The organism is Natronomonas salina (assembly GCF_013391105.1).
Classification (GTDB): domain Archaea; phylum Halobacteriota; class Halobacteria; order Halobacteriales; family Haloarculaceae; genus Natronomonas; species Natronomonas salina.
Genome location: NZ_CP058335.1, coordinates 2532671 through 2757889, shown reverse-complemented (window position 1 = coordinate 2757889; position 225219 = coordinate 2532671). Strand labels below are relative to the sequence as shown.

General features: G+C 69.9%; 213 protein-coding genes, 1 tRNA gene and 4 pseudogenes (2 of these 218 only partly in view). 109 read left to right on the top strand and 109 right to left on the bottom strand.

Translation table 11 applies throughout. The features are described from left to right. A protein-coding gene (locus tag HWV07_RS14240; protein WP_178334948.1) for an alpha,alpha-trehalose-phosphate synthase (UDP-forming) crosses the window boundary here: on the bottom strand, positions 1 to 1319 show its 5' portion. It extends 166 nt beyond the left edge of the window; the window shows 1319 of its 1485 coding nt (coding positions 1–1319); the start codon lies at positions 1317 to 1319; its stop codon lies off the left edge, out of view. 283 nt (positions 1320 to 1602) lie between these two features. Between HWV07_RS14240 and HWV07_RS14235 the strand changes: the two genes are divergently transcribed. Together HWV07_RS14235 and HWV07_RS14230 are read left to right on the top strand one after the other, a co-directional pair. Beyond that, positions 1603 to 3069 (top strand): sulfatase family protein, encoded by a 1467-nt coding sequence (locus HWV07_RS14235; protein ID WP_178334947.1) that lies wholly within the window; start codon positions 1603 to 1605, stop codon positions 3067 to 3069. 88 nt (positions 3070 to 3157) lie between these two features. Continuing rightward, on the top strand, positions 3158 to 5485 hold the full coding sequence (locus HWV07_RS14230) for a heavy metal translocating P-type ATPase (RefSeq protein ID WP_178334946.1): 2328 nt from the start codon (positions 3158 to 3160) through the stop codon (positions 5483 to 5485). A gap of 318 nt (positions 5486 to 5803) precedes the next feature. Here the strand turns inward: HWV07_RS14230 and HWV07_RS14225 are convergent, their stop codons facing one another. Then, positions 5804 to 6061, bottom strand: a complete 258-nt coding sequence (locus tag HWV07_RS14225) for a HalOD1 output domain-containing protein (protein ID WP_178334945.1) — start codon at positions 6059 to 6061, stop codon at positions 5804 to 5806. 189 nt (positions 6062 to 6250) lie between these two features. On the opposite strand from HWV07_RS14225, the gene nikR reads away from it, so the two are divergent. Then, on the top strand, positions 6251 to 6679 hold the full coding sequence (nikR, locus tag HWV07_RS14220) for a nickel-responsive transcriptional regulator NikR (protein WP_178334944.1): 429 nt from the start codon (positions 6251 to 6253) through the stop codon (positions 6677 to 6679). Positions 6680 to 6757: 78 nt separating this feature from the next. Continuing rightward, complete coding sequence (locus HWV07_RS14215) at positions 6758 to 7015, top strand: hypothetical protein (protein ID WP_178334943.1); 258 nt, start codon at positions 6758 to 6760, stop codon at positions 7013 to 7015. A gap of 31 nt (positions 7016 to 7046) precedes the next feature. On the opposite strand, the gene HWV07_RS14210 is transcribed toward HWV07_RS14215, so the two are convergent. Beyond that, complete coding sequence (locus HWV07_RS14210; RefSeq protein WP_178334942.1) at positions 7047 to 7790, bottom strand: GNAT family N-acetyltransferase; 744 nt, start codon at positions 7788 to 7790, stop codon at positions 7047 to 7049. A 129-nt stretch (positions 7791 to 7919) separates the two neighbouring features. Here HWV07_RS14210 and HWV07_RS14205 point away from each other — a divergent pair, with 129 nt between their 5' ends. Further along, on the top strand, positions 7920 to 8585 hold the full coding sequence (locus HWV07_RS14205) for a cob(I)yrinic acid a,c-diamide adenosyltransferase (protein WP_178334941.1): 666 nt from the start codon (positions 7920 to 7922) through the stop codon (positions 8583 to 8585). A gap of 230 nt (positions 8586 to 8815) precedes the next feature. Here HWV07_RS14205 and HWV07_RS14200 read toward each other — a convergent pair whose 3' ends face one another. The 6 genes from HWV07_RS14200 to acs (HWV07_RS14175) form a co-directional block, all read right to left on the bottom strand. Next, complete coding sequence (locus HWV07_RS14200) at positions 8816 to 9277, bottom strand: universal stress protein (protein ID WP_178334940.1); 462 nt, start codon at positions 9275 to 9277, stop codon at positions 8816 to 8818. A 4-nt stretch (positions 9278 to 9281) separates the two neighbouring features. After that, entirely contained in the window at positions 9282 to 10979 is a 1698-nt protein-coding gene (locus HWV07_RS14195) for a VC_2705 family sodium/solute symporter (RefSeq protein WP_246279771.1), read from the bottom strand. Further along, the gene (locus HWV07_RS14190; protein WP_178334939.1) at positions 10976 to 11425 is read right to left on the bottom strand and encodes a DUF4212 domain-containing protein; all 450 of its coding nucleotides are present in this window, start codon (positions 11423 to 11425) and stop codon (positions 10976 to 10978) included. Before HWV07_RS14190 ends, HWV07_RS14195 begins: the two co-directional genes overlap by 4 nt. 115 nt (positions 11426 to 11540) lie before the next feature. Beyond that, positions 11541 to 13514: an acetate--CoA ligase gene (gene acs / locus HWV07_RS14185; protein WP_178334938.1), complete on the bottom strand. Its 1974-nt coding sequence runs from the start codon at positions 13512 to 13514 to the stop codon at positions 11541 to 11543. 256 nt (positions 13515 to 13770) lie between these two features. Next, a complete protein-coding gene (locus tag HWV07_RS14180) occupies positions 13771 to 16287 on the bottom strand; it encodes a bacterio-opsin activator domain-containing protein (protein ID WP_178334937.1) in 2517 nt (838 codons plus the stop codon). A gap of 166 nt (positions 16288 to 16453) precedes the next feature. Next, entirely contained in the window at positions 16454 to 18442 is a 1989-nt protein-coding gene (gene acs, locus HWV07_RS14175) for an acetate--CoA ligase (protein ID WP_178334936.1), read from the bottom strand. A 153-nt stretch (positions 18443 to 18595) separates the two neighbouring features. On the opposite strand from acs (HWV07_RS14175), the gene HWV07_RS14170 reads away from it, so the two are divergent. Both HWV07_RS14170 and HWV07_RS14165 read left to right on the top strand, forming a co-directional pair. Next, positions 18596 to 18796 (top strand): hypothetical protein, encoded by a 201-nt coding sequence (locus HWV07_RS14170; protein WP_178334935.1) that lies wholly within the window; start codon positions 18596 to 18598, stop codon positions 18794 to 18796. A 64-nt stretch (positions 18797 to 18860) separates the two neighbouring features. After that, complete coding sequence (locus tag HWV07_RS14165) at positions 18861 to 20408, top strand: cobyric acid synthase (protein ID WP_178334934.1); 1548 nt, start codon at positions 18861 to 18863, stop codon at positions 20406 to 20408. 28 nt (positions 20409 to 20436) lie between these two features. Here the strand turns inward: HWV07_RS14165 and HWV07_RS14160 are convergent, their stop codons facing one another. Then, entirely contained in the window at positions 20437 to 21459 is a 1023-nt protein-coding gene (locus tag HWV07_RS14160) for an AIR synthase family protein (protein WP_178334933.1), read from the bottom strand. A 123-nt stretch (positions 21460 to 21582) separates the two neighbouring features. Between HWV07_RS14160 and HWV07_RS14155 the strand changes: the two genes are divergently transcribed. The 4 genes from HWV07_RS14155 to HWV07_RS14140 all read left to right on the top strand — a co-directional run bounded on the left by HWV07_RS14155 (position 21583) and on the right by HWV07_RS14140 (position 23947). Then, on the top strand, positions 21583 to 22620 hold the full coding sequence (locus HWV07_RS14155) for a response regulator (RefSeq protein ID WP_178334932.1): 1038 nt from the start codon (positions 21583 to 21585) through the stop codon (positions 22618 to 22620). Between the two features lie 133 nt (positions 22621 to 22753). Next, the gene (locus HWV07_RS14150; RefSeq protein ID WP_178334931.1) at positions 22754 to 23050 is read left to right on the top strand and encodes a DUF5789 family protein; all 297 of its coding nucleotides are present in this window, start codon (positions 22754 to 22756) and stop codon (positions 23048 to 23050) included. A 153-nt stretch (positions 23051 to 23203) separates the two neighbouring features. Beyond that, positions 23204 to 23500 (top strand): DUF5789 family protein, encoded by a 297-nt coding sequence (locus HWV07_RS14145; protein WP_178334930.1) that lies wholly within the window; start codon positions 23204 to 23206, stop codon positions 23498 to 23500. Positions 23501 to 23560: 60 nt separating this feature from the next. After that, positions 23561 to 23947, top strand: coding sequence for a DUF5789 family protein (locus tag HWV07_RS14140; RefSeq protein ID WP_178334929.1), 387 nt, complete (start codon positions 23561 to 23563; stop codon positions 23945 to 23947). A gap of 9 nt (positions 23948 to 23956) precedes the next feature. On the opposite strand, the gene HWV07_RS14135 is transcribed toward HWV07_RS14140, so the two are convergent. Next, entirely contained in the window at positions 23957 to 24784 is an 828-nt protein-coding gene (locus tag HWV07_RS14135; protein ID WP_178334928.1) for a CPBP family intramembrane glutamic endopeptidase, read from the bottom strand. Positions 24785 to 24792: 8 nt separating this feature from the next. Beyond that, positions 24793 to 26994: an ATP-dependent protease LonB gene (gene lonB, locus HWV07_RS14130; RefSeq protein WP_178334927.1), complete on the bottom strand. Its 2202-nt coding sequence runs from the start codon at positions 26992 to 26994 to the stop codon at positions 24793 to 24795. Positions 26995 to 27164: 170 nt separating this feature from the next. On the opposite strand from lonB, the gene HWV07_RS14125 reads away from it, so the two are divergent. The 4 genes from HWV07_RS14125 to HWV07_RS14110 all read left to right on the top strand — a co-directional run bounded on the left by HWV07_RS14125 (position 27165) and on the right by HWV07_RS14110 (position 30529). After that, a complete protein-coding gene (locus HWV07_RS14125) occupies positions 27165 to 27704 on the top strand; it encodes a nicotinamide-nucleotide adenylyltransferase (RefSeq protein WP_178334926.1) in 540 nt (179 codons plus the stop codon). After that, the gene (locus tag HWV07_RS14120) at positions 27705 to 28487 is read left to right on the top strand and encodes an SAM hydrolase/SAM-dependent halogenase family protein (protein WP_178334925.1); all 783 of its coding nucleotides are present in this window, start codon (positions 27705 to 27707) and stop codon (positions 28485 to 28487) included. It begins immediately after the preceding gene. Between the two features lie 76 nt (positions 28488 to 28563). Next, positions 28564 to 29760: an SPFH domain-containing protein gene (locus HWV07_RS14115; RefSeq protein WP_178334924.1), complete on the top strand. Its 1197-nt coding sequence runs from the start codon at positions 28564 to 28566 to the stop codon at positions 29758 to 29760. Between the two features lie 166 nt (positions 29761 to 29926). After that, a complete protein-coding gene (locus HWV07_RS14110) occupies positions 29927 to 30529 on the top strand; it encodes a winged helix-turn-helix transcriptional regulator (protein ID WP_178334923.1) in 603 nt (200 codons plus the stop codon). A 64-nt stretch (positions 30530 to 30593) separates the two neighbouring features. Here the strand turns inward: HWV07_RS14110 and HWV07_RS14105 are convergent, their stop codons facing one another. The 7 genes from HWV07_RS14105 to HWV07_RS14075 form a co-directional block, all read right to left on the bottom strand. Further along, a complete protein-coding gene (locus tag HWV07_RS14105; RefSeq protein ID WP_178334922.1) occupies positions 30594 to 30836 on the bottom strand; it encodes a DUF7123 family protein in 243 nt (80 codons plus the stop codon). Between the two features lie 431 nt (positions 30837 to 31267). Continuing rightward, positions 31268 to 31657, bottom strand: a complete 390-nt coding sequence (locus HWV07_RS14100) for a TRAM domain-containing protein (protein WP_178334921.1) — start codon at positions 31655 to 31657, stop codon at positions 31268 to 31270. 39 nt (positions 31658 to 31696) lie between these two features. Further along, positions 31697 to 32395, bottom strand: coding sequence for a YkgJ family cysteine cluster protein (locus tag HWV07_RS14095; protein ID WP_178334920.1), 699 nt, complete (start codon positions 32393 to 32395; stop codon positions 31697 to 31699). 87 nt (positions 32396 to 32482) lie between these two features. Next, on the bottom strand, positions 32483 to 33604 hold the full coding sequence (locus HWV07_RS14090; protein ID WP_178334919.1) for a pyridoxal phosphate-dependent aminotransferase: 1122 nt from the start codon (positions 33602 to 33604) through the stop codon (positions 32483 to 32485). A gap of 40 nt (positions 33605 to 33644) precedes the next feature. Then, positions 33645 to 33794, bottom strand: a complete 150-nt coding sequence (locus HWV07_RS14085) for a hypothetical protein (RefSeq protein ID WP_178334918.1) — start codon at positions 33792 to 33794, stop codon at positions 33645 to 33647. Positions 33795 to 33884: 90 nt separating this feature from the next. Further along, on the bottom strand, positions 33885 to 34754 hold the full coding sequence (locus HWV07_RS14080; protein WP_178334917.1) for a 2-oxoacid:ferredoxin oxidoreductase subunit beta: 870 nt from the start codon (positions 34752 to 34754) through the stop codon (positions 33885 to 33887). A gap of 4 nt (positions 34755 to 34758) precedes the next feature. Continuing rightward, complete coding sequence (locus HWV07_RS14075) at positions 34759 to 36522, bottom strand: 2-oxoacid:acceptor oxidoreductase subunit alpha (protein WP_178334916.1); 1764 nt, start codon at positions 36520 to 36522, stop codon at positions 34759 to 34761. Between the two features lie 199 nt (positions 36523 to 36721). On the opposite strand from HWV07_RS14075, the gene HWV07_RS14070 reads away from it, so the two are divergent. Next, on the top strand, positions 36722 to 37369 hold the full coding sequence (locus tag HWV07_RS14070) for an FAD-dependent oxidoreductase (protein ID WP_178334915.1): 648 nt from the start codon (positions 36722 to 36724) through the stop codon (positions 37367 to 37369). A gap of 218 nt (positions 37370 to 37587) precedes the next feature. Here HWV07_RS14070 and HWV07_RS14065 read toward each other — a convergent pair whose 3' ends face one another. The 3 genes from HWV07_RS14065 to mce all read right to left on the bottom strand — a co-directional run bounded on the left by HWV07_RS14065 (position 37588) and on the right by mce (position 40631). Continuing rightward, on the bottom strand, positions 37588 to 38601 hold the full coding sequence (locus tag HWV07_RS14065; protein ID WP_178334914.1) for an NAD(P)H-dependent flavin oxidoreductase: 1014 nt from the start codon (positions 38599 to 38601) through the stop codon (positions 37588 to 37590). 45 nt (positions 38602 to 38646) lie between these two features. Next, positions 38647 to 40152 carry a hypothetical protein gene (locus HWV07_RS14060; protein ID WP_178334913.1) on the bottom strand — a complete coding sequence of 502 codons (1506 nt, stop codon included), beginning with the start codon at positions 40150 to 40152 and terminating at the stop codon, positions 38647 to 38649. A gap of 95 nt (positions 40153 to 40247) precedes the next feature. Beyond that, complete coding sequence (mce, locus tag HWV07_RS14055) at positions 40248 to 40631, bottom strand: methylmalonyl-CoA epimerase (protein ID WP_178334912.1); 384 nt, start codon at positions 40629 to 40631, stop codon at positions 40248 to 40250. 127 nt (positions 40632 to 40758) lie between these two features. Between mce and HWV07_RS14050 the strand changes: the two genes are divergently transcribed. Beyond that, positions 40759 to 41100 (top strand): cupin domain-containing protein, encoded by a 342-nt coding sequence (locus HWV07_RS14050; protein WP_178334911.1) that lies wholly within the window; start codon positions 40759 to 40761, stop codon positions 41098 to 41100. A gap of 27 nt (positions 41101 to 41127) precedes the next feature. Here HWV07_RS14050 and icd read toward each other — a convergent pair whose 3' ends face one another. After that, positions 41128 to 42384, bottom strand: coding sequence for an isocitrate dehydrogenase (NADP(+)) (gene icd / locus HWV07_RS14045; RefSeq protein WP_178334910.1), 1257 nt, complete (start codon positions 42382 to 42384; stop codon positions 41128 to 41130). 151 nt (positions 42385 to 42535) lie between these two features. On the opposite strand from icd, the gene HWV07_RS14040 reads away from it, so the two are divergent. The 4 genes from HWV07_RS14040 to HWV07_RS14025 all read left to right on the top strand — a co-directional run bounded on the left by HWV07_RS14040 (position 42536) and on the right by HWV07_RS14025 (position 45305). Further along, positions 42536 to 43429, top strand: a complete 894-nt coding sequence (locus HWV07_RS14040; protein ID WP_178334909.1) for an isoaspartyl peptidase/L-asparaginase — start codon at positions 42536 to 42538, stop codon at positions 43427 to 43429. Between the two features lie 79 nt (positions 43430 to 43508). After that, positions 43509 to 43928 carry a hypothetical protein gene (locus tag HWV07_RS14035; RefSeq protein ID WP_178334908.1) on the top strand — a complete coding sequence of 140 codons (420 nt, stop codon included), beginning with the start codon at positions 43509 to 43511 and terminating at the stop codon, positions 43926 to 43928. Between the two features lie 511 nt (positions 43929 to 44439). Further along, positions 44440 to 44718: a hypothetical protein gene (locus tag HWV07_RS14030; RefSeq protein ID WP_178334907.1), complete on the top strand. Its 279-nt coding sequence runs from the start codon at positions 44440 to 44442 to the stop codon at positions 44716 to 44718. A 119-nt stretch (positions 44719 to 44837) separates the two neighbouring features. Beyond that, positions 44838 to 45305 (top strand): metal-dependent hydrolase, encoded by a 468-nt coding sequence (locus HWV07_RS14025; RefSeq protein ID WP_178334906.1) that lies wholly within the window; start codon positions 44838 to 44840, stop codon positions 45303 to 45305. A gap of 3 nt (positions 45306 to 45308) precedes the next feature. On the opposite strand, the gene HWV07_RS14020 is transcribed toward HWV07_RS14025, so the two are convergent. Then, entirely contained in the window at positions 45309 to 48209 is a 2901-nt protein-coding gene (locus HWV07_RS14020; RefSeq protein ID WP_178334905.1) for an MEDS domain-containing protein, read from the bottom strand. Between the two features lie 161 nt (positions 48210 to 48370). Here HWV07_RS14020 and HWV07_RS20200 point away from each other — a divergent pair, with 161 nt between their 5' ends. Next, positions 48371 to 48649 (top strand): DUF8106 domain-containing protein, encoded by a 279-nt coding sequence (locus tag HWV07_RS20200; protein ID WP_484549443.1) that lies wholly within the window; start codon positions 48371 to 48373, stop codon positions 48647 to 48649. A gap of 544 nt (positions 48650 to 49193) precedes the next feature. Here HWV07_RS20200 and HWV07_RS14015 read toward each other — a convergent pair. Beyond that, positions 49194 to 49982: a type II toxin-antitoxin system death-on-curing family toxin gene (locus HWV07_RS14015; protein WP_211694142.1), complete on the bottom strand. Its 789-nt coding sequence runs from the start codon at positions 49980 to 49982 to the stop codon at positions 49194 to 49196. A 527-nt stretch (positions 49983 to 50509) separates the two neighbouring features. On the opposite strand from HWV07_RS14015, the gene HWV07_RS14010 reads away from it, so the two are divergent. Continuing rightward, positions 50510 to 51535: a tyrosine-type recombinase/integrase gene (locus tag HWV07_RS14010; protein ID WP_178334903.1), complete on the top strand. Its 1026-nt coding sequence runs from the start codon at positions 50510 to 50512 to the stop codon at positions 51533 to 51535. Between the two features lie 15 nt (positions 51536 to 51550). Here HWV07_RS14010 and HWV07_RS14005 read toward each other — a convergent pair whose 3' ends face one another. Beyond that, entirely contained in the window at positions 51551 to 52147 is a 597-nt protein-coding gene (locus HWV07_RS14005) for a DUF8102 family protein (protein ID WP_178334902.1), read from the bottom strand. Positions 52148 to 52191: 44 nt separating this feature from the next. Here HWV07_RS14005 and HWV07_RS20135 point away from each other — a divergent pair. Together HWV07_RS20135 and HWV07_RS19820 are read left to right on the top strand one after the other, a co-directional pair. Beyond that, positions 52192 to 52302, top strand: a pseudogene (locus HWV07_RS20135) (hypothetical protein); the annotation flags it as partial. A 105-nt stretch (positions 52303 to 52407) separates the two neighbouring features. Beyond that, on the top strand, positions 52408 to 52623 hold the full coding sequence (locus HWV07_RS19820) for a hypothetical protein (protein WP_246279770.1): 216 nt from the start codon (positions 52408 to 52410) through the stop codon (positions 52621 to 52623). Between the two features lie 341 nt (positions 52624 to 52964). Here HWV07_RS19820 and HWV07_RS13995 read toward each other — a convergent pair. Together HWV07_RS13995 and HWV07_RS13990 are read right to left on the bottom strand one after the other, a co-directional pair. Continuing rightward, a tRNA-Ile gene (locus HWV07_RS13995) sits at positions 52965 to 53039 on the bottom strand. 80 nt (positions 53040 to 53119) lie between these two features. Beyond that, positions 53120 to 53746 (bottom strand): FxsA family protein, encoded by a 627-nt coding sequence (locus tag HWV07_RS13990; protein WP_178334900.1) that lies wholly within the window; start codon positions 53744 to 53746, stop codon positions 53120 to 53122. Between the two features lie 80 nt (positions 53747 to 53826). Between HWV07_RS13990 and HWV07_RS13985 the strand changes: the two genes are divergently transcribed. From HWV07_RS13985 to HWV07_RS13975, 3 genes are all read left to right on the top strand, one after another. Further along, positions 53827 to 54309 (top strand): PaaI family thioesterase, encoded by a 483-nt coding sequence (locus HWV07_RS13985; protein WP_246279769.1) that lies wholly within the window; start codon positions 53827 to 53829, stop codon positions 54307 to 54309. A 122-nt stretch (positions 54310 to 54431) separates the two neighbouring features. Next, positions 54432 to 56087 (top strand): class I adenylate-forming enzyme family protein, encoded by a 1656-nt coding sequence (locus tag HWV07_RS13980; protein WP_178334899.1) that lies wholly within the window; start codon positions 54432 to 54434, stop codon positions 56085 to 56087. A gap of 59 nt (positions 56088 to 56146) precedes the next feature. Then, entirely contained in the window at positions 56147 to 56413 is a 267-nt protein-coding gene (locus tag HWV07_RS13975; RefSeq protein ID WP_178334898.1) for a hypothetical protein, read from the top strand. 22 nt (positions 56414 to 56435) lie between these two features. Here the strand turns inward: HWV07_RS13975 and HWV07_RS13970 are convergent, their stop codons facing one another. The 4 genes from HWV07_RS13970 to HWV07_RS13960 all read right to left on the bottom strand — a co-directional run bounded on the left by HWV07_RS13970 (position 56436) and on the right by HWV07_RS13960 (position 58064). Continuing rightward, a complete protein-coding gene (locus tag HWV07_RS13970) occupies positions 56436 to 56753 on the bottom strand; it encodes a hypothetical protein (protein WP_178334897.1) in 318 nt (105 codons plus the stop codon). A 284-nt stretch (positions 56754 to 57037) separates the two neighbouring features. Further along, positions 57038 to 57376 carry a helix-turn-helix transcriptional regulator gene (locus HWV07_RS13965; protein WP_178334896.1) on the bottom strand — a complete coding sequence of 113 codons (339 nt, stop codon included), beginning with the start codon at positions 57374 to 57376 and terminating at the stop codon, positions 57038 to 57040. After that, the gene (locus HWV07_RS19950; protein ID WP_281362303.1) at positions 57373 to 57501 is read right to left on the bottom strand and encodes a hypothetical protein; all 129 of its coding nucleotides are present in this window, start codon (positions 57499 to 57501) and stop codon (positions 57373 to 57375) included. Before HWV07_RS19950 ends, HWV07_RS13965 begins: the two co-directional genes overlap by 4 nt. Positions 57502 to 57650: 149 nt before the next feature. Beyond that, positions 57651 to 58064 carry a PaaI family thioesterase gene (locus tag HWV07_RS13960; protein ID WP_178334895.1) on the bottom strand — a complete coding sequence of 138 codons (414 nt, stop codon included), beginning with the start codon at positions 58062 to 58064 and terminating at the stop codon, positions 57651 to 57653. 129 nt (positions 58065 to 58193) lie between these two features. Here HWV07_RS13960 and HWV07_RS13955 point away from each other — a divergent pair, with 129 nt between their 5' ends. The 3 genes from HWV07_RS13955 to HWV07_RS13945 all read left to right on the top strand — a co-directional run bounded on the left by HWV07_RS13955 (position 58194) and on the right by HWV07_RS13945 (position 62360). After that, the gene (locus HWV07_RS13955) at positions 58194 to 60548 is read left to right on the top strand and encodes a PAS domain-containing sensor histidine kinase (protein WP_178334894.1); all 2355 of its coding nucleotides are present in this window, start codon (positions 58194 to 58196) and stop codon (positions 60546 to 60548) included. Between the two features lie 228 nt (positions 60549 to 60776). Continuing rightward, on the top strand, positions 60777 to 60983 hold the full coding sequence (locus HWV07_RS13950; RefSeq protein WP_178334893.1) for a hypothetical protein: 207 nt from the start codon (positions 60777 to 60779) through the stop codon (positions 60981 to 60983). A 240-nt stretch (positions 60984 to 61223) separates the two neighbouring features. Further along, positions 61224 to 62360, top strand: coding sequence for a hypothetical protein (locus tag HWV07_RS13945; protein WP_178334892.1), 1137 nt, complete (start codon positions 61224 to 61226; stop codon positions 62358 to 62360). Positions 62361 to 62532: 172 nt separating this feature from the next. On the opposite strand, the gene HWV07_RS13940 is transcribed toward HWV07_RS13945, so the two are convergent. The 3 genes from HWV07_RS13940 to HWV07_RS13930 form a co-directional block, all read right to left on the bottom strand. Continuing rightward, positions 62533 to 63411, bottom strand: a complete 879-nt coding sequence (locus HWV07_RS13940) for an SDR family oxidoreductase (RefSeq protein ID WP_178334891.1) — start codon at positions 63409 to 63411, stop codon at positions 62533 to 62535. Between the two features lie 71 nt (positions 63412 to 63482). After that, positions 63483 to 64583: a GNAT family N-acetyltransferase gene (locus tag HWV07_RS13935; RefSeq protein ID WP_178334890.1), complete on the bottom strand. Its 1101-nt coding sequence runs from the start codon at positions 64581 to 64583 to the stop codon at positions 63483 to 63485. A gap of 87 nt (positions 64584 to 64670) precedes the next feature. Next, complete coding sequence (locus HWV07_RS13930; RefSeq protein ID WP_178334889.1) at positions 64671 to 65081, bottom strand: hypothetical protein; 411 nt, start codon at positions 65079 to 65081, stop codon at positions 64671 to 64673. 350 nt (positions 65082 to 65431) lie between these two features. Here HWV07_RS13930 and HWV07_RS19815 point away from each other — a divergent pair, with 350 nt between their 5' ends. After that, entirely contained in the window at positions 65432 to 65653 is a 222-nt protein-coding gene (locus HWV07_RS19815; protein WP_246279768.1) for a hypothetical protein, read from the top strand. On the opposite strand, the pseudogene HWV07_RS20130 reads toward HWV07_RS19815, so the two are convergent. Further along, a pseudogene (locus HWV07_RS20130) lies at positions 65557 to 65991 on the bottom strand (lipase family protein); the annotation flags it as partial. The gene HWV07_RS19815 and the pseudogene HWV07_RS20130 overlap by 97 nt on opposite strands. A gap of 111 nt (positions 65992 to 66102) precedes the next feature. On the opposite strand from HWV07_RS20130, the gene HWV07_RS13920 reads away from it, so the two are divergent. The 7 genes from HWV07_RS13920 (at position 66103) to HWV07_RS13890 (ending at position 73867) form a co-directional block, all read left to right on the top strand. Then, positions 66103 to 67746 (top strand): class I adenylate-forming enzyme family protein, encoded by a 1644-nt coding sequence (locus HWV07_RS13920; RefSeq protein WP_178334888.1) that lies wholly within the window; start codon positions 66103 to 66105, stop codon positions 67744 to 67746. A 48-nt stretch (positions 67747 to 67794) separates the two neighbouring features. Next, positions 67795 to 68505, top strand: a complete 711-nt coding sequence (locus tag HWV07_RS13915; RefSeq protein WP_178334887.1) for a helix-turn-helix domain-containing protein — start codon at positions 67795 to 67797, stop codon at positions 68503 to 68505. An 84-nt stretch (positions 68506 to 68589) separates the two neighbouring features. Then, positions 68590 to 69942 (top strand): ABC transporter substrate-binding protein, encoded by a 1353-nt coding sequence (locus HWV07_RS13910; protein ID WP_178334886.1) that lies wholly within the window; start codon positions 68590 to 68592, stop codon positions 69940 to 69942. A gap of 5 nt (positions 69943 to 69947) precedes the next feature. Further along, positions 69948 to 70769, top strand: a complete 822-nt coding sequence (locus HWV07_RS13905; RefSeq protein WP_178334885.1) for an ABC transporter ATP-binding protein — start codon at positions 69948 to 69950, stop codon at positions 70767 to 70769. Continuing rightward, entirely contained in the window at positions 70766 to 71464 is a 699-nt protein-coding gene (locus tag HWV07_RS13900; protein WP_178334884.1) for an ABC transporter ATP-binding protein, read from the top strand. The genes HWV07_RS13905 and HWV07_RS13900 overlap by 4 nt, the downstream gene beginning before the upstream one ends. After that, entirely contained in the window at positions 71461 to 72453 is a 993-nt protein-coding gene (locus HWV07_RS13895; RefSeq protein ID WP_178334883.1) for a branched-chain amino acid ABC transporter permease, read from the top strand. The genes HWV07_RS13900 and HWV07_RS13895 overlap by 4 nt, the downstream gene beginning before the upstream one ends. A 175-nt stretch (positions 72454 to 72628) precedes the next feature. Beyond that, positions 72629 to 73867, top strand: a complete 1239-nt coding sequence (locus tag HWV07_RS13890; RefSeq protein WP_425487807.1) for a branched-chain amino acid ABC transporter permease — start codon at positions 72629 to 72631, stop codon at positions 73865 to 73867. A gap of 42 nt (positions 73868 to 73909) precedes the next feature. Here HWV07_RS13890 and HWV07_RS13885 read toward each other — a convergent pair whose 3' ends face one another. Then, positions 73910 to 74326 carry a PaaI family thioesterase gene (locus HWV07_RS13885; RefSeq protein WP_178334882.1) on the bottom strand — a complete coding sequence of 139 codons (417 nt, stop codon included), beginning with the start codon at positions 74324 to 74326 and terminating at the stop codon, positions 73910 to 73912. A gap of 467 nt (positions 74327 to 74793) precedes the next feature. Here HWV07_RS13885 and HWV07_RS13880 point away from each other — a divergent pair, with 467 nt between their 5' ends. Next, positions 74794 to 75348: a DoxX family protein gene (locus HWV07_RS13880; protein ID WP_178334881.1), complete on the top strand. Its 555-nt coding sequence runs from the start codon at positions 74794 to 74796 to the stop codon at positions 75346 to 75348. A 106-nt stretch (positions 75349 to 75454) separates the two neighbouring features. Beyond that, positions 75455 to 77536 carry a beta-propeller domain-containing protein gene (locus HWV07_RS13875; RefSeq protein ID WP_178334880.1) on the top strand — a complete coding sequence of 694 codons (2082 nt, stop codon included), beginning with the start codon at positions 75455 to 75457 and terminating at the stop codon, positions 77534 to 77536. 21 nt (positions 77537 to 77557) lie between these two features. Here the strand turns inward: HWV07_RS13875 and HWV07_RS13870 are convergent, their stop codons facing one another. After that, a complete protein-coding gene (locus tag HWV07_RS13870) occupies positions 77558 to 78352 on the bottom strand; it encodes an arylamine N-acetyltransferase family protein (protein WP_178334879.1) in 795 nt (264 codons plus the stop codon). An 82-nt stretch (positions 78353 to 78434) separates the two neighbouring features. Next, on the bottom strand, positions 78435 to 79094 hold the full coding sequence (locus tag HWV07_RS13865; RefSeq protein WP_178334878.1) for an NAD-dependent epimerase/dehydratase family protein: 660 nt from the start codon (positions 79092 to 79094) through the stop codon (positions 78435 to 78437). Positions 79095 to 79195: 101 nt separating this feature from the next. On the opposite strand from HWV07_RS13865, the gene HWV07_RS13860 reads away from it, so the two are divergent. Both HWV07_RS13860 and HWV07_RS13855 read left to right on the top strand, forming a co-directional pair. After that, on the top strand, positions 79196 to 80854 hold the full coding sequence (locus HWV07_RS13860) for a potassium channel family protein (RefSeq protein WP_178334877.1): 1659 nt from the start codon (positions 79196 to 79198) through the stop codon (positions 80852 to 80854). 32 nt (positions 80855 to 80886) lie between these two features. Then, positions 80887 to 81687 carry an aldo/keto reductase gene (locus HWV07_RS13855; protein ID WP_178334876.1) on the top strand — a complete coding sequence of 267 codons (801 nt, stop codon included), beginning with the start codon at positions 80887 to 80889 and terminating at the stop codon, positions 81685 to 81687. Here the strand turns inward: HWV07_RS13855 and HWV07_RS13850 are convergent. Further along, positions 81654 to 83483 carry a GMC family oxidoreductase N-terminal domain-containing protein gene (locus HWV07_RS13850; protein ID WP_246279767.1) on the bottom strand — a complete coding sequence of 610 codons (1830 nt, stop codon included), beginning with the start codon at positions 83481 to 83483 and terminating at the stop codon, positions 81654 to 81656. The two genes, HWV07_RS13855 and HWV07_RS13850, sit on opposite strands and share 34 nt — an antisense overlap. Next, positions 83483 to 84595, bottom strand: coding sequence for a hypothetical protein (locus tag HWV07_RS13845; RefSeq protein ID WP_178334875.1), 1113 nt, complete (start codon positions 84593 to 84595; stop codon positions 83483 to 83485). The genes HWV07_RS13850 and HWV07_RS13845 overlap by 1 nt, the downstream gene beginning before the upstream one ends. A 357-nt stretch (positions 84596 to 84952) precedes the next feature. On the opposite strand from HWV07_RS13845, the gene HWV07_RS13840 reads away from it, so the two are divergent. Together HWV07_RS13840 and HWV07_RS13835 are read left to right on the top strand one after the other, a co-directional pair. Next, complete coding sequence (locus HWV07_RS13840) at positions 84953 to 85717, top strand: IclR family transcriptional regulator (RefSeq protein WP_178334874.1); 765 nt, start codon at positions 84953 to 84955, stop codon at positions 85715 to 85717. Between the two features lie 158 nt (positions 85718 to 85875). Further along, positions 85876 to 87348 carry a class I adenylate-forming enzyme family protein gene (locus HWV07_RS13835; protein WP_178334873.1) on the top strand — a complete coding sequence of 491 codons (1473 nt, stop codon included), beginning with the start codon at positions 85876 to 85878 and terminating at the stop codon, positions 87346 to 87348. Positions 87349 to 87399: 51 nt separating this feature from the next. Here HWV07_RS13835 and HWV07_RS13830 read toward each other — a convergent pair whose 3' ends face one another. Beyond that, a complete protein-coding gene (locus HWV07_RS13830; RefSeq protein WP_178334872.1) occupies positions 87400 to 87867 on the bottom strand; it encodes a universal stress protein in 468 nt (155 codons plus the stop codon). Between the two features lie 99 nt (positions 87868 to 87966). Here HWV07_RS13830 and HWV07_RS13825 point away from each other — a divergent pair. Further along, positions 87967 to 88893: pseudogene (locus HWV07_RS13825) on the top strand (formate/nitrite transporter family protein); the annotation flags it as partial. A 60-nt stretch (positions 88894 to 88953) separates the two neighbouring features. Here HWV07_RS13825 and HWV07_RS13820 read toward each other — a convergent pair. From HWV07_RS13820 to HWV07_RS13775, 10 genes are all read right to left on the bottom strand, one after another. Further along, positions 88954 to 89211 carry a DUF8028 family protein gene (locus HWV07_RS13820; RefSeq protein WP_178334870.1) on the bottom strand — a complete coding sequence of 86 codons (258 nt, stop codon included), beginning with the start codon at positions 89209 to 89211 and terminating at the stop codon, positions 88954 to 88956. 124 nt (positions 89212 to 89335) lie between these two features. Continuing rightward, complete coding sequence (gene hutH / locus HWV07_RS13815) at positions 89336 to 90934, bottom strand: histidine ammonia-lyase (RefSeq protein WP_178334869.1); 1599 nt, start codon at positions 90932 to 90934, stop codon at positions 89336 to 89338. After that, positions 90931 to 92256 (bottom strand): imidazolonepropionase, encoded by a 1326-nt coding sequence (gene hutI / locus HWV07_RS13810; RefSeq protein ID WP_178334868.1) that lies wholly within the window; start codon positions 92254 to 92256, stop codon positions 90931 to 90933. The genes hutH and hutI overlap by 4 nt, the downstream gene beginning before the upstream one ends. Continuing rightward, positions 92249 to 93199 (bottom strand): formimidoylglutamase, encoded by a 951-nt coding sequence (hutG, locus tag HWV07_RS13805; RefSeq protein ID WP_178334867.1) that lies wholly within the window; start codon positions 93197 to 93199, stop codon positions 92249 to 92251. The genes hutI and hutG overlap by 8 nt, the downstream gene beginning before the upstream one ends. Beyond that, positions 93196 to 94980: a urocanate hydratase gene (hutU, locus tag HWV07_RS13800; protein ID WP_178334866.1), complete on the bottom strand. Its 1785-nt coding sequence runs from the start codon at positions 94978 to 94980 to the stop codon at positions 93196 to 93198. The genes hutG and hutU overlap by 4 nt, the downstream gene beginning before the upstream one ends. 153 nt (positions 94981 to 95133) lie before the next feature. Then, positions 95134 to 95787 carry a hypothetical protein gene (locus HWV07_RS13795; protein ID WP_178334865.1) on the bottom strand — a complete coding sequence of 218 codons (654 nt, stop codon included), beginning with the start codon at positions 95785 to 95787 and terminating at the stop codon, positions 95134 to 95136. Positions 95788 to 95969: 182 nt separating this feature from the next. Then, positions 95970 to 97589: a class I adenylate-forming enzyme family protein gene (locus HWV07_RS13790; RefSeq protein ID WP_178334864.1), complete on the bottom strand. Its 1620-nt coding sequence runs from the start codon at positions 97587 to 97589 to the stop codon at positions 95970 to 95972. 47 nt (positions 97590 to 97636) lie between these two features. Further along, entirely contained in the window at positions 97637 to 97897 is a 261-nt protein-coding gene (locus HWV07_RS13785; RefSeq protein ID WP_178334863.1) for a DUF6684 family protein, read from the bottom strand. Between the two features lie 250 nt (positions 97898 to 98147). Next, positions 98148 to 98516 (bottom strand): hypothetical protein, encoded by a 369-nt coding sequence (locus HWV07_RS13780; RefSeq protein WP_178334862.1) that lies wholly within the window; start codon positions 98514 to 98516, stop codon positions 98148 to 98150. 368 nt (positions 98517 to 98884) lie between these two features. Then, positions 98885 to 101128, bottom strand: a complete 2244-nt coding sequence (locus HWV07_RS13775; protein ID WP_178334861.1) for an NADP-dependent malic enzyme — start codon at positions 101126 to 101128, stop codon at positions 98885 to 98887. 155 nt (positions 101129 to 101283) lie between these two features. Here HWV07_RS13775 and HWV07_RS13770 point away from each other — a divergent pair, with 155 nt between their 5' ends. Together HWV07_RS13770 and HWV07_RS13765 are read left to right on the top strand one after the other, a co-directional pair. Continuing rightward, complete coding sequence (locus HWV07_RS13770) at positions 101284 to 101421, top strand: hypothetical protein (protein WP_178334860.1); 138 nt, start codon at positions 101284 to 101286, stop codon at positions 101419 to 101421. 37 nt (positions 101422 to 101458) lie between these two features. Then, positions 101459 to 102001: a response regulator gene (locus HWV07_RS13765; RefSeq protein ID WP_178334859.1), complete on the top strand. Its 543-nt coding sequence runs from the start codon at positions 101459 to 101461 to the stop codon at positions 101999 to 102001. Positions 102002 to 102010: 9 nt separating this feature from the next. On the opposite strand, the gene HWV07_RS13760 is transcribed toward HWV07_RS13765, so the two are convergent. Next, complete coding sequence (locus tag HWV07_RS13760) at positions 102011 to 103735, bottom strand: radical SAM protein (RefSeq protein ID WP_178334858.1); 1725 nt, start codon at positions 103733 to 103735, stop codon at positions 102011 to 102013. A gap of 135 nt (positions 103736 to 103870) precedes the next feature. On the opposite strand from HWV07_RS13760, the gene HWV07_RS13755 reads away from it, so the two are divergent. Both HWV07_RS13755 and HWV07_RS13750 read left to right on the top strand, forming a co-directional pair. Then, positions 103871 to 104029, top strand: coding sequence for a DUF7559 family protein (locus HWV07_RS13755; protein ID WP_178334857.1), 159 nt, complete (start codon positions 103871 to 103873; stop codon positions 104027 to 104029). Then, positions 104026 to 104487 (top strand): Hsp20/alpha crystallin family protein, encoded by a 462-nt coding sequence (locus tag HWV07_RS13750; RefSeq protein ID WP_178334856.1) that lies wholly within the window; start codon positions 104026 to 104028, stop codon positions 104485 to 104487. The genes HWV07_RS13755 and HWV07_RS13750 overlap by 4 nt, the downstream gene beginning before the upstream one ends. Before the next feature lie 9 nt (positions 104488 to 104496). Here HWV07_RS13750 and HWV07_RS13745 read toward each other — a convergent pair whose 3' ends face one another. From HWV07_RS13745 to HWV07_RS13730, 4 genes are all read right to left on the bottom strand, one after another. Next, complete coding sequence (locus tag HWV07_RS13745) at positions 104497 to 105612, bottom strand: NAD(P)/FAD-dependent oxidoreductase (protein ID WP_178334855.1); 1116 nt, start codon at positions 105610 to 105612, stop codon at positions 104497 to 104499. Then, the gene (locus HWV07_RS13740; RefSeq protein WP_178334854.1) at positions 105612 to 106388 is read right to left on the bottom strand and encodes a DUF7388 family protein; all 777 of its coding nucleotides are present in this window, start codon (positions 106386 to 106388) and stop codon (positions 105612 to 105614) included. Before HWV07_RS13740 ends, HWV07_RS13745 begins: the two co-directional genes overlap by 1 nt. 417 nt (positions 106389 to 106805) lie before the next feature. Continuing rightward, positions 106806 to 107768 carry a transcription initiation factor IIB gene (locus HWV07_RS13735; protein ID WP_178334853.1) on the bottom strand — a complete coding sequence of 321 codons (963 nt, stop codon included), beginning with the start codon at positions 107766 to 107768 and terminating at the stop codon, positions 106806 to 106808. A gap of 174 nt (positions 107769 to 107942) precedes the next feature. Further along, entirely contained in the window at positions 107943 to 109751 is a 1809-nt protein-coding gene (locus tag HWV07_RS13730; RefSeq protein ID WP_178334852.1) for a flippase-like domain-containing protein, read from the bottom strand. Positions 109752 to 109861: 110 nt separating this feature from the next. Here HWV07_RS13730 and HWV07_RS13725 point away from each other — a divergent pair, with 110 nt between their 5' ends. The 3 genes from HWV07_RS13725 (at position 109862) to HWV07_RS13715 (ending at position 112405) form a co-directional block, all read left to right on the top strand. After that, on the top strand, positions 109862 to 110515 hold the full coding sequence (locus HWV07_RS13725; RefSeq protein WP_178334851.1) for a MaoC family dehydratase: 654 nt from the start codon (positions 109862 to 109864) through the stop codon (positions 110513 to 110515). Further along, on the top strand, positions 110512 to 111975 hold the full coding sequence (scpC, locus tag HWV07_RS13720; protein ID WP_178334850.1) for a succinyl-CoA:acetate CoA-transferase ScpC: 1464 nt from the start codon (positions 110512 to 110514) through the stop codon (positions 111973 to 111975). The genes HWV07_RS13725 and scpC overlap by 4 nt, the downstream gene beginning before the upstream one ends. A gap of 247 nt (positions 111976 to 112222) precedes the next feature. Continuing rightward, positions 112223 to 112405 (top strand): hypothetical protein, encoded by a 183-nt coding sequence (locus tag HWV07_RS13715; RefSeq protein WP_178334849.1) that lies wholly within the window; start codon positions 112223 to 112225, stop codon positions 112403 to 112405. Positions 112406 to 112426: 21 nt separating this feature from the next. Here HWV07_RS13715 and HWV07_RS13710 read toward each other — a convergent pair whose 3' ends face one another. The 4 genes from HWV07_RS13710 to HWV07_RS13695 all read right to left on the bottom strand — a co-directional run bounded on the left by HWV07_RS13710 (position 112427) and on the right by HWV07_RS13695 (position 113941). Then, on the bottom strand, positions 112427 to 112633 hold the full coding sequence (locus HWV07_RS13710) for a hypothetical protein (RefSeq protein WP_178334848.1): 207 nt from the start codon (positions 112631 to 112633) through the stop codon (positions 112427 to 112429). Positions 112634 to 112765: 132 nt separating this feature from the next. After that, complete coding sequence (locus HWV07_RS13705) at positions 112766 to 113233, bottom strand: MGMT family protein (RefSeq protein WP_178334847.1); 468 nt, start codon at positions 113231 to 113233, stop codon at positions 112766 to 112768. Between the two features lie 38 nt (positions 113234 to 113271). Beyond that, positions 113272 to 113583, bottom strand: coding sequence for a CGCGG family putative rSAM-modified RiPP protein (locus HWV07_RS13700; RefSeq protein ID WP_178334846.1), 312 nt, complete (start codon positions 113581 to 113583; stop codon positions 113272 to 113274). Positions 113584 to 113653: 70 nt separating this feature from the next. Beyond that, complete coding sequence (locus HWV07_RS13695; protein ID WP_178334845.1) at positions 113654 to 113941, bottom strand: HalOD1 output domain-containing protein; 288 nt, start codon at positions 113939 to 113941, stop codon at positions 113654 to 113656. Positions 113942 to 114234: 293 nt separating this feature from the next. Here HWV07_RS13695 and HWV07_RS13690 point away from each other — a divergent pair, with 293 nt between their 5' ends. Beyond that, positions 114235 to 114693: a response regulator gene (locus tag HWV07_RS13690; protein WP_178334844.1), complete on the top strand. Its 459-nt coding sequence runs from the start codon at positions 114235 to 114237 to the stop codon at positions 114691 to 114693. 43 nt (positions 114694 to 114736) lie between these two features. Here the strand turns inward: HWV07_RS13690 and HWV07_RS13685 are convergent, their stop codons facing one another. Together HWV07_RS13685 and HWV07_RS13680 are read right to left on the bottom strand one after the other, a co-directional pair. Then, a complete protein-coding gene (locus HWV07_RS13685; protein WP_178334843.1) occupies positions 114737 to 116497 on the bottom strand; it encodes a GMC family oxidoreductase N-terminal domain-containing protein in 1761 nt (586 codons plus the stop codon). After that, complete coding sequence (locus HWV07_RS13680) at positions 116494 to 117615, bottom strand: hypothetical protein (protein WP_178334842.1); 1122 nt, start codon at positions 117613 to 117615, stop codon at positions 116494 to 116496. Before HWV07_RS13680 ends, HWV07_RS13685 begins: the two co-directional genes overlap by 4 nt. Before the next feature lie 242 nt (positions 117616 to 117857). Here HWV07_RS13680 and trpC point away from each other — a divergent pair, with 242 nt between their 5' ends. Genes trpC through HWV07_RS13660 form a run of 4 tightly spaced genes read left to right on the top strand, consistent with a single transcriptional unit; the run spans position 117858 to position 121576 of the window. Beyond that, positions 117858 to 118628 carry an indole-3-glycerol phosphate synthase gene (trpC, locus tag HWV07_RS13675; protein ID WP_178334841.1) on the top strand — a complete coding sequence of 257 codons (771 nt, stop codon included), beginning with the start codon at positions 117858 to 117860 and terminating at the stop codon, positions 118626 to 118628. Further along, on the top strand, positions 118615 to 119865 hold the full coding sequence (trpB, locus tag HWV07_RS13670; RefSeq protein WP_178334840.1) for a tryptophan synthase subunit beta: 1251 nt from the start codon (positions 118615 to 118617) through the stop codon (positions 119863 to 119865). Before trpC ends, trpB begins: the two co-directional genes overlap by 14 nt. Then, positions 119862 to 120755 carry a tryptophan synthase subunit alpha gene (gene trpA / locus HWV07_RS13665; protein ID WP_178334839.1) on the top strand — a complete coding sequence of 298 codons (894 nt, stop codon included), beginning with the start codon at positions 119862 to 119864 and terminating at the stop codon, positions 120753 to 120755. Before trpB ends, trpA begins: the two co-directional genes overlap by 4 nt. A gap of 26 nt (positions 120756 to 120781) precedes the next feature. Then, complete coding sequence (locus HWV07_RS13660) at positions 120782 to 121576, top strand: 2-amino-3,7-dideoxy-D-threo-hept-6-ulosonate synthase (protein WP_178334838.1); 795 nt, start codon at positions 120782 to 120784, stop codon at positions 121574 to 121576. Between the two features lie 103 nt (positions 121577 to 121679). Here HWV07_RS13660 and HWV07_RS13655 read toward each other — a convergent pair whose 3' ends face one another. From HWV07_RS13655 to HWV07_RS13645, 3 genes are read right to left on the bottom strand one after another with little or no spacing between them, the layout of a single operon-like run. Further along, positions 121680 to 122396: an ABC transporter ATP-binding protein gene (locus tag HWV07_RS13655; RefSeq protein WP_178334837.1), complete on the bottom strand. Its 717-nt coding sequence runs from the start codon at positions 122394 to 122396 to the stop codon at positions 121680 to 121682. After that, entirely contained in the window at positions 122393 to 123217 is an 825-nt protein-coding gene (locus HWV07_RS13650) for an ABC transporter ATP-binding protein (protein ID WP_178334836.1), read from the bottom strand. Before HWV07_RS13650 ends, HWV07_RS13655 begins: the two co-directional genes overlap by 4 nt. Next, the gene (locus HWV07_RS13645) at positions 123214 to 124095 is read right to left on the bottom strand and encodes a branched-chain amino acid ABC transporter permease (protein WP_211694138.1); all 882 of its coding nucleotides are present in this window, start codon (positions 124093 to 124095) and stop codon (positions 123214 to 123216) included. Before HWV07_RS13645 ends, HWV07_RS13650 begins: the two co-directional genes overlap by 4 nt. A 162-nt stretch (positions 124096 to 124257) precedes the next feature. On the opposite strand from HWV07_RS13645, the gene HWV07_RS13640 reads away from it, so the two are divergent. The 3 genes from HWV07_RS13640 (at position 124258) to HWV07_RS13630 (ending at position 127797) form a co-directional block, all read left to right on the top strand. Beyond that, positions 124258 to 125604 (top strand): ABC transporter substrate-binding protein, encoded by a 1347-nt coding sequence (locus tag HWV07_RS13640; protein ID WP_178334834.1) that lies wholly within the window; start codon positions 124258 to 124260, stop codon positions 125602 to 125604. A 7-nt stretch (positions 125605 to 125611) separates the two neighbouring features. Next, the gene (locus HWV07_RS13635; protein WP_178334833.1) at positions 125612 to 126763 is read left to right on the top strand and encodes a branched-chain amino acid ABC transporter permease; all 1152 of its coding nucleotides are present in this window, start codon (positions 125612 to 125614) and stop codon (positions 126761 to 126763) included. A gap of 71 nt (positions 126764 to 126834) precedes the next feature. Next, positions 126835 to 127797: an AAA family ATPase gene (locus HWV07_RS13630; RefSeq protein ID WP_178334832.1), complete on the top strand. Its 963-nt coding sequence runs from the start codon at positions 126835 to 126837 to the stop codon at positions 127795 to 127797. A 114-nt stretch (positions 127798 to 127911) separates the two neighbouring features. Here the strand turns inward: HWV07_RS13630 and HWV07_RS13625 are convergent, their stop codons facing one another. The 4 genes from HWV07_RS13625 to HWV07_RS13610 are packed head-to-tail and all read right to left on the bottom strand — an operon-like array spanning position 127912 to position 134115. Continuing rightward, positions 127912 to 129462: a DUF7519 family protein gene (locus HWV07_RS13625; RefSeq protein WP_178334831.1), complete on the bottom strand. Its 1551-nt coding sequence runs from the start codon at positions 129460 to 129462 to the stop codon at positions 127912 to 127914. After that, entirely contained in the window at positions 129459 to 130769 is a 1311-nt protein-coding gene (locus HWV07_RS13620; RefSeq protein WP_178334830.1) for a DUF58 domain-containing protein, read from the bottom strand. The genes HWV07_RS13625 and HWV07_RS13620 overlap by 4 nt, the downstream gene beginning before the upstream one ends. Further along, complete coding sequence (locus HWV07_RS13615) at positions 130769 to 131425, bottom strand: DUF7269 family protein (protein WP_178334829.1); 657 nt, start codon at positions 131423 to 131425, stop codon at positions 130769 to 130771. The genes HWV07_RS13620 and HWV07_RS13615 overlap by 1 nt, the downstream gene beginning before the upstream one ends. Beyond that, positions 131422 to 134115: a transglutaminase TgpA family protein gene (locus tag HWV07_RS13610; protein WP_178334828.1), complete on the bottom strand. Its 2694-nt coding sequence runs from the start codon at positions 134113 to 134115 to the stop codon at positions 131422 to 131424. The genes HWV07_RS13615 and HWV07_RS13610 overlap by 4 nt, the downstream gene beginning before the upstream one ends. Before the next feature lie 149 nt (positions 134116 to 134264). Here HWV07_RS13610 and HWV07_RS13605 point away from each other — a divergent pair, with 149 nt between their 5' ends. Next, positions 134265 to 135431 carry a 3-dehydroquinate synthase II gene (locus HWV07_RS13605; protein WP_178334827.1) on the top strand — a complete coding sequence of 389 codons (1167 nt, stop codon included), beginning with the start codon at positions 134265 to 134267 and terminating at the stop codon, positions 135429 to 135431. A 14-nt stretch (positions 135432 to 135445) separates the two neighbouring features. Here the strand turns inward: HWV07_RS13605 and HWV07_RS13600 are convergent, their stop codons facing one another. Continuing rightward, positions 135446 to 135817, bottom strand: a complete 372-nt coding sequence (locus HWV07_RS13600) for a DUF7522 family protein (RefSeq protein ID WP_178334826.1) — start codon at positions 135815 to 135817, stop codon at positions 135446 to 135448. A gap of 94 nt (positions 135818 to 135911) precedes the next feature. Next, positions 135912 to 136328: a zinc ribbon domain-containing protein gene (locus HWV07_RS13595; protein ID WP_178334825.1), complete on the bottom strand. Its 417-nt coding sequence runs from the start codon at positions 136326 to 136328 to the stop codon at positions 135912 to 135914. A 209-nt stretch (positions 136329 to 136537) separates the two neighbouring features. On the opposite strand from HWV07_RS13595, the gene HWV07_RS13590 reads away from it, so the two are divergent. Both HWV07_RS13590 and HWV07_RS13585 read left to right on the top strand, forming a co-directional pair. Beyond that, positions 136538 to 138055 carry an aldehyde dehydrogenase family protein gene (locus HWV07_RS13590; protein WP_178334824.1) on the top strand — a complete coding sequence of 506 codons (1518 nt, stop codon included), beginning with the start codon at positions 136538 to 136540 and terminating at the stop codon, positions 138053 to 138055. Between the two features lie 41 nt (positions 138056 to 138096). Next, positions 138097 to 138510: a hypothetical protein gene (locus HWV07_RS13585; protein WP_178334823.1), complete on the top strand. Its 414-nt coding sequence runs from the start codon at positions 138097 to 138099 to the stop codon at positions 138508 to 138510. On the opposite strand, the gene HWV07_RS13580 is transcribed toward HWV07_RS13585, so the two are convergent. Then, on the bottom strand, positions 138481 to 139158 hold the full coding sequence (locus tag HWV07_RS13580) for a type I 3-dehydroquinate dehydratase (protein WP_178334822.1): 678 nt from the start codon (positions 139156 to 139158) through the stop codon (positions 138481 to 138483). The two genes, HWV07_RS13585 and HWV07_RS13580, sit on opposite strands and share 30 nt — an antisense overlap. A gap of 74 nt (positions 139159 to 139232) precedes the next feature. Beyond that, complete coding sequence (locus tag HWV07_RS13575) at positions 139233 to 140264, bottom strand: DNA-methyltransferase (protein WP_178334821.1); 1032 nt, start codon at positions 140262 to 140264, stop codon at positions 139233 to 139235. Between the two features lie 161 nt (positions 140265 to 140425). Between HWV07_RS13575 and HWV07_RS13570 the strand changes: the two genes are divergently transcribed. Together HWV07_RS13570 and HWV07_RS13565 are read left to right on the top strand one after the other, a co-directional pair. Next, a complete protein-coding gene (locus HWV07_RS13570) occupies positions 140426 to 141610 on the top strand; it encodes a lactate 2-monooxygenase (RefSeq protein ID WP_178334820.1) in 1185 nt (394 codons plus the stop codon). Positions 141611 to 141619: 9 nt separating this feature from the next. Then, positions 141620 to 142840, top strand: coding sequence for a threonine synthase (locus HWV07_RS13565; protein ID WP_178334819.1), 1221 nt, complete (start codon positions 141620 to 141622; stop codon positions 142838 to 142840). Here the strand turns inward: HWV07_RS13565 and HWV07_RS13560 are convergent, their stop codons facing one another. The 4 genes from HWV07_RS13560 to HWV07_RS13545 form a co-directional block, all read right to left on the bottom strand. Continuing rightward, positions 142841 to 143620 (bottom strand): class I SAM-dependent methyltransferase, encoded by a 780-nt coding sequence (locus HWV07_RS13560; protein ID WP_178334818.1) that lies wholly within the window; start codon positions 143618 to 143620, stop codon positions 142841 to 142843. A gap of 259 nt (positions 143621 to 143879) precedes the next feature. Continuing rightward, positions 143880 to 144713 (bottom strand): deoxyribonuclease IV, encoded by an 834-nt coding sequence (locus HWV07_RS13555; protein WP_178334817.1) that lies wholly within the window; start codon positions 144711 to 144713, stop codon positions 143880 to 143882. A gap of 371 nt (positions 144714 to 145084) precedes the next feature. Beyond that, positions 145085 to 145930, bottom strand: a complete 846-nt coding sequence (locus HWV07_RS13550; RefSeq protein ID WP_178334816.1) for a lipoate--protein ligase family protein — start codon at positions 145928 to 145930, stop codon at positions 145085 to 145087. A gap of 37 nt (positions 145931 to 145967) precedes the next feature. Further along, on the bottom strand, positions 145968 to 146699 hold the full coding sequence (locus HWV07_RS13545; RefSeq protein WP_178334815.1) for a ribonuclease H-like domain-containing protein: 732 nt from the start codon (positions 146697 to 146699) through the stop codon (positions 145968 to 145970). 361 nt (positions 146700 to 147060) lie between these two features. Between HWV07_RS13545 and HWV07_RS13540 the strand changes: the two genes are divergently transcribed. The 12 genes from HWV07_RS13540 to HWV07_RS13485 all read left to right on the top strand — a co-directional run bounded on the left by HWV07_RS13540 (position 147061) and on the right by HWV07_RS13485 (position 159813). Further along, positions 147061 to 147756: an RAD55 family ATPase gene (locus HWV07_RS13540; protein ID WP_178334814.1), complete on the top strand. Its 696-nt coding sequence runs from the start codon at positions 147061 to 147063 to the stop codon at positions 147754 to 147756. Next, entirely contained in the window at positions 147756 to 148148 is a 393-nt protein-coding gene (locus tag HWV07_RS13535; protein ID WP_178334813.1) for a DUF8057 family protein, read from the top strand. The genes HWV07_RS13540 and HWV07_RS13535 overlap by 1 nt, the downstream gene beginning before the upstream one ends. 191 nt (positions 148149 to 148339) lie before the next feature. Then, positions 148340 to 149248, top strand: coding sequence for a serine/threonine-protein kinase RIO2 (locus tag HWV07_RS13530; RefSeq protein WP_178334812.1), 909 nt, complete (start codon positions 148340 to 148342; stop codon positions 149246 to 149248). 1751 nt (positions 149249 to 150999) lie between these two features. After that, positions 151000 to 151590: a 50S ribosomal protein L15e gene (locus tag HWV07_RS13525; protein WP_178334811.1), complete on the top strand. Its 591-nt coding sequence runs from the start codon at positions 151000 to 151002 to the stop codon at positions 151588 to 151590. 108 nt (positions 151591 to 151698) lie between these two features. Continuing rightward, the gene (locus HWV07_RS13520) at positions 151699 to 152856 is read left to right on the top strand and encodes a site-2 protease family protein (protein ID WP_178334810.1); all 1158 of its coding nucleotides are present in this window, start codon (positions 151699 to 151701) and stop codon (positions 152854 to 152856) included. 67 nt (positions 152857 to 152923) lie between these two features. Then, positions 152924 to 153487 (top strand): DUF6735 family protein, encoded by a 564-nt coding sequence (locus HWV07_RS13515; protein WP_178334809.1) that lies wholly within the window; start codon positions 152924 to 152926, stop codon positions 153485 to 153487. A gap of 35 nt (positions 153488 to 153522) precedes the next feature. Next, a complete protein-coding gene (locus tag HWV07_RS13510; RefSeq protein ID WP_178334808.1) occupies positions 153523 to 154938 on the top strand; it encodes a dihydrolipoyl dehydrogenase family protein in 1416 nt (471 codons plus the stop codon). A gap of 112 nt (positions 154939 to 155050) precedes the next feature. After that, positions 155051 to 157141, top strand: a complete 2091-nt coding sequence (locus HWV07_RS13505; protein WP_178334807.1) for an alkaline phosphatase PhoX — start codon at positions 155051 to 155053, stop codon at positions 157139 to 157141. Between the two features lie 227 nt (positions 157142 to 157368). Beyond that, positions 157369 to 157629, top strand: a complete 261-nt coding sequence (locus HWV07_RS13500; protein ID WP_178334806.1) for a hypothetical protein — start codon at positions 157369 to 157371, stop codon at positions 157627 to 157629. Between the two features lie 197 nt (positions 157630 to 157826). Further along, positions 157827 to 158225 carry an ArsR/SmtB family transcription factor gene (locus HWV07_RS13495; protein ID WP_178334805.1) on the top strand — a complete coding sequence of 133 codons (399 nt, stop codon included), beginning with the start codon at positions 157827 to 157829 and terminating at the stop codon, positions 158223 to 158225. Continuing rightward, the gene (gene arsB / locus HWV07_RS13490) at positions 158218 to 159381 is read left to right on the top strand and encodes an ACR3 family arsenite efflux transporter (RefSeq protein WP_281362300.1); all 1164 of its coding nucleotides are present in this window, start codon (positions 158218 to 158220) and stop codon (positions 159379 to 159381) included. Before HWV07_RS13495 ends, arsB begins: the two co-directional genes overlap by 8 nt. 6 nt (positions 159382 to 159387) lie before the next feature. Further along, positions 159388 to 159813 carry an arsenate-mycothiol transferase ArsC gene (locus HWV07_RS13485; RefSeq protein ID WP_178334804.1) on the top strand — a complete coding sequence of 142 codons (426 nt, stop codon included), beginning with the start codon at positions 159388 to 159390 and terminating at the stop codon, positions 159811 to 159813. A gap of 55 nt (positions 159814 to 159868) precedes the next feature. On the opposite strand, the gene HWV07_RS13480 is transcribed toward HWV07_RS13485, so the two are convergent. From HWV07_RS13480 to HWV07_RS13455, 6 genes and pseudogenes are all read right to left on the bottom strand, one after another. Continuing rightward, entirely contained in the window at positions 159869 to 160873 is a 1005-nt protein-coding gene (locus tag HWV07_RS13480) for a phosphate signaling complex PhoU family protein (RefSeq protein ID WP_178334803.1), read from the bottom strand. Further along, complete coding sequence (gene phoU / locus HWV07_RS13475; protein ID WP_178334802.1) at positions 160857 to 161534, bottom strand: phosphate signaling complex protein PhoU; 678 nt, start codon at positions 161532 to 161534, stop codon at positions 160857 to 160859. Before phoU ends, HWV07_RS13480 begins: the two co-directional genes overlap by 17 nt. A gap of 2 nt (positions 161535 to 161536) precedes the next feature. Then, positions 161537 to 162401 (bottom strand): annotated as a pseudogene (gene pstB, locus HWV07_RS13470) (phosphate ABC transporter ATP-binding protein PstB). A 3-nt stretch (positions 162402 to 162404) separates the two neighbouring features. Continuing rightward, entirely contained in the window at positions 162405 to 164123 is a 1719-nt protein-coding gene (gene pstA / locus HWV07_RS13465) for a phosphate ABC transporter permease PstA (RefSeq protein ID WP_178334801.1), read from the bottom strand. Positions 164124 to 164139: 16 nt separating this feature from the next. Beyond that, positions 164140 to 165102 carry a phosphate ABC transporter permease subunit PstC gene (gene pstC / locus HWV07_RS13460; protein WP_178334800.1) on the bottom strand — a complete coding sequence of 321 codons (963 nt, stop codon included), beginning with the start codon at positions 165100 to 165102 and terminating at the stop codon, positions 164140 to 164142. A 22-nt stretch (positions 165103 to 165124) separates the two neighbouring features. Further along, positions 165125 to 166150 (bottom strand): PstS family phosphate ABC transporter substrate-binding protein, encoded by a 1026-nt coding sequence (locus HWV07_RS13455; RefSeq protein WP_178334799.1) that lies wholly within the window; start codon positions 166148 to 166150, stop codon positions 165125 to 165127. Between the two features lie 269 nt (positions 166151 to 166419). Here HWV07_RS13455 and HWV07_RS13450 point away from each other — a divergent pair, with 269 nt between their 5' ends. Next, positions 166420 to 166842, top strand: a complete 423-nt coding sequence (locus HWV07_RS13450; protein ID WP_178334798.1) for a hypothetical protein — start codon at positions 166420 to 166422, stop codon at positions 166840 to 166842. A gap of 60 nt (positions 166843 to 166902) precedes the next feature. Further along, positions 166903 to 167688 carry an endonuclease NucS gene (gene nucS, locus HWV07_RS13445; protein WP_425487791.1) on the top strand — a complete coding sequence of 262 codons (786 nt, stop codon included), beginning with the start codon at positions 166903 to 166905 and terminating at the stop codon, positions 167686 to 167688. A 6-nt stretch (positions 167689 to 167694) separates the two neighbouring features. Here the strand turns inward: nucS and HWV07_RS13440 are convergent, their stop codons facing one another. Both HWV07_RS13440 and HWV07_RS13435 read right to left on the bottom strand, forming a co-directional pair. Beyond that, entirely contained in the window at positions 167695 to 168972 is a 1278-nt protein-coding gene (locus tag HWV07_RS13440; RefSeq protein WP_178334797.1) for a D-arabinono-1,4-lactone oxidase, read from the bottom strand. Continuing rightward, positions 168960 to 170144 (bottom strand): alanine racemase, encoded by a 1185-nt coding sequence (locus HWV07_RS13435; RefSeq protein ID WP_178334796.1) that lies wholly within the window; start codon positions 170142 to 170144, stop codon positions 168960 to 168962. Before HWV07_RS13435 ends, HWV07_RS13440 begins: the two co-directional genes overlap by 13 nt. Before the next feature lie 113 nt (positions 170145 to 170257). Between HWV07_RS13435 and HWV07_RS13430 the strand changes: the two genes are divergently transcribed. From HWV07_RS13430 to HWV07_RS13410, 5 genes are all read left to right on the top strand, one after another. Further along, positions 170258 to 170971 carry an endonuclease NucS domain-containing protein gene (locus HWV07_RS13430; RefSeq protein ID WP_178334795.1) on the top strand — a complete coding sequence of 238 codons (714 nt, stop codon included), beginning with the start codon at positions 170258 to 170260 and terminating at the stop codon, positions 170969 to 170971. 65 nt (positions 170972 to 171036) lie between these two features. Beyond that, on the top strand, positions 171037 to 171450 hold the full coding sequence (locus HWV07_RS13425) for a DUF1648 domain-containing protein (RefSeq protein WP_178334794.1): 414 nt from the start codon (positions 171037 to 171039) through the stop codon (positions 171448 to 171450). Positions 171451 to 171514: 64 nt separating this feature from the next. Continuing rightward, on the top strand, positions 171515 to 172522 hold the full coding sequence (gene endA / locus HWV07_RS13420; protein WP_178334793.1) for a tRNA-intron lyase: 1008 nt from the start codon (positions 171515 to 171517) through the stop codon (positions 172520 to 172522). A gap of 83 nt (positions 172523 to 172605) precedes the next feature. Continuing rightward, positions 172606 to 174165 carry a tryptophan--tRNA ligase gene (locus tag HWV07_RS13415; RefSeq protein ID WP_178334792.1) on the top strand — a complete coding sequence of 520 codons (1560 nt, stop codon included), beginning with the start codon at positions 172606 to 172608 and terminating at the stop codon, positions 174163 to 174165. Positions 174166 to 174258: 93 nt separating this feature from the next. Then, positions 174259 to 175524, top strand: a complete 1266-nt coding sequence (locus HWV07_RS13410) for an ICP22 family protein (protein ID WP_178334791.1) — start codon at positions 174259 to 174261, stop codon at positions 175522 to 175524. 51 nt (positions 175525 to 175575) lie between these two features. Here the strand turns inward: HWV07_RS13410 and HWV07_RS13405 are convergent, their stop codons facing one another. Beyond that, on the bottom strand, positions 175576 to 176559 hold the full coding sequence (locus HWV07_RS13405) for a P-loop NTPase (protein ID WP_178334790.1): 984 nt from the start codon (positions 176557 to 176559) through the stop codon (positions 175576 to 175578). 821 nt (positions 176560 to 177380) lie between these two features. Between HWV07_RS13405 and nadE the strand changes: the two genes are divergently transcribed. Together nadE and HWV07_RS13395 are read left to right on the top strand one after the other, a co-directional pair. Beyond that, positions 177381 to 178286 carry an NAD(+) synthase gene (gene nadE, locus HWV07_RS13400; protein ID WP_211694133.1) on the top strand — a complete coding sequence of 302 codons (906 nt, stop codon included), beginning with the start codon at positions 177381 to 177383 and terminating at the stop codon, positions 178284 to 178286. A gap of 28 nt (positions 178287 to 178314) precedes the next feature. Further along, on the top strand, positions 178315 to 179163 hold the full coding sequence (locus HWV07_RS13395) for an NAD+ synthase (protein ID WP_178334789.1): 849 nt from the start codon (positions 178315 to 178317) through the stop codon (positions 179161 to 179163). Positions 179164 to 179191: 28 nt separating this feature from the next. On the opposite strand, the gene ygfZ is transcribed toward HWV07_RS13395, so the two are convergent. Beyond that, positions 179192 to 180274 carry a CAF17-like 4Fe-4S cluster assembly/insertion protein YgfZ gene (gene ygfZ, locus HWV07_RS13390; RefSeq protein WP_178334788.1) on the bottom strand — a complete coding sequence of 361 codons (1083 nt, stop codon included), beginning with the start codon at positions 180272 to 180274 and terminating at the stop codon, positions 179192 to 179194. A 45-nt stretch (positions 180275 to 180319) separates the two neighbouring features. Next, the gene (locus HWV07_RS13385; protein WP_178334787.1) at positions 180320 to 180622 is read right to left on the bottom strand and encodes a DUF6432 family protein; all 303 of its coding nucleotides are present in this window, start codon (positions 180620 to 180622) and stop codon (positions 180320 to 180322) included. A gap of 403 nt (positions 180623 to 181025) precedes the next feature. Between HWV07_RS13385 and HWV07_RS13380 the strand changes: the two genes are divergently transcribed. Beyond that, complete coding sequence (locus HWV07_RS13380) at positions 181026 to 181778, top strand: DUF7093 family protein (RefSeq protein ID WP_178334786.1); 753 nt, start codon at positions 181026 to 181028, stop codon at positions 181776 to 181778. 129 nt (positions 181779 to 181907) lie between these two features. Next, positions 181908 to 182300, top strand: coding sequence for a DUF5611 family protein (locus HWV07_RS13375; RefSeq protein WP_178334785.1), 393 nt, complete (start codon positions 181908 to 181910; stop codon positions 182298 to 182300). On the opposite strand, the gene HWV07_RS13370 is transcribed toward HWV07_RS13375, so the two are convergent. After that, positions 182301 to 182477 carry a hypothetical protein gene (locus HWV07_RS13370; RefSeq protein WP_178334784.1) on the bottom strand — a complete coding sequence of 59 codons (177 nt, stop codon included), beginning with the start codon at positions 182475 to 182477 and terminating at the stop codon, positions 182301 to 182303. 90 nt (positions 182478 to 182567) lie between these two features. On the opposite strand from HWV07_RS13370, the gene thiD reads away from it, so the two are divergent. The 7 genes from thiD to HWV07_RS13335 all read left to right on the top strand — a co-directional run bounded on the left by thiD (position 182568) and on the right by HWV07_RS13335 (position 193526). Next, the gene (thiD, locus tag HWV07_RS13365) at positions 182568 to 183947 is read left to right on the top strand and encodes a bifunctional hydroxymethylpyrimidine kinase/phosphomethylpyrimidine kinase (RefSeq protein ID WP_178334783.1); all 1380 of its coding nucleotides are present in this window, start codon (positions 182568 to 182570) and stop codon (positions 183945 to 183947) included. Between the two features lie 162 nt (positions 183948 to 184109). Continuing rightward, positions 184110 to 185120, top strand: coding sequence for a TAXI family TRAP transporter solute-binding subunit (locus HWV07_RS13360; protein WP_178334782.1), 1011 nt, complete (start codon positions 184110 to 184112; stop codon positions 185118 to 185120). 1 nt (position 185121) lies between these two features. After that, positions 185122 to 185595 carry a DUF1850 domain-containing protein gene (locus HWV07_RS13355; protein WP_178334781.1) on the top strand — a complete coding sequence of 158 codons (474 nt, stop codon included), beginning with the start codon at positions 185122 to 185124 and terminating at the stop codon, positions 185593 to 185595. A 2-nt stretch (positions 185596 to 185597) separates the two neighbouring features. Beyond that, positions 185598 to 188318: a TRAP transporter permease gene (locus HWV07_RS13350; protein ID WP_178334780.1), complete on the top strand. Its 2721-nt coding sequence runs from the start codon at positions 185598 to 185600 to the stop codon at positions 188316 to 188318. Between the two features lie 108 nt (positions 188319 to 188426). Then, positions 188427 to 191093 (top strand): DNA mismatch repair protein MutS, encoded by a 2667-nt coding sequence (mutS, locus tag HWV07_RS13345; RefSeq protein ID WP_178334779.1) that lies wholly within the window; start codon positions 188427 to 188429, stop codon positions 191091 to 191093. Between the two features lie 80 nt (positions 191094 to 191173). Then, positions 191174 to 192235 (top strand): CNNM domain-containing protein, encoded by a 1062-nt coding sequence (locus HWV07_RS13340; protein ID WP_178334778.1) that lies wholly within the window; start codon positions 191174 to 191176, stop codon positions 192233 to 192235. A 73-nt stretch (positions 192236 to 192308) separates the two neighbouring features. Next, the gene (locus HWV07_RS13335) at positions 192309 to 193526 is read left to right on the top strand and encodes an MFS transporter (RefSeq protein WP_246279766.1); all 1218 of its coding nucleotides are present in this window, start codon (positions 192309 to 192311) and stop codon (positions 193524 to 193526) included. 83 nt (positions 193527 to 193609) lie between these two features. On the opposite strand, the gene HWV07_RS13330 is transcribed toward HWV07_RS13335, so the two are convergent. Together HWV07_RS13330 and HWV07_RS13325 are read right to left on the bottom strand one after the other, a co-directional pair. Beyond that, complete coding sequence (locus tag HWV07_RS13330; RefSeq protein ID WP_178334777.1) at positions 193610 to 193912, bottom strand: putative quinol monooxygenase; 303 nt, start codon at positions 193910 to 193912, stop codon at positions 193610 to 193612. Between the two features lie 42 nt (positions 193913 to 193954). After that, on the bottom strand, positions 193955 to 195802 hold the full coding sequence (locus HWV07_RS13325; RefSeq protein ID WP_178334776.1) for a PAS domain-containing sensor histidine kinase: 1848 nt from the start codon (positions 195800 to 195802) through the stop codon (positions 193955 to 193957). Between the two features lie 112 nt (positions 195803 to 195914). On the opposite strand from HWV07_RS13325, the gene mutL reads away from it, so the two are divergent. Continuing rightward, positions 195915 to 197888, top strand: a complete 1974-nt coding sequence (gene mutL, locus HWV07_RS13320; protein ID WP_178334775.1) for a DNA mismatch repair endonuclease MutL — start codon at positions 195915 to 195917, stop codon at positions 197886 to 197888. Positions 197889 to 197903: 15 nt separating this feature from the next. Next, complete coding sequence (locus HWV07_RS13315) at positions 197904 to 198344, top strand: methylated-DNA--[protein]-cysteine S-methyltransferase (protein ID WP_178334774.1); 441 nt, start codon at positions 197904 to 197906, stop codon at positions 198342 to 198344. 47 nt (positions 198345 to 198391) lie between these two features. On the opposite strand, the gene HWV07_RS13310 is transcribed toward HWV07_RS13315, so the two are convergent. Then, entirely contained in the window at positions 198392 to 199873 is a 1482-nt protein-coding gene (locus HWV07_RS13310) for an MATE family efflux transporter (RefSeq protein WP_178334773.1), read from the bottom strand. Further along, a complete protein-coding gene (locus HWV07_RS13305) occupies positions 199870 to 200457 on the bottom strand; it encodes a TetR/AcrR family transcriptional regulator (protein WP_178334772.1) in 588 nt (195 codons plus the stop codon). The genes HWV07_RS13310 and HWV07_RS13305 overlap by 4 nt, the downstream gene beginning before the upstream one ends. Before the next feature lie 141 nt (positions 200458 to 200598). On the opposite strand from HWV07_RS13305, the gene HWV07_RS13300 reads away from it, so the two are divergent. From HWV07_RS13300 to HWV07_RS13280, 5 genes are all read left to right on the top strand, one after another. Next, a complete protein-coding gene (locus HWV07_RS13300; RefSeq protein WP_178334771.1) occupies positions 200599 to 201768 on the top strand; it encodes a hypothetical protein in 1170 nt (389 codons plus the stop codon). 84 nt (positions 201769 to 201852) lie between these two features. Then, positions 201853 to 203055: a hypothetical protein gene (locus tag HWV07_RS13295; protein ID WP_178334770.1), complete on the top strand. Its 1203-nt coding sequence runs from the start codon at positions 201853 to 201855 to the stop codon at positions 203053 to 203055. 112 nt (positions 203056 to 203167) lie between these two features. Then, on the top strand, positions 203168 to 204373 hold the full coding sequence (locus HWV07_RS13290; protein WP_178334769.1) for a carboxypeptidase regulatory-like domain-containing protein: 1206 nt from the start codon (positions 203168 to 203170) through the stop codon (positions 204371 to 204373). Between the two features lie 45 nt (positions 204374 to 204418). Then, positions 204419 to 205768: an MFS transporter gene (locus HWV07_RS13285; protein WP_178334768.1), complete on the top strand. Its 1350-nt coding sequence runs from the start codon at positions 204419 to 204421 to the stop codon at positions 205766 to 205768. A gap of 90 nt (positions 205769 to 205858) precedes the next feature. Next, positions 205859 to 206014 (top strand): hypothetical protein, encoded by a 156-nt coding sequence (locus HWV07_RS13280; RefSeq protein WP_178334767.1) that lies wholly within the window; start codon positions 205859 to 205861, stop codon positions 206012 to 206014. 82 nt (positions 206015 to 206096) lie between these two features. Here the strand turns inward: HWV07_RS13280 and HWV07_RS13275 are convergent, their stop codons facing one another. The 3 genes from HWV07_RS13275 to HWV07_RS13265 all read right to left on the bottom strand — a co-directional run bounded on the left by HWV07_RS13275 (position 206097) and on the right by HWV07_RS13265 (position 208695). After that, entirely contained in the window at positions 206097 to 206369 is a 273-nt protein-coding gene (locus HWV07_RS13275; RefSeq protein WP_178334766.1) for a hypothetical protein, read from the bottom strand. A gap of 188 nt (positions 206370 to 206557) precedes the next feature. After that, positions 206558 to 207727, bottom strand: a complete 1170-nt coding sequence (locus tag HWV07_RS13270; protein WP_178334765.1) for a zinc-dependent alcohol dehydrogenase — start codon at positions 207725 to 207727, stop codon at positions 206558 to 206560. A 206-nt stretch (positions 207728 to 207933) separates the two neighbouring features. Beyond that, positions 207934 to 208695 (bottom strand): SDR family NAD(P)-dependent oxidoreductase, encoded by a 762-nt coding sequence (locus HWV07_RS13265; protein WP_178334764.1) that lies wholly within the window; start codon positions 208693 to 208695, stop codon positions 207934 to 207936. 107 nt (positions 208696 to 208802) lie between these two features. Here HWV07_RS13265 and bcp point away from each other — a divergent pair, with 107 nt between their 5' ends. Continuing rightward, the gene (gene bcp / locus HWV07_RS13260; RefSeq protein WP_178334763.1) at positions 208803 to 209252 is read left to right on the top strand and encodes a thioredoxin-dependent thiol peroxidase; all 450 of its coding nucleotides are present in this window, start codon (positions 208803 to 208805) and stop codon (positions 209250 to 209252) included. 6 nt (positions 209253 to 209258) lie between these two features. On the opposite strand, the gene HWV07_RS13255 is transcribed toward bcp, so the two are convergent. Further along, positions 209259 to 209657, bottom strand: a complete 399-nt coding sequence (locus HWV07_RS13255) for a DUF7988 family protein (RefSeq protein ID WP_178334762.1) — start codon at positions 209655 to 209657, stop codon at positions 209259 to 209261. Between the two features lie 73 nt (positions 209658 to 209730). Here HWV07_RS13255 and HWV07_RS19945 point away from each other — a divergent pair, with 73 nt between their 5' ends. After that, positions 209731 to 209865 (top strand): hypothetical protein, encoded by a 135-nt coding sequence (locus HWV07_RS19945; RefSeq protein ID WP_281362299.1) that lies wholly within the window; start codon positions 209731 to 209733, stop codon positions 209863 to 209865. Here the strand turns inward: HWV07_RS19945 and HWV07_RS13250 are convergent. The 8 genes from HWV07_RS13250 to HWV07_RS13215 form a co-directional block, all read right to left on the bottom strand. Continuing rightward, the gene (locus HWV07_RS13250; RefSeq protein WP_178334761.1) at positions 209859 to 210257 is read right to left on the bottom strand and encodes a DUF8159 domain-containing protein; all 399 of its coding nucleotides are present in this window, start codon (positions 210255 to 210257) and stop codon (positions 209859 to 209861) included. The two genes, HWV07_RS19945 and HWV07_RS13250, sit on opposite strands and share 7 nt — an antisense overlap. Before the next feature lie 43 nt (positions 210258 to 210300). Continuing rightward, positions 210301 to 210720, bottom strand: coding sequence for an acyl-CoA thioesterase (locus HWV07_RS13245; protein ID WP_178334760.1), 420 nt, complete (start codon positions 210718 to 210720; stop codon positions 210301 to 210303). A 45-nt stretch (positions 210721 to 210765) separates the two neighbouring features. Further along, on the bottom strand, positions 210766 to 211329 hold the full coding sequence (locus HWV07_RS13240) for a DUF6663 family protein (protein WP_178334759.1): 564 nt from the start codon (positions 211327 to 211329) through the stop codon (positions 210766 to 210768). 25 nt (positions 211330 to 211354) lie between these two features. Next, positions 211355 to 212518, bottom strand: coding sequence for a geranylgeranyl reductase family protein (locus tag HWV07_RS13235; protein ID WP_178334758.1), 1164 nt, complete (start codon positions 212516 to 212518; stop codon positions 211355 to 211357). Positions 212519 to 212593: 75 nt separating this feature from the next. After that, a complete protein-coding gene (locus tag HWV07_RS13230) occupies positions 212594 to 213586 on the bottom strand; it encodes a WD40/YVTN/BNR-like repeat-containing protein (RefSeq protein ID WP_178334757.1) in 993 nt (330 codons plus the stop codon). Positions 213587 to 213643: 57 nt separating this feature from the next. Next, positions 213644 to 214315, bottom strand: a complete 672-nt coding sequence (locus HWV07_RS13225; RefSeq protein WP_178334756.1) for a phosphate ABC transporter permease — start codon at positions 214313 to 214315, stop codon at positions 213644 to 213646. A gap of 45 nt (positions 214316 to 214360) precedes the next feature. Continuing rightward, entirely contained in the window at positions 214361 to 214897 is a 537-nt protein-coding gene (locus HWV07_RS13220) for an FxLYD domain-containing protein (RefSeq protein WP_178334755.1), read from the bottom strand. Between the two features lie 27 nt (positions 214898 to 214924). Continuing rightward, positions 214925 to 215308, bottom strand: a complete 384-nt coding sequence (locus HWV07_RS13215; protein WP_178334754.1) for a zinc ribbon domain-containing protein — start codon at positions 215306 to 215308, stop codon at positions 214925 to 214927. Positions 215309 to 215427: 119 nt separating this feature from the next. Between HWV07_RS13215 and HWV07_RS13210 the strand changes: the two genes are divergently transcribed. The 3 genes from HWV07_RS13210 (at position 215428) to HWV07_RS13200 (ending at position 219327) form a co-directional block, all read left to right on the top strand. Further along, positions 215428 to 218007, top strand: coding sequence for a BGTF surface domain-containing protein (locus HWV07_RS13210; RefSeq protein WP_178334753.1), 2580 nt, complete (start codon positions 215428 to 215430; stop codon positions 218005 to 218007). Positions 218008 to 218059: 52 nt separating this feature from the next. Next, on the top strand, positions 218060 to 218209 hold the full coding sequence (locus tag HWV07_RS13205; protein WP_178334752.1) for a hypothetical protein: 150 nt from the start codon (positions 218060 to 218062) through the stop codon (positions 218207 to 218209). A 149-nt stretch (positions 218210 to 218358) separates the two neighbouring features. Further along, positions 218359 to 219327 carry a lysylphosphatidylglycerol synthase transmembrane domain-containing protein gene (locus HWV07_RS13200; RefSeq protein ID WP_178334751.1) on the top strand — a complete coding sequence of 323 codons (969 nt, stop codon included), beginning with the start codon at positions 218359 to 218361 and terminating at the stop codon, positions 219325 to 219327. Between the two features lie 352 nt (positions 219328 to 219679). On the opposite strand, the gene uvrA is transcribed toward HWV07_RS13200, so the two are convergent. The 3 genes from uvrA to HWV07_RS13185 all read right to left on the bottom strand — a co-directional run bounded on the left by uvrA (position 219680) and on the right by HWV07_RS13185 (position 224524). Next, positions 219680 to 222625 (bottom strand): excinuclease ABC subunit UvrA, encoded by a 2946-nt coding sequence (uvrA, locus tag HWV07_RS13195; RefSeq protein WP_178334750.1) that lies wholly within the window; start codon positions 222623 to 222625, stop codon positions 219680 to 219682. Between the two features lie 90 nt (positions 222626 to 222715). After that, complete coding sequence (locus tag HWV07_RS13190; RefSeq protein WP_178334749.1) at positions 222716 to 223687, bottom strand: DUF7261 family protein; 972 nt, start codon at positions 223685 to 223687, stop codon at positions 222716 to 222718. A gap of 99 nt (positions 223688 to 223786) precedes the next feature. Beyond that, positions 223787 to 224524, bottom strand: a complete 738-nt coding sequence (locus HWV07_RS13185) for an SDR family oxidoreductase (RefSeq protein WP_178334748.1) — start codon at positions 224522 to 224524, stop codon at positions 223787 to 223789. 94 nt (positions 224525 to 224618) lie between these two features. Between HWV07_RS13185 and HWV07_RS13180 the strand changes: the two genes are divergently transcribed. Next, positions 224619 to 225219, top strand: the 5' portion of a protein-coding gene (locus tag HWV07_RS13180) for an LLM class flavin-dependent oxidoreductase (protein ID WP_178334747.1). The gene runs 383 nt beyond the window's last position; only the first 601 of its 984 coding nucleotides appear in the window; its start codon is at positions 224619 to 224621; its stop codon lies beyond the right edge, outside the window.

Here is a 225219-nt window from a genome sequence, read left to right as displayed (position 1 = left end):
GCCGGGGTGTCGTGGGGGTTGACGACGATGGCGCCGTCGCCGAGTTCCTCGTGGGCCCCGGTGAACCGGCTCAACACGAGCGCGGCGTCGCCGTCGTCCTGGGCGGCGACGTACTCCTTGGCGACGAGGTTCATCCCGTCGCGGACGGGCGTCACGAGCGCGACCTCGGCGTCGCGGTAGAGGCCGTACAGGGTCTCGGGCTCGAGGAACTCCGTCGTCGAGACGACCGGCTGCCAGTCGTCGGTGCCGAACCGCTCGTTGATGCGGTCGACGCGCTCCTCGACGGCCGCCTGCAGCTCCCGGTAGGCCTCGATGCCCTGGCGGCTCTCCTCGCCCTTCTGGACGTAGGTGAACGCCCCGCGGAGGTCCGGCCGCGTCTCCCAGAGGTGCTCGAGGGCATCGAGCCGCTCCGGGATGCCCTTGGTGTAGTCGAGGCGGTCGACCCCGAGGGCGATCGGCCGGTCGGGATCGATGCCGAACTCCTCGCGGACGCGCGCGCCGGCGTCGGGAGCGGCGTCGGCCTGCTCGGCGATGCTGTCGGCGTCGACGTTCAGCGGGAACGCCTCGACGCGCGTCGCGCGGTCGCCGTAGAGGACGCGGTCCTCCGACCAGTCGACGACGGCGTCGTCGACCAGCTCCTCGGCGCACTCCAGGAAGTTCGCACAGTAGCGCGGCACGTGGAACCCCAGCAGGTCGTTGGCCAGCAGCCCGTCGAGCAGCTCCTCGGCGTTGGGAGCGACCCGGAAGACGTCGGCGGACGGCCACGGGATGTGCCAGAACTGCATCAGTACGGCGTCGGTCTCGCCGCGGACGAACCGGGGGGCGAGTCCGAAGTGGTAGTCCTGGAACCACACAGTCGAGTCGTCGTCGACCTGCGCGGCGACGACGGCGCCGAACTTCCGGTTGACCGAGCGGTACTCCTCCCAGTCGTCGTGGTCGAAGCGCACGTTCCCCATCGCGCTGTGGCACAGCGGCCACAGCGTCTGGTTGGCGTACCCCTCGTAGTAGCCCGCGACCTCCTCCTCGGAGAGGGGAATCCGCTGGAGGGTGTACGAGGGGTCCTCCGGCGGCACCGCCACGGCGTTGCCGTCGTCGCTGACCGCGAAGTCCGCGTCCCCGTCGCCCCACGCGGTCCAGGTCCCGCCGAGTTGCTGCATGACCGGGTCGAGGCCGGCCGTCAGGCCGCCCGTCGGCCGGTCGACCTCCACGTCGCCGTCCTCGCCGTACTCGTGGCGGTACGGCTGGCGGTTGGAGACGACGTGTACGTCGTCGGTGACTGCCCCGATGTCCACGTCCGCGCGGGAGAGGGTCTCCTCCATTACAGGGCATATTTCGCCGCGTTCGGTGATATGGACAGAGCCTGCACATGCAGCTTCCCAGCTACGTCGCAGCGGACGGAGCCGCCCCGCCTGCGGGCGGAGATCGCCTCCTGGCTCCGAGCGACGTGATGACGCCGCGCGAGAACTGACAGGGGCCGCCCACTACGATCAGCGTCGATTCGGTCTGCAACTAAGCCCCGGGCCTGCACCTGCGGGCAGTCCGGCCTTATAACGCGGCGGCGAATTCAGGGTGTACCGAGCCCAGTGCTCGAGGCCACCACCCATGACACGCCCCTCGAACGTCGTCTTCGTCGTTCTCGACACCGCTCGCGCCTCGGACGCCCCGCCCGTCCGGGAGGAAACCATGCCGACGCTGGCGGAACTCGCCGCCGAGGGGACGGCCTACGAGCACGCATTCGCGTGCGCCCCGTGGTCCGTGCCGTCCCACGCGTCGCTGTTCACCGGCGCCTACCCCTCGCGGCACGGCGCCCACGGCGACCACACCTACCTCGACGAGGGCCACCGCACCGTCGCGGAGTCGTTCGCCGACTCCGGCTACGAGACGATCGGGGTCTCGAACAACACCTGGATCACCGAGGAGTTCGGCTTCGCGCGCGGCTTCGACTCGTTCTGGAAGGGGTGGCAGTACTGGCAGTCCGACGCCGACATGGGGACGGTCGCCCGCGCCGACCAGCCCCGCGAGAAGCTCCGGCGGGCCGCCAACAACCTCTTCGACGGCAACCCCGCCGTCAACGCGGCCAACATCGCCTACAGCGAACTGCTCCAGCCCGCGGGCGACGACGGCGCCGCCCGCACCACCGACCGCATCGAGTCCTGGCTCGACGACCGTGACGCCGACCGACCGTTCTTCGCCTTCGTCAACTACCTCGAGCCGCACATCGACTACCGGCCGCCCGAGGCGTACGCCGAGCGGTTCCTGCCGGCCGGCGCGAGCTTCGAGGAGGCCGTCGAACTCCGCCAGGACCCCCGCGCCTACGACGTCGGCGAGTACGACCTCACCGACCGGGAGTTCCGGCTGCTGTACGGGCTCTACCGCGGCGAACTCGCCTACGTCGACGAGCAGCTCGACCGCCTGCGGACCGCCCTGGCGGACGCCGGCGAGTGGGAGGACACCCTGCTCGTCGTCTGCGGCGACCACGGCGAGAACGTCGGCGACCACGGCTTCCTCGGCCACCAGTACAACCTCTACGACACGCTGCTGCACGTGCCGCTCGTCTGCCACGGCGGCGCCTTCACCGGCGGCGCCGGCAACGCCGACGCGCTCGTCCAGCTCTCCGACCTCGTCCCGACGCTGCTGGACGCCGCCGGGATCGACGACCCGACGCTCCGCGAGCAGTGCCAGGGCCCCTCGTTCCACCCCGAGGCCGATGCCGAGGAGCGCGACGCCGTCTACGCGGAGTACGTCGCGCCGCAGCCCTCGATGGAGCGCCTCGAGGAGCGCTTCGACGGCATCCCCGAGTCGGTGCGGGAGTACGACCGCTCGCTCCGGGCGATCCGCACCCGCGAGTACAAGCTCATCCGCGGCTCCGACGGCCTGGAGGAGCTCTACGACGTCGTCGAGGACCCGGGCGAGCGGACGGACCTCTCGGCGACGCACCGCGACCGCGTGACGGCCCTCGGCGAGCGCCTCGAGTCCTGGCACGGCTCCTTCGAGCACGCCGAGGCCGACGGCGAGGTCGAGGTCGACGCCGACACCGAGCGGCGCCTCGAGAGCCTCGGCTACATGTAGCGGCGCCGCGGTCGAGACGTTCTCTCCCCCGGTCGGTTGGTACACACCAACCGAGAGGCTATCCGTCCGTCCCGCCTAGACCCGCGTAATGACAGAGGAGAGCGCGACGAGTCGGGCCGGCGGCGGTCGGCCCAGGGAGCTGACCGCCCACCTGGCGGTCCCCGAGATGGACTGCCCCTCCTGCGCCAGCAAGGTCGACAAGAGCCTCGGGCGCGTCGAGGGCGTCCTCGAGACGGAACTGCAGCCCACGACCGGCACCGCCGTCGTCACCTACGACGCCGACGCGGTCGACGAGGCCGACGTGGTCGCGGCCATCGAGAAGGCCGGCTACGAGGTCGTCGGCGGGAGCGACGACGCGGGGGCCGACGACGGCGTCGACGTCGCGCCGCCGGCGGAGGTCTGGACGAGTCCGCGGGCGAAGAAGACCTGGCTCGGCGCGGCGTTCGTCGTGTTCGGGCTCCTCTTCGAGTTCCTCCTGCCCGGCCAGAACGTCGCGGTGGCGAGCGTCCTCGAGTACCCGCTCGAGGTCGCCGACGTGCTGTTCCTCGCCGCCGTCGCGATCAGCGGGCTGCCGGTCGTCCGCAGCGGCTACTACTCCGCGCGGAACCGGAGCCTGGACATCGACCTGCTGATGGGGACGGCCATCATCGCGGCCACCGGCATCGGTTACTTCGTCGAGGCGGCGACGCTCGCCGTCCTCTTCAGCGTCGCCGAACTGCTCGAGGACTTCGCGATGGACCGGGCGCGGAACTCCCTCCGGGAGCTAATGGAACTGTCGCCCGACGAGGCCACCGTGAAGCGAGACGGCGAGGAGGTGACCGTCCCCGCCGAGGACGTGGCAGTCGGCGAGGTCGTCGTCGTCCGCCCCGGCGAGAAGATCCCCCTCGACGGGACGGTCGTCGAGGGCGACAGCGCCGTCGACGAGTCGCCCATCACCGGCGAGAGCGTCCCCGTCGACAAGACCGCCGGCGACGAGGTGTTCGCCGGCGCCATCAACGCCGAGGGGTACCTCGAGGTGGAGGTCACCTCGACGGCGGGCGACTCCACGCTCTCGCGGATCATCGAGATGGTCCAGGGCGCCCAGGCCGAGCAGACCGAGACCGAGCAGTTCGTCGACCGGTTCGCGGGCTACTACACGCCGCTCGTCGTCGTCCTGGCCATCCTGACCGCCGCGGTTCCGCCGCTGCTCATCGACGACCCGGTGTCGGCAGGCGTCGCCGGCTACGCGCTCACGTTCGCCGGCGACTGGCAGACGTGGTTCATCCGCGGGCTGACGCTCCTGGTCATCGCCTGCCCCTGCGCGTTCGTCATCTCGACGCCGGTGTCGGTCGTCTCCGGCATCACCAGCGCCGCGAAGAACGGCGTGCTCATCAAGGGCGGCAACTACCTCGAGGCGATGGGCGAGGTCGACGCCGTCGCCATCGACAAGACCGGCACCCTCACCCGGGGGGAGCTCGCCGTCACCGACGTCGTCCCCGCCGACGGCGTCGACGAGCGGGAGTTGCTCCGGTACGGGGCGGGCATCGAGCGGCGCAGCGAACACCCCATCGCCGCGGCGGTCCTCGCCCGCGCCGACGAGGCCGGGGTCGACGACCTGCCGGAGCCGACGTCGTTCGAGAGCCTGACCGGCCGCGGCATCCGCGGGGAGATAGACGGCGAGACGGTGTACGCCGGCAAGCCCTCGCTGTTCGAGGAGTTGGGCTACGACCTCTCGCGGGCCCGGCGGACCGACGGCGGGGCGGTCCCGGAGGCCGCCGAAGCGGGGGCCGGCGCCTTCGACGGCGACACCCTCGAGGACCTGGAGCAGGCGGGCAAGACGGTGGTGCTCGTCGGGACCGAGTCGCGGCTGCTCGGGGCCATCGCCATCGCCGACGAGGTCCGCCCCGACTCGCGGCGGGCCGTCGAGCGCCTGCGGGAACTCGGCGTCCAGCGGGTCGTGATGCTGACCGGCGACAACGAGGGGACGGCCCGCGCCATCGCCGAGGAGGTCGGCGTCGACGAGTACCGCGCGGAGCTCCTGCCGGAGGAGAAGGTCGACGCCATCGAGGCGCTGCAGGCCGAGTACGGCACGGTCGCGATGGTCGGCGACGGCATCAACGACGCCCCCGCGCTGGCCCGGGCCGAGGTCGGCATCGCGATGGGCGCCGCCGGCACGGACACCGCCCTCGAGACCGCCGACATCGCGCTGATGGGCGACGACGTCGGGAAGCTCCCCTACCTGTACGCGCTGTCCCACCGGGCCAACGGCGTCATCAGGCAGAACATCTGGGCGAGCCTCGGCGTGAAGTTCCTCCTGGCGCTGGGCGTCCCCCTCGGCCTGGTCAGCGTCGCGCTGGCCGTCGTGGTCGGCGACATGGGGATGAGCCTCGGCGTCACCGGCAACGCGATGCGCCTCTCGCGCATCGAACCGGAGTAGGCCGCCGCAGGCCGGGGGACACCGCGTGCTAGCGTTTACCAGCATTCCCGGCCGCAGCCACAAGACATATTACTACCCTGCAGAGAGGGACTGATACGAAGGTGGGCAGCGGGTAGGGGTACTCGTGATTCTGCCCACCGGAAATCCGACCTGTCAGCGACGGCTACGGCGCGTCCCGCTCAGCACGTCGTTCCCCTGCAGTTCGCCCTCCAGCTCCTCGACCTGCCGCTCGAGTTCGTCGGCGCGGTCCGCGTCGCTTTCGGTGTACGGTACGACCAGCCCGAAGACGAGACCGGAGAAGAGCCCGGACTGTCGCAGTCAGTCGTCGCTCGCCGCGCTGTCTGCCGCCGGCTCCCCCGAGGCCTGCTCGCTCAGGTCGACCGTGCCGTCGCTGTCCACCGTGACGGCGTGGCCGGCGAACCGGAAGGAGATCTCGCCGTCGGCCATGGCCCGGACGGAGGCGTCCAGCGCGTCGGGGTCGATCGACTCGAACAGCGGCGGTAGCTCCAGCGGGTCGTTGCCGGTGGCCCTCGAGACGGCCCGGACGACCCGCTCCGAGGGTGACGTTCCGTTCATACCGCTCCGTTGGAAATATCGGGGAAAAGTCTTGTGTCCGACGTGCGACCAACGGACACGTTCGCTTGAGAGAAGTGGTATCAAAGGCAAGCAAGCGCCACGCGGTCCCCGTCTCCGGGCCGGTCCGCAGGTGACGCTTCAGGGGGCGGACCCCCAATCCTTAACAATCGCACCCGCCGGAGTTAATACATGACCGTCGTCAGCGTCTCGATGCCGGAGTCGCTCCTGGAACGGCTCGACGAGTTCGCCGAAGAGCACGGCTACACCGGCCGCAGCGAGGTGGTCCGGGAGGCCTCCCGGAACCTCCTCGGCGAGTTCGAGGAGCGGGACCTGGAGGGCCGCGAGCTGATGGGCGTCGTCACCGTCGTCTTCGACCACGACACCTCCAGCGCCGAGGAGCGCATGATCCAGGTCCGCCACGAGCACGAGGACGTCGTCGTCTCGAACGTCCACAACCACGTCGGCGACCACTACTGCATGGAGCTGTTCGTCCTCGAGGGCGGCCTCGAGGAGATCTCGGCGTTCGTCCGGAAGGTGCGCGCGACCGACGTCCTCTCGGTCGACTACTCGGTCATCCCCGTCGACGAGTTCGAGGCAGGACTGGCCGAGTCCTCTTAGGCAGCGAGCGGGGCCGGCAGAACCCGCCCCGAATTTGCAAGCCCGGAGTACACGCCGGCGGCGTCCCTCCCTCCGGGTATGGCAGCACTCGACGACGCGGACGCGGGGAAGATCGTCCGGCGCGGCGACCTGACGCTCGGTCGCGCCGACCGAATCACCGACGGCACCGTCTACGTCGACCTCGGCGACAGCGTCCCGGAGAACATCATGGCGGTCTTCGACTGGGAGGGACTCGACCGCGACGCCTACCCACTCCCGGCCGACGCCGTCGACCGGGTGACCGACGACGCCATCTACGTCCACGAGTCGCCGTCGGACCACGGCGGGACGAAGTAGGACTGCCGATCGAGGCGGTCGAGACGAAGCGTTACAGGTAGCCGCCGTCCCACTCCTCGGCTCGGCTCTCGTTGCCGCAGGTGTCGCAGTCGACGCGGTCGAGGCCGTCGGCGGCGTTGGCCATCGTCCCGCAGTTCGTACAGAAGAAGCCGTACTGTTCGGTGCGGTCATCGTCCTCGTAGAGCACCAGGAACGGCGCCTGCTTGCCGGAGAGCTCCTCGTCGCCGGTGTAGACGGTGTCGCCGTCCTCCGTCGTGACCGTGTCGGGCTTGTGCAGCTCCTCGTCGGTCTCGTCGCCGTGGGGACCGTAGACGTGCGTCGCGAAGTCCTGGTCGCCGATGGCCTGCTCCCGGCTGCCGGTCTGCTCGAGGCCGAACTGCTCGAAGAACATCTCCCCCTCCTCGTTCTCCGAGAGGACGAGCGCCCGGACGGTCTCGGCGCCCCGCGCCTCCAGTTCCGCCTGGACCTCCTCGAACAGTTGCGTCCCAATCTCCTGGCCGCGGGCCTCCGGCGCGACGAACAGCCAGTCGATCTCCCCGTCGTCGGTGTCGGTGACCGTGCCGGTCGCGAATCCGACCATCTCGCCGTCCTCCTCGGCGGTGACGACCACTTCGTCGTCGTTCTCGGCGCGGTCGGCGACGGCCTCGTCGCCGAACGCCGTGTGGACGACGTTCTCGATCTGGTCGGGGCTCAGAGAGTAGGAGGCGCGCATCGACCGGCCGGCGATGTCTCGGAACGTCTCGCCGTCTGATTTCTCGTCGGTGGTGAGCTCCATACGAACGGGTTCGGCGTCCTCCCGATTAGGGGTAGTTCTCTATCGGTTCCGGTTCGGTTGTCGGGTGGTTGACGACGCCGGGGGCGGGACGCCGACAGCGCCTTGACCCCGGCGGCGCAACCCCGGGACATGAGCGACCCGACACCGCCCGGGAAGGGCCGGACGCCGGCCGCCCGCGAGATCGAACCCGCCGCCCCCGAGGAGTTCGGCCTCGTGCAGGTCTGGTGGGGCGACGGCAAGGGCAAGACCACCGCGACCCTCGGGATGGCGTTCCGCGCGGCCGGCCACGGCTACCGCGTCCACGTCCTGCAGTTCATGAAGGGCGGCGCCGACAGCGTCGAGGACGTCCGCGGCGAGTACAACGCCATGGCCGCCGTCCCCGGGCTCAGCTACGAGAACCTCGGCCACTACGGCTGGCACGCGATGAACGACGGCACCGACGAGCGCGACCACGCCGCCGAGGCCGACGCTGGCCTGGAGCGCGCCCGCGAACTCGTCGACGCGGCGGCCGCGGCGGACCTCTCGACGCCGCTTCCCCTCGACGGCGACGCCGGCGCGGGGATGCACATGCTCGTCCTCGACGAGGTGCTCTACGCCGCCGACCGCGGGCTCGTCGACCCCGACGACGTCGTGGCCCTCGTCGAGTCGAAACCCGACCGCCTCGAACTCGTCCTGTCGGGCAGCCACGAGCGCCCGGCCTACCTCGAGGACCACGCCGACCTGGTCACCGAGGTCCGGAAAGGGAAGCACCCCATCGACGCCGGCCAGCGCGCCCGGAAAGGTACCGAGTACTGACCCCGACCGCCGGGTCGTTCGTGGGTCGACCCGGACGGCGAAATCGACAGCGGACGGCCGTCTGACGGCCGACAGACGACGCCACAAGACACATATTGGGGGCCCTCCCAGCGTGGGGTGGAGGATGGGTGGGCGCACGCTCCTTCCCCTTTGCGCTCTCCCCCTTTGACACCCCACTCGAGCGCCGCCGCTGGGCGACGCGGACTGCGAAAAAAAGGCGACTCGCCGAGTCAGCCGTTCTGCTGGATGTCGACGACGAGGACGGGCACGTGCGTCTCGCGGAGCACGCGCTCGGTGACGCTCCCGAGCAGCGCGCGCTTGACGCCGGCGCGGCCGTGCGAGCCCATCACCACGAGGTCGACGTCGTGGTTGTCGGCGTAGTTGGCGACCATCTCGTGGGGCCGACCCGCCGAGGTGTGCTCGACGACGTCGAGTCCGCGGGCGCGGGCCCGCTCGGCGACGTAGCCGGTGGCCGCGTCGGCCTTGGCCTTCACGTCCTCCATCTCGTCGAACCGGCCCTGCTCGATGCGGTCGAGCTGCTCGCCGCCGAGCGTCAGGCTCATCGAGTCCGTGTCGACGACGTACAGGGCGTGCACCTCGGCCCCGTACTGGTCGGCGATGTCGAGCGCGTGCTCGACGGCGTTCTCCGCGACGTCGCTGCCGTCCGTCGGGACGAGTATCCTGTCGTACATGGGTCTAGTCGTCCGCGGGGGTCTCGTTGCCCCCGTCGGTGGCGACGACGTCCTCCGCCGTCTGCTGCTGGCTCATCGGCTCCGGGCTGTGACACTGCCGGACGACGCGCTTCGTCTCCATCGGCGGTTCGTCCGTCACCAGCGAGACACCGATGGTGACCGCGAAGACGATGGGCATCGTGATGAGCGCCGACCCGATGGCGGGCATCCACTGCGCCATGCCCGCCGACAGCGGCGCCTCGAGGCCGGTGACGTAGTTCGGGACGATCTCGTTGATCATCGGGAGGGACCACAGGACCAGCCCCGTCGTCATCCCGGCGAGGGCGCCCTCCCGGTTGGTGTTCTCCCACCACATCCCGAGGAAGAACATCGGGAAGAGCACCGACGCGGCCAGCGCGAACGCGTAGCCGACCAGCGCGGCGATCGAGGAGGCGGGGTCAAGCGCCGCCAGCGTCGTGATGAAGCCGAGCGCCAGGATGCTCAGGCGACCGACGAGGATCTGCTGGCGCTGGGTCGCGTCCTCGTTGATGATGTTCGTGTAGATGTCGTGGCTGATCGCCGAGGAGCCGGCGATGAACAGCCCGGCGACCGTCGCGATGGCGGCGGCGATGCCGCCCGCCGCGACGAAGCCGACGAACCACGTGGGCAGGTTCGACAGCTGGGCCGCCAGCACGACGATGACCTCGCTGGCCGCGCTGCTCATGCCGGGCTCACCGTAGGTCGGGCTGACGTTCTCGGTGTAGAGGCTGGTGCCGAAGGCCGCGAAGGCCGGGGCGCTCCAGTACAGCAGGCAGATGAAGAACAGCCCCCATACCGTCGACCAGCGGGCGGTCCGCTCGCTCTCGACCGTGTAGAACCGCACCAGCACGTGCGGCAGACCGCAGGTCCCGAAGATCAGCGAGAACGTCGTCGCGATCCACAGGTAGTAGCTCGACGTGGCGAACGGCTCGGAGAACTCGCTTCCGAGGTCGTCGATGAGCATCCCGTACTCGATCTGCGGGAGCACCGTCGAGTAGCCGTTCGTGAAGCCGACGACGAACAGGCCGCCCAGGAACGCCACGATGAGGATGACGTACTGGACCGCCTGGTTCTTCGTCGCGCCCAGCATCCCGGACAGCGTCAGGTAGCCGACCGTGATGGCCATCATCGCGACGACCATCACCTGGTAGCCGTCCAGGCCGGGGACGACCCCCCCGAAGTCGCCGAAGACGTACAGGCCGACCAGGGCCATCCCCTTCGCCTGGCCGATGGCGTAGACGAACCCGATGAGGAACGTCGTCACCGCGGCGATGGCGCGGGCGCTGTCGGAGTTGAAGCGGTCCCCGACGAAGTCCGGCGCGGTGTACTTCCCGAACCGGCGCAGCTGCGCGGCCAGGAAGATGAGCAGGATGAAGTACCCCGTCGTCCAGCCGACGACGTACACCAGCCCGTAGAACCCCGCGAGGGCGATCGACGCCGCCATCCCGAGGTACGACGCGGCCGACATCCAGTTGGCGCCGATCGCCATCCCGTTCTCGAGGTTCCCGATGGATCGGCCGGCGACCCACATGTTCTCGGTGTCGGCCACCCGGAAGACGAACCCGATGGCGAGGAACAGCGCCAGCATCCCCAGGACGAGTATCGCGGGGATCGTCTTGAACGAGATGTCCAGGGCCTCCGGCAGCAGGCTCTCCTGCAGCGGGACCGCGGTGGCGCCCATCATTCGTCGACACCCCCGTCGGTGGCCGTGGCCTCCTCGCCCGACGCCGCCCGCTCGGCCGTGGAGTGCTCGATGCCGTACTTCTCGTCGAGCTTGTCACGCCGCCGGGAGTACCACAGCGAGAGCAGCAGCGCGCCGGTCGGCGCCCCGAACGCCACCAGGAAGTAGTGCAGCGGGAAGCCGATCACCGGCATCTGGGTCGTCATCGCGTCCGTCGCCAGGTACGTCAGCGTCACCGGCCCGAAGACGATGAGCGCCCAGATGACGAACCCCGTCCAGACCACCCGCAGGTGGTCGCGCATGAACGGCGTGCTCGGCTTCAGCAGGTTCACCTCGCGGTTGAGGTAGTCGGTGTCTCGGTGGTCCTGGGCGGCCTGCCCGACCGCACCACCGTCCGATTCGATCGCCTGTGAGTCATCCCCTGACTCGTGTCTGCGTTTGTCTGTCATGGTCCGTGTTTGGTATCCTTCCTCACGGTTCGAACGTCGGTCGTCGTACCTCTGCAACTGACAAAAACTATTCGACCGTTCGCACGGCCGAAATCGTCGAGCTATCGCATTCCTGTCAGTCACCCCGTACCTTGGACTCGATGTCGTCGACGACCTCCGGGTTCCGGAGGGTACTGGTGTTGCCCAGCTCGTCGCCGTTGGCGATGTCCTCGAGCAGTCGCCGCATGATCTTCCCGGACCGGGTCTTCGGCAGCTCCGGCGTGAAGATGACCTCCTCGGGCCGGGCGATGGGACCGATGGCGTCCTCGACGCCCTCGATGATCCGCTGCTCCATCTCCTCGCCCTCCTCGTAGCCGTCCTCGGTGATGACGTAGACGTAGACCGCCTCGCCCTTCATCTCGTGGTCGCCGCCGACCGCGGCGGCCTCGGCGACGCCCTCGACGCCGACGACGGCCGACTCGACCTCCATCGTCCCGAGGCGGTGCCCCGAGACGTTGATGACGTCGTCGACCCGCCCGAGGATGGTGATGTAGTCGTCCTCGTCGATCTTCGCGCCGTCCTCCGGGAAGTACACCCACTCGTCGGCGTCGGCGTCGGAGTACTCCTCCCAGTACTCGGAGATGAACCGCTCGTCGTTCTGGTACAGCGTCCGGAGCATCCCCGGCCATGGGCGGTTGACCGTCACGTAGCCGGCCTCGCCGGGCGAGACCTCCTCGCCCTGTTCGTCGACCACGCGGGCGTCGATGCCGGGCAGCGGCGGCCCCGCCGACCCTGGCTTCATCGTGCCGACGCCCGGCAGGGTGGTGATCATCATCCCGCCGGTCTCCGTCTGCCACCAGGTGTCGACCACCGGGCACTCCTCGCCGCCGATGTGCTTGTAGTACCACTTCCAGGCCTTGGGGTTGATCGGCTCCCCGACCGTCCCGAGCAGCCGGAGGCTCGAGAGGTCGTGCTGCTCGGGGTACTGGCTGCCCCACTTCATGAACGCCCGGATGGCCGTCGGCGCCGTGTACAGCTGGTTGACGTCGTAGCTGTCGACGATGTCCCACATCCGGTCCTTGTCGGGGTAGTCCGGCGTCCCCTCGTACATCACGCTCGTCGTCCCGAGCGCGAGCGGCCCGTAAACGATGTAGGAGTGGCCCGTGATCCAGCCGATGTCGGCGGCACACCAGTAGGTGTCGTCGGCCTTGACGTCCAGGACGGCGTGGCTGGTCCAGGCGACGTACGACAGGTAGCCGCCCGTCGTGTGCTTGACGCCCTTCGGCTTGCCGGTCGTCCCGGACGTGTACATGAGGAACAGCATGTCCTCGGCGTCGCGGGTGACCGGCTCGACCTCGGCGCCCTCGTGGTCGGCGACGAGGTCGTCGTAGTCGACCTGGTCGTCGCCGACGTCGTGGTCGAGGTCGTCGCCGAGGCGGTCGACGACGACCGTCGTCGTCCCGTGCTCGACGCCCTCGAGGCCCTCGTTGGCCTTCGAGATGTGGTCGAGCGCGTCGCCGCGGCGGTAGTAGCCGTCGCAGGTCACGAGGTACTCCGAGTCAGCGGAGTTCATCCGCGTGGCGAGGGCGTCGGCCGAGAAGCCGGCGAAGACCACCGAGTGCGGCGCGCCGATGCGGGCGCACGCCAGCATCGCGATCGGCAGCTCCGGGATCATCGGCATGTACATCGTGACGACGTCGTCCTCCTCGACGCCGAGGTCGCGGAGCGCTGCCGCGAACTCGTTGACCTCGCGGTGGAGCTCCTCGTAGGTGTACTCCCGCGTCTCGCCCAGTTCGCCCTCCCACTGGATGGCGAGCTCGTCGCCGCGGTCGGCGAGGTGGCGGTCCAGGCAGTTCGCCGAGGCGTTCAGTTCGCCGCCGGTGAACCACTCGTAGAACGGCTCGTCGTCGTCGACGAGCACCTCGTCGTAGTCGGACTCCCACTCGAGCAGGTCGGCGGCGCGCTCCCAGCACTCCGGCCAGTTCTCCTCGAACTCCTCGTAGATCGAGTCGTCCGAGACGTTGGCCTGCTCGACGAACGACTCCGGCGGCTCGAAGGCCTCCTGTTCGGCGAGCCGTGCCTCCAGTTGCGTCTCCTCTGGATCGGACATTCCATCCGTTCAAGCGGATGGGGTACTAATAAGCGGGGAATCTAAGCATGCCAAACGAACGCACGTCGCGGACCGGCCCGACCCCGAATCCGCCGGCCAGACACCGCGAAAACCGAGGGATCAGAGACCCGAATCATCTATCATCGACGACGTTCGGCGCCATCGTCTCAACCAGTGTGGACAAGCATCCGACACTAACCGGGCCGGTTCAAAGTATCTAGTCCCTCGGCTGCTGAGTTCCATCCGGACCCCGGCCTCACTCCAGTCGGGGGACGTCCGCGCCGATGTGGTCGCGGGTGTGGTCGAAGAAGGACGCCAGGAGCTTCCGCTCGGCCTTCCGGAGGTGGTTGTGCAACGTCGGCGAGGAGACGCCCATCGAGTCGGCGACCTCCTCGGCGGTCGACCCACGGGGCCAGTCGAAGTAGCCGGCGAAGTACGCCGCCCGCAGGGCCGCCCGCTGCTTGTCGGTGAGCTTCTCGGCCAGGGAGTCCTGGAACTCCGCGACCGTCTCGACGGGCTGGTCGACCGCCTGTTTCGCCCGCAGCGACGTGTCCGAGAACGTCGACTGGAGCCCCTCGACGACGCCCCGGACGTCGGCGTCCCGGGCGATCTCCGCCCGGAGCGTCTGCGTCCCGGACTCGACGACCGCGGCCCGGATGGTCGCGCCGAGTTCGGTCAGCGTCAGCGCCGGCGAACTCCCCTCGACGGTGAACTCCAGCAGCGAGCGGTCGCCGTACTCGCGGATGTAGCGGGCGTCGGCGACCCCCTCGGCGGCCGTCGCGCTGTCGAGGAAGGCGTCCGGCTGGGCGTCCGACAGGGTCACGTAGAACAGCAGCGACGTCTCGGAGACCGGGACGACGGCCTCCAGTGTGCACGAGCAGCCCAGTTCGCGGGTCGCCGCGACGAGGAAGGCGTCGCCGTCGGTGCACTCGAACTCCAGTTCGACGACGGTGTCGGCCAAAAGGAGGTTGCGGCGCTCGATGGCGGTGACGGCGTGGCCGATGCGGGCGCCGAGGTCGCCGAGCAGCGTCCGCTCGCGGTCGCCGAAGGCCGTCCCCCGGTCGGTGAACGCCACGAGGACGCCGTAGGTCGTCTCCCCGTAGGCCAGCGGGACCGCGCCGGCCGCCCGGGCGCCGGCGACGGCGCCCGGTTCGAACGGCCCGACGACGTCGGGGGCGAACTCGCCGCCGGTCACCCGCGGCTCGCCGACGTCCAGGGCCGTCTCCAGGGCCGGCGACTCGACGTCGACGGCCGCCTCGTCCTCGACGGGCAGGCCCGCCCACTCCCGCGGGCGGACGCGGGGGTCGCCGGGGTCGGTCTCGCCGATCCAGGCGCCGAGGTAGGCCTCGCTGTCGGCCAGCGCCTCGCAGACGGCCGCCTCGATCTCCTCGCGCGTCGAGGCCTCGATGAGCTCCCGGCCGGCGGCGTTGATGTCGGCGACGAGCGCCTCCAGGCCCTCCAGGGTCTCACAGCGCCGCGCCAGCGACCGCTCGCGGCGGACCCGCTCGGTGACGTCGGTGCCGACCACGACGACGAACGCGACGTCGCCGGCGTCGTCGTGGACCGGCGCGACCGTCTGGCGGACGTGGACCCGTTCGCCGCTCTTCCGGCGGGCGGTCAGCTGGCCGGTCCAGGTGTCGCCCTCCAGGACGGTCTCGCGCAGTTCGGCGTAGAAGGCGTCGGTATCCTCCCCGGAGCTGAGCAGGTCCTCCGCCGTCCGGCCGACGGCCTCCCCCTGCGTGTATCCCAGCAGCTCCTCGAAGGCGGCGTTGACGTACTCGATCTCGCCGGAGACGGCCGCCAGGCACATCGGCTGGCCGGCCGCCTCGACGGCCCGCTGGTAGGCGCCGGCGCCGCGGTCGCCGTCGGCGTCGGCCCGCCGGAGGACGGCGGCGAAGCCGTCGAGGCGCTCCCCGTCGCGCAGCGCACACACCAGCGCCGTCAGCCGGACCCGGTCGCCGTCGGCCCGCCGGAACCAGCAGTCCTCGACCGCGAGGTCCTCGCGGCCGGCGGTCGCGAGGAGGTCCTTCGGCCGCGCGCGCTCGCGTGCGTCGTCGGTGAACAGCCGGCCGAACGGCGTCTCGACGAGCGCCCCGGGGTCGCGGCCCAGCAGGTCGGCGACGGCGCCCCCGCAGTCGACGACCTGCCCGTCGGCGTCGAGTTCGACCGACGCCGTGGCGGTCGCCCCGTCGAGGGCGGCGCCGCCGGACGACGACAGCCCTGCCGAATCCGCGAACGCGGCCGCCACGTCCCCCTCGTCGACGGGTTCGAGGTAGGGGTCGAGCGCCGCCAGGCGGTCCCAGCCGCCGACCGCGCCGACCACCCGGGGGTCGACGTCCTCCTCGACGAGCAGCCGCCGGGCGAAGTACCGCCGGAGGTCGTCGCTGGAGAGCCCCTCGAAGCGCTCCTCGCCGGTGGCGTCGGCGGCCCGGGCGGCCACCTCGGAGACGAGCATCTGGACCCGACGCGGCGTCACGTCGACCAGCCGGGCGTCGGGGTCGGTCCCCGTCGTCGCCGCGTACTCGTCGACGGCGCCCGCCAGATCCGCCGGCAGGTACGTCCGCCGGCAGGGCTCGTCGTCGCCGTCCCTGACCGACAGGAAGTGGTGGGTCTCGCCGGCGTACCGCCGGCGGTCGACGTCCCCGGGGCGGATCCGCACCTGCTCGGCGGGCCGCACCCCCGCCTCGCCGACCAGCCGGACGACGAGCCGCTCGCGGGGCGTCGACGCGGCCTCGCGGAGCCGCTCGTACTCGCGACGTTCCAGGACGTCCATTTCGCTTTATCGAGAGAGTACGAAACCTTAACCCTTCGGGGTGGTGAGCCGCGTCCCCGAACGACCGGAGATGTCGGTGTGAGCGAGTAAAACGATGGAATCACCTTCGGGGGCGAAGGCGGCGAGGACATCCCGTTCTGTTTCGGATTCTCCGAAGTATCCGAATTCAGTCCTCGCGCTCGAGGTACGACTGGGTCTCGCCGGCGAGTCGCGCCCGGAGTTCGCCGAGGATCTCGGGGTTCCGGAGGGCGCTGATGTCGCCCAAGGTCTCGCCGGTCGCGATGCCCTCCAGGAGCCGTCGCATGATCTTCCCCGAGCGGGTCTTCGGCAACTCGGGGGTGAAGACGACGTGGTCGGGGACGGCGACCTCGCCGATGGCGTCCTCGATGGCCTCGACGACGGCCGTCCGGAGGGTCGCGTCGCCCGTGTGGTCCATCTCGGTGCTGACGAAGGCGATGAGCGTCCCGCCGGTGCCGACGACCGCCGCCTCGGCGACGCCCTCGACGCCGACGATGGTGGACTCGACCTCCATCGTCCCGATGCGGTGGTCGCCGACGCTGATGACGTCGTCGACGCGGCCCAGGAGCGTGACGTAGCCGTCCTCGTCGACCTTCGCGCCGTCGCCCGGGAAGTACACCCACTCGTCGGCGTCGGGGTCGGAGTACGTCGACCAGTACTCCTCGCGGAACCGGTCGTCGTCGCCGGCCAGCCCGCGCAGCATCCCGGGCCACGGCTTCTCGACCACGAGGTAACCCGCCTCCCCCCGGTCGACCTCCTCGCCCTCGGCGTCGACGACCTTCGCGTCGATGCCGGGCAGCGGCGGCCCGGCGGAGCCGGGCTTCATCGTCGAGACGCCGGGCAGCGTGGTGATCATCATCCCGCCGGTCTCGGCCTGCCACCACGTGTCGACGATGGGGCAGGACTCGTCGCCGATGTGCTCGTAGTACCACTTCCAGGCGCGCGGGTTGATGGGCTCGCCGACGGTGCCGAGCAGCCGGAGGCTCGAGAGGTCGTGGTTCGCCGGGTGGTCGGCGCCCCACTTCATGAACGCCCGGATGGCCGTCGGCGCGGTGTAGAAGACGTCGACGCTGTAGCGCTCGACGAGCTCCCAGATGCGGTCCTTCTCGGGGTAGTCCGGCGTCCCCTCGTAGATGACCGTCGTCGCGCCCAGGGCCAGCGGCCCGTAGACGATGTAGGAGTGGCCCGTGATCCAGCCGATGTCCGCCGAACACCAGTAGGTGTCCGAGGGCTTCACGTCGAGGACGGCGTGGGAGGTCCAGGCGACGTGCGAGAGGTAGCCGCCCGTCGTGTGCCGGACCGCCTTCGGCTCGCCGGTGGTGCCGGAGGTGTACATCACGAAGAGGTCGTCCTCGCTCTCGCGGGCGACCGGCTCGACCGTCTCGTTGCGGTGGTCGGCGACGAGGTCGTCGTAGTCGTGCTGGTCGTCGGCCAGCGAGTGCGGGAGGCCGCCGCCGAGTCGGTCGACGACCACCGTCTCGACCTCGTGGTCGATGCGGCGGACCGCGCGGTCGGCCTTCCCCTTGTGGTTCAGCGCGTCCCCGCGGCGGTAGTAGCCGTCGCAGGTCACCAGGTACTCGGAGCCGGCGTTGGCCATCCGCGTGGCGAGGGCGTCGGCCGAGAAGCCGGCGAACACCACGGAGTGCGGTGCCCCGATGCGGGCGCACGCCAGCATCGCGATCGGCAGCTCCGGGATCATCGGCAGGTAGAGGGTGACGACGTCGTCCTCGCCGACGCCCAGTCCCCGGAGGGCGGCCGCGAACGACTCGGTCTCCCGCTGCAGGTTGCCGTAGGTGTACGTCTCCGTCTCGCCGCGCTTGCCGACCCACCGGATGGCGGCGTGGTTCTTCCGCCCCATCTCGACGTGCCGGTCGACGCAGTTGTACGAGGCGTTCAGTTCGCCGCCGGCGAACCAGCGGTACCGCGGCGCGTCGTCCGACTCGAGGACGTCGTCCCACCGACGCTCCCAGTCGAGCAGTTCGGCCGCCCGCTCCCAGCAGGCCGGCCACTCCTTGGCGAACGTCTCGTAGACGTCGGGGTCCGAGACGTTGGCCTGTTCGACGAACGACTCGGGCGGGTCGAAGCGCTCGCGGCTCTCGATCCACGCCTCCAGTTCCACGTCTGCCCCGTCTTCCATCGACCGTGTGTGGGGGTGACACGGGGATAAACGTTCACCTTCGGGGCCCCGTCCCCGACCCGGGACGGCGGTCCTGACCTCGTCGGCGCGACGGGATACCTACAGAGATAGGCCCAGTCCTCAATGGGGTAACGGGCGTCTGCTTAATCAGCGATGTCAGAAACCCAATCGAAGGCCGAGAACGCGGAGGAACTGCAGGAGCTGTTCGTCGAGGTCACCGGGGACGAGGAGGTCACCGACGAGCAGGAGGGCAACGACCGTCGCGAGGCCAGCGAGGAGTTCGACCAGATCGCCGGCCGCAGCGAGCAGGAGAGCATGGACGACTCCATCGAGACGCCCGACGAATCCTTCTGACTGGTCCGCATCCTTCCCTCCGGTCCCACTCGGCGCCCACCCGCCCCAGCGACGCGTAAGGGGTATGCCGGTGCCGTCCCCAGACGGGAGCGTGACGCCCGCCAGGACGCTCCTCGTCGCCGGCACCGCCAGCCACGTCGGCAAGTCGACCGTCGCGGCCGGCCTCTGCCGCCTGCTCGCCGACCGCGGCGTCGACGTCGCGCCGTTCAAGGCCCAGAACATGTCCAACAACGCGCGAGCGGTGGCGACGGCGACGGGCGACGGCTTCGGCGAGGTCGGCGTCTCCCAGTACGTCCAGGCGCGGGCCGCCGGCGTCCCCCCGACGACCGACCACAACCCGGTCCTCCTGAAGCCGCGCGGCGACGGCGAGTCGCAGCTCGTCCTCGACGGCGAGGCGGTCGGCCACTTCTCGGCCGGTGACTACTACGAGACCCACTGGGAGGACGCCCGCGCGGCCGCAGAGGCGGCCCACGCGCGACTCGCGGCCGACCACGACGTGATCGTCGCCGAGGGCGCGGGCTCCATCGCGGAGATCAACCTCCAGCACCGCGACCTCGCGAACCTGGAGACGGCCCGGTTCTCTGATGCCGACGTCCTCCTCGTCGCCGACATCGAGCGCGGCGGCGTCTTCGCCTCCCTCGTCGGGACGCTCGAACTGGTCCCCGACGACGTCCGCGAGCGGGTGGCCGGCGCCGTCGTCACGAAGTTCCGCGGCGACCGTTCCATCCTCGAACCCGGTCTCCGGGAGTTCGAAGACAGGACCGGCGTCCCCGTCCTCGGCGTGCTCCCGTACGACGACCCCGGCCTGCCGGAGGAGGACAGCGTCGCGCTCCCGGCCCCCGGCGAGACGGGCGTCCTCGGAGACGACGACGCCGTCCCACCGGACCGCGCGGTCACCATCGCCGTCCCGCGGCTCCCCCGCGCCTCCAACGTCACCGACGTCGAGCCGCTGGCCAGGGTCCCCGGCGTTCGCGTCCGGTTCGTGCCGCTGGACGCCTCGCTCGGAGGTTCGGGCGGTCACTCAGATCGTGCCAGCAGGCACGCTGACGCCGTCCTCCTGACCGGCACGAAGAACACCGTCGACGACGCCCTCGCCGCGTGCGAGGCCGGACTCTACGACGAACTCCGGACGTTCGACGGCCCCGTCGTCGGCCTCTGCGGCGGCTACCAGCTCCTGGGGGAACGCCTCACCAACGCCGCCGTCGAGGGCACCGGCGACGACGAGACGGTTCCAGGCGTCGGCCTCCTCCCCGTCGAGACGCGTTTCTCCCCCGCTAAAACTGTCGAGCCCGTCGAGCGAGAGCTACGGGGGAACGGACCGCTGGCCGGCGGCGACGGCCCGGTCTCCGGGTACGAGATCCACATGGGCGAGACGCGGCTCCTCGACGACGTCGAGCGGCCGTTCCCCGGCGAGGGCGCCGTCACCGGTGACGTCCTCGGGACGTACCTCCACGGGCTCTTCGAGAACCGCCGCGCCCGCGAGGCGTTCGTCGACCGCGTCTACGAATCAGCGGGCAGGGAGCGCCCCGAGGTAGGCGGCGACGACGGCTCGTCCTACGACCGCGCCGCTGACCTCGTCTCGGAACTGGACCTGGAGCCGCTCGGGCTGTAATCCGGACCGCGGCCCCTCCGCCGACCGCTCACTCCTCGTCGGATTCAGACGCGGCCAGCAGCCGGTCGTAGACCGGCCACCCGGAGTCGCCGTCGGGCCGCGCGGTCTCCTCGCCGTCCAGTACGACCCCGCTTCCCGAGTCCACCCGGCCGGCGACGCCGACCGGCGTCCCGCGGTCCTCGAGCGCGGCGACGACGCGGTCGGTGTCGGCGGGGTCGACCGCGACGACGAGCGTGCCGGCCGTGGAGGCCCGCCAGGGGTCCATCCCCAGCGCCTCGCAGGTCTCCCGGACGCCGGGGCGCATCGGCACCGCGTCGCTCTCGACGGCGAGTCGCACCCCGGCACTGTCCGCCACCTCGTGGAGTGCGCCGAGGAGGCCGCCCTCGGTGGCGTCGTGCATGGCGTGGACGTCGCCGGCCGCCGCCGCGGTGAGGGCGTCCCGGACGGCGCCGGTCTCGTCGACGCGGGCCTGCGCGGTCGAGAGCGTCTCCGCCGGCAGGTCGATCTGGTCGGCGAAGAGCGTCGTCAGCAGGCCGACGGCCTCGACGGCGGGGCCCTTCGTCACCAGCAGGTCGTCGCCGGGACGGGCGCCGTCCGGGCGAATGATATCGTCGGGGTCGCCGACGGCGATACCCGTCGCCGCGCCGACCCACGGGAGGGTACTCTCCGCGTAGCTGGCGGTGTGGCCGGTGACGATGGAGACGCCGAGGTCGCGGCACTCCGCGTCGATGGCGTCCCAGACGCGGCCGAAGGACTCCTCGGACAGCTCCGGCGGGAGGGCCAGCGAGACGGTGAGGTGCGTCGGCGGGACGCCCGAGACGGCGACGTCGGAGAGGACCACGTCGACGGCGAAGCGGCCGGCCCGCTCCCAGCCGAGGTCCGGGAGGATCGAGACGGGGTCCGTCGCGGTCACGAGCGCGTGCTCGCCGACGGAGACGACGCCGAAGTCGACGCCGGGCGTCGGCCCGAGCGCGACGTCGTCCCGCTCGGCGCCGAGCTTCGGCGCGATCCGCGCCTCGAAGAACGCCCGCGAGACCTTGCCGGTGTCCATACCGGGTGGTCTGCGGCGAGGGGCTTGGGCGCTTCGACGGCGAGCGCCCGCCAAACATCTACCGGCCGTTTCGGCTCGCGAATCGCCTGTGGGCTTATATTGTCCGTGACGCCACGGGGTGATATGGCATCGGACGACGGTCACGACCCGGCGGTGGGGGCCGGCGGCGGCCCGGACGTCCCGGGCGGGGCGCCGGTCGAGGTGACCACCCCGGAGGAGCTGACGATCCTGTTCGTCGACGACGAGCGACAGCTCCTCTCCATCGTGGCCTCCCGGCTGAAGGAGGAGATGGGGCCGCTGGAGGTCGTCACGGCCAGCCACGGCACCGACGCCCTCGAGCGCCTCGACCAGCTGGCCGTCGACTGCATCGTCTCCGACTACAAGATGCCCGGGATGGACGGCCTGGAGCTGCTGAAGAAGTGCCGCGAGCGCGACCCCGACGTCCCCTTCATCCTCTTCACCTCGAAGGGGTCCGAGGACATCGCCACGGAGGCCATCAACGCCGACGTCACCGACTACCTCCAGAAGAACATGGGCGAAGAGCAGTTCGCGCTGCTGGCCAACCGCATCCAGAACGCCGTCAGCGAGTACCGGGCCAAGCAGATCGCCCGCGACACCTACGCGCACGTCCGGCGCATCCACGACCGCGTCTCGGACGCCTACCTCGGCCTGGACGACGAGTGGCGGATCGGCTACGTCGACGAGGCCGCGGCCGACCTCCTGACGGACGGCCACGAGTCGCTGCTCGGCGAGCGCTTCTGGGACGTGCTGCCCGAGGCCGTCGGCTCGCCCTTCGAGACCGAGTTCGAGCGCGCCCTCGAGACCGGCGAGCCGGTGGACTTCGAGACCCGCTACGAGCCCTTCGACACGTGGTTCGAGGTGCGGGCGTTCCCGTCCGAGGACGGCCTCTCGGTGTACTTCCGGGACGTCACCGACCTCAAGGAGCAGGCCGAGACCATCGACCGGCAGCGTGGGCGGCTGGACGAGGTCGCCGACGCGGTCGACGACCTCGAGGCCGTCGCCGCCGACCTCGACGACGGTTTCGACCGCGCCCGCGAGAGCTGCGACTGCGACGACGGCCAGCTCGGGGGGGTCGACGACGCCCTGGACAAACTCGACGGGGTCGTCGCCACCCTCGAGCGCGTCGCCGACGAGGAATAGCTGCGGGGCCCGGCGTAGACCGATGGATACGGGCTTTATCCGTAGTTTTCATCGAGATACCGAGTAGGTTTTTCGTCGGGCATTCGTGACAGCCAGCCTGACTGTTTTCCGGCTCGCCCGCCTCATTCCGACCATGGCGCGCAACGACGAGGAGCGACAGCGCGAGCGCGACCGCGAAGAGACCCGCAGGCCCGGCGACGACGCCCCCGACGCCGAGGCCGGCGACTCCGACGCGGTCCTCCACGAGAAACTCCGGGAACACGACTACCCGGCGTCGGCCGACGAACTCGTCGAGCACTACGGCGACTACGAGGTCGAGGCGACCGACGACTCCAAGCGCCTCCACGACGTGCTGTCGGCGGCCTCCGGCGAGACCTACCAGTCGGCCGCCGAGGTCCGCACGCACATCGAGGAACTGCTGCAAGGCTGAGCCCCGACCGTCGGCCCGTTCTCCGTTTCGACCACCGTACTCCAACAGGGGTGCCTGTTACCCCATTATTTCGTCTCCCGCATCATAGTTTTTAGCGGTTCGGACAGAATCGCAGCCCGCGCCGTTTTCCGCGCGGCGCCCCTCTGTCCTCGTATGGCCGACACGAAGGACGGACGGGAGGAGCAGGCCCGCAACGAGGAGAACCGCCAGCTGATCCGGGCGATGCAGGAGGACCTCGCGCGGAGCGACGAGCCCGAGCCCGAGGACGTCCTCGACGACGAGGAGTACCCGATCACCGGCGAGACGCTCCGCGAGGAGTACGCCGAGTACGAGGTCGAGACCGAGGACGGCTCGGAGCCCCTCGAGCGCCTCCTCGAACCCGCCGAGGGCGAGTCCTTCGAGTCGCCCGAAGCGGTCCGCGAGCGGCTCCGCGAACTGGCCTCGGAGTAACCCACCGACGGTAGCATTTTTGGCCGTCCCGTTTTCCCGACGGGAGCCGTAGGTCCGGCCATGACAGAGCGAGACGGCGGCCGGAAGACCGACCGCGAGGGCGAGCAGTCGGGCCAGGGCCGACAGACGCAGGACGACGGCGACGACCGCGACGGCTGGACGCCGGACGCCGAGAAGCCCCAGCGAAAGGGCGACATCGAGACCGACGACCCCGAGGGGAGCGTCCTCGAGGGCGGCACCGACGAGTACGCCGACTTCCAGCCGCCGCTGGAGAGCCGGGAGTTCCCGGTGACGACGAGCGAACTCCGCAAGGAGTACGGCGAGTACCGCGTCGACACCGACGCCGGGTCGAAGCCGCTGAAGGAGCTGCTGGAGCCCGCCGACGGCGAGACGTTCGGCTCCCCCGACGAGGTGCGCGGCCGGATCGACAAGCTGGCCACCCGTTGAGGACCGCTCCTATCCGAAGGGCTCCCACCCGAGCCCCTCGACGACCACGAACTCGGCGGCGTTGACGACGTAGTGGGCGACGACGACCACGAGCAGGCTCTCCGTGAGGACGAACGCCGCCGCGAGCGCGAACCCCAGCAGCCCGGTGACCACGACGCCGAGGCCGCCCTGGGCGCCGTGGCCGGCGGCGAACGCGATCGACGACAGCGCCGCGAGTAGCCACGGCGAGACGCCGAAGCCCGCGGCGAACCCGCCGACGAGCGCGCCCCGGAACAGCAGCTCCTCGAAGCCCGCGATGACGGGCAGCACCCCGAGGAGCAGGACGGCCCACCCGCGCGCCGTCTCCGGTGAAAGCATCTCCCGGAGCTCGTCGGCCGGCTCGGTCCCGAGCGCCTCCGCCAGGCCGGTGGCGAGCGTGTTCGCCAGCGAGATGGCCGCCCCGAGCGCGAGGCCGACGGCGACGGCCAGCGGGCCGGTGCTCAAGGGGGCGTCGGTGACGCCCAGCGCGGCGGCCGGGACCTCGGTGAGCCAGATGCCGCCGAGCAGCAGCAGCGCGAAGAGCCCGTGGGAGGCGGCGACGTTGGCGAGCAGCGCCGTCGTCGAGAGGTCGGGGCCCGGCTCGAGGGTCGACTCGGCCGGGGACTTCCGGGTCGGCGACGGGGCGTCCGCGGCCTCGAGGTGGCCGGCGCCGTCGGGCAGGCGGTCGAGCCAGCGGCCCTCCTCGCGGGTGACGTACGCGGAGCGCCCCGAGACGACGGACTGGGAGGCGCGGGCGAGAAGTAACAGCAGAACGAGCACGGCGAGCGTGATCCCCGCGAAGGCGCCCCAGCGGGTCACGCGCGTCCCTACTGCGGCGAGGGGCTACCGCCGGAGCGGCCGACCTCGCGCTGTTCGAGCGCGGAGCCGGTGATGTTCTTGAGCCGGTCGATGAGCCCGTCCTTCTCGGGCTCGCCGGCCAGCGCCACGTCGAGGACCTCGGAGATGTGCGAGACCGGGACGATCTCGACCTGGTCCTTGTACTCGTCCTCGATCATCACGTCCTGCTCGTTGGCCTTCGGGATGATGACCGTCTCGAGGCCGGCCTTCGCGGCCGCCTCGATCTTGTGGGTGACGCCGCCGACCGGGAGCACGTCGCCCCGGACGGACAGCGAGCCGGTCATCGCGAGGTCCTGGCGGACCGGGACGCCCTCCAGGGCGGAGATGACGGCCGCGGCGACAGTGATGGAGGCGGAGTCGCCGTCGACGCCGCCCTCGCCGGCCTGGACGAACTGGATGTGGACGTCCTTCTGTGAGATGTCCTCGTCGCTGAACTTCTTGATGATGGCGGAGACGTTCTGGACGGCCTCCTGGGCCATCTCCTTCAGCTGGCCCGTGGCGATGACCTCGCCCGGCCCCTGCGACGGCGTGACCTCGGCCATCACGGGGAGGACGATACCGGAGTCCTCGCCCATCACGGCGAGGCCGTTGACGCGGCCGACCACGTCGCCCTGGTTGACGGTGAGCTCGTAGTCCTTCCGGCGCTCGATGTAGTCGTCGGCGAGCTGCTGCTCGATGGAGCGGGAGCGCGCCTTCGCCTGCAGGACGTCCTCGCGCCGGGTGTACTCGCGGTTCTCGGCGCGGGCGATGTCGCCGGCGACCCGGACGAGCCCGCCGAGGTTCCGGAACTCCAGGGTGAGGTGGCCCTTCCGGCCGGCGCGGCGGCGGGCCTCGAGGATGACCTCCTCGATGGCCTCGTCGGTGAAGGGCGGCAGGCGGCCGTCGTTGGCGACCTCCTGGGCGACGAAGCGGGCGTACTTCCGGCGCATCTCGGGGGTGTCCTCGATGGTGTCGTCCATGTACACCTCGTAGCCGTACCCCTTGATCCGGGAGCGCAGCGCCGGGTGCATGTTCTCCATGGCGTCGAGGTTCCCGGCCGCGACCATCACGAAGTCGGTCGGGACGGGCTCCGTCTGGACCATCGCGCCCGAGGAGCGCTCGGACTGGCCCGTGATGGAGAACTCGCCCTCCTGGATGGCCGTCATCAGCTTCTGCTGGCTGCGGATGTCCAGGGTGTTGATCTCGTCGACGAACAGCACGCCCTTGTTGGCCTTGTGGATGGCGCCGGCCTCGACGCGGTCGTGGCTCGGTGTCTCCATGCCGCCGGACTGGAAGGGGTCGTGGCGGACGTCGCCGAGCAGCGCGCCGGCGTGGGCGCCGGTGGCGTCCTCGAACGGCGCGACCTGCTGGTCGGCGTTGTTGACCAGCAGGTTCGGCACCATGGCGTCGCTGCCGCGGCTCATGTAGCGGAACGCGAGGTAGATGATCCCCGCCGCGATGATGCCGAGCAACAGCGCCTCGGCGATGAGGATGGCGTAGCCGAAGACGACGGCGATGATAATCCACATCAGGAAGCTCCGCATCTGGTTGCGCTTGCGGGCCTCCTCCTTGTGGGCGTCGACGATCTGGTCGCCCTTCCCCGCGGGGACGGTCCTGACTTTGGGTTCGTTGCCGTCGTCGGGGTTGTGGTAGACGAGGACGTCCTGGAGCTCCTCCTTGGGGAGCAGCTGGCTCATCGCCTTCGCGAGCATCGACTTGCCCGTCCCGGGCGAGCCAATCATCATGACGTGGCGGCGCTGCTTGGCCGCCTTCAGGACGATGTCCCGGGCGTGGTCCTGCCCGATGACCTGGTCGACGAGGCGGTCCGGCACCTCGATGTCCTCGCTGGTGTCGATCTGGAGCCCGCCGAGGAGGTTGTCCTCCTCGTCTTCGTCGATCTCGACCTCGGCGTCGACGTGGACGTCGCTGCCGAGGTCGGAGCCGTCGAGGAGGTCCTCGTCTTCGCCGAGCGGCTCGTCGGAGACCCGCTGGTCGTGGCCGCGCTGACGGTCGCCGTCGCGGTGTTCGCCGCGGTCCCCGCGCTGGCGGCCACCCTCGTCGGGAGTGGCGTCGTCGCGATCGCCGCCGTCCCGGTCGGGAGCCGGCCGACCGTCGGGGTCACGTTCCGGCTCCTCGTTCGGGGGCCCGCGCTCGTCGTCGAGGGCCTCGTCTGGGTCGTTGTCGTTGCTCATAGAACGGTTGGTATTACCCGTAATCAGGGGTCGTCAATTGATATACTTTCTCCCCGCGACAGGCACTTCCGGCCATAAAAACCGCAGGATAGCACCGCGTCTGACGCCGGCTTCAGGAGGTCTGCGCCGGACTCGTCGGGTTTATACGAACCGACTCCGAGGGGCCACACATGACCCGGGGGTTCTACATCGGACGGTTCCAGCCCTTCCACGAGGGCCACCACACCATGGTCGAACGGATCAGCGAGGAGGTCGACGAACTCGTGGTCGGCATCGGGAGCGCCGACCAGTCCCACACCGTCCGCAACCCCTTCACCGCGGGCGAGCGCATCATGATGATCACCAAGACGCTGGTCGACCTCGACCTGGTGACCTACGCGGTCCCCATCGAGGACCTCAACCGCAACTCCGTGTGGGTGAGCCACGTCCAGTCGATGAGTCCCCGCTTCGAGGTCGCCTTCTCGAACAACCCGCTCGTCGTCCGGCTGTTCGAGGAGGCCGGCATCGAGGTCCGGCAGTCGCCGATGTACCACCGCGAGGAGTTCGAGGGCACCGAGGTCCGAGAGCGGATCGCCGAGGACGGCGACTGGGAGTCGCTCGTCCCCGAGTCCGTCGTCGAGGTCCTCGGCGAGATCGACGGCGTCGAGCGCATCCAGCAGATCTCCGCCAGCGAGGGGGACGGCGCGAACGCCGACCCGGCGGACGACTAGATGATCACCCTCACCTCCGACTTCGGGACGCCCTACCCCGCGGCCATGAAGGGCGTCATCCTCAAGCGGACCGACGCCCGCCTCGTCGACGTCGGCCACGACTTCCCCCGCCAGGACGTCCGTGGGGCCGCCTTCTGGCTGTCCACCACGCTCCCGGAGTTCCCGCCGGCCGTCCACCTCGTCGTCGTCGACCCCGGCGTCGGCACCGACCGCGACGCGCTCGTCGTCCGCGCCGGCGACCACGTCCTCGTCGGCCCCGACAACGGCGTCCTCCTGCCGCCCGCGCGGGCGCTGACCAGCGGCGGCGACGGCGACGACTACGACACGGACATCGACGCCTACGAACTGGAGATCGACGACCCCGAGAGCTCGACGTTCCACGGCCGCGACGTCTTCGCCCCCGGCGCGGCGGCCGTCCACGAGGCCGGCATCGACCGCCTGCCCGAACTCGACGGCCTCGAGCCCGCCGACGACGTCGTCGACCTCTCGCTGCCCGACGCCGACGTCCGCGACGACGGCGCCGCCGGGGAGGTGCTGGTCGTCGACGGCTTCGGCAACGTCATCACGAACGTCCCCGGCGAGGTCCTCGACGGCCGCGAGACGATCCGCGTCGATGGCGACGACTACCCGGTGGTCCCGTCGTACGCCCACGCGGACGAGGGCGAGGCCGTGGTCACGGTCGGCAGCCACGAGAACGTCGAGCTGGCGGTCAACCGCAGCCGCGGCGACGAGGCGTTCGGCCTCGCGGCCGGCGACCCGGTCGAACTGTCGTTCCGCGACTGACCTGTCAACGGTCCTACCCGCCGAGTGCGGCCGCCTCCGGGCGAACGCTTATGCGACGGTCGGCCCAAGGCGGCGTATGTTCAGTCCCCTCCAGCTAGGCGGCACCATCCTCCCAATCGCGGCGCTGCTGTTGCTCGCCGTGGCGGTGGTGGCCGTCTACCAGTCCGTCGAGATCGTCAACGCCTACGAGAAGCGCGCGCTGACGGTCTTCGGCGAGTACCGGAAGCTCCTCGAACCCGGCATCAACTTCGTCCCGCCGTTCGTCTCCCGGACGTACACCTTCGACATGCGGACCCAGACGCTCGACGTGCCGCGGCAGGAGGCGATCACCCGCGACAACTCGCCGGTGACCGCCGACGCCGTCGTCTACATCAAGGTCATGGACGCCAAGAAGGCGTTCCTCGAGGTCGACGACTACAAGAAGGCCGTCTCGAACCTCGCCCAGACCACGCTGCGGGCCGTCCTCGGGGACATGGAGCTCGACGACACGCTGAACAAGCGCCAGCAGATCAACGCCAAGATCCGCAAGGAGCTCGACGAGCCGACCGACGAGTGGGGCATCCGCGTCGAGAGCGTCGAGGTCCGCGAGGTCAATCCCTCGAAGGACGTCCAGCAGGCGATGGAGCAGCAGACCTCGGCCGAACGGAAGCGCCGCGCGATGATCCTCGAGGCGCAGGGCGAACGGCGCTCCGCCATCGAGAAGGCCGAGGGTGACAAGCAGTCCAACATCATCCGCGCGCAGGGGGAGAAGCAGAGCCAGATCCTCGAGGCGCAGGGCGACGCCATCTCGACGGTGCTGCGGGCCCGCTCGGCGGAGTCGATGGGCGAGCGCGCCATCATCGAGCGCGGAATGGAGACCCTCGAGGAGATCGGCCAGGGCGAGTCGACGACGTTCGTGCTGCCCCAGGAGCTCACCTCGATGCTCTCGCGGTACGGCAAGCACCTCACCGGCAGCGACGCCCAGCCGCAGTCGGAGATCCTCGAGGGCCTCGAGTTCGACGCCGAGACCCGCGAACTGCTCGGGCTCGACGACATCGAGGAGATCCTCGGCCAGATCGAGGCCGAGACCGAGATGGACGTCGAGGAGATGGAGAAGGAGGCCCAGGCCATCAAGGAGGGCGCCGACCCCGCCGACATCCCCGACCCCGACGAGGTCATCGCCGAGATGGACGAGGAGATGGCCGGCGGGGGCGGGACCGGGACCGGGGCCGACACCCCCGGCGGGACCCCCGAAGCCGACGAGGACCGCGAGCGCGAGACCGAGTCCAACTGAGTCGGCCCACGACGTTCCGACGTCCCGACGCTACGCCGATTCCACTGTAGAGACACCCATTCCGGCAGAAACCACACGACAGCAGTGGTTTCCAGCCATTTGTGGATTGGGTGCGCCTAGTTTGTGAGCCGAAGCCGTTTTTAACACCCCCGCGCAACGGAGGGTAATGACCGACGGCGGCATCGACGAGGGCAAGCGGTCCACGCTCAAGCGCTTCGCGGCGCTGGGTGCGACGACGCCGCTGGTCCGCCTCTCCGAGGACGACGACCAGAGCGACGTCCGCGACGCCATCGTCGGCTACCTCGCCACCACGCCGGGCGCCCACTTCTCGAAGCTCCGCGACGACCTCCAGCTCGGGACGGGCGAGACCCAGCACCACCTCCGCCGCCTCGAGCGCGACGGCGCGGTCGAACACCGGAAGGACGGCGACTACAAGCGCTACTTCCCGGCCGGCCGCTTCTCGGACTTCGAGCAGCGCGCGCTCGGCTACCTCCGGCGGGAGACGCCCCGACGGATGCTCATCGCGCTGCTCCGCGACCCCGACGCCTCCGGCGCCGACATCGCCGAGGCCGCCGGCGTCTCGCGGTCGACCGTCTCGAAGTACGCGACCGAACTCGAGGCCGCCGACCTGCTCTCCCGCGAGGACGGCTACGAGGTCCGGCGGCCCGAGACCCTCCTGACGCTCGTCGTCCGGTACGCCGACTCCTTCGGCGAGGACGCCGTCGGCTTCGCCGGCGACGCCGACGAGTTCGTCACCTACAGCCCCTAGCGTACCCACCGGTCGCTACGGGGTGGATGGAACACGACTGCAGAAGCGCGTCGTCAGCGTGGCCTCAGATCGTGACCTTCCAGGTCGTCCCGGAGGAGTAGCCCCACTTCTCGACGTCGACGTCGAAGTCGCCCTCGCAGATGGCGGTCATGTTGGAGCCGACCTCCTTGGCGGACATCCCGAGTTCCTCGCCGATGAGCCGGGACTTGAAGTAGGTCTTCATCTGCCCGTGCTCCCGGAGGTACGAGAGGATGCGCTGCTGCTTGTCGGTGAGGTCGGTCACCTGTGCCGCTGCGGTCGCGCTCATGTCATCCGGATGGACGTACACCCCAAAAGGGGATTTGGTACGGTCGGTAAACACGTCGCCTTCCTGCGATTCCGCCCCGTGGAGGACGGCGGTACGAGGGCAGATAGAGGGGTGTTGGTACGGGGTAGAAACGGCGAGCACCACGCTCGGTTTCGCCCTCGTACCACTGTTGAGAGATTCCACATCATCGATAGCATCCGCGAGGCGCGAAGCGCTCTCTTGGCACGGCGAGAGACGGCCTTCGGCCGGCTTTCGAACCACGCCGCGCGACCGAAGGGAGCGCGGGACCGAGGCCCGACCGGAGGTCCCGCGAGCGAAGCGAGCGGGAGCCCTGGAAGACGACCGAAGGGAGTCTTCCTGAGGGAGGGCCGACGTGTCTTTTTCGTGAACGTTTTTGCCGGCGTGCCGCAGGCACGCCGTGCAAAAAGGTTCTATTCCAGAATCTCGCCGACCGCGAAGTTCGACTTGACCTCGCTTATCTCGACCTTGACGCGCTCGCCGACCTCGCCGCCGGGGACGATGATGACGTAGCCGCGCTCGACGCGGGCGATGCCGTCGCCCTGCTTGCCGAGGTCCTCGATCTCGACGTAGCGGATCTCGCCCTCCTCGACGGGGGGTTGCGGTTCGTCGCTCGGCGTCTCCGGGGCGGAGGACGACGTCGAGTCCTCGCGGCCGCCGGAGATGAGCGCCACGCGGTAGGTGTCGCCGGCCTCGATCGAACCGGTGTCGATCTCGCGGCGGGGGACCTCGACGACGAAGCGATCCTCGGTCTCCTCGACCTCGGCGCTGAACAGACACAGGAGCTTATCGGAGATTTCCATAGACCTTCGCCCCGGACATCACGGGGGGCCCTATAGAAGCTACCGACCGTTCAGCGGTCGGCCGTCGGGCCGCTTGGCGCCCTCGGAATCGTGGACCACCACCCCGTCGGCGTCGGGTCGCGGCTCGTAGCGGTCCCGGAGGTCGATAGCCTCCTCGAGTTCCCGGACGGCGCGCTCCTTCAGCGCGGCCGCCAGCTCCTCGGCCGACTCGCGGTCGATGTCGCGGCCCAGTCCCTCGCACTCGTGGGCGCGGACCATCCCAGCCTCGTCCACGGCCTCGCCCATCGGCTGGCTCGTCCCGCCGAGCGCGACGCTGAAGGGGTAGGTCCGGCAGACCAGCGGCCGGCTGTCGTGGACGGTGCAGGCGCCGGTGCCGTCCTCGTCCTCGGCGTAGAAGGTGCAGTCGCCGCAGGCGTCGGTCTGGATGGCCCACTCGAAGGTCTCGCCCTCGGGGCCGTCCGCGCCCTCGCTGACGCCGTAGGGCATCGGCCGGGCGACGTCGCGCCAGTCGTACTCCGCCTCGAACTCGTCCTCGGCGCCGTCCTGCAGTTCTCGCGCCTCGTCGGGGAATAGCGTGGCGGTGTGGGGGTCGGACTCCCCACCCTCCTCCGGGGGTTCGTTCGCCTTGCAGCAGGCGCCACAGCGCGTGCACTCGAAGCCGATGGACTCGATGGCGTCGGCGAGGTCGGCCACCGAGAGGTCGCGGGCGCGTTCGAGTTCGGCCTCGAGGCTCTCCATGGACCGAGTACCGACCGAGCGGGGATAAGGGACGCGACCGGGACCGGCGGTCGACGATGGGCGGCGCCGGTCAGCGGACGGCGTCGGTCACCGAACGGCGTCGGTCGCCTCGCGCATGATCTCGAGGGCCTCCTTCAGCGTCTCGACGCTCACGGCGTAGGAGATGCGGGCGTGGCCGGCGCCGTGCTCGCCGAAGGCCTCGCCGGGCACGACGACGACGCCGCGGTCGATGACCTCGTCGGCCCAGCCGTCGGGGACCCGCGGCATCGCGTAGAAGGCGCCCTGCGGGGTCGGCACCTCCAGGCCCATGTCCTCGAGGCCGTCGAGCAGGACGTCGCGGCGCTCCTCGAAGGCCTCGCGCATCTCCTCGACGTGGTCCTGCGGGCCCGACAGCGCCTCCTCGGCGGCGTACTGGGCCGGGGCGGAGGCGCAGGCCTGGACGTACTGGTGGACCCGGAGCATCCGCTCGATGCGCTCGTGGGAGCCGGCGACCCAGCCGAGCCGCCAGCCGGTCATCGAGTAGGCCTTCGAGCAGGCGTTGACGACGACGACGTTGTCCCAGTCGGTGAAGTCGGCGGGCGAGTGGTGCTCGCCGTCGAAGACGAACGGCTCGTAGACCTCGTCGGAGATGCAGAGGACGTCGTGCTCGTCGGCGATGCGGGCGAACTCGCGCATGTCGGCCTCGCTCTGGACGGCGCCGGTGGGGTTGGCGGGGCTGTTGACGACGAAGGCGGCGGTGTCGTCGGTGATGGCGTCCTCGACGGCCGCGGGGTCCAGCGTCAGGTCCTCACGGAGGGCGACCGGCTTCGGCAGGCCGCCGGCGAGGTGGGTCAGCGCCTCGTAGGAGACGAAGCCGGGGTCGGGGTAGACGACCTCCTGGCCCTGGTCGACGTGGGCCTCGATGGCGATGTGAAGCGCCTCGCTGCCCCCCGCGGTGGCGATGACGTTCTCCGGGTCGACCGAGAACTCGTTGTCGCGGTCGTGCTTGGCGGCGATGGCCGCCCGGAGCTCCGCGGTGCCCTTGTTCGAGGTGTAACCGTCGGTCTTCCCGGCCTCGATGGCCTCGACGGCTGCCCGGCGGGCGTTCTCGGGGGTCGGGAAGTCCGGCTGGCCGAGCCCGAGGTTGATGGCGTCCTCGCCGGCCGCCTCGAACACCTCGCGGATGCCGCTGATGGAGACCTGCTCGACGCGCGATGAGAAGTCGGTCATGGCCGGTACGGGGGCGGCTATCGGGTTAATTCCCCCGGAATCACTCGTCGGTGGCCTCCCGCAGTTCGTCGACGTGCCGTCGCAACTGCCGCAGCGACGCGTCGGCGTCGACGTACCCCTGGTCGTACTCGCTGTAGACGGACTCGGCGTTGCGCAGGAACTCCTCGACGGCCTCGTCGGTATCGGTCATACCTCTACCTGCGTCGGCCAAGCGGAAAAACCACACCAAGCATCCGCGAGCGCGGAGCGCTCGCGAAGGAGGTGCAAAAAGTGGGGGCGTCTAGTAGAACTCCCGGACCAGGTCCATCGCGCCCTCGGGGGCGCCCTCGGGGATGTCGGTCATGGGCTCCTCGATGCCCTCGCGCTTCTCGTAGCCGACGGAGTCCTCGTTCTGGTAGAGGACGCCCTGGTACTCCTTCTCGCGGTCCATGATGAGGTCGCGAGCGTCGTCGTAGTCCGTGCGGTCGTGGTCGAACTCCTCGTCGCCGACGTCGACGATGGCGTCGCGGAAGTAGTCGTATGTGTCGACGTCGTTGAACGTGACGCACGGCGAGTAGACGTTGACGAAGCCGAAGCCGTCGTGCTCGATGGCCTCCTGGACGATCTCCTGGTGGCGCTGGCTGTCCGAGGAGAACGACTGGGCGATGAAGGTGCCGCCGGCCGCCAGCGCGAGCGCCAGCGGGTTGACCGGCTGCTGGTTGGTCCCGTCGGGCGACGTGGAGGTCTCGAAGTCCTCGCGGGACGTCGGCGAGAACTGTCCCTTCGTCAGGCCGTAGATGCGGTTGTCCATGACCACGTAGGTCATGTCGACGTTCCGGCGGACGGCGTGGACGAAGTGGCCGGCGCCGATCGAGTAGCCGTCGCCGTCGCCGCCGGCGACCATGACCTCGAGGTCGGGATTGGCCATCTTCACCCCGCTGCCGAGCGGGAGGGCGCGACCGTGGACGCCGTGCAGCGCGTAGCTGTGCATGTACGTCCCGATCTTGCCGGAACAGCCGATGCCGGCGACGACGAACGTGTTGTCCGGGTCGTTGCCGGTCTCGGCCAGGGCCTTCATCATGCCGTTCATCGTCCCGAAGTCGCCGCATCCGGGACACCACGTGGGTTGCTTGTCCGACTTGAAGTCGGTGAATCGGGTTTCTGAGCTCATTGTATCAGGCTTCCACCTCCGCGGTCTCGCCGAGGACCCGCTTGATGTCCTCGGCGAGTTCGTCCGCCTTGAAGCGGACGCCGTTGTACTTGTTGATGCGCTCGACGCGGGTAAGTGCGTCGTGCTCGACGACGTCGGCGAACTGCCCGGTGGCGTTGCACTCGACGACGATGACGTCCTCCGCCGACTGCATCTCCTCGCTCAGGTCGGGGCGCGGGAAGATGTACGGGACCGAGAGGAAGCGGACGTCGATACCGTCGTCCTCGAGGAGCTCCAGGGCCTCGAGCATCGGGCCCTCGTTGGAGCCCCAGGAGACGACCAGCGTGTCCGCGTCGGGGTCGCCGAACTCCCGGTAGTCGAAGTCCTCCTGCTCCCGGGCGGTGTCGACCTTCCGGTCGCGCTTGTCGACCTGCTGGACGCGCATGTCCGTGTCCTCGGTCCGGCGGCCGAGTTCGTCGTGCTCGAGGCCGGTGGACATGTGAGCGCCCTCGGTGGTGCCGGGGAACGCCCGCGGGGAGACGCCGTCGTCGGTGACGGCGTGGGGCTGGAACTGCCCCTTGTCGTTGGTCCACTCCTCGATGGAGTCCTCGTCGACGACCTTCCCGCGGTCGATCTCGACGGCGTCCATGTCGAACTCCTCGGGCTCGTAGGTCTGCTCGGTGACCGCCAGCGACAGGTCGGCGGTGAGGTAGACCGGGAGCTGGTACTTCTCGGCGAGGTTGAACGCCTCGATGGCCTTGTGGAAGCACTCCGCGATGGTCGTCGGCGCGAGGACGAACCGCGGGACCTCGCCGTGGCCGCCGTACACCATCTGGTTGAGGTCGCCCTGCTCCTGCTTGGTCGGCATCCCGGTCGACGGACCGGAGCGCATCACGTTACAGATGACCAGCGGCGTCTCCGAGGTGGCGACGAGCCCGAACGTCTCGGTCATCAGGTCGATGCCCGGCCCAGAGGTCGCCGTCATGGAGCGGGCGCCCGCGCGGGCGGCGCCGAGCGCCATGTTGATGGCCGACAGCTCGTCCTCGGCCTGGACGACGATGCCGCCGTAGCCCTCGATGCGGCCCTTCAGGTACTCCATCACGTCCGTCGCGGGCGTGATGGGGTAGCCGGCGTAGAAGCGGCAGCCGGCGACGAGCGCGCCCATCCCGATGGCCTCGTCCCCGTTCAGGAGGACGTAGTCGCTGTCGGTGGTCTCGAGGTCGTAGGGCGTCGAGATGTCCGTCTCCTCCCGGACGTACTCGGCGCCGAGGCGGGCGGCCTCCTTGTTGTTGTCGACGATGGCCTCCCCCTTCCCGCCGAACCGCTTCTCGAGGGACTCGTCGAGGAACTCGATGTCGAAGTTGGTGACCTCGCAGGCCGCCCCCAGGGCGACGATGTTGCGCATGATCGCGCCGCCGGCGTCCTCCGCGAGACGCTTCAGCGGGACGTTCAGGGCCGTCATCTCCCCCGGCGCCTCGAAGTCGCTCATCATCGACCGCTCCCCGTCGTAGATGATGACCGAGTCCTCGTGGAGCTCGTCGAGGTTCTCGTCGACGGTCCGTTCGGTGAGTGCGATCAGGATATCGAGTCTGTCGACGACGCTCTCGACGGATTCGACCGACGTCCGTACCTTGTACGCGGTGTACCCGCCCCGGATTCGGGAGGCGAAGTCCTTCGAGGTAAAGACGTGGCGCCCCGCACGAGAGAGCGCCTGGGCGAAGATCTTCCCGGTCGAGTCGATCCCGTCGCCGGCTTCCCCGCCGACGGCCCAGTTGAGGTCCTCTGGCATGCTACGTCGGACTTCTTGTCGACGGACGTTAAGCCTTCTGAATATTGCCGCAGTTGAGCGGTTTTCGCCGCTACGACCCTTCTGAGAGGAATCCGTGGATCGGCGCGCGCGAACTGCACGCCCGTCCAGCGTCGCCGCCTCGAACCGGCGCGCCGCCGCCTTCGTAAACGCCTTCCTTGCGGGCCGACCGCTAGCGCGTATGGAACCCATCGAGACGACCGTCGCCGCCGTCCGCGACGTCGGCCCCGACGCCGTCGCCATCGACATCGAGACGCCCGACGACTTCGCCGCCGAGCCCGGCCAGTTCGTCAAGCTCTCGACGACCATCGACGGCGAGACGGAGGGCCGCTTCTACACCGTCTCCTCGCCGCGCGTCGAGGAGACCTTCGAGTTCACCGTCAGCTACGACCCCGAGGAGGGCGGCGCCTTCAGCGAGTACCTCGTGAACATCGAGGCCGGCGACACCGTCGAGATCACCGGCCCCTTCGGCGACGACTACTACCAGGGCGAGGAGCGCGTCGTCGTCCTCGCCGGCGGCCCCGGCATCGGCCCCGCCGTCGCCATCGCCGAGCGCGCCCTCGCCGACGGCCACGAGGCGGCCGTCGTCTACCGCGACGACGACCCCATCCACGAGACCCGCCTGGCGACCCTCGCCGGCACCACCGCGGACGTCTTCGTCCTCTCCGAGGACGACTCGCTGCCCGACGCCGTCGCCGACGTCCTCACGGGCGAGCGCGGCGAGCAGGTGTTCGTCTACGGCTTCGCCGACTTCCTCGACGACGCCGCGGCCGCCGTCGAAGCGGCGGGCGGCGACCCCGACGCGTCGAAGGCCGAGAACTTCGGGTGAACCTCCACTTTTTGCACGACCGCTCGCCGCTGGCGAGCGGTCGGCAAAAACATGGGTGTAAATAGGCGCGCGTGCTCCTTTCGCTCGCTTCGCTCGCTCCAGTCCGCGCGCGCTACGGCGACTCACTCGCTTCGCTCGTTCGTCGCCGAGAACCGCCTCGCGGGCGTTCTTCGAACGCCCCGCTCGGCGGATGCTCGAACAGAGACGGAACGTAATTACTACTCGACCAGCCCCGACAGGTGCCCGATCCGTTCCTCTGCCTCCCCGACTAGTTCCCCGACTACCTCCCCTGCTGGATGGACCTCGTCGGTCAGTCCCGCGCTCTGGCCCGCGTAGAGCGCGAGGGCCTCGAGGTCGCCCTCGACGCCCGCCATCGGCAGGTCGTCGCCGTAGCGCTCGATCGGGTAGCCGCCGGGGTACTCCGCGATCGTCTCGCCCTCGCCGGGGCGCTCCCCCGACTCTGGTCGCCCGGCGTCCTCCCACCGCTCGACGGTGCTGTTCCGGAGCGTCCGGTGGGGCATCCCCTTCCAGCCGGCGTCGAAGAGCTCGCCGCGGTAGGTGTCCGTCTCGTCGGCGTCGACGACGCGGTCGCGGTAGAGACCCTCGACGGCGGCCTCCTCGGTCGCGACGAACCTGGTGCCGAGCCACGCGCCGTCGGCACCGGCCGCGAGGACCGCCGCCACGCCGCGGCCGTCGGCGATGCCCCCGGCGGCGACGACCGGGACGTCCACCGCGTCCGCGACCCGGGGGACCAGCGGCAGCGTCGCCACGTCGCTCTGGACGTGGCCGCCGGCCTCCCAGCCCTGCGCGCAGACGACGTCCGCGCCGGCCTCGGCCGCGTCGCGGGCCTCGTCGGCGCTGCCGACGGTGACGATGGCCAGGGCGTCCGCCTCGTGCACGCGGTCGACGTACTCGCCGGCGTCGCCGAAGGAGAAGGAGACGATCGGCACGCCGGCCGCGAGGACCGCCTCGAGGTGGTCCTCGGTGGCGACCTCCTTCGCGTCGGGGTCGAGGACGACGTTGACGGCGAAGGGCGCGTCGGTCGCCTCGCGGGTGCGCTCGACGAACTCGGCGGCCTTCTCCGGGGGGCGCCAGGTGATCGCCAGCGTGCCGAGGCCGCCCGCGTTCGAGACCGCGGCCGCCAGTTCGGGGCGGGTCGCGCTGCCGATCGGCGCCTGCACTATCGGGTGGTCGATGCCCAGGGCCTCGCAGAGCGGCGTCGTGATGGTCACGACGGGAGTTCTCCGATGCGAGTAATAAGGGTGACTGCCGGCGGGTTATCGCGAGGGGTCGGTCGGGGGCGTCGAGGGGCCGTCGTCGCCGCGTCCGCCGTCACCGGAGCGGTCGGTAGCGGAGCCGTCGGTACCGGAGCGGCCGGCGCCGGAGCGATCGCCGCCGGACCCGGCCGTCTCCGCCGAGACGTCGAAGGGGTCGGCGCCGCCCTCCGTCGCGCGGCGGACGGGGCCGCCGAAGACGTCCGCGAGGATCTCGCGGAACCGGAGGAGCCGGTCGACGTCCCCCTGGAGGGCCTCCATCTCCGAGCGCATCGCCTCGACGTTCCGCGAGACCGCCGAGACCTCGGTGGCCACCCGCTGGACCGTCTCGCCGAGTTCGTCGACGTCCGACTCGTAGTCGTCGACCCGGCGGTCGAGGGCCTCGACCTCGCTGGCGACCGCGTCGACGTCCTCCCGGACCCCGTCGACGGCGTCCAGGTCGTCGCGGACGTCGTCGACCTCGGATTCGAGGTCCCGGCGCGCGTCATCGAGGGTCGCCTCCAGTGAGTCGACGCGGTCGCCGACGTCGTCGAGGTCGGCGGCGTGTCGGTCCTCCAGGGACTCCAGTTCCCCGCGGACGTCCGCGAGGCGCTCGTCGGCCTCCGAGAGGTCCGACTCGATGTCCTCGAGGATCTCCGGGGCGGTGCCGTGGCGCTCGATGATCCCCTCGAGGGCCTCGGCGTAGGCCGCGAACTCCTCGACGCGGGCGTTGAGTCGGTCCAGGCGGAGCCGGACGCTCCGCGGGACGTCGTTCACCGCCGGCTCGTCGACCCCCTCGTCCGGGTCCTGCTGGGACGGCGAGGCGTCGGTCGGGTCGACCGGCTGGGACTGGCCGTCCGAGACGTCCTCCGCGAGGTCGGCGCCGTTCGTCTCGGCGCTCTCGATGGCGCTCTCGATCGCACTCTCGATGGCGCTGGAGTCGGCGCCGCCGTCGCCGATGGCCGTCTCCTCGCCGCTCTCGTCGCCACCGTCGCCGTCCAGCGAGAGGCCGTCCGGGAAGCCGGACCCGGCGGCCGAGGCACCGTCCGGAGATCCGTTCTCGTCGTTACCGTCGCCGTCGCTTGCGTCGCCAGCGTCCTCGGTTCCGGGGGCAGCGACGTCCGCACTGTCCGGCGACTCGTCGTCCGCCGCGAGCCTCGAGTCCGGCAGCCCCGGGAGCGTGACGTCGCGGATGGTCGGCGGCTCGAAGGCGACGTCGTCGGCGGGTTCTGAGAGCCGGATCGCGTAGACGATCCGCGCGGTGTCGTCCTCGATGGCGTGGTGTAGTTCGACTCGCTCGAGCGAGACGGTCCCCTCGTCGGGTTCGTGGTCGACGTTGAACCCGGCCTGTTCGACCGGGAGGTCGGAGGGGAACTCGTCGACCAGGTCGACCTCGATCGGCCCCCTGACGTCGGACGTGAGGTCCAGCGTGACGACGATCCCGTCCCCCCTCCGTTCGAGTTGCCGCTCGACCGTCACCCCGTTCTTCGAGATCGTGGTCGAGGGACCCCCCTCTAGTGGCTTTGACACGTTTCTGCACCTACGTCCTGGCACTCGTCCGACGCTTATGTACCTCCCAGCGGTGTCGAGAACTGAAACAAACCGCCGGGAGTATCGGGCAGCGCTCAGTGCTCGACGAACTCGAAGAGGACGCCGCCGGTGGAGCCAGGGTGGAGGAAGGCGACCTGGTGCTCCCAGGCGCCGCGGCGCGGTTCCTCGTCGATGAGGTCGACGCCCGCCGACTCGGCCCGTTCGAGGGCCGCCTCGATGTCGTCGGTCTCGACGGCGAGGTGGTGGAGTCCGGCGCCGTGGTCCTCCAGGTAGCGCGATATCGTCCCCTCCTCGCGGGGTTCCAGCAGCTCGAAGTAGCCGTTCTCCAGTTCCATGAACAGCACTCGCATCCCGTCGAACCACTCCTCGTGGGCGATCTGGCACCCGAAGAGGTCCTCGTAGCGGAAGGCGAGACTCTCGGCGTCGTCGGTCGCGACGCCGGCGTGGTCGAAGCGCATACGTCGTTCGACCACCCGCGAGGGCAAATAACCGGTGCTCGACCGCGGGGGCGCGGGTCCGCGAACGCGAGTCGCCGGTTCGCTCGAGCGGGAAAGCGGTCAAGTCCCTCGACGCCGTCTCGGGGGTATGGAACGCGTCGGACTCTCCGAACGGGACGCCGTGGAGGCCGTCGAGGCCGTCCACCTCACGCAACTGGCGACGGGCGACCGGACGAGCATCCAGGCCTTCGAGATCAAACCCGGGGCGACGGTGCCGGAGCACAGCCACCACCACGAGCAGACGGGCTTCGTCTACGAGGGCGAACTGACGTTCGTGCTCGAAGATGGGGCGGAACTGGTGGTGGGACCGGGCGACTCGTTCACGATCCCGGGCGACGAGCCGCACGCGGCGGAGAACAGGGGCGACACCGCAGTTCGGGGCGTCGACATCTTCGCGCCGCCGCGGCCGGATCCGGACTGGGCCGAGTGAGCGACGGGGCGTGGAGGGGCCGGGGGCTCAGGCGAGGTCCTCGATGTTCGCGACGACCTCGTCGGCGTACTCGCTGGTGGCGAGCTTCTCGCCGCCCTCGATCTGCCGCTCGATGTCGTAGGTGACCTTCTTCGAGGAGATGGTCTTCTCGACGGCGTCGCGGACGAGCGTGGCGGCGTCGTCCCAGCCCATGAACTCGAGCATGATGCGGCCCGAGAGGATCATGGCGGTGGGGTTGACCTTGTCCTGGCCGGCGTACTTCGGCGCGGAGCCGTGGACCGGCTCGGCGAGGACGCGGCCGTCGCCGACGTTGGCGCCGGGCGCGATGCCGAGGCCGCCGATCTGGGCCCCGCAGGCGTCCGAGAGGTAGTCGCCGTTGAGGTTCGGCAGCGCCAGCACGTCGTACTGGTCGGTCCGGGTGAGGACCTGCTGGAGCATGTTGTCGGCGATGCGGTCGTTGACGACGACGGCGCCCTCCGGCGGCTCGCCGTCGCGCTCCTCCCAGAGGGTGTCCTCGGTGATGACCTCCTCGCCGTACTCCTCCTCGGCGACCTCGTAGCCCCAGTCGCGGAAGGCCCCCTCGGTGAACTTCATGATGTTGCCCTTGTGGACGAGCGTGACCGAGTCGCGGTCGTTCTCGAGGGCGTAGTCGATGGCCTTCCGGACGAGCCGTTTGGTGCCGAACTCCGAGATCGGCTTGACGCCGATGCCGACGGGGCCGTCGTGGATGGTCTCGTCGAAGCCCATCTCCTCCTCGACGAACTCGCGGACCTCCTGGACCTCGTCGGTGCCGGCCTCCCACTCGATGCCGGCGTAGACGTCCTCGGTGTTCTCCCGGAAGGAGACCATGTCCATCTGCTCCGGGCGCTTGACGGGGGAGGGGACGCCGTCGAGGTGGTAGGTGGGGCGGATGTTCGTATAGAGGTCGAGCCGCTTGCGGAGCGCGACGTTGAGGCTCCGGAAGCCGGCGCCGACCGGCGTGGTCAGCGGGCCCTTGATGGAGACCTTGAACTCCTTGAGCGCCTCGATGGTGTCGTCGGGGAGGTTCTCGTCGTACCGCTCGCGGGCCGACTCGCCGGCGTAGACGCGCATCCAGTTGATCTCGCGTCCCGTGGCGTTGGCGGCGGCCTGCAGCACCTTCTGTGCGGCAGGTCCGACGTCGGTCCCGATGCCGTCTCCGTGGATGATGGGTACGATCGGGTCCTCGGGTACGACGAGTTCGTCGTCCTCCGTCACCTCGACCGTCGAGCCCTCGGCGGGCACCTCCACTTGGTCGTATCCCATGTGCACGTGGTTCTACCGGACCCCTGAAAGGCGTACCGCTCTCCCGGCGAATTTTGCATGAACGACCGGGAAGGTCTCACACGGGCGGCCGCCGTCCCGGACGTCCGCGTCGAGCCCCAAACCGTAATCCGACGCCCGTCCAACCGGGGGTATGCGAATCATCGTCCACGGCGGCGCCGGGAGCCCGCCCGACGAGCCCGACGACCGCCAGGCCGTCCTCGACGAGGCCGCCGGCGCCGGCAGCGAGGCCGACGACCCGACCGAAGCCGTCTGCGCGGCCGTCAGGCACCTCGAGTCGGACCCGCGGTTCAACGCCGGGGTCGGCGGCGCGGTCCAGTCCGACGGGCACGTCCGCACCGACGCCGGCCTGATGACCGACGACCGCGAGGTCGGCGCCGCCTGCGGGATGCCGGGCGTCGAGCACGCCGTCGACGTCGCCCGGGTCGTCAAGACCGAGACGCCGCACGTCCTCCTCGCCGGCGTCCACGCCGTCGATCTCGCGGCGGCGTACGGCGTCGAGACCGGCGTCGACCTGCTGTCGGACCGCACACGCGAGCAGTGGGCCGACGTCGACGACCCGCCGACGGGCGACGCGCGCGACCACGCCGAGTGGGTCCGCGACCGGTTCGGCGGCGACCCCGAGGGTCGCGACGACGCCGGGCGGCGCGACCACGACACGGTCGGCGCCGTCGCGACGGACGGCGACCGCGTCGCCGCGGCGACCTCCACCGGCGGCCGCTGGCTCGCACTCGCCGGGCGCGTCGGCGACGTCCCGCAGGTCGGGTCGGGCTTCTACTGTACCCCCGGCGGCGGCGCGTCGGCGACCGGCGCCGGCGAGGACATCGCCCGGGTCACCCTCTCGCGGCGGGCCGTGCAGTTCCTGGAGTCGGGCCGCGACGCGAGCGCGGCCGCCGAGGCGGCCATCGAGGAGTTCGGCGACCACGTCGAGGGGACGGCCGGCGTGATCGTGCTGACGCCGGACGGCGACGCCGGAGCGGCCTACGACAGCGAGGCGATGCAGACGAGCGTCGCCGGTGACCGCTGACCGGCCCTCGGGTCCGGGCCATCGAACGGTGGCTCCGACGGCCAGAAGACCGTAGTAGGTCGACGGAGAACCGGGGGTCGTGACCGGACTACGCGACGGGGAACGAGGCGGCGTGGACGCGGAGTGGCGCGTCCGCGCGGCCGACCGCCGGGAGTACTGGTCGTGGATCGCGGGCGCGCTCTACCTCCTGCTGCCGGTCGACCTGCTGTCGACGCTGTACGCCGCGGCCCTGTACGGTCCCGGGGCGGAGGCGAACCCCTACGTCCGGTGGGCGCTGACGCAGGACGTCGCCGTCCTCGTCGGCCTGAACCTCCTGGCGCTGGCGGTGCTGGCGGCGCTGTTCTACGGCTACCTGGAGCTCCTGGCGGCCGCCCGCGGCGTCGAGGCGTGGGTGATGGCCCGGAGCTTCGAACTGTGGGTCGGCAGCCTGGTCGCCGCCGGACTGTTCGTCTTCGCGAACAACCTCGCGGTCGTCGTCCACGGCAGGTCGTTGCTCTGAGCTGGAGGGGTGGGCGACCCGCGAAAAGTGACTCCAAAAGAGCGCGGCGGAACGCCGCGCATCCAGACCGGAGACTCTCCCATGTGTCTCCCCACGAAGTGGCGGAGACGAGTCTACCTCGGGAGGCACGGTGCCTTAACCCCCGCGCCGTTTCGAGGCCTGTATCGTCGTTCGTAATCCCGCAGCGGTGGCGGCAGTGCAGCCGGACCCCCGACTCGGGTGGGAGCGACAGGGGAAGAGAGGGAGGAGCGTCGAACGCACCGAGCACGTCGATGGGCGACGCCTGCAGCGATGGGGGATGGAGCGGGGACCGGGGAGCGACCGCCACGGACGCTGCGTCCGTACCCATGGTGGCAGCGCGTGACGGTGACTGCACCGAGGGCGACCAGGGATATGGGTGGTATGGCTAAGTGATTGGGTAGTTACTGGATATGACACGTCGCCATCTCCAGCGAGGTGGTAACTGACGGGCGGCACAGCGCTTTACCACCTCGAAAGCGAATCGCCGCGTGTGAGCTCCGACCAGATCGACGTCTCCGGGTACGACTACGAGGCGACGGAGAACGACCAGGTGCGCGTCAACGCGACCGTCGAGAACGAGGCCGACGACAACCAGCGGGTCTCGCTGACGATGTCGGTCGGCGACGGCGACGACCGGCGGGAGAAGTCGACCGACCTGAAGGTGCGGGCCAACGAGTCGACCGAGGCGGAGCCGCTCTTCGACGTGGACGTCGAGGCGTTCCGCGACGACGGGAACGTCGACTTCGAGTGGGACGCACAGCCGGAGTGACACCCGGCCGACGCGGGTGACCACCCGCCACCGGACGCTTCGACCGCGGAGGTGACGGCCCTCTCCTCGAGCGGAATCGTGTGGGCAACTACCAAGAGCTTGGGTTCCCAACGCCCGCCATGGGCGTGGATCGGGTATTGTTCCTCCTGGTGGCCTTCGCGACCCACGGCGCGGTCGGCTACGCGCTGGTCGCGACGTTCGCCGGGGTCGACCCGCGTCTCGGCGCGCTCCTGGCGGTCGCCCCCGACGTCGACCTCCTCTTCGATCCGGCCTGGGGGCCGGCGTTCGTCCACCGCGGGTTCACCCACGCCCCGACGTTCCTCCTCGCCTGCACCGGGGTCGCCTACGCGGTCCGGCGGCGCCGGACCGACGCCCTCGCCGTCGCCCTGGCCCTCGGGTCGCACCTCGCCGTCGACGCGCTCTCGCCGATGGGGCTCCCGCTTCTGCTCTCGCCCGGGGACCTCCCGTCGCCGGGGCTCCACGTCCACGGCCCCGCGCTGACGGTCCTGCTCTGGACGCTGGCCGGAGCCCTCCTGGTCCGTCACAACAGCGAACGGATCACTTCGCTCCGCGGGGCGCGGGAGTAGCCGCTAGTCGAGCGCGGGGAGGGTGAACGAGAACGTCGACCCTTCGCCCGGTTCGGACTCGACCCAGATGTCGCCGCCGTGACGCTCGACGATGCGCTGACAGAGGGCGAGGCCGATGCCGGTCCCCTCGTACTCCTCGCGACTGTGGAGCCGATCGAAGACGGTGAACACGCGGTCCTGGTCCTCGGGGTCGATGCCGATGCCGTCGTCGCGGACCGAGACGACCCACTCCCGGCCGCGCCGGGTCGCGTCGACGCGGATGCGGGGCGGGGTGTCGCCGCTGTACCGGATGGCGTTCTCGAGGAGGTTCTGGATCACCTGCCGGAGCTGGCTGGCGTCGCCCTCGACCCGGGGGAGGTCGTCGACGGTGATCTCCGCGCCGCTCTCCTCGATCTGGAACTGCAGGTCGGCGAGGACGTCGTCGAACACGTCTTCCACCGCGACCGGTTCGAACGGGTCGCCGCGGGTCTCGACGCGGGAGTACTCGAGGAGGCCGTCGATCATCTCGCGCATCCGGTCGGCACCGTCGACCGCGAAGTCGATGAACTCCTCGGCCTCCTCGTCCAGCTCGTCGCCGTACCGGCCCTCCAGGAGCCGCAAGTAGCTCGTGACCATCCGGAGGGGTTCCTGGAGGTCGTGGGAGGCGGCGTAGGCGAACTGCTCGAGGCGCTCGTTGGACTCCTCGAGGGCCCGCTCGCGGTTCTTCCGGTCGAGTTCGAACCTGACCCACTGCGCCATGAGGTGGAGGAACGTCTCTTCGGCGTCCGTGAAGCCCCGCTCTCTGGGGTCAGTCGAGACGAAGAAGAACGTCCGGTCGGGCTCGTTGTCGAGTTCGATCCGCGTCCCGAGGTACGTCTCGACGCCGAACTCCTCGTAGGCGAGCGTGCCACCGAACCCGGACCGCTCGGGGTCGGTGATCTCGGCCGTCTTCTCGTCGCCGACCGTCGCCCGACAGTACGTCTCGGAGAGGGGCACCTTCGCCCCGGGCTCAAGCTGCTCGTGGTCGCCGATCACGGCCTCCACCTCGAAGGTGTCCGACGCCGGGTCGATCCGCGCGAGCCCGCCGATCTCGAGGTTGAACCGCTCGCAGCCCAGCTCGAAGAGCGCCTCGAGCTTCTCCTCGAAGGACCGGTCGGGGTCCGCGGCGATCCGGCTCAGGGTCTGCTGGTGGAGCTCGCGCTGTTCGCGCTCCAGTTCGTAGCTGATCCACTGGCCCATCAGCTCGATGAAGGTCCGCTCCGTCTCCGAGAACGGCCGGTCGCGCGGCTCGGTGCTCCCGAACCAGAACGTCCCGTAGGGCGTCGACCCGTTCGTCACCCGCGTCCCCAGGTAGCTCGTCAGGCCGAACTCGCGGTGGATCTGGTCGGCCTCCCAGTCGGTGCCGCGGACGTCCGCCATGGCGACGGGCTCGTCGTCCACGATGGTCTGCCGACAGAAGTGACCGTACCCCGGGTCCGACCACAGCTCCGCGTCCGGGTCGACACCAAGACCGACCCCCTTCTCCAGGCGGAACTCGCCGCCCCACGACGGCAGGTGGTTCAGCCCGCCCATCTCGAGGCCGAACCACTCCCGGCCCAGCTCCAGTAGCTGTTCGAGCTTCGCGTCGAAGTCGAGGTCGGGGTCGGCGGTGATGCGGTAGCTCTCCCGGAGGAAGCGCTCGCGGTGCTGTCGCTCGAGTTCGTACTCGACCCACTGGCCCATCAGGTCGAGGAACGTCCGCTCGGCGTCCGAGAACCCCGTCTCCCGCGGCGTCTCCGAGGCGAAGCAGAGCGTCCCGTAGGCCTCGCCCCCGACGTGGACGGTCGTCCCGAAGTAGGCGTCCAGGCCGAACCGCTCGTAGGCCTCGTCGTCGGTCCAGCCGACGTCGGCGGCGTCCGGGACGGACACCGGCCCCGGCGAGGCGAGGAGCTTCTCGCAGTACGTCCCGTCGAGGGAGTCGGTGACGCCCGGCCGGATCTGGTCGTGGTCGCCGACGGCCTCGACGATCTCGAAGGTGTCGTCGCAGGTCGTCTCCGTGAAGTACCCGATTTCGAGGCCGAGCCGCTCCCGTCCGAGTTCGAGTAGGTCCGCGACCTTCTCGCCGAAGGAGGCGGTCGGGTCGGCGAACGTCTCGTAGAGGTCGCGCTGGTAGCGGTCGCGCGTCTCGATCGTCGTCCGCGCGTCGGTCCGGTCGACCAGCGTCGCCAGCTTCCGGTCGAGTTCGTGGGACGCCTGGTCCGGCCCGAAGTACTCCTCCGGCGGGGTGTAGTAGAAGTTCCTGCAGACCGTCGTGCCGTCGTAGACGAGCAGCGGGTGGGTCTTGAGGACGTCGTGGAGGACCTCCGCCGGGAATCGGTCGCGGTTGTACTGACAGAGGACGGCGTAGTCCTCGCCGTCGTAGAGGGGGTTGAGCAGTTCCTCGTACTCACAGAGATCGTCGAGGTCGGTGTCGTCGGCGTCGAGCGCCCACGTCATCTCGGCGGCGGCCCGGACTCCCGCGAACTCGCCGGCCGTGGCCTCCGAGAGCGCCTCCTCCCAGAACTCCAGCATCGCCTCGCGGTCGAACTCCCCGGACCGCCGGTAGGTGTCGGCCTCCGTGTGCACGGAGAGGGCGCCCGACTCGCGGGCCGCGTCGACGTCGATCCCGCCGGCCCGCAACGCGTCGAGGACCTCGTCGACGGTGTTGTCGTCGGCGACGTAAATGCAGCGTTCGCCCCGCTCTAGGCCCTCCCGGACGAACGGGACGACGGCGTCAAACTGCCGGCGCCGGTCCTCGTAGATGAGCGCGTAGTGGTCGTTGTGCTCGTGGTTCTCGCCGGGGTCGATCGGACCGCGGATCTCGGCGTCCGACTCCGGGGCGTCGAACCGCCGAGATGTGCCCGGTCTGGAACCGCGGTCGATGGCGTCCGATGTGTGCTTGCTCATTGGTTTCCCTCCGCCCACCCGGAACTGGATCGCAGATGCGGATGTCCGACCCGGGTGACGCGTCGAACACTCAACTCGTTGTCAGCACCGACGTGAGCGAGGGTGAAAAGGATAGCGGGCCGCAGTGACCGCGCTCTGGCGCCCATCCTCGGCCCGTTTCGGTGGGACGAGTCGCGAGGGTTATCCGTCTGACGCCCTTATATACAGTCGACTTGATCACCGACCAGACCACCGACCGATCTCCGCCCCGAAAGGGGACGCTCTACTGCCCGAACTGCGACCACGCGAGTCCCATCGAAGGGGACTGGACCGTACAGGTACGCGACGACTGCGCCGATTACGATTGCCCCGCGTGTGAGACGACGATCACTTCTCGACCCGTCGAGAACCTGCTCACTGCCGGTAGCGAGGAACGCGCCTGCGAGTGCCTGGCTGCCTGAAACCGGCGCACCGCTCGTCGAGGCTCCGTTCTGTCCTCGTTCATCGGAATCGCAAGTCTGACCGCCGAATACAGGGGGTCCAGGGGGGCCGGACGTGAACGGCGAGAAGTGCGCCGCTACCGGGGTTCGATTTCGCGGAAAGTTAGGCGCCTACGGGAGTTTGGCCCACTATGCCGGACGGCCTGATGGGACGACTACGAATACTGACGGTCGCCGGGTGAGTACCTTGATCTCCGAGGGGAGCAAGATGTACGAACTCACCGCGAGGGTCAGTAATATCTCTGAGGCAGCTAGATGCGGAACGCCAGCCACAACCGAATCGGAGGCTGTCTAAAAGTAGAGACAGTTACTCGTCTCTCAGATCTTCGTAGATCTTCTTGTGATTACTGCTTTCCCGGTCCATAGTAGCCAACAGACGGACCAAGCTCGTCCTCTCTTCGTCGTTTTGGTGTTTAGCCTTCATCATAGAGAGCACCTTGGTAGTGTACCATACGAGGTTGCTAGCATAATTAGTTTGTGACTGCCTAATTGGCCGAATCTATACTCAGTTAACGTCGTTCTCATCAATAACCCCCTCTTCTACGAGGTTTTCAGCTATCTCACCCTCTAAGTCGGGGTCGTATTTGCTCAGCATCTCAATAATCACTGAGCGTACTTCCTTCCATTCGTCAAGTAGAGCCGTAATAGATTCTAATACTTCGTCTGGGAAATCCTCCTCATATTCTTGCTTTAGGGATGATAGCTCCTTTCCAAATTTACCGTATTCAACCAAAAGCTGCCTAAACTCCTTCCCATCAATCGATTCATATACCTCTTCAGGGATTTCATCTACAAATTCCCCATCCTCTATGCTATCGTACTCATCAAATATATCAATTATTTCTTCAAACCTATCATCGATACTAATGTACCAGTTCGTAAGATGGATAGTATCTATAACTGGATCGATGCTCCGACTATCTGCAGAAGAATAGGTGATATCGTCGAAGTAACTAACAACTGCCTCAAAGTCCACCATTTCCTCCATAACCGCAAAAAGCTTCAGAATTGCCTTAATTTCCTCTCCGTAGTCAAAGTACAACCCATTCATCGCATAGAACGTCCAAGTTGTGTTTAGAGCAGTACGTTTGTTTCCGTCAACAAAGGGATGATTCGCCGCTAAAAGTCGTAATAATTCCGCTGCCTTCTCGTGGATAGTTTCTGGGACACATCCAAAGTGACCCTCCGAAATGGCTGACAAGATATAATCAATTTGTCCCTCGTTGCGAATACCTACAGTAGCATCTTCATCATCCTCAACGATATCTGAATGTATAGATACTATCTCATCCACGGTCGGATATAGGACATCATGTGGATATCCATGAGTCATATTGGAGATACCAGTACCGTGTATTGAGCGAACATAAATCCATTTGGGCTAATCAGGTCTTACGCCGCTTCGGAGAGGAGCAACGCGAACACAAAGAATTGATTGGGGGTTGGAACGGCGCGCGGTCCTACCTTGGGGCAGCTGAAGCAACTCATACTGCACACCCTTTCAGCTACGGGGTTCGTAGGAACCGTACGGGGATAGGAAGTCTCCGTCGGAACCCACATCAGAGATGGGACTCATCAAAAAATGGTGTCGGCGAAAGTTAGGCGCCTACGGGAGTTTGGCCACCAGTTCCCGACGGCCGAAGACCGTTCGGAAACCGAGTGGGCCAACTCGGATTTGAGACCGAGGACGAGGGCGAGAAGGCTTGTACCGCCCGATTACAAGCCTCGCCCTCTACAGCCCTTCACGGTTATCTCGAACGGCTCATCCTGAACGGATTGGATGAGGATAGGCACCGTCCACGTTTCCTACTAAAGACAACTATGTCAAACGGAAACAACCTCGAACCGATTCGTCCAGATGAGGCCAAGGAAATGTACCTTTCACAGCGGGAAAGCGAAGTATCAAAGAGTACGATTCAGGCGCACCATTATCGCCTAAAGCACTTCGTCCACTGGTGTGAAGAAGTAGAGGAGATAGAGAACCTGAACGAGCTTTCGGGCCGTGATCTTCAGCGATTCAAGATGTGGCGGCGAGACGATGGCGATCTCAATAACGTCACACTCGTCACCCAGCTCTCAACACTTCGTGTCTTCATCGATTGGTGCGAGAACATCGACGCCGTACAGGAAGGCTTACACGACAAGATTCTGCTTCCCTCGCTATCGAAGACTGAAGACCGGCGTGATGCTATGCTCGATTCAGAGGCCGCTGAGAAGCTGATTGAATACCTACGACAGTTTGAGTTCGGTACCCGAACGCACGCCCTGGTGGAAGTTCTATGGCTCACCGGGATGCGAATTGGTGCGGTTCACAGCATCGACGTGGCGGACTACGACCCGGAGAATCAAACAGTGGAATTGCGCCATCGTCCAGAGACGGGTACCCGATTGAAGAACAAGGAAGACGGAGAGCGGGTAGTCTCGTTGAACGCCGAGGTCTGTGACGTGCTTGACGCCTATCTCCAATATCACCGCATCGAGGCCGTGGATGATTATGATCGGAAGCCGTTGCTCACCAGCTCGGCAGGCCGACCAGCGAAAAGCTCCCTTCGGGATAGTATCTATCGTATCAGTCGTCCCTGTATCTATACTGGTGATTGTCCACATGGCCGCCAGAAAGATTCATGCGAGGCGATGGAGACTAACAAGGCCAGTAAATGCCCCTCAAGTGTGAGTCCACACGCGATTCGACGTGGTTCAATTACTCACCACCTCTCCGAAGACGTGCCTGAGACGGTTGTTGGTGACCGAATGAATGTGAGCCTTGACATTCTGGAGAAGCACTATGACCGGCGGAGTGAAGAAGAAAAGGCGGAACAGCGCCGTGATTATTTACGGGACCTATAACCAAAGTAAATCATCTTAATTTGAATCTTCTTCTTCGAACTTCGACCTTATTGTTTCCTCAATCCACTCGCTAATTTCTTCATCTGACATTTCATTTTCTAATTCATCTGGCATCATCCCCCTAACGTCGATTGGTTCTTCTTCAAGTTCAATTGATACAGATGCATTTATGTCCACTAATCCGACTTTACCTTCTTCCTTTCTTGGACCCGCCTTTGGTGGTCTTGCGGTCACAGCTCGCTCAACCCAATCTTCCAACTTACTTGGTGGGTTAACGATCTCGTCATTGAAGTACAAGAACGCATTCGCTTGTGCAATCAGCATAATGGGAACCCATTCGTTTGAAAGTCGCTCATCATTAACGACCTGGTCCATGTCCCTTGACGGGAATTTATCTCCTATCAAGACTAAGTCAAGTAAAGACTCTTTTAAACGTGTCCGTATTCGATATCTGGCATTCCGCTCGTCTTGCCCATCCAGGTCTTTTCTCCCGAGCAAATACTCTCGATCACTCTTTGTGAGTATCCCTCTGTCTCTATCGATTCTATTCCAGGGTTCAGTTTCATCAGGGCTTTCATCCACCATTTTGCCTCGGAGTATGGTGTAGTCCACAGCGAAAACGCTTAAGGATGTCGAAATAGTACCTGTATCTATCAATGTCAAAAGGGAGATCAGCTGATGAGAAAACACGGTGTTCATGCTGTGGGAGGCATGGAAGCCAGGTCAGAAAGATAGATAGCGACCATCAGGTTCCACGGGGCGTAGGTGGCGCAAATCATCCTGGTAACCGTGGGCCGCTTTGTAGAAAGTGCCACAGCGCCAAGCATGGAGATGGACTTGCACCAACAATCCGCTGGTTAAGCACAGGTGATATGGACGAATATGAGTTCCTGCTGTACAAGCAGTTCATGAACGAGATGATTCCAGCAGTTGCTCAGGTGATCGACGTTGAGATGGATGTCCGGTACTCACTTGGAGATAATGATAACGCTTGGCACATCCCAGTAGGGGATATCCGTTGGTTAGACGAACGTCTCACCGAATTAGATGTGGAATATCAATCAATACGAGCCTCCGAGTACTGGTGAAGCACAGGAGGACTCTACTACATCGAGGGGCTATTGAGAACTTGATATTTTCTCTAAGAAGCCTACAGCCCATCCAATATCATGGAGTGAGCGTATTCTGATAACCGACCAATCAATTTCGTTAATATGTTGATGGCATGAGTCGCCTGGACCAACCCTAAGCTATTCGTTGAGTGGAGCTAACTAATCAAAAGGCACAGAGGGTAAGTAGGTGCGTGGAATATACGGTTGAACCCAATCCTTACAGTGGCATCTGTTCCGAGATTAGGGCAACGGAAATTAAGCGCCTACGGGAGTTCAGCCCACTATGCCGGACGGCCAAAGACCGTCCAGGCCGGGAGTGGGCCAACTCGGATTTGAACCGAGGACCTCCCGGTTATCAGCCGAGCGCTCATACCTAGCTGAGCTATTGGCCCTAGGTAGGCGCAGTTCATCGTAACGACGACGCTTGGTTAAACCTTTCTTTTTCGCGGGTCCCCGGCCCGCCGTGGCACGGTTACGGTTCGCGCGACTCCTCGCGGTCGTCGCCCTCGACGTCGACGTCGGTGAACTCGTACTCGTCGTCGCTGACGTCGACCGGGTCGGAGCCCGACCCGGCGCCGCTGCCGCCCGGGCCGCTCCCGCCGGGGCCGCCGGGGCCGCCGCCCGGGAACTGGCCGCCCGGGAAGCCCTCGCCGTCGCTCTCCTGGTCCGGGAAGCCGCCCATGTAGACGTTGCCGGTGGCGAAGCCGCCGGTCTTGGCGTCGACGTAGGGCGTGACGACGTACTTCTTCAGGGCCACGCGGATGGGGTAGCGCGTCGGCGGGAGCACGAACACCAGGCCGATGAGGTCCGTGACGATGCCGGGCGTGAGCATCATCGCGCCGGCGACGAGCAGCAGCGCCCCGTCGAGCAGTTCGTCCGTCGGGGCCTCGCCGCTGGCGAGCTTCCGCTGGATGCGCGCCAGGGTGTGTCGGCCCTCGGCGCGGACGAGCAGCAGCCCGATGAACGCCGTCAGTACGACGAGCGCCACCGTCGCGACCGGCCCGATGGTGACGGGGCCGAGGCCGGTCGCGAGGATGACGAGCAACATGACGTCCAGCAGCGGCACGAGCAACAGGACGCCGATGACCCGCAGGTCCATGCCCGTGGATACCACCGGATGCCGGAAAACCCTTCCGAGACCGGCGACGTCCGCGGAGCCGAACCGCGGTGGAGCCGGCCGTGACCGGTTCGGCGACCGACAGCGAGTTGACGCGGCCGGCCGAAACCCGGACGATGGAGCACCACCGGAAGCTCGAGCGGATGTACCACGCGGCGCCGTGCAACGACGGGGCGGACCCGGAGCTGACGATCACCGACGCCGGCGAGGCCGAGGTCCGGATCGGCGTCGACGAGGGCGACCACCACGCCGCCGGCGCGGTCCACGGCTCGTACTACTTCAAGGCGCTCGACGACGCGACGTTCTTCGCGGCGAACTCCCTCGTCGAGGACGTCTTCATCCTGACGACGGACTTCCACCTGCAGCTGACGCGGCCGGTGTCGACCGGCGAGATCGTCGCCAGCGCGACGGTGGTCAACGACCACCCGAAGCAGCTCATCGCCGACGGCACGCTCCGCGACGACGAGGGCAACCAGCTGGCCCGCGGGACGGGCACGTTCCAGAAGAGCGGCGTGGAGCTGACGCCCGAAGTCGGCTACGAGTAGCGGGCTCGAGGACGGAACCGGGCGGGAGGGACACCCTGGCCGCGCGAGGCGGACCCGACGCAAAAGCGGACCGCAGGTGAGAGGCTGAAGGTTTTTGATAACACGCCGCAAGGTGGACACCGATGAAGTACTACCGGCAGGAGCCGCTCCGGCACCTCGGCGACGTCCCGGCGATGGGCGCCGACCGCTACGGCGAGAAGCTCGCCTTCGAGTACCGCGGCGACGAGTACAGCTACGCCGACCTCGAGGCGCGGTCGAACCGGGTCGCGAACGCCCTCACGGACGCGGGCATCGAACCCGGCGACCGCGTGGCGATGTACGTCGAGAACTCCCTGCAGTTCCCCGAGACCTTCTTCGGCATCGTCAAGGCCGGCGCCGTGGCGGTGCCGCTGAACCACCGGATGGACACCGAGAGCCTGCGGTACATCCTCGACGACGCCGACGCCCGGGCGCTCGTCACGTCGCCGGTGTTCCCGAGCGTCGGGACGGACCTCGCCGAGGAGGTCCCGCTGGCGTTCATCCCGGGCGGCGCCGAGGGCCTGGAGGACTACGACGAGCACGTCGACGACGCCTCGCCGGAGTTCGACCGCCCGGACCGCGACTTCCGGGACGTCGCCGTCCAGTGTTACACCTCGGGGACGACCGGCGCGCCGAAGGGCGTGCTGACGACCCACGAGAACCTCCTGACGACCGCCCAGTCCTACAGTTCCCGCGGCGGCGCCGACCCCGAGGAGGACGTCGCGCTCTGCTTCCTCCCGCTGTTCCACATGTACGGGCTGAGCACGGTGATGCTGACCGCCCTCTACAACGGCGCCACCGTCGTCCTGCGGACCATGCCGGTCGCCAGCGACCTCCTGTCGGCGATCACCGAGTACGAGGTGACGCAGTTCGCCGGCATCCCCGCGGTCTACATCGAGATGGTCTCGGAGCTGGAGGCCAACCCCGACGAGTACGACGTCTCCAGCCTCCAGACGCTCGGCAGCGGCGCGGCGCCGCTGGCCGACGACACCCGCCGCCGCATCGAGGCGGCCTTCGACACGCCGCTGACCGAGGGGTGGGGCATGACGGAGACCTCCCCCGCCGGCACCACCGCCTCGACGTACGGCGTCCACAAGGGCGCGGGCTGCATCGGCCAGCCGCTGCCCGACGTCGAGATCAAGCTCGTCGACCCCGCGACCCGAGAGGTCCGCGTCCCGGCCGAGGCCCTGGAACCCACCTCGGCGACGACGCTGGCGGACCACGGCATCGACCCCGACGACGAGGACCAGGTCACCGGCGAGATCGCCATCCGCGGCCCGCAGGTCTTCGAGGGCTACCACGGCCTGCCGGAGAAGACCCGGCAGGTCTTCGATGAAGAAGGCTGGTTCTACACCGACGACATCGCCCGCGTCGATTCCGACCGGTTCCTCTGGATGGTCGACCGCGCCGACGACATGCTCATCGTCGGCGGCGAGAACGTCTACCCCGCGGAGGTCGAGGACGCGCTCTTCGAGCACCCGGACGTCCAGGCCGCGGCGGTCGTCGGCGTCCCCCACGAGGTGAAGGGCGAGGCGCCCGTCGCCTTCGTCGTCACCGAACCCGGCGTCGAGGAGCCGCCCTCCGAGCGGGCGCTCCGGGAGTTCACCCTCGACCACGTCGCCAGCTACGCCCACCCGCGGCGCATCTTCTTCGTCGACGAGCTCCCCCGCAGCGGCACCCGCAAGGTCCAGCGCTACAAGCTCGAGGAGGACGTCGAGGCGCGCCTCGACGGCGAACTGACGAGCAGCGAGGAACTGTAGGCCCTATTCGCCTCGGCGCGGACCGAAGGTATACGGACGCGTCGGTCGTCACGCCGCGTATGAGTCCGACCGTCCACGAGTTCAGAAACCAGATCCGCCAGCGTGTCGGCCGGTTCGAACGCGAGGTCGACGCCCAGTTCACGAAGGAGGAACTGGCCGCCATCGCCGACGCGGTCGGCGCCGACGTCGACGACCCGCGCCCCTCGAAGGGGACGATGCGCGCGGCGATCCGCCAACGGGCAGGGATCGGTCCGGAGGACGAGGAGGACGGTAGCGCGTTCACGAAGTCGGACCTCGAAGCGATAGCCGCCGCCCTGGACGACTGACCGCTACCAGTGGGTCGGCCGGTCACGAGGTCCCGTTTCGACGGTGACGGAGTTCGATGGATAGCGCCGACCGGCAGAGCCAGACCCCGCCCCCGAGCGCGCCGATACCGAGCAGGACGAGCGCGGTGAAGGTGGGATCACCGGTCGTCGAGATGCAGGCGTTCTGCGTGCCGCGACCGGAGATGCACGCCTCCGGGACCAGCGCCGCCAGGAACAGGATCGCCGCGACCAGCGCCAGGGAGAACGCACCGACGAGCCGCCTCGTGACGCTTCGCTGCCGCTCGAGAGCGGTCCACCGCTCTCGGACGGCCCGCCGTTCCCAGTCTTCCCCCCGCTCCATACGCCAGACCATGGTATCTATTAACATGAATCTTTCCTGGGCCGGACTCGGGCTGTAGCGGTTCGCGAAAGGCGGCCTGGGGATAATGGTTGGGTCGAACGGGCCGCCGTCTACTCGTTTCACTGCTCGGTGAAAGGTCTCCGGTCGAATCATCTAGAATCGATTCGGACCGATCGGCGGATGGAGAAACCCGGCGCTACGGACGAAGAGATCGGAACCGGGACCGAGAGGCCGGCTTCGAGGCGGTCACGAACGGTCTGTAGTCGTCGAGCAGGTCGGCCGCGTCACGACTCGGGTCCGCGTTCGGGGAGGCTGACGACCTTCTGTCCCCCCTTCCAGCGGCGGGTGACGAGCCCGTCGGCCTCCATCTCGCCGAGCAGGTTGCTGACCCGGCCCTCGGAGTACCCCGTCTCGGCGACGACCTGCTGTTGCCACATCCGCCCGCCGTGCGCGTCCAGCAGCTCGAGGACGCGTTCGTCGGGCGGCAGCAGTCTGGCTTCCGTCCCGGAAGCACAGCCAGTACGACCGGTCGACCCCTCACGTTCTCCGGACTCGCCGGGCGCGATGGTCTCGATCGATGGCGGCAACTCGACGCCGACGATCGTCCGCAACTGCTCGATCATTCCACCTCACCGCGGAGCGTCGCGGTCGCTGGTGCCGCGCGTTCGACCAGTTCGACGAGGTCGCCGTCCCGGCGGACGGCCAGCACGATGGCGTCGCCGTCGACGGCCCCGTCGAGCTCGAGCACGACCGGATTCGAGAGCTGTCCCCCACTTGAGGGGCTACGAGACCCCCCGCGTGACGTAGTCATTGTCATCCATCCCCGGACACTGCAAAATGGTAACTTCTTACTTGGAACTGCTGCCGGTTATTTTGGGACTTTTATCTACCGCCGGCTCAGTCCCGGTCGAGGTGCAGCGAGACCCGCCCGACGGCCACCGTCTTCCGCTCGCCCTCGTGTTCGCTCGTCACCTCGACATCGACGACGCCCATCGCCGACCCGCTGCGGATCACCGTCGCCTCCGCCCGGAGGTCGTCGCTCGCCGGCCGGACGTAGCTGACGTTGAGTTCGGTGGACGCGTGGGGCGTCGAGTCGGGCTCGTCGAGCGTCGTCCGGATGGCCGCGCCGCCGGCGTGGTCGATCAGCGTCGCGACGACGCCGCCCTGCATGACCCCAGTCCCGGGGTTCGCGAGGGACTCGTCGAAGGGCAGCGAGAGCGTGACGGAGCCCTCCGACTGCGCCTCGATGGCGATGCCGAGGCTCCGCAGGTGGTCGTGGTTCTCGAGGAAGCGACGGTTGACGTCGGTCATTCGGGTTCGCCGGAGCTACGCCGCCCGCGCTAATGAAGTCACCCGGTGGGTCCGGTCCGTCCCCGCCGGTTCGCTGCCGGTAGCCCGCGTGCGCGGTACTTATCCGCCTCGGCGCAGAGACCTCTGCATATGAGCGACGGACGGGACGTCCCGGGAGGCGACTTCGTCGGGGGTGACGACGCGGGCAAGTCACTCCAGCGGTTCCGGGCGACGGTCGACCTGATCGACGGGGGGCTCTACCAGCTCGACCCGGAGGGCCGGTTCGTCGCGGTCGACGACGACTTCCTCGCGTCGACGGGCTACGCGCGGACGGAACTCCTCGGCGAGCGATTCTCGCTGCTGCTGGACGACGATGACGGTGAGACCGCGGAACGCGGCATCGACGACTTCGGGGCCGACGGGGCGACCGACGTCGACACGGTCGAAGTGACGTTCCGGACGGCGGACGGCGAACGGCTGCCGGTCGAGCTCCGACAGCGACGCCTCGGCGAGAGCGGGCGGGACGGCGGGACGCTCGGCGTCGCTCGGGAGATCGCGGGGGAGGACGACCGCCAGGAGCGGGTCGAGACGCCCCTCGACGCCGACGAGACGACGACGAGCGTCCTCGAGGAGGCCGACGTCGGCGTCTTCATCCTCGACCCGGAGTTCCACGTCGCGTGGGTGGACTCGACGGCCGCGTCGTACTTCGGGCTCGACCAGGCGGCGACCATCGGCCGCGACAAGCGCGAGTTGGTCCACGAGACGCTGACCGACCGGGTCGCCGACGGCGGGACGTTCGCCGAGCGTGTGCTGGCCGCCTACGACGCCAACGACTACGTCGAGCGGTTCGAGTGCCGGGTGCGGGCGGGCGACGCCGACCGGTGGCTCGAACACCGGAGCCGACCGATCGAGGCGGGGCGGTACGCGGGCGGGCGGGTCGAACTCTACTACGACATCAGCGACCAGCGCCGCCGCGCACACCAGCTCCAGCGGCTGAACGAGGCGGTCCGGGAGTGGCTCGAGCAGGACTCGCGGACGGCCGTCGCCGAGCGGGCCTGTCGCCACGTCCGGGAGATCCTGAACATGGACATCAACGGGGTCTTCCTGCACGACGCGGCGTCGGCGGAGCTCCGACCGGTCGCCTGGAGCGCGCCCGCGGCGGACCTGTTCGGCGAGGTGCCGACGTTCCGGGAGGGCGAGGGGGTCGCCTGGCGGGTCTTCGAGAGCGGCCAGTCGGAGGTCTACGACGACGTCCGGGAGGCCCCCGACGTCTACGACGCAGAGACGCCGATCCGCAGCGAGATCGTCCTCTCGATCGGCGACCACGGCGTCGTCGAGATCGGCTCCACGGAGCCCGGCGCCTTCGACGACGGCGACCTGATGCTCGCGGAGATCGTGGCGTCGACCCTCGAGGTGACGTTCGACCGGATCGACAACCAGGAGCGGCTCGAGGCCCGGAAGGCGGAACTCGAGACCGAACTCGGGCAGATCCTCGACCGCGTCACCGACGCCTTCTACGCCGTCGACGACGAGTTCCGCTTCACCCACGTCAACGAGCGGACCGAGGAGCTGCTCGGGTACGCCGAGAGCGAGCTGCTGGGGGAGTCCCTCTGGGACGTCTTCCCGGAGGCCGCCGAGATCGACACCGTCCGGACGGCCTTCCGGACGGCGATGGACGACCAGGAACCGACCAGCTACGAGCGCTACGACGAGACCCTCGACCTCTGGATCGAGGCGAACCTCTACCCCTCCGAGTCCGGCATCTCGGTGTACTTCCGGGACGTCACCGAGCGCAAGGAGCGCGAGCAGGCCCTGGAGGAATCGAACGAACGCCTCGAGCAGTTCGCGTACGCAGCCTCCCACGACCTCCAGGAACCCCTCCGGATGATCACGAGCTACCTGCAGTTGCTCGAACGCCGCTACACCGGCGAGCTGGACGAGGAGGCCGAGGAGTTCATCGAGTTCGCCGTCGACGGCGCCCAGCGGATGCGCGAGATGATCGACGGCCTCCTGGAGTACTCCCGCGTCGAGAGCCGCGGCGACGCCTTCGAGGCTGTCGACCTGGACGCGGTGCTGGACGACGTCCGGGACGACCTGCAGCTGACGCTGGAGGAGAGCGACGCCGACCTCGAGGTCGGACCGCTACCGCGGGTCGAAGGCGACGCCAGCCAGCTCCGCCAGCTGTTCCAGAACCTCCTCGAGAACGCGGTCGAGTACAGCGGCGACGAACCGCCCCGGATCCGCGTCGAGGTCAGCCGGGACGGCGACTCCTGGGTGACGGTCTCGGTCGACGACGACGGCATCGGCATCGACCCCGACGACGCCGACCGCATCTTCGAGATCTTCCAGCGACTCCACTCCCGCGAGGACCACTCGGGGGCGGGGATCGGACTGGCGCTCTGTGAACGCATCGTCGAGCGCCACGGCGGCGACATCTGGGTCGACTCCGACCCGGGTGCGGGCGCGACCTTCTACGTCACGCTCCCGGCCGGACCGGACGCCTGACCGGGTCCTCTAACGGACGCCAGCGCCGCCGCTGCCGGTTCGAGGCTCCAAAAAACGGTGTACCAGTACCCCTACCGGTATCCTGTCGGTCGGTTCGGGACGGTAAATGCTTTCTCCGATGACAGATATTCACATTCGGGCGACGGGAGCGCACGAATCGGCTGGGCGGCTACTCGGAACCCAACCTTCCACAGCGAGCTCCTTCGTACAAAATCCACCTATGCTTCGATGATATCATGCACCTGCGGGGAGAGCGGCTTCGCCAAGAACAGCACCTTCGCCGACCAGGCCTTCGGCACAGAGAACGGGAGCGGCCCCAACTCCAGCCATATCCACGACAACGAGGGGCAGTTCCAGGACGGTGAGCTCATCGCCCGCGAGGTCAGCTGCAGCGTCGCGACTGTCGTCAACAACGTGCCAGAATCCGGACCGTAACCCCACGAATCGGTCGGTAGCCTGACGGGAGGTGCTCCTCTTTTCTGTCGATGGCCTCTCGACAGATTCTTCCGGTGCGACCGCCGAGGCGGCCGAGAACCGGATATCCGCCGACTGACGAGTTTCTATCCATAAACATAGTGTTTACTTGTCTCTTCATTTCTAGTCAGTTATTTTACGTTAATGCCCCCGAGTATCCGGCAGAGGACTAATCAGACATCTTTCAGTTGGCCACAACGTATGCCCGAAGCCAAGACGCTAGCAGTCGGCGTCGCGATCCTGACGATCTTGGGAATGACGATCGCCCTGGCGGTCCCGCTGGGACCCTCCATCGCGGGCGACGACGACCCAGAGAACAGCGGCGTGACGTCTGCGCAGGAAGACCCGGTGAACAGCACGGACAACGGTACGGACGATAACAGCACTGACACCGACAACGACGGCGACGACGACGACCCCGAGGACAACGACGGAAGCGGGGAGAACGGCAGTTCTGATTCACCACCCTGCGAGTCTGACGGCGACTCCAGCGACTCCAGTGGCGAGAGCGACTGTGGGTCCAGCGACGACGGCGCCGACGACCAGGACGGCGAGAAGAACAAGGACGACGACGATAACGGCGACGACGGCAGCAGCGGCGACGGCGCCGACGACGGCAACAACGGCGACGGCGCCGACGACAAGGACGGATCGAAGGACAAGGACGACGACAACGGCGACGACGGTAACGGTGGCACCGGCGACGACGGCAACGACGACAACGAGACCGACGACGGTGACGACAACGGCGGCGAGAACGGAACGGACGTGATCGGGACCTGCGAGGAGAACGGGCTCGTCATGAACAACACCATCGCGAACGAGGCCTTCGGCACGGAGAACGAGAGCGGTCCCATCTCCGGTCAGCTCCACGACAACGAGGAGCAATTCCAGAACGCCTCCGTGATCGTCCACGAGGGTAGCTGCGTCATCGCGACCGTCGACAACAACGCCAACGGCAGTGGCGGTGACGGCGGTCCCTCCGACCAGCTCCCGGGCGGTGACAACGGCTCCGACGACGGTAGCGACGGCTCCGACGGCAACGAGACCGACGACGGCAACGACGGTAACGAGACCGACGACGGGACCGGCGACGACGGCGAACTCGGTACCTGCGAGACGGGCGGCGCCATCCAGGACAACACGCTCGCCAACGAGATATTCGGCACGGAGAACGAGAGCGGTCCCATCTCCAGTCAGCTCCACGACAACGAAGCGCAGTTCCAGAACGGCTCCGTGATCGTTCACGAGGCCAGCTGCGGCGTCGCGACTGTCGACAACAACGCCAACAGCAGCGGTGACGACGGTTCCTCCGACCAGCTCCCCGAGTCACCGTAGCGACCGACCGATTCAGCGAAACGACCCCCGAGGCTGAACCCGACTGGCGGTATTTTCTTCGACGGGACGGCGACCCGTTCTGGGTCGCCTCTCGCTCACCCCCTTCGAGGAGCGCCCGCGCCGACCGCCGGTACCTAGTCGGTCTCGTCGGCGAATTCCTGCGCCCGTTCGCTCACTCGTAGGTGTGCGTGTAGCCGCCGTCGAACAGCAGGTCGCCGCCGTTGAGGTGGCAGGCGTGCGAGGAGAAGCCGAAGACGAAGAGGTTCGCCACCTCGACCGGCATCATCAGCTCCTTCGAGCGCGCCTGGCCGAGCATCACGTCCTCGACGACCTCGTCCTCGGTGATGCCGCGCTCCTCGGCGGTGTCGGCGATCTGGTCGGCCATCAGCGGCGTCAGCACGTAGCCGACGCTCACCGAGAAGCCGCGGAGCGACCCCTCCCCCTCGGCGGCGATCGACCGCGTCAGGCCGGTGAGGCCGTGCTTGGCGGTGATGTAGGTCGGCTTGTCGCGGGTGGCGTAGTGGCCGTGGACCGACCCCATGTTGCCGATGGCGCCGACGCCGTCGTCGGTCTCGCGGATGTGCGGCATGACGTGCTTCGACAGCAGGAACGGCGCCCGGAGCATCACGTCCATCAGGAGGTCGTACTTCTCCATCGGGAAGTCGGGGATGGAGGCGATGTGCTGCATCCCCGCGATGTTGGCGAGGTAGCGGACCGACCCCTCCTCGGCGGCGGCCTCGACGGCCGCGGCGGTCGCGTCGTCGTCGGTCAGGTCGACCTGCGTGGCGACGAACCGGCCGTCGGCGCCCGCGTCCGCGACGGTCTCGGCCGTCCCGTCGAGGCCCGCCTCGTCGACGTCGAGGCCGACCACGGTGAGACCGTTGACCGCGAGCGCGAACGCGGTCGCGCGGCCGATGCCCGAGGCCGCGCCCGTGACGATGGCGACGTCGTCCGTCGTGAAGCGCTCGTCGTCGAGGGTGAGTACCTGGTCCGCCGAGAGCTCCGGCGGGGCGAGCGACTCGTCGGCGCTGGAGTCCGGTTGCGAGCTCATATCCCGGTATCGGGCCCGGAGCGATATGGGTCCCGGGGTTCACATGCGAACCGCTCGCGGGGGCGCCGGAGTCAGTTCGTGCGCCGCTCGGCGAATGTCAGCTGCCAGTTGTCGGCGTCGGTGACGTCGAGGCCGTCGACCCGCCAGCCGCCGGAGAGCTCCCGGACGAGGTGGGCGGTCCGGGTGGCCACGGCGGACAGCGGCCACCGGTCATCGCGGTGGAAGCTGGCCCGGCTGGCCAGGTCGTCGGGGAGCACGGGCGGGGCCGCGACGACGTCCGCGTCGGCGTACTCCCGGACGACGCGGTCGAGGAGCGCCTCCAGTCCCCCGCGGTCGTCGCCGTCCGGCAGCGGCGTGACGTCTGTCAGCGTGGCGACGGCGCCGTCCGCCGACGTCGCGACGACGACCCCGGCGATCGGTTCGCCGTCGCGCCTCGCGACGTAGGCGGCGTGGTCCCGCGCCGGGTTCCGGAACCGCCAGTCGTAGAACCGCAGGTCCCGGTGGATGTGGATCCCCTTCTTGCGACGGTCGTACTCGATGCCAGCCAGCGTCGCCGCCGGGACGGCGTCGTGGCGCTCGACGGTCACCGCCTCGGGGGCCGACAGCCGCCCAGTCGACAGCCGGTTGTAGCCCTCGAGCAGCGGCGTCAGCGCGCGAACGCCGAGGGAGGCCCAGGTGGAGGAGACGTTCTGCAGGCCGGCGGGGTTCTGGACGCGGTAGTAGGTGGGCTGGTCGGCGACCCGCTTCCAGCCCCGCTGCAGGTGGTCGGCGGCGGTGCGCTCGTCCGGGAAGTCGAAGAGGAAGCTCACGTCCCGGTCGCGGTACTTCTCGATGGCCGCCTCGTTCAGCCGGGCCGACAGGCCCCGCTGCCGGTGGTCGGGGTGGACCATCGTATCGCAGGGCTGCAGGGCCAGGTGTCGCCCGCCGTTCACCGACAGCTCCAGCGCGAAGAACGGTCTGGCGCCGACGAGTTCGCCGGCCCGCTCCGCGACGAAGATAGGGACGTGGTAGACGTACGGGTTCTCCTCGTACTTCCAGGCGAACCACTCGCGGTCGTGGTCGGTGCCGAACGTCTCGCGGTGCAACGCCAGGAACGCGTCGACGTCCTCGGGCCGGAACCGCCGGATACCGTAGTCTGACCGGACCGCGTCCTCCCCCACCTGCTGGCTCATGTTCCGATACCGAGCCCTCACAAGCATAGTTATCCAGTCGGTAACTACCGGATGGGACGGCGTAACCCCGACCTGCCGACGCCGACGTCAGGTCTCGCTGCCGACTACGAGCACCTCCGTCGCCGTTTCGGGAACCGCCGCCCAGGCGGTCGCGTCTGGCGTCCGCACCGCTGCCGGTCCGAACTCGTAGTACCCCGACGACGCCGGCAGTTCCACGAGGTACTCGACGTCGTGGCTGCGGGCCGTCCCGTCGAGGTAGACCTCCCGGACGCCGCGGTGCGGTCGGGGCGCGACTGCCGTCACGTCGTCGCTGCGGTCGGTCAGGACGCGCGCCTCGTAGGGGACGCGGTCGCGGAGCAGCACCGGCGCGTCGGCCTCGACCGTCAACTGGACCCGGGCGACGCCGCCGCCGACGTGGACCGATCCCATCTCGCGGCTCCCCTCGACCGCGACGTCGGTCTCCCGCTCCGGGCCGCCCGATCCCGCGCCGTCGGTCACCCACTGGTAGATGCACTCGATAGCGGCATCGCTGGCGCGGGTGGCGTTGTGCGCCCGCCCCGGGAGGAGAAGGTTCGTCTCGGCGCCCTCGAGCTTCGGGCTGTCGGGGTTGTCCGCGTAGAAGTAATCGAGGTCGCCGCGGATGGTGTAGTAGTCGACGTCGCCGGGCGTCTCGTCCGGCTCGTTCAGCTCGTACAGCGGGCCACCGGCCTCGGCGCAGTCCGGCGAGATGAACCCGCAGACGCGGTTGGCGCCCGGCCCCTGCTCGCACCCGGGACCGCAGGTCGCGGTGCCCTCGTTGGCGCCGGCGCAGCCGACGAACGTGTCGACGACGTCGTAGCGCGGGCCCGATGCCGACGTCGAACCGCTCGTCGATATCCGCGAAGTCGGCGCTGTCGGCCATCCAGAACCGGACGCCGGTGACGCCGAGGCTGTGGCTCACCACGTCGACGCTGTCGGCGCCCGTGTACGCCAGGACGTTCCCGACGAAGTCCTCGAGCTGTCGGGCCATCTCGTCGTGCGTGGGACTCTCGGCGGCGAACGTGATGGACCACAGCTGGTCGCCGCGGTAGCCGCGCCGGAGGTAGCGCGTCGCGTGGTCCGACCAGTCGCAGGCGTCGTGGGTGTTGCCGTGGACGAAGACGACCGGGTTCTCGCCGCCCGCCAGCCCGGGCCGGGTGGCGTGGTACTCGTGGCCGCCCCAGCCGCCGTAGGCGCCATCGGTCGACCAGGGGAGGTAGCGGTCGTCGGTGCGGTCGACGTCGCAGGCCGTGCCGCCGAACCCGGCCAGCGGGTCGTCCTCGGTGCCGTCGTGGGTCGCCGCCGCCGTGCCCGACGCGAACAGCGCGCTGGAGGCGGTCGCCGCGTGCAGGAACTGCCGGCGGTCGAGGCCTGGGATGGGGTCGGTCATGGGTAGACTCCGTGGCGTCCGTATAAACGGATTGTGGCAAACCGACCCAAAGAACCGGAGGTTGATATGTGAATCTCCGGATTGATGGCCCCCGGTATCCTGTGGTACTCCATGACACGGGACGACCGGACGGGGGCGGCCGCCGTGGCGGAGCCAGGAGAGCACAGCCCACGGACCGCACGCGGTGGACGATGTCTGAGGGCGCGGACGGCCGCCGTCCCCCACGACCACGGCGACCGTCCGTACGAGTGGGTCGGCGACTGGAGCCGGCGCCGCGCGCGGCTCACGCCGGCCCGCGTGGCGGTCCGGGACACCGCGACGGACGACGCCTACACCTACGCGGACGTCGATGCGCGGGCCAACCGGGCGGCCCGGGCGCTCCGGGCCCTCGGCGTCGGGGCCGGCGACCGTGTGGCCGTCGTCTCGCGGAACCGCATCGAGCAGTTCGACCTGTTCTTCGCGACCGCGAAGATTGGCAGCGTCCTGGCGCCGCTGTCCCACCGGCTGCCCGAGCGGGAGCTGGCGGCGGTGCTGGGCGACGTCGACCCCGCCGCGGTCGTCGTCGAGACGCCGTTCGAGGCCGAGCTCGTCGACGCCCTCGACCGCAGCGACGTCGACCCGACCGTCCGGTCGCTGCCCGTCGACGCCGACCACCGTCACGAGCCCCTCGAGGCGGGGCGGTACGACGGCGCGCCCGTCGACGGCGTCGAGTCCGCGCTGTCCGACACGCACCTCCTGCTCCACACCGGCGGCTCGACGGGCGTCCCGAAGGAGACCGAGATCACCCACGGGAGCGTCTACTGGAACTCGTTCAACACCATCACGTCGTGGGGCATCCGCGAGGACGACGTGGCCCCGCTGTGCTTCCCGCTGTTCCACACCGGCGGCTGGAACGTCCTCACGCTGCCGCTGTTCCACGTCGGCGGGACGCTGCTGCTGCGGCCGGAGGTCGAGCCCGAGCCGGTGCTCCGCGACGTCGAGCGGCGATCCGCGACGGTGCTCGTCGCCGTCCCGTCGGTGCTGGCGGCGATGGCTCGCGACGACGCCTGGGACGGGACCGACCTCTCGTCGCTGCGGTTCGTCAAGAGCGGCGGCGGGCCCTGCCGGCGGCCGGTCGTCGAGGCGTGGCGCGACCGCGGCGTCGAGTTCTCCCAGGGGTACGGCCTCACCGAGTGCGGGCCGAACAACTTCGCGATGCCCGAAGATTTCCCGCCCGAGAAGGCCGCCAGCGTCGGCGTCCCGGCGATGCACGTCGACGTCCGGATCGTCGACGGCGCGGGGCGGCCGGTCGAGGACGGCGAGATCGGCGAACTGGAGCTCGCGGGGCCCCACGCCGCCGCGGGCTACCTCGACGCGCCGGCGGCGTCGGCCCGGACCTTCGGCGCGTGGGTCTCGACGGGCGACCTCGCCCGCGTCGACGACGACGGCTACGTCCACGTCGAGGGCCGGAAGAAGAACATGTTCGTCTCCGGCGGCGAGAACGTCTACCCGCCGCGCGTCGAGGCCGCCATCACCGACCACCCGAAGGTCGAGGACGCGGTCGTCGTCGGGGTCCCCGACGAGCGGTTCGGCACGGTCGGGCACGCGGTCGTCGAGGGCGACGACTCGCTGACGCCGGCGGCCCTCGCGTCCTTCCTCGAGGGGCGCGTCGCCGACTACGCGGTGCCGAAGGGGCTGACCGTCGTCGACGAACTCCCGCGCAGCGGCGTCGCCAAGATCGACCGCGAGGCCGTCGCGGAGCGGTTCGTCGACTGACACCACGTGACGAACTGTTATACCGCTGCGGTCGCTACTGGGGGTCGTATGTTGGACGTCACCATGGAGATGGAGCAGTACGACTGCCCCTTCATCGACACGACCGCGGACCACGAGGTGGCGTTCTCGACGATGCACTGGCGGCTCGACGCGGCGCGGGAGGAACTGGAGACGCGGCTGCTGGTCGAGGGGGCCGACCGGGGGGCCCTGGACAACGGGCTGTCGGCGCTGCGGGAGCACGGCAACATGAACGAGTACCAGCTGTTCTCCCGGCAGGACGACACCGCGGTCGTCCGGACGGTCATCGAGCAGACGAACGCGATGACGGTCATCCACGACCGCGGCGGCTACATCACGGGGCCGTTCCAGATCCGGAACGGCCAGGAGCTCTGGCAGGTCGGCTTCGACGACGGCGGCACCGCCGACGAGACCCTCTACGCCCTCGACAAGAACAACGAGTTCCACGTCGAGCGGCGCCGCGACCTCGAACTCGACCAGCTGTTCGACGTCCTGGGGAACGTCGAGGCGGCGGGCGAACTCCTCGACGCCTGCCGGTCGCTGTCGGACGTCGAACGGCGGACCATCCGACGGGCGGCCGACGCCGGCTACTTCGAGACGCCGCGGGACGCGACGCTGTCGACGCTCGCCGACGAGTTCGACGTCTCGACGACCGCCGTCTCCAAGAACATGCGCCGCGGCGAGAAGAAGCTCCTCCGGAGCCTCGTCGACGCGCTCGAGCGGCTCGACGAGACGGACTGACCGGCAGATTCTGCCGTCGAGGCCGCCGACGGTTGACATGTGAACCTCTCCCCTTTTGCCCGTCTGTGAGTGTATCTCACTACCATGGCACGCGAACAGACGCGGAGGCAGTGGCTCAAGACGGCCGCGGCGGCGGGGACCGCGAGCACGCTGGGACTGGCGGGCTGTACCGACGGCGGGAACGGGAACGGCGGCGGCAGCGCCGAGGGGACCGTCAAGATCGGTCTCATGCAGCCGCTGACCGGCGACGTCCAGTACTACGGCCAGCAGTCGCTGTGGGGCTTCCTGTCGGGGATGGCCTACAAGTACGACCAGGACCCCCTCGACGTCTCGACGTCCGGGGAGGAGACCATCGAGGCCGACGACGTCACCTACGAGCTGTACGTCGAGGACTCGCAGTTCAGTCCCGACCAGGCCCAGACCCTCGCGACGGACCTCGTCCAGGACCAGGAGGTCGACATGCTCTGCGGCATCGCCTCCTCCGACGGCGCCCGGCGGGTCATCGACGTGGCCAAACAGGCGGGCGTACCGTACCTGGCCGGTCCGGCCGCCGCGGCCGACCTGACCAGCGACTCGGAACTCTGCGGCGAGCAGATCTTCCGCGCCAGCGAGAACACCGCGATGGACGCCCGCTCCGGCGGCCGGTACGTCGCCCAGGAGACGGACGTCGAGCGGGTGTTCATCATGGCCGCGGACTACTCGTTCGGCCGCGCGGTCGCGCGGAACTACAAGAACGTCCTCGAGAGCGAGGGCATCGAGATCGTCGGCGAGCGGTACGTCCCGCGCGGCCACGACCAGTTCGGCGGCCTCTTCGAGAACGCCGTCGAGGCCAACGCCGACGCCGTCATCGGCGGCTTCACGGTCGTGACGCTGCCGAACTTCCTCGACGAGGGGCTGTCCGGCGAGTACGGCCTCCGGATGTTCGGCGGCTTCGCGACCGAGATCTCGACGGCGGCCATCGGCGGCGTCGCCGAGCGCGTCCTCGGCGACCTGACCGCCGAGAAGATCCAGGACGCGCTGCTGGGGCCGTTCACCAGCCGGTACCACTGGAACCAGTACGACAACGAGATCAACAGCGCCTTCGTCGACGCCTACACCTCGACGTACGGCAAGGTGCCGGACCTGTTCACCTCCGGGATGTTCGCGGCCGCCTCCTCCATCGCCCAGGCCGTCGAGGCCGGCGGCTCGACCGACGGCGCCGACATCGCCTCGGAGATGCGAGGGATGACCATCGCCGAGACGCCGAAGGGCGAGGACGCCTACACCTACCAGGAGTACAACAACCAGGCGCGCTCGGAGATGACGGTCGCGTACCCCGTGCCGAACACCGAGGACAACTGGGACGCGCCGATCATGCCGGGCGAGCCGCTGGCGCGCATCTCCGCCGACGAGACGACCCTCCCCGAGGACAGTTCGGAGATGGGGTGTTCGCTGTAGGCGCGATGGTGCTGCGCACAAGCGGGCTCACGAAGCGCTTCGGCGGCGTCACCGCCGTCGACGGCGTGGACTTCGAGCTCGGCGACGAGACCTGCTCGCTCATCGGCCCCAACGGCGCCGGCAAGACGACGTTCTTCAACCTGCTGACCGGCGTGCTGGCGCCCACCGCGGGGACCGTCGAGTACCGCGCGAGCGACCCCGGCTCGGACGGCGGCTGGGTCGACGTCACGGACAGCGACCCCCACGAGACCGCGCTGGCCGGCATCCACCGCTCGTACCAGATCACGAATATCTTCGCCACGTCGACGGTCCTCGAGAACGTCCGCATCGCCGCGCAGGCCGCCGGCGGCGCCGACTCCTGGAAGGCCTGGCGGAACGTCGGCGCCTTCCCCGAGTACGAGCGCGAGGCCCGCGTCATCCTCGAGCGAGTCGGCCTCGCCCAGGAGGCGGAGACGACCGCCGAGACGCTCAGCCACGGCGAGAAGCGCAACCTCGAGGTCGCCATCGCGCTGGCCGGCGACCCCGACGTCCTCCTGCTGGACGAGCCGACCGCCGGCATCTCCAGCGACGGCATCGACGACCTCACGGCGCTCATCGACGACATTGCCGCCGACCACGCGGTGCTGCTCGTCGAGCACAACATGGACGTGGTGATGGAGGTCAGCGACCGCATCGCGGTCCTCCACCAGGGGTCGCTCATCGCCGACGACGAACCCGAGGCCATCCGGGAGAGCGAGCGCGTCCAGGACGCCTACCTCGGCGGTTACGAACCCGGCGAGGCGGGCGGTGCCGACCCCGACGAGTCAGTCGGAGGTGAGGCGGCGTGAGCCTGCTGTCGGTCGACGACGTCCACAGCTACTACGGCGAGAGCCACATCCTCCAGGGCATCTCCCTGGAAGTCGAGTCCGGCGAGTGCGTCGCGCTCATCGGCCGCAACGGCGTCGGGAAGACGACGACGCTGCGCTCCATCCTCCAGCTGACGCCGCCGCGGGAGGGGACCGTCCGGTTCCGCGGCGAGGACGTCACCGGCCGGCCGACCCACGAGGTCGCGCGGATGGGCGTCGGCTGGGTGCCCGAGGAGCGGCGGATGTTCTCGCACCTGACCGTCGACGAGAACCTCCGCATCGCGACGCCGCCAGGGGAGTCCGTCGAGGCGGCCTTCGAGACGGCCTACGCCTCGTTCCCCGAACTCGAGTCCCACCGCGGCCGTGAGGCCGGGGACCTCTCGGGCGGCCAGCAGCAGATGGTCGCCATCGCCCGCGGGCTGGTCGGGAACAACGACCTCCTGCTCGTCGACGAGCCCAGCGAGGGCCTCGCCCCGAAGATCGTCCAGGCGGTCGCGGACGCGCTGGCCCGCGTCGCCGAGGAGTCGACCGTGCTGCTCGTCGAGCAGAACTTCCCGCTGGCGATGGACCTCGCCGACCGCTTCTACCTCATCGACCACGGGACGGTCGTCGAGTCCGGCTCGACCGAGGGCGTCACGAGGGACGACGAGGCCATCCGGAGGCACCTCAGCGCATGACGGGACTCGTACTCGTCGACGCCGCCGTCCCCCTGTTCGCGCCGGTCGGCATCACCCTCGACGCGCTCTCGAAGGCCGCGCTGTACGTCGTCATCGCCAGCGGGCTCAGCCTCATCTTCGGGCTGATGGGCGTGCTCAACTTCGCGCACGGGTCGCTGACGATGGTCGGCGCCTACCTCGGCGGCGCCGTCATGGTCGCGTTCGTCTCCGGCGCCAGCGGCGACGCCGCCCGCCTGCTCGTCTTCTTCGTCGCGGTCGCCGTCGTCTTCGCCGCGCTGACGGCGCTGGGCGCCGCCATCGAGCGGACGCTCATCCGACCCATCTACGACCGCGAGCCGCTGTTCCAGATCCTGCTGACGTTCGGGCTCGTGCTCGTCATCGACGAACTGGCCCGCATCGTCGTCGAGCTGCGCGGGCTCCGCCCCCAGACCGAGTGGCAGGCCGCCATCGGGACGGCCCCCGACTTCCTCTCGAACCGCTACGGCATCCTCGGGACGCCCACCCGCGGGCTCTACCTCTTCGAGGCGCTCGTCGGCCTGCTCGTCGTCGCCGCCATCTTCCTGTTCCTGACGCGGACGCGCTACGGGCTGTACATCCGCGCCGGCAGCGAGGACGCCGAGATGACGCAGGCGCTCGGCATCGACGTCCGCCGGGCGTTCACCGTCGTCTTCGGCGTCGGCTCGGGGCTGGCCGGACTGGCCGGCGTCCTCCTGATGTGGGACCCCCGCTTCGGCGCGAGCGTCCCGCTCGGCGTCGAGGCGCTGCTCATCGGCTTCATCGTCGTCATCATCGGCGGGCTCGGCTCGTTCAAGGGGACCGTCGTCGCGGGCGTCCTCGTCGGGTTCGTCGACGCGCTGATGACGTGGCTGTTCATCAACTACGTCGACTTCCCCGGTCTCCCCGAACTGGTGATGTTCCTCGTGCTCGTGGTCGTGCTGGTCGTCCGGCCGAAGGGCCTCTTCGGCGTCGCGGAGGTGGGCGGCCATTAGCGCCCCCGACTCCGGCCCCGGCGGCCCCGACGGCGAATCCAGCAGCGCCAGCTCCCCGGCGGACGCGCCGGGCGCCGGCGGCGACGACGCCGGCACGACGCCCGACGTCGGCGGAGGCGAGGGCGCGCCGCCCGGTGCGGGTGAATCCGGACTCGCGGCCACCGTCGGACGGTACCTGGAGACGCACGCGGTCCACGTCGCCGTCGTCGCCGTCCTGGCGCTGTATCCGTTCCTCTACGGCTTCCTCGTCGGCGTCGACGTCTCGGTCCTCGGCGTCCACGTCGGCGACCTCTTCGACGTCTTCCTGCCCCGCATCACGACGATGGTGTTCGTGCTGTACTTCGGGCTGTTCGCGATGAGCTTCGACTTCGTCAGCGGCTACACGGGCTACCTCTCGTTCGGCCACGCGATGTTCTACGGCATCGGCGCGTACTTCGTCATCCTCGCGGGCTCGGGGAAGGTGCCCGTCCTGCCCGCGGAGGCGCCGTTCATGCTGATGTTGCTCCTGGGGGCGCTGCTGGCGTTCGTCGTGGCCGTCCTCGTCGGCGCCGTCTCGTTCCGGCTGACGGGCGTCTACTTCGCGATGGTGACCCTCGGGTTCGCCGAGGTCGCCCACGTCTTCGTCCGCAACTGGAGCTACGTCGGCTCGAACCCCCGGGACGGCACCAGCGTTGAGTTCGACCGCGCGGGCTACGAGGTCGGCGTCCCGTTCGTCGACGGCCTCGGGGTCAAGATCGGCCGCCTCACCGGCGACAGCTTCGAGAACGTCCTCGGAACGGGCGTCGACCTCGGGACGGCGGACGTCTCCTTCTACGCCGTCGGCGTCGTCGTCCTGCTGTGCTACCTCGCGATGCAGCGGATCGTCCACTCGCCGTTCGGCCGGGTGATGGTCGCCATCCGCGAGAACGAGGAGCGCGCGGAGGCGGTCGGGTACAACACCTTCTGGTACAAGATGGGCGCCTTCGGCATCAGCGGCTTCTTCGCCGCCGTCGGCGGCGGGCTGTTCGCGGGGTACCGCCGGTCGGTCGCCCCGGAGAACACCTTCGACCTCTTCGTCACCGCCGACGCGCTGCTGGCGACCATCATCGGCGGCTTCGGCACGCTGGCCGGCGCGCTGTACGGCTTCCTCTTCCACGAGGTCCTGCAGGGCATCCTCTCGACGGAGTCCCACGGCCTCGCGCGGTTCCTCCGCGGCACCCTCTCGGACGGCGTCCTCTCGGCCGGCGTCGGCGAGTTCACCGTCCTCGAGTTCATCAACGTCTTCGTCGACGGCCGCGCGGGACTGTACCTCGGCGTCGTCTTCGTCCTGTTCGTCCTGTTCGTCCCGCGGGGCCTCCTCGGGACGCTCCGGGACCGCCTGGACGGCACCGTCGCCGAGGCGGTCGCCCGGCGGCTCCGCCGCTACCGGCGGTGAGGGGGCCGGACCGCACCCGACCCCGTTCGCGACGGTCCGGGGTCAGTCCCACGCCGACTCGCCGCCGCTGCCGCCGCCCGTCTTGAACACGCCGCGGGCGGTGGCGACCACGTCGCCGTCGGCCTCCACCTCGACGTCGACGGTGCCGACGCTCCGGCCGTTCCTGATCGCCGTCCCCGCCGCCCGGAGGTCCGCTGTCGCCGGCGCGAGGTAGTCGACGCGGAGGTCGACCGTCGGCGTGACGGCGAAGTCGTTGGCGGAGCTGGCCGCCCAGTAGCCGACCGAGTCGGCCAGCGAGGCGATGGCGCCGCCGTGGGCGACCGGCTCGCCCGGCGCGGCCGAGACCGACTCGTCGACCGGCAGCCGTCCCTCGGCGGTGCCGTCGTCGACGTCGGTGATCTCGATGCCCAGCGTCTCGTAGTACGGCGGTGCGAAGAACTCCTCGGGGACGTCGTCCATACCGCCCGCTGGGCGGCCGGCGGCATAGTTCTCCGGTTCGGACCGATACACCGCTCGAAAGCGAGGGCGTGTTTAAACGGTATCCCTCCATACCATCGATAGTCGCCGAAGCATACCGTCTTCCACCTGCAAGTGATCGACGCCCCTTCGGCGGCTACTCTTCGTTCTCGCGTAGCGATGCCACCCTGAGCGCCGGGACCGTCGTCCGGTACGTCCGAAAACGAGGAACGGGGTGTCGGACCCCGAATCGGGTCGCGGCGGCGAACCGACGCCAGGTCCGCCCCGACGTCCCGACGGTGCCGAGCAAGGGGCGCCGTTCGTCCAGGCGACGCCCGCTCGTCCGTTGGCGTCCGGGGCCGTTGGGTCTGGCGGCGAACATGTTCGGGCCGTAATCCGGGGCTATCGCAACGTTGAGACGTGTACCCGGACGCACCTTTATCGGTGTGGCCGGTGTTCCTCCGGACGTCATGTCCTCGAAAGAAGTCCGGCTCAGGAGCACCGTCGCCGGGTTCACCGCCGAAGGCAAGCTCCACACGCTCAGCGTCTGGTTCATCCTCGCGCTCCGGCTGATGATGGGGCTCGCGTTCCTCCAGAGCGGCGTCGACAAGGTGCTGTCCGGCAGCTTCTCCGCCGCCGGCTACCTCCAGAACGCGCCGCCGGCGAACGGCAGCCCCGTCGCCGACCTCTTCGTCTCGATGGGCCAGACCGGCTGGTTCGTCGACTTCGTGAACGTCGCCGTCCCGTGGGGGGAGGTCCTCATCGGCCTGGGGCTCCTGTTCGGCGCACTCACCCGACTCGCGGCGTTCTGGGGCGCGTTCATGATGCTCATGTTCTACCTCGGCAACTGGGACGTCGCCCACGGCTACATCAACGGCGACTTCGCGTACATGCTCGTGTTCCTCTCGGTCGCAGCCTTCGGCGCCGGCCGCATCCTCGGGCTCGACGCCTACATCGAGCAGTACGATGTCGGCGGCCGGCCGCTGGTCGAGCGCTATCCGTGGACACGATACCTCCTCGGGTGAGAGGTCCCGTTCGACCGCAGCCACCGATATTCTCCCTCGTCGCATAGGTCAAACGCGCGTTTGTGCTTAGGGTACTGCTTCTTGTGTGGGGCGGATACGGGCGGTCATGTCCCGCGTTTCGCTGTCGACGCTGCAGCTCGCGGCGCTGCTCACCGTCGCCCTCGCGGCCGGCGGCGTCGGCGCCGCACTGCTCGACGACGTCCAGACCCAGCCGCACGACCGCACGCAGCCGGACGATCCCACCGGCGTGTCCACGTTCGACTCGGCCGAGGAGTTCCGCTCGTACCTCCGGGCGGCCGACGCGACGGGCCGCCACGCCGGCTTCGCGAGTAGCGCCCGGACCGGCGCCGACGTCGGCGTCGCCACGGACGACGCGGCCGACGGCGCGGCGGCCAGCGGGCCCGTCGAGGAGTCCGACACCGGTGGAGTCAGGCCCACCGACGCCGGCGCCGGTGGCGGCGGCAGCGCCGGCGACCGCCGCGCCTCGGACACCAACGTCCAGGTCGAGGGCATCGACGAGCCGGACGTCCTGAAGACCACGGCGGAGACGCTGTACTACTCGACCGACGGCCAGGGCCCGCACCACCGCTCCCGGGGCGGCGCCGACGACCGGCCCGGTTCCAGCGAGGGCGTCCGGCTGATCGACGCCGACGACCCGGCGGCCCCCGAGGTCGCCGGTCGGCTGGACGTCTCCGGCGACCTACTGCTGGCGGGCGACACGCTGGTCGTCGTCGACGGCGGCACGCTCGCGGGCTACGACGTCTCCGACCGGTCGAACCCCGAGCGGACGTGGTCGAAGGACCTCGAGGCCCGCGTCGTCGCCGCGCGGCTCCACGCCGGCACCGTCTACCTCGTCACCGAGGACCGCGTCGACCGGCGGAACCCCTGTCCGGTCCGTCCGATGGAGGGCGTCTCGGTCCCCTGCACCGACGTTCACCACCCGTCGCGGCCGGTGCCGGTCGACACCACCTACACCGTCTCGCTGCTCGACCCCGCCGACGGCTCGGTGGCCGACTCGACGTCCTTCGTCGGGACCGCCGGCCGGTCGGTCGTCCACGTCTCCGCCGACGCCGTCTACGTCACCTACCCCGACCCCGTCGACGAGGCCGACCTGATGGCGGAGTTCCTCGTCACCGAGGGCTCCGAGCACCTCGACGGTGAGACCGTCGAGCGCATCCGGGAGATCCGCGACTACGACCTCAGCCCGCGGGCGAAGCGCGTCGAGATAGAGCACACCATCGAGCGGTGGCGCGCCGGCCTCTCCGAGGAGGAGCGCCGAGAGGTCGACGCGGCCCTTCGGGAGGAGAGGCAGGCCTGGGCCGAAGAAAACAAGCGCGACTTCGAGCGGACCGGCGTCGTCGCCTTCGACGTCGAGGGCGTCGAGACCGACTCGCCGACCGTCGAGGCCGGCGCCACGGGCTCCGTCCCGGGGACCCCGCTGAACCAGTTCTCGATGGACGAACACGAGGGGCAGTTCCGCATCGCGACGACCGTCCGGGGCGCGATGGGCACCGACAGCGAGAACGACCTCTACGTCCTCGACGGGGACCTCGACGTGACGGGGTCCGTCCGGGGTATGGGCGTCACCGAGCGCATCTACTCGGTGCGGTACGTCGACGACCAGGCCTACGTCGTCACGTTCCGCCGGATCGACCCCTTCCACGTCGTCGACCTCTCGGACCCCGAGAACCCGACCGTCGAGGGCGAACTGAAGCTGCCGGGCTTCTCCTCGTACCTCCACCCGCTCTCGGAGGACCGGGTCCTCGGCGTCGGCGAGGAGGACGGGAAGGTCAAGCTCGTCGTCTTCGACGTCTCCGACCCCGCCGACCCGACCGTCGAGGAGGACCGCATCCTCGACGCGCGGTTCTCCGCGGTCGCCGAGAGCCACCACGCGTTCCTGCTGGACCGCCGCCACGGCGTGTTCTTCCTGCCGACCGACGGCGGCCGGAGCGTCCGGCCGGTCGTCGACGAGGACGGCGACGCCGTCGACGTGGAGCACCGGGGTTCAGGCTACGTCTTCAGCTACGAGGGCGGTCTCGAGGAGGTGACCAGGGTCGAGTCCGAGGGGTCGACCAGGCGGGCCGCCTACGTGGGTGACCACCTCTACGTCTTCGGCGAGTCGTCGCTGACCGTCGTCGACGAGACGACCTGGGAGGAGACGGCGACGCTGAACTTCACCGACGGGTAGCGACGGTTGGTCGCGGCCGACTCACCTCTCCGCCCGAATCCCGAACTCCCGTTCGAGCACCGCTAGCCACTCGTCCGGCGCGACGTCCTCCGCTTCCTCCTCGCCGTCGACGACGCGCGTCAGCGTCTCCGCGGTCAGCGACGCGTACCCCCGCTCGGTCCCGACGTTCACGTACGGGTCGCCGGTGAAGTTCGACTCCGGCGCCGTGGCGAGGTGCTCGCAGGTCGCCTCGAAGAAGGACAGCTCCCGCGGCGTCTCCGTGAAGATGTAGCGGTCGCCCCACTCGTCGGCCGCCGGGCCCCGCGTCTGGAGGACGTGGTCGGCGTCGGGGCGGTCGCTCTCGACGGTGCGCCACTCGACGCCCGCCGCGTCCGGACCGACGCGACCGCCGACGGGCAGGGGCTCGCGCATCTTCGGCGTCCCGAGGCCGACGTCGACGAGGTAGGGCTGCTCGAACGTCACCCGGACGGTGTGGTGGTTGGCCGGCGGCCGCGGGTCGCCGTCGTCGTCGAGCACCTGGGCGGCGAGGCGGTCGACCTCGAAGCCGAGTTCGCCGAGCAGCCACGCGAACAGGCCGTTCAGTTCGAAGCAGAAGCCGCCGCGCTCCCGCTCGACGAGCTTCTCGTGGAGGTCGGGGAGGGCCAGCGAGACGCCCTCGCCGAAGTGCTCGCCGGACGGGTCGCCGGTGATCGACAGCGTCTCGAAGGGGACCGTCGTGACGTGGGCCCGCTGGAGGCGCGCGACCGTCTCGTAGGTCGGCGGCGTCCCGTCCGCGGGGTCCAGGCCGAGGCGGTCGAGGTAGCGGTCGGGGTCCATCGCTCGTCTCCAGGGCGGACGTCGATAAAAGTGCTCGCCGCGGCGGGCGGTGGCCGGCGTCGGTCCTCGCCGTCCGGCCGCGCTATCCGTACCGCTCGTGCATCGCGATCGCGTCGAGCATCGCCGGCGCGTCGCCGCGGGCGGCGTCGTAGATCGCCCGCCCGACGGTCTCGACCGACAGCGGTCGGTCGTCCTCGAACTGCCGGGCCAGCGTCTCCCGGCCGTCCACGAAGCGCAGCGCCGCGGCGACGGGGCGGGGGAAGTGCGGCTGGTCGGGACCGTACACCGGCCCCGGGCGCACCACGCCGGTCTCGACGTCGAGGTCCGCGACGGCGGCCTCGGCCCGCCGCTTCGAACGCACGTACTCGTCGCGGACCAGCGGCGGCGACACCGACGAGGAGAGGAAGACGAACCGGTCGGCGCCGGCGCGCTCGGCCTCCAGGGCGACCAGGATGGCGGCGTCGCCGTTCACCCGCTCGAAGGTCGCCCCCTGGTTCGGGCGCTCCCGGGCGATGCCGACGCAGTGGACTACCGCGTCGACGCCCCCGAGGTGCTCGCGCCAGCGGTGCGGTTCGAAGACGTCGGCGGCGACCCACGTCACCTCGGCCGCCCAGGGGCCGCGATGCTCGGGGTCCGGACGACCGCTCCGGCCGACGCTCGTCACGTCGTCGCCGGCGGCGACGGCCCGTCGACACACTTCCCGCCCGATGAATCCGTTGCCGCCCGTGACGAGCAGGTCCATGTTCCCGGTTGGCCCTGCACGTACAAGAACCGCGGGCCTGGCGCGGGTCGGCGGAGCGCCGAGGGGAACCACTTTTGGATTCGATGCCCGTTCGGAACGGCATGCCCACCGTCTTCCCCGCCGGCGTGAGTCGCCTCCAGCGGCGGGTCGGGTACTACGTCCTGTTGATCTCCGCGCTCATCCTGACGTACTCGGTCGTCTACCACTACGGGATGCACGTGTTCGAGGGGAGGTCGAACACCTACCTCCAGTCGCTGCAGTTCACCGTCGAGACGTTCACCGCGACGGGTTACGGTTCCCAGGCGGGGTGGTCCAGCCCACAGATGAACCTGCTGGTCATCGTGATGGACCTGACCGGCGTCGGCGTCTTCTTCCTCGCGCTGCCGGTGTTGCTGTTCCCGCTGTTCGAGGAGGCGTTGTCGACGTCCCCGCCGGACGCCCTCGAGGAGCCGCTCGAGGACCACGTCCTCGTCTGCTCGTACACCGCGCGCGCCGAGACGCTCATCTCCGAGCTGGAGTCCAACGACGTCGACTACGTGCTGGTCGAGGCGGACCGCGAGCAGGCGACGGAGCTCTACGAGGGCGGCTACTCGGTCGTCCACGCCGACCCGGAATCCGTCGGCGGTCTGGACCGCGCCGGCATCGGCGACGCGCGGGCGCTGGTCGCCGACGTCTCCGACCGCGTCGACGCCAGCATCGTCCTCGCGGCCCGCGAGGCCGCCGAGGACGTCCGCATCGTCAGCGTCGTCGAGGAGCCCGACCGCACGCCGTACCACCGGCTCGCGGGCGCCGACACCGTCGTCTCCCCGCGGCAGCTGCTCGGCCGGTCGCTGGCCGGGAAGGTGACGACCGCCGTGACGACCGACCTCGGCGACGCCGTCGAGATCGGCGAGGACTTCGACCTCGCGGAGCTGCCCGTCCACCACGGCAGCGAGCTCGCCGGCCGGACCCTCGCCGACAGCGGCATCCGCGAGCGCTTCGGCGTCAACGTCGTCGGCGCGTGGTTCCGCGGGGAGTTCGAGTCGCCGCCCTCGCCCGACCGGACCCTCGAGAGCGGGACCGTCCTCCTGGTGACGGGCGACGAGTCCCAGCTCGAGCGCTGCAAGGAGCTGACCGTCGGCGACCTCCGGCGGTTCCGGACGGGCGAGACGGTCGTCGTCGGCTACGGCGAGGTCGGCCGGACCGTCGCCGCGAGGCTCGACCGGGCCGGCCTCTCGTACACCGTCCTCGACCGTCGCGAGAAGGACGGCGTCGACGTGGTCGGCGAGGCGACCGACCCCGACGTGCTCGCCGAGGCCGGCGTCGAGGACGCCGAGTCGGTCATCCTCGCGCTCCCCGACGACACCCAGACGGAGTTCGCGACGCTTGTCGTCCGCGACCTCACCGACGACGCCGAGATCATCGCCCGCGCCGAGGAGGTTGGCGCGGTCAGGAAGACGTACCGCGCGGGCGCCGACTACGTCCTCTCCCTGGCGACCGTCAGCGGCCGGATGGTCGCCAGCGAGGTGCTGCAGGACGAGGCCATCGTCTCGATGGACACCCACGTCGAGGTCGTCCGCACGGCGGCGCCGGGGCTGGTCGGCGAGACGCTGGCCGGCGCCCGCGTCCGCGAGCGGACCGGCTGCACCGTCGTCGCCGTCGAGCGGGACGGGGAGGTCCTCTCGGAGCTCTCCCCGGAGTTCCGGGTCCGCGAAAGCGACGAACTCGTCGTCGCCGGCACCGACGAGGGGACCAACCGGTTCCTCGAGCTGCTGGGGTAAACTACTGGTAGCGTGGCCGCCCAAGGCGGACCATGACGGACGACCTCCCCGAGATCGGTATCGGGACCTACGAGAACAACGATCCGGTGGTCTGCGAGGAGAGCGTCGAGACGGCGCTGAACCTGGGCTACCGGCACGTCGACACCGCCGAGGGCTACGAGAACGAGGACGCGGTCGGCGAGGGCATCGCGGCCGCCGACGTCGACCGCGAGGACGTCCTCGTGGCGACGAAGGTCAGCCCCGACCACCTGACGTACGACGCGGCCGTCGAGCACGCCCGCGAGAGCCGCGAGCGGCTCCGCCTCGACGTGGTCGACCTGCTGTACGTCCACTGGCCGATCCGGACCTACGCCGCCGAGGACACGCTGGCGGCCTTCGAGGACCTCCGGGACGACGGCGTGATCCGACGGATCGGCCTCTCGAACTTTCGGGTCGACCAGCTCGACGAGGCCCTCGAGGTCCTGGACTCGACGCCGTTCGCCCACCAGGTGGAGTGCCACCCGCTGCTCCAGCAGGACGAGCTCAGAGCCCACGCCCGCGAGCACGGGTACACGCTGGTCGCGTACTCGCCGCTGGCGAAGGGCGAGGTGTCCGAGATCCCGGAGGTGGTCGAGGTCGCCGAGAAGCACGACGCCACGCCGGCGCAGGTCAGCCTCGCGTGGCTGACCGGCAAGGAGAACGTCGTCGCGATCCCGAAGTCCGAGTCCGAGGCCCACATCCGCGAGAACCTCGAGGCGCGGGACCTGGAACTCGACGACGAGGACGAGGCGAAGATCGACGCCATCGACCGCGAGAAGCGCTACGTCGACTTCGAGGAGGCCCCCTGGAACTGAAAGGGGGGCGAGGCGGCCCGGGTCGACGGCCGGCTATCGGCTGAAGTACCGGTCGCCCACGTGGTCGGCGATGCGGAGCGCGTTCGCCTGGCCGGTGTTGGTGTGGGACCGCCGACGCCGTTCGAGAGCGCCGAGTGGTCGGCGACGAACAGCCGGTCGACGTTGTACGCCTCGCCGGCGAAGTCGAGCACCTTGCCCATCCGCATCGACGACTGCATGTGCAACAGTAGCGGCGGCCACTCCGAGCGGTGGACGTGCGAGGCGCCCGCCTCGTTGTGGATGTTCGCCGCGATGCGGGCGAGTTCGTCGCGTCGCCGGTCGTCCTCCTCGTGGGGCGAGTAGCGGACGTCCGGGACGGCGCCGTGTTCGTCGCTGAAGTTGTCCGACAGCGAGACGCCGTTGTCCTGGTGGGGCAGGTCGTCGGTGAGGACCAGTATGGCCTTCGTCTGCCGGTAGTTGGACATCTTCCGCTTCAGTTCCTTGCCCACGACGTAGCCGCGGGTGTCCCACGGCTCGTCGGGGTCGACGGGGGTGTCGAACGAGTAGCCCGCCTCGGTGAACAGGTAGTCCGCGTAGGAGACCAGTCCCGGGGACATCCCGATGTCCTCGAGGCCGCCGACGCCGGGCTTGTCGAACCGGACGGCCGAGTTCTGGCCGACGTACGGGTCCATGTGCTTGACCTCCGGGTTGATCGACTCGACCGTCTCGTCGTCGTAGACGCCGACGACCCAGTCGAACCAGTGGGTCGTGAGCCCCTTGCCGACCCAGCCGTCGTCCGGCAGGCCGGAGTTGAGCCACAGCCGCGGCGACTCGATGCAGCCCGCCGCCAGGACGACGGTGTCGGCCTCGATGGTGTCGGTGTCGCCGGACCAGGTATCGCGGATGTCGACGCCGGTCGCCTCGGAGCCGCCGAGGCTGTCGTCGGTGTTGATGTTCGTGACGAAGGTGTTCGGGCGGACGGCGACGTTGCCCATGTCGTCGTTCTCGTTGGTGTCGAGCCCGCGCGGCACCCAGCCGACGTTGCTGGACTTGCGTGACTTCTCGCGGACCGGCGCGTCGACGGGCGTCGACGCTCCCTGGAAGTGGTCGCCGACGAGCGTGTCGCCCCGGAAGCCGTCGTCGTAGCTGAACGAGCCGTCGTAATCGGAGTCCAGCGGCTCGCCGTTCGAGGTCTCCCGACCGGGTACCTCGACGGCGTTTGCCTGCGGCCGCCACCCGGTCTCGGTGACGTTCAGCGAGTCGAGCATGTCGTAGCCCGCGTTCTTCGCGCCCTCGATGAACACCTCCTCGCGGGCGGTCATCGGCGCCTGCTGGGTGCTCGTGACCTCCTCGTTGAGCTGGTAGTACGGGACGAGGTCCTCGTAGGAGACCTCGTCGGGCCAGTGGTCCTGCTCGTCGATCGCGTAGGGGTAGGCCCGGGGGTGGTTGCCGAAGTAGTGGGTCGTCGTCCCGCCGACGGCCGACACCTGCCAGATGAAGGCGTTCTGGTGGAGGTCGCGGAACCACGGTGCCCGGGAGTGGTCGGCCGGGCCGACCCGAAGGTAGCCGGCCGTGGGGTCGCCGGAGTCCGCCTCACGGTGGGTGATCTGGTCGTCCATCAGCTTCCCGTCGAGGTCGTCGGGGTCGGTACTCACGGTGCCACCTGAATCGGCGTGCGGCTGTGGCCACTTCTGGTTGCCGTGCCACGCGCCGGCCTCGAGGACGAGCACGTCGAGCCCGTGCTGGCGGGCGAGGCGGGTCGCGGCGGCCGGTCCGTCACCGCCCGCGCCGATGACGACGACGTCGGGGTCGTCCATCAGTTGTCACCCCCGACGACGACGTCGTCGCCGGTGAGGTCGCCCGAGAGGTCCAGGTCCTCGACGTCCGGGTCGTCGAACCCGCCGTCGACGGCGTGGCGCCAGTCGGCCGCGTAGCCGTCCGCGGGGCCGGGGTAGCCGGACTGCTGGCGGCTCTGGACCTCGGACTCGTCGACCTGCATCACTCGTTCGTTGGGCGTGTTCGTCTTGGTCTCGCCGTAGCCGGACCACTCGGTATAGTAGCCGAAGCCGTGGAGGCCGTTGCAGGCCATCACGACGTACTTCAGGATGCCCACGTCGGTCACCATCGGCGACAGCAGGTCGTCGAGGCGGTCGACGGCCCCGCCGTCGACGATGGTCCAGAGACAGCGCAGGCGGTCCTCGCGGGAGAGTCGCGTGAACGTCCCGCCGCCGGGGAACTCCTCGTTCGCCGCGGGATCGTCCTCGTTGTTCCCCTTCGCCAGGAACTCGGCGGCGACCAGATCGAAGACGAACGTGAACATCGAGGCGTACGGGTAGTTCTGGAGCACCCGGTGGTACTCCTCGTCGTCCGTCTTCACGAACCGCTCGAACCGGGCGGCCCCCTTCGTCGACGTGTCCAGGTTCTCGAAGTTCACCTTGTACCGGTTGACGGGGCCGAACGTGAGGTGGTTCTGCAGGGCTTGTTCGTCCAGGTCGTCGTCGAGGAGGTCGAGGTCGGCGAGGTCCATCAGCGCGTCGAGCGCGTCGGTGTCCGTCGCATCGAGATCGAACTCGAACATGTCGCGGGGCATCTTCTGGTCGCCGGAGAGGAGGTCCCCGTCGGCGACCATCTCGGAGCGGATCTCCTGGAAGTGGTTGAAGTCCCAGATGAGGAACTTCTCGAGTTCGACGTCGAGCCCGCCGGGGACGTGTTCCGGACCGAGTTCGTCCTCGAGCTCGGGCGTCCGTGGGACGATCGCGTCGACGATCGCCCGGTAGGTGTCGCGCGTGTGCGGGTCGGTCGGCACCGCCCCGTCGATTGCGGCCTGTGCATCGGAGATGGTCGCGCCGGACATCGAGAGGGCCGCGAGCCCTCCGACGCCCTTCATCACGCCTCGTCGCGTCGTCGATGCGTTGGTATCGTCAGTCATGGTAGATCCTGCCAACCGCTACCGTCACATACCGGTGCTAGTGGGTAACACTGCTGCAGGAAATACGGGGCTGTTTATGACAACCTACCATTCCTCTTATGATATCATGCCGGTATTCGTCCCAAAACGAGCGACAGAATCGCAACCACACTATTACCTCTTGAAACCCGCATATTCGACAGAATTCTCTACCGAAGATTCCGAAATATCGTCTCGTTTCTCACCCACTTACGCCAGGACAAACCAGTATTCAGACACATATAATATATGGTACTTGTATTTTCTTTCCCCTTTGATCGCCGGTCGAGCGTCCGGTGATACCGGACAGTTATGGTCGACCGGAACCGAGGAGGGAGTATGTCGACGTACCCGGTCACGGCGGTCAAGGTCTCCTACGACGTCGTCGAGACGCTGGTCGAGCGGGGCTCAGCGGGCGCGACGGAGGTCGCCGAAGCCCTCGACCTCCCGAAGAGCACCGCCCACGACCACCTCCGGACGCTGGAGCGCGTCGGCTACGTGGTCAACGACGGGGGGAGCTACCGGCCGAGCACGAAGTTCCTCCACGTCGGCGAGCGGGCGCGGAACGACCACGAGCTGTACGTCAACGGCAGCGAGGAGGCCCGGGCGCTCTACGAGAACACCGACGGGAAGTACGTCCAGCTCGTCACCGAGGAGAACGACCGGTGTACGGTGCTGTCGGCGACCGGCTGGCAGCGCGGCACCCACGAGTCCCAGGGGCCGAGCGCCTACCCCTCGCACATCCACCTGCACACGAACGCGCCAGGGAAGGCCATCCTCGCTGAGAAGGACCCGGCCGAGGTCGAGGCGCTGATGGCCGAGTACGGCCTGCCGTCCCGGACGGCCGCGACGATCACCGACGCGGAGCGGCTGCTGTCGGAGCTGGAGGCGATCCGTGAACGGGGCTACGCCGTCGACGAGGGCGAACTCATCGCGGGGATGACCGGCGTGGCCGCGGCCATCGTCGCCGACGGCGAGCCCCGCGGCGCCATCGCGGTCTACGGTCCGAGCGGGTCGTTCGACGACGACGTCGACGACCTCGCGGCGGCCGTCCGGGAGTCTGCCCGGACCATCGAGGCGAACCTCATCTTCACGCCGAAGTGAGTTCCGTCCGGCGATGCCGGACGGAATCGGCACATCTCGACCGCCGGACGGCGGCGATCCGGCGCCGAGAGAAGACCGTCTCCTGACATGTCTCCGCCGGGATGTAGCCGGCGGCGCGACGAAAACGACTTGCGACCCGGTCCCATACCGACAGGCGAGTGAACTTCGCCAACTACGTCGACGACGCGGCCCGCGAGACCCCCGGACGGACGGCGGTCGCCGACGGCGCCCGCTCGCGGAGCTTCGAGGAGCTGGCGGACGCGGCCGACCGCGTCGCCGGCGCGCTCGAGACCCGCGGCGTCGGCGTCGGCGACCACGTCGCGATCCGCATGCCGAACGGCGTCCCCTTCGTCGTGACGTACCTCGGGGCGATGCGGCTGGGCGCCGTCCCGCTGCCGGTCAACACGCGCTTCACGGACCAGCAGATCGGCTACGTGCTCCGCGACAGCGGCGCCGTCGCCCTCGTGACCGACGACGGGACTGACGGCGAGCCGGCCGGGACACCCACGTACCGCTACCCGGCGCTGCTCGACGACGGCGAGCGGATCCAGGACGTCGAACCGCGGCGCTCGGACGAACTCGCGGAACTGGTCTACACCAGCGGGACGACCGGCGCCCCGAAGGGCGTCTACCACACCCACGGCAACCTCGAGGCCAACGCCCGCGGGTTCGTCCGGTACAAGGAGTGGACGAGCGACGACGTAGCGCTGACCGCCTGCCAGTGCTTCCACGTCACCGGGCTCAACGTCACCACGACGCCGTTCCTCGCCCTCGGCGGGACCAACCACCTGCTCGCCGAGTGGGACGTCGAGGCGGCCCTCGCGGCCGTCGAGCGCCGCGAGGTCACCTACACGTTCCTCATCCCGACGATGGTCGTCGACCTGCTGGAGTCCGACGCCGTCGACGACTACGACTGCGGGAGCCTCGAGATGATCGGTGTCGGCGGGTCGCCGATGCCGCGGCGCCGCATCCGCGAGGTCGAGGAGACGTTCGGCTGCCGCCTGCTCGAGGGGTACGGGATGACCGAGACGACCCCGCTGGCGACGTTCAACCGGCCGGTCCCGGGCGGGAGCCGCCCCGGGAGCATCGGCCGGCCGGCGACCGAGGTCGTCGAGGTCCGCATCGAGGACCCCGCGACCGGCGAGGCGGTGCCGACCGGCGAGCGCGGGGAGTTCCTCTGGCGCGGCGACACCGTCACCCCGCGGTACAACGCCGACCGCATCACCGACGAGAAGTTCGTCGAGCGCGACGGCGAGCGGTGGCTGCAGTCCGGCGACATCGGCTGGATGGACGAGGACGGCTTCCTCTTCGTCGTCGACCGCCTGGAGGACATGTTCACGACCGGCTGCGGCGACATCTACCCGCGCGAGATCGAGGAGGTCATCTACGGCATCGACCCCGTCGAGAACGTCGCCATCGTCGACACCCGCGACGAGGTCCGCGGTGCGACGGTGACGGCCGTCCTCAAGCTCCGGGACGGCGGGTCCGTCTCGGCCGACGACGTCCGGGCGGTCTGCGAGCGGGAACTCGAGAGCCACGAGGTGCCGGACCGCGTCGAGTTCGTCGACGAACTCCCGCGGACCACGACCGGCAAGCTGGACCGCGTCACGCTGCGCGAGCGGTTCCGCTGACCGCGCCCCCGCCCCGGTCGCGACGTCCTCGAACCCGCTTCGCCCGTCGTGCTACTCGGCGTCCTGTCCGAGCCCGCTCCGCACGAACGTGACGGGACACGGCGCGTTCATCATCAGCCGGTGGACGGTGCTGCCGAAGACCGCCTTCCCCGTCGGCGAGCGGCGGCGGCCGCCGATGTAGAGCATGTCGCTGTCCGTCTCGTCGATGGTGCGGACGATGCTGTCGGTGACGTCCCCGATCTCGCCGCGGACGCGGTAGTCGACGCCCGCGTCCTCGAGCGTCTCCGAGATGGCGTCGACGCTCTCGAGACGCGTCGCGAGCGTGTTCGCCGGCGGCGGGTCGTCGGGGTCGTACCCCGCCTCCGAGACGCCCTGGTCGTAGGCGCTCTGCGAGAAGACGTGCAGCAGCACGACGGTCGCGTCCGTCGGCACCGCGACGTCGAGGACCGCCTCCGTCAGCTCCCCCACCCGACCCTCCTCCTCGGGACCCACCGCTAGCGTGATCGTTTCCAGCGCCATACCATGGCCTTCGACGACCGGCGGTAAAACAGGGCTGGTTCCGGCCAGCGGCGAAGGACATGTGTTTTCACGCCGGAGGGAGTACGCCGGAACGAGAGGATGGCCGACGACTCGCCAGACGAGGTGGAGACCGTCCGCGACGCCGTCGAACGCTCGCGCAGCGGCGCGCCCGCCGCCGGCGAGGTGGTCCGCGACCGCTTCGAGTCCGACGAGATCTTCCAGCGGATCATCGCCGCCGCCGACGAGGAGATCGACACGGGGACCCGCGAACTGTTCTTCAGCGCGCTGGCCGGCGGGTTCGCCATCACGATCACGTTCCTCGCGCTGGCGAGTATGACCGCCAAGTCCGACGACCCGCTGCTGGGCGTGTTCCTCTACCCGCTGGGCTTCGTCTACATCATCCTGGGCGGCTACCAGCTCTACACCGAGAACACGCTGCCGCCGGTCGCGCTCGTCCTCGAGCGGCTGGCGAGCGTCCCGGCGTTACTCCACACCTGGGTCGTCGTCCTCGTCGGCAACTTCGCCGGCGGCGCCTTCGGTGCCCTGGTACTCGCCTACACCGGGGTCTTCGAGCCGGCGACGGTGGCGACCGCCGTCGAACTCTCCGAGAAGGGGCTGCACAAGGGCTGGTGGGACCTCTTCTTCAAGGGCGGCTTCGCCGGCCTCATCGTCGCCGGCGTCGTCTGGCTCGACTACGCCGCCCGCGACACCATCACCAGGTTCGTCCTCGTCTACGTCGCCTTCCTGCTCATCCCGCTGGGCGACCTCTTCCACGTCGTCGTCTCGTTCACCGAGCTGATGTACCTCGTCTTCCTCGGCGAGGCGGCGCTGCTGCCCGGACTCACCGGCTTCGTCCTCCCGGTGCTGCTCGGCAACACCATCGGGGGCGTCCTGCTGGTGACCGTCGTCAACTACTTCCAGACGACCGAGCGGCGGCTGGCCGACGCCCGCGAGGACGGCGTCGAACGGCAGCTCTCCGTCCGCGAACTGTTCGGCGGCGGCAGCGTCGGCCGGACCTACGTGCCGGCCGACAAGGACTACGACCGCGAGCGACGCGCCCGCCGCAAGGAGGACTGACCGGAGGCCTCACGTCGCCTCCCGGACGGGACCGAGGTACAGCGCGACGACGCTCGTCGCCAGGAGCACGGCGAACAGCTGCCAGTCCCCCGGCGAGTCCAGACCGGACAGGAGGGTCGCCCCCATCGCGAACGGGAGGAACACGGCGGTCCAGAAGACGACGGCGCGGAGGACCGATAGCAGCCGCTGTGCGGGACCGACGTCACCGTCCAGCGCCTCGGTGCCGGACCGCCGCTCGGTCGCGTCGTCGTGACCGGGTGACGTCATCGCAGGGCTGGTCGGCGGTTCGGAACGGGAGAAGCTTGTTATGTGCCACCTACTGTCACAGCGATTGAAAGTCGACGACGTCCTTACCGCAGAGTCCCCTGTCCACGCCCCGCCGCGGCAGCCCTCACCGGTCAGAGGACTGCCGCTCCGGCCACGCCCCGATCGCCGAGGTGACAGCGTCGTCGACGAGTCCGCTGGCTACGAGCGACTCGACGGCGTCGATGTCGCCGTCCAGGCGGCGGTCCCGCTCCAGCGGCGGGACGACCTCCCGGACCGCCTCGCGGACGGCGGCGGTCCCGGACCCGAGCACGAGGTCGTCGTCGAGGTACTCGGCGGCCTCCGCCCCGCAGAGCAGTTCGACGGCCAGCACGGTCCGGACGCGGTCGAGGACGCGGCGGGAGTCCAGCGCCGCCGTCACGCTCATGCTGACGTGGTCCTCCTGGCCGCCGCTGACGGGCGTGTTGTCGCTCGCGGCCCGGCCGACCGAGCGGCAATCGTTGAGCATCCCGGCGGCGGTGTACTGGGCGATCATCAGGCCGGACTCGACGCCGCTGTCGTCGGCCAGGAACGGCGGCAGGTGCGGCTCCTGGAGGTTCGGGTTGAGCATGCGGTCGGTCCGGCGCTCCGAGATGGCCGCCAGCTCGGTGAGCGCGCCGACGAGGTAGTCCAGCCGGAGCGCCAGCGGCTCGCCGTGGAAGTTGCCGCCGGAGACGACGGCCGCGCTGTCGGTCCCCGAGGCGCGGTCGTCGACCGCCTCGCGCGGGAAGACCAGCGGGTTGTCGGTGACGCTGTTCAGCTCGACGGCGACGGCCTGCCGGAGGTGCGCGACGGCGTCGCGGACCGCGCCGTGGACCTGCGGGAGACACCGGATGGAGTAGGCGTCCTGGACGCGGTCGCAGTTGCGGTGGGAGTCGACGACCTCCGAGTCGCCGGCCAGCGCCCGGACCGTCGCCGCGCTCGTCGCCTGGCCGGCGTGGGGCCGCAGCTCGTGGATGGCGGGGTCGCAGGCGGCCGTCGTCCCCATCGTCACCTCGGTGGCGAGGGCGCCCGCGGCGTCCGCGGCGCGGCAGAGTCGCTCGGCGTCGTCGACCAGCAGCGCCGCCGCGCCCAGGGTCAGTTGCGTCCCGTTGATGAGCGCGAGCCCCTCCTTCGCGCGGAGCGTCAGCGGCTCGAGGCCGGCTGCCGAGAGCGCCGCGGCGCCGTCCAGCCGCTCGACGCCGTCGGTCGTCTCGACGTCCGCCTCGCCCTCGCCGACGAGGACGAGCGACATGTGCGCCAGCGGCGCGAGGTCGCCGCTGGCCCCGAGGCTGCCGCGGGCCAGAACGACCGGGTGGACGCGCTCGTTCAGGAGCGCGACGAGGTGGTCGACGACGACCTCGCGGACGCCCGAGTAACCCTTCACCAGGGAGTTGATCCGGGTCAACAGCATCGCGCGGACGAGTTCGGGGTCGAGCTCGCGGCCCGCGCCGGCGGTGTGACTCCGGATCAGGTTCAGCTGTAGCTCCTCGATGCGGTCCGGCGGGATCTGCGTGTCGACGAGTTCGCCGAAGCCCGTGTTGAGGCCGTAGACTGCCTCGCCGGAGGCGGTGACGTTCTCGACGCGCTCGCGGGCCGCCCGGACCCGCTCGCGTGCGTCGTCGGTGACGGCGACGGCCTCGCCCTCGCGGGCGACCGCGACCACGTCCGCGACGGTCAGCGACTCGCCGTCCAGGCGGACCGTCACGGGGCCACCCCCGGGCCGACCACCGGCTCCCCGCCCTTGAGGACGGACCGGACGACGTTCTCGCCGAAGCGGTACGGGACGTGGACCGACGAGGGGGCGTCGAGCACGAGCAGGTCGCCGGGCGCGCCGGGCTCCAGCGTCCCCGCCTTCGGGTCCAGCGGCGGCCCCTCCGGGAACGCCTCCGACCGGTCCGCGCCGAGGGCCAGCGCGCCGCCGCGGGTGCAGGCGCAGACGGCTTCGGCGGGCGACAGCCCCATCCCGACGCAGGCCAGCGACGCGGCGAAGCCCATACTCGGCGCGTAGCAGTTCGGGTTGAAGTCCGAGGCCACCGCCAGCGGCGCGCCGGCGTCGCGGAACGCCCGGGCGTCGGCGTAGTCGGCGCCGAGCCCGAACGCCGTCCCCGGGAGCATCACGGGGACGACGTTCGCCTCCCGGAGCGCCGCCACGTCCTCGTCGGCGGCGTGCAGGAGGTGGTCGGCGCTGACCGCCTCGAGGTCCGCCGCCAGTCGCGCGCCCCCGAGGCGGACGAACTCCTCGGCGTGGACCTTCGGCGCGAGCCCGCCCTCCCGCCCCGCTTCGAGCACCCGTCGGGACTGCTCGACGGAGAAGACGTCCTCCTCGCAGAAGACGTCGCAGAACGCCGCGACGCCCTGCGCCTCGACCGCGGGCAGTTGCTCGTCGACCACCTCGTCGACGTACTCGTCGGTCCCGCGGTCCTCCGGGACGGCGTGGGCGCCCATGAACGTCGGCACCACGTCGACCGGATGCTCGGCGTCGGCGCAGTCGATCACCTCGAGCAGCCGGAGTTCCGTCTCGACGTCGAGGCCGTAGCCCGACTTCACCTCGACGGTCGTCGTCCCGTGGGCGAGCACCGCGTCGAGGCGGTCACAAAGGAGGTCGAGCAGTTCGTCGTCGCCGGCCTCGCGGACCGCCCGGACGGTCCGGAGGATGCCGCCGCCCTCCGCCAGTATCTCCTGGTAGGGCTTCCCCCGGAGCTTCGCCGCGAACTCGTCGGAGCGGTCGCCGGCGAAGACCGCGTGGGTGTGGCTGTCGACGAACCCCGGAATCACCGCCCGCCCCGATGCGTCGACGCTGTGGGTGGCGTTCTCGGGCGGGTACCGCTCGGTTATCGTCTCCGTCGGCCCGACCGCGGCGACCTCGCCGTCGACGATCGCGACGGCGGCGTCCTCGCGGCGGTCGAGCACGGCGTCGGGGTCGTCCGGCGGCGAGCCGTCAGTCGCGGGCGCCGGCCCCTCGCCGGCGGGACCGACGACGAGCTCCGCGGCGCCGTGGACGACGGCGTCGAGGTCGGATTCAGTCACGACCCCCACCTCCGCTGCCGGCCAGGAAGTGTGCGACCGCGCGGGCGGCCGCCCCGGCGGTGCGGCCGCCCTCGTCCAGCGGCGGCGCGCACTCGACGACCTCGAAGCCCGCCACCCGGTCGTCGCCCGCCAGCCGCCGGACGATCCGGAACAGCTCGCGGGTGGTCAGTCCGCCCGGCGTCGGCGCGCTCACGCCCGGCGCCGCGGCCGCCTCCAGGACGTCGCAGTCGACGCTGAGATAGAGGACGTCGACGTCCGCGACCGCGTCGCGGGCGCGCCGGACGGCGCGCTCGAGGTCCCGTCCCACCGCCTCGCTGGTGACGACCTCGCCGCCGCGCTCCTCCAGGTAATCGACGTAGGCCGTCGAGGTCTCGTGGTGGCGCGCGCCGAGGCAGACGTAGGCGTCGAGCCCCGCCTCGAACAGCTGGCGGTACGGCGTGCCGCTGGTGGGCGCCTCCCGGACCTCGCGGACGTCGAGGTGGGCGTCGAGGTTGACGACGCCGACCGACCCGCGGTCGCACAGCGGTTCGACGTTCGGGTAGGTCAGGGAGTTGTCGCCGCCGAGGAAGACGGGGACGGCGTCGCCGGCGTGGAGGTCGGCGGCGACCTCGGCGACGCTCCGCTGGATGGCCGCCGGGTCCATCGAGTCGACCGCGAGGTCGCCCAGGTCGCCGATCGAGCGCGCTCGGCCGACCGGCCCGGACTCGAAGCCGTGGGTCTTCACGCCCCGGAGCGCCTCGCGGATGGCGTCCGGACCTTTCGCGGCGCCGGGGCGCCCGACGACCGCGGCGTCGAACGGCTCGCCGACGAGGACGACGTCGTGGTCGGGGTCGCTCGGGTCCTGGTGTGCGTGGTCGACGCCATCGACGACGTCGCCGAAGGTCTCGTCGTTCGGGTCCCCTGAGGGCGACTCCCAGACCGGCGGCGGGGCGAACGACGTCATCGGTCGTCCATCGGGATCCGCACGTCGGACTCCCGGGCGGTCTCCGCGGCGTCCTCGTAGCCGGCGTCGGCGTGGCGGACGACGCCCATCCCGGGGTCGGTCGTGAACACCCGCCGGGCCTTCCGCTCGGCGAGGTCCGTCCCGTCGAGGACGACGTGGTTGTTCGCGTGCAGCGCGTTGCCGATGCCGACGCCGCCGCCGTCGTGGACGCTGACGATGTCGGCGCCCGCCGCGCAGTTCAGCAGCGCGTTGAGGATGGGCCAGTCGGCGACCGCGTCGGTGCCGTCCCGCATGGCCTCGGTCTCGCGGTTCGGGCTGGCGACGCTGCCGGCGTCGAGGTGGTCGCGCGTGACGACGATCGGTGCCGCGATCTCGCCCTCGCGGACGAGGTCGTTGATGCGCAGCGCGAACCGCGCTCGTTCGGTGAGCCCATCGTCGTCGGTGTCGTATCCGAGCCAGCAGACCCGCGAGGGGAGGCCCTGGAACTGCACCTGCTCCTGGGCGAGGTCGATCCACCGCTGGAGGTCCTCCTTCTCCGGGAACAGCTCCGTGACGGCCTCGTCGGTGCGGTGGATGTCCTCGGGGTCGCCGGAGAGCGCCGCCCAGCGGAACGGCCCCTTCCCCCGGCAGAACTGCGGGCGGATGTACGCCGGGACGAACCCCGGGTAGTCGAAGGCGTCTCGCTCGTCCGGGGCGCTGCCCGAGACCGGCCACGGTGGCCGGTCCTCCGCCGGTCGGTGCTCGCGGACCTGCCCGCGGATGTTGTTGCCGTACTCGAAGGCCACTGCGCCGCGCTCCTGCAGTTCGACGATGGCGTCGACGTGCCGCTCCATGGTGTCCAGCGCCTCGATGCGGTACTGCTCCGGGTCGGCCTCGCGGGCCTCGTCGGCTTCCTCGACGGTGTAGCCCGAGGGGACGTACCCCTCGAGTTCGTCGTGGGCGCTGGTCTGGTCGGTGACGACGTCCGGGACGAACCCGCGGTCGAGCATCGCCTCGAGCATGTCCGCGGCGTTCACGTGGACGCCGACGCTGTACGGCTCGCCCGCCTCGGCGGCCTCCTCGGCGCGGGCGATGGCCTCGTCGAGATCGTCGGTCTTCTCCTGGCAGTAGCCGGTCTCGATGCGGCGGTCGATGCGCCGCTCGTCGACCTCGGCGGCGACGCAGACGCCGCGGTTCATCGTCACCGCCAGCGGCTGGGCGCCGCCCATCCCGCCGAGGCCGCCCGTCGCGACGATCTTCCCCTCGAGGTCCGTCGCGTCGTACTCCTGGCGGGCCAGCGCCGCCAGCGTCTCGTAGGTGCCCTGGATGATGCCCTGGGTGCCGATGTACGCCCAGGAGCCGGCGGTCATCTGGCCGTACATGATCTTCCCCTCGGCCTCGAGTTCGTGGAAGTGCTCCCAGTCGTCCCACTTCCCGACGAGGTTCGAGTTGGCGATCAGGACCCGCGGGGCCATCTCGTGGGTCCGGAAGACGCCGACCGGCTTCCCCGACTGCACCAGCAGCGTCTCCTCAGTTCCGAGGTCCCGCAGTTCCTCGAGGATGGCGTCGTAGGCGTCCCACGACCGGGCGGCCCGCCCCGTGCCGCCGTAGACGACGAGGTCCTCGGGCCGCTCGGCGACCTCCGGGTCGAGGTTGTTGTTCAGCATCCGCAGTGCGGCCTCGGCCCGCCAGCCCTCGCACTCGATGTCGGTGCCGGTCGGCGCGCCCTGGTACTCCCGCCACTGCTCGGAGGGCTCGCCGCGGTCCCACGCCTCGTCCGCGTCTGTGGCGTGCTTTGCCATAGCAGGGGTACGGCGGCGGGCCTCAAATCGCTTCGGCCGGTGCCGACGCCGAGATCGCGTCATCCGGCGCGGCCGCTACGAGGGAAGATAAGCGAAGAATCGGGTGCTGATGCGGGGAAGGCGTGCGGTGACGACACGAGTCGTCAGCCGAGGTCACGCCGCGGCGTTCTCGTGGGCGTTCTCCGACCGGTCGTCGCGCTCGTCGGCGTTATCGGATTCGTCGTCGCGGTCCTCGACGTTCTCCGAGGCGTCATCGCGGTCCTCGGCGTTCTTCTCGCGGTCGTCGGCGTTGTCGGCGCCGTCGTCCGCGTTCGCGTTCGCGTTCTCGGAGGCGTCGCCGGATTCCGCGTCCGTATCGTCGGCGCCCTCATCGTCGGCGGCGTCCGACTCGTCATCGCGCTCCTCGGCGTTCGCGGCGCCGTCCTCCGCGTTCGCCGCGCCGTCCTCCGCGTTGGCGCTGGCGTTCTCGGAGCGGTCGTCGCGATCTTCGCGGTCGTCCGCGGCTTCGGTGTCGTTCTCGACGTCATCGTCGTCCGCCTCGACGCTCTCGTTCGACCGGTCGGCGTCCTCGTCGGGCGCCTGCGCGTCGTCACCGGCCGGGGTCAGGTCGGAGACGGCGGCGCCGAGGTCGTCGATCTCGCCGTCGACGAACAGGTCGATCCGCTCGTGGATCGCGTCGACGAACGACGGCGGCCCGTCGGCGGCGGCCGCGTCTCGGTCGTCGGGCTGTGCTGTCGCGGCGCCGGCGGCGCCGACGAGCACGAGGCTCGCCGCGAGGGCCGCCAGCGCGATTGCTTTGGCGCGCATTGCACTCGACCCCACCAGTCGAGGTGATAACTACGGGGTCGTTCGTTCATTCCGTTTACTTTCTATTGGCTGAATTTGCCTGCTGCAAACCGTCTCGCCCGAGTTCGTGCGCCGTCGAACGAACGCTTGAACGGTCGCGGAGGGGCCTCGGAGCACCCTTAGCAGTCCGCTACGGCCGTCAGCTATTTGTAGCGGTCCGCCACCCGCTCGCGGAGCCGCGCCTTCTGGATCTTCTCGCCGTGCGGCCCGGCGGAGCGGGGGAAGGCGTCCACGAACTCGACGGCCTCGGGGACCTTGTAGTCGGCGACGCGGTCGGCCATCGCCGAGCGGAGCGTCGCCGCGTCGACGTCGCCGTCGCGCTTCACGAACGCGACGGGGACGTGGCCGTGCCGCGGGTGCGGCGCGCCGACGACCTGCGAGCGTTCGACGCCCGCGAGTTCGTCGAGGACGGTCTCGATCTCCCGCGGCGACACCAGGAACCCGCGGACCCGGAGGGCGTCGTCGAGGCGGGCCTCGAAGAAGAAGCGGCCCTCCCCGTCCCGGCTCGCGAGGTCGCCGGTCTTCAGCCACTCCCCCTCGAAGTCCTCGGCCGTCGCGTCGGGGCGTCGGAGGTAGCCGTCGACGACGTTGTAGCCACGGAGGCGGAGTTCGCCGCGCTCGCCCGGCGGCAGCTCCTCGCCCGTCTCCGGGTCGACGACCGTCGCGTCCTCCTCCTCGGGGTGGACCAGCGGGCCGCCGACGCGGTACCGCTGCTCGCGGGGGTCCTCGGGATCGCCGACGAACACCTGGCTGTTGGCCTCCGAGAGGCCGTACGGCTGGACCAGCGGGAAGCCGACCGCGTCCTCGATGCGGTCGAAGGTCGCCTCGTCGAACCCGCGGCCGAGGAAGCCGACCGCGCCGCACCGGAGGCTCTCGACGCGCTCCGAGGCGAACGTCTCGTGGTCGACCAGCCGCTCGTACATCGTCGCCAGTCCCGAGAAGTAGGTGACGCCGTGTTCCTCGACGAGCCGGACGGTCTCGCCGGGGTCGAAGTGCCGCTGGACGACGAGCGGGACGCCGTGGACGAGCGCGCTCACCCAGACGTTGTGGCCCCAGACGCCCGGGAACGGCAGCGCGCCGAGGACCACGTCCCCGGTCGAGAGGTCGAAGAACTCGCCGACCGCGTGGGCGTGGTTCAGCAGCGACCGGTTCGTCTGCGGACAGCCCTTCGGGTCGCCGGTCGTCCCGGAGGTGTAGAAGATGCAGGCCGGGGCCTCCGGATCGGTCGCGGGACGCCGCGAGACGTCGGCGCCCGCTTCGACGACGTCGTCGTACGCGCGGACCGCCGGGAACTCCTCGCGGGACTCGAGTGCGATCACCTCTTCGAGGTCCGGCAGCCCGCCGGGGTCGAACTCGTCGGGCGACGACTCCCGGACCGACGGCGCCAGTTCGGCGACCGACTCGAGGTACTCGCGGTCGAGGAAGGTGGACTCGACGAGCAGGACGCGGCTCCCCGAGTCGGTAAGGAGGTGCTCGAGTTCGTGCGTGCCGTAGCGGGTATTGGCGGCGACCGCGGCTGCGCCGAGGTACGAGGCCGCCAGCTGTGCGGTGATCCACTCCGGGCGGTTGCCCAGCCATATCGTGACGGCGTCGCCGGGCCCGACGCCGATCCGGTCGAGTCCGCCGGCGAGCGCGCGGCTCTCGGCGAGCAACGCCTCGTAGCTCCACGCCCGTCCGTCCGCGACGAGCGCCGTCGCCGTGGGACGGGCCTCGGCCACCTCGGCGACGCCACCGTAGAGCGTGGCGTCGGGCCAGCGCAACATACCACCTGTCACGGCAGCCGGCGGCTAAACGGTTCCCCCGGCCCGCCTCAGTCGGCCACCGCTTCCCGCTCTTTCTCGCGCTCCCGTCCCTCGTCCCGCTGGATGACCCGGCCGCTCACGTAGGTCAGCAGCGCCAGGCACAGCAGCGGGAAGATGGTCAGGAAGTGCGCGATGCCGACGATGACCGGGTCCCACCCCCACGGGTTGACGACCCAGTAGAGGACGTCCATCGCCAGCAGGATGCCGAGGGGGATGAGGTTGACCGTCAGGTCGGCCCACGTCTCGCGGGTGATGTTGAGGAATGACATGGATTGTGGGGTCGGTGGTGTCGTGTTCGCGGAGCGCCCGCGCCGTCCGGTAAGCGGCGTGGCCACTGCGCGGCCGCTTCGTTCGTACCGTCGTCCGTGCGATGCAAGGACGTACGGCCTGCAAGTACAGGCTCGCGGTCGCAGTCGGACGGTTCGCGGTGACCGCACGCCACCGCATCGATATACGGGTGTGCGGTCACCGACCGGCGACTAGTCCGAGTCGGTCGACCGCACGCGGACGTCCAGAGCTCTAGAAGCTGCTCTCTTCGGTGGACTCGTTGCCGGTCTCGTTGCCGGTCTCGTTCTCCTCACCGAAGCCGCCCGTCTCGTTCTCGGTCTCGTTGCCAGTCTCGTTCTCCTCACCGAAGCCGCCCGTCTCGTTCTCGGTCTCGTTGCCAGTCTCGTTCTCCTCACCGAAGCCGCCCGTCTCGTTCTCGGTCCCGTTCTCCGTCTCGTTCTCCTCACCGAAGCCGCCCTCCTCGGTCTCGTTTCCGGCACCGTCGCCGCCGGACTCGTTCCCGTTGCCGTTGCCGCCCGGACTGCCACAGCCGGCCAGCGCGACGGCACCAGTTGCTCCGATCGTAGCCACGAACTTGCGTCGGTCGAGTTTGTCGGTCATGGTTGAAGTGGGCGGTGTGCCCTACCGGAGACGTGTTCGTGGATTGAAAAAGGAATTCTTACCACCTGCTGAAATTTCGCGCCGTATTTTGCCGGGTCCGAAGGGTAGCGGCCTTCTCGTGAAGTGTTAGTAACCCACACGAACTGTCGGGTTGACGACCGTTCGCCCGGGACGACCCCGGCGACCTACTGCGCGTCCACCACCGCGACACTCGCCAGGTTGACGATGTCCTCGACCTCCACCTTTTTGCCCTCGGGGTCGCTGGCTCGTGACGCTCCTTCCGGTCGCGCCACACACGCGCTCCCCGCTCGGCGCAAAAACGTGGGCGAAAAAGAACAGCTGCTCCCCCGTAGTTCCGAACTGCGCTCTTATTGCGCGTCGACGACCGCGACGCTCGCCAGGTTGACGATGTCCTTGACCTCGTCGCCGCGCTGGAGGACGTGAACCGGTTTGTCCATGCCGACGAGCATCGGGCCGATGGCCTCGGCGCCGCCGAGCCGCTGCAGGAGTTTGTACGCGATGTTGCCGGCCTCGAGGTTCGGGAAGACCAGCACGTTCGCCGGGTCGTCGAGTTCGGAGAACGGATAGTCGCCGTCGAGGATCTCCTCGACGACGGCGGTGTCGGCCTGCATCTCGCCGTCGACCGGGAAGTCGATCTCGGGGTCCTCTCTGAGCATCCGGGCGGCCTCACGCGGCTTCCGCGTCCCCTCGTTGTCGACGGTCCCGAAGTCCGAGTACGACAGCAGCGCGACACGGGGGTCGACGTTGAACTGCCCGGCGAGCGCGGCGGTGTGACGCGCAACCTCGGCCAGCACGTGCTCGTCTGGCGCCTGGTTGACGGTGGCGTCGGCGAGGAACACCACTTGGTTCTTGAACGTGAGCATGTAGACGCCGGCGGCGTACTCGGCGTCAGCGGCGGTGCCGACGACCTGCAGCGGCGGCCGCAGCGCGGTCGGGTAGTGGTTCGTCAGCCCCGTCAGCATCGCGTCGGCGTCGCCCATCTCCACCATCACGCTGGCGAGGTAGTTGCCGTCGTGGACCAGCGAGTCGGCCTCTCGCCGGGTGATCCCGTTGCGCTGCCGGAGCTCGTAGAGCCGCTCGGCGTAGGGGTCGAGCTCGTCGGTCGTTGGGTCGACGATCTCGGGGTCGAAGTCCAGCCCGAGGTCGGAGGCCTGCTCCCAGATGTCGCGCTTCCGGCCGACGAGGATCGGCTCGGCGATGGACTGCTCGGACAACTGGTAGGCCGCGCGGATCATCTTGGTGTCGGTGCCCTCCGCGAGGACGAGCCGCTTGGGGTCGCTCTGGGCCTTGTTGAGGACGACCCGCATCATCTCGCGTGACTTCCCCAGCCGGGCCTCCAGGGTCTCGCGGTACGGGTCGAGTTCGAGCGACTCGCGGGCGACGCCGCTCTCCATGGCAGCCTCGGCGACCGCGCCGGAGACCTCGAAGAGGACGCGGGGGTCCAGCGGCTTCGGGATGATGTACTCCGGCCCGAACCGCAGGGGCTGGTCGCCGTAGGCCTTCACGACCGCGTCCGGAACGTCTTCCTTCGCGAGGTCGGCCAGCGCCTCGGCGGCGGCGATCTTCATCGCCTCGTTGATCTCGGTCGCACGGACGTCCAGCGCACCCCTGAATATGAACGGGAACCCGAGGACGTTGTTCACCTGGTTGGGGTAGTCGGACCGGCCGGTGGCCATGATCACGGTGTCCTCACGGGCCTGTTTGGCCGCCTCGTAGCCGATCTCCGGGTCGGGATTGGCCATCGCGAAGACGATGGGGTCGTCGGCCATCGACCGGACCATCTCCGGGTCGACGATGCCGCCGGCGGAGAGGCCGACGAAGGCGTCGGCACCCTCCATCGCGTCGGCGAGGCTGCCGCCCTCGGGCTGGGCGAACGGCTCGACGTACTGGTGGGGGTCGCCCTCGGCGACGCGGTCCTCGGTGACGACGCCGTCGATATCGCACATCGTGATGTTCTCGGTGCGGACGCCGAGGGAGGCGTAGAACCGGGCGGTCGCCGTCGCGGCCGCACCCGCGCCCGCGAACGTGACCGAGATGTCTTCGAGGTCCTTGCCGGCGATCTCGCAGGCGTTCAGGAGGGCGGCGCCGGAGATGATGGCGGTGCCGTGCTGGTCGTCGTGGAAGACGGGGATGTCCATCTCCTCGCGGAGGTACTCCTCGATGCGGATGCACTCGGGGGCCTTGATGTCCTCGAGGTTGATGCCCCCGAACGTCGGCTCCATCCGGGCGACGGTCTCGGCGAACTCCGCCGGGTCCGCCTCCTCGAGTTCGATGTCGAAGACGTCGATGTCGGCGAAACGCTTGAAGAGGACGCCCTTGCCCTCCATGACGGGCTTGGATGCCTGCGCGCCGATGTCGCCGAGGCCGAGGACCGCACTGCCGTTGGAGACGACGCCCACCATGTTCCCCTTCGTCGTGTACGCGTAGGCGTCCTCGGGGTCGTCGGCGATGGCCCGGCAGGGAGCCGCGACGCCCGGCGTGTACGCCAAGGAGAGGTCCCGCTGCGTGTTGGTCGGCTTCGTCGTCGATATCTCCAGTTTCCCGGGGGGCTCGGCCCGGTGGTACTCCAGTGCGTCCTCGTCCAGTCCCATACCGGCCCTGCGGGCGCCCGGCTTATACGCGCAACTATTGCCGACCGTCCAGCGACCCGGACGGGGAGTGGGCGTCCGTGCCGCACCCCGGGAGCGTTTTCAGGCCCTGAGAACGCCCGCGCCGGTATTTAAGTGGGGCTCTCGTACGTGAAGCCATGTCAGACGAGCGTTGCACCAACTGCGGCGAGCCGGCCGCCGACACCTACGAGCTGCTGATCCGCAGCCGGAATCACGCCGCGGTGCCGCTCTGCGACCGCTGTCACGAGGCCATCGAGGCGGAGATCGCCGAGTGACCCCACCCGCGAGGCGCGACGCCGACCACCCACGACCATGACCCGATCGATCCACGTACTCCACGTCGACGACAACGCGGCGCTCCGCGACCTGACCGCGGAGTTCCTCGAGAAGGTCGCGACGGAGATCACCGTCCACAGCGTCGCCGACCCGACCGACGTCCCGGCGACGCTGGCCGGCGAGCCGATCGACTGCGTCGTCAGCGACTACGAGATGCCCGAGCAGAACGGTCTCGACCTCTGCCGCGAGCTCCGCGAGGACCACCCCGACGTCCCGTTCTTCCTCTTCACCAGCCGCGGCGGCGAGGAGATCGTCGGCCGCGCGATGGGCGCCGGCGCGACCGACTACATCCAGAAGGAGCCCGGCGTCGAGCAGTACACCCTGCTGGCGAACCGCATCGCCAACGCCGTCTCGAAGCACCGCACCGAGGAGCGACTCGCCGAACTGGAGCGAGCGATCGACGAGGAGGCAGCAGCCGACGGCGGCGTGACGCCCGGTGACGGCGACACCGTCGACGACGTGGAGGTCGAGGTCGTCAGTGAGTCGGAGTCCGAAGCGGTCGGCAGCGTCGAGTTCTGAACCGGGATTCTACCCGTCAGTCCGCGCCTCGAGCCGGTTCTCGTCGCAGAACCGCGCGAGGTCGACGTCGTCGCTCAGCTCCTCGACGGAGTCGTACGGTCGGTCGACGACGATGTTGCCCGCCCGCTGCTTGCCGACGCCGGGCAGCATCCGCAGTTCGTCCATCGAGGCGCTGTTGACGTCCAGCGGGTAGGGGACACCCGACACCGACCGGAAGCCGTGGTCGGTCACGGCCACGTCGATGGTCCGCCCGAGTTCGCGCTCGCCCGGGATGCCGACCAGCAGGGCGTAGGTGCCGAGCTGTCGGCCGAACGTCTTGCCGTCCTGATGGTACTCGAGGTAGACGTTCGGCAGCACCGTCCCCGGCGGCGCGACCCGCTGCAGCATCGGGTTGTCGATCTCCTCGCGGACCTCCTGCTTGTACCGCTTGAACTGCTGCTTGTGGTCGCGGGCGATGTCGGCGCCGGTCTCGGCCATCTCGGTGCCCTCGAAGGCCATCACCTGCCGGATGTTGATCCGTCGGACCATCAGCCCCTCCTCGTAGACGTCCCGGAGGAACCGCTTGTTGTGCTCGAAGGTCTCCTCGCGCTCGCCCTTCAGTCCGTGGACGAGGTTGATGCCGGGCAGCAGCTTCGGCAGGCGGGTCGCGTTCGGGTCGACGGAGGGGCCCGAACCGGGCTCCTCGCCGGGGCGCCAGCCGCCCTCCTCGTTGACCACGCGGACCGCCTCCAGGCACTCCTCGGCGGTCACGAGCAGGTTGTTCTCCTCCTGGACGAGCGGGTCGGCCGACTCCAGGCCGAAGGCGGCGGTGTCGCCCGGCGTGTTGTGCTCGGCGATGATCCGGATGCCCTCTCGCGACCTCTCGGGGTACTCCGTGATCGTCACGGGGTTCATGTTGTCGAGGTGCAGCGTCCCGAGGTCCGGCACCGCCTCGCGGATGCCGCCGTAGAGCTCACGGAGCGCCTCGGGGTTCGGCGCCTCGCCGTCGCCACCGTAGGCGAGGATGTCGGCCTGCCGGCCCAGCCGGAAGTGGCGGGCCCCGTGGTCGGAGAGCCGGTCGACCTCCCCGACGACCGAGCGGGGCGTCCGGAACGCCGGGTCGCCGTACATCGGCTCCGTGCAGAACGAACAGCGGTACGGGCAGCCGCGCGAGGTCTCCATCTCGCAGATGAGGTAGTCCGGGTGGTCGGGGTGCTGTTCGATGACGAACGCGCCCTTCGAGGCCCAGCGGTCGAGCTCCGCGTTGTCCCGGTAGCGGTCCTCGAAGCCCTCCAGGCCGCCGTGGACCAGGTCGTAGACTGCGGCCTCGATGTCGGCGCCCGCCAGGAAGTCGTAGTCGAGGTTCTGCCGCTCGGTCTCGGTGCCGCCCTCGTTGGCCTCGCCGACGCCGAAGCGGACCGGTCCGCCCATCACCGAGACGCCATCGGCGTTCCAGGCGAGTTCCTTCACCTCGTCGGGCTCGGCGGGCGTCCCGCCGACGTACTTCCCCGGGACGGTCATCCCGCCGACGTAGACGAACAGGTCCGCGTCGACGACGTCGTGCCACTTCCCGCGGTCTTCGCGGAGCTCGTCGATAGTGTGGTAGGTGACCTGCTCCGTGGGGACGCCGGCGTCGACCGCGGCGCCGGCGGCGAACCTGGGGTACGTCGAGATGTAGGGCGGCACGCCGAAGTGCGCCGGCTCGTCGACGTACCCGTCGACGATGGTGAGTTCGAGGTCCGCCGGGTCCTTCATACTCGTCCCGTGGCGGTCGAGGAGTAAAACGGATGCGGATGGGCGGCGGCCGACGACCGACGGCGTCCGACCGGTCGGGTACCTCGCCCGCCTATCGCCGGGGAATTGATAACCGCGTCGGACGTACGTCCGACCATGCCAAAGACGCTCGAAGTCGTCTGCACGCGCGACGATTGCGACCTCGACATGTTCGAGCTCCACTACCGATACTCGATGTCCGACGGGACGGGCGTCGAGTCGTTCACCTGCCCGTACTGCCAGGAATCGGACGGACTGGAAGCGATCGACGCATGATCCGGAAGGTGGGGGAGTCCATCGGCCGGGTCGTCCTCGACGGCATCGGCCGGGCGGCCAGCCGCGTCCAGGAGCGGAAGCCGCTACCGGCGGACCTCCTGGAGAGCGACGACGCCTTCCTCGCGGTGTTCGACGCGCCCGGGACGACCGCCGGCGACGTCCAGGTGCGCTTCGAGGGCCACACCCTGATGGTGAACGTCGACCGGTTCCGGGAGTTCCACGACGGCTACGAGATGCGGTTCCCGGGGCGGGGGCTGACGCTCGACGGCGAGGTGACGCTGCCCGAGGACGTCGACGTCGACCCCGAGGCGGCGGACGCGACCATCCGCGACAACGGCACGCTGGAGGTGCTCATCCCCAAGGCCGGCGACGGCGCCGCGGCCCCCGAGGCCGCCGAGGAGGAGGAGACGACGACTGGTACGACCGGCAACGACCCCGAGGAAGCCTCGCCGACCTGAGCCGGCCGGTCAGTTCTCGTCGAGCGCCATCCCCTCGACGATCTCGAAGTCCTCGTCGTCGTCGAAGCGGTTGGGGTCGAAGGCGTCGATCCGCTCGCCGCCGAGCACCGCGTCCGCGAGCCGTTCGCCGATCGCCGGCGCGCGCATGAACCCGTGGCCCTGGAAGCCCGACGCGACGTAGAGGCCGGGCGTGCGCTCGCCGACGAGCGGGTCGCCGTCCGGCGTCGCCGTGCAGAGCCCAGCCCAGGAACGGTGCTCGGGGACAGCCTCGCCGACGGCGGCTTCGAGGTACTCCGCGCAGTTCTCGCGGAACCAGCCGTCGGCCGAGCGGTCCCAGTCGTCCGGGTCGTGCTCCTCCGGGACGGTGCCGTCGCCGACGAAGAGGCGGCCGTCGTCGGGTCGGAGGTAGTAGCCGCCGGTCGCGTCGTAGAGGATGGGCACCCGTTCGGCCAGCGGCGTCGCCGCCGACTGAAACGCCTGGACACGGTAGGCCTTCACCGGGATCGGATAGCCGGCGTCCGCGAGCAGCGGGGCAGTGTGAGCGCCGGCGGCGACGACGACCGCGTCGTACGCCTCGCCGTCGACGGTCGGTTCCGGACCCACCGCGACGCGCGCGCCCGTCCGGAGGTCCGCGCCCGCGCCCACCGCGAGTTGTGCGGTCTCGCGGGTGTAGGCCGCGGTGTCGGCGTAGCCGGCGTCGCGAGCGATGGCGGCGCGCTCGACGTCGTCGGTCCGGAGCGCCGGCCAGCGCTCCGAGAGTGCTTCGGGCTCGAGGAACGCCACGTCCCCGCCGCGCTCCTGCATCCGCGGGACGTGCTCGGCCATCGCGTCCGCGTTGCGATCGTCGCCCTCCCGCGCGAGCCAGACGTACGGGCGAGCGGTGAGCGCGTCGCGCTCCCGGAACGTCGCGAGCGCCTGCGCGGCGATCTCGCTGTCGAGTTGGCCGGCGAAGGCGTCGTAACAGATGCCCGCCGCGCGACCGCTCGACCCCGCGGCGATCTCGGCGTCGAACAGCGTCACGTCGGCACCGCTGCGGGCCAGTTCCAGCGCGACGGTCGACCCGACGACGCCCCCGCCGACCACGGCGACCGACGGCGACAGCGGCCCCGGGAGGGTGCGGGCCATCAGCGGAAGGCGTCCAGGCCGCGGGCGGGATACGCGACGACGCGGTCGATCCCTGCGTCCTCGAGTTCGGCGACGCGCTCGCCGACGGTCTCGACGTCGCCGGCGAGCGCGTAGTCGGTCGCCGCCCGCAGGAGGACCTCGCGGGCGCGGCCCGTCGCCCCGGCGTCGGTCGCGGCGCCATCGGGCAGGGCCGCCCGCACGGGCCCGCGGCGGGCGACGTAGCCGCCGACGGCGTCGAGCGTCTCGTCTGGGTCGTCGGTCAGGACGGTCGGCGCGTACAGCGCGACCTCGCCCTCGAAGCCGGCCGTCCGGAGCGCCCGGACATCTCTTCGCGTCCCCCGGGAGAGCAATTCGAACTGCGTGCCGCCGGCCGCGAGGGCGACGCGCTCGATGCCCTCGGTGCCGACCCAGGCGTCGGGCGCCGCCTCCCTGGCGGCCTGCAGCCGCGGTGCGATGGCGCGGCGCCGCTCGTCGTCGGTGAGGTAGGCGCCGTTGCCCGCGACGAGCACGCGCGTCGCCGACTCGGGGAGGGACTCCAGGAGGGAGTCGTCGCCGAGCGGGTCGAACCCGTCGCTCCGGACGGGCGTCGTGACGAGGAGGTCGTAGGCGTCGGCCAGCGCCTCGAACGTCGCCGCCTCGGGCAGGTGGTCGCGGCCCTCGTAGTCGACGACGACCGTCTCGACGTCGAGGTCTAGCGCCGCCTCGAGGTCGTGTTCGGCGGGTTTCAGGGCGACGGCGTCGATGCCGGCCCGCGCGAGCGTCGACTCCGTCAGCATGCTATCGGCCCCGCAGCGAGATCCGCGGCGGTACTCATTGACAGAGTCTCGGCGTTCGGACTGATAGGCGTATCGTTCGCTGCGAAGGTCGCCGGCTGCGGCGTTTCCCGATGTGGAGAAGGAACGTCGTAGACGTATGGGGCTATCAGGCGGTTCAAGCGTCCGCGAGCGAACGAAGTGAGCGAGCGGTTCTCGCTGGCGAGCGATGCGTGGCGCTCACTCCGTTCGCGCCACGGATGCGAACGGCGAGCGGAGCGAGCCGTGAGCAGCGAGCCAGCGTAGCGAGCGGCGACTAACGTCGCGCGACCGAAGGGAGCGCGACGGCTGGAGGCGCTCGCGCCTATTTACACCCATGTTTTTGCCGCGGAGGCGTGTCCGCCCCCGGCGGACCGCCGGAGCGTGCAAAAAGTGGGTGCGTTAGGCAAAGGCGAGGTCCTGCTCCGCCTCGAGCAGTTCGTGGTAGCGGTTCCGGATGGTGACCTCGGAGATGTCGGCGACCTCGCTGACGGCGGCCTGCGTGGTCTTCTCGTTGGTCAGCAGCGACGCGGCGTAGACGGCCGCGGCGGCGAGCCCGACGGGGGACTTCCCGGAGTGGACGCCCTGCTCCTTGGCGTTCTGGAGGAGCTTGCGGGCGCGGTTCTCGGCCTCCTCGCTGAGGCCGAGTTCGCTGGCGAACCGCGGGACGTAGCTCTCGGGGTCGGCGGGCTGGACCTCGAGGCCGAGTTCGCGGACCACGTAGCGGTAGGTGCGGGCGATCTCGCTCTTCTCGACGCGGGAGACGCCCGCGACCTCGTCGAGGCTGCGCGGGACGCCGGCCTGCCGGGCGGCGGCGTAGACGGAGGCCGTCGAGACGCCCTCGATGGAGCGGCCCGGCAAGAGGTTCTCGTCGAGGGCGCGGCGGTAGATGACCGACGCGGTCTCGCGGACGTTGTCCGGCAGGCCGAGCGCGGAGGCCATCCGGTCGATCTCGCCGAGGGCCTGCTTGAGGTTCCGCTCCTTGGAGTCGCGGGTCCGGAACCGCTCGTTCCACTTGCGGAGCCGCTGCATCTTCTGGCGCTGCCGCGACCCGAGGGAGTTGCCGTAGGCGTCCTGGTCGCGCCAGTCGATGTTCGTCGACAGCCCCTTGTCGTGCATCATGTTGGTCGTCGGGGCGCCGACGCGGGACTTCTCGTCCTTCTCGGCGCTGTCGAAGGCACGCCACTCGGGGCCGCGGTCGATCTCGTCCTCCTCGACGACGAGCCCGCAGTCTCGACAGACGGTCTCGCCGTGCTCGCTGTCGGCCGACAGTTTGCCGCCGCACTCGGGGCAGCCGGTCCGCTCGTCTCGTTCGGACTCCGTTTCGTCGGTCTCGTTCGTTCGCGTTCTGGTGTGCTCACTCATGCTACGAGGCGGGTGCTACCAGGTAGGGATACACCCCCGAAGAAACCCGGTCAGCGTATGCGCTATCGTATTATGGTCCGAAAGCTATTTAAATGCTTCGATAGTTTCGGCCGCCTCAGCGGGAATCGCCCGTTTTCAGGGGCGTCCACGGAGGGCCCGGAGTCGTTTATATACTCAGTCGCGGGCCGGCGAGTCGGGGTCCACGTCGCTGGACTCGTCGACCGCGGTGGTCAGCGAGACGTTGAGCAGCAGCGTCGAGGCGACGCCGCCGACGACCGTGACGACGTTCTTGACGGCGTGGTCGACGATGGCGGCCGCCAGCGCGACCGCCCAGCCGACCGGCGTCAGCGCGACGACGATGAGCGAGAAGGCGCCCTCGTACAGGCCGATGCCGCCCGGGGACAGCGGCAGCACCTTCGCGAGGTTGCCGACGCTGACCGCCAAGAACCCGACGGCGACCAGTTCCCCCGGCGCCAGCCCGACGTCGAAGGCCGCGAACACGACCAGCGCCGTCGCGACGTCGATGACCCAGATGAGGAGGCTGCTGGCGCCGACGACGGCGAAGGCCCGCCGGTCCTCGGCGACCGTCTGGACGTCGCCGGCGAACCGCTCGACGACGCCCGCGACGTAGTCGACGTAGGAGTCGTCGCTAATCCGCCCGAGCCACGCCCGCACGAGGTTGCGGTCCGAGCGGGCCGTCGCGACGATGACCGCGACCGCGGCGATGGCGGCCGCGCCGACGCCCGCCGCGACGTAGACCGCCGTCCGGCCGCTCTGCTCGCCCCGGCCGGACGCCTCCGCCGCGCCGATGGACGTCACGTCGACGCCCGCGAGCGCGAGCGCGATGAACGTCGCCCCGGCCAGCACCGTCAGGCTCAGCAGGTCGAAGACGCGCTCGATGGCCAGCGACGCGAAGCCCGACGGGTAGGGGATGTCCCGGCGGGCCTTCACGATGTAGGCCCGGACGGCGTCGCCTGCCCGCGCCGGGAAGACGAGGTTGCCCGTCTGGCTGATGAACACCGCTCCCGTCAGGAACCCGACGCGTTCGCGATAGCCCAGTTCGGCGAGGATGTCGCGGTAGCGCATCCCCCGCAGCGGCCACGACAGCAGGTAGACCACCGTCGCGACGCCGACCAGCACCGGGTCGGCCGCGCGCATCGCCTCGAGGACCGCCGAGGGGTCGAGGTAGACGGTCATCAGCGCGACGGCGACGAGGACCAGCAGCGTCCCGGCGGCCACCGTCACCCGGCGGTCGATCCGCGGTTGGACGCCCACCTGCCACCACAGCCGGAGGATCTGGCTGCCCATCCCGAAGACGTCCCGGACGAGGTCGACCTTGGTGTCACCCTTCGGCTCCCAGTCGACCGGGAACTCCTCGATGTCGTAGCCGGCCCGCTGGGCGCGGACCAGGACCTCCGTGTCCCAGAACCAGTGGTCGTCCTCGACCCCGTCGGTCAGCGCGAACAGCGCCGCCCGGTCGAAGGCCTTGAACCCGCACTGGTGGTCGCGCAGCCCCGTCCGGAGGAACAGCCGCACCAGGGAGTTGTACCCCCGCGAGGCGACGTCGCGCTCGAACGGCCGCGTCGCCACGTTGCCCGGCATCCACCGCGAGCCGGTGGCGACGTCGTATCCGTCCGTCCGGATGGCCTCGACCAGCTGCTCGAGGTGCCGCATGTCCGTCGCGAGGTCGGTGTCGAAGTACACGAGGACGTCGCCCTCGCTGGCCTCGAAAGCCCGCTCGAGGGCGCCGCCGCGGCCCAGCCGCTCGTCGCTGTGGAAGTGCCGCACCCGGTCGTCCGCGGCGGCCAGCCGCGAGGCGATCTCGGGCGTCTCGTCGTCGCAGCCGTCCTCGGCGACGATCACCTCGAAGCTCCCCGCCGGGAGGAAGTCGCCGAGCGTCTCGAGCGTCACCTCGACGGTGCGCTCGAGGGTTCCCGCCTCGTTGTAGGCGGGCAACACGACGCTCACCTCCCGGTCCGTCATGGGCCGACAGTCCGGCAGCGCCGGGTATCAACCTTCTGACTCGAGGGTGACGCGGCGGTCCGCGAGGGCCACACGGAGCTTTTTGCTCGCGCCGCCCCTCGATGCGAGCCATGAGCGAACCGGACGACACGGACGGAGACCGAGACGGCGCCCGGCTCGTCGACCCGGACGCCTCCGCCGCCGAGGAGCGCCGCCTCGTCGCGGGCTGGCAGGGCCGCTACTACGAGGACTTCCGCGTCGGCGACGTCTACAAGCACCCCTACGGCCGGACGGTCACCGAGACGGACAACGTCTGGCTGACGAACCTGACGATGAACGTCAACCCGATGCACTTCAACGAGGCCTACGCCGCCGAGACCGAGTTCGGCGAGCGCCTCGTCGACGGCCTGTTCGTCATCGCGCTCGCGGTGGGGATGAGCGTCGTCGACGTCTCGGCGAACGCCACCGCCAACCTGGGGTACGACCGGGTCCGCCACCACGCGCCGGTCTTCCACGGCGACACGATCTTCGCCGAGAGCGAGGTCCTCGAGAAGCGCGAGTCGGAGTCCCGTGACCACGTCGGCCTCGTGACGACCGAACTGCGGGCCTACAACCAAGACGACGAGCTCGTCCTCTCGCTGGAGCGGACGCCGATGGTGCTGAAGCGCGAGGCCGCCGAGCCCACGGCGGCGCGCCCCACCGGCTGGCCCGACGGCGTCGGCACGCAGCCGGGGGACGTCGAGGGCCGGGTCGTCGGCCGGCGACCCAGGGAGGACGGAGCGTGACCGTCGACGAGCGGTTCCACGGCGACCTGCCGTTCGAGACGGCCGAGGCGGCGGCCGAGCGCGTCCCGACGGGCGCCGTCGTGGCGACCAGCGGCTTCGGGAGCGTCGGCTACCCGAAGGCGGTGCCGGAGACAATAGCGGCAGCGGACGGCGAACGGGAGCTGACGGTCCTCACTGGTGGCAGCGTCGGCGAGGAGATCGACACTGCACTCGTCGAGTCGGGCGACATGGCCAGGCGGTTCCCCTACCTCGGGACGCCGGCGGTCCGGGAGGCCGCCAACGACGGCCGCGTCGCGTTCCACGACCGCCACGTCTCCCGGCTCGGCGACGAGGTGCAGTACGGCGGGCTCGCGGACGTCGACGTCGCGCTCGTCGAGGCCGTCGCGGTCGGCGAGGACTGGCTGATCCCCTCGCCCTCGATCGGGCAGTCGCCGGCGTTCGTCGCGGCGGCCGACGAGCTGATCGTCGAGGTGAACCGCCAGCAGCCGCTCGCGCTCCAGCGACTGCACGACGTCTACCGGCCCGGCGCGCCGCCGGACCGCGACCCCATCCCGCTGACCGAACCCGGCGGCCGCATCGGCGACGCGCGGATCGGGTTCGACGCCGGGAAGCTCGTCGCGGTCGTGGAGACGGACCGCCGCGACTCCACGTACGACTTCCGGGAACCCACCGACGTCGACCGCGCCATCGCCGCGAACTTCGGCGACTGGCTGGCCGGGGAGGTCGAGCGTAACCCGACGATGGCCGAGTCCGTCCGCCTGCAGTTCGGCGTCGGCGCCATCGGCAACGCGCTGATGGGCGCCCTCGGCGACGCCGACCTCGGCGACCGCGACCTCGTGTACTTCGGCGAGGTGTTCCAGGACGGCCTGCTCGACCTCGTCGACGACGGGACCCTCGCGTCGACGTCGGCGACGACGCTGGCGCTGACCCGCGACGGCCAGGACCGCCTCTTCGAAGACGTCGAGCGCTACGCCGACAGCGTCGTCCTCCGGCCGGTCGACGTGACCAACGCCGCCGAGCTCGTCGAGCGGTTCGGCGTCGTCGCCGTCAACAGCGCCCTCGAGGTGGACCTCTACGGACACGTCAACTCCACGCACGTCGACGGGACCCACGCCCTGAACGGCCTCGGCGGCAGCGGCGACTTCAACCGCGCCGGCCTCGTCACCGTCGTCGCGCTCCCGTCGACGGCCGGCGGCGGCGACCTCTCGCGAATCGTCCCGATGGTCCCGCACGTCGACCACACCGAACACGACGTCGACGCGGTGGTCACCGAGCACGGCGTCGCCGACCTCCGGGGGCTCGCCCCCCGGGAGCGCGCCGAGCGGATCGTCGAAGTCGCCCACCCCGAGTACCGGTCGGCACTCGCCGCCTACCGCGAGCGGGCCGACGAGTACGGCGGGCACGTCCCCCACGACCTCGAGACGGCCCTGGAGTGGCCTCGAGACCGCCAGCGAGAGTAACGCTATCGTGCGCCGTGGTATCTCTTCGCGCTCTGGCGGGCGAGATATCGGCCCCTACTTAGCCGCCTCCGCAGAACGCGGGACGACGGGCCACCGTTTCAGCCGACCGGCGTAGTTTAGTCGCGATCTACCGGTGGTCGACCCCGCTATCGGATAGGGTACGCGGGCGGTTAGGAGGGCCTTTGCCGCTCCGGCCGGAGGTGTACCATCTCCAACAGTTAAGCGGATCTGGCGAGAAGTCGTTCCCGTGAACGAGTACGTGGAGTGCCAGGAGTGCGGCTTCGTCGTCCTGTCGACCGGCGAGCGCACTCCGGAGCCGAAACGAGTCGACGGCTGCCCCAACTGCGGTTCGACGGAGTTCGACTTCCCGTCAGAGAGCCGTCCCGAGGCCAGCACCTCGAACCGGCGCCGGTCCGGGCTCGAATCGTGACTGTCTGACCGGACAGGACGGTCAGCGGAGGCCCGCGAGGACGAGGATGAACCCGAAGACGAGCCCGATTCCGACGAGCGCCACGCCGCCGATCCCGTAGAGTTCTGCCGCCGTGTACTCGAACTGTTCGCCGTAGCGGGTGATACCCGCGGAGATGAGGAGGGTGACGCCAGATCCGGTGAGGACCGTCGCGATGTCGAATCCGGCGGGGTTACCAATGTCGGGCATGCGTTCTGTCGTTCGACCTACAACAAGAAAGGAGTACTGCCGGGTGCCCTCGCGAGGCAGGAGTGCGGTGGGACAGAGAGGCGAGGCGTCGACTCCGAGAACGCCGTCGGAGGATACGTTTCTCGCCCCGTTCTAGAGGCCCTCGAGCGACCGGAGGCGCTGTTCGACCTCCGGGGGCGCCGCGCTCGGCCCGTCGCGGACCCGGTGGTCGGGGACGACCAGCGGCGCGGGGTTGTCCGCGAGGGCCGTCCGGACGAGCTGATGGGCCTCGTCGTCGTCGACGTCCAGCTTCGGCGTCATGCCCGCGAGCTTCTTCACCGACACCTGTTCGCCGTAGGGGACCTCCCGGACCGCCTCGAGGACCCGCCGCTGGTCGGTCGGCATCGTCATCGCGACGTCGACGTCGGCGAAGTCGTCCTCCTCGCCCTCCAGGTACGCCTGGACGCGGTCGAGCAGCGGCAGCTCCCCGCCGGCGTCGTCGTCCGGCGACTCGGGGAAGGAGACGGAGATGACGCGTCCGCCGGCCGTCCCGACCTGTACGTACCGCTCGAGGTACCCCGATTCGCGCGCGTAGATGCCGGCCGCCGCGTCGGTGCTCATGGAACCCCTGTCGAGGGTGACCGGCTTGAAGCTTGAGGCTAGTCCCGGACCTGCACCCGGGTGACGTGGCCGCCGCAGCCGCACTGCTCGACATACTCGTAGTCGACGCCCTCGTCGAACGCCGCCTCGAGTTCGTCGAAGAGGTACGTCTCCGGGTGGCCGTGGTCGCCGTGGGTGACGAGGTTGACGTGGTGGCCCGCGGCGGTGTGCTCGACGGCGTCGACGGCCTGCTCGAGGAGGAACTCGCGGTCGGCGGCGTGCTCCGGCTTCTCGAGGTTCGCCGACCAGGAGTTGTCGTGGATTCGGTCGGTCACCGGGTCGGGCTCGTCGTGGCCGTGACTCGTGCTCATACGCGAGGAGAGGCGCCCGACGGGGAAGAAGGACGTCCCGAACACGTTCGGGACGGTGCGGCCCGGCCGCTCACTGGTAGTTCGGGTCGCTCTCGAGGTCCTGGACCTCGATGGAGATGCGGCTGTCCCGCCAGACGACCACGATGGCGTCGTGGGTGGCGAACTCGATCTTGACCGTATCGGAGTCCCGGTCCGACCGGAACAGCGTGTCGAGGGCGTCGGGGTCGATGTTGTCGTAGAGGACGCACTCGTCCTGGGAGACGTCGCGACCCTTCGCCTCGGAGAGCGCAGAGATGAGCGCAGAACTGAGGTCCTCGTCGTCTTCCGGCGCGTAGACGGTCGGAACGATCTGAGCCATGATAGACATATATTCATATCTCTACCATATGATTTCTAGCCACCTGGAGACGATTACAGTCTGTTTTGTTTGTAATTAGCCCCCAGTCGCGGCTGTGAGGCAGTTCCCGTCGTGCGATTTCGCCCGTGAATAAACTCCCGGAGCGATCGGCGGCGCTCGCGCTCCCGTCTGGACGATCAGTCACTGACCGGGGAACGCCTCGCTACCTATCCAGCTGCCAAATCCAGGCAAGCAGCCAGCAGCGGCGACGGACAGCCTGCTACGTTATATCCCCCCGGTCGATAGAGGACGCAATGACGGGCGACGACGACCGGACGGACGAGCGCGTCGAGCTGTTGCTCATCGAACCGAACCCGGGCGACACCCGGCTCTTCACGGAGTCCTTCCGCGACGGGAAGTTGGCGAACGCTCTCCACACGGTCCCGGACGGCGAGACGGCGCTGGACTTCCTCCACCAGCGGGGCGCCTACTCCGAGGAGTCGCGGCCCGACCTGGTACTGCTGGAGCCGCGGTTGCCCGGCAAGAGCGGGATGGACGTCCTCTCGGAGCTCCGCGGCGAGCCGGCGCTCGCGGACGTCCCGGTCGTCGTCCTCACGAGTTCCGGGATCGGCGAGGAGATCGTCCGCTCCCACGGCCTGGACGCCGACCACTACCTCCAGAAGCCCGTCGAGCCCGACGACTTCATCGAGTTCGTCCGGTCGGTCGAGGACTTCTGGCTCGCGATCGTGCAGCGAAAGCCGGCCAGCGACTGACTGCTGGGCCCGAGACGCCTCGGAGACCCGTTCTCCCGATCGCTCAGAAGTACCGCTCGGCGATCTTCTCGCCGGTGCGCGCCGCCAGCGCCTGCCCGGTGTTCGTCGGGTTGGGTCCGCCGATGCCGTTGGCCAGCGCCGAGTGGTCGGCGACGAACAGCCGGTCGACCTCGTAGGCCTCGCAGGCGGTGTCGACGACCTTCCCCATTGCCATCGTCGAGTGGATGTGCAGCGCCGTCGGCGGGGAGTCCGAGCGGTGGACGTGGTCGGCGCCGGCCTTCCGGAGGACGTCGGTGGCGATCTCGGCGAGGCGGTCGCGTCGCCGGACGTCGCCCTCGCTCGGGACGTAGTTGACCTGCGGGATCGGGCCGTGCTCGTCGGTGACCCCGGGCGCGACGGAGACGCCGTTGCGCTGGTGCGGCCGGTCGTCCGTGACCACGAGGATCGGCAGCGCCTGGCGGTATCGCGAGAGGAACCGCTTGAGCTCGGTCCCGGCGAGCCGACCCTGGGTGTCCCACGGCGCGTCGGAGACGTCGTTGCTGAAGGTGAACCCGGAGGCAGAGGCGCCGAACCCCAGGATGGCGGCGATGCCCGGGTACGAGCCCGTCGTCTGGAGCATCCCCACGCCGGGGTAGTCGAACCGCGCCGCGATGGTCTGGCCCTCGTGGGGGTCGACGGCCGGCTTGCCGACGCGCTCCTCGAGGGCCTCGTCCTCCCAGAACCCCATCACGTTGTCCCCGAAGTGGATGGTCATCCCCTTGCCGACCCACTCGTTGGCGGGGAGCCCCGAGTTCAGCCAGAGCCGCGGCGTCTCGATGGCGCCGGCCGCGAGGACGACCGCGTCGGCCGAGACGCGCTCGGTGTCGCCGGACCAGGTGTCGCGGAACTCGACGCCCGTCGCCTCCGGGTCGCCGCCGAGCGACCGGTCGACCAGGACGTCGGTGACGAAGGCGTTCGGCCGGACGGTGACGTTGCCCGTCTCCAGGGCCGCCGGGACGACGCCGACGGCGGAAGTGCGCTTGGCCTTCTCCTCGTAGGGGGCGCCCCGCGGGTGGGGATTGCCGGCGATCTCGGTGGTCACCATCGTGTGGCCCTCGACGGGGTCGACGGCGTCGGGGTCCGCCGGATGTCGGAAGTTCCCGTCGTAGTCCTCGTCGACGTGGATGTCGGGGTCCGGCCCCCGGATCGCGTTCGGCTGGGGGCGGTAGCCCACCTCGTCGACGTTCAGCCCGTCGATAAGCGTCGCCGACTCGCCGCCGAGCAGGTCCGGGTCGACGTCCTCGGCGCCCCGGAAGAACAGCTCCTCCTTCGCGGAGACGGGCGCCGGCTGGACCTCCAGCAGGTCCTCCAGCTCCCGGTAGTACGGCACGAGGTCCTCGTAGGCGAACGAGTCGGGCCAGTGCGGTTGCTCGTCGATGGCGGCCGGATAGGCGCGGGGGTGGTTGCCGGTGTAGACGAGCGTCGTCCCGCCGACGCCGGCGGCCTGCAGGGTCGCCCCGGAGCCGGGGAACTTCCGGAACCAGAGGCCGCGGTCGTGCTCGGCCGGCCCCCACAGCAGCTTCAGGACCATCTCCAGCTCCCGGGTCGTGAACTGCTCGTCGAGCAGCTCGCCGGAGAGGTCCTCGACGCTGTCGGTGGTCTCGCCGCCGGGCTTCTCGTTGGGCTTCGGCCACTGCTCGTTGCCGTAGAAGGGGCCGGCCTCCAGGACCAGGACGTCGAGGCCGGCCTGGCCGAGCTTCCACGCGGCGACCGGGCCGTCGCCGCCGGCGCCCACCACGACGACGTCGTACTCGTGGGTCCTCATCGGTCACCCCCGAGGGTGGTGCCGGCGCCGCCGGCGCCGAAGAACTCCTCGGCGGCCCGTTCGAGCAACCCCTCGTCGCTTCTCTCGCGGGCCTCCTCGAGCGCCGCCTCGGGTCGTCTGATCTCCGCGGTCGACTCCTGGCCGAGGAAGCCGCCGGCCGGCTCGCCGCCCGTCTCGAACGGCTCCTCGTAGCCGTCGGTGTCGTAGTCGTCCTCGGTGAACTCGCCCGGCCTGCGGTAGAGCTTCCGCGGCGGTCCGCGGCGGCCGGGGATGGTCTTCCAGACGGGGCCGTCGCCGAGCGACGACTGCGGCCCACCCCAGTAGCCCCGGAAGGCGACGGCGCCGTCGAGGACGCCGGGAAAGTCGGTCTGCGCCCAGCTCTGGAGGTCCTCGCCGTCGAACTCGCGCTCGCTCGGCGGCGCCGAGATGTCCTCGTAGCCCTCCCACTCGCTGTAGTAGACGACCTGGGTGAACGCGACGACCAGCTGCGGGACGAGCCCCGCCGTCCCCTCCAGGACCGGCCCCGGCAGGTCGGCGGTGTCGACCTCCTTCTCGTCCAGCATCGCGAGCGCCCGGAGGCGGTCCCGCCGCTCGAGGGACGCGAAGGGGCCGCCGCCCTCGAACCGCGTCGGGTCCGGCACCGACTCGTTGTTCGCGCGTGCGAGGAGTTCGACCGCCGCGACGTCGCAGACCTTCGCGACGAGCTCGGCGAGCCGGAGGTTCAGCTCGCGGCGCTGCTCGGCGCCGAAGCTCGGCGAGAGCGTCACCTCGGCGTCGGTGGGAGCCCCGTCGGGCGCCTCGACCGACAGGTCGGAGGCTATCGACGCTTCCAGTTCCGGGGCGTCCCACATCGAGAACATCGTGTTGACGAACTTGATCAGGTAGGCGTCGAGGCCCACCTCGAGCCCGCCGGGGCCGTGCTCCTCGCCGAGTTCCTCGGCCACCTCGGGCGTCTCCGGGATGACGGCGTCCACGATGGCCCGGTAGGTCGCGCGGGTGGTCGGGTCCGACTCCGCGGCCAGCCGTGCGGCCGCCTCGGCCGACGGGAACGCGGCGAGGGCGCCGGCGCCCGCGACCCCCCGGAGGAGCGTTCGTCTGTCGATTCCAAACCCGTCCATGATTGTCAGCCTGTAGCAGTGTCGCCCAATAGGTCTTGCAGTGGCTGTCTCCGGCTATTTATTAGCCAGGAGCGAGGGTTTCGACCAGGAGCCACGCTGGCGGCAGTCCGGTGAACAGACCACTGGGTGAATGTTCTGGGAGTTCTCGCCGTCGACCGACGAGAGTCCGCGACGATCCCTCGCCGCAACGGGGCGACCGAGACGCAACCCTTATGTCCAGAAGAGTTCGTTAGTGTACAGTAATGGACACCAGTAACGAGCTGGCGCCGGCCGTCCGCTCCATCCTGGCGGCGGCCGAGGAACGGGGCGGGGGCGACGAACGGCTCTCCGTCGAGCCGCGGTCGCTGCCCGCCGCGCTGGCCGAGGCGGAGGCCGACGGCCGCGCGCCGCTCATCGCCGAGGTGAAGCCCACGAGCCCGACGACCGACGGCGAGCGGCGCGAGGACCCGGTGGAACTGGCCGAGGCGATGGTCGAGGGCGGCGCCGCGGCGCTGTCGGTGCTCACGGAGCCGGAGCACTTCGGCGGGTCCCCCGAGACGCTGCGGCGGGTCCGCGAGGCCGTCGACGTGCCGGTCCTCCGGAAGGACTTCGTGCTGGACGAATCGCAACTGGACGTCGTCGAGGCGGACGTGGTCCTGCTCATCGTCCGGTTCGTCGACGACCTGGAGGGGCTGCTCGCGGCGGCCCGCGACCGCGGCTTCCAGGTGCTCGTCGAGGCCCACACCCCCGCAGAGGTCGAGGCGGCCCTCGACGCCGGCGCCGAGATAATCGGCGTCAACAACCGCGATCTGACGCAACTGGAGGTCGACCTCGGGACGTTCGAGGACGTCGCGGCGACGGTTCCGGCAGACGACCGCGAGAGCGTCACCCTGATAGCGGAAAGCGGCATAGCCACCCGGGAGGACGTCTCGCGGATGCGCGCCGACGGCGCCGACGGCCTGCTCGTCGGGTCGGCGATCATGGACGGACCGGTCCGCGAGAACACGGAGCGACTCACCAATGTCACAGAGTAAATTCGGCGACTACGGCGGCCAGTACGTGCCCGAGGCGCTGATGCCCGCCATCGAGGAGCTGACGGACGCCTACGAGCGGTACGTACTCGAGAACGAGGACGGGTTCATGGACGAGTTCCGCGAGCGGCTCCGGGACTTCGGCGGGCGCCCGACGCCGCTGCAGCGGGCCGACCAGCTCTCGGAGCGCTACGACCGCGAGGTCTACCTGAAGCGCGAGGACCTCGTCCACGGCGGCGCCCACAAGCTCAACAACGCGCTCGGGCAGGTGCTGCTCGCGCGGTACATGGGCAAGGAGCGCATCATCGCCGAGACCGGCGCCGGCCAGCACGGCACCGCGACCGCGATGGCCGCCGCCCACCTCGACGTGCCCTGCGAGGTCTACATGGGCCGCCGCGACATCAACCGCCAGCGCCCCAACGTCTTCCGGATGCGCATCAACGGCGCCGAGGTCAACCCCGTCGACATCGGCCGCGGCACGCTGAAGGAGGCCATCAGCGAGACGATGCGCGACTGGGCGACGACCGTCGAGACGACCCACTACGTCATCGGCAGCGTCGTCGGCCCGGCCCCGTTCCCCGCGATGGTCCGGGACTTCCAGTCGGTCATCTCCGAGGAGGCCCGCCGGCAGTGCGAGGAGAAGTTCGGCGACCTGCCGGGCGCCGTCCTCGCCTGCGCCGGCGGCGGCTCGAACACGATGGGTGCGTTCGCGAATTTCTTAGACGACGAGGAGGTGGACCTCTACGCCGTCGAGGCCGGCGGCTCCTCCCTCGAGGTCGACGAGGAGGAGGGCATCGCGCCGCACTCGGCGTCGCTGTCCACCGGCGACGAGGGCGTCCTGCACGGCGCGCGGACGAAGCTCCTGCAGGACAGCCACGGCCAGATCATGGAGTCCCACAGCGTCTCCTCGGGGCTGGACTACTCCGGCGTCGGCCCCGAACTCGCCTACCTCGTCGACGAGGGGCGCGTCACGCCCGTCAACGTCGACGACGACGCGGCCCTGGAGGCGTTCCACCGCCTCTCCCAGGACGAGGGCATCATCCCCGCCCTGGAGACCGCCCACGCCTTCGGCTTCCTGGAGAAGGTCGCCGGGCCTGACGCCGACGGCGGCGTCGAGCTGCCCGGGACGGTGGTCGTGAACGTCTCCGGCCGCGGCGACAAGGACCTCGAGTCGGTCATCGAGGAGACCGACCAGCGGCAACTCGACAACGCACCGACGATGGAGGTGTTCGACGGATGAGCGGCGAGGACGACCAGCGGGAGTCCTCGGAGAACGCAAGCGGGGCGGAGCGACCCGCGAGCCTCGAGGACGCCTTCGACGAGCCGGCGTTCGTCCCCTACCTCGCCGCGGGTGACCCGGACTTCGAGTCGTCCCTCGAGTACGTCGAGGCGCTGGCCCGCGGCGGCGCCGACGTCATCGAGCTCGGCCTCCCGTTCTCCGAGCCCATCGCCGAGGGCCCGACCATCCAGCAGGCCGTCGTCCGGTCGCTGGAGGGCGGCATGACCCCCGAGCGGTTCTTCGAGTTCGTCGAGGCGCTCGACGTCGACGTGCCGCTGGTCTGCATGACCTACTACAACCTCATCTACCAGTTCGGCGAGGACGGCGACCCGCCGGTGCGACCCTTCGTCGAGCGCGCCGCCGAGGTCGGCATCGAGGGATTCGTCGTCCCGGACCTCCCCGCCGAGGAGGCCGACCTGCTACGCGAGGCCTGCGACGAGCACGGCCTCGACCTCGTATTCATCGTCGCGCCGACGACGACGGGCGAGCGCCTAGACCGCATCATGAGCCAGGTCACCGGCTACGTCTACGTCCAGGCGCGGCTGGGCGTCACGGGCGCGCGCTCGGACGTCTCCGACCAGACCACCGAGAGCCTCGCCCGCCTGGAGGCCTACGACGTGCCGAAGGCGGTCGGCTTCGGCATCTCCTCCGGCGAGCAGGCCGCCGACGTCGTCGCGGCGGGCGCCGACGGCGTCATCGTCGGCTCCGCGCTGGTCGACGTCGTCGCCGATGGTCACGAGGAGGGCCGACCGGTCGAGGAGACCGCCGACCGGCTCGAATCGCTCGCCCGGGAGCTGAAGGAGGGGGCCCTCGCCGGCGCGCAACGTCGGCCGCGACCGGAAGGAACATGACCGCACCTGCCACACCATCACGTAACATGAGCACAGGGATCGCCGCACGACTGAAACGCGTCGGGACGGACGACCGCTACGTCGTCGTCCCGATGGATCACGGGATCACCCTCGGGCCGGTGACGGGCCTGAAGGACATCGAGTCGACCATCGACGCCGTCACCCGCGGGGGCGCCGACGCCGTGCTGACCCAGAAGGGCGTCGCCGACCGCGTCCACGGCAACCTCAACGGCGCCGGCTACATCACCCACCTCAACGGCTCGACGGTCATCGGGCCGGACTCCAACGACAAGCGGACCACCGGCACCGTGAAATCGGCCATCCGGGCCGGCGCCGACGCCGTCTCCTTCCACATCAACGTCGGCTCGAAGTACGAGCGCGAGCAGATCGAGGAACTCGCCGCCGTCGCCGACGAGGCCGCCGAGTACGGGATGCCCGTCCTGGCGATGACGTACGCCCGCGGCCCCGACGTCGAGGGCGACGACCCCCAGGCGCTCGGCCACGCCGTCCGGCTGGGCGAGGAGCTCGGCGCCGACCTCATCAAGACCGGCTACAGCGGCGACGCGGAGAGTTTCGAGCACGTCTGCGAGTCGACGAGCCTGCCGGTGCTCATCGCCGGCGGCTCGCCGGCCGGCGACCTCGCGGCCCTGGAGGACGTCCGCGGGGCGATGGACGCCGGCGGTGCCGGCGTCTCGATGGGCCGGACAATCTTCCAGCACGACGACCCCGAGAAGATGGCCCGGGCGGTCTCGCTGGTCGTCCACGACGACGTCGGCGCGGCGGACGCCCTGGAGCGCGCCGGCCTCGCCGTCGAAGCGTAGGTTCCCGTCGCGTTTTCTGCGCTCGCGAGGTAGAATCGATCCGCCGCTTCTGGACGCGTGAGCGGCGTGACTGACCGAAATCCCTTCTGGGACGGAGAACCCGTCAGTCGGCTTCCTGGGCGCCGACGGAGAGGTACTCGTCCAGCAGGTCGTCGCGCTCCTGGAGGTCGTCGACCGACCCCTCCCAGACGTTCGACCCCTTGTCGATGATGTAGGCCCGCTCGCCGAGGTCGAGGGCGAACTCGACGTTCTGCTCCGTCATCAGGACGGTGACGTCCCGCTCGACGACGTCCCCCAGCACCTCCCGGAGGTCCTCGACGATGACCGGCGCGAGCCCCTCGGTCGGCTCGTCGAGCAACAGCAGGTCGGGGTTCTGGACCAGCGCCCTCGCCACCGAGAGCATCTGCTGTTCGCCGCCGGAGAGGTTCTGTCCCCGGTTCTTCCGCAGGTCGTCCAGCACCGGGAAGATGTCGAACATCTCCTCGACCGCCCGGGGGTCGGCGGCGAGGTCGTGGGCGAGCTGGATGTTCTCCATGACCGTCAGCGTCGGAAAGACCCGGCGCTCCTCGGGGACGAGCTTGACGCCGCGTCTGCTGATCGACTCGACGGACGCCCCGCTGATGTCCTCCCCCCGGTACTCGATGCTGCCCTCCCGTCGCGGCACCGTCCCGGTGATCGTCCGGAGCGTCGTCGTCTTCCCGGCGCCGTTCCGCCCCAGGAGCGTCACGACCTCGTTCTCCTGAATCGACATCGCGAGGTCGAACAGGACGTGGCTGTTGCCGTAGTAGGCGTTCACGTCCGAGAGTTCGAGGACGCTCACGCCTCCTCACCCCGGCCGGTCTCCGCCCCGTCGTTCGCCGCGGCGCCGTCCGAGTCGTCGATTCCCAGGTACGCCTTCCGGACGCGCTCGTCGGCCATCACCTCGTCGGGCGTCCCCTGGGCGATGAGTTCGCCGTTGTCGAGGACGAGGATGCGGTCCGAGATGCCGAGGACGACGTCCATGTCGTGTTCGGTCAGGACGAAGGTGGTGTCGGTCGTCTCGTCGAGGCTCCGGACGAGTTCGACCATCCGCTCGGTCTCGGTCGGGTTCATCCCCGCGGTGGGCTCGTCGAGGAGGACGACCGACGGGTCGGTCCCCAGCGCGACGGCGATCTCGACCTTCCGGACGTCGCCGTGCGAGAGGTTCTCGCACTGCTCGTGGGCGACCTCCTCGAGGTTCGTCAACTCGAGGATCTCGTGGGCCCGTTCGGTCAGTTCCGTGTCGTCCCTGGCCAGCGAGCGGATGTCGAGCGTCCGTCCCTCCCGGCTGATGCGGGCGATCCGCACGTTGTCTACGACCGAGAGTCCCTCGAAGACGTTGTTGATCTGGAACGCCCGGGAGAGCCCCAGCCGGTTGATCTCGTGGGGCGGTTTCCCGGTCACGTCCACGAGTTCGTCGCCGTCCCGCGGGCGGATCCGGACCGTCCCCTCCGTCGGCTCGTACTGGCCGGCCAACAGGTTGTAGAAGCTGGTCTTGCCGGCGCCGTTCGGGCCGATGATGCTCGTGATGTCGTCGGAGTCGATCGTGACGCTCACGTCGTCGACGGCGACGAGTCGACCGAACTTCTTGGTGAGGCCCTCCGTCTCCAGGACGTCCGTCATGCCTCGGCACCCCCGAACAGGCCGGTCGGCCGCCAGACGAGTACGACGATCATCGCCAGGAACGGGAACAGGTCGCCGGCGCCCGCCACGCCGCTGCCGAGCGCGATCAGCAACCCGATGATCATCGCGCCGACGAACGCGCCGAAGAAGGAGCCGAGGCCGCCGATGACGACGACGACGAACGCCTCGACGATCACCGAGTTGCCGAGAGAGGGCGAGACGGACTGCAGCGGCGCCGCGAGCGCCCCGCCGAGACCCGCCAGCGCCGCCCCGACCACGAACACGCCCGTGTACAGCTTCGGGACGTTGATGCCGAGCAGCCGGGCCATCTCGCGGTCGCTGGAGGTCGCCCGGACGATGCGCCCGACGTTCGTGTACCGGAGCACCGCGAGGATGGCGCCCAGCACGAGCAGCGCCATCAGGATGACGAACGCGCGGTAGGTCGGGATGGAGAGGCCCGCTCCCAGCGGGATGGACCCGGTCAGGGCGTCCGGCGCGCTGATCAGCCGGGCCTGCGAGCCGAAGATGGCCCGGACGGCGTCCGTGATGATCAGCACGAACGCGAAGGTCAACAGCAGCTGGTCGAGGACCTCCTCCTCGCGGCCGTAGAGCCGCCGGATGAAGACGGCCTCGAGGACGCCGCCGACGATGGCGACGACGAAGATCGCGGCGACGATCCCGAGCAGGAAGCTCCCGACGGTGCTCTCGACGGCCACGATGGCCACGTAGGCGCCGAGCATGTAGAGGACGCCGTGGGTGAAGTTGAGGACGTCGAGCACCCCGAAGATCAGGCTGAGGCCGACCGCGACCAGGAACAGCCGGCTCCCGATGCTGATCCCGGTGATGATCTGCTCGAAGACCAGAGAGTGTGTCGACATAACAAACCACATTGTCAGAAATAGATTAAACCTTTCGCCCAGGAGGCAGATTTCTGCCCCTGTCGCGGATATTCGCCGTCAATCCTAGATGTCATTATTTTGGGTTGTTTGTATATCAACCCGCATAATTATATCAAAGAGGGCCCAAGGTCTCGGGAGTCCATGTTAGACAAGGACACGGATGGTTCGGGAACGGGAACGAGTGGACGAACACCGAGGGTCCGCAGGCGGCGCTTCCTGACCGCCGCCGGCGCGGGTGCGACCGCGGCGTTCGCCGGGTGCATCGGCGGCAACGACGACGAGGGGCCGATCACGATCGGCGGCGTCTACCTGCTGTCGGGACTGGCAGAGCAGCTGGGGGCGTCCTCCCGTGCGGCCGCGGAGGTCGCTATCAACGAGATCAACGACGACGGCGGCATCCTCGACCGCGACGTGGAGAGCTTCTTCCGCGACCACGGCGACGACCCGCAGTCGCAGATCCGGAGCCTGGTCCAGGAGGAGAACGCCGACGTCATGATGGGGCTGACCTCCTCAGGCGAGGCGCTGAACTCCGGGCCGGTCATCGAGCAACTGGGCGTGCCGTTCACGCTCACCGACATCGGGACGCCGTTCCTCACGGAGCCGGACGTCGACACCTACGGCGACTACTACGCCGACGAGGGGACGGCCGCGGTCGTGCCGAACCTCTTCCGGACGAACCCGAACACGTCCACCAACACCTACGCCATCGCGAAGTGGATCGACGACAACTACGGCTCCGCCCGCATCGCCAACCTGGGGCCGGACTACGCCTACGGCCAGCAGTGCTGGGATTACTTCCAGGCGTACTCCGACGGACTCGGCGCCGGTCACGAGTACGTCGGGTCGGCGTTCCCGGAGCTGGGCGCCAGCGACATGACGCCGCAGATCAACCAGGTGATGAACGCCGACCCCGACCTCCTGTTCACGAGCTTCTGGGGCGCCGACGTCGTCACCTTCGTCCAGCAGGCCAACGAGCAGGGGCTGTTCGACCAGGTCGACGACGTCTTCGACACCATCGGCGCCGACCCCAACGGGTTCGCGGCCCTCGGCGACAACATGCCCGAGGGGCTGCACTACTCCGGGTGGTACTGGCCCTCGGCGTTCGACAACGAGGAGAACACGGCGTTCCTCGAGGCCTACGCCGACGAGTACGAGGGCTCCGACGTCATCCCGTACCCGTCCTTCACCGGCGGCAGTTCGTACTCCGCCGTGTACATCTACAAGGAGGCGATGGAGGCGGCGGGCAGCACCGACCCCGACGACGTCGTCTCCGAGATGGAGGGCATGGAGCACACCGGCCCGCACGGGACCTTCACGCTCGACGAGGACAGCCACCAGGCGACCACGGAGACAGTCATCGGCGAGACGTCGATGGACGCGGACGTCCCGTACGACGGCGTCGGGCTGACCAACACGGAGACGTACTCGATCGACCGGAGCACGGCCGAGGACCTGCTCTCCGGCACCGACCTGCCCCCGGGCGTCTGAACCGTCGATGAGCCTGAGCATCCGCAGACGGCTGTTGACCGACGAGGACCCGAAGACGCTGCTGGCAGTGGCGACGCTGGTCCTGTTGCTGATGCCGCTGGTGTTCCGGTTGCTCTTCGCGGGGCACCTCTCTGGGTACCACCTATCGCTGCTCAACGAGACACTGATCTTCGCCATCTTCGCGACCGCGTTCAACCTGCTGTACGGGTACACCGGGTTGCTGTCGTTCGGTCACGCCATGTTCATCGCCGTCGCCGGCTACGGGGCCGCGAAGGTGTTCACCGTGATCGGACCGAACCTCGACTTCCTCGGCGGCGTCGCGCCGCTCGGAACGTGGGCGCTCGCCCTCGTGATCGGGGTCGTCGTCGCCGGCGTCTTCGCCGTGTTCATCGGCTACCTCGCCGTCCGACTCGAGGAGATCTACTTCGCGCTCATCACGCTGTCGTTCAGCATGGCGATCTACTCGCTCGCGAACCAGGACGTCCCCGGGCAGATCATGGGAGCGCTGGGAATCGGCGACGGGAACTTCACGAACCAGTCCGACGGGCTGACGTTCATCCCCGGCGAGGTGTCGCTTCTGGGCTTCGAGTTCCCGCTCGTGGACCTCACGAACCCGGTGGCGTACTACCTCCTGACGGTGTTCGTGTTCGTCGCCAGCATCTACGCGCTCTGGCGGATCGTCCAGTCCCCGTTCGGGATGGTCTGTAAGGCGATCCGGGAGAACCCCGAGCGCGCCCGCGCCGTCGGCGTCGACGTCTCCTACCACCGCTGGATGACGTTCATCCTCTCGGGGCTGTTCTCGGGGCTGGCGGGGGCGATGCTCGTCGTCCTCCAGGGGAACGTCAACCCCCAGACCCACGCCTACTGGACGGCCTCGGCGGCGCCGGTCATCATGACCGTCATCGGCGGACCGCTGTCGTTCATCGGTCCGGTCGCCGGCGCGTTCAGCTACGAGTACCTCCGCTGGGGAATCAGCCGGTTCCCCCCTGCTGGAGGAGTACTGGGAGTTCTCCTTCGGGGTCCTCATCCTGATCGTGGTGCTGTTCTTCGACAACGGCGTCGCGGGCGGCATCGATCGGGCTCGGGAGCGACTCCTCGAGGACGACGAGGACGCTCCCTGAGATCCCCATCCGTTCCATCCGTTCGGTCTGCGGCGTAAAGGACTCTCTGCGCCGTTTCTCATCGTGAGCCCGCGACCATATTGAAGAGGACGCGGCGGGTGCCGTCCGTATGAACGTATCAGAGGCGTCGGCGGTCTGCGCCGACGTCGTCGACGCGGTCGAGGAGTCGGTCGTCGCCGACCGGCGCGTCCTCGAGACCGTGCTCACCGGCGTCCTCTCGCGGGGCCACGTCCTCCTGGAGGACGTCCCCGGGACGGGGAAGACGCTGACCGCACAGAGCTTCGCGACCGCGCTGGGGCTGTCCTTCAACCGCATCCAGTTCACGCCGGACCTGCTGCCCGGCGACATCACCGGCTCGCACGTCTACCGCGAGGAGGCCGGCGAGTTCGAGTTCGCCGAGGGGCCGGTGTTCGCGAACGTGGTGCTGGCCGACGAGATCAACCGGGCGCCGCCGAAGACCCAGGCCGCGCTGCTCGAGGCGATGTCGGAGGGGCAGGTCTCCGCCGACGGGACGACCTACGACCTGCCGGAGCCGTTCTTCGTCATCGCGACGCAGAACCCCGTCGAGCAGGAGGGGACCTTCGCGCTGCCGGAGGCCCAGCGCGACCGCTTCATCCTGAAGACCGAACTCGGCTACCCGGACTTCGAGGGCGCACGGACCATCCTCGACCGCCGGGCCGACCGGACCGCGCGGACGCCGGAGCCCCGGACCGTCGTCGAGGGCGACGACGTGCCCGCCCTCCAGGCGGTCCCGGAGACCGTCCGCGTCGACGACCAGATCCGCGACTACGTCGTCGAGCTCGGCCACGCCACCCGCGAGGACGACCGCGTCGACGTCGGCGTCTCGCCGCGCGGCGTCCAGCGGCTGTTCGAGGCGTCCCGGGCCCGCGCCGTCGTCGCGGGCCGCGACTACGTCGTCCCCGACGACGTGAAGGCGGTCGTCCGCCAGGCGTTCACCCACCGGCTCGTGCTCACCTCGGAGGCGACCGTCCGGGACGTCTCCCGCGAAGCGGTTGTCGCGGCCGTCCTCGACCGCGTCGAGGTGCCGGCGGTCGCGACCGCCGGGAACTGACGCCGACGCGTACGGCGGCTGTCCAGCGGTCGTTCCAGCCGAAAACGAGCCCTTCTCACGACGCTGCACCGCGGAGCGGAGCTGCCGTCGGTCGGCGACGGCGACCGAGCGTCGTCAGCGACTGACCACGAACAGCAGGACCGTCCCGACGACGGCCGACGCCACGACCACGACCGCGAGGGGCGTCGGCACCGCGGGGACCCCCGCGACGGCCCTATCGACGCCGAGGGCCACCAGCCCCGCGACGGCGGCCAGGAGTCCGCCGCTCGCCGCGTGGACGAACTCGCCGCGTCGGGTGGTCCCGGCCCGCCCGATCTCCCCGCCGAGCGTCGCCGCGAACTCCCCGAGGTCCCACGCCAGCAGGCTCGCGGCGACGCCTCCCACGACGAGCGCGACGTGGAGGTCCGCGACGGCCGCGGCGACGGCGGCGCAGAGCACGCCAGCGCTGGCGAGCTGGACGCCGGCCGTCTCGTCGAGCAGTCTGAGCCCGCCCAGCGTCCGGACGCCGAGCAACACCAGCGTCGCGAGCAGCAACCCGAACGTGACGACGCCGAGGACGAGCGCGAAGGACCCGACCGACTCGAGGAGCGGCCCCAGGAGGGCCCGGCCGGCGCCCTCGCCCGCCCGGTCGAGCGCGACCGACGCCAGTCGGCCGTGCGCCGCGAAGACGACGGTGACCAGGACCGCCCCCGCGCCCAGGGAGGCGACCGGGACTCGGTCCGGGCGGAACCGCTCCGAGGCGGCGGCCCGGACGAGCCGCGGGACCGCGGCCGCACAGACGCCGCCGAGGGTGACGACGACGAGGAGCCACCTGAGTCCCGTCGACGTGGTGACTGCGAGCAGCGCGCCGTGTATCCCCGGCGGCAGGCCCTCGTAGGCCTCCGGCCCGAGCGCGACCGGGACGACGCTGAGGGCGGCGCAGACCCCGGCCAGCGACGCGAGCACCGAGCGCGAGCGGCCGACCGCGCTCGCGACGTCGTCCCGGCTGGTCTCGTCGGCGAGTTCGGCCAGCGGGAGGCTCCCGAGCGAGGTCCTGACCGCGATTGCGGCGATTGCGCCCAGTAGGAGGAAGCCGCCGGTCCGCGGTACCGACATCCCGGCCTCGACGGCCGCGGGGGTGCGGGAGAGGACGAGGTCCGCGACGACGACGGCCCACTCGCGGACCGTCTCCGTCGGCGGGTCCCAGCGGTCGAGCACCAGGACGGCCATCGGGAGGAGCGCGGCGACGAACAGCCGGCCGGCGGCGGTGCCGGCGTCGTCGCCGGGCGCGACGCCCCAGACCGCCCCGAGCGCGCCGAACCCGGTGACGGCGCCCGCGAGGGCGAACGCGAAGGGGGCGAACGACAGCGGCGGGAGCGGCGGCGACGGCGACCACCCGAGCTGCCCGAGGGCCGCCGCGACGGCGGCCGCGAGCAGGCCGAGCCCGCCGACGGTCGCGAGGGCGCCGGTCGCCAGCGTCGCGACGCGGCGTTCGGCGACCGCGGTGGTCCAGACGGCGCCGGCCAGACAGCCGCCGGCGACGAGCCCAAGCACCGCCGGCAGGGCCGCGTCGGCGAGCGAGGCGAGCAAGAGCGTTCCGCCCACCGCGAGCAGGGCGCTCGCCGCGGTGGCGGTCCGCGTCGGCCGCCAGTTGGTCTCCGGCAGCCGCCGGTCGTCGACGCTCACGTCGACCCCTCCAGGGCGAGCGCCAATGGGCGCTCGGTGTCCCAGTCGACGACGGTCGCGCCGGCCTCGCGGAGCCGCTCGACCCGGAGGTCGCGTTCGAGCCCGGCGACCCGCGAGCCCGGGGTCGCCGGGCCGGTGACGTCCGGGCAGAGCGCGACGACGTGATGGCCGGCCGCCGACAGTTCGTCGACGAGGTCGACCGGCGCGTCGTCGAGGACGGGCGTCGCGAGGACGACGTCGGCGTTCGCGGGGAGGCGCTCGCGGAGGGTCACGTCCCCCGAGTTGCCGCCGTCGGCGGCCGTCTCCCGAGAAGCGCCGCCGCTGGCCTGGCTCGCGGCGACGACGGCGTCCAGCACCGCGTCGACGCGGGTCCGGGTCGCCGCGTCGTCGCCGACGGGGACCCAGGGTCGGTCGGCCCGGTCGCTCGGGAGCGCGGCGTCGACGGCGGTCGCGGGGACGCCGAGGGCGACGAGTCCCACCCGATTGCCGGCCGAGAGGAGGCCGTCGACGGCCCGGTCGGCGGCGTAGGCCGACAGCTCCGCGCCCGTCGGGTGGCCATCGTCGCGGGCGACCCGCCCCGGCGCGCGGCCGTCGGCGACGACGACCGTCTTCGAGGCGTGGGTCTCCCGGTAGTTGACCGTCGAGAGGTCGCCGGTCTTCGCGAGGCGGCGCCAGTCGACGCGGCTGACGTCGTCGCCCTGGCGGTACTCGCGGACGGAGTGGAACTCCAGGCCGGGGCCCGCACGGTCGGTCGGCTGGGTTCCGACCTTCCGGAGGGCGCCCTGCACCTGCGGCACCTCGCCGATGCCTCGACTGCAGCGCAGCGCGGTCTCGCCCTCGACGGCGGGGCGACCCGTGGCCTCGCCGACCCCCGGCAGCGGCCGGAGCCGGACCAGCGGCGGCTCGAACTCGTAGTCGCCCTGGCTGGCGACGACGGTGTAGCTGATCGAGTCGCGTTCGCCGGGGCGCACCGACAGGCAGCCGCGCGGCGACCCCTCGACGACGGGGACGTGCGACGGCAGCCGGTCGACGACGCGGACGTCGGGGAGGGTGCGCTCGCCCTCGTTGCGGACCGTCAGGGTGACCTCGGTCCGCTGGCCCGGCGCCGGCGTCTCCGGGTCGAACGACCGCTCGACCGCCAGCGCGTCGGCCGACGGCGGCCGGGTGAGCGCGCCGACGGCGATGTAGACGACCGGCACCGCCGCGGCGACGAACAGCGTCGGCTCGCCGAGGACGGCGCCGCAGACGACCAGGGCGACCGCCGCGAACACCGCCGCGTCGAACCGGTCGTCGTCGCGGTACTCCATCAGCGCTCACCACCGCCGGAGCGGCGGCCCTCGACGGCATCTACGGCGGCCTCGACGCGCCGGACGGTCGTCCGCCACGGCCGGAGCCAGGCGAGCAGGCGGCGGTAGAACGGCAGGCTCGCCTCCCGATCGGCGACGTAGGCGGCGGCGACGGGGTCGTCGGTCCACTCGCCGGCGTCGACCCGTTCCCGGGCGACGTCCGCCGGGCAGTTCGACTCGCGGGCGACGACGTCGACGGCGAGCGCGCGGATGTCGTCGCGCACCTCGTCGGCGTCCTCGAGGCCCAGCGTCGCGCCGTCGGCCGTCCGGGCGAGCCGGTGGTCGAAGCGGTCGCCGACGCGAGCCGCGGCCCTCGCGTGCTCCGGGGGGTCCTCGCGGAGCGCCCGGAAGTCCGAATCGGGCTCCGAAAACGGCCCCTCCGGGAGCGGTTGCACCCGGTCCGGGGCGGCGGTCCACGCCACCCACAGGAGGCAGGCGACGCCGACGAGGCCGAACGCGGCGGCGCGGAGGCCGCCCTCCGAGAGCGGGGTCGCCGCCGCGAGCGCAGCGACGGGGAGTGCGGCGTCGACACGGTCCGGCGCGAGTACGAGCGCGGTGGCGAACCCGACGGTCGCGAGGCCGACGAGCGCGACCGCGGCGCGGCCGACGCGCGTCACGACTGCTCACCCCCCTCGTCGGACCGGGTCGCGCGGATCTCGTCGAGGGCCTCCCGGGCCGCCGGCGCGAGGTCGTCCGGGGAGCGGGCGCCGTACTCGACCTCGCGGAATGCGTCCCGCAGCGTGTCGACGGCGTCGCTCGGGAGGCCGTCCCGGGCGACCGCCCAGCGGGCGATCTCGCCGGGCGTCGAGGTGTGCCAGGAGGCCACCGTGACGTGGGTCCGGAGTTCGGCCCAGGCCTCCCGGACGGTCGGGACGTCGTCGTCGACCGGGTCGGAGGTCGCGCCCAGTGTCTCGGCACGCGCGGCAGCGACCGACGCCGTCGCCGTCCGGCGGAGGTCGCGGAGGGAATCGAGTATCGCGTGGGGGTGGAGTCGCCGCGGCACTTCGCGGAGGAGGGCTGCCGCGCGCTCGACTGCGGAGACCGCACCAGCACGGACCGACTCGAGGAGTTCTCTCGCGCCTTCGGCTCCCCGTCCGAGGAGCTCGACCGCCCGATGGCCCCACCCGACGAGCGTCGCGAGACCGGCGGCGGCGGCGCCGGCGAGGCCGACGAGGGCGGCGACGACGGCCCGGACCGTCCGGACGGCCCCGCGTCGCGCCAGTTCGGCGAGCACCCGCGGCGTGAGACCGCGGCGGTACGCGGCGGCGAAGCCGGCGAGGAGGACGAGCAGCCCCGTCCCGCCGGCCAGCGCCAGGTTCCGGTAGAGGTCCTCGACGGTCGTCTCGCCGGTCGCGTCCCCTGCGCTGGCGGCGACCGTCGCGCTATTGGCGAACGGTAGATCGACGTCGAGCGTCCCGTCCGGGGCGGTCTCGCCGACCGCCTCGCCGCCCATCGCGACGGTGGCGTTCGGGACCGGTTCGCCGTCGCGTTCGACGGCGACCGTCGCCGACCCGGTCGGGAGCGCCAGCGGCAGCGACGGGGAGACGGAGATGGTCAGCGGCCCGTCGTCGGCCGTCGCCCCGCCGGTGAGGTCCAGCGTCCGGTTGCCGTGGGCCTCGCCCCGCTCGACGACGAGTTCCGCGGTGTCGGCGTCCGGGAGCCGGACCGTCGTGGCTCCTTCACCGTCGGTCCGTGCGACCGGGTCGCCGTCGATGACGACCTCGGCGTCGCGGACCGGCTCCCCGTCGATGGTGGCGACGACGTCGACCGTCGCCTCGGGTCGGGGGTCGCCGCGCACCTCGACGTCGATCTCGGTGGGGACCTCGAACGTGACCGTATCCTGTTTCGCACGCAGGCGCGGCGGCGGGACCGAGGCGTAGCCGCCGGTCGGCGAGACGGCCGCGAGCCGCGGCGAGCCGTCGTCGCGACGCACCTCGATCTCCAGGGAGCGCTCGTACGGCACCTGGCCGGTCACGTTGCCCGCCGCGTCGGTCTTCCCGATGGGGTCGCCGTTGAACAGCACGGCGGCGCCCGCCACCGGTTCGCCCCGGCGGGTCACGGTCGCCGTCACCGTCCGGCCGGGCACCGGGTCGGGGGTGAGCGTGACGTTCACCGACGCGTCCGCCGCGTCGTCCTGCGACGACTCGTCGGGTTCCTGCGAGGAGTCGCCGTCCTCGGGGGTCGACGCCGGGACCTCGACGTCTCCCCCGAACCCGCCGTTCTCGAGCTGCTCCTCGAGGTCCTCGGAGGTGACCTCGTCGCGGCCGGCGGCCTCCCGGCCGCCCGGGGGCGTCGGGTCGAACGGCACCCAGCCGACGCCCTCCAAGTACACCTCGACCCAGGCGTGGGCGTCCGACCCGCGGACGAGGTACTCGCCGTCGCCCACCCGCTCGCCGGGGCCGTAGCCGGTGACGTACCGCGCCGGGACGTCCTGGGTGCGCAGCATCGCGGCCATCGAGGTCGCGAAGTACTGGCAGTAGCCCTCGTCCATCTCGAAGACGAACTCGGTGGCGACGTCGGCGTCGCGGTCGTGGCTCGCGTCCAGCGAGTACGCCTTGTTCGCCTCGAGCCAGCGCTCGATGGCCCGCGCCGTCTGGTACGGCGTCTCGGCGTCGGCGGTGATGGCGTCGGTCTTCCGGGTCAGCCGGTCGGGCGTGTCGGCGGGGAGGTCGGTGTACCGCTCGACCGACGCGGGGTATCCCCAGCCGGCGGCCGCCGCGGCCTCCCGCGACGGCGGCCCGTAGGTGACCGTGGTGTAGGACTCGCCGGCCGGGATCGGGTCGTCGACGACCAGCGCGCCCTCGCCGTCGACGGAGACCTGCCTGTCGCCGGCGTCGGCGCCGGCCGGCCGCCAGACGGTCGCCAGCGCGTCGACCTCGCGTCGCGGCGTGACGGTGATCTCGTAGCGCGGCCGCGGACGCTCGCCCGTCGCGGTCGCGAGCGGCGCCTCGTCGACCGGGACGCTGGCCTCGTCGCGGTCCCAGCCCTCGCCGGTGTAGGTGCCGTAGGCGCCGAGTCGCCACCGCGAGGCGCGAGGGCTCTCGACGACCAGTTCCTCGTGGTCGGACATCTCGAGGTCGCCGCCGACCGTCGCGGAGTCGGGGTAGCCGCCGCCGGAGACGCCGCCGAAGCTCCCGACGCCGGTTCCGCCGCCGAGCAGGTCGCTACCGGGGGCCTGTCCGCCGGCCTCGGGGCCGGCGGCACCCCCCAGGTCCGGGAACGGCGTCTGGACGCCGACCGCCGGCGCGAACGCTCCGCCCAGGACCAGCCCGACGAGACAGCAGGCTGCGAGGATCGCCCGCATCATCGGTCGTGACTCCCGGTCCGCATGTTCTAGGAGTTCCACCCCGCCGGGACACATCAGTGTGCGGCCCGCCTCAGTCGCTGTGTCGTGGGACGGGGGCGCCGTCCGTCGAACCCGCCACGTTCAATAGCGGCCCCCCCAACCGGGGACACATGACACGCTCCGTGTGGTTGAAGGCCGACGACGACGTCGGCGACTGGGAGGCGCGGAAGCGCCGCATCACCGCCGGCCTGGAGGCCGGCGTCGACTGGGTGCTGGTCGACCAGCGGGACGTCGGCCGGGTCCGCGACCTCGGGCAGGTGAACGTCGCCGCCTTCGCCGGCGACGACGTCCACGTGATGGACGCCGAGGAGACCGAGCAGGCCGAGGCCGACGCGGTCGTCGTCGGGAAGGACGGCGAGGGCGACGGCACCATCGACCTCCCCTCCGACTTCTCCGGGTCCGCCGACCTGACGACGCTGCGCCGCACCGACGGCGCCACCGGCGCCTACGTCCGCATCCTCGACTCGGAGTACGAGACGCTCGCCGAGGAGGCCGCCCGCGACGCCGACTACACCATCGTCGTCGGCGAGGACTGGCAGATCATCCCCCTGGAGAACCTCATCGCCCGCATCGGCGAGGAGACCGACCTCGTGGCGGGCGTCCAGACCGCCGAGGAGGCCCGCACCGCCTTCGAGACGCTCGAACTCGGCGCCGACGCCGTCCTCCTGGACTCGGACGATCCCGACGAGATCCGGGCGACCGTCGACGCCCGCGACGCCACCCAGCGCGAGCGCCTCGACCTCCAGCGGGCTACCGTCACCGCCGTCGAGCAGACCGGCTCCGCCGACCGCGTCTGCGTCGACACCGCCTCGATGCTCGAGCACGACGAGGGGATGCTCGTCGGGTCGATGAGCCGGGGGCTGTTCTTCGTCCACGCCGAGACCGCCGACTCGCCGTACGTCGCCAGCCGCCCGTTCCGGGTCAACGCCGGCGCCGTCCACGCCTACGTCCGGACGCCCGGCGGCGAGACGAAGTACCTCGCCGAGTTGAAGTCCGGCGACGAGGTCCAGGTCGTCGACACCGACGGGAACACCCGCGAGGCCATCGTCGGCCGCGCGAAGATCGAGAAGCGCCCGATGTTCCGCGTCGAGGCCGAACTGGAGAACGGCGACCGCATCGAGACGCTGCTGCAGAACGCCGAGACCATCAAGGTCGCGACGGCCGACGGCCGGCGGGCCGTCACCGACCTCGAGGAGGGCGACGACCTGCTCGTCTACTACGAGGCGGTCGCCCGCCACTTCGGCGAGGCCGTCGAGGAGTCGATCATCGAGAAGTAGCGGCGTCGCCTTCGCTACACGAACTGCTCGAGGAGGGAGTCGACGGCCTCCGTGAGGTCGCGGAACCGCTCGATCTCCATCTCGTCGGTCGTCACGAAGACGCCGCGGTTGCCCTCGATGACGCGCGTGAGGTAGCCCTGTTCGAAGGTTCGGATGGTGGACTGGTACTCCCCCAGCTCCGGGTCGTCGTAGGTCGTCTCCGTCTTGAAGCCGGCCCGCTCGTTCTCGACGAACGTCGCGAGGCTCTCGGTGTTCTCGATGTCGTCGCGGATGTAGACGAGGCGGTGTTCGTCGGGCGTGAAGTAGGCGATCACGCGGAGCCGGTCGCCGACGGCGGTCCGACAGGCGGCCTCGAGCTCCTCGTCGAGTTCTTGGTCGTCCGTCATCGTCCGCCGATACGGACTCGACCCGGAACAGTCTATGGGTCGACACCTTCGTCGCCGGGAGGACCCGGTGTCGTGCCCACAGACGCCCCGGCGGTCAGGACGACTCGTCGCCCTCCAGCGTCGTCGTACACCAGTGACAGAAGTCCAGCGTCGGGTCGAGGTCCTTCCCGCAGTGCGGACACTGGCCGACGTCGCCCGCCAGCCGGTGGTTGTTCCGGGCGGCGAGCCAGTAGGCGTCCAGCGTCGCGAACGCCGCCACGGCGACCATCGAGACGACGGCCTCCGTGGGGAACCCCTCGACGAGGGCGAAGACGCCGGCGAGGGCCGCGACCGTCTCGGCCGACGACAGCTCCAGGCCCACCGTCGAGAGCACCAGCCCCAGCGAGCCGAACCACAGCGCCGCCCACAGCCCCGCTCGCACCCACTCCCGCAGGTAGAGGTGGCCGAGGCCGGGCTGGACGAACGACAGCATGGCGGCCATCAGGGGTCGCCGCGCCGCGCGCTGGGTCATCTGCCCGGAGGGTACCGGCCGGGAGGCAAAAAGCCACGGGCCGTTACCCGGGGGGGAGTCCGTCCCGGGACCGCTCCCGCCGACGGACACCGCCCGCGGGCCCACCGACGACCTCGGCCACCGGTGACCGGCTACCGACCACGAAGCTAGTAATCGGTATCGATTCCGTCACCGCCAGATTTGTGGCGGATAGCAACCAATACCCATTGATGTCACAGACCACAGGGACCGACCGTTCGGCGCCCGACCTCGACGCGGAGGCGGACTGGAACTGCACGCTCGTCGGCGGCGACTGGCGGGGCCCCGGCGACCGCGGGACCATCTCCGTGAGCGACCCCTCGACCCGGACGGAGTGGACCGAGGTGCCGGCCGGCACCGCCGACGACGTCGACGAGGCCTTCGACGCGGCGAAGCGGACCCAGGAGTCGTGGGCGGAGCGCGGCCACGACCAGCGGGCCGAACTGGTCCAGGAGGTCCACCGCCTCCTGGAGGAACACGAGGAGGAACTCACCGAACTGCTGGTCGCCGAGTCCGGCAGCGGCCGGCTGAAGGCGAACATGGAGATCCAGACGGCGCTGGCCGACGTCGCGGAGTCGGCGACCTTCCCCTCGCGGGCCGACGGCGACGTCCGGGACTCCACCATCGCGGGCAAGGAGAACCTCGTGAAGCGCGAGCCCGCCGGCGTCGTCGCGGTCATCCCGCCGTGGAACTTCCCGCTGCACCTGGCCATCCGGGCGGTCGCGCCCGCGGTCGCCCTCGGCAACGCCGTCGTCGTCAAGCCGGCCTCCGAGACGCCGGTCACGAGCGGCCTCGCCATCGGCAAGCTGTTCGAGATGGCCGGCGCGCCGCCGGGGCTCGTCAACGTCGTCACCGGCCGCGGCTCCGAGATCGGCGACCGCGTCGCCGGCCACCCCGACGTCGACGTGGTGGCGTTCACCGGCTCGACGGAGGTCGGCCGCCAGGTCGCCAAGCAGGCCGTCGACTCGCTGGCGTTCCCCGCCATGGAACTCGGCGGCAACGGCCCGAACGTCGTCCTCGAGGACGCGGATCTCGAGAACGCCATCTCCGGCAGCGCCTTCGGGACCTTCTCCCACCAGGGGCAGGTCTGCATCTCCATCAACCGCCACCTCGTCCACGAGGACGTCTACGACGAGTTCGTCGAGGGACTCGTCGAGACGGCCGAGATGCTGCCGACGGGCAGCGCCCACGACCCGGGCACGATGGTCGGGCCGATCATCAACGAGTCCCAGCGCGACCAGATCCTCCGGTACGTCGAGGAGACGGTCGACGCGGGCGCGACCCTCGAGACCGGCGGCGGGACGGTCGACCTCGACGGCGTCGACGACTCGCTGGTCGTCGAGCCGACGGTGCTCTCGGACGTGAGCAACGACATGACCGCGGCCTGCAACGAGCACTTCGGGCCCGTCGCGCCCGTCATCCCGGTCTCGGACGACGAGGAGGCCGTCGAACTGGCCAACGACACCGAGTACGGCCTCGCGGCGTCGGTGTGGTCCGGCGACCGCAACCGCGCCGAGGACGTCGCCGACGCCATCGACGCCGGGATGGTCCACGTCAACGACCAGCCCATCAACGAGGAGCCGAACGTCCCCTTCGGCGGCACGAAGGCCTCCGGCATCGGTCGGTTCCACGGCGACGCCATCGTCGACGAACTGACCGAGACGAAGTGGATCTCCGTCCAGCGCGAGCAGCGCTCGTTCCCCTTCTGAGAGGGCGTAGCTATTTGTCCGGGGCCACCGGACCCGGACTCATGGCCGGCGACGACGGGGACCGCGCCGCCGCGACCGCCGACGCGGACGACCAGGACGAGGACGCCCCCGACGCACACCACGGTCCGTTCCTCGCGCTGCTCGTTCTCATGGAGGTGGCGTTCCTCGGCTGGGTGCTCTCCGTCGTCGTCCGGAGCCTGCTCGGAGGGACGGCCGCCCTGGACGCGTACTCCGTCGGCCACCGGGTGACCGCGGCGGCCTTCCTCGCCGTCGAGATGCTGATCCCGCTCGTCGTCTACGTCGACCTCCTGCGACGGCCGGACGACCCCGACCTCGAGTGGGTGCACGCGACGGTAATGCCCGTCGTCAACGTGCTCTGCGCCGTCGCGTACTTCGAGGAGCGCCGGCGGAAACTGGCGGACGGGTCAGACGAGCCGGTCGACGAGTCGGCGTAGCGTCGCCAGGTCGAACTGCCCGGGCGCCGTCGCCCGCTCGGGGACGACCGGCGCGTAGCCGATCTTCGAGCCGTACACCGGCGCGACCGCGCGGGTGTGGCTGCCCGCCTCGCCCATCGCCATCGTCGCGACCTTCGCGCCGTCGCTGGCGTGGGCGTGCGTCGCCGCCAGCAGCGCCAACGTGTCCTCGCGGTCCTCGGCCGTGACCGCGAGCTTCGCGACGTCCCCGACCTCCCCCGCGCGGGTGAGCAACCGGTCGAGCTCCGCGCGCGGCGGCGTCCCCTCGAAGTCGTGCGTCGAGACCACCACGGAGACACCCCGCCTCGTAGCGGTCTCGACGAGGTCGTGGCCGTCGCCCTCCGCCAGCGTCGCGAGTTCGACGTCGACTGCCCCGACCGCGTCGTGCTCGATGGCCGACTCCAGGGCCTCGATCCGGCCCTCGTCGGCCGCCTCGCCGCCCTCCCACTCGGGGCGGTTCGTCACCAGCAGCGGCAGCTCACCGTCGTAGTCCGCCAACTGCTCGAGGGGGTCGCCGTCCGCGAGGTCCATCCGGAACTCGACGCAGTCGGCGTGCTCGCGGGCCGCGGGCTCCTCCCCGAGGTCCGCCGTCGCCGCCGCCAGCGTGAACTCTTCGAAATCGAGCGGCATGCCTCGTGGTGCGTCGGGTCCGCTGTTAAGGGTTCGGGACCGGGGTCGAGGAACTGGACCTGAGCGAGCGGCCTTCAGTACGGCTCGTGGGTCGCGACGAAGCGCAGGGGGTCGTCGCTCTCCTTCTCGACGTCGTCGACGGTCGTCAGCCGGATGCCGGTCTCCTTCTTCGTCACGACGCGGGTGTCGTAGTGGTCGGCCTCGTAGTTCGTGGTCGACTCGTTCTCGGCGGCGAACTGGCGGTGCCGGTCGAGGCGCTCCTCGGCGAGTTCCTCGGAGAGCTCCGGGGCGGCGCGGGCCCGCGGCTCGAACGCCGCCGCGAGTTCGGGGTCGCGCTCGACGCCGACGGAGGAGCGGCCCTCCAGGAGCGCCGCGAGACAGGTCGTGCCGGTGCCGACGAACGGGTCGAGGACCGTGTCGCCGCGGACGGAGTACATCCGGACCAGCCGCAGCGGGATCTCCAGCGGGAAGGCCCCGGAGCGCTCGCGGGCGCCGTCGGTGTCGGCCAGCGTCTGGCCGGTACCGCGGATCTCCCAGCAGTCCGAGAACCAGCGGTTGCGCTCCTCCCAGAAGAACGCCGAGGCGTAGCGGTCCTCGTCGTTCGGCGGGAACGACCGCGTGCCGCCCTTCCGGAACAGCAGGACGTGCTCGTGCTCCAGGGTCGCGTAGGCGTTCGTCGGCAGCGTCCCCGACCCCATGAACTTGTTCGCGCTGTTGGTGGGCTTCCGCCAGACGATGCCCGGCAACTGCGTCAGGCCGGCCTCGGTGAGCCCCTCGATGACCCGCGCGTGGTTCGGGTAGAGTTCGAACTCGCCGTCGATGCGGCGGGTCGCGTCCCCGACGTTGATCGCCGCGATGCCGCCGTCCCGGAGGGCGTCGGCCACCCGCTCCCAGACGTCGTCCAGCAGCGCGTGCATCGCCTCGAAGGCGGCCTCGCCGTCGCCGGACTCGAGGGCGGCCTCGACCGCGGGGTCCTGGGCGGCGAAGCTCTCGTCCCACATCTCCACCATCGGATACGGCGGCGACGTGACGACGAGGTCCACGCTCCCATCCCCGAGGTCCACCCCCCGAGCGTCCCCGACTCGGACCTCGTGTGTCGTCTCCACGACCAGTGATACGGTGGGTGGGTTACGGGCTTTGCGGTCGTAACGAGCCCCGAATCCACAGGTGAGCCGCGTCACCGCCGACAGGAGGCGGTCGCCGAACCGGGTCGACACGCCTGGCCGACTCCCACAACTCTTTGCGGGTGCGAACCAATCGCCCGGCTATGACGGAGCAGTTCGGGAACCGGAAGCTGAATCGGGTCTACCGAGAAGGGATGCACGAGGGCAAGTCGCCGGACTTCCCGGTGAGCTACGAGGACCTCCGGGAGCGCGCCCACGAGGCGATGGACGAGACGGCCCGCGCCTACATCCACGGCGGCGCCGGCGCCGAGGAGACCTTCGAGCGGGAGCAGAACTTCTCGGAGTGGCGCATCGTCCCGCGGATGCTGCAGGGCGTCGCCGAGCGCGACCTCACGACGGAGCTGATGGGCCAGACCGTCGACTACCCGGTGATGGTGACGCCGCTGGGCGTCCAGTCGCTCGTCCACGACGACGCCGAGCTGGCGACCGCGGGCGCCTGCGACGAACTGAACGTCCCGTTCATCCTCTCGTCGCTGTCCTCGACGACGATGGAGGACGTCGCCGAGGAGCTGGGTGACACCCCGAAGTGGTTCCAGTTCTACTGGTCCTCCGACGAGGACATCGCGCGGTCGTTCCTCCAGCGCGCCGAGGACGCCGGCTACGACGGCATCGTCGTCACCGTCGACGCGCCGACGCTCGGCTGGCGCGAGCGGCTCATCGAGCGCGGCTACTACCCGTTCCTCGACGGCGAGGGGGTCGCCAACTACTTCTCGGACCCGGCGTTCCGCGACCAGCTAGACGAACCCCCGGAGGAGGACCCCCAGGCCGCCGTCGACCACTTCCTCGACATCTTCGGCGACTCCTCGCTCACCTGGGACGACCTGGAGTTCGTCTTCGAGAACACCGACCTCCCAGTCCACATCAAGGGCGTCCTCCACCCCGAGGACGCCCGCCTGGCCGTCGAGCACGGGGCCGAGGCGGTCGGCGTCTCCACCCACGGCGGCCGGCAGGTCGACGGGTCGATCACCGCCCTGGAGGCCCTCCCGGAGATCGTCGACGAGGTCGGCGACGAGGCGACAGTCACCTTCGACTCGGGCATCCGTCGCGGCTCGGACGTCTACAAGGCGCTGGCGCTCGGCGCCGACGCGGTCCTGCTCGGCCGGCCGTTCGTCTACGGGCTGGCCCTCGGCGGCCAGGCGGGCGTCCACCACGTCCTCGAGAACCTCATCGCCGACTTCGACCTCACGATGGGGCTGGCCGGCCGCGACGACGCGTCGGCGCTCAACCGCAACTCGCTGAAGCACGAGAGCGAACTGCCGCCGCGCTGAGCGGCTCCGATGGCCCTCACGCGCACCTGTTACGACTGCGGCGCCAGCACCGCCGAGCCGCGCGCCCGCTGTGAGTGCGGCGAACCCCTGTGGCTCGCCTCCGACGTCCCGTCCGACCTCGCGTGGACCGACCTCCCCGACCGCCCCGGACTGTGGCGCTACGACCCGCTGCTACCGGTCTCGATGCCCGACACGGGGCTCGCCGCGGCCGCCGGCGGGACGCCGCTGCTCCGGGACGCGGCCCTCGACCGGTTCGCGGGGTCGCGCGTCCACCTCAAGGTCGAGGGCCAGCAGCCGACGGGGAGCTTCAAGGACCGCGGGAGCGCCGTCGCGCTCGCCGCCCTCGACGCCGGCCTCGTCGAGGCACCCGACTCCGACGACGGTTCCCCGACTGCCGTCGGGACCGTCTCCCACGGCAACATGGCGATGAGCACCGCCGCCTTCGCGGCCGCCCACGGCCGGGACTGCGTGGTGCTGGTCCCCGACGACGTCCCCGCGGCCCGCCTCGGCGTCATCGCGCAGTTCGACCCGACGGTGCTGCGGGTCCGCGGCGACTACGGGCGCCTCTACGAGCGCTCCCTCGAGGTGGGTCGGGACCACGGCGTCTACTTCGTCAACTCCGACTCGCCGCTCCGCGTCGAAGGCCAGAAGACGACGGCCCTGGAGCTCTGCGAGGCGTTCGCGCCGTCCGTCCCCGACGCCGTCGTCCTCCCGGTCAGCAGCGGCGGCCACGCCAGCGGCGTCTGGAAGGTGCTTCGAGAACTGCGCACCGTCGGCCTCCTCGACGAAATTCCACCAGTTTACCTCGTCCAGGCGGCCACCTGCGCGCCGATCACCGAGGCGTTCGCGGCCGGCGCCGACCGGGTGACGCCCGTCGACGGCGGCGAGACCGTCGCCTACTCCATCGCCAACGCCGACCCACCGAGCGGGACCCGGGCGCTTCGGGCGGCGCGGGCTACCGGCGGCGCGGTCCTCGCCGTCGATGATGACGCCATCTGCGAGGCCCAGCGCGTCCTGGCGACCGCGGCGGGTGTGAGCGTCGAGGCGGCCGGTGCCGTCGGGCTCGCCGGCGCGAGGGCGCTGGTCGGCCACGGCGAACTCGCACCCGACGACGACGTCGCGGTCGTCGCGACGGGGACCGGCCTCACGGAAGCCGGCGCGGACGCCTCTGCGCCGGCGGTCGAACTGTCGGCGCTCGAGGAACGGCTCGACGCGTTCGCCGCCCGCTGATCAGACCTCGCCGACGACGACGTAGAACGGCACCGTCTCCCGGCGCCGGTACGCCCCGTCCTGGACCTGCCGGACGGCCTCCCGCCCCATCTCGCGCCACTCGGCCCGAAGCGCGTCGAGTTCCTCCTCGCTGCCGGCCATCGTGCCGCGGCGGTCGCGCAGTCCGTCGCCGCTGGCCTTCCGGCCCACCGCCCGGACGTCCGCCTCGCTGTAGGGCGGCTCGACGACGAGCGTCTGGTCGTACCGGCGCGAGGTCACGTTCGAGAGCCCCGCCGACTGGAGGACCTCGACCGCATCCGCGCCCAGCGCCACGTCGGTGTCGACGCCGCGTAGGTAGAGCTCTCGCGCCCGGTCGGCCAGCCGACTCTCCGCGTCGACCGTCGAGGCCACCGAGACGGCCGCGTTGTCCGGCTCGATGCAGGCCACCCGATCGCCGGCGACGCGGGCGAACTCGCGGACGGCCCGCTCCGGGTCGGGGAGGTTGATCAGCAGCGCCTGGCAGACCACGAGGTCGAAACTGTCGTCCGGGAACGGCAGGTGGTGGGCGTCACCCTGCACCGCCGGCCCGTCGAGTTCGGCCAGCAGGTCGGCGTCGCGGTCGCAGCCGACCACCTCGCCCGGGCACTCCTCTGCGAGGACACGCGTCAGGGCCCCCTCGCCGCAGCCGACGTCTAGGACGCGCTCGCAGGACTCGAGGTCGAGGGCCGACAGCGCCTCACGGCTGTCGTCCCACATCCCGCGGCGCGTCTCGCGCAGGTAGTCGGCGGAGAACTGCCGCATCACACCGTTCTTCGGCGCTGGGGTTGAAAAGCGCCGCGGCCCGGAGCGATGAGCTGACGACCTACAGCACCGTTGGGGTGTCTTCTTCCGGTTTCCCGCCGTGAGTATCGACAACCGATAGAACCCGAAATCATTTGCGTTAAACGTCATCTCGCGATACGAAATATCGACTCTCTGCGTGAGCTACAAGTCCTTCCGAGGAGAAATCTATGCGCAGAAGCTACTCAACAGGTCGAAAACACCAAAACACGAAATTCAGCTACGCTTCGTGGAGTTCGCGGACGCGCTCGACGTTCCAGGCGAAGGACTTCCCGTCCTCGGTCGGTGTCTCCAGTACGAGGGGGACACCCTCAGCGGCGTCGTGGTTGACGAACGCGCGCATGCCGGCCTCGCCGATCAACCCCTCGCCGACGTGGGCGTGTTCGTCCTTGTTCGTGCCACACTCGTGCTTCGAGTCGTTGAGGTGGACGCACTGTAGGTGCTCGAGGCCGACCTGGTCGTCGAAGGCCGCGAACGTCTCGTCGACGCCCTCGGGGGTCGAGAGGTCGTAACCCGCCGCGAACATGTGGGCGGTGTCGAGACAGACGTCGAGGTCCTGGTCGCAGCGCTCCAGGATCGCGGCGAGTTCGTCGAAGGTGCCGCCGAGCTTCGTCCCGCTGCCGGCGTCGGACTCGATGAGCACCGTCACGCCGTCGGGAATCTCCAGTTCCTCCAGCGCCGACGCGGCGTTGTCGAGGCCGCCTTCCACGCCCGCGCCCGTGTGGGCGCCGAGGTGGACGTTGACGTACGGCACCCCGAGCTTCGCGGCGGCGTCGACCTCCTTCTGCATCGCGTCGATGGACTTCTCGCGGAGGTCGTCCTTCGGGGTACAGAGGTTGACGAGGTAGGAGCTGTGGATTACCCACGGCCCCACGTCGTTCTCCTCGGAGAGTTCGCGGAACCGCTCGGCCTCCTCGTCGCCGATGTTGGGGTCCTGCCAGACCTGCGGGGAGTGGGTGAAGATCTGCCCGCAGTTGCCGGCGTACTCGAGTTGCTCCTCGACGGCGTTGTGGACGCCGCCCGCGATGGACGTGTGCGCACCGATTCTGAGCATCTTCGTCGACTCGGATGTGTGGTGGGATAGGGGCTTCGGAATCAGACCCGAAGCGATGTGCTGACGGGAGGAAAACGCGGTGAAGTTTTATACTTAATTTATTGGATTGGATTTATCTCAGATGATTCGAGATATGTGTTTCCAGAGCCCAATGAGAACGATTTCGAACTCTTCTCCACCGAGCCACGCCAACCGAGTCGCGGTGATTTAGTATAGCAATATACAGTTTATCTCGAGTCTGACCGCAAATTCGGATATCCACAGCATAACAGCCTCGAAAAGACTCGTGCTTGCTATCTACGCAAAATTAATTCTAAATTCAATATATTCTTATACGGAACCGTTGTCAGAGCGGCTAACGCCCAGACTCGCTATCCTGTCGGATCGTTCCGATCGCGGATCCACTCGTCGTTGCCGTACTTCGTCTCGACGAGTTCTCGACCACGCTCCAGCTCCTCGTCGGTCCACTCGCTCTCCTCCGCGCCGGCCCAGTCCGCGAGCGCGTCCTCGAGATTGGAGACGAACTTCGAGCGCTGGACGTCGTACCCGCCGAAGGCGCCGAGTCCGGTCTCGACGACGTCGTCGACCGAGACGAGTTCGTGGAGCCCGCACACGCGCGCGTCGAATTCCTCCGGCGTCACGGGCGGGTCCTCGAAGCAGCCCAGATGCTGGTCGGTGTTGACCTCGAAGGTGAGCGAACCGTGCTGGACGACGGCGTCGCGGGTGCGGTACTGGGCGTTACCCGCGATCTTCCGTCCGTCCGGGCCGACGAGGTCGTGCGCCGGGTCCAGGGGAAGAAGGTAGCAAAGGGAATTCCAGAGCCCGGCTTTCTCCTCGTCGGCGAAGTCCACGTCGACGCCTACAGCCTCGAAGGCGGCCAGAATGGGCTGGAGGAACTCTCGGTAGCACTCGGTGACGTCGCTGGGGAACTCGTCGGCGGGCGCGATGATGGAGTAGGCCACGTCGCCGGAGGTATCGTGGTAGATCGCGCCGCCGCCGGTCGGTCTTCGGGTGACGCTGACCCCCCAGTCGTCGCAGTGCTCCCAGTCGACGATGTCGGCGTCGTTGTTGTAGCCGAGTGTCACGGTGCTGGGGAACCACCGGTAGAGCCGTACCGTCGCGGGGCCACCTGCAGCGACGGTCTCGGCCGCGACCTCGTCGAGCGCCATCGCCATCGGACCGTCGAGTAACTCCTCGGTGATGAGCCGCCAGTCCATACCCCGCGTTACGCAGCGGCCGTGAAAGCGGTTGTCCCTACGGGAGCAGCCGGCGGTCGAGCCGCTCGACGGTGTCGTCAGCGACGGTCTTCAGGTTGACCGTGTCCTCGCGGTTGTACGAGATCAGGGTCTCGAGAGCGCCGTCGACGCCGCGTTCGTGTTCGCGCCACAGCCGCACGGCGTCCTCGCCAGAGATGTCCGGCCGGTCGCGCTCGACGCCGCACTCCGGTTCGATGGCCTTCAGTCCGCCCGTCAGGTCGACGCGCTTGCAGGGATACATCAGGTCGAGGTGGGGAGCGTCGATGGAGAGGTCGAACGACTCCTCGAGGAACGGGATGTCGAAGCGAGCGCCGTTGAACGAGACCAGAAGCGGCGCGTCCAGGAGCTCCCGGACGTTCTCGTGCGTGAGGTCGTCGCCGCGGACGAGGGTCTCCGTGTCGCCGTCGCGGTGGAAGCTGACGCAGGTGACGTCGTTGTAGGTCTGGTCCAGCCCGGTCGTCTCGATGTCGAAGAAGCAGGCCTCCTCGCGGAAGTTCTCGTAGAGCCGCCACCGCTCCGAGGAGGGGAGTCGCCGGTCGAAGAAGTCCGAGTCGCCGTTCTCGAGTCGCGGCCGGGCCCTCTCGATGAACGACTCGATGCGTTCGGCCGTCGTCGGACCGCAGAGGGAGGGTTCGAAATCCGCCCACGTGTGGGCGCCGGCCTCCCAGAGCTTCCGCTCGGTGGTCTCGCCCACCCCGTCGACGCCGATGTATGAGTTCTCCAGTCGCACGACCGTCCCTGGGTCGTCGAGCCTCGTAAAGTACTCGCTCGGGTTTCCGATTTCCGGGGACTCCGACGCTCTCCCACTGCCCTGGTTGACACACCATCAGTACGAACACCATTTATATGTTAAACTGTATTCAGCGATATCAAATATCAAGTCTGCAGCTAACCCAATCTCCGAACCAAAACTGCTCTTAGCGGCGATATCGACGTGAAGAAGAAAATCACATAGTAAATTAATTAAAATTTTTTCTCATACCTCCAAATGGACGCTACTGTATTCGTCACGGTCGCGACCGAAATCGAATCTCGTTCAACCCGCCGAACCCGTCTGCGGAGTTATATGCGACATCACCAATCCACGTAGTATGCGTATTTCGAGCGGCGTGGCCGGATTCGACGACCTGATCGAGGGCGGGCTCCCGTCCAGCAGACTGTACGTGATCTGTGGTCCACCCGGCAGCGGCAAGACGACGTTCTCGAGTCAGTTCCTCGTCGAGGGGGTCAGACAGGGCGACAACTGCCTGTTCGTCAGCATGCACGAGTCGAGGGAGGACATCGTCGACGACATGTCGGGGTACGATTTCGACTTCGACCAGGCCATCAGGACCGACCGGATGGCCTTCATCGACGTGTTCTCCAACGACGGCAAGCAGCTGTTCCGGATGCCCGGCAACCGCCGCGGCAGCAACGACGTGGTCAACCGGCTCACGAGCCACATCGAGTCCCAGAACGTCGATCGGATCGTCATCGACTCGACGATGCTGCTCCAGTACTTCCTCGACGACACCGACAACAGCGCGATCCAGTTCTTCACGGCCCTGAAACGAACCGACGTGACGGCCATCCTCATCTCGGAGATGACCGATCCGAGCGCCTACGCCGACGAACACTACCTCGCGCACGGGGTCATCTTCCTCCACAATTTCCTGGAGGAGGAGGGGATGCGCCGCGGCGTCCAGGTGCTCAAGATGCGCGGGACGGCCGTCGACACCGACATCCACGAACTCTCGTTCAGCGACGACGGATTGCACGTCGGCGGACAACAGCTCCAGCGTCACTGATGTACGACGCCCACTTCGACGACGACACCGACCTCGACAGTCGCGAGGTGATCAAGCGGGCCTACGCCCTGGGCGTCGCCTCGGTCTGCGGCGACCCGGATCACGAAGCCCGGTTCGAGGAGCTGCGCGCACAATCGCCGGACTCCTACGACGAGAGTCTCGTCGAACTCGCCTACGACGAGGGGCGTGCGAAGGCGCTAGAACTGAAGCCCAACGCGGAGGATTCGACGGAAGTCTGGGAGACCCTCGTCGAGACGAAGCTCCGGTCCGTCGGCGTCGACTCCGGGGCGGGACCGACCGGGTTACCCGACGCGCTCACGCGATCCGACGGTGAGCCCCTTACCGGTCGTCGCCCGGAGAGTCTCGACCTGCCTTCGTTCCTCGAGAAGTAATCCGCGGCGTCTCATCTTCACTCGATCGACTAGTAACCCCGTAGCGGCGCTTCTATCCGTAGATTCGGCGCACAGAACGAGCCACAGAGGTGGCCCCAACCCAGGTTTTCTATATCGCAGTAGACGATTTATTATATAAGCAGAACCGCACTCGTACCCCTTTTGGGCGTCGACACGCTAGAGGCGGTGAGATGGTCCAGAACGTCGCCACGCAGATGGCCGAGTTGGAGCAGGAGGACTTCCACCTGCTGTCGGGCATCGAGCACGGCATGCGGTTCTCCCGGTGGGTTTCGACCGGGAAGATCCCCGAGTTCTCCCGGCTGGACGAGGAGGAAGTCGAGTACCGCGTGGACCGCTGCATGGACCGCGGCCTAGTTGAACGGAAGACGATCCAGTACACCGGGTACCGCCTCACCTTTGAGGGGTACGACGCGCTCGCGTTGCACACCTTCGCCGAACGCGAATCCATCGACGGCGTGGGCGCACCCCTGGGTGTCGGGAAGGAGAGCGACGTCTACGAAGCCCGGTCGTTCAAGCCGTTGGCGCTGAAGTACCACCGCGAGGGGTACACGAACTTCCGCGAGGTACAGAAGGAGCGGGAGTACACCGCCGACAAGGAACACCGGTCGTGGCTCTACACCGCCAGGAAGGCTGCAGAGCGCGAGTACGAGGCACTGGAGACGCTCTACCCGGCCGTCAGCGTTCCCAGACCGGTCGATCAGAACCGACACGCGATACTGATGGAGAAGATCGACGGGGTCGAGCTGTCGCGGGCCAAACTCGAACCCGAGCAGGTGATCGGCGTCCTGGACCTCGTGCTCGCCGAGATGGCCACCGCCTACGAGGAGGGGTTCGTGCACGCGGACATGAGCGAGTACAACGTCTTCGTCTCCGCCGACGGCGTCACGGTCTTCGACTGGCCGCAGGCCGTCCCGGCCGAACACGAGAACAGCGACGAGCTGCTCCGCCGCGACGTCGACAATATCCTCGGCTACTTCCAGCGGAAACACCCCGGTGAGACACCGGACGTCGACCGGGAGGCACTGTCGTCGGCGATCCGGAACGACGAGTTCGAGTCAGTGCGCTCCTTCGCCGTTTGAAGCCTCGTTAGCGGATACGAGCCAGTTTTCCTGACTTCTAGAGACGCGATATCGGATTCAGGCCAGGTATAAGGTAAACTGTATGTCGCGATATCAAATGGCGCCGAAGCAGTTTGGTTCCTCTTCGATAAATACTGGCCATACAAGCCGTAGCGTCCCGATTTCGGCATTTTTCCCTATATTTGTATTTAATTCAATACTGCCGCTACGCCATCAGACTTCAGACATTTCAGTTCACGATGAATGGCTGAACCGATCTACGACATAGTGTTGCCGCTCACCTAGGTGACAACATTGACGAGCGTCTCGACGTGACTGGGGGGAAGACGGAGATGGCCATTTCGTTTCCGGAGACCGGATCGAGAGAGGATATGCCTGTTCGCGCGCGTAACGTACTGCCAACTGCACCGAGAACACGGGCAAATAGGCATGGCACCGAGGTCCGCAGGACGGCCATTCACACTGAATCCGGCCTCGAGCAGCGCGTTTTCCTCGGACAATCCCCGAGTGAGCTGGCTTTACACCCCTCCGGCAGATCGGGGCCATCGAGGGCCAAACGAAGCAACCGCGCGAAGTGCTCGAGGTTCTTACTGCCCCCATACTACCGGCTAAACTCGGGTTCACCACGGGGTACTCGACGGGTTTCCGGAGTGCGAACCCGCGTCGGTCCCGGACGAGGGGGCAGTCCCGGAGGCAGCAATCGACTGTTCAGGGTCGATTGCTTCGACGAGCTCTTAGACTTGTCCGGGTAGAGGCCGCATAGATACCCGACAGCGGTGCTCTGGTGGAGAAGCTTCCCAGATTCACAGCCTCAGCGCCCATCTGTTCCCGGACCTTGGTGACACTTCCGTCCAGAAATCGCCCGACGTAGTCGTCTAAGTCCAGCTGGACGTCGAAGTGGCATCCGTCCATTCCACCACGTAGACGTTCTATCAACCCTCAGTTGCCGGTTTAGGGCTTTAACCGAGATCTGAAAACCCGGAGTCCCGTGGTAGAGTAACTTTCAAGCGGTGTAACGAGAGCTGACGAGAATCGTAGTTCGGCTCGCTGCACTATTTTGGTATCGTGCTATACAGTTTATCTCTTAAGAGACTGTCTCTCTGGAGATGTTCGATCCCATCGAACGACTCGAGCGTAACGATCAAGCCCTATTCTCCACTCCATTGGCACCCCATACACATTGGGAGTCATTAACTATCAATCCTTAGCTCGCTCAACTGCCATGCTACCGCTGAGTCAAATCTGCACCCGCGCCCAGTCCGATCTCCACAGACCCAATCCGGAATTCGGAGAGAGGACCACAACCAGAGACCCGAACAGCTCCAGAGGTTCTAAGCGGGCTGCTATACTTTAGATTAAGTTAGTATAAATAGAAATATTGCCAGCCAGGACTATTGAGCCAGAGATTTTTGATTTGAAGCCACCAACACGGCTCAGACCCCATAAACCGAATGTCGCGATATAGAATATTTACCAGATGCCCTCTCCAGAGACGCTCAGATCCCCCTATTTCGGGTCGGAAAACCGTTCTAAAGTCGATATCGTGAGATTTAAATGTGCCAACACACCACATTGACCGTCAGATCCTGCCAGAGCCGACGGCGTCGAGGGCGTTCCGAAGCCCTTAACCGGAGGAATAGAGAACTACGGGTAACTCGCTGGACGACGGGCACCAGTGGGCACCTGTCTACGCAGGTCGGGATGTGATCCGCCGACGCGGATTGAACCACGCAACGCCCGTGGTGAACATCATGGCACGAAGCTTCTACTCGCACATACGGGAGGCGTGGAAGACGCCGAAGGAAGGAAAGCTCGCGGAACTGCAGTGGCAGCGCCAGCAGGACTGGCGCGACCAGGGTTCCATCGAACGCGTCGAGCGACCGACGCGGCTGGACAAGGCGCGCTCGCTCGGCTACAAGGCCAAGCAGGGCGTCGTCGTCGCCCGGGTGTCGGTCCGGAAGGGCAGCGCCCGCAAGCAGCGCTTCAAGGCCGGCCGCCGGTCGAAGCGCCAGGGTGTCAACAAGATCACCCGCCGGAAGAACCTCCAGCGCATCGCCGAGGAACGCGCCGGACGGAAGTTCCGCAACCTGCGCGTGCTCAACAGCTACTGGGTCGGTGAGGACGGCTCCCAGAAGTGGTTCGAAGTCATCATGCTCGACCCCGAGCACGGCGCCATCCAGAACGACGACGAGCTGAGCTGGATCTGCGACAGCAGCCAGAAGGGCCGCGCCTACCGCGGGCGCACCTCCGCCGGCCAGCGCGGCCGCGGCCAGCAGAACCGCGGCAAGGGGACCGAACACACGTTCCCGAGCATCCGCGCGAACGACAAGCGCGGCAAGTAACTCCGGCCACGCGGCCGGCGGCGATTTCCCACGGACGAATTTCTCGCGGTTGCGATGGACGCGGAGCGCCCCGCACGTTTTTAGCCGACGCCGGCCGTCCAGAGTGGCATGCGCAACTTCGAGATCGGCAGCGTGACGGGCATCCCCGTCCGGCTGAACGTCACCCTGCTGGTCTTCCTGCCGGTGCTGGCGTGGCTCGTCTCCCGCCCGGAGCAGATGGCCCAGTACGCGAGCCTCGTCGAGGTGATATCGCCGCACCCCGTCGACGTGGCGACGCTGCAGACCGGCTACACCGCCGAGCTGATCGGCGTCGCCGCCGCGGTCGGCCTCTTCGTCGGCGTCCTGCTGCACGAGCTGGGCCACTCCTGGACGGCCCGTCGCTACGACATCACCATCACCTCGATCACGCTGTGGATCTTCGGCGGCCTCGCCCGCATGGAGGACCTCCCTGAGGACTGGAACGTCGAGTTCTACGTCGCGCTGGCTGGCCCGGCGATGAGCGTCCTCGTCGGCGTCGGCTGCTACGCGCTGCTGTTCGTCGTCCCGCCGGAGCCGGCGCTGCTGTTCTTGGTGGGCTGGCTCGCGGTCATCAACCTCACGCTCGCGGCGTTCAACATGCTCCCGGCGTTCCCGATGGACGGCGGGCGCGTCCTCCGGGCGCTGCTGGCGCGGGAGCGCCCGTACGCCGAGGCGACACGGACCGCCGCCGCCGTCGGCAAGGGGATGGCCGTCCTGCTGGCGGTCGTCGCCGTTCTGCTGCTGGCACCGCTGATGCTGCTGGTCGCGATGTTCGTCTACGTCGCCGCGGGCGCGGAGTCCCGCGCCACCGTCATCCGCGACCTGCTGCGGGGCATGACCGCCCGCGAACTGATGTCCAGCGACGTCCGGACGGTCGCGCCGGGGGCGACCGTCGCGGAGTTCCTCGAGCGCGTCGTCACCGAGCGGACGGTCGCCTACCCCGTGATGGACGGCGAGACCGTCACCGGACTGGTGACCCTCGACGTCGTCCGGACCGTACCCCGCGAGCGGCGCGACTCGACGACCGTCGCGGACGTGATGGGCGCGGCGCCCCCGACGGTCGCCCCCGACGCCGACGCCTTCGAGGCCCTCCGGGCGCTCAGCGAGTCGCGGGGCGACCGACTGCTCGTCACCGAGCGCGGGCGGTTCGTCGGTCAGATTACGTCGGCGGACTTCGTCACCGCCATCGAGGTGCTGCAGGGGCTGGGACGGAACCGCGGGCTCGACGCCCCCGACGGATACGCCTGAGCCGGCCGCCCACCCGACCCGGCCGCCGCGCCGAGGTTTATGAACGAAGGCGCGGCCAGAGGAGGCCATGGGCCACCGGACGCTCGTCGCCTACGACCGCGCTGGCTACGACCTCCACTACTCGCACTGGGGCGTCGACTCCGACGCCCTCACCCCGGAGACGCCGTTCGGCGGACCGCCGGACGACGGGTGGGCCGGCGAGTGCGCCGACGAACTGCTCGACCCGGCGGGCGGCTACCTCACCGGCGACCACGAGACGGCGGTCGATCCCGATCCGGTGGCGACGGGCCTGTCCTTCGTCGAGGTCTGCGAGCGCGTGGACCCGCTGATCCACGAGGCGCTGTACGTCGTCGACCGTGACTTCGCCGTCCGGACGTACCTCGTCCTCGCGCTGCGCGGGCCGGGCGACGACCACCGGCCGACCGCCGCGCTGGTCGGGTACGACGGCGAGCGCGACGCGACCTACCTCCGCGGGTGGCTGGCCGGCGCCCGGTCGGTCCGCGACGTCCACGCGCTCGAGGACGGCGCCGTCGTCCGGGCGCTCCGCTGGCTCGACGCCGACCGCGGGACGCTCGTCTACCTGGACCGAGCGCGGACCGACGACGAGTCCGGGGCCGACGCCACCCAATAGCCAAGGGTGCGCCCGGCGTAGTCCCGGGCATCCAGATGCCAGAGTTCGATCTCGTCGTCCTCGGCGGTGGTACGGGCAACATCGTCGCCTCGGCGGCCGCCGAGGCGGGGATGGACGTCGCGCTCGTCGAGCGCGGCCGACTCGGCGGGACCTGCCTCAACCGCGGGTGCAACCCGACGAAGAAGCTCATCCACCGGGCGGACGTCGCCGAGACGGTGCGGAGCGCCGAGGCTCTCGGCATCGAGGCCTCGGTGGACGACGTCGACTACCAGGGTATCGTCGACGAGGTCCGGACGACGATACGGGAGGCGGCCGAGGCGAAGACGGAGCGAGCGCGCGAGCGCGACGGTATCTCCCTGTACCAGTGCGAGGGGCAGTTCGTCGACGAGCGGACGGTGGCGGTCGACGGCGAAGCCAGCGATGGCGACGGCGCGGACGACAGCGGGGACAGCGACCGGCTCACCGCCGAGCGGGTCGTCCTCGCCGGCGGCTCCCGACCGATGGTCCCCGACCCCATCGACGGTACCGACGCGACGGAGTTCCTCACGAGCGACGACGCGCTGTGGCTCTCCGAGCGGCCGGACCGCCTCGTGGTCGTCGGCGGCGGCTACATCGCCGTCGAGATGTGTCACTTCTTCTCTCAGATGGGAACCGAGGTGGTCGTCGTCGGCCGCGGCGAACGCCTCCTCGACGAGGAGGACCGGGACGTCGCCGAGCGACTCACCGGGGCCTACGAGGAGAAGCACGAACTCCACCTCGGGTACAGCGCGACGGCCATCGAGGAGGCCGGCGGCGAGAAGGTGGTCACCGCCGAGAGCGACGACGGCGAGGGAATCGAGGTCGCCGGCGACCGACTGCTGCTGGCGACCGGGCGGCAGCCGAACTCGGACACCTGGAACGTCTCGGCGGCCGGGATCGAGACCACGGAGAAGGGGTTCGTCGAGACCGACGAGTACCTGCGCACCTCCGCGGACGGCGTCTACGCCATCGGCGACATCGCCGGGAATCACATGTTCAAGCACTCCGGCGACAAGGAGGCGAAGTACGTCGTCGAGAACGCGGTCCGCGGGAACGAGGTCGCCGTCGAGTACCCGGGGATGGCCCACGCCGTCTTCGGCTCGCCGCAGGTCGCCAGCCTCGGCGAGACGGAGGCCGACCTCGAGGACGGGCGCTACGAGGTCGGGACCTGCGAGTACGACGAGACCGCACTCGGGTCCGCCCTCGAACAGGGCGGCTTCGCGAAGGTCCTCGTCGCCGAGGACGACGCGGTGCTCGGCTGTCACGTGGTCGGGCCGGAGGCCTCGACGCTGATCCACGAGGTGAGCACGGCGGTGGCGGCCGGCGCCGACGCGACGACCGTCGCGGAGACCATCCACGTCCACCCCGCGCTCTCGGAGGTCGTCCAGGGCGCGTTCCGTGACGTCCGGGACGTGGCGCCGTCGGGGATCTGAGCGCCGAGTTACGGGCGGGTATTTACCGGCATGGGCGGGCCAGTACAGCCCAGCGGGGGGACGTAGACCTATTATAAAGCGCCTTTCGCCGGCTGGGCGACTCCCCGCCTGCATGGTACGACTCGACCGCCGGTCCCTGATGGCCACGTCGGTGGCGGCCGCCGCCGGGGCGGCCACGATGGGACTGACGAGCGCACAGGACGGAGACGGCGACACGCGGAACGCCCCCTGGGTCGACGGCGACCTCAAGCGGTTCGCGACGACCGCCTTCGGCGCCGAGGTGACCGGGCCCTTCGTCACCGAGACGGACGAACTGATCTTCAGCCTCCAGCACCCGAGCCGCGACAACCCCGAGCCGTTCGACAGGGGCGGCGTCGGCGTCGTCGAGGGGTTCCAGTTCCAGCAGGACGGGACGAACGACGACTTCGAGGAGCTCGCGGCGCCGCGAACCGACGAGGAGCAGGGACGGGTCCGCGTCGCCGACGGCGAGTACGAGCTCCTCGTTCAGGAGGGCGACCCCATCGACGGCGGCGACGAGCGGTTCGGCCACCCGACGACGCCGGACGGGACCGACGTCGCCGAGTTCGCTGGCAGCCGGTACGGCGACGTCGGCTACAACCAGGACATGAACCAGTTCGTCGCCACGGCGGACGACGGCACCGCGGGCTACCTCTTCACCAACGTCGAGACCAGCCCGGGGAGCATCACCCGGATGCCGATCGAACGCGACGACGACGGCGGCTGGCACGCCGACCTCGAGAACACGGAGAACCTCGAGAACGCCGCGGCCTTCCGTGCCATCGGCGGGACGCGCATCAACTGCTACGGGGACCTCAGCCCGTGGGAGACGCCGCTGTCCGCCGAGGAGAACTACGCCCACCCCCGTGTGGCCGGCCCCGCGACCGTCAGCGACGTCGTCGAGCGGGGCGACGGCGTCGGGCGCCGCGGCGCCGCCGCGTTCTGGAACCGGCCGAATCCGATGGACGCCCAGGAGGCGATCGACGACGTCTTCGGCGACGAGTCCTGGAGCCTCCAGGGGTCGTGGGCCCTCGGCGGCGTCGAGATGCTCGCCTACTACCTCGGCGCCGACCCGGTCGACCAGGCCGACGGCGAGAACACCCTCGAACCGATCGGCGAGGGGTACCCGAACCCCTACCGCTACGGCTACATCGTCGAGATCCGGGACCCGACCGCCGACGAGCCGACGCCCGTCAAGCACTGGGCGATGGGTCGGGCGGCCTTCGAGGCCCCGGACGTCCAGGCCGACCGGAAGACCGTCTACCTCACCTCCGACGGCGAGAACAAGGGGGTCTACAAGTTCGTCGCCGACCGGCCGATCCACAGCTACGAGGACGCCGGCGACGTCGCGGGCACGCTCCACGTCGCGGAGGTGACCAACGACGAAGCCGCGAAGAGCCACCCGCCCGCCGAGGTCGACCTCGAGGTCGAGTGGGTCGAACTCGGCCACGTGAGCAACGCCGAGGTGGAGTCGTGGATCGCCGAGTACGACGACCTCACCCAGCGCGACTACCTCGAGACCCACGCCGACACCGACTGGGAGGACGACCTCGAGGCCGCGCTCCGGGAGGCCGACGAGGCGGTCGCCCGCGGCGGCAACCGCGACCTGATCACCGACGAGGAGATCCTCGAGTGGGCCGAGCAGTACGAGGCACACGGCCCCGACGGGGTCGACGAGGAACTCCGGAAGGTCCCGTTCCTCGAGACCCGCGCCGCGGCCAAGGAGATCGACGCCACCGTCGAGTTCCGGAAGGCCGAGGGCGTCGACAGCATCGACGACGCGACGGCCGGTGACCACCTCTACGTGGGCATCTCGGAGCTCAACGACGGGATGTCCGACGACGAGGGCGACCTCCGGATCCAGCGCGTCGACGGCGGCGTCGTCTACCGCGCCGAACTCGACGAGGACTACGACGTCTCGACGCTGGAGCCCGTGGTCGTCGGCGCCGACGCCTCCGACCCGCCGCAGGTCATCGACGACGTGCCCATCAACATCGACAACGTCCTCGTCCTCGAGGACGGCCGCGTCCTCCTCTGCGAGGACGCCTCCCAGTACAACCGGACCTACCCCAACGACGGCCTCTGGGTGTACGAACCCGAGGACGGCGACGGGGACCGCGGGCACGGCAACGACGAGGGGGCCGACGAGGACAACCCCGGCCGCGGTCGGGGCAGGGGCTGCTGAGCGGCGCTCTGTCGGCCGAACTCCCGTCGAGGAACCCGAACGACCCACCTCTTTCTTCGAGAAGACGTCGGCGGCGAGCAGCGACAATCGAACCAAATCTACTCGATGGGGTCGAGAATACGACGCGGTCCACCGTCGAACGGGCGATGGGATACTGCAACTGAGGGCCACGGAGCCGTCCGTACGGCTCCTAGCAACCGTCTTTGCACCACGGGGACGACTGACACATGATGCTGGACCAGAACGAACTGACGTCGCGGAACCGACTGCCGTCGACCGCCGGAACCGCAGCGGGTGCCGTCGAACGCGTCGACGACCAGCGCGGCAGCAGCCTGGAGGAGCCCGCGCTCGCCCCGAGCGACGAGACGGAGTACCGCTGCTGTCCGGTCTGTGAGTTCGCCAGCCCGGAGTACGACGACGTCTACGTCCACCTGATGACGGCCCACCGGAAGAGCACGATCAGCTCGATGCTCCTGGATCGTCTCTGATCGACGAGACCGACCCCCCAACGAATCGGGGGTCGACCCGACGCGGATTACAGTTGAATACTCTCTCAATAGCCCGATATACCAAGGAGAGGCTTATCACCCATGTACAGCCGGAATCAGCGCATATCTGGGTTTCCAACTTCTTCTGTCACGATCCATCGGAACCATTAATTGAGAGGTCGTTCAAGCGTTGGCCAATGGCAGAGTCACAGGAACGCATCCGGCGGTATCTCGACGACGAACTCGAGGAGTGCCGCAGCGAGGACGTCGACCGTCGCATCTCGGAGTTGGAGGACCTGGAGTCGGCGCTCGGGGGCGGCCGGCTCGCCGCGGAACTGGACGTCCTCTCGGCGCTGGCCAGCGAGACGCGCTATCGGCTCGTCCGCGTGCTCGTCGCCGCCGGCGAGGAGCTCTGTGTCTGCGAACTCAGCGCGGTCGTCGACGTCTCCGACAGCGGGCTCAGCCACGCGCTGTCGGCGCTCGTCGACGCGGGGCTCGTCGAGGGACGCAAGGACGGCCGCTGGAAGAAGTACCGCGCGACGAACCGCGCGGTCGCGCTCGTGACGGTCCTGGAGGGGTGCGTCGACGGTGAGTGAGGTCGCCCGCGAGCACGGCCCCGACTGCGGCTGCGAGAGCTGCGGGGACCCACGGTCGATGGACTTCCTGGACCGCTACCTCACCGTCTGGATCTTCGCCGCGATGGCGGTGGGCGTCGGGCTCGGTTCCGTCGCGCAGTCGGTGACCGAGCCGATCCGCGAGTACCACCTCGTCGAACTCGGCCTGGTCCTGATGATGTACCCGCCGCTGGCGAAGGCGGACTACTCGCGGCTCCCGACCGTGTTCCGCAACTGGCGCGTCCTGGGGCTGAGCCTCGTCCAGAACTGGCTCGTCGGCCCGACGCTGATGTTCGCGCTGGCCGTCGTCTTCTTCGGCGGCGTCGTCCCAGGGCTGCCGGCCCGCCCCGAGTACTTCCTCGGGCTCGTCTTCATCGGGATGGCCCGCTGCATCGCGATGGTCCTGGTCTGGAACGAGCTGGCGGAGGGCTCCCCCGAGTACGTCACCGGGCTGGTCGCGTTCAACAGCCTCTTCCAGATCGTCACGTACGGCGTCTACGTCTGGTTCTTCGCGCTCGTCCTGCCGCCGATGCTCGGGATGGAGTCGCTCGTCGCCGGCGTCACGACCTTCGACGTCTCGCCGGTGCAGGTGTTCGAGGCCATCGTCGTCTTCCTCGGCGTCCCCTTCGCCGCGGGCTTCCTCTCCCGCTACGTCGGCACCCGGCGGAAGGGCGAGGCGTGGTACGACGAGACGTTCGTCCCGGCGGTCGACCCGCTGACCCTCGTCGCGCTGCTGTTCACGGTCGTCGTGATGTTCGCCACGCAGGGCGGCCGCATCGTCGCCGCGCCGACCGACGTGCTGCTCATCGCGGTCCCGCTGACGATCTACTTCGTCGTCATGTTCCTCGTGAGCTTCGGGATGGGCCGGGGGGTCGGCGCCGACTACTCGACGACCACCGCCATCGGGTTCACCGCGGCCTCGAACAACTTCGAGCTCGCCATCGCCGTCGCCGTCGCGGTCTTCGGCGTCGGCTCGAGCGTCGCCTTCGCGACCGTCGTCGGGCCGCTCATCGAGGTGCCCGTCCTCCTGGCGCTCGTCCACGTCGCGCTGTACTTCCAGCGGCGGTTCGAGTGGACCGGCCGGACCGCGACCGGACGCGGCGAATCGACCGCGGAGCCGACGACGGACGACGACTGACCGACCGTGACCGAGAGCGACCCCACGACGGTGGCGTTCGTCTGCGTCCAGAACGCCGGCCGGTCGCAAATGGCGTACGCCTTCGCGCGGCGGGAACTCGACGCGGGGGGCCTCGAGGGCGACGTCTCGCTGGTGACCGGCGGGACGCGGCCGGCCGACGAGGTGCACCCGGAGGTTGTCGCGGCGATGGAAGAGATCGGGATCGACGTCTCCGACCGCACCCCGAGGGAGGTGACCGTCGAGGAACTCCGGCGCAGCGACCTGGTGGTCACGATGGGCTGTTCGGCGGACGACGTCTGCCCGGCCGGGTGGGGCGGGGAGAACCGCGACTGGGATCTGGACGACCCGGACGGACGTCCCCCCGCGGCGGTCGCCGCGATACGGGACGAGATTCGACGACGGGTCGCCCAGCTGTTCGACGAGCTCGCCTGAAGAGGTCGGGCACCGACGCCGGCTGGAGCGAGGATGGAGTCGCCGACCGCGCCGGTCAGCGACGCTGCGCGAGCTCGGCGACGTTCCGCCCGTGGGCGGCCGTCCGCACGAGAGCGTCGTGGACGTCCGAGAGGAGGTAGGCGTCCTCGTCGGCGCGCTCCTCGTAGAGGTCGCGGTCGAGGGCCTCGAGGTCCGCGTCGAGCGCGTCGGCCTGGCTGCGCGCGCGCTCGATCCGGGTCCCGTCCTCCTCGAGGACGCCGCCGACCGTGCCGTCGACGACCGCCCGGGTGCGACCGCCGAGATCGGTGATCCGTTCGGCCAGGTCCTCGGCGGGTGGCGCCGAGAGCCGCCCGGCCACCGCGGCGATGCGCTCGGCGTGGTCGCCGACCCGCTCGAGCTGCCGGGCGCACATGTAGGAGGCGAAGGCGGCCTCGCGGCTGACGCCGAGGCGGTGCAGCTCCTCGATGTCGGCCAGCGACCGCCGGAAGTTGCGGGCCACGAGCGCGAACAGCCGGTCGACGTCGTCGTCGACGTCCCGGACCAGCGACGCGCGGTCGGCGTCGGCCTCGACGACGGTCTCGACGGCCTCCTCGTGCATCGACAGCGTCACGGTGAGGCACTGCTCGACGGCGTCCGACAGCGACACCTGCTCGGTCTCGAGGACGTCGTAGAGCTCGACGTGGCTGTCGCTCTCCTCGAGGACCTCGAGGCCGGCCAGCTGGGTGCTCGCGCGGCGGGCGACCCGCCGGTGGACCGGCTCGATGCCGCCGTTCGCCCGGATCTCGATGGCGTCGTTGCCGGCGAGGTACGCCGCCGTGACGCGGTCCCACAGCGCCGCCTCGTCGACGCCGTAGGCGTCGATGCGCTTCCGGCCCAGGTTGTCGCCGTCGTCGACCGGGCGGACGACCAGCGACCGGTCGCGGTGGGGGTAGAGGTAGAGCCGCGTCCCGACGGCGACGCCGTTGTCGTCGGCCCACTCCTTCGGCAGCGAGACGGTGTACGTCGAGCCGCCGGTCAGCTGGACCTTCCGCTCGCTGGGGCCGTCAATAGAGGAGCTCATCGTCGTTCTCCTCCATGTAGAGCGTCCGCGCGGCGATGTTCACGGCGTGGTCGCCGACCCGCTCGAGGTCACGGATCATCAGCAACACGAGCGACACCTCGTCCATGATGGCCTCCACCCGCGACTCGGAGAGGTCGCCGTGCTCCCGCGTGATGAGGTCCCGGACGACGACCTCGCCGGCCTGTTCGCAGTGCGTGTCGACCTCGTCGTCCCGGCGGTCGATCTCGAAGCAGGCGGCGGCGTCGCCGCGGTCGAACGCGTCGATAGCGTCCTCGACCATCTCGGCCGTCAGCGCGCCGATCCGGCGGACGTCCACCTCCGCGTAGACGCCGCCGCCGACCTCGGCGGCGTAGGCCGCGAGGTTGGTCGCGAGGTCGCCGATCCGCTCGAGGTCGGTGATGATCTTGAACGACGCGGCGACGAAGCGGAGGTCGCCGGCGACGGGCTGCTCGAGGGCGAACAGGTCGATGCACTCGGACTCGAGGTCGAGGTACAGCTCGTTGATCTCGTGGTCGCCCTCGACGACCTCGCGGGCCAGCCGCCTGTCGCCGGACTCGAGGGTCTCGAGGGCCAGCCGTAGCCGCTGGACGACCAGGTCGGCCATCTCGACGACGCGGTCGCGGAGCGCGGCCAGCCGGCGCTGGTAGGATTCCCGGGGCATGGTTATCCGAACTTCCCCGTGATGTAGTCCTCGACGCGCTGGTCGTCCGGGTTCTCGAAGACCGTCTCGGTGTCGTCGACCTCGACGAGTTCGCCGCCGGTGAGGAACACCGCCGTCCGGTCGGAGATGCGGGCCGCCTGCTGCATGTTGTGGGTGACGATGACGACGGTGTACTCCTCGGCGAGGTCGGCGATGAGGTCCTCGACCTTCGAGGTCGCGATCGGGTCGAGCGCCGACGCGGGTTCGTCCATCAGGACGACCTCGGGGTCGGGCGCGATGGCGCGGGCGATGCAGACCCGCTGTTGCTGGCCGCCGGAGAGGTCCAGCGCAGAGCGGTCCAGCCGCCCCTCGACCTCGTCCCAGAGGGCCGCCCGGCGGAGGGCCGACTCGACGCGCTCGTCGACGTCGCCGTCGAAGCCCTGGACCCGGAGTCCGTAGGCGACGTTGTCGTAGATGGACTTCGGGAACGGGTTCGGCGTCTGGAAGACCATCCCGATCCGCCGTCTGAGCGCGACGGGGTCGACGTCCTCGTCGTAGACGTTCTTGCCCCCGAGTTCGACCGTCCCGTCCACCCGGGCGGCGCCGATGAGGTCGTTCATCCGGTTGAGACACCGGAGGAACGTCGACTTCCCGCACCCCCGAGGGCCCGATGAGCGCGGTCACCCGCTCCTCGGGGATGTCCAGCGAGACGCTCTGTAAGGCCCGCTGGTCCCCGTAGTAGACGTCGAGGTCCCGCGTCGAGACCACGACGTCGGCCGGGCCGGCGGCCCCGCCGGGGTCGGCGGTCACCTCGGTCTGGACCAGTCCGCCGCCTTCGTCGTTCGTAGGCTGTTCGGCTGCCGTCGAGTCCGATCGGTTTCGTGACATGGGTTACTCGCTCCGCTGGTAGCGGTTCCGCAGGACGATCGCCGTGCCGTTCATCAGCAGCACGACCAGCAGCGTGACGACGCCGGCCGCCAGCACCCCGTACCGGAACTCGGGCTGGATCTCGGAGGACCACGAGAAGATCTGCCGCGGCATCGCGCCGGTCTTGTCGAAGAACCCCTGGGGCGTCGACCGGACGCTCGAGGCGACCCCGATCATCAATAGCGGCGCGGTCTCGCCGATGGCGCGGCCGAGTGCAAGGATGGTGCCGGTGAGGATGCCGGGCATCGCCTCCGGCAGCACGACCTTCTTGGTCGTCTGCCAGCGCGTCGCCCCCATCCCGTAGGAGGCCTGCCGCATCGAGCCGGGAACGGCGCGGATCGACTCCTGGGCGGAGATGATGACGATCGGGAGGATGAGCAGCCCGACCGTGAGCCCGCCCACGACGACGATGCCCGCCCGGAGGCCGATCCCCTGGACGAACAGCGCCAGCCCCAGCAGCCCGTAGACGACGGAGGGGACGCCGGCGAGGTTCCCGATGTTGATCTCGATGAGGTCGACGAGCCGCCCCATCCGCCCCGAGTTCGGCGCGTACTCCTCGAGGTAGATGGCGGCGCCGACCCCGACCGGGAACGCCGTCAGCGCGATGACGACGACGATGAGCACCGACCCCACCAGCGCCGGGTAGATGCCGGCCCTGGTGGGCGTCCGGGACGTCGCGCTCGTCAGGAAGCTCCAGTCGAGCCAGGGGTCCGGGCCGGCGAACCCGAGGGCGTTCGTGACGGCGACGCCGGCGAGCAACCCCGCCACGACGACCACGGGGAACGGCAGTCCCTGCAGGCCCTCGCCCCGGCGAGCGACGCCCTCGAGGTAGAAGGCCATCGGGACGACGACCGCGGTCGCGAGGAGGACGCCCGCGTTCGGCGCAGCGCCGGCCAGCATCGCACCGACGGCGCCGACGACGCCGACGAGGGCGGCCCCCGCGGTGAACTCCTTCAGCCCGCGTTCGTCGTCGCGGCGCCGCGAGACGGCGAGCCCGAAGCCGAGCCCGGTCGGGACCGCGACGGTCGCGACGAGCAGTATCCACCCCACCGGCAACACGGGCACGAGCAGCAGGAGTTCGCGGACGCTCGGCAGGAGTTCCGGCGTCGCCAGCGAGACGGTGAACAGTTCGGTGCCGGTCAGCGGGGTCGCGAACGTCCAGTGGACGGAGAGGGCCGGGACACCGAACAGCGACAGGACGGGGGCGGCGAGAAGCACGAGCAGCCGCTCAAGGGCGGCCTGCGAACGGCGACGGCGGTGCAGTTCCACGGCGCCGGCAGCGACCAGGAGGGCGACGACGGTCGCCAGCCACTCCTGGGGGCCGATCAGTTCCCGGAAGATGATCAGGAGGCCGCCGCCGCCGAGCAGGCCGACGACCGGGACGCCGAGGCTCGTGAACGCGACCGCGCCGCTCGCCCGGTCCCGGACGGCGTAGTAGCCGGACAGCGCCAGGACCGGGGCCACGAGCGTGGCGAGGAAGACGGCGTGCCAGCGGGGGTCCGCCGAGAACGGCCGGAAGGCGTCGTTCGCGACGTACACCAGCAGCGCGGCGACCACGGCGATGCCGAAGACGGTTGCGAGGGCGCAGACGGCCTCGAAGACGAGGCCGCGGAACCGGCTCACCGACTCCGTCTCCGACGGCGACTCGATCGAGACGGGGGTGTCGGCGGGTTCGCCCGCCATCAGCCGATCACCCCGTTCATTCGTACTCCTCCCGGTACCGGTCCGCGATGCGGTTGCTGAGGTAGTTCATGCAGAACGTGATGGCGAACAGCGTCAGTCCGAGCGCGAACATGCTCTTGTACGTCGGCGAGGCGGCGCTGACGTCGCTCGTCACCGCCTGCACCATCGCCGAGGTCATCGTCTGCCCGGAGTTCGAGACCGTCGCCGCCGGGTCGACGTAGGGGATGCCGAAGAGCCCCGTCTGGACGGCCGGCATCCTGGGTCGCAGCCCCATCGCCATGACGACGACCATCGTCTCCCCGATGGCCCGCGAGAGCGCGAGGATGAACGACGCGAAGATGCCGGACGTCGCCGCCGGGATGACGATGACGGTCGAGACGTCGAACTTGGTCGCGCCGAGGCCGTAGCCGGCCTGCCGCAGGGACTCCGGGACGGCGCTCATCGCGTCCTCGGAGAGCGACGAGACCATCGGGATGATGAGGATCCCGACCATGATGGAGGCGCTCAGGATGTTGAACGTCCCCAGGTCCAGGCCGAACCGGCGCAGGAATGGGGTGAGGTACACGAGCGCGAGGTAACCGTAGACGACCGTCGGAATCCCGGCGAGGATCTCCAGGCCGGGCTTGAGGACGGCGCGGACCCGCTCGGAGGCGTACTCGCTGAGGTACACCGCGGCCGCGACGCCCGTCGGGATGGCCACCAGCGCCGCGATGACGGTCACCGCGAGCGTCCCGAAGATGAGCGGCAGCGCGCCGAACTCCTCCCTGGCGGTGACCCACGACGTCCCCGTGTAGAACTCGATGGGTGGGACCATCAGGAAGAACTGGACGGCGTCGACGGCGAGCGCGGCGACGATGCCGGCGGTGACGAGTACCGATACCGCGGCGCAGAGGAACAGCAGCCACCGGTAGAGCCGTTCGCGGGCGCTCCGGCTGCGCTGGCCGCCGGTCAGCTGCAACGAGTTCGATTCGGTGCCCATGAGGGATGGAGAGTACGGCTGTTCAGTTACCCGCGAGCTCGTCGAGCTTGCCGAGGTTCTCGTCCCGGAGGTCGGTGCTGGAGGGGACGTAGCCGATGTCGGAGACCATGTCCGTCTCGGCCTTCTGGAAGTAGAACTTCAGGAACTCGTAGACGTGCTTCTGCTGGACGGCCGACTCGTTGGGGTAGATGAACAGCGGGCGGGCCAGCGGGTAGGAGCCGTCCTTCGCGTTCTCGAGGCTGGGCGGCGTGCAACTGCCGCTCTCCTCGGTCTTGACCTCGACGGCCTTCACCTGGTCGGAGTTCGACTGGTAGTACGCGAATCCGAAGTAGCCCATCGCGTACGGGCTGTCGCGGATGCCCTGGACGATGAGGTTGTCCTCCTCGGTCGGCTCGTGCTGGGCCGTGTGGCCGTGGTCCTCGCCGACGACGTTCTCGTTGAACCAGTCGTACGTCCCCGAGGTGGAGGCCGGGCCGAACAGCTCGATGTCCTCGTCGGGCCAGTCGTCGCGGACGTCGGACCACTGCTGGGCGCCGTCCTCCCGCCAGATCTGGGACAGCTCGTCGAAGGTCATGCAGTCGACCCAGTCGGCGTCGTTGTTGACGGCCACCGTCAGCGCGTCGCTGGCGACCTGGAACTCGACCGGTTCGACGTCGTTCGACTGGCACTGCTCCAGTTCCGAGTCCTTGATGGGCCGGGAGGCGCCGTTGATGTCGGAGTTCCCCGGGCAGAAGTGGTTCTCGAACCCGCCGCCGGTGCCGGTCGAGTCGACCGGGATGTCCACCCCGGAGTGCTGCTTCATGAACTCCTCGGCCATCGCGTCGGAGACGGGGAACACCGTACTGCTCCCGGTGATGACGATCTCCCCGGAGAGGTCGCCGGAGCCGCCGTTCCCGTCGCCGCCCGTGCTGTTGTTGCCGTCGTCGTTCCCGCCAGTCTCCGTGCAGCCGGCGACCAGCGCCCCGCCGAGTGCGGCGCCGCCGGCGATGAACGCGCGTCGCGAACTCGATTCCACCCTGCTTCCGTCGGTCTCTGGTTCGGAAACCATCACCAGCGGCTACCCGGAGTTGGTATAAATACCGTGCTAATTTGTATATATCTCGGGCTATCCCCCTATAGTTTGACGCATAGATAGCGATACTGGTACGAGAGTATATATTTCGATATATAGCGGTACGTACCGCTCCAGTCGGAGTTCCAGGCGGTGAACGATGGGAGGGGAACGTTCGCGAGGACTACCGAGCCCTTCGTACCAGTACCGGCGCTCACGGAGCCCAATTACACACCGTAAAGGGGTCGCTCGCCGGCACGTCGGCCATGTCACGACCTGACGACCGCGACGCGGCCGGCGAGGGGCTCGAGAACACCGTCGAGACGTACATCAAGGACGTCCGTATCGTCGGGACCGGTGGCGAGGACCCCCGCTACCGATTCGAAGCCCCGCTCCACGAGCCGGTGGCTTTCGACGACCTCGACACCGCGCGCATCTACGCCGACGTCTACTTCGACGTCAACGGCTTCCGGGAGGAGGGCACCGGCGAACACGGCGTCCCGCCCGAGATCTTCCAGGGCGGCAAGGACACCCTCGCGGCGTACCTGCTGACGCGACCCGGCGTCGACGTGAACTGGGTCGCCTCGTTCCTCGGGGTCGACCGGGTCGAGGTCGACCGGTACGTCTCCTGGGTCCGGGACCGCGCGACGACAATCCGCGAGCGGGCCAGAGAGCAGGGCGTCGAGTAGGACGACCCTCGCCGGAGGTCGTTCGGGCGTCTTAAGCCGCCGACCGGACTACGGGGACCCGTGAACGACGGCGGCGATGGGTACGGCGGTTCGGCGGCCGAACGAGAGCGCGTGCTCTCGGATCCGGACCCCGACACCGCGACCGAGTTCCTCGCAGGGGCGGTCGACGTCGGCGACCTCGTGACCGTCTTCGGCCGGTGTACGGTCGACTACGACGGGCGGGCGGCGTCCGAACTCGGCCCCGGCGACCGCCTCCTCGTGGTCAAGCCCGACGGGACGACGCTCGTCCACGCGGAGGCGGGCCAGCAGCCGGTGAACTGGATGCCGCCGCCGGCCGACGTCGACGTCGGCGGGGAAGCGTCGTCGGACGGTGGCGGCTCGCTCGTTATCGAGAGCCGGCGGAGCGCCCCCGAGGAGTCGCTGGTGGTCCGGTTCTCGGCGGTCGTCCACGCCGCGGCCTTCCCCGTCGGCGAGGCGGAGAGCGACACCCCGGAGGTCGTCGGCACCGAGGCCGACCTCAAGGAGCGCGTCCTCGCCGAACCCGACCTGGTGGAGCCGGGCTTCGCGCCGCTGGCCACCGAGCGAGAGACGCCCGCCGGCGCCGTCGACGTCTACGGCGAGGACCGCGAGGGCCGGACGGTGGTCCTCGAGCTGAAGCGACGCCGCGTCGGCCCGGACGCCGTCGGCCAGCTCCACCGCTACGTCGAGGCCCTGGAGCGGGACCTCCACGCCGACGCCGAGGTCCGGGGGGTGCTCGTCGCGCCCTCAGTGACCGAGCGCGCCGAGGCGCTGCTCGCGGAGAAGGGTCTCGAGTTCGTCTCGCTCACCCCCCAAGGCGACTCGTAGCCCTGCTCAGCCCTCGAAGACGTCCCGCAGGTGGTCGTTGAGGAACAGTCCCTCGGGGTCCAGCTCCTCGCGGACCTCGCAGAACTCGCCCCAGCGGGGGTAGAGCGCCTCGAAGTCCGAGGCGGTCTTCGTGTGGTGCTTCCCCCAGTGGGGCCGGCCGTCGTGGCGGTCGAAGACCGCCTCGGCGTCCCGGAGCAGTCCCTCCTGGTCCCGGCGGTGGTAGGCGTGGACGGCGACGAACGCGGAGTCGCGACCGTAGGCGGGGGAGATCGGAATGGAGTCCGCCGCCACGTCCCGGAACTCCACCGGGAACATGACGTCGTGGGGCTCGACGACGCCGCGAAGGTCCTCGAGGACCGCCGCGGCGTCCGAACGCGGGACGCCGTACTCCGTCTCGTTAAATCGGACGGCGCGGGTCGTCGGGTAGATCTCGCGGGCCGGGCCGACGCGCTCGGACTCGGAGAACGTGGCGGCGGTGAAGCGGTTGAGGAGAGGGGCGGCCGACCGGACCCGGTATCCCGCGCGGCAGAGCCCCTCCCAGGCGAGGTTCTCGAGTCGCTCCTCGACGGCGTCGCGGCGGCCCGGGCGGCCGGGGGCGTCGGTCTCCTCGAGGATCTTCACGAGCGCGGTGTCGGTGTGCGGGAACCACCAGAACTCGAAGTTGCGGTGGTCGCGGTAGCTCTCGAGGTTCGCCAGCACGTCGTCGACGGGCGCGGGGAACTTCCGCTCGCGGAGGCGGTAGTCGGCGGCGACGTCGAGGGTGACGGTGCTGACGACACCGAGCGATCCGAGCGAGACCTGCGCGAACGGGAAGCGGTCGTCGCCGGCCTCGAGTTCCAGCGTCTCGCCGTCGGCCGTGACGAGCCGCATCCCGGCGGCCTGCGTCGACATGACGCCGAAGTCCGTCCCGGTGCCGTGGGTGCCGGTCGAGAGCGCGCCGGCGACCGACTGGTCGTCGATGTCGCCCATGTTCTCCAGCATCAGGCCGTGGTCCGCGAGCGCGGCGGTCAGCGCCGAGAGCGGCGTGCCCGCGCGGACGGTCACCCGCCGGGCCTCGCGGTCGACGTCGACGAGTCCGGTGTACCGCTCCAGCGAGACGAACGTCTCGTCGGACTTCGCGACGGGCGGGAAGGAGTGGCCGGCCCCCGCGACCCGGAGCGTGCCGTCGGCCCGCTCGACGACGGTCCGGAGTTCCGCCTCGGTCTCCGGGTAGTGGACGCTCCGCGGCCGGGCCCGGACGCTGCCCGACCAGTTCTCCCAGGTGCCCTCGGTCAGATGTAGCATCGGCCCTCCCCCCTGTATGTCGGGTGGGTCTCGACCACTTCGTCGCCGTCGACGACGGCGAGTTCCTCGAAGAAGCGACAGAGCTCGCCGGCCTTTCCGTGCCGAATCACGACCGGGTCGCCGACGGCGAGGTCGCGCGAGCCGTCGTACAGTATCGGCGTCTGGACCTCGCCGGCGCCCTCGTCGTCCCGCAATGTGGCGCCCTCCGGGAGGTGCGGCTTCGGCGCCTTGTCCTCGCCGACGGGGCCGGAGGCGACGTACCCCCCGCCCCGGCAGGTGTGGACGCCGTCGGCCGGCTTTCGTGCCACCTCGATGGCGTAGCCCGCGGCGGGTTCGTACTCGAAGGCGTCGTACCAGTCGAACTGCCGCGGGGCGTAGAACGCCGACCCGACCGTCACCTCCGTCACCGAGGGGTCGCTCCGGGTGAACTCGACGCTGCCGGTGCCGCCGCCGTTGACGAACTCGAGGCCGTACTCCGCAGCCAGCGCCTCGACGGCCGCCGTCCGTCGCTCCCGGACGCGGGGCTTCGAGCGCTCCTTGAGCCGCCGGATGACCGCGTTCTCGACGCCCGAGTTGGCGGGGTTGCGGTCCGGCAGGCCGGCGAGCTGGGCCTCGTAGCCCATCAGCCCCGAGAGGTGGACGCCGGGCGTCTCGGCGATGGACTCGGCGACGGCCAGCACGTCGTCGGGCGTCCGGAGCGGCGAGCGCTGGACGCCGAAGTAGACGCTCAGGTGCTCCGTCGAGCAGTCGAGGTCGACGCAGAGCGGCACGTCGGCGCCGACCTCGCTCGCCACCTCGCCGGCGCGTTCGACGTGCTCGGCGTCGTCGACCATCAGCGCGATCTCGCTCCCCTCGTCGACGGCCTGAGCGACCCGGCGGAGCTCCTCGCGGCCGACGACCGGGTAGGCGACGAGCAGGTCGTCGAACCCCGCCGCCGCGAGGTCGGCGGCCTCGTGGCCGGTGTAGCACAGCAGGCCCTCGAAGCCCGGTTCCTCGAGGAGTCGCTCGAGGACGGCCCGGCAGCGGACGGACTTCGAGGCGACGCGGACCTGCAGCGAGCCGGCGCGGGTGGCCGTCAGCTCGACGTTCCGCTCCAGCGCCGGCCGGTCGAGGAAGGCCAGCGGCAGCTCGCGGCCCTCGAAGGCCCTCCGGTAGGCCCCGTAGTCGTTCATGGAGGCACGGTAGACGCCACCACACCTGAGGGTTCCGGCGTCGATGGACGGGCTTTAATCCTCGGCGGCGGGACGGCCGGACGTTCAAGTACGAGGACGGGACCACCGGCCCCATGCCGACGCGAACCATCGCCGGCGACTGCATCGTGCGCTTCGACGGCTCCCGCGACCGCCACCTCCGTGGCCGCGTCCTCGTGGTCGTCAAACCGGACAACACCGTCCTCGTCCACGACGCCGACGGGTACCAGCCCGTCGCCTGGCTCACCCGGCCGGAAGAACTGTCGCTGACCCGCGACCCGCTGTGGCTGGTCGCCGTCGACGGCGACGAGACCCTCCGCGTCGAGGCGGCCAACGACGCGGTGGCCGTGACCGACCACGACGTCGGCGAGGCGGGCGTCCCGGTCGGCGACTGCCGCTGCGGCGGGCCGCTCGTCCGCGCCGGCGGCGCCGTCGTCTGCATCGAGTGCGACGACCGCTACCCACTCCCCGGCGGCGCGGCGGTCCTCGAATCGACCTGCGACTGCGGCCTCCCGCAGTTCCGGGTCGACCGCGGTGAGACGTTCGAGCTCTGTCTCGACTACGACTGCGGGTCGCTGGTCGAGGCCGTCCGCGAGCGGCTCGGCGGCGAGTGGGACTGTCCGGACTGCGACGGCGACCTCGAGATCCTGCAGCGCGGCGGCCTGCTGGCGGGCTGCGAGCACTATCCCGACTGCGAGACCGGCTTCGCCGTCCCCGACGGGACCGTCGTCGGCGAGTGCGACTGCGGCCTCCCGCGGTTCGAGACCGGCGGCGGCGAGCGGTGCCTCGATACCGGGTGCGAGGGGTGAAACGGGGCTTCCGACGGAGTCCGAGCGGGGAAGGTTTTTCGCCGCCGGGTACCGACCCCCGGCGTATGCCCCTCCGCTTCCGGTGGAGCTACCTCCTGGCCCTCGCTGCGCTCGCCCTCGCGGTCGTCGCCGGCGTCGCCCTCTGGCCGCGGCTGCCGGCCGAGATAGCGGTCCACTTCGACGCGAGCGGGACGCCCGACAACTACGTCTCGAAGCCGGTCGGCGTCCTCCTCGCGCCGGCCATCGGCCTGGTCGCCGTCGGTATCGTCCGGTACGCCGAACGGGCCGACCCGACCGCGGACCCGCGGGTCCTGGCGGTCTCGGTCGTCTTCGTCGGCGGACTGATCGCCTACGTCCAGGGGCTCGTCCTCGCGTACAACCTCGGCAATGCGTTCTCGATGACGACCGCGCTCGCGCCGGTGTTCGTCGCCGCGGCCGCGCTCGTCGGCTACGCGCTGTACCGCGAGGGCGTCCCGTAGGCCCCTCGGGGCAGCCCGACCGTAGCGGCTATACGCCCACGCGCGCGATTCGAAGACGAACACGATGCAGGGCCACCTGACCGACGGCGTCGTCGAGGTCGGCGCCAACGGCCGCGAGCGCTACTACGACTCCAGCGGCTACGGCCGTCCCCGGGGCTCGGGGGTCGTCCTCTCGCGGGTCGAGGCCGCCCACCTCCTCCACCGCGGCGACCTCGATGCCGTCGACGGCCAGGGCTTCGCCGACTTCCTCGCAGCGAACGCCGACGTCACGGTCCGCTTCCTCGTCTACAAGGACCTCCGGGACCGCGGCTTCTACGTCTCGCCCGCCCGCGAGGGCTGGGTCGACGACCCCGCGGGCGCCGACTTCGTCGTCCACCCGCGCGGGGACGGCCCCTGGGACGGCACCACAGAACACCGCGTCCGCGTCGTGGGCGAGCGCGCGTCGGTCCCCCTCGAGTCGCTCGGAGACGTCGTCCTCGCGGTCGTCGACGAGGAGAGCGAGATCACCTACCTCGAGACCGGCCGGCCCGACGTCTCGGGGACGAGCGAGATGGCCTTCGACGGCCGCACCGCCGGCCGACTGCTCGAGGACCGGGTGCTCTGCTGGGACCCGCCGGCCGAGCTCTACGAGTCGGACTTCTACGGCCAGCGGATGGACCGCGACGACGACACCCTCCAGCTGTCGCTCCTGGAGGCCGCCTACCTCGCCGAGGAGGGCCAGCTCGACCTGCAGGGCGGCGTCGATGCGCTGGTCGACCGCGGCCGCGAGGTCGAGGGCGAGCGCTTCGACCGCCGGCTCGCCGTCTACCGCGAACTCCGGGACCGCGGCGTCGTCCCCAAGACCGGATTCAAGTTCGGCGCCGACTTCCGCACCTACGCCGACGTCGAGAGCGTCGACGACCTGGGCCACTCCGAACTGCTCGTGCGGGTGCTGCCGACGGGCACCGACCGCTCCCCGCGGGACCTGGCGCTGGACGTCCGGCTCGCCCACGGCGTCCGGAAGCGGATGGTCTTCGCGCTGGTCGAAGGGAGCGAGGTCCGGTGGCTCTCGGTCTCGAGGCTGACGCCGTAAGGGGACCCGGAGCCGGTCGACTGCCACGCCGGCCGTCCCGGCCAAGCGAACGGTTTTTGGGCGAACCTCTCCGACGTGGAGGCATGGCAGACGACGAGCCCCACGCAGAGGACGCGGGCGCGCCCGCCGCGGACGGCGGCGCGAAGGGAGCCGACGACGTGGCCCTCGACCCGTGGGGCTCCTCGACGGTCGACGACTACCGCAAGCTCTTCGAGGAGTTCGGCATCGAGGAGTTCGACGACGTCCTCGGGGAGGTGCCCATCCCCCACTACCTGATGCGCCGCGGCGTCATCTTCGGCCACCGCGACTACCGGCCGGTCGCCGAGGCGATGCGGGAGGGCGAGGAGTTCGCCGCGCTGTCGGGGTTCATGCCGACCGGCGACCCCCACATCGGCCACAAGCTGGTCTTCGACGAGCTGATCTGGCACCAGGAGCGCGGCGGCGACGTCTACGGCCTCATCGCGGACCTGGAGGCCCACTCGGCCCGCGGGATGACGTGGGACGAGATCGACGAGCACGCCGAGAGCTACCTGCTCAGCCTGCTGGCGCTGGGCTTCGACCCCGAGGAGGGCGAGCTGTACCGCCAGAGCGAGAACCAGGAGCTGCAGGACCTCGCCTTCGAGCTGGGGTCGAAGGCGCGGTTCTCGGAGTTCGAGGCGATCTACGGCTTCGACGGCGAGACCAGCGTCTCGCACATGCAGTCGGTCGTCACCCAGATGGCCGACATCCTCTACCCGCAACTCGACGAGCCGAAGCCGACGGTCATCCCCGTCGGGCCGGACCAGGATCCCCACGTCCGGCTGGCCCGCGACCTCGCGACCCGGATGCGGTTCTTCAAGGTGACCGAGGCGTACGCGAGCTTCGAGCTCGACGACGCCGAGCGCGAACTCGTCGCCCACGCGTACGAGGCGTTGGCCGATGAGGACGACGGCGAGACCGACGTGCGGTGTGCCGAGGCCGCCGACTGGCTCGAGGAAGAGGCCCCCGAGTCGACGGCGCTGTGGGACGCCGTCGAGACGCTGCGCGCCGGCGGCAAGGAGCCGCTCCGGCCCCGCGTGCGGTTCTTCGACCGGAACGCGACCGACGAGGCCTTCGAGGCGCTCATCGAGGCCGTCGAGGGCGAGAAGCGCGTCTACGAGGGCCACGTCGACAGCTTCGACCTCGACCGCGAGGCGGCCGAGGAGCTGGCCCGCGAGGTCGAGGTCGAGAACGGCGGCTACGGGTTCGTCCCGCCGTCGTCGATCTACCACCGGTTCATGACCGGCCTGACCGGCGGCAAGATGTCGTCCTCGGAGCCGGCCAGCCACATCAGCCTCCTCGACGACCCCGAGGACGGCTACGACAAGGTGAAGGCAGCGACCACCGGCGGCCGCGAGACCGCCGAGGAGCAGCGCGAACTCGGCGGGAAGGCCGACGAGTGTCCCGTCTACGAGCTGTACGCCTACCTGCTGTCGGGCGACGACGACGAGTTCGCCGCCGAGGTCTACGAGGAGTGCGTCACGGGCGAGCGGCTCTGCGGTAGCTGCAAGGAGCAGGCCGCCGAGCTGATGGCCGAGTTCCTCGAGGAGCACCAGGAGAAGCGCGAGGAGGCCCGGGAGCTGCTCGAGGACCTCGACGTCGAACTCGAGAGCGGGCGGGCGTAGCGCCGGGGCGGCGCTGCCGGAAGTGGACGGACGCCGCGTTTCCGCTGTCGTTTCGGTCCCGACCCATTTATAGCGGGACCGCCACCTGGAGGTATGGCAGACGGTATCGAGACCACCCGGACCGCCGTCGCGGACGGCGTGCGGGTTCGGAAGACCATCGACACGGGACCCGAGGAGACCGCCGTCGTGACGCTCAACGTCGCCGTCGAGCACACCGAACCGACGACGGTCCGCATCACCGAATCCGCGCTGGGGGCCGTCCCCCGCGACGAGATCGAACTGCACACCGACCACGGCGCCGAGCACTGGCAGATCGGCGACGAGGCGACCTTCGAACGCGAGTTCGCCGGCGGCGAGACCAGCGAGGTCGTCTACCGCGTCGCGGGCGTCGACGCGGACCGCTTCGAGGCGCTCGACGAGGGCCCCGTCGTGGCCGCCGGCGGGTCGATCGACGACCTGGTCAGCCGCGACGACTCCGACGCCGTCCGCGCGCTCGTCGCGGGCGAACGCGAGTCACTCCTCGCCGCGCCGGGCGCAGGGGGCGTCGACCTCTCCTTCGAGACCGAGTCCGACCCCGACGGCGAAGCCGAGGATGTCGTCCCCACCGCGACGGCCTCCTCGGGTGGTCCCGCCGAAGACTCGTCGGCCGACGAGATCCCGGTCGATACCGAACCAGAGGACATCTCGGTCGGCGTGCCGTCGATGGACGGTTCGGCGGACGGCGACGCGGCGCCGAGCGACCCGGCGGTCGAGGCGGCCGAGCCCGTCGAAGCTGACGAGCCGACCGACGGCGCACGCGACCAGGCCCACGGGCAGACGCCGGACGACGACCTGACCGCCTCGCTGGCGGCGACGCCGTCCGGCGGCATCGCCCGCCTGCTGCTGAAGGAGCTCCGAGAGGGCCACGTCGACGAGGAGACCCGCGAGGAGCTCCGGGCGGAGCTGGAACCCGGCCGGAGCCGGGACGTCCGCATCAAGCACCTCCAGAGCGAGGTCGCCGAGTTCGCCGCCTACGTCGAGATGCTCGACGGCTTCGTCGACGAGCACGGGACGCTCGACGACGCGGTCGGCGGCGTCGACGAGCAGGTGTCGTCGCTGGACGACGAACTCGCGTCGGTCCGGTCGGAACTCGACGACATCTCGGACTCCGTCAACGAGGACGTCGGCGAACTGCAGACCGACGTCGCGGACCTTCGGGACGGCCAGGGCGACCTCCGCGACGGACAGGACGACCTCGAGGCCCGCCTCGACCGACTGGAGGACGAACTGGCGACCGTCGACGAACGGCTCGACGAGTTCGACGAGTTCAAGGAGCGGCTGTCGGGCGTCTTCCAGGGCGTCGGCGACCCGCAAGAGTAGCGATCCGGCGCCGCCGGTCGTCGTCTCGATTCCCGGAAGCTTCGAATCCGCCTATCCGAAGATGCCGGTCAGCCGCGAGAAGAAGCCGCCAGATTTCTCATCCGATTCCGTCTCGTCCGCCGAATCTTCGGTCTCGGCGTCCGCTGTCTCTGAGTCGTCGTCCCGGTCGGCTGCTGCCTCGGGACCGCCGTCGGTCGCCTGCGCGGTCTCGGCCTCCTCGATAGGAGGGTCGGCGTCCGCGTCGGGCGACTCGCGTTCCCGTTCGTCCTCGGCGTCCTCCCCGGCAGAGGCGTCTGGCTTCCGCGCCTTCGAGTCGAGCGGTTCCAGCGTCACCTCGGCGTCGTCGGTCATCCCGGCCGCGATGGCGTCGTATGCGACCGCCGCCCGGCTCTCCGGGGCGTAGGCGGCGACGGGGATGCCCGTCGCGGTGCTCTCGGAGACGGCCGCCTCCTGCGGGACGGACCCCATCAGGTCGACGCCGAGGTCGCTCGCGACGGCATCGGCGTCGGTCTCGTCGGTGGCGTGCGTGACGACGACGCCCCAGACGGGGACGTCGAGGCGTTCGGCGAGCTGCTTGCTCTTCGTGGTGTCGCCCATCGCCGCGGGGTCCGGCGAGGTGACGAGGATCGCCTCGTCGCCGAGCTCCAGCGGGAGGAGGCCCTCGTAGGTCAGGCCCCCGCCCGTGTCGACGACGACGTAGCGGTAGCGGTCGGCGAGCGCCTCGACGACGGCCTCCAGCTCCGCGGGGTCGGCGTCGGCGAAGCCGTCGAGCGAGCGGTCGCCCGCCAGGACGGCCAGCCCCTCGGCCAGTTCGTGGACGGCCTCGTCGACGTCGACCTCGCCCGCGAGCACGTCGTGGACCGACAGGTCGGTGTCGAGGTCGAAGAACCCCTCGACGTTCGGCATCCCGAGGTCGGCGTCGAGGACGACGACCGAGTGGCCGCGCTGTCTGAGCGCCACCGCGAGGTTGACCGCCGTGGTCGTCTTCCCGACGCCGCCTTTCCCGCTGGTCACTGTGACGACGTCGCCGCTCATGGTTCAGTTACGACTCACCCTCCCAAGCTAAAAACCGTCGGACGGAATTCGATCTCGATGTGGCGTGTGGGACGGACTCGGGGACGAGCAGCGGGACGCGACGACGACTGCAGAACGGAGCCGCCCGCCCCGGGATTCGGGGCGGGCGTGTGGCAGGAACGCTGGACCGGAGTCCAGCCAGGACCGACATCGTAAGATGGCAGGTGCCAGAGCGAACCGGAGCGGCGTTCACAGCATCCTCTTCCACCTCCGGTGTCCGCTCGGTGCTTCGACAGGAAGCCGTCGCGCGAACCCACCTGAAGCGTCGCGACGAGACGCGTCGGGGGCTGGACCGACGCGCTTCGAGTATCCTGCGAACATTGCATCCCCATCTGTTCACCGTTAGCGCATAAATCTTCGCTATCATGCACCTAATTCGATTTTAGGTGTACGTTCAGGTTCTAACCCATATCGTGATGCTCCATTCATCCATCACGTAAATCTCGAAGGGGCGTCCTTCAGAACGCCTCTCCCTACAGGTCAAGAGGATCTCGCGACGGGAGGTGGTAGAAATTCCATTCCCTACCTATTTCCACTATTTCTTGAACACCCATACTCCTTATACTGTTCTATATTCTACTTCGCGAAGATTTATGCCACATCAGTAGTTGTCTGTTGAGTATGGACGCAAAACAACCATCGTACGTTCGTTCAGCGAGCTTCGCGCCCTGTCCCCGCTGCCACGAAGGAGCGCTCACCTGGGATACGGAACGGGCCGAATCGAGCTGCATCGTCTGCGAGTGAAACCCGCGGCGAATCGGTCGCCGCACGAGCTACAATACATGTCGATCAAAGAACTGGACCGCGGTGTCGTACAGGAGCCGGACACGTTCCGCACGGACGTCGAGACGATGGAGCAGGAGTGCACCGCCTTCGTCAGATCGGTCGTCAAGGACGCGGGCGCCGACGGCGTCGTCGTCGCGCTGAGCGGCGGCATCGACTCGACCACGGCCGCCTCGGTCGCCGTCGAGGCCCTGGGGGCCGACTCGGTGTACGGGCTCGTCATCCCGGCGGACGCGAGCGACGAGTCGAACATCACGGACGCCCAGGACGTCGCCTTCGAGCTGGGGATCAGCTTCCGGACTGTCGACGTCCAGCCCGTCGTCGACGCGCTCACCGACACGATGGAGCAGGAGTACTGGTTTCGGAAGATGGCGGCGCTGTCCTTCGGGTCCGGCGAGGCGGTGCAGCTCTGCGATCCGATCGAGGACCGCGACGGCTACACCGAGGCCGTCGGCAACGCCACCGCCCGCGCCCGGATGATGGCGACGTACTTCGAGGCGAACCTCCGAGACCGCCTGGTCCTCGGCACCGGCAACCGGACCGAACTGTCGCTGGGCTACTTCACCAAGTACGGCGACGGCGGCGTCGACCTCCTGCCGCTGGGCGACCTCTACAAGACGGAGGTCCGGCGGCTCGCCCGACACCTGGGCGTCCCCGAGGACATCGTCGAGAAGCAGCCCACCGCCGGACTCTGGGCGGGCCAGACCGACGCCGACGAACTGGGCGCTCCCTACGAGACCATCGACGCGGTCCTCCGGAAGCTGGTCGACGAGGGCTGCAGTGTCGAGCGGACGGCCGCGGAGCTCGGCCTCGACCCAGAACTCGTCGCCGAGTTCGAGGAGATGTACCGCGCGGCCGCGCACAAACGCGACGTCCCGCCGACGCCCGGGACGCACTTCAGCTGACGATGTGGTCGCGACATCGAGGGCAGCGATGAGCGGCGGCGCGTCGGGTAGCCCGCCGGATTCCGGAGAATCGCCCGCCCACCCGCCCAACGAGACCGTAGATCCGTCGGCCGCCGGCGAGCGGATCACGTCGTTCGTCGCCGACTACGTCGACCGAGCGGACGCCGACGGCGTCGTGGTCAACCTCAGTGGCGGCCTCGACTCGTCGGTCACGGTGACGCTCGCGGTCGAGGCGCTGGGGGCCGACTCGGTCTACGGTCTCGTCCTCCCGAGCAGCAAACTCGGCGGTGCGGGGGCCCGCGACGCCGAGGCCGTCGCCGACGTGCTCGGCATCGACTACGATACCCTGCAGGTCCAGCCGCTGCTGGCCCAGCTGGCCGACGTCGCGCCGTCGTGCGTCGACCTCCACGGCGACCCGGTCCTCCGGGGCAACCTCGTCGCCCGGCTCCGGATGGCGCTGGCGTACCTGGTGGCCAACGACTCGGGGCGGCTCGTCGCCGGCACGACGAACCGCAGCGAGCTGCTGCTGGGGTACTTCACGAAGTACGGCGACGGCGCCGCGGACCTGCTGCCGCTCGGCGACCGTTACAAGACCGAGGTCGTCGAGCTGGCCGAGGAACTCGACGTCCCCGAGTTCGTCGTCGAGAAGCCGCCGACGGCGGGGTTCTGGCCCGGCCAGACCGACGAGCGCGACCTGGGAGCCTCCTACGAGGTCATCGACGCGGTGCTGGCCCTCCACGTCGAGGCCGGCCTCGGCCGCCCGGCGGTCCGGGCCGAACTCGACGCCGATCCGGACGCTATCGACCGGATACTCGACTACTACGAGGCGACCGGACACAAGCGGACGTTCGCGCCGACGCCCGAGGACCGGGCGTAAACAAGGACAGCAGACCGAACCCTCCAGGTCAGTACTGCGGCAAACGCCGGGACCGCGCCGAACCCTCGACGAACGGCAGGTCGGCGAGTTCCGCCGGGACGTCCTCGCCGTCGACGCGGACGGTCAGTTCGTCGGCGGCGAGGTCGTAGTCGACCAGCGCCATCGCGGCGGGCGCATCGAGGGCGGGACTGCGGTCGGCGCGCGTGACCTCGCCGACGTGCTCGTCGCCGGCGAAGACCGCGGAGCCGCGGGTCGGTACCGACTCGGGGCGGAGTCCGACGAGTCGACGGGAGGGCTGACCGCGGTTCTCGATCTTCGAGACGACCTCCTGGCCCACGTAGCAGCCCTTCTCGAAGTCCAGGGCGTTCCGGAGGCCGAGGACGTTCGGGACGTTCCCCTCCAGTTCCGTCTCGAACATCGGCGTCCCGGCCTCCAGGGTCAGGTAGTCGAACGTCCGGTAGCCGAACGGCGCGGCGTTGAGGCCGTGGTTGACGAGCGCGTCGAAGACCTCCGCGGCGTCCTCGGCCGCGCAGACGACCTCGTAACCCTCCTCGCCCGTGAGGTCGTCGGTGCGGATTACAGTGACGCCCCAGTCGCCGACGGTGCCGCGGACGAACGACAGCGACTCGTCGGGCGACCCGGGGCCGGTGAGCACCGAGGCGATCTTCTCGGTGGCCTTCGGCCCGTGGATGCCGAACACGCCGAAGTCATCGGTTGCGGCCCGCACCTCGACGTCCTGGATGAACGTCTTCTCGCTCCAGTCCTCGGCGAGGTCGGCGGCCCGCTGCGGCGGGACGAAGCAGAGCAGGCGCTCGCCCGCGTTGAAGACGTAGAGGTCCGTCTCGATGCCGCCCTGCGGGTCGAGCAGGAGCGCGTAGACGCCCCAGCCGTCCTCGGCGGGGACGCGGTTGGAGACGGCGTTGTCGACGAACTCGACGCGGTCGTCGCCGGTCACCTCGACGACCCCGTACCCCATCTCGATCACCCCGACGACGTTCCGGACGGCGCGGTGGACCCGCTCGGGTCGGCCGTAGTGGTCGACGACCTGGCGGCCGCCGCGCTCGGTGAACGTCGCGCCGTGGTCTTCCTGGAGGTCCGCGACGACAGTCATTGTGGGTCGAAAGGGGTCGGGGAGGTAAAACAGCCGCGACTCCGCCTACAGGCCGAGTCGCTCGCGGAGTCGGTCGAACAGCGAGCCGCCGCCCTCCCCGTCGTCGGTCTCGTGGGCGGGGACGACCCGGTCGTCGGGGTAGATGCGCATCGGCTCCTCCTCGTTCTCGACGGTGATGAGGCCCTCCTCCTTGAGGTCCGCCAGCGCCGCCTCGAGGTCGTCGATGTCCGTCTCGACGCCGGACCGCAGTTCGAACACCGTCATGCCCTCCTCGGTCCGGTCGACGAGCGCGTCGAGCACCGCCACCTCCGTGTCGTCGCGGTCGCGGTACTCCGGCTTCGCCTGCATACGTACCCGTTCGCCCGGGGGTGGCCTTAACTGTTCGAGGAGCGCGAGGGTCGGAGCGACCGCAGGGAGCGAACCCTCGAGGTGCCGAGCGGTGAACGGAGTGAACCGCGAGGTATAGCGAGGCCGACCGAAGGGAGGCCTCGGAACGTGCGAACGGCGACCGAAGGGAGCCGTGAGCAGCGAGGGTCGGAGCGACCGGAACGAGCGAGACCCTCGAAAACCGAGCGGCAAGGGAGTCCCGAGCAGCAGCGCGCGCGTCCGCTCACACGGCAGATATGCGACCACAGAGAGACCACGCGACCCCCGTTCGACCCGTTCGAAGGGGTCGACGAGGCGGTTTCGGCCGCGCCGCCGTCCGTTTTCAACTGAACATTTATACCTTCGACACCGACACACCGTGATAATGGGACTGAAATGTTCGTTCCTCGGTCACTCCTTCGAGGACGCCGGGGTCGAGCGCGACCGCGAGGAACAGGGAAGCGAGGTCGTGACCGTCGTCAAGGAACTCGAGCAGTGCCGCCGCTGCGGGGAGGAGCGCGTCGTCTCCGAGAGCACCGAGGTGACCACCGTCGTCGACGCCGGCGAGGTCGAGGCGGACATCGACGAGGGCGCGGCGGCCGGCGGGACCGGCGGCTTCGGCGGCGCCGTCGACCGCGCGATGGACGAGGGCGGTGACAACGACGGCGCGGAGACCCTCGAAGAGGGGCCCGAACCGGCCGGCGCGGACGACCCGGCGGCCCGGGCGGCGGCCGACGAGGCCGCGGCCGCGGTCGACGAACTGGCCGAGGAACCCGACGAGGCCTTCGAGGAGCGCGACCCCGAGGAGGAGGACGCCGAGATCCTCACGGACGACGACGACGGCGGGCGCGACCCGGGCGAGTGGCCCGACGACCACGAGGAGGGCGAGGGGCTGGCGGACGACCCCGAGGACGCCCCCGACGTCCCGGGTAGCGACGACGGAGCGCCGGTGGCCGACGCCGAGGAGCGGGCCGGGCTCGGGGAGGGGGTCGACGACGATTCGCTGTCGGGGATCACCGTCCCCGAGGGGCGGATCGTCTGTCCGGAGTGCGGCTTCGAGGTGGACGCCGAGTCGTCGTACCGCGACGGCGACCCCTGCCCGAAGTGCGGGGCGTGGCTGACCACCGTCTCGGAGTGAGTCGCCGGGGACGCGACCTGCCGGCGGGCGCACTTCGTGCCGGCGGGCACCTCGGGCCGGCCGGAACGCGACGTGCCGGCACGAGTCCCTCGAAACTATTGTAAACCACCGGGTCCCAATATCTCCTCCATGGAAGAGTACAAGATGCGCCGCGGGGAGTACCTCGAAGAACGCGTCCCCGACCTGGAAGGAACCATCGAGGACTACTTCGGCCCCATCACCGCCACGGAGGAGTTCAAGGGCAGCGACCTCTACGTCGTCGAGGAGCCGAAGAACCCCGTGTTCGACCGTATCGTCGCCGGCGCCGTCGAGTACTCCGGCAAGAAGGACAAGCTCGCCGTCGAGTTCCACGAGCGCGAACTCGAGGAGCTGATGGAGACGGGCGACGTCGACGCCGCGGGCGACGCCAACGACGCGAAGAACGACTTCCTGCTCGAGTGTACGGGCCGGGACGCGAAGTCGCGCCGCGAGTCGATGAAGCGCGCCGTCGAGGACGACGCGGACAAGCCCGACAACGTCTGACTACTGCACCGACGGCTCGTCCCCGGCGTACGCCGCCTCGGTGAGCAGCGCCTCCAGGTTCTCGTACGGTACGAACGCCAGTAGCTCGCCGTCCCCGCGGTACAGTTCGACGCCCCGCTCGCCGCGCTCGTAGTCGTCGCACTTCAGCTGTCCGTTCGGGAGGATGGCGCGGTACATGCCTCCCCCTACGTCGGGCGCCCGTGAAGGCGTTGCGACGACCGCACACCGACCACCACCGATTTGTATTCACAAGGAATATCCCCAGGTATGAGCGAGACGCGCACCCCGGCGCCGGTCTCGAAGCCGGTCGTCCTCACCATCGCGGGCAGCGACTCCGGCGGCGGCGCCGGGATCCAGGCCGACCTGAAGACGATCGAGGCGACGGGCGGCTTCGGCACGTCGGCGATCACGGCCGTGACCGCCCAGAACACGACGGGCGTCGAGTCGAGTCACGTCCTCCCGGTCGCCGAGCTCGAGGCCCAGATCGAGGCCGTCCGGTCGGACTTCGACGTCCGGGCGGTGAAGACCGGGATGCTGGCGACGAGCGAGGTAGTCGAGACGGTCGCGGCGTACGCCGCCGACTTCGACTGTCCGGTGGTGGTCGACCCGGTGATGGTCGCCGAGTCGGGGGACCGACTGCTCGCCGGCGAGGCCGAGGCGGCCTACGAGGACCTGGTCGCCGAGGCGACGCTGGTGACCCCGAACGCCGACGAGGCGGCGGTCCTCACCGACGTCGACGCAGGTGGCAGTGGCCACCCGGACGAGGCCGGTGCCCGCCTCGCCGGCCAGCGCCTCCTCGCGATGGGCGCCGACGCGGCGCTCGTGACCGGCGGCCACGTCCCCGGCGACGAGGTGCTGGACCTGCTGGTGACGCCCGACACCATCGAGGCGGCCCGCCACCCGCGCGTCGACACCGACGCGACACACGGCTCGGGCTGTACGCTCTCGTCGGCCATCGCCACCCGCCTGGCGCACGGCGAACCGCTGGTCGACGCCGTCGGCCGCAGCGTCGCGTTCATGGAGCGGGCGGTCCGGTACCACCACGACGTCGGCGAGGGGCCCGGCGCCGTCCACCACCTCGCCGCGCTGCGGAACGAGGTCGGCCGGGACGACACTGCGGAGTCGGTCCACGACGTCGTCGAGTGGTTCGTCGCCGAGAACGTCCGCCCGCTCGTCCCCGAGGTGGGGATGAACGTCGTCGGCGCGACGCGGTACGCCGAGGCCGTCGACGAGACGGCGGCCGTCGAGGGGCGCATCACGAAGACCGTCGGCGGCGTCCAGCCGAACCGCGGCGTCCGCTTCGGCGCCTCCAGCCACGTCGCCCGGTTCCTGCTCGAGGCCCGCGAGTTCCACCCCGAACTCCGCTTCGCCGTCAACTGCCGGTTCGACGACGACGTCGAGAGCGCCCTCGACGCCGTGGAGTGGGCGGTCGCCGAGTACGACCGCGACGCCGAACCGGAGGACGTCAAGCGCCGGGAGGGAAGCACGATGCAGTGGGGCGCCCGGCAGGTCTTCTCCGGCGGCGACCGGCCGGCGGCCGTCGTCGACCGCGGGGAGGTCGGCCGGGAGGCCATCGTGAAGCTCGTCGCCGAGACCCCGCAGGCGCTCGGCGAGCGCGCCGTCGAACTGCTGTCGGCCCTCGAGTGAGCGGTCCGACCGCCGCCTCGACGGGTCGCCGGCCGGTCGCCGTCCGACCACCGACCGCTAAGTGCCAATGGTTCAACTAAAACGCCGGTACCGGCACTCAACTACCGACCTACGACCGAGTATTAAGTAACTTTTTATGCGGCGGGCGGCAATAATCGCCGTATGTCGAGAGACAAGCGGTTCATCGGACGTCGGGATGTCGTGAAAGGGGTTGCCGGAATCGGTGTGGTCGGACTCGCCGGCTGTACCGGTAACGGCAACGGGGACGGCGGTAACGGGAACAACAGCGACGGCGGCGGCAACGGCGGCGGCGGCAACACCATCCGCTGGCACGCCGGCGGGACCGGCGGGACGTACTTCCCGCTCTCCGGGGAGTTCGAGACCGTCGTCGAGGACGAGACCGACTACAACATGGAGGTCTCCGCGACGGGCGCGTCCGTCGAGAACGTCGGCAGTCTGGCCAGCGGGGACGCCGACTTCGCGCTCATCCAGAACGACATCGCCTACTTCGCGAAGAACGGCGAGGGTATCGAGGCCTTCCAGGGCAACGCCGTGGACAACCTCCAGGGCGTGGCGACGCTGTACCCGGAGACCATCCACATCGTCACCCGCCCCGACGCGGGCATCGAGTCCGTCTCGGACATGGAGGGGATGCGGGTCAACACGGGCGACCTCGGCAGCGGGACGCAGGTCAACGCCCTGCAGATCCTCGAGTCCGCGGGCGGCCTCACCCCGGACGACTTCGACCAGCAGAACAGCGACTTCACGCAGGCGGCCGACCAGATCCAGAACGGCGACATCGACGCGGCGTTCGTCGTCGGCGGCTGGCCGGTCGGCGCCATCGAGGACCTCGCGCAGAACGCCGACATGGACGTCCTGTCGATGTCCGACGAGGAACGGCAGGCCGCCAAGGACGACGCCTCCTGGTTCGCCGACGACACGATCCCGGCGGGGACCTACGAGGGCATCGAGGAGGACGTCACGACCGTCTCGGTCCAGGCGATGATCGCCACGCGCGCGGAGTACGACGCCCAGGCCGTCGAGGACGTCACGACGGCCATCTTCGAGAACGTCGACGCCCTGTCGATCAAGACCGACTTCATCAGCAAGGACTCGGCCCAGGACGGCATGTCCATCGAGCTCCACGAGGGCGCGGCCGCCTACTTCGAGTAGTGTGACCCGCCGGGCGTGGCTCGTCATCGCGGTCGTGATCGTCTGCGCCGGCGTCCTCACGACCGGGGCCGTGACGGTCGCGGCGACCGAGACCGTCCTCGTGGTCACGGACGACGAGGGAGAAGAACTGCTGGTCACGCCCGTCGCTGAGGACGACGAGATAATCGTCGAGTACACCCACAGCGTCGAGAAGACGCTCGTACGAGACGTCTACGTCGCCGAAGACGGACAGCTGGTGATGACCCGGATGGAGTTCAGCTCCTACGGCGCCGGACTACCGTCGACGGTGAACGTCACCGAGGTCGACGGGCGGTACGTCTACTACCCACCCGAGCGGGGCTACGACCCGCTGCGGGTCACCACCGGCCACGTCGCCGACCACGACCTCGTCGTCGGTGACGAGCGCTACGACATCGCCGAGATCGCCGACGGCGGTACCGTCGAACTACGCATCGAGACGCGGTTCAGACTCTGACAATGCCAGACGACCCCGCGAATACGACGGACGAGATGAGCGCCGAGGACCCGGACAAGGTCCTCGAGGAGATCGAACGGAAGCGGTCGCTGACGGGCGCGACCCTCGTCGCACTCGCGGCCGTCGGCATCACCTTCTCGCTGTTCCAGATATGGCTCGCCGCCCGCGGGTTCATCTTCGAGGTGAACCTGCCGGTGTCCTTCACGTTCAGCGTACTGGGACAGACGGTGACCGTCCCGGAGACGATACGGATCGGGTCCCTCCAGAACCTGCAGGTCCGGGCCATCCACGTCAACTTCGCGCTGATAATGGCGTTCCTGCTGTATCCGACGTCCGACGGCCACGGCGTCGTGGCGCGGAACCTCGGACGGATCCCGATCGCGGTCCGCGACCGGCTGGGTGACCATCCGGTCACCCGCGGGACGGAGACCCTCCAGGACGCCGTCCGGTGGCTGTTCGTCGACGAGTCGCTCGACCGGGTGACGCCCGTCGACCTCGTCCTCATCGCCCTGTCGCTCGCGCCGACCATCTACTACCTGACCGAGTTCGACGGGGAGATCACGAACGTCATCCGGCTGTTCGGCCTCCGGCAGGCCGCGCCGCTCGGGGAGGTCTACCCCGTCCTGGAACCCATCGCGGTGGGGCCGCTGGCGACGCGGCCCTTCGCGTACCTGGTGGCCGTCCTCGCCATCCTGCTGGTCCTGGAGGCCACCCGGCGAGCGCTGGGCCTCCTGTTGACGGGGCTCGTGACCCTGTTCATCCTCTACGGTCGGTTCGGGTACCTCATCCCCCGCGACGCGCCCGGCGTCGGCCTGCTGGCGACCAGCGAACTCCGCTGGGACCAGGTCGTCCAGAACCTCTGGTACACCGTCGAGGGCATCCTGGGGATCCCGGTGGCGGTCAGCGTCCAGTTCATCTACATCTTCATCCTCTTCGGCGCGTTCCTGGAGATGTCGGGGGCGGGCAAGTGGTTCATCGACCTCGCGTACTCGCTGACCGGCACCCGCACCGGCGGCCCGGCGAAGGCCAGCGTCGTCTCCTCCGGGTTCATGGGGATGATCTCCGGGTCCTCGGTCGCCAACACGGTCACGACCGGCGCGCTGACCATCCCGCTGATGAAGCGGTCGGGCTACTCGCCGGAGTTCTCCGGCGCCGTCGAGTCCTCCGTCTCTTCGGGCGGCCAGATCCTCCCGCCGGTCATGGGCGCGGCGGCGTTCCTCATCGTCGAGTACCTCGCCATCCCCTACCGGACGGTCATCATCGCCGCGACGCTGCCAGCCATCGCCTTCTTCTTCGGGATGTGGATGATGGTCCACCTCGAGGCCGCCAAGCACGGCATCGGCGGGCTCGACCGCTCGGAACTGCTCGACATCACGCCGCACATGAAACACGGGTGGTTCTACCTCGTGCCGCTGGGGCTGCTGCTGTACTACATCATCATCGCCCAGCGCTCGATCGGTCGCGCCGGCTGGCTCACCATCGTCGCGACCGTCGCGCTCATCGCGCTCGTCTCGGCGTACAACCGAAAGACCGGGCCGGTACTGGCCGGCGGGGTCGGCGGGCTGTTCGTCGCGACGGCGGTCACCCACTACCTCGCGGGCGCGTCGGTGATCGGGTTCCTCCTCGGCGACGGCGGCGCCGGCCTCGCACCGGCGGCCGCCCTCCGCGCGGCGCTCTCCCAGCTCGATCTCATCATCGCGGCCGTCTCCATCCCCGTGCTGCTGGCGCGACCGCGCGGCGACTCGCCGCTGCTGGAGCTGGACGACACGGTGACCGACGCCGCCGCAGCCATCGACGACCACGTCCGGAGCGACTTCGCGACGAGCCGGGCCGGCACCTTCGGGACGTTCGTCCTGAAGTCCCTCGACAACGGCGCCCGGACGGCGACGGTCGTCGTCGTGGCGGTCGCCGCGGCCGGCATCATCCCCGGCATCATCAACATCACCGGGCTCGGCGGGAGCCTCCGGTCGCTCATCGTCTCGGTCGCCGGCGACTCGCTCGTCGTCCTGCTGCTGCTGACCGGGGTCGCGGCCATCATCGTCGGCATGGGGATGCCGACCACCGTGATGTACATCATCATCATCACGCTGCTCAGCCCGACGCTCCCCGAGTTCGGCGTCGCGATGATCGGGGCGCACCTCTTCGTCCTCTACCTCGGCCTGATGGCCGACGTGACGCCGCCGGTCGCCGTCGCGGCCTACGCCGCCTCCGGGATCGCGAAGTCCGACGCCTTCGAGACGGGGAGACAGGCGTTCCTGCTGTCTCTCAACAAGATCATGGTGCCGTTCGCGTTCATCTTCGCGCCCGGCATCATGCTCATCCGCGTCGACTCCGTCCAGGACTTCGCCGTGCTGACGGCGTCCGACGTCGCCGACGTCGGCTACTTCCTCCCGGAGGTGGTCGTGCCCATCCTCGGGATGTTCGCCGGCGTCTACGCGCTCGGGCCGGCCATCATCGGCTACTACCGGACGTACGTCAGCCGCGCGGAGCGGGTCGCGTTCACCCTCGCCGCGCTGTTCCTCTCGGTCCCGGGGGTGCTCCTCATGCCGGCCGAGACCGTCGTCGGGATGGTCGGCATCCAGGCGACGCTGTACACGGTCCCCATCGACGTGGCCGTCCGCGTCGCGGGTGCGGTCCTGCTCGGCGGACTCGTCGTCAAGAACCGGCGCCGGGCCGACGAGGAGGTCGAGAGCCCGGCTGATTCGTCCGTGCCGGCGACCTGATCGCCGGGGGCCAGGAACGCGATCCGCGCGCTCGCCCGACTCCGCCCGACCACTTCCACCGGGGTTCCGACACGTTTTACCGCCCGGCCGCCCCGGGTAGCGACGTACATGGCCTCCGGCATCGTCGGCGAGTACCTCGCGCTCAAGGAAGACAGCGAGGCGGACCTGCTGGCGATGCAGATGGGCGACTTCTACGAGTTCTTCGGCGAGGACGCCGTCACCGTCGGCGAAGAGTTGGACCTGAAGGTCTCCGAGCGGTCGGCCGGCGGCGAGACCTACGAGATGGCCGGCGTCCCGGTCGACGACGTCACGCCGTACCTGACGGCTCTGGTCGAGCGCGGCTACCGCGTCGCCGTCGCCGACCAGCGCGACGAAGACGGCGACACGACCCGCGAACTCACCCGGCTCGTCACGCCCGGAACGCTGCTGGAGACCGACGACGAGGACGCGCAGTACCTGGCCGCCGTCGTCGAGAGCGGCGGCCGCGGCGACGAGTACGGCCTCGCGTTCTGCGACGTCACGACCGGCGCGTTCCGGACGACCGCCGTCTCGGGAACCGACGCGGTCGGGCGCGCGCTGACGGAGCTGTACCGGTTCGCGCCGGTCGAGATACTGCCCGGCCCCGAGGTGCGCACCGACGACGACCTGCTCGGGCGGCTGCGCGAGCGCGTCGACGCGAGGCTAACGCTGCACGACACCGAGGCCTTCGCGCCCGGCCGCGCCCGCCACGCGCTCCGCGAGCAGTTCGGCGACGCGGTCGACACCGTCGGCCTCGAGAGCGACGCCGCGGTGGCCGCCGCCGGCGCCGTCGTCGACTACGTCGCCGAGACGGGCGTCGGCGCGCTGGCCTCGATCACGCGGCTGCAGGCGTACGCGCCGGACGACCACGTCGCGCTGGACGCCACCACCCAGCGCAACCTCGAGTTGACCGAGACGATGACCGGGCAGGGTCGGAGCCTCTTCGAGACGGTCGACCACACCGGGACGAGCGCCGGCGGCCGGCTGCTCCGCGAGTGGCTGACGCGACCGCTGCGGCAGCGCGGCGAGCTCCGGCGGCGGCAGTCGGCCGTCGCGGCGCTGGCCGACGACGCGCTCGTTCGCGAGGGGCTGCGCGAGCTGCTCGCCGACGCCTACGACCTTGAGCGGGTGGCGAGCCGCGCCGTCTCGGGCAGCGCCGACGCCGACGCGCTGCTTCGAGCCCGCGAGACGCTCGCGCTCGTCCCCGAACTCGCCGAGCGGATTGATGGGTCGCCGCGGCTGGCCGACTCGCCGGTGACGGACCTGCTGGCCGACCTGGACAGCGAGGGGATCGCCGCCATCCGAGAAGAACTGGCGGCGCTCGCCGACGACCCGCCGAAGACGCTCCACGAGGGCGGCCTCATCGAGCGCGGGTACGACGACGAGCTGGACGACCTCGTCGAACGCCACGAGGCCGCCGTCGAGTGGTTCGAGACGCTCGCCGAGCGCGAAAAGCGCGAGCACGGCCTCTCGCACGTCACCGTCGACCGGAACAAGACCGACGGCTACTACGTCCAGGTCGGCAAGTCCGCGGCCGACGGCGTGCCGGACCACTACGAGAACGTCAAGACGCTGAAGAGCTCCGAGCGGTACGTCTTCGACGAGCTCCGCGAGAAGGAACGCGAGGTGCTGCGACTCGAGGAGGAGCGCGGCGACCGCGAGTACGAGGCGTTCCGCCGGCTCCGGGAGTCGGTCGCCGACCGCGCCGAGTTGCTCCAGCGGGTCGGCCGCACGCTGGCCGAACTGGACGTGTTCTGCTCGCTGGCGACCCACGCGGCGAAGCAGGGGTGGACACGACCGGAGCTGACCGACGAGCGGGTCCTTGACGTGACGGCCGGCCGCCACCCCGTCGTCGAGACGGACGTGGAGTTCGTCCCGAACGACCTCCTGCTCGACGGGGCGGCTGCCGCCGGTCAGGAACGGGGCGCCGGCGGGCACGCGGCCGACGACCGCCGGTTCCTGCTCGTCACCGGCCCCAACATGTCCGGGAAGTCGACGTACATGCGCCAGGCGGCGCTGATCACGCTGCTGGCGCAGGTCGGCAGCTTCGTGCCCGCCGACGACGCGACCGTGGGGCTCGTCGACGCCATCTACACCCGCGTGGGCGCCCTCGACGAACTCGCGCAGGGCCGCTCGACGTTCATGGTCGAGATGCAGGAGCTGAGCAACATCCTCCACAGCGCGACCGAGGACTCCCTCGTGGTGCTCGACGAGGTGGGCCGGGGGACGGCCACCTACGACGGCATCTCCATCGCCTGGGCCGCCACCGAGTACGTCGCCAACAGCGTCGGCGCGCGCACGCTGTTCGCGACCCACTACCACGAGCTGACCCAGCTGGCCGACGAGCTCCCCGGCGTCGCCAACGTCCACGTCGCGGCGGAGGAGCGCGACGGGGAGGTGACCTTCCTCCGGACCGTCGAGGAGGGCCCCACGGACCGCTCCTACGGCGTCCACGTCGCCGACCTCGCCGGCGTCCCCGACCCGGTCGTCGACCGCGCGCGGGACGTCCTCGACCGGCTGCGCGAGGACAAGGCCCTGGACGTCCGCGGCGGCTCGGGCGGCACGAAGCAGGCCGTCTTCGACCTCGGGTCGGGGCAGTTCAGGGGGACGGCCTCCTCTGACGGAGGAGAGAAAGAACCGCTCGACCCGGCCACCGAATCGGTCCTCGAGGAGCTCCACGACACCGACGTGAACGAGGTTCCGCCAGTCGAGCTGCTGAGCCGCGTCCAGGAGTGGCAGCGACGGCTGGACGAGTAGCACCGGTCGCCAGCGACGGCTCCGGGCGCCCACGCCGCGGGCCCACCGCCGTTTTACGACGGGCGGACGAATCGTCGACGATGACACCCCTGGAGGTATCCTTCCGGCTCGTCGCCGGGACGCTGCTCATCCTCGCGAACGGGTTCTTCGTCGCCATCGAGTTCGGGCTGACGCGGGCCCGACAGTACACCGAGTCGGAGTTCCTCGGCGAGAGCGGCGGGTCCGGCGGGCTGCGGCGGGCCTGGGAGATGACCAGCGACCTGGAGCTGTACCTCACGACCTGCCAGGTCGGCATCACGGCCTCGAGCATCGCGGTCGGTATCGTCGCCGAGCCGGCGCTGGCAGCGCTGTTCGAGCCCCTGTTCGCGGGCAGCCGCCTGGCGACCGTCGGCGGCGGCGCCGTCCTGGCGTTCCTCGTCATCAACCTCGTCCACCTGACCCACGGCGAGCAGACGCCGACGTACCTCGGCGTCGAGCGCTCCCGGACGGTGTGCCGGTACGGCGCGCCGCCGCTGTACTGGTTCTACCGGCTGATCTCGCCGATCATCACGTTCGGGGACTGGATCGCCAAGCTGACGCTGAAGCTGTTCGGCGTCGAGATGACCGGCGCGTGGCTCGAGACCGAGGAGGACGTCATCGAGTCGCGGGCCGACCTGCGCAACCGGCTCGGCTCCGCCCTCGAGGAGAGCGACCTCTCAGAGGAGCGCCACGAGGAGGTGATGAACGCCCTCGCGATCGGCGAGCAGCCGATCCGGGAGGTGCTGATTCCCGCCGACGACGTCGTCGCGCTGTCGACGGCCGACGACGCGGAGGAGAACCTCCGTCGGATGGAGACCCACCCCCACACCCGCTACCCCCTCGTCGGCGAGGAACTGACGGACTTCCGCGGCATCGTCTACTCGCCCGTCCTGGCCCAGTACCGCGAGGAGCTCGCGTCGGGCGATATCGACTTCGAGGAGCTGGCGGCCCCGCCGATGACGCTGTCGCCGGACGTCGACGTCAGCGACGCCGTCGACCAGTTCCAGGCGGAGAACCAGGAGCTCGCGCTCGTCATCGAGGACGGCGAGGTCGTCGGGATGGTGACCGTCACCGACCTGTTCGAGGCGGTCATGGGCGACATCGAGGACCCCATCGACAAGTGAGCGGGTCTCCCCCGACTGACCGACGACCCGGTCCGCGGCAGGTTGATACGACCCCCCGGAGAACACCCGCGGCGTGTCGAACGCCGAGTCGTCGTCCGGGCCGGCCGTCGCGAGCGAGCGAGCGCGGTGGGGACTGCTCGCGGGCGCGAGCCTCATGTCCGCCGCGCTCGGCGCCTACGAACTCGTCCCGGCGAGCGTCACGCCCCTGATACGCGCCTCCCTCGGCGTCGGACCTTCCCGGGCGGGCCTCCTCGTCAGCGTGATGTTCGGGACGGCGGTGGTCGCCAGCATCCCCGCCGGCGTCGCCCTCGACCGGACGAACTCCCGGTACGCCGTCGCGGCGGCGGTCGGCCTGCTGGTCGTCGCGGGCGCGTGGGGCTGGCGGGCCGCCACCGCCGGCGCCTTCTGGTCGCTGGTCGGTTCCCGCGTCCTCGGCGGCGTCGCCTACGTCGTCGTCTGGAACGCCGGCATCGACATCGTCGGCCGGTCCTTCGAGGCCGCCCGCCAGGGGACGGCCGTGGCGACGTTCACCGCCAGCGGCCCCGTCGGGTTCGCCGTCGGGCAGGCGACCGGACCGGTCGTCGCCGACGCCTTCGGCTGGCCGGCCATCTTCCCGGCGTACACCGCCGTCGCCTGCGTCGGCCTCGCGGCGTTCTGGCTGCCGAGCCGCGGCAGCGGGCGCGCCACCGGGACGCGGGCGCCCACCCGCTCGGACCTCGGCGGCGTGGTCACCAGCCGACGGGTCTGGATCGTCGGCCTCCTGGGGTTCCTCGGCTACTCGGTGTACCTGTTCGTCAACAGCTGGGCGCCGTCGTACCTCACCGAACAGCTGGGCCTCTCGCTGGGCCGCAGCGGCGCGCTCGTCGCGCTGTTCCCCGCCGTCGGCGTGCTGGCCCGGGTGACCGGCGGCCTCCTCTCGGACACCCTCTTCGACGGCCGGCGCCGGCCCGTCGTCCTGCTGTCGTTCCTCGTCGCCGCCCCGGTCGTCGCCGGGTTCACGCTGCTCCGGACCGTCCCAGTCGTCGTCGCGGCGCTGCTCGTCGCCGGCTTCGCGGTCCAGCTCTGCCTCGGGCTCGTCTTCGCCTACGTCCGCGAACTCGTCGACCCGGCCGTCGCCGCCACGGCCGTCGCCTTCCTGACGAGCGTCGGCCTCGCGGGCGCGTTCGTCGCGCCCATCGCGGGCGGGAGTCTCGTCGCAGCGGCGGGGTACGGCGTCGCCTTCGCCGTCGCCGGCGGACTCGGCGCCCTCGGGGCGCTCCTGGCGTGGTACGCCCCCGAGCCCGACAAATAGCTCGCCGCCGGACCGACAGGCCAGCGCGGGACGAGGACCGGGTACAGCCGAGCGTCAGCCGATCCGCGCCTCTGCCCCCGAGCTCACATCACCTGCGTCTTCGACTCGACGTCGAAGCGGTACAGCGTGGGTTCGCCGGCGAGGTGGGCGGCGATCTCGCCCTGGAAGGACTGGAAGTGGTCGCTGTTCATGTGCGCCTCGACGGCGTCGCCGTCCTCGTACTGCTCGAAGATGCGGACGGTGTCGGGGTCGTCCGCGTCCGTGGCCACGCGGTAGTCGACGACGCCCGGCTCCTCGCGGGAGGCCTCGGCGAGGTCGCGGGCGAGGTCGAGGGCGGCCTCTCGGTCGTCGGGGTCGACGGGCAGCGTCGCGTGCATCACTATCATACCTGGAGTCGACGGCGACCACCCTCAAAAGCCTTCGTCCGGTCACCGCTCGAAGGGATCGGCCCCGCTGTCGCCGCCCGTCTCGACCTCGAACCGGGCGCCGCCGCCGTCGCTCTCGGCCAACGACACCGTCCAGCCGTGGTCCTCGGCGACGGTCCGGACGATGCCGAGGCCGAACCCGGTGCCGCTCTCGACCGTCGTGTAGCCGTGGTCGAAGACGCGGTCGCGGTCCGCCGGCGGGATGCCGCGGCCGTCGTCGGCGACGTAGAAGCCCTCGCGGTCGTCGAGCGGGCCGACGGTGACCGAGACCGGTTCGCCGTCGACGGCGCCGTGTTCGACCGAGTTGCGGAAGAGGTTCTCGAAGAGCTGTCGGAGGCGGCTCGGGTCGGCGACGACCGTGACGTCGGCGGCGGTCGACAGCGACGCCGCCGCGTCGTCGATCGACTCCCACGCGCTCGCTGCGGTCTCCGCCAGCGACACCGGCTCTGACTCGTCGCCGCGCCCCTCGTCGCGTGCGAGCGACAGCAGCCCCTCGACCAGCGACTCCATGCGGTCGTGGGCCTCCGCGACGTGGTCGAGGTGCTCGAGGTCGCCCGTCTCGCGGGCCAACTGGACCCGGCCCTTCGCGACCGACAGCGGGTTCCGGAGGTCGTGGCTCACCGTCGACGCGAAGCGGTCGAGCCGCTCGTTCTGCCGCTCGAGTTCGGCCTCGTACTCCCGCTGCTTCGTCACGTCGCGGTAGGCGACGACCGTGCCGCGGAACTCCCCGTCCTCCAGCGGGAGCAGGGTGATGTGGGCGTCGTGGAGCCGCGGCTCGCCCTCGCCGCGGTACGTCTCGACGGGGTAGGAGACCTCGTCCACGTCGTTCCCGCTGGAGAGGAGCGTCCGGGCCGCCTCGAGGTACTCCTCGGGGACCGACTCGTCGTAGTACCCCGCCGCGACGAGGTCGGGGAACGGCGTGCCGACGAGCTCCGCCCTGGGGATGGCCAGGGTCTCGGCGTAGTCCCGGTTGGCCCACGTGATGACGCCGTCCTCGTCGAGGACGAACAGCCCGACCGGCGCCGTCTCGACGATGGTCTCGAACCGCGCCAGCTCCTGTTCGCGGCGGCGGCGCTCGGAGACCTCGCGGGCGCAGATGACGTACCCCTCCATCCCGTCGTCGCTGAACCGGCTCTGGCCGGTGCTCTCGACGTACCGCCAGCGACCGTCGGCGTCCTCGATCCGGAACGTCTCCGTCGGGTTCGCCGGCCCCCGCTCTGCGGTGAAGTCGAAGAACCGCTCGAGGACGGCCTCCCGGTCGTCCTCGTGGATGAACTCGAAGGCCGAACGCCCCACCAGCTCCGCGGGCTCGTAGCCGAGCATCGGCTCGACGGTCCGGTTGACGTACTGGAACTCGCCGCCGGAGCCGAGCACCGCGATGACGTCGGACGTGGAGTCGAGCAGCGACCGGTACCACTTCCGGTCCCGCCGGTCGACCGCCGACTCGACGCTGTCGAGGAGGTCCGCCACGGCGCCGTCCGCCGTGGCACCAGACCCGCCGGGGTCGGCGGCCCCGGACGTGACGTCGGGCACGCGAACGACGTCGACGACCTGTCCCCCGGCGTCGGCCGCCGTGGCGTCGCCGTCCGCCGCCCTGCTCGCCCCGTAGAACAGCACGACCGGCAGTTCCGGCCGCTCCGCGGCGAGGATATCTAGAATCGCTGCTGCGTCGGCGGCGTCGCCCGCCACGCAGTCCGCGTCGAAGGCCGTCAGCGCCTCGCGGACGCCGTCCGACGCCGCGGTCCGCACCTCGAACCGCTCGCCGGACGCCTCGATGGCCCCGGCGACCGCGGACGCGCGCTGGCGGTCCGTTCCCGCGACCAGCAGTCGGACCGACGCGGCGTCCTCCATGGCATCCGGATACACACCCTGCTGACTAATGGGTTCGGTCGCCCTCGGTCGCTGTAATCGGGGGCGGAAAGAGTTAGGTTCCGGGGGCCGACAGCCACGGCAACGCCGCTACATGAGCCCGGACATCAGGGAACTCGACGCCGACACGCGCGACCGGATCGCCGCCGGCGAGGTGGTCGAACGCCCCGCCTCGGTGGTCAAGGAGCTGCTGGAGAACGCGCTGGACGCCGACGCCTCGCGGGTCGGCGTCGCGGTCGAGGCCGGCGGCACGGAGCGCATCGTCGTCTCCGACGACGGCGTCGGGATGTCGGAGTCCGAGGCCCGCAAGGCCGTCCGCGAGCACACAACGAGCAAGCTCCGCGACATCGACGACCTGGAGTCCATCGGGACGCTCGGCTTCCGCGGCGAGGCGCTGCACGCCATCGGCGCCGTGGCCCACCTCGAGATCCGGACGAAGCCCCGCAGCGGTACCCGCGGGACGAAGCTCGTCGTCGAGGGCGGCGAGGTCGTCGCCTGCGGGCCCGTCGGCTGCCCGGAGGGGACCACCGTCGAGGTGACCGACCTCTTCGGGAACGTCCCCGCCCGCCGGAAGTACCTCAAGACGGACGCGACGGAGTTCGCCCACGTCCAGCAGGTCGTCGCGGGCTACGCGCTCGCCTCGCCCGACGTTGCCGTCACCCTCGAACACGACGGCCGGGAGGCGTTCTCGACGACCGGCGACGGCGACCGCCGGAGCGCCGTCATGGCCGTCTACGGCCGCGAGGTCGCGGCGTCGATGATCGACGTCTCGGCCGACGCGGACGCCGAGGGCCCCCTCGCGGGCGTCGAGGGGCTGGTCAGCCACCCCGAGACGAACCGCGCGGGTAGCGAGTACGTCACGACGCTCGTGAACGGTCGGTACGTCACCGCGAGCGTCGTCCGCGACGCCGTCGTCGACGCCTACGGGACGCAGCTGGCGCCGGACCGCTACCCCTTCGCCGTCCTCGACGTCGCGGTCCCGCCCGGCGGCGTCGACGTGAACGTCCACCCCCGGAAGCTGGAGGTGCTGTTCGCCGACGACGAGGGCGTCCGCGAGCAGGTCGAGGACGCCGTCGAGTCGGCGCTGCTCGAGGAGGGGCTGCTCCGGACGCGGGCGCCGCGGGGGCGATCGGCGGCCGAGCAGACCGAGATCGAGTCGGACGACGGGGCGGAGACAGATGCCGACCCGCAAGCCACCGAATCCAGACACGGGGCGCGAACGACTGCACAGACCGATTCCGGAAGCGCGACAGAGACGGAGGCCCCGGAGCAGTCCGACGAGTCGCGGCCCGCCTGGCGCGAGCCGACCCGCTCGGACGCCGCCGAGAACGGGGCGGAGCGAGCCGACGACGCCCGGCGAGACGAGGCGGCGGCCGACCGGAAGTTCCGCGACGCGCCCGCCCAGCGGACCCTCGCAGGCGACGAGACGACCGGGACGCCCGACGGCCTCGACCGACTGCCCGCGATGGACGTCCTCGGGCAGTTCGACGACACCTACGTCGTCGCGGAGACCGACGACGGCCTGGTCCTGGTCGACCAGCACGCGGCCGACGAGCGGGTGAACTACGAGCGGCTGCGCGAGGCGTTCGCAGGCGACGTGACCACGCAGGCGCTCGCCGAGCCCGTCGAACTCGAGCTCACCGCCCGCGAGGCGACGCTGGTCGACGACCGCGGCGAGGCGCTCTCGCGGCTCGGCTTCCGGGTCCAGCGACCCGACGAGCGGACCGTCGCGGTGACGACCGTGCCGGCGCTCGTCGTCGAGCGCGTCGGCGGCGACGCCCCCGAACTCGCCCGCGACCTGCTCTCGGAGTTCGTCGACGGCGACCCGACCGGCACCGTCGAGGCGGTCGTCGACGACCTGCTCGGCGACCTGGCCTGCCACCCCTCCATCAAGGGCAACACCTCGCTCCGCGAGGGGAGCGTCGCCGAACTGCTTTCGGCGTTGGACGGCTGCGAGAACCCCTACGCCTGCCCGCACGGCCGGCCGACGGTCATCGAGCTCTCGCGGGACGAGATCGCCGAGCGCTTCGAGCGCGACTACCCGGGCCACGGTGGTCGGCGTGAGTGACCCGGAGCCCGGCCGATGAAGGTGCGGCTCCTCGGGACGACCATCGAGGTCGACGAGTCGTTCGTCGACGAGTCCCAGGACGAGATTCGAGCGCAGATCCGCGAGTACGCCGAGGGCGACCGGCGGTCGTTCGACCTGTCGGTCTCGTTCCCCGACGGCTCGGTGGGCGAGGTGATGCGCGCTATGTCGGCGATACCCTACGGCGAGACGCGGACGTACGGCGACCTCGCCGCCGACCTCGACACCGCGCCGATCGCCGTCGGCAACGCCTGCGGGCGCAACCCCGTCCCGGTGGTCGTCCCCTGCCACCGCGTCGTCGGCAGCGACGGGGGGCTGAAGGGGTACTCGGCGGCCGACGGCGTCGCGACGAAGCGGCGACTCCTCGACCTGGAAGCGGAGATAGCGACGGGGTCGGTGCAGGCCCGCTTGCCGGACGCCGACGGGGCGAACGGCTGAAGCGGGAGAGCTGTCTGTCTCGGGACCGCCGGAGACGGCGTTCCCGACTAGTCGGCGACGTCCATCTCGCCGGGAGCGTCGAGCTCCTCGGGGTCGACGATGCCGTCGGTCCAGGTGCCGCGCAGGAACCACGCCCCGGTCGTGAGCGCGCTGGCGACGAAGGAGACGGCGACGGCCCACCAGACGCCGACGACGCCCCAGCCGAGGACGGTGAGGAAGACGAACGACAGCGGGATGCGGAACACCCACAGCTCCTGGACGGACAGCAGCATCGCCGTCCGGGTCGACCCGGAGCCGCGGAAGCCACCCAGAGTGACCTGGAAGACGCCGAGGAAGACGTACGCCGGGCCGGCGATGCGGACGTAGGCGGCGCCGTACTCGACGACGGTCGACGAGGCGGTCTCCCCGGGCGGCAGGAACGCGCCGGTGATGGCCTCGGCGAAGGGGTAGGCGAGCGCGACGAGGACGAGGAAGCCGCCGGCGACGGTCGCACTCGCCAGGTAGACGGCCCGGCGGGCGCGGTCGGGCTGGCCGGCGCCGAGGTTCTGGCCGACGACCGTCTCGGTGCCGCGGGCGAACCCGAGGGCGGGCAGGAAGAGCAGCGAGGCCAGGCGGTTGACGATGCCGTAGGCGGCGACCGCGTCGTCGCCGGCGAGGGCGATGACGGCGGTCATGGCCGCGACGCCGCCGGCCCGGAGGCCCTGCTCGGCGCCGATGGGGGCGCCGACGTCGAGGATGCGCCGGACGGTCGCGAGTTCGGGGACGAAGTCGCGGGGTTCCGGCGACAGACCGACCCCGCCGGACAGCAGGAGGTACATGCCGATGGCGGCGGGGAAGAAGCGCGCGACGACCGTCGCGACGGCGGCGCCGGTGACGCCGTACCCCTCGAAGCCGGTGAGCGTGTAGAGCTGGGTTCCCATCCCCTCCAGGCCGACCCACGCGAACAGGGGATTGTCGGCGAACCCGAGGACGAGAAACGGGTCGAGGACGACGTTGAGCGCGACGCTGCCGGCCATCAGGTACAGCGACGTGCGGGTGTCGCCCCACCCGCGCAGCAGCGCGTCGAAGATGAAGAACCAGAACATGAAGACGACGCCGAGGAAGATGACGCGGGTGTAGTCGGTCGCGAAGGTGTGGGGGTCGGTCCCCGGGGTGGCGCCGACGAGGGCGAGCAGCGTGGGGGCGGCGACGTAGCCGAGGACGGCGAACGCGAGGGCGATCAGGGTGACGAACGAGACGGTCTGGCCGGCGACGTGGTGGGAGTGCCGGAAGTCGCCCGACCCCTTGTGCTGGGAGACGAGGACGGTGCCGGCGACGGTGAGGCCGCCGCCGACCGAGACCATCAGGAAGACGATGGCCCAGGCGTACGAGAGGGCGGCGACGGCGTCGGCGCCGAGGCGGCCGACCCAGAAGGTGTCGGCGAGGTTGTAGGCGACCTGCAGCACCTGCGAGGCGACGATGGGCGCCGAGAGGACGAGCAGCGGCCTGAACAGGTCGCCGTCGGTGACGTCGACCGACCGGTCGGTCACGCCGTCACCAGCCAGCCGTCGACGACGTCGCCGACCAGGGCCTCGCGGACCGAGTCGACCGCGGCCTCGTGGCCGAGGGTGACCCACCGGATGCGCGCCCCCTGGATGGCCGCCAGGACGTGGGCGGCCGTCCGCTCGGCGTCGACCGGGCGGAACGCCCCCTCGTCGACGCCGCGTTCGATCAGGGCCGTGACCGTCGCGTGCACGCGGGCGTCGTTCGCCTCGAGCTGGTCGCGGAAGGTCTCGTTGTGCGGCGCCTGCGCGCGGAGTTCGAGCAGGGCGGCGTGGAAGGCGCGGTGCTCCTCGCGGCTGCGGTCGTCGCCGAAGCAGAACCGGTCGATCAGGTCGACCAGCTGGTCCCGGGGGTCCGCGCCGTCGGGCGAGACGCGCTCCTCGAAGCGGTCGATGAGATGAGCCAGCAGCGCGACCAGCAGCTCCTCCTTCGTGTCGAAGTGGTAGTGCAGCAGCGACTTGCTGCAGTCGCACTCGTCGGCGATGTCCTGCATCGTCAGCGAGGCGTACCCGTGCTCGCAGAGGGCACGGTAGGTGGCGTCCATGATGCGCTCGCGCGTCTCCTCGACCATCTGTTGACTAACCAGTCAGTCAGGGGCAATAACGGTTCGGGTTTCCCGCGGGAGCACGGCGCCTGAGGCCGGCTACGGCCGCGTCAATATGTCCTGTCGGAAGCCACGAAATTTATACCCCATGGCTGTCGAGGGTCTGTCATGCGAACGAGCCCAGTAGCCATCGCAGTAGTCCTAGTCGTCTCGGTGATCGGCGGAGCGGCCTCGCCGGTCGTCGCCCAGCAGGGCGAGGCCGAGGCCTACAGCGGGACCCACGTCCAGTTCGACACGGCGAGCAACGCCATCTCCGGGTACGCCGTGAACGACGAGGTGCTCGTCGAGAACGTGAGCGTCCAGTCCGCCAGCGAGGCGCGGAACCAGGCCGGCGTCGAGGTCGGCGCCGGCCTCGAGTCGACGACCGACTTCCGGGGTGCCGGCCTCCAGTTGGCCTCCAGCGCGAACGTCAGCGCGACGGTCGAGGTCCAGAGCGGCGCCGAACTCCAGGCCCACGACACCCAGCGCGGCGTCTTCCAGGTCCGCGCCAGCGACGACGACCAGATCGTCCGGGCGGAGCTGAACGACAGCGTCGACGCCCGCTCGGAGGGCAGCAGCGACAAGCGCGTCGTCGTCTCCCAGGAGGACGGCGGCCAAGGGGCGTTCATCGTGATCGGCGACGGCGAGGTCGTCGTCGACCAGCACGGCGACGTCACCGCCGAGGTCGCACAGGGCGGCCAGCTCGTCTACCGGCAGTACCAGGAAGAGCGCAGCGACAGCGACGAGGAGGCCGAGCGCATGATCGAGGAGGGCACCGCGACGGCCGAGGTGTACGTCCAGGAAGGCCGGAGCGAGGGCGAGGATAGCGCCGAGGACGGCCAGGAGACCGCCGTCCACGCCGTCGAGTACGGACAGAACACCAGCGTCGAGGTCACCGACCGGAGCCGCGATACGGTCAACATGACCGTCGACCGCAGCGAGAGCCAGGGGAAGGTCGTCCTGGCGACGCTCTCCGAGGCCGCCTTCGACAACGCCGAGAGCACCGAGGTGTTCGTCGACGGCGAGGCGGCCGCTCAGGCGGACTCCTACGGCGCGGTCGAACAGTCGGCTCAGGACGGCGACGAGCCGCGCTACTACGTCGAACAGTCCTCCAGCGCCGAAGCCACGACCGACGTGGCGGTCGGCATCGACAGCTTCTCGGCGCGGTCCGTCCGGATGCAGAGCGACGGCGAGGGCGGCAGCGGCGACGGCGGGTCGTTCGCCGACGGGGCCGGCTTCGGCGTCCTCGGCGCCCTCGCCGCGCTCGCGGCCGCGCTGGTCGCCGCACGGCGTCGATAACGGCCGGTTCGGGAGCTGCGACGGCGCCGCCGTCGGCCGCTACTGGCCAAGAAGTTTATTTTGGTTGACCCGTACGTTCCGGACATGCGACACCGCGCAGTGTTGCTGTCGGCGCTGCTGGCGTTCTCCCTCGTGGGGGGCGTCGCGGCACCGGCCGCAGGACAGCAGGCGAACGGGGAATCGTACGCGGGAACACACGTCGAGTTCCGGACGACGGGCAGCAGCGTCGCCGACTACGCCGTCGGCGGCGACGTCCTCGTCGAGAACGTGAGCGTCCAGTCCGCCAGCGAGGCGCGGAACCAGGCCGGCGTCGGCCTCGACGCCAGCCTCGAGTCGACGACCGACTTCCGGGCCGCCGGCCTCCAGTTGGCCTCCAGCGCGAGCGCCAGCGCGACGGTCGAGGTCCAGAGCGGCGCCGAGATGCAGGCCCACGACAACAGCCGCGGCGTCCTCCAGGTCCGCGCCAGCGACGGCGCCCAGGTCGTCACGGCCGACCTCGGCGACGGCAGCGAGGCCAGCGCCGAGGGCGACGACGGCAAGCGCGTGGTCGTCTCGAACGACGACGGCAGCCAGGGGACGTTCATCGTCGTCGGCGACGGCGAGGTCGTCGTCGACGAGAACGGCGACGTCACCGCGGAGATCAAGCAGGACAGCCAGCTCGTCTACCGGCAGTACCAGGAGGAGCGCAGCGACAGCGACGAGGAGGCCGAGCGCATGATCGAGAACGGGACCGCGACCGCGGAAGTGTACGTCCAGGCGGGCCAGAGCGAGGGCGAGAGCGCCGCCGAGGACGGCCAGAACGCGACCGTCCAGACAGTCAAGTACGGTCAGGACACGACCGTCGAGGTGGCCGACCGGAGCCGCGACCGGCTCAACGTGACGGTGGAGCGCTCACAGAGCCAGGGGAAGGTCGTCCTGGCGACGCTCTCCGAGGCCGCCTTCGAGAACGCCCAGGACGTCCAGGTCACCGTCGACGGTGAGGCGGCCGCCCAGGCGGACTCCTACGGCGCGGTCGAACAGTCCGCCCGGGAGGGCGACGAGCCGCGCTACTACGTCGAGCAGTCCTCCAGCGCCGAAGCCACGACCGACGTGGCCGTCGGCATCGACCACTTCTCGGCGCGGAACGTCGTCCTCTCGAGCGCCGACGGGAGCCAGCAGACCGACGACGGCTCGGGCGACGACGGCTCGGACGGATCGGGCGACACCGACGCCGACGGGGCCGGCTTCGGCGTCCTCGGCGCCCTCGCCGCGCTCGCGGCCGCGCTGATCGCGGCGCGACGACCGTAGCCGGTTAGCGGACCCGTCGCTGCCCGGAAACGCCGCCGAACGCGTCGCTTGCGCCGGAATTCCGCTGCGATATCGGCGACGCAACTAAGTGGTATCATCTGCATCCACGGGTATGCAACGGGTATTTCGCCTCCTTTTCCTCGTCAGTGTGGTCGGGTGGCTCTGTATCGCGCCGGCGGGCGCAGCAACGACCGGGTCCCAGGTCACGCTCACGGTCTCGGTGGTCGACCAGGGCGACGTCGCCGTCGGCGGCGCCGACATCACCGCCTCGTGGGACGGCGGCGAGGCGACCGCGACGACCGCGAGCAACGGCCGGGCCTTCGTCGACGTCCCCGCCGGCGCGGACGTCACCGTCGACGTCGAACACGAGGACTTCGTCCGCAACGAACCCGTCGAGGTCGAGGACGCCGCGGAGCAGGACGTGACCGTCCGGGTCGCCCTGAAGGGCAACTCCATCGTCACCGTCGAGGGGACGGACGGCGAGCCGCTCGCCGACGCCACCGTCCAGTTCCGCCAGGACGGCCGGACGGTCCTCGAGGGCGAGACCAACGGCAGCGGCGTCTTCGAGACCGGCGTCGTCGAGCAGGGCAACTACGACGTCCACGCCGTCAAGCCGGGCTACCTGCGCGAGACCGCGCGCTACCGGGTCGGCCTCGACACCGAGCAGTCCTTCGAACTGGAGCGCGGGTCGGTCTACCTCGACGTCACCGTCGTCGACGACCACTTCGACCCGCCGCGGGCCCTCGAGGAGGCCCGCGTCCGGCTCTCCGACAGCGAGGGCGAGTACGGCACCTTCCGGCTCACCGGCGGCTCCAGTTCCCACAGCGTCGACGTGAACAACCGCTACACCCTCACCGTCCTCAAGGACGGCTACGTGCAGGAGACGACCACGGTCGCCGTCCGCGAGAGCGACCGCGCGGTCGAGGCGGCCACCCAGCGGCTCCCCAACCTCACCGTCGAGCGGCAGAACTCCCGCGTCGTCGTCGGCGAGGAGACGCGCCTGACCGTCGTCAACGCCTACGGCGAACCCGTCGAGGGCGCCGAGATCCGCCACCAGGGCGAGACGGTCGCCGAGACCGACGCCGGCGGCGAGGCCGTCGTCACGATCGAGGCCGCGGGCGCCCAAGAGTTCAGCGCGGTCACCGGCGACGCCGACAGCGCGCCGATCACGATCGAGGGCATCACCCCCGGCGCCGACGACGACGGACAGCCCGAGGAGCCGGGACCGACGGAGACCGAGGCCGACCTGCCAGGCTTCGGCCCCGCTGCGGCCGTCCTCGGCGTCCTCGGTGCCGTGCTGCTCGCTTCCCGTCGCTGACCGGGCCACCCGACTTTATTCTGCCCGCCGTCGATACCACGACCGATGAGCGACGCCGACGGGGTCCGGGCGACGCTTCGCCGGGTGCTGGCCCTGGAGCGGGACGTGCTCGTCCTGTCGGTCGCCATGTTCGCGTTCAGCCTCGGCTTCCAGATGACGAGCCGCTACGTCCCGCGGTACATGTCGACCCTCGGTGCCGGCGCGGTCGCCATCGGCCTGTTCGGCACCGCCAGCAACCTCGTCTCGGCGGTGTATCCGTACCCCGGTGGCGCCCTCTCCGACCGCATCGGCTCGCGACGGGCGCTGACGCTGTTCGGCCTCGCCTCGACGGTCGGGTTCCTCGTGTGGCTCTTCGCGGACCTGTTCGGGACGGTCGTCGTCCCGCCGGTGGGGACGACCCTCGAGGTCGCGGGACGGTCGGTGGTCGTCGGCTGGCTGGAGCCCGCCGTGGTCCCGGTCGGCGTCTTCCTCGGGCTCCTGTTCGCGCAGGCCTGGAAGTCCCTCGGCCTCGGGGCCACCTTCGCCGTCGTCAAGCAGGCCGTCGAACCCGAGGAGCTGGCGACCGGCTTCGCCAGCACCGAGACGTTCCGCCGGACGGCGTTCCTCCTCGGACCGCTGCTGGCCGCGGGCGTCCTCTCCGTGTTCGCCTTCGAGACCGGCTTCCGGGTCGTCCTCGCCGTCGCCGCCGTCGTCGGCCTCGTGGCGGCCGTCGTCCAGCACGTCCTCTACGACCCGTCGGGCGACAGCGTCGGCAAGTCCTTCGCGGGCGTCCGGTCGGTCGTCGACGATCTCCGGGGGATGCCCGACGAGCTCCGGCCGCTTTTGCTCGGCGACACGCTCGTCCGGTTCGCCAACGGCATGGTGTACGTCTTCTTCGTCATCGTCGTCACCGAGTTCCTGGCGGTCGGCGTCGACCTCCCGGTGGTCGGCTCGCTCTCGCCGGACGCCTACTTCGGCGTCCTGCTGGCCATCGAGATGTTCGTCGCGCTGCTCGTGATGGTCCCGGTCTCGCGGCTCTCCCGTCGCGTCGGCCTCAAGCCCGTCGTCGCCCTCGGGTTCGCCGTCTACGCGGTCTTCCCGGTGCTGTTGATCTACGCGCCCGCCGACGCCACCGTCCTGGCGCTGCTGTTCGCCTTCTCCGGGCTCCGGTTCGCCGGCCTCCCCGCGCACAAGGCGCTCGTCGTCGGGCCGGCGGAGCGCGGCGCGGGCGGGCGCGTGACGGGGTCGTACTACCTCGTCCGCAACGTCGTCGTCGTCCCCTCGGCGGCCGTCGGCGGCGCCATCTACGCCGTCTCCCCGGAGACCGCCTTCACCGTCGCGACAGCCGTCGGGCTGCTCGGCGTCGCGCTGTTCCTCGTCTTCGGCGAGGAGTTCGAGGCGGCCGTCGTCGGGTGAGGCCGCGACGCTCCGAGTCCCACCAGCGCTGGATTCGGCCCAAATATCATAGGAGGCAGTATCATCCCCACCTCCGCCGAATCTGTTGGTATGTCGAAGACGGAAACGGAGTCGAAGTGCGTTGCCAGGTGCCGCTCCTGCGGCGAGGTGTTCCCGGCGAAGCTCCGCACCGACGGGTCGCTCCGACCGATCGGGGTGGCCGAGTGCAACTGCGGGAGCGACGACTTCCAGCGGATGGGAATCTGAGACAGGCGATCGGTAGGTCGGTACGCGACCCCTGTGTCAGGCAGTGCGAACGGGACGTCCCGGTCCGTACTCCGAAAAAGTCTCACTCGGGGACATCGATACCTGCTTCCTCGCGTAACTCGGTAGCGCAGCTATCGCACAGCGCCATCTCGCGTCGCCACTCCTCGGTCGACACGAACCACCTGGAATCGGCGCCGCCGCCGCAGTTCGCGCACGCCCGGACGTCGCCTTCCCCAAGCAACTGCGTGACGGTCACCGCGTACAGCGCGCCGCACTCGCAGCGCGGACGGCTATCGGCGGCGCTGAACGACAGCTCCGACCCGCACCCACATTGTATCCGGCCGTTCGCCTCCATCTGACGGTGGACGAGGAGCCGGGTGCATCCCCACCCCGGGATGACGGAAGGCTCCTCATTCGTAGCTGGTACCGCGAGTGAATAAAGGGGCGCTAGAAGCCGCTAGAGGAGTTCGATCCGAATGAAGAGCGGCCGGCTCCCTCGATGGCCCGCTCCAGCGGGCCACGAGAGCCGTCGTCCTGCCCGCCTCAGGGGTTCAGGACGGCCTTGACGCAGCCGTCCTCCTTGTCGCGGAACTTCTCGTAGAGTTCGGGGCCCGCTTCGAGGTCCTCGCTGTGCGTGACGATGAACGACGGGTCGATCTCGCCGGACTCGATGCGGTCCAGCAGCGGGTCGAGGTAGCGCTGGACGTGGGTCTGGCCGGTCTTCACCGTCAGCCCCTTGTTCATCATCGGGCCGGCGGGGAAGTTGTCGACGTGGCCGAGGTAGACGCCGGGGACCGAGAGGGTCCCGCCCTTCCGACAGCACCGGATGGCCTGGCGGAGCACGTGCGGCCGGTCGGCCTCCAGCTTCAGCTGCTGTTTCGCCTTGTCCGCGAAGCCCATCAGGCCGGTGCCGTGGGCCTCCGACCCGACCGCGTCGATGCAGCTGTCCGGGCCGCGGCCGCCGGTCATCGACATCAGTCGGTCGTAGACGTCCTCCTCCTCGAAGTCGATGGTCTCGGCGTCGCCGTGCTGTCGCGCCATCTCGAGGCGCTCCGGCACCCGGTCGATGGCGACGACGCGGCCGGCACCGAGCATCCAGGCGCTCTGGATGGCGAACTGGCCGACGGGACCGCAGCCCCAGACGGCGACCGTCTCGCCCTCGTCGATGTCGGCGTTCTCCGCGGCCATGTAGCCCGTCGGGAAGATGTCCGAGAGGAACAGCACCTGCTCGTCCGGCAGGTCGGAGTCGACCTTGACGGGGCCGACGTCGGCGTAGGGGACCCGGAGGTACTCGGCCTGCCCGCCGGCGTAGCCGCCGAGCATGTGCGAGAAGCCGAACAGCCCCGCCGGCGACTGGCCCATCACCTTCCGGGCCATCTCCGCGTTGGGGTTGGAGTTGTCGCACAGCGAGTAGAGGTCGTCCTGGCAGAACCCACAGGAGCCACAGCTGATGGTGAAGGGGACGACCACCCGGTCGCCCTCCTCGAGGTTCTCGACGGCGTCGCCGACCTCGACGACCTCGCCCATCGGCTCGTGGCCGAGGATGTCGCCCTCCCGCATCGTCGGCATGTAGCCGTTGTACAGGTGGAGGTCGGAGCCGCAGATCGCCGTCGCGGTGATCTCGACGATCGCGTCGTGGGGGTTGACGATCTCCGGGTCCGGCACCTCGGAGACCCGGACGTCCTCCTCGCCGTGCCAGGTGAGCGCCCTCATCGCTGCCCTCCGCGCCGGGCGTCGCCTTCTCTCACAGCGGACCGTTCGGCGGCGGCGCTGGCGTCGATACGACCTGCCGACGGACCCGTAGCTCGGGCTCGACGATCCGGAGACACTGGGTTCACCGTTCGGAACGACTCCCGGATTTTCGGTAAAGATAGTGACGGGTCGGTGGGAGGTTGTTTCCGGTTGGGTGCCGGTCGGCCTCAGCTGGTCGAGAAGCCGCCGTCGACCACGAGGCCGTGGCCGGTCACGAACGACGCCTCGTCGCTGGCCAGGAACGCGATGGCGTCGGCGACCTCCTCGGGTTCGCCGAGGCGCTTCAGGGGGTACTGCTCCTCGGTGCGCTCCTTGGCCTTCTCGGGGTCGCTCTGTGACTCGAAGAACTGGTCGCCGAGCGGCGTCTCGATGAAGCCCGGACAGACCGCGTTGACGCGGACGCCCTTCGGGCCGGCCTCGGCGGCGACCGCGCGGGTGAGGTTCAGCACGGCGCCCTTGGTCAGCGAGTAGACGGCCTGCTTCGGGAGGCCGAGGAACGACGCCAGCGAGCCGACGTTGACGATGGCGCCGGACTCCTGGTCCTTGAGGTGCGGCAGCGCGGACTGGCAGCCGTGCCAGACGCCCTTGAGGTTCACGTCGACGACGTAGTCGAACATGGCGTCCGTGACGTCCTCGGCGTAGGCCGGCGGGTGGCCGACGCCGGCGTTGTTGACCAGGACGTCGAGGCCGTACTCGTCGACGGCGGTCTCGACGACGGCGTCGAACTCCTCGGCGTCGGTGACGTCGAGCTCGTGGAAGACGGCCTCGCCGCCGGCGTCCTCGACGGCGTCGACGGTCTCCTGGCCGCCGTCCTCGTTGACGTCCGTCGCGACGACGAACCCGCCCTCTTCGGCGACCGCCACCGCGGTCGCGCGACCGATCCCGGAACCGGCGCCGGTGATGAACACCGTATCGTTATCGAAGCGCATACCCGTACGATGGTAGCGTGCGACATAAAATCTAGCTAACGACGGGGCGGCGTGGTCGCGACGGCCGCTCCGCAACCGGTATGGTCGGGCGGCGCGGACCCCCGGCCATGCTCGAACCCGGCGACGACGCGCCCGACTTCGAACTCCCGAACCAGGACGGCGAGACGGTGCGGCTCTCGGACTTCGAGGGCCGGGTCGTCCTGTACTTTTACCCGCGGGCCGACACCCCCGGCTGCACGACGGAGGCCTGCGGCTTCCGCGACAACTGGGCGGCCTACGAGGAGCGCGGCATCGCCGTCCTCGGTGTCAGCGACGACCCCGTCTCGGACCTCGCGGATTTCGCCGAAGCGTACGACCTCCCGGTCGAACTGCTCTCCGACGAGGACGGAGCGGTGGCCTCGCGGTACGACTCCTACGGCGAGAAGAACATGTTCGGGAACACCTTCGACGGCGTCTTCCGGAACACGTACGTCATCGGCGACGGCGCGGTCGAGGCCGTCTACGAGGGCGTCGACCCGGAGGGCCACGCCGAGGCGATCCTGGCCGACCTCGACTGATGCCCGTCACCGCCCCTTCGTCTCGACGACGAGCGCCGCCGGCAGTCCGGGGCCGCGCCGGTAGGGGTCGACCTCGAACGCCCGGAGCGTGACGACGACGCGGCCGTCGCCGGTCGACCCCCTGAGCACGACGCCCTGGCCGGTCACCGCGAGGTAGGGGACGTCCGGCACCGGTTGCGCGGCCAGTTCGTACCCTGCGGACTCGACGGCGTCGACCAGCGCCGCCGCGAGCGCCTCGAGCAGACCGGCGCGCTCCAGGAGCGCGCGATAGGGGCCGACCACGGCCTCGCGGTCGGTCGTCGCCTCGCCCTCCCAGCCCGCGGCGACGGCGTCGGCGCAGGAAAGCGCCCGCTCGAGGGTCGGCCGGTGGGCGTCGAGCAGTCGGTCGCGGACGGCGCCGGTCACGGCGAACGTCGGTCGTGCAGCCAGTTAACAGACACCCTCAACGACTACGTGCCAGTAGTTACCACAGTCCGGTATGAGGGAAACGAACCCGACCCGACGGCGCTACCTGCGGGCGGCCGCCGCCGGCCTGGCGGCCGCGTCGGGGGCGGCGCTGGCCGGCTGTAGCGACCCCGGAGACGACGGGGACGGCGACGGCGGCGTCTACTGAACGTCTCCGGTCGCGCCCCAGGCGGGCATCTCGGCGGGCGGCTCCTCGGCCGGCTGCCGCGTCGAGAGGACGAGCGTCGAGAAGTCGGTCTGGGAGATGTCGCCGCGGTCCAGCGCGCGGAACCAGCCGGCGCGGACCTCCCACTCGCCGAGGAAGCCGCCGTCGGTCTCGAAGACCCAGAAGTGGCAGTCCTCCGGCTCCCAGCCCGCCTGGTGGGCGTCGACGAGTTCGGTGCAGACGTTGCCGACGTCGCCCTGCGTCAGGCCCGCGGCGGCCGTCTCGTACTCGACGTGGAGCGTCTCGCCGCCGCCCGCCGCCTGGCGGGCGTGGCGCTCGACGTAGACGCCGAGGCTCATCAGGTTGCGCTCGAGTCGGTCGACGACCTCGGCCATACCCGTCGATTCGCCGCGAGCGAGAAGAATGTGCCGCCGTCGGTCAGACCGGCTCCGGCGGTTCGTCCTGGAACTCCACGACCGCCTCGCGGAACTCCTCGGGGACGCGCGTCGGCGACCCGCTCTCGTCGACGGCGACGTGGACGACCGTCCCCTCGACGAGCAGTTCGCCGTCGGCGTTGCGGCACTCGTAGGCGAACTCGAGGCTGGACTCCTCTATCGCGGTCACGCGCATCGCGTTGGTCAGCCGGTCGCGGAACTCCGCGGGCTTGCGGTAGTTCAGCTCCAGGTTGACGACGTGGACGTCCCAGCCCTGCTCCTCGACCTCGTCGTATGGGTAGCCGACGGCCTCCATGAACTCGGTGAACGTCTCGTCCTGGTAGGTCGCGTAGTTGCCGTAGAAGACGATGCCCTGGGCGTCCGTCTCCGCGAAGCGGACCGTGTTCTCGAAGACCTCGTGCATACGAGTCCCCCCGGGGCGTCGGGGGATAAACCTGCGCCCGCACCCCTAGAGGTACGCGTCGCGCATCGTCTCCTCGAGGAGGCCGTCGGGGTCGAGGACGATGTAGACGAGCACGAACGGCTCCTCGGAGTCGATCACCCACACCGAGAACGGCGGGTTCGCGTCCTCGGGCTGGGCCGCGCGGTCGACGAGCGGGTCCAGGGGCTTGCCGCCGTCGCGGAACTCCTCGAAGAGGTCGCGGCTCCCGGGCTGGTCGGCGAACGTGTAGACGACGCCGTTCGGCTCGTTGTCGGTGCTGTAGGTCACCCGCGAGTTCATCGCCTCGCCCTCGGCGCGGGCGGCCTCGAAGCAGTTCTTCGCGGCCTCGAAGATCGGTTCGTCGGTGCGGACGAACCGGAAGGTGGTCTCGCGGTCGACGGTCGGCGCGTCGACGACCGGCTCGCCGTCCTCGAAGGAGAGGTCGGCGTCGACGCGGTTGCCCACGTCGACGTCGGGCAGCGCCGCGCGGTCGACGTAGAAGGGGTCCGCCGAGTGCACGTCCAGCAGCAGCCGCTCGTCGTCGGTCCGGCCCGGCAGCACGCGGAAGGGACCGTCCGTCCTCGGGGTCATGTCGGCCGTAGCCCGCCCGACCGTATCACTCCCACGAAAGCATCGCCCGGAGCTGCGCCCGCGAGAACAGCGACGTCGGCCGGTCCATGTGGACGGCGATCTCGCCGGCGAAGGCGCGCAGCCCGGCCCGCTGGACCGGCCGCGGCAGCGAGTAACCCGCCCGGACGAGCGTCCCGAGCGCCTGGTCGCGGGACAGCTCGTCGCGCCAGGCGCGCTCGTAGTCGTCCAGCGTCGCCGGCTGCCCGGGGTCGATCTCCCGGGCCGCGACGTCGGCCGCGCGCATCCCGTAGAGGATGCCGCCGCCGGTGAACGGCTTCGTCTGGGCGGCGGCGTCGCCGAGCAGGAAGCTCCGCTTGCCGACCGTCCGGTCCGGCGGGCCGATGGGGATGGCCCCCGAGCAGCGGTTCTCGATCTCGACGTCGTAGTCCGCGAGCAACTCGTCGAAGCGCTTCGGCGCGTCGTCGCCCGGCGCGACCGCCAGGCCGTATTCGACGCCGGCCTTGCCGCGGGGGATGCGCCACGCGAAGAACCGCGGGACGGTGAGGTGGACGTCGACGAAGTCCTGGTGGTCGGGGTCGGGGTCGAACCCCAGGACGCCGTGCAGCAGCTCCTCGGGCTCGGGCAGGCCGACCTCGCCGCGGACCTTCGACCGCGGGCCGTCGGCGCCGCAGACCAGCCGCGCCTCGAACGTCTGGACGCCGTCCGGGCCGCGGGCGGTCACCTCGACGCCGCCCGGTTTCTCGTCGACGCCGGTGACGGTGTGGCCGTCGCGGACCTCGGCGCCGGCCTCCGAGGCCGCCCGCGCGAGCGCCTTGTCCAGACCAACCCGGTCGATGGCGTTCGAGACCGGCTCGTCCTTGTAGAAGGGGTAGGCCCGGCTGTCGGCGCCCCCGAGGTGGAACCGGGCGCCGTAGATGGCGTTCTGGAAGAGGTCGTCGTGGACCTCGCGGCTCGCGGCTCGCGGCTCGGTTCGCGCGCCGCTCTCCGCTCGCTCGTCCCGAGACCCTCCCTCGGGTCGGGTCTCGCCCGGGACGAAGTCCCAGATATCCAGACTGACGTGCCCCGAGCAGGCGAGCGGCCGGCCGATCTCGCCGGACTCGAGGACGAGCACGTCGCGGCCCCGCTCGGCCGCCGAGCGCGCGAACCGCGAGCCCGCGGGGCCGGCCCCCACCACGACGAAGTCGTACATGTTCGTGGGAGGGACGCCAGCGGGGAAATATTCTCTGGGTCCGCCGCGTCGCCGGCTCCCGGAGGCTACCTCGCGCTACAGGACGGCCAGTCCGCGCGGCGTCTGGGAGACGAACTCCTCGTCCCACGGGGCGTCGCACTCGGTCCACGACCGGCCGTCGTCACCGGAGCGGTACAGCCCCCGGTTCGTCAGCGCGTAGTAGGTCCCCGTCTCGCCGTCGACGTCGAGGACCGCCCGGGCCATGCCGTCGGGGCCGGGGAGGCCGTCCATACTCCGTTCCCACTCCCCGTCGGGGTCATCCCGGCGGTAGACGTACGACGTCGCGTCTGGCGGGGAGTGGGCGGCTCCCGGGCCGGTGGCGCTCGACAGCACGACGGTGTCGGGGTCGTCGGGCGCCGGGACGACGCTCCAGCAGTAGGTGTGCCCGAGGCCCTCCTGGGGGTACGACCAGGTGTCGCCGCCGTCGCGGGACTCCGCGTAGCCGTCGCCGGCGGCCGAGTAGACGCGGCCGGGCGCGTCGGGGTGCGTCGCCAGCGAGTGGTTGTCCCGGCGGGCGCCCTCGGGGCGGTCCCGCCAGGTGGCGCCGGCGTCGTCGGTCCGGAGGAGCGCGCCCGCCTCGACGCCGACGTAGAGTCGGTTCGGGTCGGCGGGGTCCGGCTCGATCCACCGGACGTGGTGGGTGTCCGGCCGCGGCGGGAAGTACCAGTCGTCCTCCGAGGGGAGGTCCCGGATCCCGGGGCGGGGCTCCCAGGTCTCGCCGCCATCGGTCGAGCGGTAGACCTGGCTGGGCTCGGTGCCGGCCCAGACGAGGTCGGGGTCGGCGTGGTCGACGGCGACCGCCGTCACGCGCTCGGACTCGAGGGTGTCCTGGCCGACGCGGTCGAGCCCGTCGCCGCCGTCGGTCGAGCGGTAGAGGCCCTCGTCGAACGTCCCGACGAAGAACCGGTCGGGCGCCTCGGGGTGGGCGGCCAGGCACTCGACGTCGCGGTCGAGGTGCCGGACGGCCGCCTCGCCGTCCTCGGGGACGACGAGCAGGCCGTTCCGCATCGCGGCGTAGACGGTGGGCATGCCCGAGGGTAGCACGCGGAGCGAGAAAAGGTGACTGGCGGGACGGCTACGAGTTTGTCAGGCTTCCTTGCCCTTGCGGCCGAGGACGCGCCCGAGGCCGGGGACGACGGTGGCCAGCCGCGTCACCCAGCCCAGCTTGAACAGGCCGATCTGCGAGAGGACGCCCAGGACGAACAGCGCGCCGAACAGCGGGACGTCGGCGCCGAGCAGGGTCGTCGTCCCGAGCGGGTCGAAGAGGATCGGGTCCGGGGAGAGCGCGTCGCGGGCGGCCGCGAGGTTCCCCGGTCCGACCGCACCGGAGGCCAGCGTGGCCCCGACGAAGGCGGTGACGAACGTCAGTGCGACCTTGGTGAGCGCGAAGCCGACGACGGCGCCGGCGATGCCCGCGACGATCATCACGAGGTACTTGATCAGCCCGCCGTCGGTGAAGATCGGCGTGATGACGTACAGCCCGAGGTAGGCGCCGACGACGAACGCCGGGACGGACGTGGCGAACGACAGCGCGACGTAGGCCAGCGCGGCGCCCAGGGCTGCGCCGACGAGGACGACCCCCGCGAGCGCGGGCAGGCCGCCGGCGCCGAACGCGCCGAGCAACTGCGGCCCGAGGACGTAGCCGCCGGCCGCGCCCATGATGCAGCCGAGCAGCGCCGTGGCGTACACCGACAGGGCGGCGCCGAAGAACACCAGCACCAGCCCGGCCAGCACGAGCCCGATAGTTACCAGTTCCATACCACGTACTCATACTGGAGCAAGATAAGTCTCGTGCCGGATACACTACTCCGAGGTATCGACCCGCACCTCCGCGTCGGCGAACCGGCGCATCTCGTCGCCACCCTCGAAACGGAGGAAGAAAAGCTGTGTGGTGCCCGGCTGCAGCGGCGCGAGCCGGGTCGACTCGCTGCGGATCTCCTCGCCCTCGGCGTCCAGCAGCGTCGCCGTGACGACCACGTCGTCGGCCGTCGCGTCGCCGGCGTTGGTGACCTCGCCGGTCACGACGACCGTCGGGCGCTCGGAGTCCGCGTCGTGCATCGTCGCGTCCGACTCCCAGGAGACGTCCGGGTCGTCGAAGACGCCGAAGCCGACCAGGAAGCCGCCGACCCCCGCCGCCAGCAGCGCCGCGACGGCGAGCCACGCGAGCGCGCCGACCGCCCGCGAGTCCTCGCCGCGGAGGAACGGCAGCGCCAGCGCCAGCGCGCCGCCGGCGACGACTGCGAGGCCTCCGGCCGCCGAGTACGAGAGGACGAACCCCGAGAAGACGACCGCGATTCCGCCGACGGCGAAGGCGAGGACGTCGGCGTCGCTGACCCCCACGCTACACCCCGCCTCCGGTCCGGTCGGTCACACCACCACCAGGACGAGCGCGCCGAGGAGCACGAGCGCGCCGGCCGCCCCGGCGGTCGGTTTCGAACCGATCGGCTGGTCGAGCTGCTCCTCGACGACCGCCTGGACCGGCGGCAGCACCGCCAGCCCGGCCAGCAGGAAGAAGAACCCCGCGACGTCGAGCAGCGTCGCCAGCCCGGCGACGACGGCGACGTACCCCGCCGCGTAGCGGACGCGGTGCTCCAGGGAGTCGGCGACGCCGCCCGCGCCGAACTCGTTGGCCTGCTGCTGGATGTAGGCCCGGAACCGCGTCCTCGCCTCGTCGGTCTGTGGGGTCGCGCACATCGGACAGAACCGGTAGGGAGACTGCAGTTCGGCCCCGCAGTGCCGACACTCCGCCATACACCAGGGTCCGCGGACGACCCTCCTAAACGCCCCGGCGGTGTCGGCGACCGTATCGCGGCTCGACACCGACCGAACGCTATTCGACCGGTCGGGCGGACGCATACCAAGCGCGACCGATGACGCTCCCGACAGCCAGCCGCGGCGCACTCGCCGGCCTCCTCGCAGCGGCGCTGCTGGCTGCCGGCGCGGCCGGGTTCGTGGCGCCGGCAATGGCGGAGGGGAGTTCAAACTCGATTACCTACCATGTCGACGGTGATGAACGCTCGCCTGCGGCGGATGACCCGGTGTTCCGGAACGAGACCGTGACCGTCACCGGTCTCGAGTCCGGAGCCGATTACGACCTCCGAACATTCGATCCCGACAGTGGCACTGCGGGCGAGCCTGTAACCCACCTCGATACATCGGGCTCGACCAGTGCGACGATAGACACTGGCAACGTCTCAGGCGAACCACTCCCGCTGGGCTGGTACGTCGTCAACGAGACCGGTGGCGGAAATCAGATCGATGCAAGCCGCGAAAACGCGTTCCGGCTAACCGAAGAGGACCTCTCGGCATCGTTCACCGCCGGCACCGTCGACAGCACCGGCGACGGGGCGCAGACGAAGTTCACGGTGGACTCCAACCGCGGCGGGACCCTCGACGCTCGCGTCACGGCGCAGGGGCTCGACGAGGACGAGCTGTACGCCCTCTTCCGGGGCGACGAGAACGACGCCGTCGAGCGCGACGGCGGCGCCGTCGTGCTCCGGGACATCTCCCCCGGGGAGTCCGTCCCGGTGGACTTCGAGGCCGTCCACCCGGCCTCCTACGAACTCGAGGTCGCCGCGACCGACACTGGGGCGACCGATACGGCGCCGGTCACCGTCCAGGAGCGCGAGATGAGCGCCTCGTTCGGGAAGACCGTCTACGAGGCCGACACCGGCGACTTCATCACGTTCAGCACCGGCTTCCAGGGGACCGGCGAGGGGTACGTCATCGTCGGCGGCGACCGGGTGACCCCGGGCGCCGAACTCACGAACTTCATCGACGTGCTGTACGTCGGCGGCGGCTCGACCGTCACGATCAACACGCGGCTGCTCGGGTCCGACGCGCCCGCCGAGGAGGTCTACGTCGGCGGCTCGGTCACGAGTTACGCGCACTCGCCGGACGACCCCGTCTTCGACGACCTCGAGTTCGTCGACGCCGGCGGCGAGCGGGTGGCCGACGACCTCGACTCGTTCCGCAGCGAGGTCGGGATCGGCGAGCCGCTGGGGCCGCTGGAGGAGGGCCGGTACCGCCTGCTCGCGGGCACCGGTGACGTCGTTGTTCGCGACGACGGCGTCCCGGACTTCGAGCGGCCGCTGGCGCGCTCGAACCTCTTCCTCACACCGCCATCGTACGGCAACCTCACCACCTACGTCGCCCCGCGCGACGAGGCCAGCGCGACCGACGGCCCCGGCGACCTCCGGTCGTCGCTGACCGAGCGGTCCACCGTCACCAAGGGCGACCGCCTCGTCTTCGAGTTCGACGCGACCGGCTTCCACGGCACGCTCTCGTGGGCGGGCGAGGGCGCCGACCCGCTCTCCGGCGGCGGGACGATGCACCCCGCGACGCTGGCCGGTCTGCTCGACCTCCCGGCCGGGTTCACGATCGAGGCCGTGCAGCGAGCCCCCGGTCCCAACCGGGTCCCGACCGAACTCGACCTGGCCGGTGCCGCCGACGGCGAGGCGTACTTCCTCGCCGAGGACGCCCGCGGCGGCGCGGACGACGCCGGCTCGACAGACACCTACTACCTCGTCGTCGACACCCGCGGCACCGGCCCGTTCGACGGCGTCCCGGAACCCGGCGAGACCTACGACTACGGGGTCGGGTTCGAGGCCTCGCCGGACGGCCGCTACCGGTTCGACCGCGTCGACCACGCCGCGAAAATCGCCAGCAGCGACGCGGTCGACCACTACCCGTACCTCGAACCCGGCGGCGACGGCCGGCTCTGGACCGGCAACGTTACCGTCGAGGCGCCGACGCTGGAGTACGACCGCACGGACGCCGACGGCCGCCCGATCGTGGTGAACCGCTCGGGCGCGACGATCTCGGGACGGATCAACTACGCGCCGGGGACCGAGATGTCCGTCCAGTTGCTCCCGGACAACCGCACCGACCGCCAGCCCATCGCCGTCCAGTCCGTCGACGTCACGGAGAACGGCACCTTCGAGATATCCCACGACCTCGCGGAGCGGGCGGCCGGCGAGACCCTGGGCCTGGAGTTCTACGTCCGCGAGAAGCTGTTCGACAAGCGCGCGGTCGCAGTCGTCGACTCCGGCGACGACTTCCCGGCCTTCGACCTCGTCGAGACCCCCGAGGAGCTCGCCGTCGACGAGAACGGGACGACGACCCTCTCGGCGGGCGTCCACAACCCCGGCAGCCTCCCTGGCCGGGAGCGCGTCGAACTCCGCGTCGCCGGCGAGGTCGTCGACGCCCGAACGCTCACCGTCGGCGGCAACGAGACCACCACCGTGACCTTCGACGTCCCCGCCGGGAACCGCTCGGTCGGCTCCTACGACTACACCGTCGTCACGCCGGACGACCGGCTCTCGGGAGCCCTCGAGGTCAGAGCGACCACCGACCCGTCCGACGGGGGTGGGGCCGATCCGGGCTCCGGACCCGACGGCACGCCGACCGGACCCGGGCAACGGCACGGACTCGACGCCGACTGCCACTGAGACGCCGACCGGGGCGGGACCAGATGGGGGCGACTCCGGCGGCCTGTTCGGCTTGCCGATCCCGGTCGGCGGCCGCCACGCCGTCGGCGGTGCCGTGATCGTCGGTGGCGTCTACGTCCTCGACTACGTGCGGACCTCTCCAGCGGCGGTCCGGCGAGGCGTCGCGTCGGCGCAGGCGCTCCTGCGGGAGCTCCAGGAGTGACCCCGCGAAGCCGCCCGGAGCGGCGGCGACACCCGGGGGCTTAACCGTCCGGTCGTCCACAGCCAGGCCATGAGACGGATCGCGGCCGGGTTCCTCGCCAGCGCGGCCGTCCTGGGGGCGTTCGTCTTCCTCACCGACCCCGGCGCCGTGTGGGCGTACGCCTCGGGGGCGGACCCGCTGGTGCTCGCCGTCGGGCTCCCCGTCGGTTCTCGCCGCGCTCGTCTTCTGGAGCGAGGCCTACCGGCGGCTGTTCGCCGCCGCTGGCGCGACCGACCTCGCGGCCGGCCCGGCGTTCGCGGCCTACGGCGCCGGCGCGTTCACCAAGCAGATCGTCCCGCTGGGGCACCTCGGCGGCCCGGCCATCGTCGCCTACGCCTACGACCGCGCGGTGGCGATGGGCTACGACCGGTCGTTCGCGGTGGTCACCGTCGGCGAGGCCATCGCGCTCGCCGGCTCGGTGTCGCTGGCGATCCTCGGCGCCGCGGGGGTCGCCGCGGCCGCCTCGACGCTCGACTATCGCCTCCTCGTGGCGTCGGTGCTGCTCGCCGCGAGCACGCTCCTCGCCGCCGTCGCCGTCGTCCTGTACCGACGCCGGTGGGTGGGGCCTGGCGGTCCACGGTCTGGCGCGGCTGCTCGCGGCGACGGTCGGGCGCGTCTCCGGGCGTGTCCAGCGGGTCAGCGACGCCGCCTCGATCGACGCCGCGCTGGAGCGGTACTACCGGACCCTGGACGGTGTCGCCGGCGACCGCCGGGCGCTCGCCGCCGCCGTCGGGTTCACGTTACTGGGGTGGGTCTGCTTCTCGCTGCCGCTGTACACGACCGCCCGCGCCGTCGGCGTCGACCTCCCGCTGTTCCTGGCGTTCTTCCTCGTGCCGGCCAGCGGGCTCACGACGGCGTTCCCGCTGCCCGGCGGCCTCGGCGGCTACGAGATCGCCCTTGCGGGCGCGATGGTCTTCCTCGTGAGCGCCGACCCGGGAGCCGCCGCCGCCGCGGTCCTGCTGTACCGCCTCTGGTCGTACTGGCTGTTGCTCCTGGTCGGCGGCGTCGCGGCGGCGTTCGCGGCGACGACCGACAGACGCGGCGAGGGTCAAGGCGACCGCACTGCTGGACGGGACTGAGCAAAGCTAACGAGCCGCTACGGAGCATCCGCGCGAGCGGTGGCGAGGTCGTTCGAAAGGCGCGAAGTGCCTTTCGTGATGACGAAAGACGGCCAGAGGCCGTCTTTCGAACCACGTGAGCGGAGCGAACGCCTCGAACAGTCGAACGGTGAGCGAAGCGTGAGACGAGCGACCGAGCGGTTCTCGGCGACGAGCGAACAAAGTGAGCGAGTCGCCGTAGCGCGCGCGGACTGGAGCGAGCGAAGCGAGCGAAAGGAGCACGCGCGCATATTTTCCCCATGCCCGACTGAGCGAGCGCTCGGAGAGCGCTCGCGAAGGAGGTGCAAAAAGTGGGTGCTGAAAAGTGGGTCCGTTAGTCGTCTCCGGCCGCCTGCGTCCGGCCGCCGCCGCGCGGCCCCTCGAGGTCGACGGCGGGCAGCAGGTCCCGGAGGTACCGCCCGGTGTGGGACTCGTCGGTCTGGGCGACCTCCTCGGGGGTGCCCTGGGCGACGAGGGCGCCGCCGTGTTCGCCGCCCTCGGGGCCGAGGTCGACGATGTGGTCGGCGTTCTTCACGAGGTCGAGTTCGTGCTCGACGACGACGACCGTGTTGCCGTCGTCGGTGAGGCGGTGGAGCACCTCGATGAGCTTCCGCTCGTCCTCGCTGTGGAGGCCGGTGGTGGGCTCGTCGAGGAGGTAGAGCGCGTCGCCGGAGTCCTTCTTGCCGAGCTCCTCGGCGAGCTTCACGCGCTGGGCCTCGCCGCCGGAGAGCGTGGTGGAGGGCTGGCCGAGGCGCATGTAACCGAGGCCGACGTCCTTCAGCAGCTGGAGCCGGCGGCGGATGCCGGGATGGCCCTCGAAGAAGTCGTAGGCCTCGTCGACCTCCATGTCGAGGACGTCGGAGATGGTGGCGTCCTTGTAGGTGACCTCCAGAGTCTCGTCGTTGTAGCGTTCTCCCTCGCACTCCTCGCAGGGGACGTAGACGTCGCTGAGGAAGTTCATGTCGATCTTGACGGTGCCCTGTCCGCCGCAGGACTCACAGCGGCCGCCCTTGACGTTGAACGAGAAGCGGCCCTTCTCGTAGCCGCGCTGCTTCGAGAGCTTCGTCTCGGCGAACAGCTCCCGGATGTGGTCGAAGACGCCGGTGTAGGTCGCGGGGTTCGACCGCGGCGTCCGGCCGATGGGCGACTGGTCGATGAGCCGGACGGTCTCGACCTGGTCGATGCCCTCGATGTCGTCGTGCTCGCCGGGGAAGACGTCGGTGTCGTTCATCCGGCGGACCAGCCCCTTGTAGAGGATCTCGTGGAGCAGCGTCGACTTCCCGGAGCCGGAGACGCCGGTGATGGCGGTGAAGCAGCCCAGCGGGAACTCGATGTCCAGGTCCCGGAGGTTGTGCTGGCGGGCGCCGCGGACGGTGAGGTAGCCGTCGGCTTCGCGGCGCTGGCTCGGCACCGGGATCTGCCGGCGGCCGGCGAGGTAGTCGCCGGTGATGGAGCCCTCGGTGTCCATGACCGCTTCGACGTCGCCGTTGGCGACGACCTCGCCGCCGCGCTTGCCGGGGCCGGGGCCCATGTCGATGACGTTGTCGGCGCGCCACATCGTCTCCTCGTCGTGCTCGACGACGACGAGCGTGTTGCCGAGGTCGCGGAGGCCCTCGAGGGTGTCCAGCAGCTTGTCGTTGTCGCGCTGGTGGAGCCCGATGGAGGGCTCGTCGAGCACGTAGAGGACGCCGACGAGGCCGCTGCCGACCTGCGTCGCCAGCCGGATGCGCTGGCTCTCGCCGCCGGAGAGCGTCGAGGCCTCCCGATCCAGCGTGAGGTACTCGAGGCCGACCTCCTCCATGAAGCCGAGACGAGAGCGGATCTCCTTGAGGATCTCCTCGGCGATCTTGCGCTCGCGTGCGTCGAGGTCGGCGTTGAGCCCCTCGAAGTGCTCGAGGGCGTCGCCGATCGACAGCCGGTTGACCTCGGTGATGGCAGTGTCGGCGACGAGGACCGCGCGGGACTCGGGCTTCAGCCGCGTGCCGTCGCAGGCCGGGCAGGTCGTCGTCGCCATGTACTTCTCGATGTGGTCGCGAGTGCCCTCCGAATCCGTCTCGACGTAGCGGCGCTCGAGGTTCGGGATGACGCCCTCGAAGCGCTTCTGCTTGCGCCGGGTGCCGTTCTTCGTCCGGCGCTCGAAGGTGACCTGCCGCTTCGTGCCGTAGAGGAACTGCTCCTGGACGTCCTCGTCGAGCTCCTCGAACGGGGTGGTGACGCTGACGCCGAAGTGGTCGGCGACACTGTCGAGCCGCGTCCGGTAGTACGACCGGTTGTAGCTCCACGGCTCGAAGACGTTCTTGATGGGCTTCGAGGGGTCGCGGACGACGAGGTCCTCGTCGACCTCCTTCGTCTCGCCGATACCCTCACACTCCGGGCAGGCGCCGTGCGGCGAGTTGAAGGAGAACGACCGCGTCTCGATCTCGGGAAGGTCGATGCCGCAGTGCGTGCAGGCCAGTTCCTCGGAGAACTCGACGACGATCCGGCCGTCGTCCTCGCCGGCGAGGTCGCCGGTCCGCCGGGACTCGGTGCCGATGTCGGCCGCCCGAATCTCGTCGGTCGGGTCCGGCAGGACGACCTTCAGGACGCCGTCGGCCTCCTCGAGGGCCATCTCGACGGAGTCGGTGATCCGCGAGCGGGACTCCTCGCTGAGCTTCACGCGGTCGACGACGACGTCGATGGTGTGGTCGTAGTTCTCGTCGAGGTCCGGCGTCTCCATCGAGAGGTCGTACTCCTCGCCGTCGACCTCGACGCGGGTGTACCCCTCGCCGACGAGCTCCTCGAAGCGGTCCTCGAAGGCGCCCTTCTGGTCGCGGACGACCGGCGCACAGATCTTCGCGCGGGTGCCCTCCGGCAGTTCGAGCAGCCGGCGGACCATCTGCTGGGCGCTCTGCTCGCCGACCTCGCGGCCGCACTCGGGGCAGTGCGGCGTCCCCACCCTCGCGTACAGCAAGCGGAGGTAGTCGTGCAGCTCCGTGACGGTCCCCACCGTCGACCGTGGGTTGTTGGCGGCGTTCTTCTGGTCGATACTGATCGCGGGCGAGAGCCCCTCGACGTTCTCGACCTGCGGCTTGTCCATCTGCCCCAGGAAGTTGCGGGCGTACGCGGAGAGCGACTCGATGTAGCGGCGCTGCCCCTCGGCGTAGACGGTCTCGAACGCCAGGGAGGACTTCCCCGACCCGGATAACCCCGTGACGACGGTGAACTCCTCGCGCGGGATGGACACGTCGATGTCCTTCAGATTGTGCTCGGAGGCACCACGGACGACGATGTCGTCGGTCATTACACTGGGGCAGGAACTCGCCGAGGGAAACCCTGTCGGTTCCGGAGACCCCCGGCGCGTGCGAACCGCTTTCCTGCCGCTATGGGCCGGTTAGCTAGCGTAGGTCTCCTCGCGTACCGCGTGGGTCCCGCGCCGCTCGTAAGTCATGTCGGCCTTCTCGTAGTGGCTGGCGTAGGAGACCGAGTAGACGACCGCCTGAGCGGTGGGGTTGCCGCTATTCGGGTCGTCGAAATCGGTCGTGTCGACGGCATTCGAGCCGTTGACGACGAGGTTGTAGGTACCTTCTACGGATTCGGAGTTATCGAAGGAGATGCTGACCGATCCGTTGAGATCGTCGGAGAAGTTCAGGGCATCACAGTTCGCCCCTGCAAGCGACTCGTTAGTGAAGTTGACGACCGCAGAAGTTGCGCCCCCCCTGCAGGTACCGTCGTCGCCGAAGAGGCTAGCCATGTCCGATTGCGTCGCCGGATCACCGGAGTGGACGACGACGTCCGTCCCGTTCTGGAAGACGTAGAGGTCCCAGTCCTCGGACGAATTGCTCACCCGAACGCGGAAGGAGTTGGTCACGTCGTTCGGAGTAGACGGATCGTACAACTCACTCTGGGTGACCTCCATGGCGAAGGCACCGACTCCGCTAGCACCATCGACTGGCTTCCAATCGACCGTTCGGGAGTTCGAGGTGAAGTTTCGATTAGAGTCCTGCTCCAGCCGCCACCCGACGTGCGCCGTATGCTCCACGTCGATCCCGATCCCCTGCATCGCGCCGCGGCGTTGCTGGGCGGACTCCCAGCTGTCCATCGTATCGTTGAACGTGGTTTCGGCGCCGCTGGCGTCGGATTCATTGGCCGAGTTCGTCCGCTCGTAGGCCTCGGCGATGGTCTCGTCCGTCGCGAGCGTGAAGGACAGCGCGCCGTCGGTGTCCGTCGTCTCGCGGCTCGAGAGGTTCTCCGCGTAGATGCCGGAGTTGAGCACGAGCGCGAGGCCGACGAATATCGCCGCGATGACCAGCGCCGCGACGATGATCACCTGCCCGCGACTGCGGTCCTCGGAGCGTAGCTGCATTCCGTTGGCAGTCCCTTTCGCCCCTGCCTATTTCAACGGGACGGCGGACTCAATAATGGATGTGCGGGTCGGTTGCGGTCGCAGCGGCAGGGCGGCGGATCAGACGTCCTCCGGGAGCCACCCGCCGTCGATCTCGACGTTCTCGCCGCTGATGTACCCGGAGTCCTCGTCGACGAAGAACAGCAGCGCCTGCACGAGGTCCTCGAGGCTTGCCCAGCGGCCCCGGGGCGCCTCGTCGGGGAAGGCGTCGCTCGTCTCGACGACGTACGGCGAGATGGCGTTGACGGTGATGCCGTCGTGCTGGGTGTCGGCGGCGAGCATCCGGGTGAACATGAGCACGCCCGTCTTGGCGACGAAGTACGGGAAGTTCTCCGGGGAGACGGCGCCGCGCTCGGCGGAGGCGTAGCCGACGTTGACGATGCGGCCCCACTCTGCCTCGCGCATCGGCCCGAGGGCGCGCTTCGAGCAGAGCATCGTCGCCGTCAGGTTCGTGTCCACGACGCGCTGCCACTCCTCGAGAGCGAGGTCGCTCCAGTGGGCGGGCGCGAAGTCGCCGACGTTGTTGACGAGGACGTCGACGCTCCCCAGTTCGGCCTCGGCGGTCACGAAGAGATGGTCGACGGCCTCGGGGTCGGTGACGTCCGCGGCGACGGCGGTCGCGTCGACGCCCCGTTCGCGGGCCTCCGCGGCGGTCGCCTCCGCGGCCGCCTCGCTGGTGTTGTAGTGGACGACCACGTCCGCGCCGGCGTCCGCGAGCGCGAGCGCGTAGGCCTTGCCGATGCCCCGGGCGCTCCCGGTGACGAGCGCGACGCGTCCCTCGCAGTCGGGGTCGAGCATACCGGCCGTTCGGCGGAGGGCCGCTTCACTGTTCGGTCACCGGAACGCCCTCGGCGGGCGGGGAGTTTTGAGACCGGCGTACGTTAACACACCTATGCCGACAGATCTGCTGTTGCCGCAGGTGACGTCGATGGACGCGACCGAACTCGCCGTCCGCGCCGAGGACCTCGAGTACGACGGCGTCTGGCTCGGCGAGCTCTGGGGGCAGAGCTCCGTCGTCCGGCTGACGGACATCGCCGCCCGGACCGACGAGATCGACCTCGGGACGGCGATCCTCAACGTGTTCTCCCGGACGCCGGCGGTACTGGCGATGACCGCCGCCACGTTGCAGGACGTCTCCGACGGGCGGTTCCGCATCGGTGTCGGGACGTCCACGGAGAAGGCCGTCGAGGACCTCCACGGCATGGAGTGGGCGGACCCGAACCCGGTCCGGCGCGCCCACGAGACCGTCGAACTCCTGAAGGCCTACCTCGGCGACGAGGGACGCGTCGAGTACGACGGCGAGGTCTTCGAGGTGCGGGACTTCCCGTCGCTCGGCGCCGACGTGCCGGTGTACCACGCCGCCCTCGGGGAGGCCAACCGCCGCGTCGTCGCCCGACTGTGCGACGGCTGGATCCCGCACAACGTCCCGTTCCCGGACCTCCCGGACGCCTACGCGTACATCGAGGAGCAGATGGCCGAGGCCGGCCGCGACG

Coding starts and splice junctions, on each gene's coding strand:
- endA (WP_178334793.1), top strand. CDS start 171,515: ATGCAGGGCCACCTGACCGACGGCGTCGTCGAGGTCGGCGCCAACGGC.
- uvrA (WP_178334750.1), bottom strand. CDS start 222,625: ATGACCGACGACATCGTCGTCCGTGGTGCCTCCGAGCACAATCTGAAG.
- HWV07_RS13790 (WP_178334864.1), bottom strand. CDS start 97,589: ATGTTGCGCTGGCCCGACGCCACGCTCTACGGTGGCGTCGCCGAGGTG.
- HWV07_RS13290 (WP_178334769.1), top strand. CDS start 203,168: ATGCAACGGGTATTTCGCCTCCTTTTCCTCGTCAGTGTGGTCGGGTGG.
- icd (WP_178334910.1), bottom strand. CDS start 42,384: ATGGGATACGACCAAGTGGAGGTGCCCGCCGAGGGCTCGACGGTCGAG.
- HWV07_RS14190 (WP_178334939.1), bottom strand. CDS start 11,425: ATGACAGACAAACGCAGACACGAGTCAGGGGATGACTCACAGGCGATC.
- HWV07_RS13700 (WP_178334846.1), bottom strand. CDS start 113,583: ATGAGCACGAGTCACGGCCACGACGAGCCCGACCCGGTGACCGACCGA.
- HWV07_RS13920 (WP_178334888.1), top strand. CDS start 66,103: ATGACACGGGACGACCGGACGGGGGCGGCCGCCGTGGCGGAGCCAGGA.
- mce (WP_178334912.1), bottom strand. CDS start 40,631: ATGCGCTTCGACCACGCCGGCGTCGCGACCGACGACGCCGAGAGTCTC.
- HWV07_RS13945 (WP_178334892.1), top strand. CDS start 61,224: ATGCCCGAAGCCAAGACGCTAGCAGTCGGCGTCGCGATCCTGACGATC.
- lonB (WP_178334927.1), bottom strand. CDS start 26,994: ATGAGCAACGACAACGACCCAGACGAGGCCCTCGACGACGAGCGCGGG.
- HWV07_RS13250 (WP_178334761.1), bottom strand. CDS start 210,257: ATGGCCGAGGTCGTCGACCGACTCGAGCGCAACCTGATGAGCCTCGGC.
- HWV07_RS13645 (WP_211694138.1), bottom strand. CDS start 124,095: ATGTCGACACACTCTCTGGTCTTCGAGCAGATCATCACCGGGATCAGC.
- HWV07_RS13610 (WP_178334828.1), bottom strand. CDS start 134,115: ATGATGCGGGCGATCCTCGCAGCCTGCTGTCTCGTCGGGCTGGTCCTG.
- HWV07_RS13510 (WP_178334808.1), top strand. CDS start 153,523: ATGCCAGAGTTCGATCTCGTCGTCCTCGGCGGTGGTACGGGCAACATC.
- HWV07_RS13650 (WP_178334836.1), bottom strand. CDS start 123,217: ATGACGGACGTCCTGGAGACGGAGGGCCTCACCAAGAAGTTCGGTCGA.
- HWV07_RS13990 (WP_178334900.1), bottom strand. CDS start 53,746: ATGGACCTGCGGGTCATCGGCGTCCTGTTGCTCGTGCCGCTGCTGGAC.
- ygfZ (WP_178334788.1), bottom strand. CDS start 180,274: ATGACTGTCGTCGCGGACCTCCAGGAAGACCACGGCGCGACGTTCACC.
- HWV07_RS13970 (WP_178334897.1), bottom strand. CDS start 56,753: ATGGAGCGGGGGGAAGACTGGGAACGGCGGGCCGTCCGAGAGCGGTGG.
- HWV07_RS13330 (WP_178334777.1), bottom strand. CDS start 193,912: ATGATAGTGATGCACGCGACGCTGCCCGTCGACCCCGACGACCGAGAG.
- HWV07_RS13730 (WP_178334852.1), bottom strand. CDS start 109,751: ATGACGGACCGGGAGGTGAGCGTCGTGTTGCCCGCCTACAACGAGGCG.
- HWV07_RS14180 (WP_178334937.1), bottom strand. CDS start 16,287: ATGGACGTCCTGGAACGTCGCGAGTACGAGCGGCTCCGCGAGGCCGCG.
- HWV07_RS13265 (WP_178334764.1), bottom strand. CDS start 208,695: ATGCGCTTCGATAACGATACGGTGTTCATCACCGGCGCCGGTTCCGGG.
- HWV07_RS13515 (WP_178334809.1), top strand. CDS start 152,924: ATGGGCCACCGGACGCTCGTCGCCTACGACCGCGCTGGCTACGACCTC.
- phoU (WP_178334802.1), bottom strand. CDS start 161,534: ATGCCCCGGGAATCCTACCAGCGCCGGCTGGCCGCGCTCCGCGACCGC.
- HWV07_RS14040 (WP_178334909.1), top strand. CDS start 42,536: ATGCGAATCATCGTCCACGGCGGCGCCGGGAGCCCGCCCGACGAGCCC.
- HWV07_RS13360 (WP_178334782.1), top strand. CDS start 184,110: ATGTCGAGAGACAAGCGGTTCATCGGACGTCGGGATGTCGTGAAAGGG.
- HWV07_RS13185 (WP_178334748.1), bottom strand. CDS start 224,524: ATGCTCGACCCCGACTGCGAGGGACGCGTCGCGCTCGTCACCGGGAGC.
- trpC (WP_178334841.1), top strand. CDS start 117,858: ATGGACACCAGTAACGAGCTGGCGCCGGCCGTCCGCTCCATCCTGGCG.
- trpA (WP_178334839.1), top strand. CDS start 119,862: ATGAGCGGCGAGGACGACCAGCGGGAGTCCTCGGAGAACGCAAGCGGG.
- HWV07_RS14165 (WP_178334934.1), top strand. CDS start 18,861: ATGCCGGTGCCGTCCCCAGACGGGAGCGTGACGCCCGCCAGGACGCTC.
- HWV07_RS14160 (WP_178334933.1), bottom strand. CDS start 21,459: ATGGACACCGGCAAGGTCTCGCGGGCGTTCTTCGAGGCGCGGATCGCG.
- HWV07_RS13660 (WP_178334838.1), top strand. CDS start 120,782: ATGAGCACAGGGATCGCCGCACGACTGAAACGCGTCGGGACGGACGAC.
- HWV07_RS13495 (WP_178334805.1), top strand. CDS start 157,827: ATGGCAGAGTCACAGGAACGCATCCGGCGGTATCTCGACGACGAACTC.
- HWV07_RS13725 (WP_178334851.1), top strand. CDS start 109,862: ATGAGCGAACCGGACGACACGGACGGAGACCGAGACGGCGCCCGGCTC.
- HWV07_RS13600 (WP_178334826.1), bottom strand. CDS start 135,817: ATGACGGACGACCAAGAACTCGACGAGGAGCTCGAGGCCGCCTGTCGG.
- HWV07_RS14105 (WP_178334922.1), bottom strand. CDS start 30,836: ATGAGCGCGACCGCAGCGGCACAGGTGACCGACCTCACCGACAAGCAG.
- HWV07_RS13560 (WP_178334818.1), bottom strand. CDS start 143,620: ATGCGGCAGTTCTCCGCCGACTACCTGCGCGAGACGCGCCGCGGGATG.
- mutS (WP_178334779.1), top strand. CDS start 188,427: ATGGCCTCCGGCATCGTCGGCGAGTACCTCGCGCTCAAGGAAGACAGC.
- HWV07_RS14140 (WP_178334929.1), top strand. CDS start 23,561: ATGACAGAGCGAGACGGCGGCCGGAAGACCGACCGCGAGGGCGAGCAG.
- hutU (WP_178334866.1), bottom strand. CDS start 94,980: ATGGCAAAGCACGCCACAGACGCGGACGAGGCGTGGGACCGCGGCGAG.
- HWV07_RS14090 (WP_178334919.1), bottom strand. CDS start 33,604: ATGACCGACTTCTCATCGCGCGTCGAGCAGGTCTCCATCAGCGGCATC.
- HWV07_RS14215 (WP_178334943.1), top strand. CDS start 6,758: ATGGCAGCACTCGACGACGCGGACGCGGGGAAGATCGTCCGGCGCGGC.
- HWV07_RS13230 (WP_178334757.1), bottom strand. CDS start 213,586: ATGCCCACCGTCTACGCCGCGATGCGGAACGGCCTGCTCGTCGTCCCC.
- HWV07_RS13280 (WP_178334767.1), top strand. CDS start 205,859: ATGTCGAAGACGGAAACGGAGTCGAAGTGCGTTGCCAGGTGCCGCTCC.
- HWV07_RS13385 (WP_178334787.1), bottom strand. CDS start 180,622: ATGCAGGCGAAGCCGGAGTACCGCGACCGCGACGACACGGAGGTGGCG.
- HWV07_RS14210 (WP_178334942.1), bottom strand. CDS start 7,790: ATGGAGCTCACCACCGACGAGAAATCAGACGGCGAGACGTTCCGAGAC.
- HWV07_RS14110 (WP_178334923.1), top strand. CDS start 29,927: ATGACCGACGGCGGCATCGACGAGGGCAAGCGGTCCACGCTCAAGCGC.
- HWV07_RS13840 (WP_178334874.1), top strand. CDS start 84,953: ATGTCGACGTACCCGGTCACGGCGGTCAAGGTCTCCTACGACGTCGTC.
- HWV07_RS13455 (WP_178334799.1), bottom strand. CDS start 166,150: ATGGTTTCCGAACCAGAGACCGACGGAAGCAGGGTGGAATCGAGTTCG.
- hutG (WP_178334867.1), bottom strand. CDS start 93,199: ATGACGTCGTTCGCCCCGCCGCCGGTCTGGGAGTCGCCCTCAGGGGAC.
- HWV07_RS13965 (WP_178334896.1), bottom strand. CDS start 57,376: ATGATCGAGCAGTTGCGGACGATCGTCGGCGTCGAGTTGCCGCCATCG.
- HWV07_RS13565 (WP_178334819.1), top strand. CDS start 141,620: ATGGCCCTCACGCGCACCTGTTACGACTGCGGCGCCAGCACCGCCGAG.
- HWV07_RS14025 (WP_178334906.1), top strand. CDS start 44,838: ATGGGCGTGGATCGGGTATTGTTCCTCCTGGTGGCCTTCGCGACCCAC.
- HWV07_RS13350 (WP_178334780.1), top strand. CDS start 185,598: ATGCCAGACGACCCCGCGAATACGACGGACGAGATGAGCGCCGAGGAC.
- trpB (WP_178334840.1), top strand. CDS start 118,615: ATGTCACAGAGTAAATTCGGCGACTACGGCGGCCAGTACGTGCCCGAG.
- HWV07_RS13685 (WP_178334843.1), bottom strand. CDS start 116,497: ATGAGGACCCACGAGTACGACGTCGTCGTGGTGGGCGCCGGCGGCGAC.
- acs (WP_178334938.1), bottom strand. CDS start 13,514: ATGTCCGATCCAGAGGAGACGCAACTGGAGGCACGGCTCGCCGAACAG.
- HWV07_RS13450 (WP_178334798.1), top strand. CDS start 166,420: ATGTCACGACCTGACGACCGCGACGCGGCCGGCGAGGGGCTCGAGAAC.
- HWV07_RS13325 (WP_178334776.1), bottom strand. CDS start 195,802: ATGGAGGACGCCGCGTCGGTCCGACTGCTGGTCGCGGGAACGGACCGC.
- HWV07_RS14115 (WP_178334924.1), top strand. CDS start 28,564: ATGTTCAGTCCCCTCCAGCTAGGCGGCACCATCCTCCCAATCGCGGCG.
- HWV07_RS14230 (WP_178334946.1), top strand. CDS start 3,158: ATGACAGAGGAGAGCGCGACGAGTCGGGCCGGCGGCGGTCGGCCCAGG.
- HWV07_RS13980 (WP_178334899.1), top strand. CDS start 54,432: ATGAAGTACTACCGGCAGGAGCCGCTCCGGCACCTCGGCGACGTCCCG.
- HWV07_RS19820 (WP_246279770.1), top strand. CDS start 52,408: ATGGACGAATATGAGTTCCTGCTGTACAAGCAGTTCATGAACGAGATG.
- HWV07_RS13520 (WP_178334810.1), top strand. CDS start 151,699: ATGCGCAACTTCGAGATCGGCAGCGTGACGGGCATCCCCGTCCGGCTG.
- HWV07_RS13885 (WP_178334882.1), bottom strand. CDS start 74,326: ATGGACGACGTCCCCGAGGAGTTCTTCGCACCGCCGTACTACGAGACG.
- HWV07_RS13950 (WP_178334893.1), top strand. CDS start 60,777: ATGATATCATGCACCTGCGGGGAGAGCGGCTTCGCCAAGAACAGCACC.
- nadE (WP_211694133.1), top strand. CDS start 177,381: ATGTCGATCAAAGAACTGGACCGCGGTGTCGTACAGGAGCCGGACACG.
- HWV07_RS13285 (WP_178334768.1), top strand. CDS start 204,419: ATGAGCGACGCCGACGGGGTCCGGGCGACGCTTCGCCGGGTGCTGGCC.
- HWV07_RS13525 (WP_178334811.1), top strand. CDS start 151,000: ATGGCACGAAGCTTCTACTCGCACATACGGGAGGCGTGGAAGACGCCG.
- HWV07_RS19945 (WP_281362299.1), top strand. CDS start 209,731: ATGAGGGAAACGAACCCGACCCGACGGCGCTACCTGCGGGCGGCCGCC.
- HWV07_RS13955 (WP_178334894.1), top strand. CDS start 58,194: ATGAGCGACGGACGGGACGTCCCGGGAGGCGACTTCGTCGGGGGTGAC.
- HWV07_RS13550 (WP_178334816.1), bottom strand. CDS start 145,930: ATGGACTGGCGGCTCATCACCGAGGAGTTACTCGACGGTCCGATGGCG.
- HWV07_RS13370 (WP_178334784.1), bottom strand. CDS start 182,477: ATGTACCGCGCCATCCTCCCGAACGGACAGCTGAAGTGCGACGACTAC.
- HWV07_RS13785 (WP_178334863.1), bottom strand. CDS start 97,897: ATGTCATTCCTCAACATCACCCGCGAGACGTGGGCCGACCTGACGGTC.
- HWV07_RS13860 (WP_178334877.1), top strand. CDS start 79,196: ATGCCCACCGTCTTCCCCGCCGGCGTGAGTCGCCTCCAGCGGCGGGTC.
- HWV07_RS13430 (WP_178334795.1), top strand. CDS start 170,258: ATGCCGACGCGAACCATCGCCGGCGACTGCATCGTGCGCTTCGACGGC.
- HWV07_RS13680 (WP_178334842.1), bottom strand. CDS start 117,615: ATGGACGGGTTTGGAATCGACAGACGAACGCTCCTCCGGGGGGTCGCG.
- HWV07_RS14080 (WP_178334917.1), bottom strand. CDS start 34,754: ATGAGCTCAGAAACCCGATTCACCGACTTCAAGTCGGACAAGCAACCC.
- HWV07_RS13755 (WP_178334857.1), top strand. CDS start 103,871: ATGCCAAAGACGCTCGAAGTCGTCTGCACGCGCGACGATTGCGACCTC.
- HWV07_RS13705 (WP_178334847.1), bottom strand. CDS start 113,233: ATGAGCACCGACGCGGCGGCCGGCATCTACGCGCGCGAATCGGGGTAC.
- HWV07_RS13710 (WP_178334848.1), bottom strand. CDS start 112,633: ATGCCCGACATTGGTAACCCCGCCGGATTCGACATCGCGACGGTCCTC.
- pstA (WP_178334801.1), bottom strand. CDS start 164,123: ATGGCGGGCGAACCCGCCGACACCCCCGTCTCGATCGAGTCGCCGTCG.
- HWV07_RS13405 (WP_178334790.1), bottom strand. CDS start 176,559: ATGAGCGGCGACGTCGTCACAGTGACCAGCGGGAAAGGCGGCGTCGGG.
- HWV07_RS13555 (WP_178334817.1), bottom strand. CDS start 144,713: ATGCTCAGAATCGGTGCGCACACGTCCATCGCGGGCGGCGTCCACAAC.
- HWV07_RS14020 (WP_178334905.1), bottom strand. CDS start 48,209: ATGAGCAAGCACACATCGGACGCCATCGACCGCGGTTCCAGACCGGGC.
- HWV07_RS13425 (WP_178334794.1), top strand. CDS start 171,037: ATGCCCCTCCGCTTCCGGTGGAGCTACCTCCTGGCCCTCGCTGCGCTC.
- HWV07_RS13850 (WP_246279767.1), bottom strand. CDS start 83,483: ATGGACGACCCCGACGTCGTCGTCATCGGCGCGGGCGGTGACGGACCG.
- HWV07_RS13480 (WP_178334803.1), bottom strand. CDS start 160,873: ATGAGCTCCTCTATTGACGGCCCCAGCGAGCGGAAGGTCCAGCTGACC.
- HWV07_RS13275 (WP_178334766.1), bottom strand. CDS start 206,369: ATGGAGGCGAACGGCCGGATACAATGTGGGTGCGGGTCGGAGCTGTCG.
- HWV07_RS13795 (WP_178334865.1), bottom strand. CDS start 95,787: ATGCGCGCCAAAGCAATCGCGCTGGCGGCCCTCGCGGCGAGCCTCGTG.
- HWV07_RS13620 (WP_178334830.1), bottom strand. CDS start 130,769: ATGGAGTACCGCGACGACGACCGGTTCGACGCGGCGGTGTTCGCGGCG.
- HWV07_RS13830 (WP_178334872.1), bottom strand. CDS start 87,867: ATGGCGCTGGAAACGATCACGCTAGCGGTGGGTCCCGAGGAGGAGGGT.
- HWV07_RS13225 (WP_178334756.1), bottom strand. CDS start 214,315: ATGGAACTGGTAACTATCGGGCTCGTGCTGGCCGGGCTGGTGCTGGTG.
- HWV07_RS13745 (WP_178334855.1), bottom strand. CDS start 105,612: ATGGCCCGCACCCTCCCGGGGCCGCTGTCGCCGTCGGTCGCCGTGGTC.
- HWV07_RS13775 (WP_178334861.1), bottom strand. CDS start 101,128: ATGGGACTGGACGAGGACGCACTGGAGTACCACCGGGCCGAGCCCCCC.
- HWV07_RS13960 (WP_178334895.1), bottom strand. CDS start 58,064: ATGACCGACGTCAACCGTCGCTTCCTCGAGAACCACGACCACCTGCGG.
- HWV07_RS13305 (WP_178334772.1), bottom strand. CDS start 200,457: ATGGTCGAGGAGACGCGCGAGCGCATCATGGACGCCACCTACCGTGCC.
- HWV07_RS13540 (WP_178334814.1), top strand. CDS start 147,061: ATGCGTATTTCGAGCGGCGTGGCCGGATTCGACGACCTGATCGAGGGC.
- HWV07_RS13235 (WP_178334758.1), bottom strand. CDS start 212,518: ATGTACGACTTCGTCGTGGTGGGGGCCGGCCCCGCGGGCTCGCGGTTC.
- HWV07_RS14010 (WP_178334903.1), top strand. CDS start 50,510: ATGTCAAACGGAAACAACCTCGAACCGATTCGTCCAGATGAGGCCAAG.
- HWV07_RS13505 (WP_178334807.1), top strand. CDS start 155,051: ATGGTACGACTCGACCGCCGGTCCCTGATGGCCACGTCGGTGGCGGCC.
- HWV07_RS13585 (WP_178334823.1), top strand. CDS start 138,097: ATGGCCGGCGACGACGGGGACCGCGCCGCCGCGACCGCCGACGCGGAC.
- HWV07_RS14075 (WP_178334916.1), bottom strand. CDS start 36,522: ATGCCAGAGGACCTCAACTGGGCCGTCGGCGGGGAAGCCGGCGACGGG.
- HWV07_RS13375 (WP_178334785.1), top strand. CDS start 181,908: ATGGAAGAGTACAAGATGCGCCGCGGGGAGTACCTCGAAGAACGCGTC.
- HWV07_RS13870 (WP_178334879.1), bottom strand. CDS start 78,352: ATGGACCCCGACCGCTACCTCGACCGCCTCGGCCTGGACCCCGCGGAC.
- HWV07_RS14050 (WP_178334911.1), top strand. CDS start 40,759: ATGGAACGCGTCGGACTCTCCGAACGGGACGCCGTGGAGGCCGTCGAG.
- HWV07_RS14070 (WP_178334915.1), top strand. CDS start 36,722: ATGGAACCCATCGAGACGACCGTCGCCGCCGTCCGCGACGTCGGCCCC.
- HWV07_RS13770 (WP_178334860.1), top strand. CDS start 101,284: ATGTCAGACGAGCGTTGCACCAACTGCGGCGAGCCGGCCGCCGACACC.
- HWV07_RS13535 (WP_178334813.1), top strand. CDS start 147,756: ATGTACGACGCCCACTTCGACGACGACACCGACCTCGACAGTCGCGAG.
- HWV07_RS13500 (WP_178334806.1), top strand. CDS start 157,369: ATGATGCTGGACCAGAACGAACTGACGTCGCGGAACCGACTGCCGTCG.
- HWV07_RS13865 (WP_178334878.1), bottom strand. CDS start 79,094: ATGGACCTGCTCGTCACGGGCGGCAACGGATTCATCGGGCGGGAAGTG.
- HWV07_RS14225 (WP_178334945.1), bottom strand. CDS start 6,061: ATGAACGGAACGTCACCCTCGGAGCGGGTCGTCCGGGCCGTCTCGAGG.
- HWV07_RS13940 (WP_178334891.1), bottom strand. CDS start 63,411: ATGAGCTCGCAACCGGACTCCAGCGCCGACGAGTCGCTCGCCCCGCCG.
- HWV07_RS13300 (WP_178334771.1), top strand. CDS start 200,599: ATGCGAACGAGCCCAGTAGCCATCGCAGTAGTCCTAGTCGTCTCGGTG.
- HWV07_RS14120 (WP_178334925.1), top strand. CDS start 27,705: ATGATCACCCTCACCTCCGACTTCGGGACGCCCTACCCCGCGGCCATG.
- HWV07_RS13590 (WP_178334824.1), top strand. CDS start 136,538: ATGTCACAGACCACAGGGACCGACCGTTCGGCGCCCGACCTCGACGCG.
- HWV07_RS13415 (WP_178334792.1), top strand. CDS start 172,606: ATGGCAGACGACGAGCCCCACGCAGAGGACGCGGGCGCGCCCGCCGCG.
- HWV07_RS13530 (WP_178334812.1), top strand. CDS start 148,340: ATGGTCCAGAACGTCGCCACGCAGATGGCCGAGTTGGAGCAGGAGGAC.
- HWV07_RS14145 (WP_178334930.1), top strand. CDS start 23,204: ATGGCCGACACGAAGGACGGACGGGAGGAGCAGGCCCGCAACGAGGAG.
- HWV07_RS13340 (WP_178334778.1), top strand. CDS start 191,174: ATGACACCCCTGGAGGTATCCTTCCGGCTCGTCGCCGGGACGCTGCTC.
- HWV07_RS13215 (WP_178334754.1), bottom strand. CDS start 215,308: ATGGCGGAGTGTCGGCACTGCGGGGCCGAACTGCAGTCTCCCTACCGG.
- HWV07_RS13740 (WP_178334854.1), bottom strand. CDS start 106,388: ATGCTGACGGAGTCGACGCTCGCGCGGGCCGGCATCGACGCCGTCGCC.
- HWV07_RS13690 (WP_178334844.1), top strand. CDS start 114,235: ATGACGGGCGACGACGACCGGACGGACGAGCGCGTCGAGCTGTTGCTC.
- HWV07_RS13580 (WP_178334822.1), bottom strand. CDS start 139,158: ATGCCGCTCGATTTCGAAGAGTTCACGCTGGCGGCGGCGACGGCGGAC.
- nikR (WP_178334944.1), top strand. CDS start 6,251: ATGACCGTCGTCAGCGTCTCGATGCCGGAGTCGCTCCTGGAACGGCTC.
- HWV07_RS13315 (WP_178334774.1), top strand. CDS start 197,904: ATGAAGGTGCGGCTCCTCGGGACGACCATCGAGGTCGACGAGTCGTTC.
- HWV07_RS13880 (WP_178334881.1), top strand. CDS start 74,794: ATGTCCTCGAAAGAAGTCCGGCTCAGGAGCACCGTCGCCGGGTTCACC.
- HWV07_RS13395 (WP_178334789.1), top strand. CDS start 178,315: ATGAGCGGCGGCGCGTCGGGTAGCCCGCCGGATTCCGGAGAATCGCCC.
- HWV07_RS13570 (WP_178334820.1), top strand. CDS start 140,426: ATGACGGAGCAGTTCGGGAACCGGAAGCTGAATCGGGTCTACCGAGAA.
- HWV07_RS13780 (WP_178334862.1), bottom strand. CDS start 98,516: ATGACCGACAAACTCGACCGACGCAAGTTCGTGGCTACGATCGGAGCA.
- HWV07_RS13905 (WP_178334885.1), top strand. CDS start 69,948: ATGGTGCTGCGCACAAGCGGGCTCACGAAGCGCTTCGGCGGCGTCACC.
- HWV07_RS13240 (WP_178334759.1), bottom strand. CDS start 211,329: ATGACCCCGAGGACGGACGGTCCCTTCCGCGTGCTGCCGGGCCGGACC.
- HWV07_RS13895 (WP_178334883.1), top strand. CDS start 71,461: ATGACGGGACTCGTACTCGTCGACGCCGCCGTCCCCCTGTTCGCGCCG.
- HWV07_RS13270 (WP_178334765.1), bottom strand. CDS start 207,727: ATGAGGGCGCTCACCTGGCACGGCGAGGAGGACGTCCGGGTCTCCGAG.
- HWV07_RS13595 (WP_178334825.1), bottom strand. CDS start 136,328: ATGACCCAGCGCGCGGCGCGGCGACCCCTGATGGCCGCCATGCTGTCG.
- HWV07_RS14170 (WP_178334935.1), top strand. CDS start 18,596: ATGTCAGAAACCCAATCGAAGGCCGAGAACGCGGAGGAACTGCAGGAG.
- HWV07_RS13915 (WP_178334887.1), top strand. CDS start 67,795: ATGTTGGACGTCACCATGGAGATGGAGCAGTACGACTGCCCCTTCATC.
- HWV07_RS13910 (WP_178334886.1), top strand. CDS start 68,590: ATGGCACGCGAACAGACGCGGAGGCAGTGGCTCAAGACGGCCGCGGCG.
- HWV07_RS13875 (WP_178334880.1), top strand. CDS start 75,455: ATGTCCCGCGTTTCGCTGTCGACGCTGCAGCTCGCGGCGCTGCTCACC.
- HWV07_RS13975 (WP_178334898.1), top strand. CDS start 56,147: ATGAGTCCGACCGTCCACGAGTTCAGAAACCAGATCCGCCAGCGTGTC.
- HWV07_RS19815 (WP_246279768.1), top strand. CDS start 65,432: ATGCCGACGTCGAACCGCTCGTCGATATCCGCGAAGTCGGCGCTGTCG.
- HWV07_RS13210 (WP_178334753.1), top strand. CDS start 215,428: ATGACGCTCCCGACAGCCAGCCGCGGCGCACTCGCCGGCCTCCTCGCA.
- HWV07_RS13605 (WP_178334827.1), top strand. CDS start 134,265: ATGACACGCTCCGTGTGGTTGAAGGCCGACGACGACGTCGGCGACTGG.
- thiD (WP_178334783.1), top strand. CDS start 182,568: ATGAGCGAGACGCGCACCCCGGCGCCGGTCTCGAAGCCGGTCGTCCTC.
- HWV07_RS13380 (WP_178334786.1), top strand. CDS start 181,026: ATGGGACTGAAATGTTCGTTCCTCGGTCACTCCTTCGAGGACGCCGGG.
- HWV07_RS13935 (WP_178334890.1), bottom strand. CDS start 64,583: ATGAGCCAGCAGGTGGGGGAGGACGCGGTCCGGTCAGACTACGGTATC.
- HWV07_RS13750 (WP_178334856.1), top strand. CDS start 104,026: ATGATCCGGAAGGTGGGGGAGTCCATCGGCCGGGTCGTCCTCGACGGC.
- bcp (WP_178334763.1), top strand. CDS start 208,803: ATGCTCGAACCCGGCGACGACGCGCCCGACTTCGAACTCCCGAACCAG.
- HWV07_RS13760 (WP_178334858.1), bottom strand. CDS start 103,735: ATGAAGGACCCGGCGGACCTCGAACTCACCATCGTCGACGGGTACGTC.
- HWV07_RS13440 (WP_178334797.1), bottom strand. CDS start 168,972: ATGCTACATCTGACCGAGGGCACCTGGGAGAACTGGTCGGGCAGCGTC.
- HWV07_RS13245 (WP_178334760.1), bottom strand. CDS start 210,720: ATGCACGAGGTCTTCGAGAACACGGTCCGCTTCGCGGAGACGGACGCC.
- HWV07_RS13855 (WP_178334876.1), top strand. CDS start 80,887: ATGACGGACGACCTCCCCGAGATCGGTATCGGGACCTACGAGAACAAC.
- pstC (WP_178334800.1), bottom strand. CDS start 165,102: ATGGGCACCGAATCGAACTCGTTGCAGCTGACCGGCGGCCAGCGCAGC.
- HWV07_RS13765 (WP_178334859.1), top strand. CDS start 101,459: ATGACCCGATCGATCCACGTACTCCACGTCGACGACAACGCGGCGCTC.
- HWV07_RS14100 (WP_178334921.1), bottom strand. CDS start 31,657: ATGGAAATCTCCGATAAGCTCCTGTGTCTGTTCAGCGCCGAGGTCGAG.
- HWV07_RS14125 (WP_178334926.1), top strand. CDS start 27,165: ATGACCCGGGGGTTCTACATCGGACGGTTCCAGCCCTTCCACGAGGGC.
- HWV07_RS13410 (WP_178334791.1), top strand. CDS start 174,259: ATGGCAGACGGTATCGAGACCACCCGGACCGCCGTCGCGGACGGCGTG.
- acs (WP_178334936.1), bottom strand. CDS start 18,442: ATGGAAGACGGGGCAGACGTGGAACTGGAGGCGTGGATCGAGAGCCGC.
- HWV07_RS13435 (WP_178334796.1), bottom strand. CDS start 170,144: ATGAACGACTACGGGGCCTACCGGAGGGCCTTCGAGGGCCGCGAGCTG.
- HWV07_RS13695 (WP_178334845.1), bottom strand. CDS start 113,941: ATGGCTCAGATCGTTCCGACCGTCTACGCGCCGGAAGACGACGAGGAC.
- HWV07_RS14235 (WP_178334947.1), top strand. CDS start 1,603: ATGACACGCCCCTCGAACGTCGTCTTCGTCGTTCTCGACACCGCTCGC.
- mutL (WP_178334775.1), top strand. CDS start 195,915: ATGAGCCCGGACATCAGGGAACTCGACGCCGACACGCGCGACCGGATC.
- HWV07_RS13845 (WP_178334875.1), bottom strand. CDS start 84,595: ATGACTGACGATACCAACGCATCGACGACGCGACGAGGCGTGATGAAG.
- HWV07_RS14155 (WP_178334932.1), top strand. CDS start 21,583: ATGGCATCGGACGACGGTCACGACCCGGCGGTGGGGGCCGGCGGCGGC.
- HWV07_RS13295 (WP_178334770.1), top strand. CDS start 201,853: ATGCGACACCGCGCAGTGTTGCTGTCGGCGCTGCTGGCGTTCTCCCTC.
- HWV07_RS13630 (WP_178334832.1), top strand. CDS start 126,835: ATGAACGTATCAGAGGCGTCGGCGGTCTGCGCCGACGTCGTCGACGCG.
- HWV07_RS14195 (WP_246279771.1), bottom strand. CDS start 10,979: ATGATGGGCGCCACCGCGGTCCCGCTGCAGGAGAGCCTGCTGCCGGAG.
- HWV07_RS14200 (WP_178334940.1), bottom strand. CDS start 9,277: ATGTACGACAGGATACTCGTCCCGACGGACGGCAGCGACGTCGCGGAG.
- HWV07_RS14095 (WP_178334920.1), bottom strand. CDS start 32,395: ATGGAGAGCCTCGAGGCCGAACTCGAACGCGCCCGCGACCTCTCGGTG.
- HWV07_RS13735 (WP_178334853.1), bottom strand. CDS start 107,768: ATGAGTGAGCACACCAGAACGCGAACGAACGAGACCGACGAAACGGAG.
- HWV07_RS14085 (WP_178334918.1), bottom strand. CDS start 33,794: ATGACCGATACCGACGAGGCCGTCGAGGAGTTCCTGCGCAACGCCGAG.
- HWV07_RS14205 (WP_178334941.1), top strand. CDS start 7,920: ATGAGCGACCCGACACCGCCCGGGAAGGGCCGGACGCCGGCCGCCCGC.
- HWV07_RS13640 (WP_178334834.1), top strand. CDS start 124,258: ATGTTAGACAAGGACACGGATGGTTCGGGAACGGGAACGAGTGGACGA.
- HWV07_RS13190 (WP_178334749.1), bottom strand. CDS start 223,687: ATGCAGCTACGCTCCGAGGACCGCAGTCGCGGGCAGGTGATCATCGTC.
- HWV07_RS13820 (WP_178334870.1), bottom strand. CDS start 89,211: ATGACGTCACCCGGTCACGACGACGCGACCGAGCGGCGGTCCGGCACC.
- HWV07_RS13635 (WP_178334833.1), top strand. CDS start 125,612: ATGAGCCTGAGCATCCGCAGACGGCTGTTGACCGACGAGGACCCGAAG.
- HWV07_RS14150 (WP_178334931.1), top strand. CDS start 22,754: ATGGCGCGCAACGACGAGGAGCGACAGCGCGAGCGCGACCGCGAAGAG.